The organism is Yersinia mollaretii ATCC 43969, assembly GCF_013282725.1.
Lineage (GTDB): Bacteria > Pseudomonadota > Gammaproteobacteria > Enterobacterales > Enterobacteriaceae > Yersinia > Yersinia mollaretii.
Window position 1 is genome coordinate 3,921,658 of the sequence record NZ_CP054043.1, and the last position, 230,686, is coordinate 4,152,343.

Consider the following 230,686-nt stretch of genomic DNA (forward strand, 5'->3'; position numbering starts at 1 on the left):
CTCTTCAGTGCGGACAATAGAAAACCGGTGTAGGCTCCCAATGCCACCGCCAGAAACAGCATAAAGGGTTCCAGTTTGCACTCAATCGGCGCGATTTTGTTGAGCAAGGTACTGACCCAGCTCAATTTAGGATAGGGTTGGAGTTGCGCCGCGATCCAGTGACGGAAGATCACGGCCAGCCAGAGCAACAGCACCCCCATATAGAGCTGAAATAGCATCACCCCTAATGACATCACCGAACTGGTGCTGTAGAAAAACATCAGCTTCCAGAAGGTCCATGGCCGCGTGAGGTGCAGGATCAAGATCAGTAAACCGCAGATAACCGCCAGTGGCGCGATTATGGCCGTGGATTTGAGCAGCCCGCTCTGCGCCGCCTCCTCCCCCAATACCTGCCGCTTAACCAGCAGGCTCACCACCACCATCCCCGCAGAGACGCCAATCAAGAACAGGTAGATGGCAATGGGCCAATCCCAGACTAATGATTCAAAGTGAAACGGCGTATTCGCTTGAGCACTCATCCGGTTATCTCCCCATACTGAAAAGGCACACGGTACAGCTTCGGCTGTGTCCCCAGATGTAACTTGGCGCGATACACTGTGCGCTGATGCAACAGCTTCACCAGCTCACTGTTGGGATCGTCCAGATTGCCAAACACCAGTGCTTTAGTGGGGCATGAGAGCACACAGGCGGGCTGTTTCCCCTGCTTAAGGTTGGTTTTGCGGCAAAAATCGCACTTGTCGGCGGTTTTGGTGACCGGATGGATAAACCGTACCCGATAGGGGCACGCCGCGATGCAATATTGGCAGCCGACACAGAGATCAGGATTGACATCAATAATGCCTGTCGCCTTATCGCGATAGGATGCGCCCGTCGGGCAGACATCCACACAAGGAGCGTGGTCACAATGCTGGCAGGAGTGACGATAAAACTGATACTTCACCGCCGGAAACTCCCCGATGGGTTGACTGCGAATGATACTGAGGCGCGAGACGCCCGCCGGGACATGGTTCACTTCACGGCAAGCATCCATACAGGCGGTGCAGCCAATGCAGCGAGTCTCATCATGCAGCATCCCGTAGCGAACGCCGTCGACTGTGCCGCTAAGTGCCAACGAACGCCCCGTTGACCCGGTCATAAAGATCAGCGCCCCCATGCCGACCAGAAAGTGACGACGATTGGTCTTCATGGCGTCTCCTTCGGCATCAACTCCTGCTGGCGGCGGTGGCAATCAACACAGATTTTGACTCGCCCCTTCTCATCCAGCCCCTGCATCGGGTCGGTTTTAGGGTGCAACTGATGACAACTGACACACGAAAGTTTCAACATATGCACATCATGCGGCCAGAAGGCTTCGCGTAATTTTTCCGGCTGATGGCAACTCATGCAGACGCTATTTTGTTGCGAGACGCTGTACATCGCCTTATCGGCATTCAACATCTCGCTGTTGAAGCGCATCACATCTTTTACGCCGTTGCGGTGCAGCATTGATGCCTTGCCGTGACAGTTGGTGCAGGTGACCGCCAATTGAGTATTGGGATTCACCGCCCCCGCATGTTTGCCGTGCAGCTCATCTTTTTGCTCTTTATGACACTGGACGCAAGCGGCATCGGGATTACGCTGCGGCTCCACGACATGACGCGAGTCTGTTGCCTTCGGCGTCGCGGTCTGTGTCGTGGCGTGAGTGGGCAGCGTGCACAAGGCCAACACGGCCAGCAGCGCTGCTGAACAGAATGAACCTAAAACGCGCATAGTGATTCCACCTTTGCTATGGCCCCAAGTGGGAGCCAGTGGGTGCTGGGAAGAGAGCCGGTGAGGTTTCCCCCACCGGAACGCCGCTTACTGGCTCAAACGGCCCGCTTTTCGGGCTTGATCATCCCACGCTGGCACCACTTGTTGCAGAAACTCCTGCTTCTCCCGGTTCAGCTTATCCATATCCATCCCCAGCGCTTTTTGCGCATTGAGTTTGGTCGAGATATCCGGCAGCGGAATTTCGTGGCTAATCCCTTTCGTTGCCAGCAGACGCGCCAGTTGGGTTCGGGCATCAGCCGCTTTGTTCAGCGCGCCCCCCAACACTTTCAGGCCAATATCCGGTGCATGCATATGAATGCCATGGGAGGCGATGGCGTAATCCCAACGCCACTGGGCATGGCGGATATCTTGCAAAATAGGCTTCATCTCTTGCTCAGTTGCCCCCGCATCCCATGCGGCTTTCGCCTCGTAATGGGCATGAACCAGTTGCTTCTCAACATTCAGTTTCAGCTCCTGAATACTGGCTTTGCGTTCAGCAACAATGTCTTGCAAGGTTTTTTTATCTTGGGTGTGGCAGTTCACACAGGTGCTTTCGAAGCTGTCGAAGGGGTTGCGAATCTGGTGATCGGTATAGACTTTGCCCGCCGCATTTTGGATTTTCGGCATATGGCAATCAATGCAACTCACATTATTTTTGCCATGAATTCCTGCGCGCCAAGTTTCATATTCCGGGTGTTGCGCTTTAAGCATCGGGGTTTTTGACAGCGGATGCACCCAATCGGAGAACGCAATTCCATCATAATATTTCTCCATTGACTCCACATCGGTGCCTTGATCCCATGGGAGTTTCACCGCTTTGTCTTTACCCGCGAAGTGATACTCAACATGACACTGGCTGCACACCATGGATTGTTGATCCATGCGGCTAGCATGATCGAAAGGTTGATTGATAGATTGCAGCGCGCGTTCTGTGTAGGGGCGAGACAACACCAGTGCCGGTTTACCCGCCGCAAAATCGGCGGTAGCGGTATCATGACAGTCGGCACAGCCCAGTTGATTGACCACTTCCGGGCCGCCTTTGGCCCATGTCCCCTTGAAGTAGCCCTCTTCACCCTGCTCATTGATCAAGCGGGCGACATCCGGACTTTTACAGCTCCAACAGGCCATGGGTAAGGGGCCATCCTCTGCGGTTTTTGGCGCGGCGGTGCGCAAAGTTTCCCGCACATCGGTGACGGCATAATAGTGCCCACGGGGTTTGTTATAATCCTTGGCAAAGGGGTAACCCGCCCAGAGAATGACCAGATTAGGGTCATCCGCGAGTGCATCTTCCCGTGGCCCACTCTCTTTGGTTTTGAGCCATGAGGTGAACTGATCCACATGCTGTTCGGCGAATTTATCGTTACGGGCCTCAATCGGCGGTGTCGGGGCTGCTGAGAGAGAAAATATCCCTCCCATCGCCAAAAGTGCCACTATCCCTACCGCCATCTGTCTTATCAATTTGCTCACAATAGGTACTCCAGTGTGTTTTTCCATCCCGGGCCTATCGCTGCCCGCACCAGATAGTTATTTTTATTTTTAAGCCCGCATCGGATGAAAAAGACTCAGCCAAGAGATCACTCACTGCTGATGACATCCACTGGGTTAAGGCGATATTAAGGAGGATTTGCCACAAATGATTTGTAGTAATAAGAATGCTTGTTTTAGATCAAACATTTTTTGTGTGGGTATTCACTTTTATGAAGCAGGTCAAATAAAAAGCGCCTATCGATCATTTTTTGCAGAAAAGTCAACGATATAACTCTTTATAGGTAGTAATGAGGGGATCAGAGATTGAGAGGGGGGATTGTCCCGCCATTTTCATGACGGGATAAGATTATTAACGACCGAGGATTTTGCACTGAAAACAGGGGGCGGCAATTAACACTAATCAGCCATTAACACCAAATCGGCCATCAACACCAATAGGCCATAAAGTTCACGCTGGCACGATCGAGACCACATTCACCAATCAGATAGCGGCGCAGGGCTTTCACCGTTGAAGATTCAGCCGCCACCCAAGCATAGAACGTACTCGTACCCTCGGCGCGCTCCCATAACACCTCACCGCCCAGACTGTTTTCTGCCAATGACTGCCCTTCCACCCGCGCCGTAACCGGAATCTGGACCCACTGGCGCACGGCGTCAACTAACAAACGGCCGTGGGCCAGTTGATGTTCCGCATCCCGTGGCAACCAGTGCACTCGGGCAAACGGGAATTGCGCCAGACTGAGGCAATCTCCGGCGACAGGCACCTCAAAAAACGCCTGAACCTGTGGTGGATTAGCCAGTAGTGCCAGTTGTTCCAAAATCGCCACCGCCGCCGGTAACGCCGTTTCATCTGCAATCAGCAACGCCTGCGCCATCTGGGCCGGAGGTGCCCATTCATAGCCGCCACTGTCGAGTGGGTAGTCAGCATTCGGTGCCACCACCTGTATAGCATCGCCCGGTTGAGCATGGGTTGCCCAAGCGGATGCCGGACCACTCTCCCCGTGCAGCACAAACTCCACATCCATCTCGTTTTGCTCTGCACGCAGCGCGCGCAAGGTATAGGTGCGCATCACCGGACGCTGTGGCTTGGCTATCGCCATGTAACTGCGATGCCAGTCATCCCCATTCTCCAATTGTGGAATCTGGCCCTCTTCTGCCGGGAACAGCAGTTTGATCCGCTGATCCGGCGCTTCCAGTTTCATGCGGTGAACTTCAGCCCCTGCAAAGACACAGCGCAACAGTGAAGGGGATATTTTCACTTTCTCTTTCAATTGGATATCAAAAACGCGATAGCTTGATGCCCCGGACATATCAATTATTCTCCGCAGAATGTGCTGTTTCTCGATGCTGACACCAGAGCCAGCCACTGATGCCGCCCAACAGTAGCGCCATCACCAGTGCCGCCGCAATCAATTGTGACTCACCATAGAATTTTGCCACCACTGGCACCATTAACGCACTCATGCCATAACCCAATGTGTGGCTGGTGGCGATAACACCTGAACCTTTGCCCGTGGATAATTTGTCGTTCAACATCAATTGGTAACCCGGTGTCGCCATGGCGGCACCAAAAGAGGCCAGCGCACAACCCGCATAAAAGAGGACCAGCGGTTGAGCACACATCAGCCCTAAGCCCAACACCATAAAGAGGGCTGCCACCACCAGTAATTGCGCGGGGGTAAAGCGCTGTGGGCGCACCACCAAAAACTGAGCTAACAGCGTACAACCGGCAGCCACACTGAGCAAAATCGCCACATGGTGGCTGACGCGGGTCGCCGATTCATTGAATATTTGGCTCAAATGCGGTGCCAGCCCAAGTTGCATCAGGCTGACCGTCGCCGCCAGCAATAGCGCACAGAGTAAATAAGGCAACATGCTGATGCGTAGACGATTTTGTTGATGTGCGACGGGCGGTAATGGCGGATCATTATATTGGAAGCAGACCACCAACAACGCAATCAATGGGGCTATCGCCATCAACCAAAGTGGGGCCATCGGGTGTATTGAGAGAGCCAGTGCGGCACAGAGCGGACCCAGCAGGCGACCACAACTCAGGCCGGAACTGATGGTCGCCAGCGCGGCCATTCGTTGCTCATATCCAGCGCGCTGCAAAGCCCACGTCTGGCAGGCGGGAACCATACCCGAGACGGTCAGACCATAAATAATCCGCGCGACGATCAGCCAGCCCAACCCGGCCACCTCCGCTAACCACCCTGCCGCCAACCCCCATACCGCCAAGGCTAACAAGACAAAACTGAGCAAGTAGCCGGTCAATGCCATCACCACCACAAACTTACAGCCGCGAATCTCCGATTGACGCCCCCACCACGGCGATCCCACTAAGAACAGCATGGAGCCGAGGGTCAGTAAACCCGCCCACACCGAGAGTGATAGATGAGTTTTTATCACTAATACCGGCAATACCACCAATAACCCGTTTTGCCCAATGCCCAAAAGCCCCGCGCAAAAAGCTAACGGCCATTGGGAGGAGGAGCGATTCCCGTTTGGACGGGGGTCAGACTGAAAAGATATGTGCATCAAAAGTAAATTAACCGTTAAGAACGTTAGGGTTTTATAGGCAACTAATTAAAAAATTGTATCATGTGATTATTGATAATGATAAATATAATTGATATAAGAATCATTCTCAATTGAATTAAGAGTGATATGGGATCATGACTATCCAGTTAGAATCCGCGACAATTTTAGGATCGGCAACAACCGTAGAATCTGCGACCACTAATGTGGCTGCGCAATGTTTTCTCAACGCACTGATGCGTGAAACTCGGGATTGGCAGGTCGTTCCGGCAGCAGACAACTCACAGTATCCACAACTTCACATTCCTCTTTCGTCTTCACAGGCGATCCGCATGACTTTGCGGCATTTTTCGCCGACACAACATCACCACTATCTCTTCCCGGCTTACCTGCATCAGCAGGATGACAGCGCAGGGACGGCAATCAGTGTCGAACAACTCGTGACTCTGTTGCTGGAAAAACCTGCGGTCAAAGGGAAGCTTGCTGATGAGGTTATTGCCCGTTTCCGTCAGCGGGTGTTGGAAAGTCATGACAATACCCAACACGCGATCACTCTTCGGCTAGATTGGCCTTCACTGCGCGATAAACCGCTCAATTTTGCCCAAGCAGAACAGGGATTACTGGCCGGCCATGCCTTCCACCCGGCCCCCAAGTCCCATGAGCCATTCGATGAAAAAGAGGCACATCGTTATCTACCCGACTTCACCGGCCGCTTCCCACTGCGCTGGTTTGCCGTGGATAAACACTTTTTGTGCGGTGATAGCCTCACGTTAACACTGCAACAGCGCCTGCAACGTTTTGCCAGTGAGAGCGCCCCACAGTTGCTACCGCACTTTACCGATAATGTTTGGCTGTTACCCATGCACCCATGGCAAGCCGCACATCTGTTGACACAGGATTGGTGCCAACAATTAGTGCAGCAAGGCGCACTACAGGATCTGGGCGAAGCGGGCGAGCGCTGGTTACCCACCAGCTCCTCACGTTCGCTCTACAGCCCCTCCAACCGCGACATGATCAAATTCTCACTCAGCGTGCGCCTGACCAACTCGGTGCGAACCCTGTCAGTGAAAGAGGTCAAACGCGGTATTCGTCTGGCGCGGTTGGCGCAAACCCCGCGCTGGCAAGCACTTCAAGCCCGCTACCCGACCTTCCGCGTGATGCAGGAAGATGGCTGGGCCGGTTTGCGTTCGGCAGATGGCACGGTTCAGGAAGAGAGCCTGATGGTGCTGCGCGACAACCTGCTGTTCAACCAACCCGATGACCAAACCAATGTGTTAGTGACCTTGACCCAAGCCGCGCCGGATGGGGGCGACAGCCTATTGGCTTGCGCCGTGCGCCGTTTAGCCGCACGTTTAAATCTTCCTTTACAGCAAGCGACCCACTGCTGGCTGGAGGCTTATTGCCAGCATGTCTTATTACCGCTGTTCAGTCTTGAGGCTGATTACGGACTGGTGTTGCTAGCACATCAGCAAAATATCTTGGTGGAGATGCAGCAGGATCTGCCGGTGGGCATGTTATATCGCGACTGTCAGGGCAGCGGCTTTACCCGTGATGCGGCACCTTGGCTGGAAGAGATTGGCGAAGCCGAGGCGGAAAACCGCTTCAGCGAGCAGCAATTGTTGCGTTACTTCCCCTACTACCTGCTAGTGAACTCCAGTCTGGCGGTGACCGCCGCGCTGGCGGCCGCGGGTTTCGACAGCGAAGAGAATCTGATGGGCCGTGTCCGCGATGCCCTTAGCGGCCTGCGGGCTAGCGCTAAAAACACCTTGTGTCTGGATTACGTTCTCGACAACTCACACTGGAACTGCAAGGGCAATTTCTTCTGCTACCTACACGATCACAACGAAAACACCATTGTTGATCCGGCCATTATCTATTTTGACTTCCCCAACCCTTTTATTCATCCACAGCGACAAGGAGTTGCCCAATGATGCCGCACGCCAAGTTGATGCATGCCAGTGGCAGCTTTCGCTGTGAACAGTTGAACCAGAGTCTCACTCTCGGTTTAGGGCTGGACGGCAGCGCCGTGCTGCACTGCCCAGGGCCGTTACCCCAAGGCTGGCTGGTGCAGGCGCTGGATCAATTATTCGTTGCCGCCCCACAAGTCACCGGAATCAGCTTGCCCTATATTGAGTGGCGCGAAGAGCCGCAAGCCGCGGCCCTGTTTGCACTGGCCAGCGGTGACTATCTGGCACGAGAGCGGTTTTATCAGTTACCGCTGTGGTTGGGTGCTGAGCGCAATCGAGCTTCGGGTCAGATGCAGTATGACGCCGAGCGGGATATCTGGTTCCCGCAACGGCCTGCGCGCCCTAACGGGGAGGTCTATCGCCGCGTTGACCCGCAGATTAAGCGCACGCTGAGTTTTCGCTTACCGGAAATTGACCGCGACGCCGAACAGTTCACCCGTTGGATGAACTCACCGCGCGTGGAGGCCTTCTGGGAGATGAGCGGCCCGCTTGAGGTGCAGACAGCCTATCTGCAACGCCAGTTGGATTCCCACTATTGCTACCCGCTACTGGGCTGTTTCGACGACCAACCCTTCGGTTATTTCGAAGTGTACTGGGCGGCGGAGGATCGTATTGGCCGCCATTATCGCTGGCAACCTTTTGACCGTGGGCTGCATATGTTGGTGGGTGAAGAGCAGTGGCGTGGGGCGCAGTACATCCGCAGTTGGCTACGTGGCCTGACGCACTATCTCTATCTGGATGAACCCCGAACGACTCGCGTGGTTGCTGAGCCGCGTGCCGATAACCAGCGCTTGTTCCGTCACCTGCCCGCTGCGGGCTACCACACCCTGAAAGAATTTGATTTCCCCCATAAACGCTCGCGTTTAATCATGAATCAGCGCGCTGACTTCTTTCAGGAGGGGGCGGTATGACCACTCATCAATACAGTGACTGGCAGCGAGTTAATCACCAGATGATCGCCAAGATCCTTGCCGAACTGGAGTACGAGCGCACACTGCGCGCCGAGCCACTGGGGGAAGCCTGGTCTATCACCTTGCCGGGCGCGGTTTATACCTTTCACGCCAAACGGGGCATTTGGGGCTGGTTACATATCGATCCCGCCTCATTGCAGTGCGACGGTGTGCCGCTGACCGCTGACCAGATGCTGGGCCAACTGGCTCAAGTGCTGGAGATGGGCGATGCGCAGGTGGCTGAGCATCTGGAGGACCTATACGCCACTCTGCGTGGCGACATGCAGTTGCTTGCTGCTCGCAGTGACATGAGTGCTGACGATCTGATCGCCCTTGATGCGGATGCACTGCAATGCCTGCTCGCCGGTCATCCAAAATTTATCTTCAATAAAGGCCGCCGAGGTTGGGGTCTGACCGCCTTGCAACAGTATGCGCCCGAGTATCAGGGCCAATTTCGTCTGCACTGGGTGGCGGCTAAACGGAGCCATTTTGTTTGGTGCACAGATGCCAAACTGGCACTGGATACCCTGCTCGACAGCGCGATGGCACCGGCGGAGCGTCAACGGTTTGCGAGCCGTTGGCATGAATTGCAGTTGAATGATGAATGGGTTCCCGTGCCGTTACACCCGTGGCAATGGCAGCAAAAAATTGCCCTGCACTTCCTGCCACAACTTGCTGAGGGTGAGTTGGTCGAGCTGGGTGAATTCGGCGATCACTATTTGGCGCAACAGTCACTGCGTACCTTAACCAACGTCAGTCGCCGTGTGCCCTTTGATATCAAACTGCCCCTCACCATCTACAACACCTCCTGCTATCGAGGCATCCCCGGTAAGTACATCAGTGCCGGTCCGGCCGCTTCCCGTTGGTTGCAGCAGATCTTTGCACAAGACAGTACCTTGCGTGAAAGCGGCGCCGAGATCCTCGGTGAGCCAGCCGCGGGCTATATGACACATCCAACCTACGCGGCGCTGGGTAAAGCGCCCTATCGCTATCAGGAGATGCTCGGGGTTATCTGGCGTGAAAATCCCTCCTGCTATTTACAGGCGGGTGAACAGGCCATTTTGATGGCGACATTGATGGAGACGGATAATCAGGGACATCCGCTGATCGCGGCTTATATCGCCCGTTCGGGGTTAAGTGCTGAAGAGTGGCTGACGCAAATGTTCCACGTGGTGGTGGTGCCGATGTATCACCTGATGTGTTGTTACGGCGTGGCACTGATTGCCCACGGCCAAAACATCACACTGGTGATGAAAGACCATGTGCCACAGCGCATCTTACTGAAGGATTTTCAGGGGGATATGCGTCTGGTGGATGAAACCTTCCCGCAAGCCGCCTCGCTGCCCAAGATTGTGAGAGACGTGACCGCGCGCCTCCCTGCCGACTACCTCATTCACGACCTACAGACGGGGCATTTCGTTACCGTGCTGCGCTTTATCTCGCCGCTGATGCAGGCGAATGGCGTTAGCGAACACCGATTCTATCAACTGCTGGCACAGGTGCTGGAGCGCTACATGGCTCAGCATCCCGACATGGCAGACCGTTTTGCATTATTCAGTTTATTCAAGCCACGCATTATTCGTGTGGTTCTCAACCCGGTGAAACTCACCTATTCAGAGCAAGATGGCGGCAATCGTATGCTACCTAACTACTTGCAGGATCTGGATAGCCCCCTTTATTTGGTCACCAAGGAGCTAGCCCAATGAATCAGACTCTGGATTTCATCGGCATTGGCATCGGTCCATTCAACCTCAGTATTGCTGCACTCGGCAGTGAAGTTTCTGGCTTTAACAGCAAATTTTTTGAGCGCAAACCGCACTTCTCTTGGCACCCAGGCATGATGGTGCCGGATTGCCACATGCAGACCAGCTTCCTGAAAGATTTGGTCAGTGCGGTCTCGCCAACCAACCCCTACAGTTTCCTTAACTATCTGGTGCAACGGAAGAAATTCTACCGTTTCTTAACCACAGAGCACCGTACTGTCTCACGGGAAGAGTTTGCCGACTACCTCAGTTGGGCGGCCAACGGCCTCAATTCACTGACGTTTAGTCAAGATATTCAGAGTGTGGATTTTGACGAACAACGCCGTCATTTTGTCGTCACCACCCCGCGAAATGTCTACCATGCACGCCATGTTTGCTTGGGGATCGGCAAGCGCATAAAACTGCCAGAGTGCGTGACTGAACAGAATGACCGCTGCTTCCATGCCAGTGAGATGGCGCTGCGCAATCCCGACCTCACTGGCAAGCGCGTCACTATTGTGGGCGGCGGCCAGAGTGGTGCCGATCTCTTCCTGAACATCTTCCGTGCCGAGTGGGGCCAACCGAAGCAACTGAACTGGATCTCACGGCGCAACAACTACAACGCGCTGGATGAAGCCGCTTTTGCCAATGAGTATTTCACGCCGGAATATGTTGAGAGCTTCTATGGCCTGAACGACAACGCCAAGCAGCGCATGTTGGCTGAGCAGAAAATGACCTCTGACGGCATCACCAGCGAGTCACTGCTGACGATTTACCGCGCGATGTATCACCAATTTGAAGTGTTGCGCGAACAGCCTTGGGCCAGTTTGTTACCCAGCCGCTCATTGACCTCAATGCAGGCGCAGGGCAATGGCTATCAATTAGTGACCTATCACCATCTCGATCAAGGCAAAGAGACCTTTGATACCGACGTGGTGATCTTTGCCACCGGATATCAGCAGGATCGCCCCGCCTTCCTCGAACCGCTAGCTCACCGCCTGATCACCACTGCCGATGATCAATACCGTGTGGCCCCTGACTTCACCCTCGACTGGCGCGGCCCACAGGGCAACTGTCTGTTTGCGGTGAACGCGGGGATGCACAGCCACGGTATCGCCGAACCCCAACTCAGCCTGATGGCTTGGCGATCGGCTCGTATTCTCAACCGGGCTTTAGGACGTGAACAGTTCGATTTAACGTCCACCCCGGCATTAATCCAGTGGCGCAGTCAGCTACCGGGAGCGCCTACCCGCGCTGAAAATCCCCTCCCCCTCGCCCATGAAGCCGCAGGGGAATTAGCAGTCCACGCACACCCGAATCACTCACATGAGTAAGTTCATCGGAACACACACCAACACTAAGATGGGATTTAAATAATAACCATGAAGCGCAAATACCTTTGGGCCGTCAATCCGTGCCTATTAGCCATGCTCGTCCCCGCCGCTTGGGCAGAAGATCAAATGGTGGTCTCCGCCAGCCGCTCGCACCGCAGTGTGGCCGAAATGGCACAAACAACGTGGGTGATTGAAGGTCAGGAACTTGAACAGCAGGTTCAAGCAGGCAAGGAGATCAAAGACATTCTGGCGCAATTGATTCCTGGCATGGACGTCAGCAGTCAGGGTCGAACCAATTACGGCATGAATATGCGGGGCCGTTCAATGATGGTGATGATTGACGGTGTTCGCCTGAACTCATCACGCAGCGATAGCCGCCAGCTCGATTCTATTGATCCGTTCAATATCGGTCACATCGAAGTGATCTCCGGTGCGACCTCACTTTACGGCGGGGGGAGTACGGGGGGGCTGATCAATATCGTGACCAAAAAAGGTCAGGCAGAGAAACAGGTAGAGCTGCAAGTGGGCGGCAAAACGGGCTTCAAAAGCCAAAATGACCACGATGAGAACATCGCCGCCGCCGTCAGTGGCGGCACCGAACAAGCATTCGGCCGATTTTCAGTCTCTTATCAGCGCTATGGTGGCTGGTACGATGGCAAAGGCGATGAAGTATTAATCGATAACACCCAAACTGGCCTACAATATTCTGGCCGTTTGGACGTGATGGGCAGTGGTACTTTCAATATTGATGACCACCAGCAGTTGCAGTTGACCGCCCAGTATTTCAATAGTGAATCTGATGGCAAACACGGCCTGTTTCTCGGGGATAACTTCTCAGCCGTGACGGGTAACGGGCAGGCATCTAACAGCTCAAATCTGCACTCCGATCGTATTCCGGGGACAGAGCGCCATCTTATCAACCTGCAATACTCCAACACCGATTTCTGGGGGCAGGATTTGGTCGCGCAAGTGTTTTATCGCGATGAATCCCTGACCTTCTATCCCTTCCCTACCCTGAATAAAGATGGCACAACGGTGACCAGTATTGGCGCATCGCAGCAGAAAACCGATTTTTACGGCGGTAAACTGACGCTAAACAGTAAACCTATCGATAACCTGACGCTGACTTACGGTGTCGATGCTGAACATGAAAGCTTCAATGCCAATCAACAGTTCTTTAATCTGGCGCTGGCGAAACAGACGGGCGGTATGACATTGCAAAATGCCTACAATGTTGGCCGCTATCCAAGTTACACCACCACCAACCTAGCCCCATTCCTGCAAACCAGCTACGACATTAACTCCATCTTTACCTTAAGCGGGGGCGTGCGTTATCAGTACACCGAGAATCAGGTCGATGATTTTGTGGGTTACGCGCAGCAACAAGCAATTGCGAATGGGACGGCGAGTTCAGCCGATGCCGTGCCGGGCGGGAAAACCGATTACAATAATTTCCTGTTCAATGCAGGTTTGTTGGCACATTTGGCCGAACGCCAGCAGACATGGTTCAACTTCTCCCAAGGATTTGAGATCCCCGATCTGGCGAAATATTACGGCTCCGGTAACTATCAATTGGTCAACGGCCACTATCAATTGCTAAAAAGTGTCAACGTCAATGACTCCAAACTGGAAGGCACCAAGGTTAACGCCTATGAACTGGGCTGGCGCTACACCGGGGATAATTTGCGCACGCAAATCGCCGCTTATTACTCGTTATCTGACCAGACTATTGCAATCAACAAAACGGATATGACCATCAGTGTGTTGCCGGACAAGCGGCGGATCTACGGGGTGGAAGGGGCAGTGGATTACTTCTTCGACGATAGCGAATGGAGCACTGGGACAACCTTTAACCTGATCAAATCAGAAACCAAAACTGACGGCAAGTGGCAGAAATTAACGGTCGACACCGCCAGCCCATCAAAAGCCACTGCCTATGTTGGCTGGGCACCGGGTGACTGGAATCTGCGCGTACAGTCTCAACAAACCTTCGATGTCTCCGACAATAAAGGCCGTAAGATCGAAGGCTATAACACCATCGATTTCCTGAGTAGCTACACCTTGCCCGTGGGTAAAATCAGTTTCACCATTGAAAACCTGCTGGACAAAGAGTACACCACGGTGTGGGGCCAACGCGCACCGATTCTGTATAGCCCCACCTACGGCTCACCCGACCTCTATACCTATAAAGGGCGCGGCCGGACCTTTGGTGTGAACTATTCAGTGCTGTTCTGATCAGTACGCCACGGATAAATAAAGAATAAATCGAGTTACTCCACTTCAAGTGTCACTCTGCGGTTACCGCAGAGTGACCGAATCCCAATCATCACCATCATCATCATCATCACTACTCCACTCCGTACCTCCCCCTTCCGCACTACCCCATGACCACTAACGATAAGCTTACGGCTATTTTTGGTTAACGAAATAGCTTACTGGTTAACAGAATGGATTTTTAGTTAAAAATATGTATGCCGAAACAGGCCATTTCTCTTTTCTTTTCCTGATTTATTAATGTTTTATCATCCTCAGCCGATACCTTGACCTCGTATACCTGACCTGCGCTAAACGCGACAGAGCCGAAGGTATTTCTGATGATTTTGACCTGTTTTACCTTTGGAAACTCACAGGAAAGGGATTATGTGGTTTTACAGATTTAAACACGCTTTTATTGCCTTATTACTCCCATGGATACTCGCCGTTGCGACTCAGTTAGCAGGAAGAGCCTATCTGCTAACTGACTATGCTGACCCTGAGTCACTGGCCGGCTTATCCACTGACGTGCAGCGTATGTTCTTGATAGGTGGGTTGTTTGATGTTCGCATCGCCAGCTTAATGTTTGTTCCCTGTCTATTGATTGCCGGTCTGCTGGCACTCAATGAAACCAGCTTTCACCTCTGGCAGCGTTTTTGGCCTTGGTTCGCGACAATACTTGGCACACTGGTCACCCTACTCACCGTGGGAAACATTTTTTATTACGCCACTTATCAGCGACCCATTGATATCTTTATTTTCGGTTTGGTCGAAGATGATACTGTCGCGGTACTGCAAACCCTATGGAGTGACTATCCGGTAATTCGTAGCGTTATGTGCCTAATGTTATTTGTTGCCGCAGTGTTGTGGATTTTCCGCCGCTGGCAGCAAAAAATTAGCACTTGGTCTGAACAACGCAGCTGTATAGCCGTCTCTGCTATTTCCACGCTGGTTATTCTGGCGCTCAGTTTTATGGGTGTACGCGGCTCGCTGGGCACCTTCCCGCTTCGGCAGTCGGATGCTCAGATTTCAGATGTCACGTTATTGAATATGCTGACGCCAAACGGCCCGATAGCCCTGACTTGGGCATTTACCGCCCATCGGGAGTACAGCAACTTCCCGCCAGCCACTAACTCGCAGGGTGAGCAACTGCTCAGTCAGTTTTTGGCTAAGCCGACAGAGGCTAGCCTCAAGCCATTTATGGCAAAAACAGCCCCGAACCCCGTAGCGAAAAAATCCCCCCCGAACGTGGTTTTTGTCGTGATGGAGAGTATGGGATATTACCTTGAGGGCTATGACCGCCCAGATCGTGACGTATTTGGTGCACTCAAACAGCACTGGCAAACGGACTGGCGCTTTAGCCGTTTTATCTCCGAGGGCAATGGCACGATTGATAGCCTAAGCCGCTTCTTTGTCCGCAGCCCGAACAGCAACATTAGCCAGTCTTCCGCTCAGGGCACTGATTTTTCAAGCAATATGTTTAAGCCCTTCCTAGCGAATGGCTATAAAGTCATTTTCGTCACCTCGGGGAATGGCTCTTGGCGCAATCTGAATCAGTTCCTGCCTCACTTAGGCATCAGTGAGTTTGTTGAACAAAACGGTTTGAAAAAGCGCTATCCAGAGGCCGAAGCCAGCACTTGGGGTGTGCCTGATGAATTTATGTTCCGTTACATCGAAGAACGGTTAGCGCAGGCCGACAAAATCGGTGAGCATGTCCTGATTATGTCAATGTCGACCACTCATCACCCTCCGTTCAAAGCGCCGAATAGCTACGCGAAGACGGATATCAAATTGACTGATGCGGAAAAACAGAGGTTGGGTAATCTGGCGAGGGGGAAACAGCTGGATGAGGTCTTCCATACCCTACGTTATACCAATGATCAGCTAGGGCAATTTATCAGTTGGGTTAAACACCAGTCATTGGGTGAACACACGATTATTGCTGCCACCGGTGACCATAATATCCGTGGAGTAGACTATCCTGACACCAGAGAACTGGCGCTTAGCCGCGCCGTTCCACTCTATCTTTATGTTCCTCAGGGCTATCGTCAAAACAGCCATTTTGACGCATCCCGAGTGGGTAGCCATAAAGATATCTGGCCTACGCTCTATCAGCTCAGCCTATCAGAAACCCCCTATTACCGAACGGGTTGCGACTTATTGGCTGAAAAACCGGATGCTCTCTGGTGTCAGGGCTATAACCCCGAATTGATGATCACCCCGCAAGGGAGTTTCACTTTAACGGGTAAAGGAGAGTTCTATCCATGGGCTGATAAAGAGGGGCTATTACTGGGAGCCGTTCAGCCGATGGACCCTGAACAGGAAAAAACATTTAACCGCTGGCAGGCATTTACCCCACTCCTGTCATGGCAACTCAATAAGCAGGTTCAGGAGCGCAAATAACAGCAATAATAAATTGTCGTGATGATGGCAATAATGTTTCTATCCGCATTATTGCCATCGAATCACTTCAGGGCGCCGCTAGCGGACTGTGATGTCATTTCAGGTAATGTCAGCAACGCATATCGGTTCAACAATTGAGCAAACCGACTGTCTATCTGTTGGCGCAGTGCCGAAGGCGGGGTTTGCCCAGACTGCGACTGTACCTGATACTGCCGCAGCAACTCTTCCAGCGGTAATGTCTGTGCCAGCGGTTGTTGAATCGCAAAGACAACAGATTTCAGCTCCGAGACCGTCATGTAGCGCCCCTTTTTCTCATCCAACCCATTTAGGCGATCGGCCAGTTGCCGTAAGCGCTCTTGCGCCAGTGCATAGTGTTTCAACTCCCCCAGCGGGGCGGCTCCAGCCTCTCGTTGTTGCTGCCACAATGTACTCAAACGCTTAACGTCTTGGCTGGCGGGCCACAATTGTTGTGCTTGTGATAACAGTGCATCACCCCGTATTTGCGCCCATAACGGCGGCAATATCGCCAATTGTTCTAACTGTGAGCCACTGGCTTGCAGCACGGGTTCAGCCAAACGTCCCAATTCGGTATCTGAGGTCTGCTTTTGCAGTTCATTGATTGATTTAGCCGTCAGCAGTGTGGGTAAAGGGCTGGCATTGGCGAGTAACGCCTCCCGCAACGGATCGGATGAGAGTGACTGCCAGATAGCAAAACCGCCCGTCATCAGCACCGCCATCAACAATAACCCGGCAACAAAACCGTGCCCGGCTTTCCAGCGCGGAGGGGGTGGCGGCTCAGGTGGAGCGAAAGCCACCTGCACACTCGGCGGAGCCGGTTCGTTAACAATATAGACCAGCGGAGCACTGGCTGTGATCGGCGCGAAGGTGGGTTGTGATTGTTGCTGTGGTTCCGAGCGCGCAGCGTGCCGTATTGGCACAATCAATCGGTCGGGTGTATCAGCGCCCGCTTCGGCACTCTCCAGCCGCAATGCGGCGTTATGCAACATGAGACGAACACCGTCCAGTTTACTCAGATGCTTGAGTTCCAGTGTTTGCAGTTGCGTGCAGAGTTGTTCCAGCGCCTGTTCAGCACGGTAAACCAGCGCCAGATCACCGTAGCACAGGGTCATGGTGCGCCAGACCTGTTGCAATCGGTCACTCAACCAAGCCAATAACTCCACCCGTGCATGGGTTTGCGGCGGCCACAAGGTGCTCCATTGATGAGAGAGCAATCCCGCCAGCAGTTCCAGTCCCTCACATAACCCGGACAGCCCAGCAATGTGCGTCCGAGCCAGTGTAAAATCAACTGTGGTCTGTAGCTCAACCCCATTCTGGCGAAACAGTGCGAGGCAAAGCTGCTCGACCCGTGCCCAATCAACATCCGGGCGGGCGGGATGATGTAATTTACCGATTTCGTTACGTAAGGCGCTAAATTCAGCAAAATGGCGGGGATCTGTCCCTGTTTTCAGGTGGTGTTCAGGTAAGAGTGTCATGGTAATAACTCAAAAAAGGTAAAAGTATCCGATGGTCAGTACAATGACACTCGGGGATCACGATACTGTGGCTATCTGGGGTATCGAAGTCATGCCCCGCCTAGTATCTGTCGATTATATTCAGTGAGTCATTTCTCTTCCTGTAGACCTGTCCAAGCATCGCTCTGTAACAGGTTCCCAATACGCATTGAGATCCTTACTGTTTGCGCATTGTACCCTCACATCCGGTGGTTGAGAAACCGCAGATAATACAGGACTGTTGGCCTTTCGTTCGTGCATCGGTCTCCCACTTTCCGCTGTTCTTGTTCCGTTCTCTTTGTTCTCAGAACGTGACTTTTCTTTTTTAACCGGGGTTGGCGTTGCATCCTGGCCAACATAATCAACCTGCCGACTTCGACCACCATGACAGTGATACTCACCCGTTTTACGGTTATTATGGCAGCCCTCTGCATTGGTTCGCCCAGAATGTGCCATTGATGGCGTGTTGATAATGACACTGAGCAGTAGCGCCAGCCTGATGCTGGTGTGCAGTTTCATCGAAATATCCTTATCAGAAACAGAAATAAAGAGTGGGGACTCCAGAGTCCAGAACCCGATAATGCACTTCAGATTCCCATTGTTTTATCAAGATACTGCTGTTTAAGATGACGAATCAACACCCGACCTTCCGGCATAAACGCCGTGCCAAAATGCACCAGTCCGAGCTCTTTCAGCTCGGCATCAATTCCATATTCCAAATGCCCCGGAGTGGATTGTGCCAGCAGCACAACATTCAGACTTTTCAGTCGTGGCTCATATTTCAACAGCGTATTAGAGAGCGTGGTTTGCAGTGAGTGTGCGGTGCCAGGCATCCCCTGTAGAATTTTGCTCATGTCCGGCAGGCCGTAATCGGGTAAATGGCTGAGTGTACCGGCACGACAATTAAGAATGCGCTGCATATTATCGAGCACCGACAGCACCGCCTGATTAGCTTCACTCACCAGATGGAGATCGAGTTCACCGGCGACATTGCCGAATAGCATTTCATAGAGAGAGGGCTGAGCCATATTACTTACCCTTTAGGGGTAACAGCGTCATCCCATGATTATTCAGTTCAATCTGGCGAGCCTTATCGGGGTCGAGGTCGTCACGACTCAGCACCACCCGCCAAGTGTTGTTGGTGATATCGGGTGCCAGAAACATGCCCGCCACCGCCACATATTGCGCTTTTTCATCCAACGGCACGTCGATGGTCACCGCAGCTCCGGGGCGAATACGGATATCTTTTTCGGCAACCAGATCGGCTTTGATAGCTTGGCTGTCTTCGGCAAATAAAGAGGGATAATCGGTGCCATCAAATGTTTTGCGATCCTGTAGCTGATAGATACGCACCACCGTGGCCAGTGGGGCACCCGTTGCGTTGTTGTTTACCGCGTCCCGCGCCTGTATGTCCAGATGCAGTGTTTTCACCTGCTTATAAAAAATGGATTTTGTTACGGCGACAGTGCCGTCACTCACTTTCTGGGTCAGTCCACATCCGCTCAGGATGGATATCATGACCAACATCAGTAATGCAAAATGTGTTTTACCAGCGGTAATCGCCATATTCATCGGTTTCCCTTCGGTGAAAATTTTCCTGAACGCGCTGATAGCGGCCCAGATTAATTGTGATCATGTCGGTGTGGGTCGGTGTCAGTGACGTGTTGCACTGTGTGCGCATCACGGCGGTTCTGCCTAACAGGATCCCCGTGCTTTTCGGCTGGCAGGAGAGTTGCGCATCGGGCAGCAGCGCGCGTAACACCGACAGTTGTAAACGCACATGCAACCGCGACCCCAGATACACATGCAATAACGCCATCAAATCCGAGTGTAACTGCCCTCCGGGCAACCACTCTCTGGCTTCATCGGGGTTATCCGTTTTTAATTGCAGTAATACCTGACTGTTAACATCCACCGCGTGACTGCCCATCACTGGGCTGTTGTTCATGCTGACCGGGTGGCACGCACTCATGACCAGTGGATTGCGCAAAGGTATACGGCAGCGGTCATGGGCTATCACGTGGGCATCGGTTTCTGGAGCCAGCAACTGAACCAGCGCAATAATGCCTTCGCTGGTCCGTGTGGGCAGGCGCATCATGCCGGTTAGCGCCAGAAAGCGGGATACCGGGGTGGCGATATTCTTTGCACATCCCTCAATGCCCAGACCACAGAGGCTCAACAGATACTGAGAGGTTTTATCGGTACCACCGGGCGAAAAACTGGCCGGATAAGAGTATTTACGCCAGATGCGATAGTACTGCGTGATCAATCGGTGATTAAAGATATCCAGAAAGTCACTGACTGCCTCATGCCCTTCCCGGCGCTGAGTAATATCGTCGATATACGCAGTGGGCAGCGGCGATTCCACCCCATACAGCCCCATAAAGGTGGTACGGATGGTCGGCGGGAGATGTGAATGCTCGGGGATTTCCACCCGCTTAAATTCACTGGCCGGAAACCCCATCCCCGGATGGGGACGAAAACGCACCGGGTCATGCCTGACCTGCCAGTGGCTGCCCAATGGGGGGGCACTCGGCTGGCTTTGCTCCAGTAACTGGCAGAAGCGATAAAACTGGGTATACGGCAGTTTATCGTGTAGCTGTTCGATTAGCCGGGCAGACGCTGATTGTGATTCTCTTTCCATCGGATACATTTCCCGGCAGGCTGGACGATAAGGGTGAGCTGATTAAACAGATGGATGTCAGCGTAAAGGGCAAAGAAGCGGTTGAGCATCTCCCCGAACAGATGAATATCGCCTTCACCGGTAAAACCGTTGCCATCCAGTGTCACTTCAATGTCGATGCCCCGCAGCAGAAAGCCCTTTTCAAAACGCTGAATCTGGTGGTGCTGCACCTGCTGAATGGCGTCAAGACGTCGGTTATTCAGTTCATCCCCCTGCCAGTTGTAGAGTTCCAGCGTCCCACGCAGCACTTGTGCGCTGCTCATCAGGTTGAGGTAGCTTGAACCCAGATGGCTCAATACCCGCCACTGGAAGTGATCTTCAGCCGGGGGATAAGACGGCAGCGTCGGCTTGCAGAGATTGCGCACTTTCAGTGGCGTCTGTAACACCGCTTCGCAGCGGTCCAACAGCGTGCTTTGTAACGCTTTGCGCGGTAGCTGCCCATTAGTGCCGGTAATTTTCAGTGATACCGCCTCACGGGTAAACAGTCGATCCGCTTCCCACTGCTGACCCCCGAGGATCAGCCAGGTATCGTGCAGCCCGGTCACCCCCCGTTTTACGCGGGTATGGAAGTAGCGCTCTGGCGCATGGCGTCTCTGCATCCCGCCGCGATGGCGAAAACTGGTAAAGGGAACATAGGTGGCATCGGATGTCCGCTGTGAGCCGGTCACCGCGTCCACGGAGTAGATTTCAGTGTGCCCATCCTGCAAACGGCGCGGACGCAGCATATATTCACTTTCCAACCCATTGATGGTCAGCGGGTCAGCTTCCAGCGAGAACAGGTTAACCACGGGCACACAATGCAGATGCAGCGCGTCATCCCTGACCGGCAGGTCACTTTGCCACTGGCAGTCAAACACCACCTCAATATCAAACCAGGCCATCCCCGCTGGCAGCGTCACGGTTTCCAGCCCATTCAGATGCACGAACATAAACTTTTCGCGGAAGGTGAAATATTCCAGCAATAGCTGATAGCCGCTGAAGGCGCTTTCGCCTTTGGGCCACAGCAGATCTTCGTCTGCAAAGCCGCCGGGTGAAAACCAGCCATCCAGTTTTATCCGATCAGCCTGATTGGGCAGACGTAAATAGAGCGCGGCCTGACGCCGGGTCAGTGCCAGATGTAATGCATTACTGACTGGCGCATCCCCCGCCAGATAAAAACAGAGACGACGTAAGTCCACTTGCGACCAGTCGGCTTGTGGGCTACAGGCCAGGCGCAGGCGCAGCACCGAGCGGCCGTCCGGTTCAGTTGCCATCACCACGGTTGAGACAGCGAGTGGGTTGAGTACCATATCGCGAGTGGTTCGGTACTGGCAGACGGTGTTTTTCGGCCCGATGGGGCGGGAATAGACTTCCATACCTGCGGGCACGGTTTCGGCCACTTTCATCGCTGGGACATCGGGGGTCAGCGAAACAATGGAGAGTGAGGGAATGGTACGCAGATAGTGCGGCCACAACATGCTGACCAGCCCCTCGGTGAACTCCGGCAGATCATCATCAATCTTTTCGCGTAACCGCCCCATGGAGAAGGCAAAACCTTCAAACAGGCGTTCCACGTAAGGATCAGGCGTACCGGGTTTATCCAGATCTAACATGGCCGCCCGGTCAGGGTGAGTTTGGGCAAATTCTTTAGCTGCATCGCGCAGATAGCGCATTTCGGCGTCGTAATAACGCAGGGTAAGGTCTTTCATGGTTTTCTTTTTATCAGGATAGGGTTATCGATTAACCACACAGCACCGCAGCCCGTGCTGGGTCGAGGGCAACTAATCCGGCGAGCAGGTTTTCCATCTCACTATGCAGGCGTGATTTGTCCGACTCGGTCCGGCTGGCTTTCATCCGCATCAATTTCAGGCGGCGGGCCTTCACTTCAAACAGCAGCTCTGGCTCCCATTGGGTGAGCGTCATCAAGGTCGCGTTCCCCTCCAGTTCACCCAGCAAATGCAGCGCCATGTCATTTTTGCCGTATTGTTCGGCGACCCGCGCCATCAGCAGGCGGATCAGCCACTGGTGGCGGGCCGTGCGAGCTCCCGGACGGTTCTGTAGCCAGTTCAGCGCCGCTTCTACGCCTTCGCTGTCGGCCTGCGCCAGCGCTTCCGGCTCCAGTTGCAGAATATCGTCATCGCCCGCCGCGCTGGCGGAAGCGGCGGGTTCACCGCCCCAACTTTCTGCTGCCATGACGTGCTGGTTTATCCAGTGCAGGGTCACCTCATCAGCGAAAGGCGTGCCATCACTGAATGCCAAATCTTCCAGCCCCGACAGGCGGGTCAGCAGGCCATTCAGATCCTGCTTAATGATGTCAGCCCAACGCTCATAGGGCGCACCTGTTTTCATCAGTGCCTGATGGGTATACCACTGGAGATCCAGCCACAGGTGATTGACGCCCTGTGCAAACAGGATGTCGGTTTGCTCCAGCAGTTCTAGCCAGCTCTGTTGGAGGTAGAGACGTTTCAGCAGGGCTCGGTTCTCCGGCTTTGGCGGAGCCAGACGGGTACATCCATCGGCGGCTAACGGCGGCAGTTCATGCAGTGTGTCCAGACGAATACTTTTCATCAGATGATGGCCGGACAGCCAGCCGTTGGGTTGGTCGCGCAAATATTTTGCCAGTAGTTTTGCCTGATCGAGGAGATCACGCCCGGAGCTGACCGTTTTCAACGCAGGCGCATCCGATGCCGAGTGGCGAGAGGGGCTGCTATTTTGTGGAATGACGGCGTCAGGGCCGCCGGACTGCATCAGTCGGTTTTCCAATGCCGCATAAAGGCCGCCAAACTGAGGACGGGTCGACTCATCCCAGCCGCCAACACTAACACTCTCTTCGGTTAACGCCAGCGCACCGACAATGCGCTCAAAGTCAGCTTTTGCGACCTCCGGGTAGAGTGACAGGCTGTCCAGCACCCGGCTACCCGCCAGCCACTCCAGTGCCAGTTTGCGACTGTTGCCACGTTGCGGATGCAGCGCATCGCCAAAACGTTGAACTAAGCCGGCCAGCAGCGCTAAGCCGTCCGCCAACCCGCTTTCGCCATCAATGTGCAGCCGCGCCCAGATATAGTAGGTCGCGATGCGCACATCCTTGCACGTCGCAGTCAGCAGTTTCTCCGCCAGCGCACAGACCAAACTGGTGTCTGCACCGGACAGTTTGTTGACCTCTTCGCGCATCTGCTGGAAGTCATCGTCATAGCCGGGGTCATCACCCACAGGCAAATCTGGTGCAATGGGGACCAGCCATTTTTCCCACAGTGCGATCTGCTGCTGTGCCTGTTGCGAAAGCGCCTGCTGTTCGGCATGGCAGGCGTTGAGTAAGGTGTGCAACGTGGCCATCAGTACTCCTCTCCGATTGCGGTATCCGGTGTCTGAACGCCACCTGTTGCACTCACGCTAAATATTTGCGTCGGTAGGACAAAATTACGCAGTTTCAGTAAGGCCAACGGGCCTTCTCCGGCTTCAGTCCGTAAGGTGTAGTTCAGCGGCCTGCCGTCAGGGGCTTTCCAAGTCAGATTAAAACTGCTGTTCACTCCCTGATACGGTGTGACCTGAGCTCTATCCAGTAACCGAATCCACCCCCAAGCACCGGGGAGATCGGCAAATTGTCGAGTACCGGCTTGGGTGCTTATCCAGCTCAGACTGGCCCCCGGCGCTTCGGTGTCATGGGGCCAAGCAAAACGCTTCCAGACCGGCAACTGGTTGTAATAACTGAGTTTCTGGCTGTCGATTACCAGATCGGTTTGCATCACGTCTTTGGCGGTACCGGGGCGCAGTTCAAAGCGTATTCCCGCTTCACCGTTGGCAAACACCACATCAGACAGATAGCTCAGTTGATCCACGGCTTTTAGGAACGCCGGATTAAACGTCAGCCCCTGAGCATTGATGCTGTCTGGTACCCAATGGCTGCCCTCTTTGTGCAGCACGCCGTTCAGCCGAGTTTGTAGGAAGCGGGCGATACGGCCGCTATCACTGTTGAGGTAACGCGCCAGCAGCGGGAGTGACACTTCACTGCTGGTATCTTTTAGCGGGTAACGTCCGCCGAAAGTACTGTTCCAGTCATCAACAATCGACGCCTGCCATTGGGCATTCAGGCTCTGGGCTGCGGGGGTTAAGACCTGCTGCCACGCCTGTTCCATCGGCTGGACAAACACCGTCTGACCAAATCCACTCCACTCCTGCCCAAGGCTGGCGGCCACCAGACTGCCGTAATCACGGGTTTCGGTCAGATCGACCGCTTTGCCCTGAAATACCGTCTGGGCAAGGGTCTGGGTCATCGCCTGAGGATCAGCAGCATTGACTACCTGCTGGAGCTTAAGGCGCACCTGAGTGACACGGGTCAGGAAGGTTTGCAGGCTGAGGTTGGTATTACCCTGTCCACCGGACTTCCCCTCCATCAGTGCCAGTACCGGACCGAAAGTGGCATCCAACGGCCCCTGTGCGCCCGCTTGCTGATCAATGGCGGGTTGCTCATCCCGGTTTAACAGGTTTTTGGCCGATTTCACCAGCGAGTCCGATAATGCCTCACCGGTTTGCCCGGTTTTCCCCTGGACACTCAGGGTGTTCATTAATGCCACCAGCGGGGACTGACGCACGTCTGCCATCAGGGTGAGCTGGTCGATCGAGTCCGATAGCGTCTGTGCCTGCTGCCAGTGCAAACTGTTAAGGAAGTCCAGCCAACTCGTGGAGAAGTCGGCGAAATAGCGCTCCTTCAGACGTGCCTGAAGGGCTTCAGGGGAATTCTGCTGCAATACGGTATTTTTGCTGTCACTCAACACCCAGTCCATCTCTTCCCGACGCTCGCTGACCACTTTTTCAATCGCCGGTTTGACCGCATCCTCCCAGGCTTTACGGGTGAACATACCCGGCACGATAGCATCGGTGGTAAATATTCGCTCAGCATCGGTATCGCCAGTCATGTCAGACAGACGCAGATCAGCATATTGATGCGCCACCTGCACCATCATCTTTTGGTAGAGCGAAGACTCACTGTTACGGGCCCCCATCTGACTGATCAGCCGGGTACGCACCTGATTGACCAGACTGTCATCCAGATTCAGACGCCAGGCCGGGTGCAGGGAAAGATTACGGGCATAAAAATCCAGCAGGGCCGGACCACTGCCCTGCCAGGTGCTGTCCGGTACGCCTTTGCGCTGTGGCCAGTTGCTCAACAGTGTTTTGCTAAACCATGCCGCATCCATTTTCTCTGGACGTGCCAACATCAGATAGAGTTTTAACTGGTCATAGGCAGGTTTCACCAGTGTGTCGCGCAGCGGAGAGTCGGGGGGAAGCTGCGCCATCATGCTGAGTTGTTCTTCAAGATGACGAGCGGCGGCATCACGTAATAAGGGGGTGGCGCTGGCCCGATAGTGCGGCCAGAGTACGGCCAGCAATGAATCATTCTGACTCAGACCAAACCGACTGTACCAAGGTCCCCCCTGTTGCTGGCGATACTGTAATCTGTCCAATGTGTGTTGCAGATCCAGCTGCGCCTGAAGACGTGCCGGAAGGGGCTGCTGCACATTAGCCGCCAGTTTCACCTGAGACTCACTGGCACTGATAGTGTCTCGGTTGATCAAGAATGACATGACCATTCCGGCTCCCCACAACACCATGATGCCTGCCACCGCCATCCCCAGCGTTTTACGCCAAGCGAACCCGAGCTTTTTCGCGGCTAAGCCGGTGGGCAATGATGGCAGTGAATCAATCAACACATCCCAGCGATTATCCTTGCCCCAGTGATGTTTCACGCTGCGTTTTGCATTGACGGATGCCGGGCTGAATATCACCCCAGCCAGCGGTGAAGGGCGATACGGGTTCAGCAGCGTAGCAAGGGGGCTCGCGACAGAGTCCGGTTGGCGCGCTAACTGATCGGCCAGTTGCAACAAAAATGGGTGCTGGGTGTTGCTGCTAATCTGCTGCGTACCCTGCTCAATCAGGGATGGCAACAGCCCGGCAAGCTGTGTACTCAGTTCGTCAGGTTGACAGCCCGCGGGTAGCAGACAGCCCACGGATTGGGTGATGCGATCAGCCCCATCATCGGCATGTAATGACCAGACATAGAGCGGCAACCGCCAGCCGAGCAGTTCATAGCGTGAAGCAAATGCCTGCGCCACGCTGTCCATCATATCGACGGTGAGTGTTGTTTTTGATTCTTTCTGGCCCAGCGTAGTGCGTTGGGCTAAGGATGAAGTCACCCAGACGACGCCATCCAGCGGACGTCCGCGTAATTTACGCAAAGCACTCAGCCACGCGCTATCGGCCTGCGCCCCCAGATCGCCCCCCCACAGCAGCACAGTGCCACTGTCTTCCTGCCAGTATTGCGACGTCAAGCCGGGAGTGAGCTGTTCAACATCCGCCGCACTGCCAGTGAGTAGCAGGATGCGCACTTTGCGGGGCCAGAAGAAACCATAGCGAGTCCGGAGATTCTGCCGCAACTCACTTACCCAAGTACTGCCGGGAGGTGTCGGGGCCAGACGTGATTCGCCATCGGGATAAATACCGTTATCACGCCCATTATCCCGATGTTGCCGCCGCTTAATGTAACCAGAAATCGCTGGGGACAGGCGGACAAGTAGTGTAATCAACATCAATAGCAGGAAAGCGAACAGTTTTTTATATTGGCTATCCAGCCCGACTGTGTCGCCATATTGCCAAATTAGCCAACCAACAGCGGCCAACACCACGACGGCTAATACCGCACCGCTGCCCTGCCGCCATGGATTACTCAACATCTTCATTGCAAACTCCTGGAGAAACCGTACTGACTACCCCACTCTCGGGGCCAAATGAAAACACGACATAGGGCATGTCGTAGTAATAAGCAAAATCCAGCCCAAACGCCGCCACTAACCAGGCAGAGAATGGCCCCGGAATACCCGTCCATGTTTCTTGTATCAATACACTTTCAGCGCTGAAATTAGCCCCTAACCGGTGACCAACAGGAATTATTTTCGGGGTCAGTGACATCAATTCAGTGCTATCCCCCAAGATCCCGCCCGCTCGGCAGGCCAGAGACTGGGTTTCCATAAACAAGGTAAGCTCGCTTTCTGCCTGTCCAATATTCAATTGCATCGGGCGAAGCAGACGCCCTTGTATCGGCAGTTGGTGTTTTTGTGCCATGTCATCGGTCGTGAGCAAGAATACAGCCAGCCCGTCGGAGTAGTTCTCATCGCCGTGTAGTTGCAAAACTAGGATCAGTTCTGCATCCGTAATGGCATTCTTTATCCCATCCTCTATCTTGCTGTATGGCATTTCAGCAGACAGGGTCAGAGTTGTAGGCGCAAAGCGGGTGGTGATAACCTTATCCCAGCATTGAGCCCAGACGGCGCGCAGTTGTTCGTATTCTGCCGGATCGCTGTCTGTCAGGAGAGTCGCGCGCAATTCAATATCAGGGGGCAATGAATTAAGGGCTTGTTGGATGCTAACGAGCAAAGCCATGATGGCCTGATACTCAACACCTTTATCTTGGGGAAGATAATCAATACGGCGAACTAGCCCGCGCTGAAATTCCACATCTGTAGGTTTACTCGCCAGATACGAGACGGTGATAACGTCCGGTAACAAAACACAACTCGCCAGTACGGCCATATAACGCTCAGCCCACGTCTGCCACTCTTGTTGTGCCTGTTGCGCTTCATCTTGTAAAAAAGTGTAGTGACTGAGACCTCGGCCATACATATAGCTCCGGACACAGAATGCCAGCCCCCAACCGATAAGAGGTACGGTTGAAACTGCCCAGATATTGACGGTTTGTAACCCAATAAGCCTGTCAGTAGCATGCAGTGAGAACAATAAAACCCCCACAATAATGGACAATACTCCAGCTAATAACCAACGTCCCAGCGAGGGCGACGAAGGCTTTTCTGCTATAAACGGTTTTTGGCGATCCCAACCCATTTTTTATCCTATTGAACAATCTGGCGCACTGGAGATAACCTGACATCCACACTCACAATGGCAACCATCAACCACAACAGCTTTGCCATCAGAAGCCCATTCAGATGAACCTTCTATAATGGCATTAACGCCATGCCTCTCTTTCGGGCAACTAATTTTATCGCCGATTAATGCCACTTTTTTACCGTTGACGATCATGGTTGATGATGCAGAAATAACTTCACCGCCGTGGGTGGTTTTATCGCCTAATAATACAAATCCTTTGGACATTCGGTTTCCCTTAACTTTTGCTCATATCGAGATAACAACAAACTGGGCACATATAGAATAACTGGTGTGAATGGTAAATAGTCGCGCCACAAACTAAACAGCGACTTAAGATAAGAAAGTTTATGGGCACTAAAAATAATAAATGAGTAGTAAATTACATTGAACTCAATTTTTCAAAATCAGGAGTAACTTCACCATTCGATGTGACGCTTCCATCGGGATATTCTATGCGAAAGAAATTACCCACACCTCTGTTCTTCGGCCCAATTTTCTTAACAATTTTAGACTCATCCAAGATGGGGGATAATTTTATGTTTATACTTTCATTATTAATAATATTAATTCTATAAGATTCAAATGCCTCTTTCCCTAGCAATGACAGTTGAGTAATTTCGCTAGGAAGATACTTTTGGGTAATTATTGGATAATAAGTCGGCGTTAGTAATAAAGGATTTGTAGTACGTATATAGTCGCCATTTTTCGCCCCTTCATCATCGAATGCAACTTCAACACCAACGGCTGTTCCTATCTGGCCTCCACCATTTTTGATGAGATGATCTGTTCTTGAATATTGGATACCAAATGTCACTTTACTTAATCGCCATTTACATTGTCCACCACCGTCCATTGGAATTTGGCTTCGATAGTTACCTGAGGTTTTATCAATCTCCATATTGAGATTACGAGCCTGCGTACCTTTTAGTTGATACACCTTCATATCTACGTTGTATCGTTCCTTCTTGCATTCATCAGAAGTGTAAAATGCAACTAATGGAATAGTTTCGGTATTTTTAGGCGTTTTAATTTCTACATCTACCCATTGATTATCACTCGGCGGTGAGATTGCACTATTTTTTGCTACGCAGCCACTAAGTAATACGACGGACAACATCAAAAAACAGAGATGCAATTTTTTACAGTTCATTAAATTGCCTTCCTCCTATAGTGAGAAAACCAAATACTCTTTATCTCCTGATGGATATACCAATTAATTCTTCCTACTTTATAAAAACCTGGGTAAATTGAGCCATCAGAAATTATTGAACCATCCGGATATTTTATTTTTGTATGGTCACCTTTCCTTTCTCATAATGGAATGTTATTTCAACTAATTTTTTTCATCAAAAAAGGATAATACCTTATCAGAATACTTAAACTACTCTTCGGATAAATTCGTTGGCTTATAAATACTTTACCTTCGCCAAATAAATTTACATCATCAGGCTTATTTGAATTTTCCTTTTGCTCCATCTTGTTATCATAGGAAAATATTTTAGAGCTAACTTTAAGTTATTGCCGCTAACACTTTAAAACTGCCCATTACGAGAGTTTCATCATCTAATGAGACCGTTGGCCCACTACTATACCTGATACTAGTTCGTTCCCCAGACGCTTCATATCAATGTATTCTTTCCCTAAATTAAGCTCACTCAGTCTTCATTGACATGCCCGTCTGTCATAGCTATTTTCGCCTGATAGATGTCATCACTGTTTTTTTTGCATTAGTCCGATAATAAATAACATATGAGTAGTAAATTACATTGAACTCAATTTCTCAAAATCAGGAGTGACTTCACCATTAGATGTGACACTTCCGTCGGGGTATTCTATACGCCAATGATTACCTTTCTTTTTGATCTTTGGGCCAACCATTTTCACAACTTTAGATTCATCTATAATCGGTGAGAAATTGATTGTTAAATTACGTCCATCATAGTTATTTATTTTATACAACTCAAAGTCTTTTTTTCCGAACAAAGATAAAAAAATACCTTCAGCAACAATATAGCGTTCTTTGACTATAGGATGGTAAGTTGGAGATACTGATAGGGGATTATTAGCAGAAATATAATCACCACTCCGCTCGCCTTGTTCATCAAAAACCACTTCAATACCAACCGCAGTCCCTATCTTAACTCCGCTATTTTTAATAATATGTTCACTTCTAGAGTACTTGATACCTAAAGTTATACGACTCAATTTCCATTCACATTGCCCACCACCATCTATAGGGATTTTACTTTTAAAATTACCAGATATTTCATCAAAATCCATATTTACATAATTTGTTTTCGTCCCAGGCACTAAATATATCTTCATATCCGTATTGTATCTTTCTTTTTTACACTTATCAGAAATGTAAAATGCAGCTAATGGTGCTGCCTGCGTATTTATTGGTGCCTTAATTTCAACATCTACCCATTGATCATCACTCGGCGGTGAGATTGCACTATTTTTGGCTACACAGCCACTAAGTAATACGACGGACAACATTAAAAAACAGAGATGCAATTTTTTACAGTTCATTAAATTGCCTTCCTCCTATAGTGAGAAAACCAAATACTCTTTATCTCCTGATGGATATACCAATTAATTCTTCCTACTTTATAAAAACCTGGGTAAATTGAGCCATCAGAAATTATTGAACCATCCGGATATTTTATTTTTGTATGGTCACCTTTCCTTTCTCATAATGGAATGTTATTTCAACTATTTTTTCATCAAAAAGAGAATAATACCTTATCAGAATACTTAAACTACTCTTCGGATAAATTCGTTGGTTTATAAATACTTCACCTTCGCCAAATAAATTTACATCATCAGGCTTATTTGAATTTTCTTTTTGCTCCATCTTGTTATCATAGGAAAATATTTTAGAGCTAACTTTAAGTTATTGCCGCTAACACTTTAAAACTGCCCATTACGAGAGTTTCATCATCTAATGAGACCGTTGGCCCACTACTGTACCTGATACTAGTTCTTTCCCCAGACGCTTCATATCAATGTATTCTTTCCCTAAATTAAACTCACTCAGTTTTCATTGACATGCCCGTCTGTCATAGCTATTTTCGCCTGATAGATGTCACTATTACCTTTTTGTTTTAAAGGGATATTTATCGGGTTATAACTCACTTCTTCGACACGTTTTCCATCGAACCCACTGATATAACTTTTTTGCAAACATCAGAGAGATAAACAACCTCAAGGGGGAAAGGGCACTAAAACAGGAAATTAACACTATAAAAAAATAACTACTTAGTGTATGGACTGAAGTTTCTTCAAGTCTGGAAAAATTGAATCATCAACCACAATGGAACCATCTGGATATTTTATCGAAAAATCCCCTCCTTGTTTCTTTGGTGCATCTCTAAATACTAATTTATTAGAATGTACATTGGCTTGATATATTATTTTATTAGTATTATACATGCGGTAAGTAAATTTACTATCCAAGCCATAAATTGACAATTCTCTAGAAAACTCATTAATATATCGATTGGTAATCATTGGGTAGTAATCCCTGATTATTTCTTTATCGCCAGAAACATCTTCATAAATCCAATTTGTTCTTTGAGCCTCATTTTCATCGAATACAAATATAATTTCATTTGCATAGTTTTCTTTTATGTCCATAGCAAAATATGATGGTGATTTATACTTAATTCCTATGGTGACATTACTTAATTGCCACTGACAGTTTCCACCACCATCGAAAGGGACCTGTGATTCAAAAAGGTCACTATTCTCTACCTGTTTAAGATTAATTTCAGTAAAATGAAATCCAGGAACGTCATAACTTTCGCCATTAGCGTTACTTCGTTTCTTAAGGCATTTATTCGAACGGTACATCACGCCTAGCGGGAGTACATCTATTTCATGAGGGATTTTCACCGCAACAGCAACACTCTTCCCATTCAGCGAAGGAGATAGACTTTCATCCTTTTCACAGCCAGACAACAAGACTGGCACCATCAGAAGACTGTACTTAATCAGCTTTTTCAATTTCTTCCTCCGCAACGTTCTTAAACCGAGTGAGTGCATTTTTCCACGTATCATCTGACTCTGATATTAACAATGTAGCAGGTAGCATACCTTGTAACGAAAGGAAAAGACGGTTCCTGCTTACTTCATTTTTAGAAGTACTATTCTCTGAGCTTATCGCTTGATTAAGCTTTTCTGCGAAAAACTGTCTTTTTCTCTTTCTTTCCAAAGGACGATTAGTATCTATCAATTCGATAAGTTGATTATTAACAAAGGGCATATACTGGCTTGACATTAAGTGATTCATTGGATTTGTTAATGAATCGAGGTTAGGGTTGCTATTCTTCGGAAAATGATGATTAAGACTGTTGGAGTCTAAACAATGTATAAATGTCTTTTGTTCTTCTTCCGACAAACAAGCAACACTTTCACTCAATGACGGTACAAGATAAAGCTTTGCTATACTTTTACTTTTATATGCGACAGTGATATTAGGGGAACGACTACTACCGCCACCAATCCAAAGAATAGGTTGTTTTTGCGACTGAGTTACCGACTGCTCCGCCTTAAAAAAGACAACAACATTACCGTGATGCCAATAAGGGTCACCAAATTTCACTCCCCCTGACTGTAGTTGAATCTCAATAAGAGATAATCGAAATCCTAATAGAGTACCGAGCGGGCCCCATAGATCATACAATGTATTATCAAGCTCAGCTTCTGGTGGAACACTGGTAACCGAGTCAGAATCATTCACATGTCGGTAATGAGTAAAATCCTGCAAAGATGAAACAGCCATTGCAGTGAAAGTTCGGGGCATTCCATAAGTGTAAATAACAGGATTATAGTTTTTTAGTGTTGCCGCATGTATAAGTGTTAATGCCCCACCAAGGCTATGACCACAGATAAAAAGTTCCTTTTTAGACGAAAAATCTTCTATTTCTCTAAAACTATTTGGAAATTTTTGTTGTGCTCGTTCAAAACCATTCAGAAAACCTTTATGAGCACGTCCTGTGGTAACCACTGCGGGACAAGGTATTGGACGAAACGTAGCATCTGTACTGATATCGCCAAATTTTGTGGGTTCAGTCCCTCGCCAGGCAATCAAAATCTGCTTCTGGTTACTAATATAAAATAATTGAGTGTCACCATCCGATGAATCCCCAACGCTAGTATCCAGAAATGTAGGATTAACATAACGTTCACTGAACGGAACATCAATTATGACAGGGCGATATAACAACTGTGGAACCTGAGACAAATCTAAACATTGATGATTAAAAAATTTATTAATCTTATCACCACCTGAATAGGCAAAGTCAGCCATCAAACCTAAATTCATAGCATTGACAATCGAATATTCATTTGTGTGATGTAACAGCAAGATCCAAGCCCTAAAAGGACAAATCTTAATAAGTATACGTGCATTAAAATACATATTGGAAATAAATAACCCAGAGAAATCAGGGTCAGGAAAATGGAATTTAGGTAGTTTGGTATCTGTCCACTCCGGAATGCTGGGTGCTTTATCACAAAGCTGGCCTATTACAGTATAATAACAAATACACTTTCTTTATCCACACTTATTGGAGCCATTTTCATTTGATACGCACCTACTCGCTCAAGACTCAATGGCCGTTTTTCCATTTCATCTGCGAGAGGTTGGGCCTCAATAAACAGTGTCAGGTCAAGATGGTGTAACCCCTCAATACGTATAATGCCACTAGCATCACTATTGCCAGTATACTCGCTCACATGACCACTTCTGGTCGCATCATTAATAGCCCGATACGGCATATTAGCGACAGGATTACTCATCTCATCCAGTAATTGGAACTCAACCCAACGTGTTTGATTTTTTGCGCTGAGTGATACGGTCTTACTTTCTTCTTTTATTGAAGTATTATGTTCTTTATTACTCACCTGCTCACCTCTTTTATTAGTCCTGAATTATCTCTTATTAACAAAGAAATTCCCTTACGGGTTCCTTTTCTTCTTCCATAAATAAGTGCTATAAAAAACACCAACTAATAAAAAAGCTCATTAAACAGTCTTACTATTGTAGTGGGTAATACAATGCTCTTTATCTCCTGAGGAATATATCAATTAGTTTTTATATTTTTTAAAGTCTGGGTAAATTAAACCATCAGAAATTATTGAGTCATCAGACTTATTTGAATTTTTCCTTTTGCTCCATCTTGTTATCATAGGAAAATATTTTAGAGCTAACTTTAAGTTATTGCCGCTAACACTTTAAAACTGCCCATTACGAGAGTTTCATCATCTAATGATGACCGTTGGCCCACTACTGTACCTGATACTCGTTCTTTCCCCAGACGCTTCATATCAATGTATTCTTTCCCTAAATTAAACTCACTCAGTTTTCATTGACATGCCCGTCTGTCATAGCTATTTTCGCCTGATAGATGTCATCACTGTTTTTTTTGCATTAGTCCGATAATAAATAACATATGAGTAGTAAATCACATTGAACTCAATTTCTCAAAATCAGGAGTGACTTCACCATTAGATGTGACGCTTCCATCGGGATATTCTATACGCCAGTGATTACCTTTCTTTTTTATCTTTGGACCAACCATTTTTACAACTTTAGATTCATCCAAGATAGGAAGTAATTTTATATATACAGTCTCTTTATTTATGGCATTAATTCTATATGACTCAAACTTTCTTTTGCCTAGTAACGATAGATCTGTAGCCTCTTTTGTAAGATGCCATTCTGTAATTACTGGATAGTAAGTCGGCGTTAATGATAAAGGATTTTTAGTAAGTATATAGTCACCATTTCTCGCCCCTTCATCATCCAAAGCAATCTTAATACCAACGGCTGTTCCTACCTGACCACCACTATTTTTAATGAGATGTTCTGTTCTGGAGTATTGGATACCCAATGTTACTTTACTTAATCGCCATTTACATTGCCCACCACCATCCATTGGAATTTGGCTTCGATAGTTACCAGAGGTTTTATCAATCTCCATATTGAGATTACGAGCCTGCGTACCTTTTAGTTGATACACCTTCATATCTACGTTGTATCGTTCCTTCTTGCATTCATCAGAAGTGTAAAATGCAACTAATGGAATAGCTTGGGTATTTTTAGGCGCTTTAATTTCTACATCTACCCATTGATTATCACTCGGCGGTGAGATTGCACTATTTTTTGCTACGCAGCCCGAAGTGCATAGTAAAGATAAAAATAAGACATATGTGCTATTCAATTTCATAGGCCATCCTTTTTCAAACAATAACGTTGCATGGCAATATCGCTTTCGGGTAAAGATTTGGTGACATTCAAAGTCGTAACAAGTAATTTATCGACGGCCAAGAAAGACTTATTTCTGTTATACTCAGATTGAGGTATATCATTTTTATACTTCTCCATTTGAAAAACAAAAACATCCTGCTCTTTTTTATAAAAACCATCATTAGTTGTATCATATAACTCCATAATTCTATCACCAATATATTCAGCATATTTTCCGGATGGATGATCACCTCCGCTTAGTGCATTTTTAAGTTCCGGATTACCATGTTTTGGGAATAACTTATCTTTACTTTCTCTATCTATTTTTTGAATAAATTCTTGCTGATTAGCTTTCGCATTTTCATCACTCTGTGAGCTTAAACAAGGAACCAAAAATAGTTTTGCTGTTTCTGAAAGACGCTTTCTAATCTTAATTTTAGCTCGTGGATTTCGCTCTTCCAACCACTCCAAAACTGACTCTGTTTTGAAAAAGTGCACAACTTCACCATGATGACAAAAAACCTCGTTCCCAAAGGGGATTAAAGTCTTGATCACTGACCAACTATAACCAAAAACGTACCCTAGTGGTCCCCATAGTTTATAGAAATGATTATCTAATTCTCGCTCTGGAGGTACAGAGGGTACTGCATCATTCTCATTAACATGTCTATAATGAGGTATCCCATCCAATTCATTCATAGCACTCAAAGTAAAAGTACGAGGCATTCCATAAGTATATAATATAGGATTGTAATCAATGAGTTTAGCTGCATGTATTAAAGCCAGCGCCCCACCTAAACTATGCCCGCAGATATATAACTCTTTATCCTCGATTATTTTACTCAACAGATAGAAATCACTTTCAACATCATTATTATCAATAACTTCAAATGCATCTAAAAAACCCTGATGTACTAATCCATTACTTACAATCCCGCTACAAGGTATTTTAATATCACAAGTTAGATTAATAGGTTTATAAGTAACATCTGTTACAACATCTAATAAACTGGCAGTACCACGCCAAGCTACAATGACCTCCACGCTACTAGCTGCGAAAAATAGTTGTGTATCCTTTTTTGCCTCAGCACCCTGACTCGAATCTATAAATTCAACATCAGTATAACGTTGGTGAAAAGGCACATCTTTAACAATCGGCTGAAATTTCTTATCATTTATTTGATATGGTACGCGGGATAGCTCTAACATTTGCTGATAAAAAAAATGTGATATAGACCCCGTTGCTTGCCCATCACCATTAGTATCGTAATCTGCATAAGATAATATTGACATCAATACCAAATTGTAGGCATTCACCACCGAGTAGTCGGGTATATGGTGCAAAACTAAAGACCATGCACGGAAAGGACAAATTTCCAAAACATGGCGGCAATTCAATTTTTTTACCGTCAAACCGGTAAACCGAGTATCCGGGAAATGATATGCTGGAGGTTTCTTTTTATCTTCCCAATTAGGGGTAATAGTTGGTAGTTTATCGCACAATTTCCCAATAGTAATGTATTGGTATTCGTATTCTTCTTGTTCTGCTAGTTTTCTAACTGTTGAGTATTTATCTTCCCTACCGACACGCAGCGATCGAGTCTCCATTTCATCTGCGAGAGGTTGAGCCTCAATAAACAGTGTCAGGTCAAGATGGTGTAACCCCTTAATACGTATAATGCCACTAGCATCACTATTGCCAGTATACTCGCTCACATGACCACTTCTGGTCGCATCATTAATAGCCCGATACGACATATTAGCGACAGGATTACTCATCTCATCCAGTAATTGGAACTCAACCCAACCTGTTTGATTTTTTGCGCTGAGTGATACGGTCTTACTTTCTTCTTTTATTGAAGTATTATGTTCTTTATTACTCACCTGTTCACCTCTTTTATTAGTCCTGAAGTATCTCTTATTAACAAAGAAATTCCCTTACGGGTTCCTTTTCTTCTTCCATAAATAAGTGCTATAAAAAACACCAACTAATAAAAAACAACCCGTCAGTAATACTTTGATTAAAAACCCCATATAAAATGCGGCTTTGGTCTCCCCCTCATAATGTCCTTGTAGGATAAAACCTTCATAGATATGATAAAGATATGATGAAAAACCAGTGATAATGAAAATAAAAAACAAGGTTAAAGAAAGTAAAATATAGAGGGATAGAAGCAAAATTTTTCTTTTCATAGAATTTCCCAGAACAAGACTTTTGTTGATTTCCTTAGGTCGGACATCGACAGGTAACTTTCAGATGCCTGAGGAAAGGTTCGTCTTGCCCAAGTAGATAACCATCCCAGACTGGCTAATTTATTGTTTTTCCATAAATCTATATGATCACCGGTAGGAGATTTCTCACCAGAGCGTAGCCAATAGTCTTGGAAAAAGATGAGTCCTGTTTTATCAGACACAGCATCTTCATAAGTTTTTCCCGTCAATTCCAGTGGCTTTTTGCCTCCTGCAAAAGGAAGTGTTTTCTGGCTTTTAAGATAATCACTCAGTTCCTGGGCACGGATAGCATGAATTCCTTTTCCTGTACTGTCCGGTGTAGGGCAATTCCAACATCGTGTTCCTTTAAAACTTTTCATCAATATGCCGCACTGATACAAAGCTTCACTGACATTTATTGCACAGTGATCTGAAAACACATCGTCTTTCGACTTGGGATCAATATGTTTGATCGTACTTGAAGGGTAAGCGGACCATAACTCATCAAAGTAGACAGATTTAATTTTGATATCCTGAACAGAACCCATTTTATCATTGGGTTTCACTACTGTTTTCTGATTCATTTATGTATCCTTCTCTATCTGAGCAAGGGCTTCATCGCCCCAAAGTACGGTTATCTCCGATTTGCCCTGAGTCACCATCCGTTCAGTCAGTCCTTGAGCATCGGTAAACCCCGAGTAAACCTGCCCATCTTGCGATTTTGCATAGTACGCATATTCCACCATTGGCTCTCCCGTTGACTCATCAACCGCTCTCAATTGCTCATCCAGTGATTCATCTGGAGAACCAATGGTCAATGGCATTGGCGTGGTGGTAAATATTTTGGCTGTTTTCCCTTCAATATCTGTCGTTCCTAAGTAAACATCCCCTGCGCTAGTCGTTATCTGATAGCGGGTAAAGGGTAAAGCTTCCCCAGTTTTTTCATCAGTAAGGGCATAACTGCCCCCAAAACCACGAGGGAATACTTTAGGTGCTACATTCAGACTTGCCGAGCCCATTTTCTGTACATTGGCCGACTTCAACAAGATATTACCCGGACAACCCAGTTCAATATTCCCACCGCTGAGTTTGATATAGGCTCCACCGCAAGTCAGCACTAACTCACTGTTCGCCGATATCTCCACTTTCCCTTCTGTACTACGGATTTCGATATCTTTCTGCGCCGTCGCTAAAATTGAATCACTCTGCGCCTGTACTTCTATCTTGCCTTTGCCCGCAAACAGTTTCATGCCCTGTCCTTGCGCAAATAGACTTACCGCATCACTCGCCGCCACAGTAAACGACTTACCCGCGCTGATATCAGTGTTGTGCCCTGACACCACACCGATACTTTCACCGCCCGATGCTATCCGTACCGCTTTTGGGCTCACCATCCCTATACCTTCCGGGGCATGCAGTAACATCCCTGCTGAGCTCAGTTCGTTCAGCGATTTATTCAATTGCTGTTGACTGGCAATATCTCCTTCATGCGCTTGCGCAGTTTGTACTGCTTGTGACAGGCTTCTCGCCAGCGACAACGCCGTCTCCAGTTGGCTTATCGCCTCACTCATATCCAGCATCTCCCCCCCGGCAGACGGTTGTTTATCCGCACTGATAAACACCCCTCTCCCACCGCGGATGCTAACCCAATCATCAGTTCGTAGCTCTGCCCCCTCACCGCGGAGAACTCGTTGGGCATCCACGTTATGCCCAAGATTCAACTGCGTCTTGCCGCCATACTCGGTGCTGAGCTTGATGTGCTCTTCGCCGCGTTTGTCTTCCATGCGCAGCTTATTGAACGCAGGGGTGCGGATCACGTTGCGGGTGTTATTTTTTTCGGTGACATGGTCGGTATGACGCGAATCGTGCAAAGCATGGGCAATATACGGGCGGTCTGGGTCGCCGTCGTGAAACGCGATGGCCACTTCGGTACCCTGTATCAGCGGAAAGTGAATGCCGTACACATCGCCACCGTAAGGTTTGGCGAGTCGCACCGGCATACTCTCCTGACCTTGGGCTTTATCGTCCTGATCTGCATCAAATTTCACCCGATACAAACCGGAGGTGTCCTGCCAGGCATAGATATCGTTCGACTTGGCGCTGGTCACCCGTGCCATCATCGTGCCACTGACTTTCGGACGCGGGAGCAGTGCCGGACGCCAGCACAGGGTTTCACTGTAGGGGACGGCTGCGATAGTGACTTTCAGTGCATCTTTACGGCTGGCGCTGAACCCAGTGCGTACCACGACCATCGGTTGTGTCAACAGCTCCGGCAGCGTGGACGGAATCGATGTATCGGTTACCGTCAGCACCTGAGCAGGATGTAATGTGGGATCGGTGCTGAGACCGGTGATCAGCGTTTGTGCTGATAAAAAACGTTCATGGTCAAGGCGGGCGAGGAAGTTAGCGGTTTCAGCCGTGGGGTCGGTTTTATCGCCAGTATCCAGATGGCGCGGTTTGTAGTGATACACTTCACCATAAGTGACCCCTTCACCGTCACCGCGCGTCATATCTGCTCGGGTGGACTGCAACACTTTCTGCGCTTCACGGTAGTTGTAATCTTTGGCTGTAACGCTGGCCTCGACGACATTGTGATGCACACTCAGCCCCCAGACTGATTCTGCTCCTCTGTCACTCATCCCCGACGGGCTATTCAGTGGCAGCGTTTTACCAAACTCATAGGCACTCTGCTTATCCGCAAAATGCACCACTTCAGTCTGGGTGTCCGGCTGCAAAGTGAAGAAGTAAAATATCCCCATCTCCGAGAGCAACCGCTCAATAAATTTCAGGTCAGTTTCCTGATATTGGTTTATCTGTTCACGTTTTGGGTAGGTCTGTTTCAGGGTGAACTCATATTCCCAGTCCTTCAGGCCATGTTCTTTAAGTATCAGCTCGACAACTTCAGGTACCGATTTATTAACAAAGAAACGGTGTGTTCGGTACTGGTTATCCAACAATGCGATGAAAGGTTCTAGCGTGACCTGATAATTAACCTGGTCGGCTGAACCCGATATCCGGCGAAAATCGGTGATAACACCGTGTACCACCTTCTGTTCCATCAAACTCTGCAACACGCCAGTCCCCATCGTCAGCGTTGCTGGTTTGCGCAGTAATTGGTCCGCATCAATATTTTTGTCGGTGCTGGTGAACAGTATATTGTAGTGATATGTATTGCTGAGTCCCTCATTGCCGCTGAAATCTTCGACGTCCAATGGTGACAGGCAGGAAGGAATATCAAGGCGGTAGCGATTCAGAGTAGTTCCGGTGAGTTTTGATAATGTGTTCTGTAGCGTATTAGTAAGATTCATGGGTTTTACTCCGTGGTAATAACCTGCTTATTTCAAGTGAAAAACAGGCAAAACCTATCTTTATCGTTAAATTTTGCTGGCGATAGATGGCTCATCATATTCGCGTTTAGTTAGCGGTACGTCATAAGCCCTTCTATTGAGCATTTCAAATCCCAATACAAAATGTCTTGGATGGTTACCCTTATCTTTGGACTCAATAACGAGTTGAACAATAAAAGGTCCGGTGGAGGTATCAGGAAGATGATAAAACGAAGGTGGGATACAAAGTTTCCCATCTATAATTGTTAGATTAGGTTCATCTGTGAATGTCCCTTCTTTAGGGGGGGTACTCCTGAGATTAATAGATATAAAAACAGGCTGATAATCTTGTGCATTAGGAATAAAGAAGCATACCGAATCACCATTCATGTAGGTGCTGGCCGTCTCTGAGGGATAATACTTCATTTGTCCCCATGGACATCCTGTTAACATCAATAAGCAAAATAAAGACGACATCGTGTAAAATAAAAAACTCAGTTTTTTTCTTATCACCAAGGAAACCCTCGCATGGTCTCTTTATAAAATTTCCATATCACGCACTTGTTAATATCATTATCAAGTGTGATATTAACGAGATTCCGAAGGCGCATCCGCGTTCTTTGAATGAATTATTGGTCTGTCATAAATACATATTTCCATACCTGCGCTCACCTTATTCTTTATTCATTTCGCTGTATGGTCTGGTAATTTCCATATCGTTTGGCGGTATATTGTAAATATGCCCATCCATAACTTCCAAGGTAACAACCACTTTCCTTGGCTCATCTTTGTATTTTTTTGATATTAAAATATATTCAACAATGAATTGCCCTTTATCCGGAAAGTGATAAAAAGAGGGTGGGATACATAATTTCCCATTAGCCACGGTTAAATTAGGTTCAAAAATAAATGTCTTATTCTTTGAAGCTGTCCCGCGTGGGTTTATCCCCATATCTGCTGGTTGATAATCCTGTGCATCTGCGACTAGAAAGCAAACATCATCACCCACAATACGCACTTGAGCAGTTTCGTCAAAACGTACCCGATCGCCTATTCCAGGACATCCAGTCAGTGTTAATAAACATATAAGACACAGCAAACCTGAACACAAAAAACGAAATTTTAATGTTTTCACCAGGGAAATCCTCGCAATGCATTTTTGTATTGTTGCTGTATTACTGGTTCAGAAATATCGCCATCGAGAGTGATACTTGGATATTTGTTACTCCATAGACGCTGCCAGATAAAATAGCCATGTGTCTGCAAAATGAAATTATCTGCAATAATTTGCGCCTGCTGCTCCATGGGATATTCGCTTAATAAACGGCCATCAAGTTTATACCGGTAGCTAACCAGCCAGCTCACTAGTCCTCTGGCAACAATATTCATTCCCTTTGCATATTGCCATACATGACTCATCTCATGGATGAAGAGATGTTTCATATCGTCAGTTGTTTGAGAAAAATCAGATCTGTACAATGGCATCCGGAAATAAATTTCTCCATTGGGGGCCATGGCGGTATCTTTATTCTGTAAGCCAAATGGTAGATAACTATCTAAGTGGATCCAGACAGTCTGGTACTGGATACTTGATCCGAAAACTGACTTCGCCAGCTCCGTCTCTCCCGAGGTCAGCAACCGGATACCCCCTTCTTTTAATGTGTCCTTATTTTCCTCAGTCATTACCAAACTCCAGCGTGATCCCTTCGGCTTCATCCCAGCCCAACGCCAACGACGTGGTGCGCTGTTGCTCGGACAGACGGCTTAACAGTTGCTGGCTCAGTACCGGTAAAATCTGCTGGTTCAGTAGGCTGTCGATGTTGCGCGCCCCGGTGTCCGGCAACAGGCAGGCGGCGACCAGCGTGTCGTACAGGCTTTCTTCAATCGTGCAGTGCAGACCGTAATGTTTGTTCAGGCGCTTGGCGACTTGTGCCAGTTTCATTTCGACGATAGTGCGCAATGCGATGGCATCCAGTGGGCGGTAGATCAAGGTCTGGAAGCGGGCCAGCAATGCGGGCTGGAAGTGATCGCGCAGGATCGGGCGCAGCAGTTCGTGCAGATCGCTATGGGTCGCCTCCGGTTGTTCATCAAGCAATTGCATCAGATGATCACTGCCCAGATTGGCCGTCATCAGGATCACTGTGTTACGAAAATCAATTTCGCGCCCTTCACCGTCGCGCATAAAGCCCCGGTCAAATACCTGATAGAACAGGGTAATGACATCGGAGTGCGCTTTCTCAACTTCATCAAGCAGCACCACGCTGTACGGGCGTTTGCGCACCGCTTCAGTCAGAATGCCACCCTGACCGTAACCAACATAGCCTGGCGGCGAGCCTTTCAGTTGGGAAACGGTGTGCGCCTCCTGATATTCGGACATGTTGATGGTGATCAGCGATTTTTCACCGCCGAACAGGGTGTCGGCCAACGCCAGTGCGGTCTCGGTTTTACCCACCCCACTCGGCCCGACCAGCAGGAATACGCCCAGAGGACCATTTTCGGAGGTCAGGCCGGTTTTGGCAGCGCGCAGGCGTTGTGCCATATCAACCAGCGCCGCATCCTGACCCACTACGCGGGTGCTGAGATGGTTTTCCAGTTGCAATAAATCCGTCTGTTCGTCTTTCAGCAGACTGCTCAGCGGGACGCCGGTCCAGTCAGCGATAACCGTCGCCACAGTGCGAACATCAACATCCAGCGACAGCAGCGGCGCATTACCTTGAATCTGGCTGAGTTCTGCCTGCAACTCAGCCAGATGTGCCACGTTGGCGATATCCTGACGCGCTTCAACAATCAGTGTGGTGAGGCGTTTCTCTGCTTCATATTGCTGTTCCAGTTTTTGCTGCCCAACGGCCAGCTCTGCGCGGCGTTTATCAATCTCAAGTAAGCGCGTTGAACCGATATTCGGCAACAGGAGTAAATCCTGCTCAATAGCCTGCTGCTCCATCGCCAGCGCGGCCAGTTCGGCGTTAATTTCCATCAGCGCGGCAGGCAGGGTGTCGATACTCATGCGGACACGGGCACCGGCGGTATCGAGCAGATCCACGGCTTTGTCCGGCAGTTGGCGACCGGTCAAAAAGCGCCGGGAGAGAGTGACAGCAGCGGTAATAGCAGAATCCAGAATGTGCACGCCGTGATGCTGAGCGTAACGGCCCTTTAAGCCCCGCAGCATCAAACTGGCTTTGGCATCATCCGGCTCGTCAACTTTCACCATCTGGAAGCGGCGTTCCAGTGCCGCATCGCGTTCAAAATACTGTTTGTATTCCGACCACGTGGTGGCGGCGATGGTGCGTAATTCGCCACGGGCCAGTGCGGGTTTCAACAAGTTGGCGGCATCCGCGCCACCGGCCTGATTACCGGCACCAATAATGGTGTGGGCTTCGTCGATAAACAGCAGTACTGGTGTCGGCGATTGTTGCACCGCCTCGATAACATTTTTTAGCCGCTGCTCGAACTCGCCTTTGACCCCAGCCCCGGCTTGCAACAGACCCAAGTCCAGTGTGCGCAGGCTAACGGTCTTCAGGCTATCCGGTACGTTGCCCTCAGCAATACGTAGCGCCAGCCCTTCAACCAGTGCGGTTTTACCGACACCCGGTTCACCGACCAAAATCGGGTTATTTTTACGGCGGCGCGACAGGATATCCACCATCTGGCGGATCTCGGTATCGCGACCAAAAATCGGGTCAATCTGCCCGGCTTTCGCTTTCGCGGTGACGTCCAGAGTGAATTTATCCAACGCCGCTTGCAGGGCGTCATTCAGTTGGGGCTGACCGCTGGCTGAGGGGGTGGTCGGAGCCTCATCGGTCAGATTGACCGGGCTGTCTGCCAATGCTGCTGCCTGCTGAACTTCGGGACGCTCATCGGATTGGCTGTCCAGCAAAGGTAACAGGCGCTGTAGCTGGGTCGTACTCAGGCTCAGCAGCGGCCAGGCAGCTTCTGCGGCCAATAGTGATGGCGTATTTATCAGGGCCGCCAGTAGATGGACGGATCGCACCGCATTAGCATCTTCCTGTAACGACGCATCCAACCAGGCACTTTTGATCAGTTGCTGTAACGCGGCTGACAACTGAGGTTTACCCTGCACGGTGCGGGGTAAGGTCTCCAAATGGGCCAGCAATCCCTGCCACAGGTTGTCCATGTCCCACTCATAACGCCGGGCAATGACGGTGATATCACCCTCGCCCTGCTCCAGCAGTTTCAACAACCAGTGTTCGACGGTGATCTCGGCATGGGCGCGGGTCTGACATAAGGTAGCGGCACCGGCCAGTGCCTGCGCGCAATAGGGATTTAACCGACGTAATAAGTGTGCTGAATGCGTTGTCATTAAGATCTTCCTTGTTTGCCATTTACCCTATTTGGACACGCTACCGCCCATAGCCATATCCTAAATAAGGAAACCGAGGCCCATAAGGTCATTAAAAGGTTGTTAATTTTTGCTCAATCACCGTACAAACAGTGGCTCAGCAAAAACAAAAAAGCAGACGGCAAACCGTCTGCTTCGGGTCATTACGCCGTGGCGCGTTCGTTCCAAGAATCGGAATGAATGATGTTGCCGTCTTTGAAGGTCCAGGTGACTTTTTCGTAGCGCAGTTCCACCAGTTCCAGATGGTTGTGCTTCTCTTTAGCCGGATCTTTGACGTCGTGCATTTTCGGCGCGACTTTGACCACTTTGACGTTTTCCAGTTTGGTGTTGAAATACTCAACTTCCTGGCCAGCGTCATCAATGCGGTACCATTTGAATTCAGCGGTTTTCAGTGTCTGGCCGGTGGTTACCGCTTTGTACAGATAAGGGGTAGACGCATCGATCTCTTTGGTGAAAACAAATGGGGTATGGATACGCGTACCGGTCAGCTTGCCGGTATTGTTATCCGTTGGGATGTACAGGTTATGGTCCTGTGCCACGATCTCAATGCTGCCTTCACGGCTTTGCACATCAACAGAACCCTTGATGTCCGCACCGCCGTCGTCTTTCAGCCACAGATATACTGGAATTGCCATGGTTTACTTCTCCATTTCTTGAGTTGATACGTCACTTTCATCCTGTGACGCTGTTTTTACGTCTGGTACCTGACAGGCGTCGGCCTGAGGGACCAAACTGATTTCGACACGGCGGTTGAGCGCACGGCCCGCTTCCGTATCGTTAGATTTCAGAGGGCGACTCTGGCCATAACCCTGTACGGCAAAGCAGCTTTCTGGAATATCCCCGGTATCGCGCATCCAGTTACGTACCGATTCCGCCCGCTTAAGTGACAGAATCTGATTGGACTGACTATCACCGGTGATATCAGTGTGCCCCGCCACCACGATCAGCCAGCCGGGTTTCGCCTTAATCCCGACCAGCGCGTTGATAAGCACTTTGGTGGAGCCGGATTTAAGTTCTGATTTACCCACGTCAAACAGAGATAAGCTGTCCAGACGCAGGGTTTTGGGTCCTTGAACAATTTGATTAATCACCGGTGGTGGCGGTGGAGGAGGCGTCCAGCTATTGATAGCAATATCAAGCGGAGCTCTAAGTCGCAGCCCCTGATACAACCCCAGTGACAGGCGCATCGGTGCACCACGGCGTAACCAGTCATCCAGTAAGTGAGCATCCGCACGCAGTTGTTGTTGAGCATGCGCTTTCAGTGTTGGGGGGGTGCCGGTGAGCCGGTTATACAGCGACAGATGATCGCCAACGCTCTGGACCAGACGTTGGTTATTGATAAAGGAAGCCAACAGAGCACACAGTAAAAATACACCGCACAACACACCCGCCATCTGACAGGTCTGCATCAAGCGGGAGACGCCACGACGACGCGGCAGATAAGGCAGCAGCACTTCTGGCAACGGCAGGTAATCTTGATCTGGAGTCGCCACTGGGGTCAGCGTGGTTATCCCGCTAATGTGTGCCTGCCACAAATTGCCCTGATTCGCCGTCACCGAGGTAAAGCAGTAACCCCATGCACACGGGGTCAGCGAAGGGACATCCCCTTGCCGCTGTGTCAGGATGCTCACAACATGTTCATCAAGCCAGGACAGAAGACTCTCCATCCAGAATACAGCGCTCAACCTTTCCTGAACGTTGCGATCTTGATACTGACTCCATTCAACCAGCGGCATGATCCCTGCCCCCGGTTCCTGAACCTGAATACCCTTTTGCCCCGGAGTGACCGTGTACCAGCGCTCTACCTGCTCTGATGAAACCGCTGGCGGTGAAAGCCAAGTGCTTATCCAGACGGGAGGGATCCCCGCAAGCCACCCTTTGCACTGCACGATGGCTCGTTGCCAAGCCCGCACAGATTGTGAAAAATCATCCCGGTCCTGATGCTGCTCCGGCACGATGGCCAGTAACACCGAGATCTGAGCAATCAGTGCCGGACGTTCAGCCGCCAGATGTTGCGCGAGTATCGGCAATTGTTCTGGCATTCTCACCGCCAAATACCAACCTTGACGGGTTTCACGAAAGGACGCTGATGGGGAAAACAGGGCATTGCTGTCACCACAAACCAGTACGACTGCGCCCTGAAAATCTTCAGGTGGAAGTGTTGAGTCTGCAATGGACTGGTGAGCCACTTTATTGCGGTTGTGTTTACGCCACTGCAAATAACCGACACCCCCACTGAGGATGACAGCCAGCATACTCAATGCTACACGGCTACCTGTGCCCAACGGCCAGAAACCCAGGATAAGCCACAGTGCCAGACAGGTACCCAGCAGTAACAGGAGTAACTGTGTTAATCCGCGCATCCGCTAGTGCATCCCTGTCAGTTGAGACACCATGTGCGTCAGTCGAGTGGACAACGTGAACCACAGAGCAACCAGTATGACGACGCCCGCGCCCCACGAGAACCAATAGGTCTTGCGCCCAGAGCGTAAACGCAATGAGCGCGAGACCACGGGTGTTTCCTGTGAAGAGGCAAACGGCGGCACCAGCAAACTCAGCTTGCGCACCACATCTTCCCGGCGCTCGTCGCCCTGCTCCCGGTAGCGACCGGCAAAACCTAAGGTCAATGCGCGGTAAAAACAGGTCAGCACCGCCGTATCCGGTGCAGACTCCTGCAACACCGTGCGGATCCGTTCCCACAACTCTTCACCCGCATTCAGGGTATTGAAGTAGCGGGCCTGAAGCGGGTCTTTCAACCATTTGGTATAACCGCTGTCCTGTTTTTGGCGGTTCAGGACGCTTTCATCCAGTAACGCACACTGGGTGTACAGCATATGATCACAGCTGATTGCGCTGAAACCCGCACGCGTCAGTGCTTCGCGAGCGCCATCGATCCACTCGCAGGCACGGCGATACAAGGCTTCCCCGTCTTCAATTTCCTGACCATTACGTAACTGGCTGACCATCAGCCAGCAGGGATAAAAGACCTCATCAACCACAGACGTATTTATTTTGCTCATGAGCGCAGCACCGCAAACAGTTCGAGTTTGACATCACCCAGCGATCCTGGGGTGTAGAAAGCACAGTTACCCGCATCCAGCATGGCCTGCGCGGCGGGTCCCTTGAGGTCAAGGGCAAAGTACTGATTTTCCAATCTCAGCGGGATAGCAGCCGGAACATGAGACAGCGGTTTCATCGCCACACCGTTAAGTGCCACGTTGACCACATCTGATACATCCTCAACACTGCCAGCCTTACACAACAGCGGGAACTGGGTTTGCAACAGATGGTTGGGGATCGAGGAGCGAACAGAGAGATAGAAATCAGCCCCTTCGCGCAGACGGGCATCATGCAACGAACCGGTCCAGAATTGTCCCTCATGAGCGAGTTCAATCGCCACCATACGGGATGGCAGGCTGGCTTCGAGCAGAGCATCAAGCAAGGTGAACAGCGGCGGGAAAACCTGCTCCGGCGCGTCATGCTGATAAAGCGGAATGTCTTCGGCTTTATGCTCAAGGGAAAATGTCAGCAGGCTACCTGCGAGACGAACCAGTTCGCGATAGAACAGTTCGGGGTGGCGAGAAGGCGTTTGATACAGTTCCATCAGCACCGGTTCGGCACTGTTTAACGCATTCAGCAACCAGAACAGTGACACATCGGCCACGGCGAAATCTGCCATCCGCTCGTTACTTTCACGCCGCATGGCCATCAGGCGACGTCGGCGTGCCTGTAGGCGGTGGATTAAATCCCCCAGTTCAGTCAGCACAACCTGACTGGCCGCCAGCGACAGCATCGGCGGGATAAAATTCTCATCCTGCACCCACTGCCCCTGAGCATTGCGCATCAGCCGCACCACCGGACAGGTCAGATAGGCACTATTTTCTTGATGAGCAAAACGCAGCGTGACCGCGTGGCGCATTATGGCCAGTTCGGTACGTTCATGACCGGCAAGCTCTTGTACGGTGACCCATTCCTGCTGCCAGCGGCGAGGGCGCGCGCTGTCCTGACCATCATCCAGATTGCCACCGTTGGCCGACAGCAACGGTAATGCCAGCACCACGTCCACGGAGTCACGGTCTGAAACCCCAGACAAATCGCAGGCGGGAGGCAGGTTATCCGCCCGTTCAGAGTCAATTAGCGTGCCATCTGGAAAGCGAACCACCAGCCGAAGCGCATTCAGACGGGAAAGCGCCAACGACCCGTTGTCGAATGACGCATCAATGACACCCCACGGCGCTGCCAGTGTCATCTGTGCCACACTATCGGCGACATAAGCATCCCAGCGGGACTGTTGCTGGAATTGTTGCGGGGCCAAAAAGGCCCCATCGTTCCATAACGGACGATAAATTTTCATCGTGTCTCCGTTTATGCCTTAGCCTTCGGCATCTGCGAAACCAGAGACAGATTGACGTCCATGCCTTCCACTTGGAAGTGTGGCACGGCATACAGCTTGACGCGGAAGAAGCCGGGATTGTCTTCGATATCTTCTACCGTGACTTTCGCATCACGCAGTGGATGGGACGCCTGTAAATCATCACCCGGATCAGTCATTTCCGTCACCAGTGTGCGGATCCAGTTATTCAGTTCCAGCTCAAGCAAACGGCGATCTTTGGTGGTGCCGATATTTTCGCGCTGAATCAACTTCAGATAATGCGCAATGCGTGACAGTAGGAAGATATAAGGCAGACGGGCGTTGATGCGGCTGTTTGCCGTGGCATCAGACGTGTCATACAGCGCCGGTTTCTGGGCGGAGTTGGCCGAGAAGAAGCAGGAGTAATCACGGTTTTTGTAGTACGACAGCGGGATAAAGCCCAGATTGGCAAACTCGAACTCGCGGGTTTCCGGGATCATCACTTCTGACGGGATTTTGACCTGATTGCCCGTGCCCAAATCATACAAGTGGATAGGCAAGTTGGTCACAGCACCACCGGCCTGCGGGCCACGGATCTGCACACACCAGCCATTTTTGATGAAGCTTTTCACCATGTTGGCAGCAAAGGCAAACGAGGCGTTGGTCCAGAGATAACGGTCATGGTCTGGCCCTTTCACCTGCTCAACGTAGTTAAAGCTACGTACCGGCACGGTGTCTGGCCCGTATGGCAAGCGCCCTAGCACGCGTGGCATGGTCAGACCGATATAGCGGGAATCATCCGAGTCGCGGAAGGCTTTCCACTTGATGTATTCAGCGCGGTCGAAGTAGTTACCGATATCTTTGATGGCCGCCACTTCTTCCATGTTCTCTTTGCCAAAGAACTCGGGACCAACGGAGCCGATAAACGGCATATGGGCCGCCGCCGCCACCTTGGAGATATTGCGCAATAAGGCGATATCTTGCGGGCTGCGGTCAAACTCGTAGTTGGAGATAGCCGCGGCAATTGGCTCGCCACCGGGGGTGTCGTATTCCTGAATGTAGGTCTGGGTGTAGAGACCGCTTTGCACGATTTCAGGGGCGTCTTCAAAATCCTGTACCAGATGATCCTTGCTGATATCCAGCAGTTCAATACGGACATTTTGACGGAAATCGGTTTGATCAATAAGGGATTTCACACCACGCCACGTGGACTCGACACGTTGAAAATCAGCGTGATGCATCACCGCATCCAACTGGCGACTGATTTGGTCATCCAGTGCCGCAATGTGACCATCCAGCAAGGTTTTATCCAGCTTCTCCACTTTTTTTGACGATTGCTTCAGCAGGTCTAAAAAGACACTGACGGCGGCAGTAACGCGCTCATCCGTAGTCGCTTCCGCCAGTGCATCACTGTTCTGGAAAGCGTCAAGGCTAGCCAATGAGGAGACGGGATTCAGGTTGATCTTTTCAAATAAAGAGGCATAAACCCCTTGAGCTACGGCAGGGTTCTTCTCTAATACGGTCGTCGCACTACCCTGCGCACTGTTTTCCTGTACAGACATCAGCATGTTCCTTCTCTTTTCTTTCTATTTATTAGTAGCCAATCCGGCGATTAACACTCTTTTGGGGCTAATGCCGCCAATTCAGCACGCAGCTCGTCACTCAATGTTTCGTCTTTGAGGATATTTTCCAGCTCGCGACGGAAGGTAGCGTTGTCCAAAAGATTGGATTTGAGGTCACGTAGCAGGTTGCGCATTGCCAGCAAGGCACGCAGTTGCGGGATTTGACGGGCGACGTTTTCCGGTTCGAAATCTTTCATGTCACGGAAGGTCAAAGCGACAGCAGTATCAGTGTTATCCTCTGCCAACGTGTCAGGGACTGAGAGTTTCAGGCTCGGTTGGAACTCAGCCAGAACGCTATTAAAATTGTTTTTATTGATATTGAGTTTTTCACGTTCCGACAGTGGGCGCTGTTCCTGACCGTTGCTGTAATCCCCCATCACCAACAATTTCAGAGGAAGCTCCATTTTCTTCTGAGCTCCGCCTGTATGCAGATCTAATTTAATATTAATGCGTGCTTTAGGTATCTCATTTTGAAAGCTTGAAGAGGACATCGACTTTCCTTGTTAGGGGAAGATAATTTAGGAAACCCATGCCTGAGAAGATGCGTAAAAACAATCTATATTGCCCAGAGCAATATTCATCGCACGCCGATAACTCGGGTGTATGAAATAGGGAATAATTGTTCGTAGATAACATTACCCATTCGCAGGATGGCATAACACGGTATCTGGAAGGTATTTTTCTCACATATAAACATATCGAACAAATACCCAGTGGCCGCAGTTTAAAAACATTAGCTAAGTAACACCAACGGCTTAAATGTTACAAAATGTAAATAAACCATCTAAAAATGAAAATCAGTATCATGTTGATGAATAAGAATTTTCTTACAATAAAATAAAAAAGCTTTTCAGCTTAGTGTGTTAAAAAACATTACAGAAATTAAACTGAGTTAATGCGAAGTGAATTGTAGGACAAGTCCTACATATATCTTTTTTAAAAAATGTGATGTAAGTCTGGGATATTTTATAGCAAGAGTAGTGAGCGATAAATTAATCTATTATTACAGTGAATCAGTTAACCTATAATAATGTAAATATGACTCATCAATTGATAATGCCATGGAATAACACTGCCGAATGCAGAATAGAAGTGAACGGAAAGTAGCCCCGAAAAAGCCCTGATATAGAATAGTAAATTCTAGAATTCGTGAAATGAGCGGAAAATTTTGCGTACATTCTGAAGAGTTGAACAGATTTCTATCAAGTCGAATTGGCAGGTAGCGACCTTCATTACAGAGTAAATTTAGCCCAATCTCAAGCAATGTAGTCTAAAAAATCGGGTGAGAATTCGTATGCCGAATGACATAATAAATAATTATTTTGGGAAAAATCGAATAAGAAAGGAGGATAAAGAGAATTGATGGCGGAGGAGGAGAGATTCGAACTCTCGAACGGTTACCCGTCGACGGTTTTCAAGACCGTTGCCTTCAGCCACTCGGCCACCCCTCCGCAACGGACCGAACTATAAACAGAGCACTGCCGCTTGTAAAGCTTGTTTGTGTCTAATCGGCCAAAAAGCCGCCATCTGATTATCGAGTGCTGAATTAATCGTCATGGCTGATGATTCATTGTGCGATAACCAGCACATTCTTTTCTTACTGATGTCCCTCAATAAGGCAAATACAGAGATTTCTTTGGGGTACAGGAAATATTTGCTAAATTAGCGGCCGTTTCATTGGCTGAACCACCGAGGTAATATGTTGGAGTTTGAAGGTCGGGCTATTGATACCGACGCGCAAGGTTATCTGAAAAACAGCGCAGACTGGAGCGAAGCTTTAGCACCGATTTTGGCTGAACAAGAAGGCATCACACTCACCGAACCGCACTGGGAAGTGATACGTTTTGTGCGCACTTTTTATCAGGAATTCAATACATCCCCAGCTATCCGCATGCTAGTCAAAGCCATGGCACAGAAATATGGCGAAGAAAAAGGGAATAGCCGATATCTGTACCGCTTATTTCCCAAAGGGCCGGCAAAGCAAGCGACGAAAATTGCAGGTCTACCCAAGCCAGTGAAATGTATTTAGCAGGCGGCACTATTGTCGTCATGGCATTAGCTCGATTGACGAGTTAATAGCGAATGTTAAATGTTTCAAACGGAATAGTAGAATGAGGTTCTGTCAATACGCGATCCACTCGCGCCCCACGTGGTCCTCCCTGCTTAATCCACGCCATTAGGCTATCAACGGCCTCTGGCTCACCGTAGGCCACCACTTCCACACTGCCGTCGTCACAATTTCTGGCATACCCCGTCACCCCTAATTTCTGGGCCTGACGTTGTGTGCTATAGCGGAAACCGACACCTTGGACAATGCCATAAACATAGGCAGCGGTGCATATTTTTGCCATATCAACTCCTCATCTACGTGATAATTTGCATTTTCCGGCCCATACTCCGACAATACCGCTCTTTTTTACCTAGCTGGCAGCCACTTAATTATGACCTTACGCCTGATTCTTGCCAAAGGACGTGAAAAATCCTTACTTCGTCGCCACCCGTGGATTTTCTCCGGGGCCGTTCTGCGCCTTGAAGGTGATGCCCTTCCCGGTGAAACCATCGATATCCTTGATAGCCAAGGTAAATGGCTGGCCCGTGGCGCTTACTCTCCTGAATCACAAATTCTGGCACGAGTCTGGACGTTCCAACAAGATGAAGTGGTAGACCGCGAATTCTTTATCCGTCGTCTGCAGCAAGCTCAAAGCTGGCGAGATTGGCTGGCTCAACGGGATGGCTTGAATGGTTACCGCCTCATTGCTGGCGAATCTGATGGCCTACCAGGCATCACCATTGACCGCTTCCAGAACTTCTTAGTCTTGCAATTGTTGTCTGCCGGCGCTGAGTATCAGCGAGCTACACTGGTTAGCGCATTGCAGCAATGCTATCCAGAATGCTCAATTTACGACCGCTCTGATGTCTCAGTTCGTAAAAAAGAGGGCTTGCCACTAACCCAAGGGACGGTTTGCGGCGAAATCCCCCCAGCTCTGCTACCAATCAGCGAAAATGGTATGCAACTCTTGGTTGATATTCAGCAAGGCCATAAAACAGGTTTTTATTTGGATCAGCGTGATAGCCGCCTAGCAGCACGTAACTACGCCGATGGCCGTCGTGTCCTGAACTGTTTCTCTTATACCGGCGCCTTTGCTGTAGCCTCCTTGATGGGTAATTGCCAGCAAGTCATCAGCGTTGATACCTCACAATCTGTACTGGATATCGCCAAGCAGAATATTGAACTGAATCAGTTGGATATGAGCAAAGCCGAGTTCGTTCGTGATGACGTGTTCCAATTGCTGCGTAATTATCGTGCACAAGGGGAAAAGTTTGACATGATCATTATGGACCCACCGAAATTTGTGGAAAATAAGAGTCAATTGGCGAGCGCTTGTCGTGGTTATAAAGACATCAACATGTTAGCGATACAGCTATTGCGCCCAGGCGGGATTCTATTAAGCTTCTCTTGCTCAGGATTAATGCCAACAGATTTATTCCAGAAAATTTTGGCGGATGCCGCGTTAGATGCGGGCAATGATATACAATTTATAGAGCAGTTCCGTCAGGCCGCAGATCATCCGGTTATCGCAACATATCCGGAAGGTTTATACCTAAAAGGGTTCGCTTGTCGGATAGTGTGACTTGAAATACCCCACAAAGCCCTCATATAGAAGGCAGAGTAACGTTTCTCAGGAGGTTATCATGATCGCCAGCAAATTTGGTATTGGGCAACAGGTCCGCCACAGCCTACACGGCTATTTGGGTGTGGTGATTGATATCGATCCTGAATATTCTCTTGAGCCGCCTGAACCTGATGAAGTTGCAAACAATGATACTTTGCGCTCATCACCTTGGTATCACGTGGTTATTGAGGATGATGAGGGGCAACCGGTACACACTTATCTCGCTGAAGCACAGTTGACTTATGAAGATGTGGATGCTCACCCAGAGCAGCCGTCATTGGATGAGCTGGCGGCGTCGATTCGCCATCAGCTACAGGCCCCACGTCTGCGCAACTAAGTTGTAGTCAATTTAGCTGCAATAAATTGAGTCTCAATGCATATCGATAAAACCCGGCACTTCAGACCCGCCGGGTTTTTTATTGCCGAGATTTGCCCTCATGAGGGCGCTAAAATGACTCTTTTTCTAATCCCAGCCGGGGTATCTCAATTTTCGGGCAGCGATCCATCACAACCTTTAGTCCTGCATCAGCCGCCAATGTTGCCGCCAACTCATTAATCACACCGATTTGCAGCCATAGCACTTTAGCGCCAATAGCAATGGCATCCTGTGCAACGCCATACGCCGCCTCTGTGTTACGAAAGACATCCACCATATCAATCGAATGGGGAATATCTGCCAGTTCAGCATATGCCTGCTGTCCGAGTAACGTTTTCCCAGCCAGTTTCGGGCTGACAGGCGTGACCTGATAGCCCTGTTGCAACAGATAAGCCATAACACCATAGCTGGGACGCGATGGTTTATCACTTGCACCGACTAGCGCAATGGTTTTTACCTGCTGGAGAATGTCTGTAATCTCTCTATCGTGCATTTTTCAGTTCCTCTGATGCGCTAAAAGAATGTTTCTGTCCATTTGCATTTGGGTGGAATGACAAATATTAGGCGACGACTAAGTGTATATCATGCTGAAAATCGAGGATAAACGCAGTCTAATTGATTTCGTTTAATTGATATCGCACTAATAACTGTTAGATTGTCTCTTTTATCTTTAGAATTCATTAGGATAATAGTGAGATATTTATACTGAATATTTCAGAAAGTAAATAAATGTGGGCGCACGGAAAGACTTTGACACATAATCTAGCGTGTCTGACAATGTAAGTGGATATCATCTTCAGGAGCAATACATGAAATTTGGTCTGGTGGTCGCAGGGATTTTGGCCGTTTGCTGTAGTGCTTCAGCGCTAGCCACGACCTTAAAACTTGCACCGGAAATTGACCTGTTGGTGGTCGATGGGAAGAATATGTCGGGTTCTTTGCTAAAGGGAGCCGACAGTTTAGAGTTAAACAGCGGCCAGCATCAAATCCTGTTCAAAGTGGCAAAGCCGCTCCCGGCAGATCCAAACGTATTGTATGCATCGCCGCCGCTGGTGGTGGTGTTTAATACCCGCAACACTCGCTCAGTCGCGATCAAATTGCCGGTTATTGATACTGAACGAGATGGAAATAAGTTCTCTAAAAATCCTACATTCCAGCTTATTGGCGATGATGGACACCCGTTGTCCGTGCGCCACGATGTGCTGCATCAAGAGAACCTTAACAAGGCGGCAACACTTGAAACCGCAATGGCTATCTATAACGTCGGAAAATACACTGCCTCCGTTCCCTCATTTGCCACAATACCACCTTCAACAGTGAGTGCCGTACCTGGCACCACCATTGCGGTTGCAGGGACGAATACAACACAAAAAACTACCCGCCTGCAAGGTGAGAATATCGCCGAGCAGATGCTTCAATATTGGTTTCTGCAAGCTGATGCCGAAACGCAACAGCGCTTTCTGATATGGGCGAAAAAGTCATCCATTAAGTAGCGCGGTCAATTTAGGCTATTCTTAAACATCGGGTTATGCTTGTTTCTTCGCATTTCTTTGCGTTAACACTATGCACAAAATATCCATTTCAGTAATCTGTCAGCAAACCGCTGGCTCTTATTGAAGGATGTTTTGATGGAACTCACCACCCGCACGATTGCGGCACGTAAGCATATTGCCCTCGTATCCCATGACCACTGCAAAAAGTCCCTACTTGAATGGGTCATGGAAAATAGAGATCTTTTGGCACAGCACGAGCTTTATGCCACCGGCACCACCGGTAATCTAGTACAAAACGCGACGGGGATTGACGTCCACTGTTTGCTCAGTGGCCCAATGGGGGGAGATCAGGAAGTGGGCGCACTGATATCTGAGAAAAAAATTGATATTTTAATTTTCTTCTGGGATCCACTCAATGCTGTTCCTCATGATCCAGATGTAAAAGCCCTGCTGCGACTGGCGACGGTTTGGAATATTCCCGTGGCCACTAACCGCTCAACCGCAGACTTCTTAATTGGCTCCGCTTTGTTCAGCGGCGAAGTGACCATCGCTATCCCTGATTATGATCACTATTTGAAGCAACGCCTGAAATAGTCATTAAGCCCGGTGATCCTCCCACCGGGCTTAAATCTCGCTAGGGTTTGCGCTGAACCGGGACTCCCAACTCGCTCAGTTGGTGAACAAAAACAGAGGGTTTGGCAGTATCTTGCAGTAACCATACTTGATGTTTTGCTCGGGTCATCGCGACATAAAGCAAGCGCCGCTCTTCCGCATCAGGGAAATCTTCCGGTGCTGGTAGCAGCACATCTTCCAAAATTGACTCCCGTGCCACGGCAGGAAAACCATCACTCCCCTCATGCAAACCCGCAATAATCACATAATCTGCCTGCTGCCCTTTACTGGCATGAATCGTCATAAAATCAATGGTCAGCTTTGGCCACCGCGTTGCGGCCTTTTGCAAAATATCGGGACGCAGGTGATGATAACGCGCCAGAATCAGGATGCGCTCGTCACCCTTAACAAAGCTACTTAGCTTATCCAGCAGTGCTTCGAGCTGCTCGTTAGGCAAAATCATCACCGACTTTTTATTGCCTTTACTTAAGCTGTTTAGCGGTTTTTTCAATTGATAGGGGTTTTGCTGAATAAATTGGTTAGCAATCTCACCAATGCGATCATTAAAACGATAGGTGGTATCCAATGCGCATTCAGCCCCTTGACCAAAGTTCTGGCTAAACGCCGTCGTGAGGGAGAGTTCCGCGCCACTGAAGCGGTAAATCGCCTGCCAATCATCACCGACAGCAAACAGGCAGGTCTGCTTATTTTGCTTACGTAGCGCGCTCAGTAGCATCGCCCGTTGCGGCGAGATATCCTGAAATTCATCGACTAAAATGTGTTTCCACGGGCTGACAAACCGCCCTTTCTCCAGCAAATTTACTGCCTGATGAATCAGCCCAGCAAAATCGACGGCCCCCTCCTCTTTCAGCGCTGTTTTCCATGCTTTTAGCAAGGGTGCCATTAGCCGTATACGTTTCTGGAAGAGATCGCGTACTTCTTCATCAGCCTGCTCAATCATTTCGGCCTGACTACCGCCATGCATACGCATCAACCCTAGCCAGCGCTCAAGTCGCCCTGCCAGCCGTGCCACAAGACGTTTATCCTGCCAAAAATCACCGTCATCGACTTCCCATTCCAATTCATCGGTTAGCCACTCACGCCACCCTTTAGCCTGCGTTTTTTTCTCGCTGCACTGCTGTTGCCAATGCTGAATCAGCAACGCCCTTCTGGCTTTACTGTCAGATTCCAGTTTACTGATCACGGGAGTCTTGCGGCTGCCTTGCTGGATAATCTGCAATGCGATCGCATGGAAGGTTTTGGCCTGAATATCATCCACCGCCAACCGCTGCTTGATGCGGCTATTCATTTCATCAGCCGCCTGACGGCCAAACGCCAACAGTAAAATCTGCTCGGGAAGTGCTTCATTACGGCGTAATAACCACCCCGCACGAGCCACCAGCACCGACGTTTTACCACTACCAGCGCCAGCCAGTACCAGCACCGAATCTTCACCGTTGACCACCGCACGACTCTGCGATTCATTCAGTGGTGAGCTTTCAACATTTTGGAAGAAATCTTGATGCTCCTTCAGCATACGGTGGGTCCATTGCTGATTACGGCGCTCGACACTGCGACTCCCCTGCTGCAGCCACCCCAAACAAAGCTCATAATCTGCACGGCAAGACTCGAACTCGACTAACCGCTGTACGGGCATGGGTAATGCTGCGAAAGCCTCACGGATGGCGTCTTGCACCTGACCGAGCTCGCTGTGTTTAAACCATTTATCCTGCTGCTCAATCCGCTTAATTGATTCGACTTGTTTATGTAAAACCTCAACACAAACCAAGCTCATCTCCTCACTCCATTGCTGCCAAATACCCAGTAAGTGATGATAAAAACGTTGGGTCTCTTGCCATTCAGTGCCATGCAACCGCACAACCTGCTGATTTGGCAATTCAAATTCCATCTCACCCCAAACAATGCCGCGCTTACACTGGATGTTAACCAACTGATTAAAGGGGATCAGGTATTGATGTTTATCACCGCATACTTCAATGCCCGCATTTAACAAGCGAACCCGGTTATAGGGGTGTTGAGCCAGATGCTTGCCAAAAGATGTCGCTTTAAGTTCCATATCTGCGCGCCATAACTCGTATTAAGTGAATTGAAATAACATAATGGAGTGTAAATAAAATAATTGAGTTTAAACAACAGGTATCCGATAGTTGAAGAAGGAAACTCACCCGTGCTATCCCTATACCATGGTTAGTCGGTGTTATCACTCATCCGCATTGCGGTTTTTATATTCAGTTAGGCTTAATCACTATGCGTACTGTATTGAACGTTCTTAATTTTGTTTTAGGTGGTTTCTTCACCACCCTGGGCTGGCTATTAGCCACAGTCGTCAGCGTCATCCTGATTTTTACCTTACCATTAACCCGCTCTTGCTGGGAAATTACCAAGTTATCATTTCTCCCTTATGGTAATGAGGCGATCCATGTCAATGAATTATACCCAGAAAAAAGTAATGCTCTGCTAACAGCTGGCGGTTCTTTATTGAATATTGTCTGGTTTGTTTTATTTGGCTGGTGGCTCTGCTTATCCCATATCGTTACTGGTATTGTGCAGTGTATAACCATCATCGGGATTCCGGTGGGGATTGCCAATTTTAAGATTGCTGCTATCGCACTATGGCCCGTGGGTCGCCGTGTCGTTTCAGTCGAAATGGCGCAGCAGGCAAGAATAGCCAATGCCCAACGCCAGTATCAGCAACGCTGAATTTCAGTTTTAGAGGTTTTTTGTGCTCACTTTCGTCACTGCTTTACGCCGTTATGTCTACAATAGTAGCCTGCTTTATTATGTCCGTATCTTTATCGCGTTGGCGGGAGTAACAGCGGTTCCATGGTGGATTGAACAACCTAAACTGACCATTCCCCTGACACTCGGTGTCGTGGCCGCAGCACTGACTGATCTGGATGACCGCCTGGCCGGGCGGTTACGTAACCTATTCATTACGCTGATCTGTTTTTTTATCGCATCAGCTTCCATTGAGCTTTTATTTCCTTATCCCTGGTTGTTTGCCCTTGGCCTGACCTTCTCAACCTGCGGTTTCATTCTGCTGGGTGCCTTAGGCCAACGCTATGCGACCATTGCCTTTGGCGCGCTGTTAATCGCTGTCTACACCATGCTCGGCACCTCGATGTACCATATTTGGTATCAGCAGCCACTGCTACTGATTCTGGGGGCCGTTTGGTACAACATCTTAACCTTATGCGGGCATCTCATTTTTCCTATCCGCCCCTTACAGGATAACTTGGCCCGCTGTTATCAGCAGCTTGCTCACTATTTAGAAGCCAAAGCCAATCTATTTGACCCCGATATTGAGCCTGATGTCGATCAGCCCATTATTGATGTCGCAATGGCGAACGGCACTTTAGTCGCCACCTTGAATCAAGCCAGAGCCTCACTGGTAACGCGGTTAAAAGGTGACCGGGGCCAGCGCGGGACTCGGCGAACGCTGCACTACTATTTTGTCGCGCAAGATATTCATGAGCGAGCCAGCTCGTCACATGTCCAATATCAAGCGCTGCGGGAGAAATTTCGCTACAGCGATGTCCTCTTCCGTTTTCAGCGCTTATTGAGCATGCAAGCCAGAGCCTGTATGCAACTCTCACAATCCATCTTGATGAGACAAAAGTATCAGCATAATCCCCGTTTTGAACGCGCCTTTACTTTTTTAGATGCGGCACTGGCCAGAGAGCTGGCTCAAAACGAGAATGTGCAACAAGTTAAAGCGCTCTCCCATCTGTTAAAAAACTTGCGGGCGATTGATGCGCAACTGGCGGGGATTGAATCAGAGCAGGTTCTAGCCGAGAACCCACAGCCGGAAAGCCGTTTGTCTGATGATCGTATAACTGGCTGGAGTGATATCAAGCTGCGTATCAGCCGCCATTTGACCCCAAAATCAGCACTGTTTCGTCATGCAGTCCGCATGTCCGTCGTGCTTTGCGTCGGCTATGCATTTATTCAGTTGACTGGTATGCGCCACGGTTATTGGATCTTGCTAACAAGCCTTTTTGTTTGTCAGCCCAACTATAATGCGACTCGCCGCCGACTCGCACTGCGCATCATCGGCACTTTAGCCGGTATACTTATCGGCTTACCTATTCTCTATTTTGTACCGTCAATTGAGGGGCAGTTAATCCTGATTGTGATTACTGGGGTGCTCTTTTTTGCCTTCCGCAATGTTCAATATGCGCATGCCACAATGTTTATTACCTTGCTGGTTTTGTTATGTTTTAACCTATTAGGCGAAGGGTTTGAGGTGGCAGCACCACGGGTCTTCGACACTTTATTGGGGTGCGCCATTGCCTGGGTCGCCGTGAGCTTTATCTGGCCTGACTGGAAATTCCGCCAACTGCCTGCGGTGGTCCACAAAACACTGAATGCGAACTGCCGTTATTTGGATGCCATTCTGGTGCAATACTATCAAGGCAAAGATAACAGCCTGCCCTACCGCATAGCGCGCCGCGATGCGCATAATTGTGATGCCGAGTTAGCCTCCGTCATTTCAAATATGTCAGCAGAACCCAACAACAATAAAGAAACCCAGGAGGCGGCATTCCGTTTGCTCTGCCTGAACCACACTATGCTCAGTTATATCTCCGCGTTAGGTGCTCACCGCGAGAAACTGACCAATACCGCCACACTGAATTTGCTCAACGATGCCATTTGTTATGTCGAAGGCACTCTTGAGCAAGAACAACCCGACAGTTTGAAAATGACACAGGTACTCATTGGCTTATCTACCCGACTGCAAGGGTGCAATCCTGAGCCGGAGAGTAAAGACCAATTGGTTTTACAGCAGATTGGCTTATTGCTTGAACTACTGCCTGAACTCAGTGAACTGAATAAACGTATCAGTCAGACAAGCTAATTGAACCACGGGCTATTCCGATGGCCCATGGTTAGGCTGGTTCATACGCGGCACTGATGTGTGTCTCAAACCATTCAATAAGATCAATACGTATCATTAAGGGCAAGGCGGCATAATGATATCCACTGATAGCGCCCGCCAGTGACAACAAAACATTTATCCCCAGCGAGTGCCGTAAAGCACGCAACTTTAAGTAGCAGCGTTTAGCGCCCTCAAGCCTCAACTCGGCCGCACTCTTAATACCGGCTTTCCATAATAACCGCTCAAGGCTGGCGCTAAGATTGGGTAAATCCTTCAGTCGAACTGTCGGGCCTTTTTTGCTTAAAACCTCAGTTTTAGCCCCTTGATAAGCCTGTTGTGCAAAATGACGCAGCGTGCGTTCATCCCCCCACAGAAAAGCATCTACCCAATAGTAGCGCAGCAAAACCGGCACCCCACGTTTGGCATAAACAAAGTTCGTCATCCCTCTCGCACGAAATACCCCCTCGACCTGATCATTAGCGCGTAGATACAGTTCCCCCTCAGAAACCACTGCAAACATAATCCCATTAGCCAACAGGCCATAGCCGCCAAATTGTGAGCGAACTGTGATCTGGCCTAAAAAATCAAAACAACCCCGTGCCTGCATGATTTTATTTTCTGATGCGTTTTCCATGACTACTCCTTTAGTAAAAATCCGAACTAACGTCCCTATTCAGTTGTAATAAGTGTAAGAGGAACAACTAATTAAAAAATACGCAAAATGGATCACCTAGCCAAATACAAAATGAATTTGCACCGATTTACTTCACAATTATGCGAAGCATCTTGTAAAAATTTAGTTGATCTTCGAACAAACAGTGACTACTGTATATGCATACAGCACACTACAGGCGAGGTTCATTATGCGTACTCAATCACTAAAACCTTATCATGCTAATTATCATTCTCTTGTTACCCGCGATGCAGCACAAAGAGTTGATGCTCCAACAGATAGTGGCCTTATCAGTGAACTTGTGTACAGTGAAAACCAGCCTGCAGTAACCCAGCTATTACTTCCTTTATTACAACAGCTTGGTAAGCAATCTCGGTGGCTCTTATGGTTAGCACCGCAGCAGAAATTGAGCCGTCAATGGTTGCAACAATCAGGTTTACCTGCACATAAGGTGGTTCAGCTAAGACAAATCAATCCATTATCGACTGTTGATGCGATGGAAAAAGCATTATTGACGGGGAATTATAGTGTCGTGCTTGGTTGGCTACCGGAGCTATCAGAAGAGGATCGTATCCGATTACGTTTAGCAGCAAAGTTAGGAAATGCTTATGGGTTTGTTATGCACCCATTAGATGACACAAAAGTAGTTCAGGGACAGTGCGCAACGTTAAAAATTCATTCTTCTTTGTATCATTAAGTGAATTTAGGATTTATCCCATGAATTATTACAATATTTAGCGCTTCCTACTGCAGAACTGACATAAAGCGAGTCGGAATGCGGCTTGTAGCAGAAGATGTCGCATAAAAAACGCTGCTTTTTACCCCTAAATCGTTAAAGATTATGCACAAATTGGCGTTTTTTTCAGGACGATTATTACATCACACTTGTAACTTTCTCGCCACGTTGTAGACTTTACATCGCTAAGGTTGCTCTAAAATGCCAAATCATACTGGCAACGTGATTAACGGGAGCGTTAAAACCTTGACGAAGAATTTTAACCAAGGGCTTGGCTTTTTAAAGCTCATTGCCTATTTGGATGATAACGAGGCGTAAAATGAAAAAGACAGCTATCGCATTAGCAGTGGCACTGGCAGGTTTCGCTACAGTAGCGCAAGCCGCACCGAAAGATAACACCTGGTACACCGGTGGTAAACTGGGCTGGTCCCAGTTCCAAGATACGGGCTCCATCATTAATAATGACGGCCCAACTCATAAAGACCAAATTGGTGCTGGTGCGTTCTTGGGTTACCAAGCAAACCAATATCTGGGCTTTGAAATGGGATACGACTGGCTTGGCCGTATGCCTTACAAAGGCGACACCAACAACGGTGCTTTCAAAGCGCAAGGCGTTCAGTTGGCCGCTAAACTGAGCTACCCTGTAGCACAGGACTTAGACGTTTACACTCGTCTGGGTGGTATGGTTTGGCGTGCAGATACTGACGGCTCTATTGATGGCCAACGTTACAGCGCACACGACACTGGTGTTTCTCCATTGGTAGCTCTGGGTGCTGAATACGCTTGGACCAAAAACTGGGCAACCCGTATGGAATACCAGTGGGTTAGCAACATCGGTGATAAAGCTACCGTTGGCGCTCGTCCAGACAACGGCATGCTGAGCGTAGGTGTTTCTTACCGTTTCGGTCAGGATGATGTTGTAGCACCAATTGCTCCAGCTCCAGCTCCAGCTCCAGTTGTTGACACTAAGCGTTTCACACTGAAATCTGACGTGCTGTTCGCTTTCAACAAGTCAACTCTGAAACCAGAAGGCCAGCAAGCTCTGGACCAACTGTATTCTCAGCTGAGCTCTATCGATCCTAAAGACGGTTCTGTAGTGGTTCTGGGCTTTGCTGACCGTATCGGTCAACCAGCGCCTAACTTAGCTCTGTCTCAGCGTCGTGCTGACAGCGTGCGTGATTACCTGGTTTCTAAAGGTATCCCTGCTGACAAAATCACCGCTCGCGGTGAAGGTCAAGCGAACCCAGTTACAGGCAACACCTGTGACAACGTGAAACCACGTGCTGCTCTGATCGAGTGCTTGGCACCAGATCGTCGCGTAGAGATCGAAGTTAAAGGCTACAAAGAAGTTGTAACTCAGCCACAGGCTTAAGTTTACTACTTTCGTAAAAACCCCGCATTGCGGGGTTTTTTTTCGTCGCATGATTAAGCAAGGTTGAGTCACAGTCTGTTTTCTTAGGGTAATTCCGTCATCATCTAAGATGATTGATACCCAACAGATTAACTCTCTTTACCAAGAATATCCTGCAAATCCTGCTTCAAAGAGGACATCTGGTTGGCATATTTCTCTTTGCGCTCAGCATCTTCAATCAACTGAACTACTGTCTCTGAAAGTGTATTGCCACGGCGTCGGGCAAGGGCTGCCAAACGTTGCCACACCAAAAACTCCAAATCGATTGATTTTTTGCGGGTATGCTGGTGCTCTGCGTTGAAGTGTCGTTTACGTCTAGCGCGGATAGTCTGCTTCATCCGAGTCGCCAGTTGCGGGTTCATATGTACATCGATCCACGCCAACACCTTCACTGGTTCACTTTCCAGTTTAACCAGTTGCTCTACGGCATCCGTAGCTGCACTGTTTTCGATATGTCGGGTAATGGCTTCACCTTCACGGTGTTTTTTTACCAAATACGCCCATTTCCAACCACTTTCTAAATTTTCCAGTTGTTGATATTTCATCGTGAGCTCTTTAGTGACCGCGTAACTTAAATTAAGCATAACAGCTTTACACGGAATTTCACCCTACTAAAAGCGCATGAATAGATTGTTTTTTGTACGAAGCACTGCTGATGTCTTACTCCTTGCCATCAACTGCCACTCTACGTATATGCAGTCTGCTTTATTCTTGTATAATCGCCCTTTCCCTTTTTGACGATTGCATCTATTACTTTGACCAATAACCGACTTGAATGGCAGTCACTGCTGCCAAACACAACGCCGTATGAAGCGTTATTCGCTACCGCCTCCCAATTGGAGCCTGTTCCTTTTGCCGTGATTCAGCCCCGGTTAGAAAATGGCATGACGCTATTCTGTCATCCACAATCTCAACCGCGCTTTATGCTGATCAAAGCTCAAGAGAGCACCGAGTATCTGGCTTTAATTGCAGAGGCGGTTAAAGAGCTGCAACCTGAGGCTTCAGCCCTGTTTGGTGGCGATTATCTGATACACGGCCACCAAGTCACTTGGCAACCCGCACAGCGTGGTGACGAGCGGTTTGCGGCCCAGTCACGCTGTCTCTATCAGGAATGGGTTGAGCCGGAGCAACTGTTTGGCTGCGTTAGATGGCATAAAGATCAAATCACTCTGCAACCCGGCTTAGTTCATCAGGCTAATGGTGGCGTATTGATCATGTCGGTACGGGCACTACAGGCCCAACCATTAATGTGGTTGCGCTTGAAACAAATGATTGTCCAGCAACGCTTCGATTGGCTCTCTCCTGATGAAACTCGTCCCTTACCGGTACATATCCCCTCCATGCCGTTGGATCTACACCTGATTCTGGTTGGCGACCGTCTGGGACTGGGTGATTTCCATGATATGGAACCTGAATTGGGTGAATTGGCTATTTATGGTGAGTTCGAAGTCGAATTACCGCTAGTCGATATTGATGGCATGACATTATGGTGCGGTTACATTAATGCGCTATTGCAGCAAAAACAGTTACCGTCATTATCGGCCGATGCCTGGCCCATTCTGTTCCGCCAAGCGGTGCGTTACAGCGGTGACCAAGGCAGCCTGCCTTTGTGCCCGCAATGGCTAACCCACCAGCTAGCTGAAGCTGCGCTGTATGCCGAAGAAGAGGCCATTACCGCCAACGCGTTGGAAGTTGCGCTCAATGCTCGCGATTGGCGGCATAGCTACCTTGCAGAGCGGATGCAGGATGAGATAGAGCTGGGCCAAATTCTGGTTGATACGGAAGGGCAAGTTGTCGGCCAGATTAACGGCCTGTCTGTTCTAGAATATCCCGGCCATCCTTATGCCTTCGGCGAACCGGCGCGTATCAGCTGTGTTGTTCACTTGGGTGATGGCGAGTTTGTTGATGTTGAACGAAAAGCCGAACTGGGTGGCAATATCCATGCTAAAGGCATGATGATCATGCAGGCATTCTTGCATTCAGAGCTGGATCTTGATCAGCCACTGCCCTTCTCTGCATCCATTGTTTTTGAGCAATCCTATGGGGAAGTGGACGGCGATAGTGCATCACTCGCCGAACTTTGCGCGTTGATCAGCGCACTCTCACAGCAGCCAATCAATCAACAAATTGCCGTGACAGGCTCTGTTGATCAGTTTGGTAATGTGCAGCCTATTGGTGGCGTGAATGAAAAGATCGAAGGTTTCTTCGAAGCATGCCAACGCCGTGGGCTAACGGGCACTCAGGGGGTCATTTTACCCTCTACCAATGTCCGTCACTTATGCCTTAATCAGACGGTGATTGAAGCTGTACAGAATGGTCAATTCCATCTGTGGGCCGTTGATACGGTGGCTGAGGCATTACCGTTATTAACAGGGGTGGTTTACGCCGATGAGCAACAACCGAGTCTGTTGGGTATAATTCAAGAGCGAATCTCGCAGGTAAATCCTCAGGACAGACGTCGTTGGCCATGGCCATTGCGTTGGCTGAACTGGTTCAACCAGGGCTGATCGGACTTGCTCAGCGTACAGCTGTACGCTATTCTGCGCACTTCACTAAAATAAGGCTTACTGAGAACATGGTAGATAAACGCGAATCCTATACAAAAGAAGACCTTGAAGCATCAGGCCGTGGCGAGCTGTTTGGCGCTGGCGGGCCACCATTGCCCGCAGGCAATATGTTAATGATGGACCGTGTCGTCAAAATGACAGAAGACGGCGGCACCTATGGCAAAGGTTATGTGGAAGCGGAACTGGATATCAATCCAGACCTATGGTTCTTCGGTTGCCACTTTATCGGCGACCCAGTAATGCCTGGTTGCCTGGGCCTTGATGCCATGTGGCAGCTGGTCGGTTTCTATCTTGGCTGGTTGGGCGGCGAAGGAAAAGGCCGTGCACTGGGTGTAGGTGAAGTTAAGTTCACCGGTCAGGTTCTACCTGATGCTAAAAAAGTGACATATCGTATTAATTTTAAACGTATTATCATGCGTAAATTAATTATGGGCGTTGCAGATGGCGAAGTATTGGTTGATGGCAAAGTGATTTACACCGCCACCGACTTGAAAGTAGGCTTGTTTAAAGATACTGCTGCTTTCTAATATTTTATTAGCTGTCCTTGTGCAGGGGGCCGTAAAATCCCCCCTGCACTATTATGACGATGACTCACTATTTTAATGCCCAATGGCATTTTTTTAACGCTAGTAACTACAATAAATGTAGTCACTAGAACTGATGGCAAAGTTGATTAGTGGGGGAAATGTGCCGAATGGGTCGTAACGGTGTAAACCGTCGGAGCACCTATCGATATAATCACCCCCGCAAATCACCGGGATATAAAATAGGTTTGTCAGCAATTTCTGACTAGGTAGCCTTTTTAAATGTCAGCCCCAAGGCCAGCCAAATACACCGTTATCAAGTGAGTGTGGTATGCAAAGAACCCGCTTTGAAAACACCCCCTGTCCGGTAGCCCGCTCTCTTGAGCGAGTAGGAGAGTGGTGGAGCATATTGATCATTCGTGATGCCTTTCAGGGGTTAACACGATTTGATGAATTTCAGCAAAGTTTGCAACTTTCACCCACCATTCTCACCCGCCGCTTAAAGTCTCTGGTAGAGAGCGGCATCCTTGAGAAGCGACTCTATAATCCTCGGCCTGCCCGCTATGAGTATTTATTGACCGAGCGTGGCAGCGATTTTTTCCCCATTATTGCTGCTCTGTTTCACTGGGGTAATCAGCATTTTGCGCCAGAAGGCCCCGCAGTGGTACTGGTGGATCGCCGAACGGGCGCACCTGTCGAGCCCATACTGCTAGACAGACAGACCGGGCAACCTATTCGCACCCAAGATGTCACTCTTGCGGCAGGCTCCGTCAGGAGCGATATAATTAATCAACGGTTGGCACTCATGCATGGCAAGCAGTCCGTCGATGCTATGCAGCTCCCCCACTCAATTGAGCCTCAAAAGGAAAAACAATGAATATGCGCCGCGTAGTGATTACAGGAATGGGTGTCGTTTCCCCATTAGGCTGTGGTATCGAAACTGTTTGGCACCGTCTGCTCGCTGGGCAATCGGGCATTCGTGTGCTACCCGATGAGATTGTCGGCGATTTGCCGGCCAAAATTGGCGGGCAAGTCCCCACCCTCGCGGCTGATCCCGAAGCAGGTTTCGATCCCGACAAAGCTGTCGCACCAAAAGATCAAAAGAAAATGGACCGTTTCATTGAATTTGCGATGGCCGCAGCAGATGAAGCCATTGCTCAGGCAGGCTGGCAAGCAGATGACTCAGAGAAGCAAGACCGTACCGCCACTGTCATTGGTTCAGGTATTGGCGGCTTCCCCTCTATCGCCCATGCCGTGCGTACCACCGACAGCCGTGGACCCAAGCGGCTATCCCCTTTTACCGTGCCCTCGTTTTTGGTGAATCTGGCCGCAGGTCACGTCTCGATTAAGCACCATTTCAAAGGCCCGATTGGCGCACCAGTCACTGCCTGTGCCGCAGGTGTGCAAGCCATCGGTGATGCCGTGCGATTAATTCGTAACCATGAAGCGGATGTTGCCTTGTGTGGCGGTGCTGAAGCCGCGATTGATAAAGTCAGTCTGGCGGGTTTTGCCGCCGCACGGGCATTATCAACCGGTTCAAATGATGCCCCAGAAAAAGCCTCACGTCCTTTCGATAGCGCCCGCGATGGTTTTGTGATGGGTGAAGGTGCCGGTTTATTGATTATTGAGGAGTTGGAGCATGCACTGGCCCGTGGTGCGCAACCTTTAGCTGAGATTGTCGGCTATGGTACCAGTGCCGATGCCTACCATATGACCTCAGGCGCTGAAGATGGCGACGGTGCTTACCGTGCGATGAAGATTGCTTTGCGTCAGGCAGGGATTTCACCCGCGCAAGTTCAGCATCTAAATGCTCATGCAACGTCAACCCCGGTGGGCGATCTTGGCGAAATTAACGCCATTAAGCATCTGTTTGGTGAGGGTAATACCTTAGCGGTAACCTCAACAAAATCGGCCACTGGCCATTTGCTAGGTGCCGCTGGTGGGCTGGAAACTATTTTCACCGTGCTGGCACTACGTGATCAAATCGTGCCCGCAACCCTGAATCTGGAAAATCTTGACCCTGCGGCTAAGGGGCTGAATATCGTGGCGGGAAAAGCTCTGCCACATGAGATGAGCTACGCCCTTTCAAATGGTTTTGGTTTTGGCGGAGTCAATGCCAGTATCTTGCTGAAACGCTGGGTAGGATAATTAAGGCAGCCAACAACGCTGCATCGTCAAGGACGAAGGGTAATTAACAACCTCCGCAATATGCGCATAAAGCGGAGGTTATCCCTTAGTCTGACAGAGAGCCGCTTAAGCGGTCACAGCCCTGTCCTCCATGGCTTGTCGCCAACCTCCTAACCAATGCGATCTAGCGTCTAAAGCTTGATAGGGACAAATTTCCCTTGAACGCCCTGAAATACCTGCCTGATAACCACGTGACAACGCCCTTTCCAGGCGATCTCTTTTCTGTCTCTTCATGCCTCGTTTCCCTCATCTTTCGGTCTGGTGGAAAGAAAACAGTGACCACTTTATGTGCAATCACAGTTAAGTGATAGTCCTTAAGAAACAGAAAAGCAATGCGCAATATTCACGCCAATGTCACATTTGTGAGCTATGCACGTAGAATGCGCTAAGTGATTGATTTGGGATGAGCGATGGTAATACTTTGATATTTAATGACAATCCTCTTTCATAGCAAAATTATTATTGCTAATGAAAGAGGATTAGACTGATTTAGAACAATATATTATTTAAGTCGTTGCAACTGAGCAGAGATTGTCCCAGCTTCCTGCTGCCAGCCCGCAGCCAAGGTGCGGATCAAAGCATCATAGCCATCTTCACTCTGTTTAAGCTCCAGATCGAATGGCTGCTTAATCAGTTGCCCCTGATGTTTCAGTATCCAGACACCACGGATGATGGCTCGGCCATCATAACGCCCATGGAAGCCAGTGACAGTCACATTGAGGACATCCTGATCACTATCCAGCGGCTGGGAAGAGACTAACCAGCCCGGCAGCGCGTAGCTCAGATTGGTGACCAACGTTTGTTGCAACTGCTGATCCAGCGGACTGGCCCATAGGTTGTTGGCGGCAATCACATATTGCACATCATTAGTTTGATAGACCACCCCCGTCGCGGCGAGATAATCCGCAACACCCACATGCTCAATCCACAGTTGCCTTGATGCCACACTGCTACTGGCCGTAACAGGTGCACTCATTGTCGGTAACTGATAATACGTTTTACTGGGTTCGCTGCTGCAAGCGCTGAGTAACAGCGCGGCGATAACTGCCATCCATTTCATCATTTTTTGGCCTTCTTAGGCTGAGGGTCCTGACTTCCTGCCGCTTCAAATACCAGCGCATTGCTCTTCTCATTCAGCGTCCGCAATACCGGTTGTAATTCACGCAAGACCTGATCTAATCGCTGCATATCGCCGACCATTTTATTGTAGGCCGGTGAACCAGGCTGGAAGCCTTTCATGCTGCGATTCAATTCGTTCAAGGTTTTTTGCAGATCTTGTGGCAGATCTTTCATCGCCGGACTGGCGGTAATTGCCGTCAGCGACTCCAACGTTTTTTGCGTCTCACGCATGGTTTTCTGACTCTCAACCAGCGTTTTCGTGACCTCATTCAGCATCGGATCCAGCGGCAGATTGTTAATCTTATCCAGCGTTTGCATCACTTTTTGCTGCATCTGCGCTAAACCGCCACTGACTGTTGGCAGTAATGGATAACCCGCCACCTCCAGCGGCCCTTTCCACGGTTTGGCATCTGGATAGAAGTCCAGATCAATGAACAGTGCGCCAGTCAACAAGTTGCCCGACTTCAATGATGCCCGCAGACCGCGCTCTTTGGCGGTTTTCAGTATCTGTTCGAAATTAGCATCCGGGCCTAAATCATTACGGAAACGGCCTGGCTCAATACGAATGAGTACCGGAATGCGGAAATCATTATCAACGCGCTGCTTCATCCCATCAGTGAAGAATGGCACATCCGCAACAGTTCCCACGCGGATACCTCGGAACTCAACCGGAGCACCTGACTGCAAACCACGGACTGAATCGGAGAAGAACAGCAAGAAATCCTCATGTTCCGTGTACAGTGAGTTTTGGATGCTGCTGCGGTTATCAAACAGCTTGAACTCAGGCTTATCTGTGGTGATGGGCTTACCTAGTTCTAAACCATCCGGGACATCGAAGCTAACTCCCCCACTGAACAAGGTTGCCAGTGATGCCATTTCGACACGCATACCCTGTGATGATAAATCGACGGCCACACCACTGTCTTTCCAGAAACGGACATTGGTGGTGACCAAGCTGTCATAAGGTGCGCCAATAAATAGCTGATAACGCATTAAGCGTGATTTAGCATCGAAAGTGCTGGTTTCCACCGAACCGACTCGATAGCCACGGAACAACACCGGATCGCCCGCATTCAACTGCCCAGCTTGCTCGCTATCCAGTGTGATGCGCAGCCCTTTGGCATCGGGAGAGGCCAGCGGTGGAGAGTCCAGCAAGGTGAACTCACTTAACGATTTACCTTTGCTGCCGGGTTGCAGCTCAATATAAGCACCGGAAAGCAGCGTTCCAAGGCCAGAAACACCTTCACGGCCAATCTGTGGCTTGACCACCCAGAATACGGTATCACTGTGCAACAGGGTATTCATGCCTGAATTCAACCGCGCCTGCACGATAACATGGTTGAGATCTTCACTTAACGTGACCTGCTCAACGACGCCAACATCCACACTACGGCTCTTTATTTTTGTTTTACCCGCTTCTATGCCCTCAGCATTCAGTGTGGTCATGACCACCTCTGGACCCTGATGGCTAAAATGGTAAAACAGTATCCATGCGCCAATCAGCGCAGTGACAATCGGGATGATCCACACGGGAGACCATCGCTTGATTTTTTCAATTTCCGCCACATTCTGGCTGGGATTATTGTCCGTCACCTTGCGGCTCCTTTTGGGTTGTGTCACTTATTCGATCCCAGGTTAACCGGGGATCAAAGGTCAATGCAGCGAACATGGTCAGGATCACTACCATCGCAAACAGTAGCGCCCCGATCGCCGGATAGATACTCATCAACTGCCCGATACGGACTAATGACGAGAGCACTGCAATAACAAAAACGTCTATCATTGACCAGCGGCCAACAAACTCGACGATTTCATAAATAAAATGCATACGTTCAGTGTCAGTATTGCCCTTACCTTTCGCATCCCAGCATAACCAGCCGATTGCTAACATTTTTAATGATGGCACCATGATACTGGCAATAAAAATCACCAATGCCACGGGGTAAGAACCTTCACTCCAGAGGAAAATCACCCCGGCCATGATGGTCGACCCCATTTGGCTACCCAGACTTTCGGTGATCATGATCGGCAGCAGATTAGCGGGGATATAGAGCAGGATCGAGGTGACGAGCAGTGCCATGGTCCACTGCAAACTGTTGCGGCGGCGGACGTAGCCCTGTGTATGACAACGGGGGCATTCTACCTGCGCTTGCGGCAAAATGGCAGTACAGCAGGAACAGGAGCGTAACCCTTGGCGCAACCCCGTGCGGCCCGGAATTAAGGGATGGGGTAACGCAGGTGCCGGCGCAATATCCTGCCACATCCAATGGCGGTCAATACATTGGAAAGCGCGCACTTGTAACACGCAGAATAGGCAATAGGGAATAAAACTGCTGCCTATGCCAATTTCGCCATAGGCCATCAGTTTGACAAAACTGACCAGCACACCGGCGAGGAAGATCTCCACCATGCACCAAGTTTTAAATTGAAATAACACCTTTGCTATCAATGCCTTCCAGCGGATTGGCATACGAACTCGTAAGCAAAGCAGAATAATTGCTACCATACAGAAGGCAGGTATCAACTGCACCAACACCATAAAGAGTGTTGCCATGCTGGCATAGTCATCTGCCAACATCACTTGAGGTATTTGGATCAGAGTGATTTCGCTGGTGATCCCCGCAACACGCATATTGACGAAGGGGAACATGTTCGCCAGTAAAAGCATAAATAGTGCGCTGATTGCATAACCCACCGGCCGTTTGCGAGGCTCGTCCCACCGCGCAGTCAGTGTGGTCTTGCAGCGCGGACATACCGCTTTGGTGCCATAAGGCAGAGAGGGTAAGGCCACTGACATGTCGCACTGCCGACACAGGATCACATTCCCTGTCTGCCCGGAGTGCTCGCCGTGCTCAAGTTGAATAATAGAACACAATATCTCATTCCTTACGGCTATTTATGCCCTTCATCATTGAAGGGCATAGCTGAACACCGTTCTATCAAGAGGCGTAATATAACAATAGACATAATATCATTATAAAGTGAGCTATTACGTCAGTTGATAGAACAATGACGGTGCGTTTTTAGCCGTTTTTCTGAGCTTCCAGCTCTTCCCAACGACCAAACGCGACTTCTAATGCCTGTTCGGCATCCGCTAAAGCTTTCAAAACCTGTTGTGTCTCTTCATGCGGGCGGGAGAAGAAATTGGAGTCGCTGACCTGAGCCTGTAACCCACTGATCTCATTTTCCAGCGTTTCTAGCTGTTGAGGTAACTGATCCAACTCACGCTGCAAGTTATAACTTAACTTGCCCGGTTTTTTAGCCGCAGGTGCGCTACTTTTTACCGGTGCTGATTTGGTCTCTTCAACCTTCGCCGCCACCTGACGGATAGGTTTTGCCTCAGCGCGCTGCTGGTGAGCATCATAATAACCGCCCACAAAGCTGCTTATTTGACCATTGCCTTCAAAGATCCAGCATTCAGTCACTGAGTTATCAACGAATTGACGGTCATGGCTCACCAGCAACACCGTGCCCTGATAGCTATCAACCATCTCCTCCAACAGTTCCAGTGTTTCCACATCCAGATCGTTGGTCGGTTCATCAAGGATCAGCAAGTTACTTGGCTTAAGGAATAATTTAGCCAATAACAGACGGTTACGTTCACCACCTGACAGTGCTTTCACCGGCGTCATGGCGCGTTTCGGGTGGAACAGGAAGTCTTGCAGATAGCCCAATACATGGCGTGAACGGCCATTGACCATCACTTCTTGCTTACCTTCAGCCAGGTTATCCATCACCGTGCGCTCTGGATCAAGCTCCGCGCGGTGCTGGTCAAAATAGGCCACTTCCAGTTTGGTTCCGCAATGCACTTTGCCGCTGTCGGCTTTAAGCTGACCGAGCATCAGTTTCAGTAAGGTGGTTTTACCACACCCATTCGGGCCGACCAGTGCAATTTTGTCGCCACGCTGAACTTGCGCGGTGAAGTCTTTCACCAGCACTTTGCCATCAACTTGATAGTTGACGTTTTCCAGATCAAAGACGATTTTGCCTGAACGCACGGTCTCTTCGACTTGCATCTTGGCCGTACCCATCACTTCACGGCGCTCTGAACGCTCCATCCGCAATGCTTTCAAGGCGCGCACACGACCCTCATTACGAGTACGTCGTGCTTTGATACCTTGGCGAATCCACACCTCTTCTTGCGCCAGCTTGCGGTCAAACTCTGCATTTTGCAGCTCTTCAACCCGCAGTGCTTCCTCTTTGCTGGCAAGATACAGCTCATAGTTACCCGGCCATGACACCAACTTGCCACGATCCAGATCGACAATACGCGTCGCCATTGCGCGGATAAAGGAACGGTCATGGGAGATAAAGACAATGCTGCCTTGGAAATCTTTCAGGAAACCTTCCAGCCAGTTGATAGTTTCAATATCCAAATGGTTGGTCGGTTCATCCAGCAGCAGCACTTTTGGTGAGCTGACCAGTGCGCGACCTAATGCCGCTTTACGTAACCAACCACCCGACAGTGATGACAGTTCAGCATCAGCCGATAGCCCCAACTGAACCAGCACTTCCTGAATGCGGCTATCTAACTGCCACAAGCCCTGATGGTCAAGAATTTCCTGCAAGGCGGCCAAGCGATTCAGATTCTTCTCGCTCGGGTCAAGCTCTACGTCGTGCAGCGTGGCATGATAAGCTTTCAGATGTTCTGCCTGCTCCTGCACCCCTTCTGCCACAAAATCAAATACTGTACCGGCCACATTGCGCGGAGGATCTTGTTGCAGACGCGCCACAATCAAATCCTGCTCATAAATGATACGCCCATCATCCAGCGCAACTTCTTTGCTCAGAATTTTCAGTAAGGTGGATTTACCCGCGCCATTGCGGCCCACCAGACAAACACGCTCGTTTGCCTCAATATGCAATTCAGTATTATCTAATAAAGGCGCGTCGCTGAACGACAGCCAGGCACCGGACATGCTAATTAACGACATAGTTTTTACTTTTCCTCGCGGCGGTGAGTCACCAGCCAGCAGTTGTGAATTTGACGATTACGGGCAAAGTCTTCGGATTGCGTCTGCGCGGTTATCTCTTTCGCTTCCAGCCCCAAGGCTTCTATCCCGGCCAAATCCATCTGGAAACCACGCTTATTGTTAGAGAACATGATTGTCCCCTGACGGCGCAGCAACCGTTTAAGTTCTTTCATCAGCACTAAATGATCACGCTGAACATCAAAGGTCGTCTCCATACGCTTGGAGTTGGAGAACGTCGGTGGATCGATGAAGATCACATCGAATTGCTCATCGGTATTACTCAGCCATGAGAGGCAGTCTGCCTGAATCAAGCGGTGCTGCTGACCGGTCAAGCCATTCACCCGCAGGTTCTTCTCAGCCCACTCCAGATAGGTACGCGACATATCTACTGTGGTTGTGCTCCGCGCCCCCCCCAGCCCAGCATGGACGCTTGCTGTTCCGGTATAGGCAAACAGGTTCAGGAAATCTTTGCCCTGACTCATTTTGCCCAGCATCTGACGGGCGATGCGGTGATCAAGGAACAGACCAGTATCAAGGTAATCGGTCAGGTTAACCCATAACTTGGCGTTATACTCACTCACCAATAGGAACTCACCTTTTTGTGCCAATTTCTCATATTGGTTTTTCCCCTTTTGGCGCTCACGCGTTTTCAACACCAACTGATTTGAGGGTAAATCCAACACTGCGAGCGTGGCATTAATGACATCAAACAGACGTTGACGCGCTTTTTGAGCATCAATGGTTTTCGGCGGCGCATACTCCTGCACCACAACTTTACTGCCATAGCGATCAACGGCCACATTGTAATCGGGTAAATCGGCATCATACAGACGGTAGCATTCGATGCCCTGCTGTTTGGCCCACTTATCCAGTTTTTTCACATTCTTACGCAGGCGGTTGGCGTAATCCTCTGCTACCTGTAAACCACTCGAGCCCTGCGGGTTAGCCGCTAACTGGTAGTTTTTCTGCACACAATCGAGCGGGCCATTTTTGGCTTTAAATTCGCGATCTGCGCGTAACTGCAAGCAACTCAGCAGTTCTGGCGAAGCACTGAACAGTGACAAGCGCCAGCCACCAAAAGCGGTTTTCATGATGCGACCGAGCATATTATGCAGTGCAATCAATGCCGGTTCGCTTTCCAGACGCTCACCGTAAGGCGGGTTACTGATCACTGTGCCCACAGGCCCTTCGGGCAATGGATTCACCAACTTGCTGACGTCATTGGCATTAAAGGTAATCAGTTCTGATACCCCAGCACGGCGGGCGTTGGCGCGTGCCATCTCAATCACTCGGCGGTCAATATCAGAGCCGAAGAAGCGGGAGGTGGTCTCCTGCAACCCCGTGCGGGCGCGGACTTGCGCTTCTGTGGTCAATTCTCGCCAGAGATCTTCGTTAAACGCACTCCAGCCCGTGAACCCCCAATGTGACCGATGCAGACCCGGCGCACGATCAGATGCCATCATGGCGGCTTCTATCAGCAAGGTGCCGGAACCACACATGGGATCGACCATTGGCGTACCCGGCTGCCAGCCAGAACGCTGAATGATGGCCGCTGCCAGATTCTCTTTCAGCGGAGCCTGACCGGTCAGATCACGGTAGCCTCGCTGGTGCAGGCCTTCGCCACTCAGGTCAAGTGCCACACTGGCCATATCTCGTTGCAGGAAAACATTGACGCGGATATCCGGTTGCTGCTTGGCAACCGTCGGGCGCTGATCCAGCTTGCGGGTGAAGCTATCCACAATGGCATCTTTGACTTTCAGTGCACCATACTGACTGTTGCGGATTTCGTCATTCACGCCGCTAAAATGCACGGCAAAGGTTTTGTCTAAGCCAAAAATGGATGGCCAATCAATCGCCTGCACCCCAAGATACAAGTCCAAGTCACTGTAAACTTTAAATTCGTTAAGCGGTAACAGGATGCGCGAAGCCAGTCGGCTCCACAGCAAACTTTGGTACATGAGTCGATCGTCGCCCTGAAAATGTACCCCACCCTGTACTATTTTACAGTCGTGAGCGCCCAGCGCTTCGAGTTCGCTTTTTAACAGTTCTTCCAGTCCACGCGCCGTGCTGGCAAACAGAGAGTTCATATCGCACTATCACCAAAAAGAAAATTGTTGCGCATTATAGCTAATCCCAGCGGCTTGTCATAAAGTTGCTCCTTCTAAATTTAATACTCGCACGGAGGCAATGGTGATTACCCTCTCTCGACTCTACGTTCATCCCGTGAAATCCATGCGCGGTTTGCAGCTTTCTCATGCACAAGTCAGCAGCAGTGGATTAGCCTTTGACCGCGTATTTATGATTACTGAGCTGGATGGCACTTTTATTACTGCGCGTCAGAATCCAAAGATGGTGATGTTTACACCGGCATTAATGTCGGATGGTTTATACCTCACCGCCCCCGATGGCGAGAGTGCCAGTATCCGCTTTAATGATTTTTTAGCCAATGCCGAACCGACCGAAGTTTGGGGAAATCATTTTACTGCGCTGATTGCCCCTGCCGATATCAACAACTGGCTCAGTGGTTATTTTCAGCGCGAAGTGCAATTGCGCTGGCTTGGCACGGAATTAACCCGCCGGGTAAAACCCATGCCAGAAGTTCCACTCTCTTTTGCCGATGGCTTCCCTTACCTGCTGATCAACGAAGCCTCCTTTAAAGAGTTACAGCAACGTTGTCCCGGCAGTATTAAGCTGGAACAATTTCGGCCCAATTTAGTGGTGACCGGCGCCAGTGCATTTGCTGAAGACAGTTGGAAAGTGGTTCGGGTCGGCGATATTACCTTTGATTTGGTTAAGCCATGCAGTCGCTGCGTATTAACGACAGTCAGCGTTGAACGCGGGCGGAAGCATCCCACTGGCGAACCATTACGGACACTACAGACATTCCGAACGGCGGAGAATGGCGATATCGATTTTGGTCAAAATATGGTGGCCAGAAACAGCGGTATTATTCGGGTCGGTGATGAAGTCGAAATTCTGTCAACCAAACCACCACGCCCCTATGCCGCAGGCACAGTGATTGAAAGCGTTAATGCGCCACAAGATCAATCCAAATCGGTATCAATTGAATATAATGGCATCCGCTTTGATGGCAATAATCAGCAGGTGTTATTGGAACAATTGGAACAGCAGAATATCCGTGTTCCCTATTCATGCCGGGCTGGGATATGTGGCAGTTGCAGAATTACATTAGTGAATGGCGAGGTTGCACCGTTAAAACAAAGTGCCATTGGCAATGATGGGACTATTCTTTGTTGCAGCTGTATCCCTAAAGGCAATATTACACTTATAGGTAAATGAGTCTTTTAAAAGATGAGGATATTAGACCGCCCGGTCAAAGACTGAGGCGGGATAAGTCTCTTCAATCACTAGTGGCAACAAGCGGTCATTCATTATTTTTATCGCATCGCCCAGCACGAGCTGACGCCCAGCTAATATGACCTGAGACTGCGCTAATAAACATAAGCTGGCAGAGTCGCCTGATTCAACCACTAACAAACGAACATCTTCTCCGCTATCTAATACTTTGACTACAGCCAACTCCGCATTTTGCGGCGCAAAAGATTTAGGCTGTTGAGCAAAATACCAGCTTTTGGGCATTAACGGTTTTAAGTAACGAAATGCGACCAGTGCGTTTAACACCAATTCGGATCGTTGTTCATTGCTCAGATTAATTTGGCGACATTGATCTTCAAATTCAAAATAGAGCGCAGCATCGTCAACACAAAATGCAGATTCATCAAAAGCGTCTGGGGTCAGCATTTTAGACGGGAAGCGTGAGCGAAATATCATACCATTGGCTAAATCCAACATCAGTCGGTCGTGTTCGGTATCAAAATACCAACGCCATTTATCATCTGGTTTAATTCGCATATTCTTCCTTCTCGCCATGCTACCAACATCATTGACTCAATAACTGAGTATTCACCCATCGAGGGGGATTAAATTCATGTGAGGCTTTCGCTGTATATTTAATCTACCGGAGTAAAATATAGACGAGCCGGAGGAAGAAATAAACCCCCCGACCTGTAATGAAGATAAATAATTAGATATGAGTGACGATATTCTTAATCAAACCTGGCCCACGGAAGATAAATCCGGAATAAATTTGAATTAAAGAAGCACCAGCAGCCATTTTTTCTCGAGCAGCCGTAACCGAATCAATTCCGCCGACACCTATAATGGGTAGACGCCCTTGTAGTTCTTGCGATAAGCGGCGAATCACTTCAGTGCTACGTAATTGTAATGGTCGGCCACTTAAACCACCGGCTTGTTCGCAATAATCTAATCCTTGAATGAGAGAGCGGTCGAGTGTTGTATTAGTTGCAATAACACCATCTATATTATGGCGAACTAAACTGTCGGCTATTTGGATCAACTCTTCTTCTGTAAGATCCGGTGCGATCTTTACTGCAACCGGAACGTACTTATTGTGTCGTTCGCGCAGCTCAGTTTGCTTATTTTTAATTGCTGCTAACAAGTCATCTAATGCTTCGCCGTACTGTAAGGATCGTAATCCCGGTGTATTAGGTGAGGAAATATTAATCGCAATATATCCAGCGTATGGATATATTTTATCCATACAAATCAAGTAATCCTCTTTGCCTTGTTCTACTGGCGTATCTTTATTCTTGCCAATATTAATACCTAGAATACCGCCAAAATGTGACTTTTTGACGTTTTCAATTAAGTTATCAACCCCATGATTATTAAACCCCATCCGGTTGATCAAACCTTCGGCCTCAACGATCCTAAATAATCTTGGCTTGTCATTACCGGACTGTGGTCGTGGTGTCACTGTGCCTACTTCGATAAAGCCAAACCCCATTGCGCCTAGTGCATCTATACACTCGCCGTCCTTATCCAGACCCGCTGCCAAACCTAATGGGTTTTTGAATGATAGCCCCATGCAACTTACCGGTTTCGTTGGCACCGACTGACGAACCAAAAATTCGAGCGGTGTACCGGTAACACGTTTTAACTGGCGAAACGTGAATTCATGAGCACGTTCTGGATCAAGTTGAAATAGTGCTTTTTTGACGAGAGGATAGTACATGTGATCTCCTAAGCGACCAGCGACAAAGCGTTAGCGGGTGTTCAGTCTGTCGTTTTACAGCCAATGGCGTTCAATTTATGTGACTATATAAATTCACGGCAGTTAGCTGACCGACTTCCAACCTGTGGATAGATGCAGGAATGGTAAGTTCATCTTTCAGGAAAGTAAACGTTTGCTAAGTAAAGCCATGCAAAGAGTGGCAAGCTTCACTAGCTTGATAACAAAGTGTTAATTATTACAGGTAAGACGAGATAAAGACACAAAGCGGGCATTTCTATCCTCTCACTGCGGCGCGGCGATAATGTGACTGACCAATAATCAGATTCATTATGGTCAGTCACTTAATTACCCTATGCCATTACCCTGCGTCTTTTATATAGCCACAGGTACTATATAACACAGACACTATATAACCACGGGCGCCATTGCTGGGTGTTATGCTGCCAGTGCCTTGGTTATCTTCTCGAACAAGTCACCGGATAAGTTCTCCAGCGTTTTCAATTGCTCCAGCGCCTGACGCATCAGAGCCTGACGCCCTGCGTCATAGCGTTTCAGGCGGATCAAGGGTTCGATCAATCGAGCAGCCACCTGCGGGTTACGAGTATTCAAATCACTGAGAATTTCAACCAGGAATTGATAGCCGCTACCATCGCTGGCATGGAATGCGGCTGGATTGCCAGAGGCAAAACTGCCAACCAATGAGCGAGTACGATTTGGATTGCTCAAGCTAAATGCCGGATGCTTAAGCAAAGCACGCACCTGAGTCAAAACATCCGCTGCCGGGCTAGTCGCTTGCAGTGCAAACCACTTATCCATCACCAAGCCATCGTGGTTCCAGCGTACATCAAAGGCGGCCAATAACTCATCACGGCAAGGTAACTGTGCTGCAACTGCTGCTGCCATTGCTGCCAGCGAATCAGTCATATTATCGGCCTGATGATATTGTGAAGAGACCAGCTTATTAGCAAACTCTTTATCACCAAACGCCAGATAACTCAGACAGGTATTGCGCAATGCTCGCTTGGCTATATCACCATGTTCAATACGATAAACTGGTGTTAAATTAGCCACATACACAGCTAGCAACTCATCGGACAGTGCTTGAGCCAAACACCGTGTAATCGCCTCATGCACCGCACTGATAGCCTGCGGATCAATCGTAGTAAACAGTTCCGCGATCTCATTTTCGGAAGGCAGTGTCAGGATCTGTGCGGCTAACGCAGGATCTAGACTCTCATCAAGTAATATTGCGCGGAAAGCATCTGCCACGTGAGTGGGTAAACTCAGCGGCTGTTTCTGCTGGTATTTGGCAACGTTAAGCTTGATATAGGTCGCCAGCAGGCTTTGTGCCGCATCCCAACGAGAGAATTCATTACGCGCATGCTGCATCAGGAAAGTGAGCTGCTGATCACTGTAGGTATAATCCAATTTAACTGGCGCGGAGAATTCACGCAGTAAAGATGGAATCGGCGTGTGTTCGACGTTATCAAAGGTAAAGGTCTGTTCCGCTTCGGTCACATTCAGCACGTGATGAACCGGCAAACCATTTCTCTGCAATGCGATCACATTGCCTTTACTGTCATATAGCTCAATATCGAGTGGGATATGTAATGGCAGTTTTTCAGGTTGATCTGGGGTTGGTAACGTTTTCTGGCTAACGTGCAAATGATACTGCTGCTTTTCAGCATCATAATCATCACGAACTGTCAGTATTGGGGTGCCCGATTGGCTATACCAGCGACGGAATAAGGAGAGATCGACATTAGAGGCATCTTCCATTGCCTGAACAAAATCATCACAGGTCGCTGCGCTGCCATCATGGCGCTCAAAATAGAGCTGCATACCGGCCTGAAATTGCTGTTCGCCCAACAAGGTATGCATCATGCGGATCACTTCTGAACCTTTTTCATATACCGTTAGGGTATAGAAGTTATTCATCTCAATGACTTTATCTGGGCGAATAGCATGAGCCATTGGGCTGGCATCTTCCGCGAACTGTGCCGCGCGCATGACTCGCACATTTTCAATTCGATTAACAGAGCGTGAGCCTAAATCAGAGCTGAACTCTTGATCACGGAATACCGTTAACCCCTCTTTCAAACTTAACTGGAACCAATCACGGCAAGTGACTCGGTTACCCGTCCAGTTATGGAAATATTCATGCCCAATAACCGCTTCAATGTTCAGATAATCTTTATCTGTCGCGGTTTCTGCTTTTGCCAGTACATATTTTGAGTTGAATACATTCAACCCTTTATTCTCCATGGCACCCATATTGAAGAAATCAACGGCAACAATCATATAGATGTCGAGGTCATATTCCAGGCCAAAACGGGTCTCATCCCATTTCATTGAGTTCTTCAGCGAGGTCATCGCCCAATCAGCACGATCTAAGTTGCCCCGATCAACAAAAAGCTCCAGTGCCACTTCACGGCCAGAACGGGTAATGAACTTATCGCGCAAGACATCAAAATCACCGGCAACCAGTGCAAACAGATAACAAGGTTTTGGGAATGGATCTTCCCATTTGACCCAATGGCGACCCTCTTCCAGTTCGCCTTGTCCTACGCGGTTACCGTTGGAAAGAAGATAAGGATAGCGTGACTTGTCGGCGGTAATTCGGGTAGTAAAACGGGCCAGTACATCAGGGCGGTCTAAATAGTAGGTAATATGGCGGAAACCTTCAGCCTCACATTGGGTACATAGCGCCTCACCGGAAAGATAGAGCCCCTCAAGCGCACTGTTTGTTGCAGGGTGGATATCATTGACGATGGTCAGTGTGAAATGTGCGGGTAATTGCTCAATAACCAGCGAATTATCCTGTAGCTGATAATGAGGCCATGCTTGCCCATCAACGCTGAGACTGATTAACGTGAGGTCTTCACCATTTAAGATCAATGGTGTCACTTCGGTTGCCTGACGTTTTACTTTACTGACCGCCGTTACCGTCGTTTTTTGCGCATCCAGTGCGAAGTCCAAATCGATATCGGTGATGGTGTAATCCGGCGCACGATAATCGTGACGGTATTTAGCTTGCGGCTGTTGTGTCATAGAAACCCTTTTGACGTCATCTGTGAATATGATTATCAGGTCTGTATTGATAGTTGATTGGGCTTAAGAACATGGCTGTCATTGACTTCGCCCCAGACTCAGATAGCTTTTCAATGTATCACAAATGTTAGAAAAACCTAGTTGAGAACCCGTGCTATTAGGGCAAATTTAGCACTGATTGTGGATTTTTCGAGCCAGTTCGCAAGTCAATGATAGGTTTGTAATTGCTGAACAGTAACGCTGTTATTGCCTGTCATTGATGACGTTTCTCCCCGCACGGGATGCCAGTGTTGCAGCCTTTGGTGGTATCAGTGAGGGGGAGTGCTCAAGGAGAGAGCCACCTGCCATTTCTAATTCAGAGCTAATGGCACGTTTAAACCTAGACCTCGGATTAGCATTTATGGTGTGATGAAGCTTCAATAACAGGATAATCTCGGTATACTCCCGTGACTTTATGGTTTATGCCGACTACGGAAATGCTGCTACGAGGATGCTGTATAGCGCCATGACTCAAGACGCCTCACCGATTTTGACTTCATTGCTTGATACCGATGCATATAAGCTTCATATGCAGCAAGCTGTGTTCCATCGCTATCGCCATATTACCGTTGCCGCTGAATTTCGCTGCCGTGGTGATGAGCTGTTGGGCGAATATGCTGACGAAATTCGCCACCAGATAGGATTGATGAGCCAACTGGCGCTAACTGATAATGAGTATCTCTACCTCTCCAGTTTACCCTTCTTTAAAGCTGACTATCTGAGTTGGCTACGCACTTTTCGCTTTAACCCCGAGCAGGTCACCGTATCGGATAACAAAGGTAAGTTAGAGATTCGTATTGCTGGTCTATGGTGTGAAACGATTTTATGGGAAGTGCCTCTGCTCGCCGTAATCAGTGAAATCGTCCATCGCCGTCGCTCTGTACATATCTCGGCCGCTCAAGCCGTCCAGCAACTGCACAGTAAGCTGCAACAATTTAAGTCGCTCAGTGTTGATATTGATATTACTCACTTTAAGTTAATGGATTTTGGTACTCGCCGCCGTTTCTCTCGCGAAATACAACATGCCATCGTCAACAGCTTAAAAGATGAATTCCCTTATCTTGTCGGCACCAGTAACTATGATTTAGCACGCAAATTAGCATTAACGCCAGTGGGCACTCAGGCCCATGAGTGGTTTCAGGCGCATCAACAGATAAGTCCGGTTTTAGCCAACAGCCAGCGCGTGGCACTGCAAGTCTGGTTAGATGAGTATCCAAATCAACTTGGGGTTGCATTGACCGACTGTATTACTATGGATGCTTTCTTACGCGACTTCGATGAAACCTTTGCCAATCGTTATCAGGGATTGCGCCATGACTCAGGTGACCCGGTCGAGTGGGGTGAAAAAGCGATAGCCCATTATGAGAAGCTCGGTATTGATCCCATGAGCAAAACATTGGTGTTTTCAGATAATCTTGATCTGGAAAAAGCGTTATCGCTATACCGCCATTTCTATCAACGAATTCAATTGGTATTCGGTATTGGTACACGCCTAACCTGCGATATTCCTGGTGTTAAGCCGCTTAATATTGTTATCAAGTTGGTTGAGTGTAACCATAAACCGGTAGCTAAGCTTTCTGATAGCCCAGGTAAAACCATCTGTCATGACCCCGCTTTTGTTGATGAGCTACGTGAAGCCTTTGCCCTGCCTTTGGTCAAAAAAGCCAGTTAGTTTATGCCGCCGTTTTTTTGGCATTTATTGATAGTTTTTTGTATTTATTGATGAATAGTTGGGTAGTAAATACTGCCCAGCTATTTTCTTTACTTGCCCGTTTTTAAGCCAGCCTATGCCCCCAATTAACACCCGCCCTGATTAGAGCTGCCTTTATTCAGAAATAAGCACAGAAATGTTGCACTAAACTGGTGATTTCTACTTGTGTCCTACACTGTCGCAAGTAACATAGCAACATCCCCATTTTCTTGGGTTGTTAACTATTTCTATATCAAAACTATTAAAGAGAGAAATCTATGAGCGTAGTGCCTGTAGTCGACGTACTGCAAGGCCGTGCTGCGGTTGACAGTGAAGTCACCGTACGCGGTTGGGTGCGTACCCGGAGAGATTCTAAAGCGGGTATCTCCTTCGTTGCCGTTTATGACGGTTCCTGCTTTGACCCGTTACAGGCCGTCGTGAATAATACTTTGCCTAATTATCAGGATGAAGTGCTGCATCTGACTACTGGCTGTTCAGTCGAAGTGACTGGGACTGTGGTTGCATCACCGGGTGAAGGCCAGAGTTTTGAGATTCAAGCCACGGCAATCAAAGTCGTCGGTTGGGTGGATGATCCCGATACCTACCCGATGGCAGCAAAACGCCACAGTATCGAATACTTACGTGAAGTGGCTCACTTACGCCCGCGTACTAACTTGATTGGCGCTGTTGCCCGTGTTCGCCATACTCTGGCGCAGGCGATTCACCGTTTCTTTGATGAAAACGGCTATTTCTGGGTTTCTACACCGCTGATTACCGCTTCAGATACTGAAGGTGCCGGTGAAATGTTCCGTGTATCCACCTTAGATCTGGAAAATCTGCCACGCACTGATACTGGTGCTGTCGATTTCAGCGAGGATTTCTTCGGTAAAGAAGCCTTCCTGACGGTATCCGGCCAGTTGAACGGTGAAACCTACGCCAGTGCGTTATCTAAAGTTTACACTTTTGGCCCCACTTTCCGTGCTGAAAACTCCAACACCAGCCGCCATTTGGCTGAATTCTGGATGGTAGAGCCAGAAGTCGCCTTCGCTTCACTGGATGATGTCGCCGGTTTGGCGGAAAAAATGTTGAAGTATGTTTTCCAAGCGGTACTGAACGAACGTGCTGATGACATGAAATTCTTCGCTGAACGCGTAGATAAAGATGCTTTAGATCGCCTGCAACGCTTTGTTACCTCTGACTTCGCTCAAGTGAACTACACCGATGCTATTGAGATCCTGAAGGCATCAGGTCAGAAATTTGAAAATGACGTCTCTTGGGGCATTGATTTATCTTCTGAGCATGAGCGCTATTTGGCTGAGAAACACTTTAAAGCACCAGTAGTGGTTAAAAACTATCCGAAAGACATTAAAGCATTCTATATGCGTATGAATGAAGATGGTAAAACTGTTGCTGCGATGGATGTATTGGCACCGGGGATTGGTGAAATCATCGGGGGTTCACAACGTGAAGAACGCTTAGATGTATTGGACGCACGTCTGGAAGAGATGGGCCTCAATAAAGAAGATTATTGGTGGTATCGTGATCTGCGTCGCTACGGCACTGTACCACATTCAGGTTTTGGCCTTGGATTTGAGCGCTTGATCTCCTATGTAACAGGGGTCCAAAACGTTCGGGATGTTATTCCATTCCCACGTACGCCGAGAAATGCCAGCTTCTAAGTTCGTCATTTCGAAAAAAATTGTTAATTTGTATAAATAAAAGCCAGCTCAGCTGGCTTTTGTCATTTTTTAAAGTTCGATCTAAGTCACAAAGTTCCCTTAAATTTACATTTAGTAACACATAGTATCCCACTGAAACACATTCAGGTAATTGGTAGCATTTTCGGTCTGGATTATAAGGTCTGTGAATGGAACACTGCGTTCAGACACAGACGACACCAAACTCTCAACAATAGTTCCAAAAAAATTATTGGCGGCAGTGGCAGGTGTCCGAATAAAACCAATGAGGGTAATAATAATGATGAAGCGCAATATTCTTGCAGTAGTAATCCCAGCATTGTTAGCAGCTGGCGCAGCTAATGCAGCAGAAATCTACAACAAAGACGGCAACAAACTTGACCTGTACGGTAAAGTTGACGCGCGTCACCAGTTCTCTGATGCTAAAGGCCAAGACGGCGACGAATCTTATGTTCGTTTCGGCTTCAAAGGTGAAACCCAAATTACTGACCAACTGACCGGTTACGGCCAGTGGGAATACAACATTCAGGCTAACCACGCTGAATCTCAAGGTTCTGAAGGCAACAAAACCCGTCTGGGCTTTGCTGGCCTGAAATTTGCTGAATTCGGTTCATTCGACTACGGCCGTAACTACGGCGTAATCTATGACGTTAACGCATGGACTGACATGCTGCCAGTGTTCGGTGGTGATTCTATCTCCAACTCTGATAACTTCATGACTGGTCGTTCTACTGGTCTGGCAACTTATCGTAATACCAACTTCTTCGGTCTGGTTGATGGCCTGAACTTTGCCCTGCAATATCAAGGCAAAAACGAACGCGATAACGATATTAAAGATTCCAACGGTGACGGTTTCGGTATCTCTTCAACTTATGACATCGGTTATGGCGTAAGCTTCGGTGCTGGTTTCTCTTCAGCTAACCGTACTACTGCTCAGAAAGATGCTCATCTGAATCCAGCGACTGGTCTGCATGTTGCTGAAGGCGACAAGGCTCAGGCTTGGAACTTTGGTGCCAAATACGATGCTAACAACGTATACTTGGCTGCAATGTATGCTGAAACTCAAAACATGACTCCATTTGGCAATGATGGTATTGCTAACAAGACTCGTGACATTGAAATCACTGCACAGTACCAGTTCGACTTCGGTCTGCGTCCATCTCTGGGCTATGTTCAGTCCAAAGGTAAGGACCTGAACAACAACACTGATGACAACCATGATCTGTTGAAATATGTTTCTGTTGGTACCTACTACGCGTTCAACAAAAACATGACCACCTATGTTGATTACAAAATCAACCTGCTGGATAAAGACAACTTCACCGAAGCAAATGGTCTGATGACAGACGACGTTGTAGGTGTTGGCTTGGTATACCAGTTCTAAGTCAAACTTAATCAGGCAGTTTGTCTGCTGACATAAGTTGAAAAAAAGACAGGGCTTCGGCTCTGTCTTTTTGTTTCTATCCTTAGCCAATGTAGGGATATTACGCTGCCAATGGCGCTATTCCGCCGATTTTTCACCCTGAATCCCCTCGCCTCACAACATTCATTTCTTTTTATCGCAAACGGTTGGCAAAGGCGGTAACTGGCGTTACCCTGATAGTTCTGTTTGCTTAACGCTAAGCCATGGAAGCCTCTGACATGTTTGAAAAAATCACTGCTGCACCTGCGGACCCTATTCTGGGCCTGACCGATATTTTCCGCGCGGATGACCGCCCTAATAAAATCAACCTTGGGATCGGTGTCTACAAAGACGAAACCGGTAAAACGCCCGTGCTCACCAGCGTGAAGAAAGCTGAGCAGTATTTGCTGGAAAATGAAGTTACTAAAAACTATTTGGATATTGGCGGCCTGCCAGCTTTCGCCAGTTGCACTCAGGAACTGTTGTTCGGTACCCAGAGCGCCATTATTGCTGATAAACGTGCACGTACCGCTCAAACTCCGGGTGGGACTGGCGGGTTGCGCATCGCCGCTGATTTTATCGCTCATCAAACCAGCGCCAAACGTGTCTGGGTCAGTAATCCTAGCTGGCCAAACCATAAAAACATCTTCGCTGCTGCAGGGCTGGAAGTGGTTGAGTATGCCTATTATGATGCTGCGAACCATGCACTAGACTTCGATGGGCTATTAAATAGCCTGTCAGAAGCTCAGGCTGGCGACGTCGTACTGTTCCATGGCTGCTGCCATAACCCAACCGGTATCGACCCAACTGCAGCCCAGTGGAGCCAACTGGCTGAACTCTCTGTGGCTAAAGGTTGGTTGCCGCTGTTTGACTTCGCCTATCAGGGCTTTGCCAAAGGGCTGGAAGAAGATGCTCAGGGCCTGCGTATTTTCGCCGCAACACACCAAGAATTGATTGTTTGCAGCTCTTATTCAAAAAACTTCGGTCTGTACAATGAGCGTGTCGGGGCTTGCACTATTGTGGCAGCAAGCAGCGATGTAGCTGATATTGCATTCAGCCAAGTTAAAGCGGTTATTCGTGCTAACTACTCTAACCCACCGGCTCATGGTGCCTCTGTGGTAGCCACCATTTTGGGCAACCCGGCACTGCGTGCAATTTGGGAACAAGAACTGACCGATATGCGCCAGCGTATTCACCGTATGCGTCAGTTGTTTGTTAATACATTGCAGGAAAAAGGCGCGAAACAAGACTTCAGCTTTATCATTAACCAGAATGGTATGTTCTCGTTCAGTGGCCTGACCAAAGAACAAGTTCTACGTCTGCGTAATGAGTTTGCCGTTTACGCAGTAAATTCTGGCCGAGTGAACGTTGCAGGAATGACGCCGGACAACATGGCTCCACTGTGTGAAGCTATTGTTGCTGTGCTCTAATTAGTGCTCTGTGACTGACTATAAAAAGGGTGCCTTTAATAGGCACCCTTTTTTCCCTTAATTTATCAGTCCAAACTGACCTTAATGGAACATATATTTGGCAAACTCGCTCATTGGCATGGGTCGCCCAAACATATAGCCTTGCAGATAATCAACATTATGCGCCTGTAAGTAACGCATTTGCGTATCGTTTTCAACACCCTCAGCAATCGTCTGTAACCCCAGTCGAGTCGCCAAATCAATCACATTACCCACAATATGGCTCGACAGTGCATCGGAACCAATCATACCGACAAAACTTTGGTCTATTTTCAAGAAATCGACTTTAAATTGCTGCAAATAACTCAGACTTGAATGCCCAGTGCCAAAGTCGTCAATAGCAATGAAGACACCAAGGGCATGAAGCTCTGCGAATAACCTATCGGTCATCTCATCTGCAACGATCAATTTGCGCTCGGTTAACTCCAACGTGATATTAATTTTATTGCCGCCAAAAGCCTGAATGAAATGACGGCAGTCATCCAACAGACTCAAATCACGGCAATGGTTGGCACTAATATTAAAGCCGAAATGGAAGCCTTCCGGTAATTGATTCACATAAGGCGCAAATTTCGCACTGACTTGCTGCATAATAGAACGGGTCATTGGCACAATAAGTTCGCTGTCTTCGGCCATCGGAATAAAGTGATTTGGTTGAATCATCCCCTGCCCAGGGTGTTGCCAGCGCATTAAGACTTCACAGCCAATCCAGTATTTTTCTTTACCTGTCACAATAGGCTGCATATAAGGAATAAACTCGCCATTGTCCAGTGCTTGCTTTAATACTTGCGTTGGCGACGCTGCTCTGCCTGATAACCAGAAAACAAGGGCGGCGGACCCAATACTCATTACGATGAAAAATATCAGGCTGCCTTGAGTATATTGCCAGGCATAGGCCAAATATTGCTGATTAGAAAGTGTCGTATTTAGCGAATAGGCAAATTTATCTGATGCCAGATAGAGCAGTTCCCCCCCATTCTGAGGCTGGCCGATATGCACCACTCCTGCCGAATCCATCCATTTGTCGCCGACTTTCAGTTGTAGCTGAATATCACCACTGAGCAGGTTAAGAATACTCCGTAGGTAATAGCCATCAACAGCCACCAGAATACTGTATTCACCTCGCGCCTGTCGGTACACCATTAAAGCACGATCAGGTGTGACGTCATTGCCCGACATTAACTCGAGTTGCCCATCAACAAATACATCGAGATCAAAAGGCGTCGAAAGTGGGCCATATATTGAGGAGCAATAGATATTCGAGCCTTTAGCAAAAGAGACAGAGCGCACATCGGGAACCATGACCACTTGATCTCGTAAATTCTGCACAACTTGTATGCAAGGTTTCCCCAACCCGGTGTCTACCTGAATCGCCGCATGTTGCAAGTTATTAAATACCTGATCGAAGCGCGCCCTGCCCTGTAATAATTTTGCTTCTGCATCTTGATGCATATTGGCTTTGGTCTGGCCATAAATCACGACAGCACCCAGTAACAGAAATAGCAATAATACCATGCAAGAAAAACCAAGCCGGGACAGGAACTTATTCAGTCTGAAACGACGAAATGGCATAGTGGGTTCCATTGAAAGGCGCTCGTCATATTACGAACTCAAAACGGCAGTAGAAACCGTGCCGCGTCAATATCAATTACTGCTGATTAGTGGCTTCTACCTGCCAATAATGCCCCTGTCAATGTCGTAGAGAGAGTGCTAATCCAATGCACATCATCATTATGATAAAAGCACAGATAAATAGCTGATTATTGACTCACAAAACGTATTGGTCGCTTATTAAATATAACGCAAAAAGGCACCCTGATGGTGCCTTCATTGTGGTTGTCTGCATTGATGACACGACTAAAAAATCGTCATCACCAAATAGCTGGTTCCTCACGTATAAATGGGTTGTTCTGCCGCTCGTGCCCTAGCGTAGACATCGGGCCATGACCGGGGATGAAAGTCATATCATCACCCAATGGCAACAATTTGGTCCGAATGGAATTAATCAGCTGCTGGTGATCACCGCGCGGGAAATCACTGCGCCCGACCCCTCCATTAAATATAACATCACCGACCAGTGCCAAACGCCCTTGCTGGTCAATGAAGACAATATGCCCCGGTGTATGACCCGGGCAGTGCAAGACTGACAACTCTATTTCGCCGACGGTTACTTTATCACCCTCTTCCAGCCAACGTGTCGGGGTAAAAGCTTCACACTCATCTAGCCCAAACATTCGGCTCTGGGCGGGCAACCCTTCTAACCAAAAAGTGTCTTCTTTCTCAGGACCATAGATCGGGATATCAAAATGTGAAGCCAGCTCAGCGGCAGCCCCTACATGGTCAAGATGACCATGAGTGAGCAAAATCTGTCTCACATTGACCCCTTGGCGTGCCACTTCAGCAATGATCTTTTCGGCATCACCGCCGGGATCGACCAATGCAGCCTGCCCTGTTGCTTCGCACCAGATCAAGGTGCAGTTCTGGCTAAAGGCCGTCACTGGAATAATTTGATATTTCATAATGCTCCACCCCCAATGCAATGACTCAATGCATTGGCATAAAAATACGTGTTACCAGGTTCTGGTCGGCCCAGTATCAATATGCACAAAGTTGCTGCGAGGGTAATATCCTACACCACCCGCACGCATTTTTAATGCCGCTTTGCGGATATTGCTCAATTGAATACCTTCAATATGGAAATCCATCGCTTTTCCTTGCGTGTGGAAGCTGTGCTTAGCCACACCCCGGCTGCGTTCGCGCAGTTCATTATTGGTATCGAGTGAACGGTAACCGGAAATAAGCTGTATCGGTTTAGTTGTACCGAGAAGACCTTGCAGGCGATAGAGCTGATCAAAGAGGCGTGGGTCGATACTTTTTACTTTATTGGCCCGATAATCGCGGAATAGATGATTTAAGCGGGAAAGTTCGTCTTTGTTATAACGCCGACCATCAAAAAACTCTGCTTTTAACGACTCGCCTGTATTCAAATTATTCAGGGTCAAGATACGTGGGCGAGGAGTCGAAAGGGTAGCGAATGCTTGCCCCGGTAGCAGCGACATACCCAGCGCTACCCCGCCTAACGTTAGCCATTTACGGCGATAATTATCAATTTTATCCATGATCTCTGTTAATACCCGGCAAGAATGTCAAAAGAAAGCACTAAATGTGCCGACCCGAACCTTAACCGCCTACGGAAAACCAGTCAACCCGCATTCGGCCCGCATTCACTGTGCGTTGATGTCCGGTTAAGGGGAACCTTGGCTTAGGCTCCCCCTACGATAACCCGATATTAAGACCATTAGTTATTGAGTTTTACTGCATTTATTGCAGCAAAAGTTCAGCTTGAGGTGAGATTTGTGCACCTGATCTCACCGTTTTATCATAATTGTAAATATCTGTTCTAAATTGTGGCCGACCATCATCCGCAACCCATGCAGTTAGGTAATACAATTGCACAGGAACACGCTGGCGGATGTTGACGTAGGTGGTATCGCCCTGCTTCACCGTTGATGAGACTCGCGCATCATTCCAACCCGCATCCTGCAACAGCATATTGGCTAAATCAGAAGCTTTATTCACCCGCACACAGCCGGAACTCAACGCACGGATATCTTTCTGGAACAATCCATGGTTTGGCGTGTCGTGCAAATAGATAGCATCAGAGCTTGGCATATTGAATTTGAATCGCCCTAATGAATTGCTGGCACCAGGGGCCTGACGTAGGCGATAAGGGAAGTTATTAGGTGAAATCATGCTCCAGTCGATCATCGATGGATCAACGACCTCAGCCTCATTACTCCAACCAGACAGCACGGTATAACCGTGGCGTTGGAAGTAACCCGCGTCATAGCGTGCTTTTGGTACGATATCTTGGCGCACCAGAGAGGTCGGCACATTCCACGGCGGATTGACGACCACATTATTCAGCGCGCTACTCATTAACGGAGTTTTGCGGCTCGGACGGCCAACAATGACCCTAGATGAGAGCACTTCAGTCCCATTCTTGTAATAATTCAGCGAATAGTTTGGAATATTAACCATAATGCCGTTATCAACCTTCCCCGGCAAAATGCGTAAACGCTGAATATTCAGTGCCAGCAAAGTCGCCCGCGTTTGTGGCGAAATATTTAACCACTCGCGGGTACGTGCACCAATAACACCATCATCACTCAATCCATGCCACAGTTGAAAACGTTTGACGGCTTCCACCAACTCAGGCGTGTAGATATTGTCGGTGAGTGTGGTGGTACTTGTCAGAGGCGCAGATGACGGTGCCGCCACCGCACCTCCTGTGACCGGAACATCCGCAACAGGTGCCGCTGACGGGCTAACCACTAAGTTGTGCGCCTGAGAACGACTTTTCTCTTCATCAACAGAGAGATCGTCATTAACGGCAGCAACCGTCGGATTATCAACAGGGATAACCTCTGGGGCTTTTACTGGCGTCGCCACCACAGGGTATAACATGCCGGTTCGGTCAAGAATTTCACGCAGCGCCGGAATATCGTCACTGAGCTGACCCGGGCGCAGGCTCGGACCATTGGAGAGCTGTGGCCATGGTCGTCGGTCCGCCAGCATCTGCTTCAACGCCTTGTGCATTTTGTCGTATTGAGGATGCTGGGGTGCCAAAGACGCCAAATAGGTTGCGGTAGAGCCTTCTTGTACCGCTTGCTTCCAGCGATTTAACGCCATGGCGGGTGGCATCGCCATTTTGTACGGTACATTGCTGTACAACCAAACACTACCATTAGCCCCGACACCTGAGATAAAGTGCAAATACCCCAGCATGGCATCAGACAAAATAACATCTCGCGCCATACCGGTAATTTCAGGGTCACTCAACCATTTCACCCACTGCATAAATTGCGGTTGAATACCGGAGAGCGCCACTTCGGCTAATTGTTGCTGAAAACGTTGGGTAGCCACTTTATCCTGCCACATCGGTTGCATGGCGTTTCCAGCATAGATCAGTGCCAGATCAGAAGCATATAAAGGCGTCACTGTTTTAGGCAGCATCGTCAATAGTTGTGAACGGCTTTGTGCCACGGACAGGTTTGATGTAGCCGGTATAGTCTGACCACTTGTGGACAGTACTGGCGATGAATCTACAGGTGTGATCGGTGCCGCCGCCGATGCTGCCAATACAGGCATCGAGCTACAAATTAAAGCGCAATATAACGCCAATGCGCGTTGCGGATTTCGTTTCCCTATCGACATTCTATGCCCCCGGTCTGCTGCTTATCTAAATACGTCATAGTTTGTCGTTACCCTTCTTCCCTGACATTGCTGCGATATTAGCGGCTTAACTGGTACTGCTGCGGTATTAGCTGCTCCCTCATACTTTTGGGCATGAATATAATTATACAAACTGAAATGCCCGAGTGAGTCGCTAACGCTATAATTTTATCCATCACATTACGCTAACAGATTTTCTGCACTTATAAAATATAACCCGAAGATGTGACTGAAATAAAAATAGCCGCGTTTAAGCGGCTATTTAATAGGATTAATTATTGTTGCGTTTTACTTGAACAACTATTAACCACCCTGAAGTTGTTCAACCGGTAATGTCGGTATTTCATTTGCAAAACCACGCAAGCCAACCACATGCACATGCTCATGATTTTGGAAGACTTTTCGCACCAGTTTATAGGTTGTCCCTTTTTCTGGGCTGATATTTTCGGGTGCCGCAATAATTAATTGCATTTCTAATCGCTCGCACAACTCAAATAATGTCGCGATTGATTTCGCATCCAGACGCGCCGCTTCATCGAGGAACAGCAAACGGCAAGGAGAAATATCTTTGCCGCGTAAACGGCGTGATTCTTCTTCCCAGCTCTGTACCACCATCACCAGAATCGACATCCCCGTACCGATAGCTTCACCGGTCGATAATGCGCCACTTTCAGCACGTAACCAGCCATCTGCGCCACGGTAAACTTCGACCTCCAGCTCCAGATAGTTACGGTAATCCAACAACTCTTCACCAATGGTCTGCGGTAGTCGCTGCCCCATATCCATTTGTGGGTTCAGGCGCTGATACAGTTTTGCCAGCGCTTCCGAGAAGGTCAGACGGTTGCTGTTGAACAGATCCTGATGCTGCTCTTGTTGCTCTGATAACACATCGAGCAAGGTAGAGTGTGCTTCGCGCACATTCACATTCAGCCGCACACTCTTCACCTGACCAAAGGAGACCGCTTGCAAACCTTGGTTCAGCATACGGATACGGTTCTGTTCACGCTGAATGGTTTTACGGATGATATTTGCCACACTTTTGGAACTGATGGCTAATTTCTGCTCACGCGCCGTCAGCTCTTCGGTCAAGCGGCCCAGCTCAATCTCCATCTGTTCAATGGCTTCGACAGGATCATCAGTGCGGATAATATCCTGGCGGATACGTTCACGCAGATGTTGATACACCGCGATATAGAACTGAATTTTACGTTCAGGCCGTTTCGGATCTTCTGACAGACGCAACACATCTCGCAGATGTTCGTTATCGGCCACCGCCAGACGTAGTGCCCCCAGCGCCTTATCCGACATCGAGCGCAGCTCGTCACCGTCCATATACGCCAGTTCACGGCGATGCAAGCGGCGCTCAACGCCGTTATCTTTCACCATCCGCATCACCGCACACCAACCCGCTTTAGCATTGACCACCTGCTCACGGATTTGATGATAATCGCGCTCCAGCTTGCGCAGTTTTTTCTGCAAGCTGTCCATCTCGGCTTCACAGAAAGTAATCTGTTTTTCCAACTGATTACGCCGCGAACGGTTAGTGCTTAGTGCAGCATGCAACTCATCGCGACGAGTGCGGGCGCGCGCTTCCGCATCAGCATCAGCCTGAACACCAATGTCCACCAGCTCCTGACTCAGCTCTTTCAGCATCTCACGCTTAGCGTCGTAAGAACTTTTTAGCGAGGCCAAAACTTGGTTGTACTGGGTAAACTGCGCCTGATATTGGCGTAACTGCTCACGCGCACGGGTACGTTCTGCTTCGGCCTGTTCTAAGCGCTGGCGCAGCTTATCGTTAAGATCCGAGTTTTCTGTTAGCATGCCCGCAGAGTCGGTATAGCTGAAGTGCGCACGGCGTTGAACCACTTCGGTCAGGGCGAAGGCTTGCTGTTTTGCTTGGCGCTGACTGTTTTGAGCCAGCACATAGTTCTCCTGCAACTGTTCGTGCTGTTGCGGGTCACTTTGCAAGACGGCTAACAGCGGCTCCAGTTTGGTCAGAGAAGCACCGTATTTTTGGATATGACGGGCTGCTTCCTGTGCCTCTGCTAGCTCTTCGGTGATCTCTTCGACTCTATCGGTCAAGGTATCATCGAGTAACAGTGAAACCAGCGGAATCAATCGGTTAAGGGCTGAAATCCCCTCTTTGGCCTGTGTAAACTGCTGGTGCTGCTGTTGGTTTTGATCTTCATGCGCATTCAGGGCACGTTCGATTTCGCCACGACGGGTATTCAGCAAACGAATTTCAGCTTCAGGGTCCGCATCAAATGCCACCGCCAAATGAGAACCGATAAAGCGACTGAATGCCTGATGCAAACGCTGCGTTTTTTGCACATCAAATGACAAGGTGGCGTAGCGCTCTGCCAAACTGTCGCGCTCTTGGTACAGCGCTTCCAATCGATTTTCGCGGGCGGCGCGGCCAAACAGCGGCACTTCCGGGTAACGCGAGTAGCGCCACTGGCGATCAGCGATTTTCACCACCACCGCTTTGTCATGCTCTTCGACGGCAAATACACTGTCATCAAATGACTGTGGGTCCCCTTCGATGAGATAGAGATCTTCCGGGCAATCTTCCAGACCGATCAGTTGATCGCGCACCAGTGCCAAGTCCGGCACCACGATGCCATGGCGTGACGGGCCATAGAGCGCGGAGAAGTAAGGGGCGTCGTCGAGGGTGACGTCGTCATAAATCTCAGATAACAGCACGCCACCAAAACGCTCTGCCAGCGCAATCATACGGGCATCTTCAGCACCGCTCGGCTGGCTCAATCGCTCGATTTGAGCATCAATCGTGCGTTTGGTCGCCGCCACTTCATCACGTTCAACCGTGGTTTCGCGCTCACGCTCCAGCAACTGCTGCATGTGTTCAGTGACCTGACGGCTATCTTCCAGCGCCTCGCCACTCTGCTCGCTGAGTTGACTCAGGGCATCTTGCGCCGCCAGCCAAACTGGGGCGCGCGCGGTCAATTCCTGAATTTTTAGCTTTAGTTGCTCCAGTTCCTGACGCATTTCCATGCGCCGTTCACCTGCATCACTGACACTGAGAGACAGCTCTTCAACCTGAGACTCCAGCTCTCGCTGCAACTCTTCCAGCTCTTCCGGTTGATAAACCTGCCCTTGCCGCTTGCAGAACTCCTGCAATAAACGCTCGGCGTCTTGCTGAGCTCGTAGGCGCTGCTCCAATTCGGACAGACGCATACGCAATGGCTGCACCCGCTCGGCCAAATGTTGCTGAGAAGGCCAGTCACGAAGTAACTCACGGGCGGTCTGCCAAGCTTCGCTGCGGCTGACCTGACCGGCAATATTCACCACCAGTTGGTACGCCTGTTCAAATTGACTGTGCGCGGCATCAGCAACGCTCAGTTTTTGCTCAATCTGCAATAAGGATTCAGTCGCTTCCTGCTCTTTGGCCTGGAAGGTTTCCAGCCACTCTTCGGCATTATCCGCTGTTAATTCAGGTAATTGGCACAGCGCACGAGCGCGTTCCAGTGCTTGAAGCGCTTGCTGATATTGAATAGCTCGGGTCTGCTGCACGTCCAGCGCTTGCTGGTAGTCGGCTAACTGGCTTTTCAGTTCATCCACTTCCAGCTCAGCAGCTTCGGCGCGAGCTTCGTTATCCGCCTGTTGTTCGCCAGCTTCACCGACAACTTCACTTTGCTCTTCCAATCGGTAGGTCAGCTCTTCCAAATCGCTCTGATAACGCTCGATTTTTTCCTGCTGACGCATCGCAGTCTGCACCAGACTTAGGTGGTCACTGGCCGCTTGATAGTCCGTCTCGAGATCCGATTCCGCACCACTTTGCTCCGCCAACTCGCGGGACATCTCCACATGGCGATACTGCTCGGTCACCAGTTGTTTGCGGCTGGCGAGCAAGTCACGGCGCAAGACCAGCGCACCATCAAGATGAATGCGCCGCTCATTGGCATGGCGCATATAGTCAGCAGCAACATAGGAAGTTGCCTCTGAGATCAGATGCTTAAACAGGTCGCGGTCAGACTGAGTGACACGAATCGCTTCGAGTGTCATGCGGTTCTCACGGAGCGCCGCTTCCATGTCTTGGAAGGCCTTACGCACGCCGCTGTTTTCTGGCAATAAGTAGTCGCGCAGTGAACGGGTGATGGCGCTGGAGATACCACCGTACAGGGATGCCTCAATCAAACGATAGAATTTGCTACGATCAGCAGAGGAGCGCAAACGCTTCGGAATCACCCCTAAATCGAACATCAGGGAGTGGTAATCGGTGATGGAGTTAAATTGCTTAAACTGCACTCCTTCCATCTCTTCGACGCGCTCTTTCAGCTCTTGCAAAGAGAGCACACGTGCCTGACGCTCGCCCACCACTTCGGTGAGAATCTGCGTTGGTTGGATAGCTGTCGGTAACCCCTGAATGGTGAAAGGTTTGATATCAACTTTACGGTCACGCCCTGCCACTTGTTGCAAGCGCACACCGACTACGATCCTCTGATGGCGCGAGTTAACGACGTCCAGAGTTGAATAACAGACCCCGGCGCGCAATTTACCGTGCAACCCTTTATCGCGGGAGCCACTGGTGGCGCCGGCTTCGGTGGTGTTACGAAAGTGCAGCAAGGTCAGGTCAGGAATCAATGCGGTGACAAAAGCGGCCATGGCGGTAGATTTACCGGCCCCATTACCGCCAGATAAAGTGGTGACCAGTTCATCAAGATCGAATGTTCGGGCAAAGAAACCGTTCCAGTTAACCAAGGTCAGTGAGCGAAATTTACCGCGTTCAATCATTCCTGTTCATCCTCTGCACTGTCCGTTGTATTGCCCATGGTGATGTCAGTTTCATCGGTTTCATCATGGAGTGACAGACTATTTTCCACCGCCATGGCCTCGCCATCACGGATCATGCGTAGCTGGGCTTCACGTGGGTCATCGCCGCTGCGCACATCCGCACCAAAGCGAAACACCGCCTCAGTAATGCGAAACTTGCTGTTGTCATTGCCCATAAAGTAGATCATGCCCAACCGACGCAGCCGGTTAAGTGACGTTCGTACTTTTTCCTGCAACTTCTGTTTATCCAAATCCGAACCGGTCGAGCGCTGGTTAACAAACTTCAGCAATTTGCTCTCATCGGCCAAACTCAGCAGCTCTTCGTACAACTCCTGCTGCGCGAAGATCCCCTCATGGGCCAGACGTTCCGGGCTGAGATAGAGATAACAGAGGATCTTGCCAACCATCATATCCAACTCGGATAACACTGAGCGCGGGATCAGGGTGGTTGAGCGAGGGCGCAGATAGAAGAAACCTTCCGGTGCGCGGATTAACTCCACATTATAGCGAGTATAAAACTCTTCTAATTGCTCCTGAAAATCCATCAGGAAAGCATGATTATCCAGCTCATCAATGCCAATATGGCGACCCGCACGTAACTGACTATCCAGCGCAGGAAACAGTGAGTTGGCCAATGCCTGAGCCAGTTTAACTGGCATAACGACTTCAATATTTGTTGATGACATGTGCCTGCACCTTGGCTCCGTAATCATTGATTGCCAGCCATTCGGCAGGTAACCCTGAGAAATCGGCTTCGGCCACACCAAGGCGAACTGCCTGGTCGACCAGGATACGAGCCACGTCAAAATGACGAGCACGCGGATATTGCGCGAGGTAGTCGCGCATCACTTCCCCCAAATTGAGCGGCATTTTTTGCTGCTGGTACACCAGCAATGCCTGCTCAATCATGGCGGCTAACTGCTCTCGGATCTCATTGAACTCTTCAAACTCCAGATCCGGCGGCAGCTCCCCTGTTACCTCTTCACTACGCAACGTCAGCTCTTCATCGCGCATATCCAGCAAGCGATCCGCGTTAGCGTAGGTCAAGGCCCAAGGGCTATCAAAATAGTTCTGTACCGATTGACGTAGTCGTTGGGCGAATACCCGATTTTTATCCATATCAATCGCAGTACGGATAAACTTGTGCACGTGGCGGTCATAACCAATCCACAGGTCAATCGCCTGCTGGCCCCAGCTAATAATACGGTCAAGTTTACTTTGCAGATCAAAGACTAACTTATCGACCAAATCCAGCCCGGCATTGCCGATGGTGGCCTCCTGAATACGCAATAAATTCGCCTGAAGCTTATCACCTGCCGCTTCTAACGTATCTTGCAACTCACGGAGCGTACCTGAGGTTTCTGACAGCAACATTTCACAACTGGCAATGGCCGCACGCCAATCTTGGTTCAACAATGCGGCGATATCCTCTTTCACGCTATGTTGCTGTTCGTCCATCAAGCGCTGCGTCATATCGATGCTGTCGAAGATTTCAGCCACTGAATACTTTAGTGGCGCAAAAACATTACGGTGCCAGTGGAATTCATCGCCGCCCTCTTCTGCCGCTTCCGCCGCCCGCTGTAGCTCTTGCGCCACAATCGACAGTTGCATTGACAGGCGCAGGGTGGAGAATTCGCGCTGACGGATGTAATAATCGGTGATTCCGATGCCCAGTGGCGTTAGACGATAAATGGCATTGCCGTCGGCCATCTCACTGGTAAATCTGTTCAGTAACCGCTGACGCACCATGTCATTGATGGCATTATTCGCCCGCACCGCCACGGTTTCAGAGGTCTGCTCAAAACCTTTGCTGACGTGACGAAATGCATCGATCAACTCCCCTTCGCTCATTTCACCGTCCAACCGCTCACCGTTTAAGGTGGCGATAGCCATAAGAAAGGCCAGACGCTCCGTTGGCAGAGTAATCGAAAAATCATTTTTCCGCGCCCAGGCGACCAGTTCGGGTACTGTCTGGGAAAATTCACTCATAATGGGTCCTTCAGATTCGGCTTAAACGCCATGACATGCACGTAGCGCCCCAAGCTGATAAAGGGCTCCTGCCGGCAATAGCGCTGTTCCAACGCCAATAATTCAGCAAACTCATCGACTTGTTGCTGTTTATTTTTCATGTAATCGTGAAACACCCGTACTCCCGTCTTGCCGCAAATGGATAAACCCATTTGCTCAAGCCAACCATATACCGTCGGCGGATCTAGAGGGTATTGCGGTGACAGCGAGCGCTGTCGACGCCTTTTTAAACCCGGTATCGCCAACTGAAAGTTACCTAATACCGCATTGCGCATCACCAACCCATTGGCATTGAAAAACATCAATGAGAGTGCGCCACCTGGGTTTAACGTATTAAAAAGTATTTGCAGAACTTCTTGTGGCTCTGCAATCCATTCTAAAACCGCATGGAACAATATCAGATCAACCGGCTGTTCTAAATGTTGGGTGATATCTTGAGCCGCACTTTGTACAAATTGCATGTTGTGGCTCACACCTTTTTCCTGAGCCGCAGCTTTTGCACGCTGGATCATCTCAGCAGACAGGTCACATAATAGAACCTGATGGCCTAATGCCGCCAGTTGGCAAGCCATATGCCCTTCGCCCCCTCCGGCATCTAAAATCCGTAACGGTCGCTGCGGCAATTGCGCGAGCAGCTCGGTAATATCTTGCCAAACCACTGCCTGACGAATCATTCCCTTCGTCGTACCGTAGATATTGCGGGAGAACTTTTCGGCAATATCATCGAAATTACGATCCTGCATTGACAACTGCTCCGCCAGTGACTTTGGGTAAATCTATGACTATTGATTTATCGGCGTTAATAAAAGACGAGTAAATCGATAGCCACAGCAAAAAGAGTGCCTTCCAACCTGCTATTTTGGCACAGCCTGACTTAGAATAAATCTTCTTGACCCGTAATCCTCACCAAATGCCGTTTTTTCAGTCAAAAGGTCCCCATTTCTATGCTTTTTACCTTAAAAAAATTTGTTGGCAGCTTATTAATGCCACTGCCTTTTCTACTCATGGTTATGGGACTGGCATTAATCTTATTGTGGTTTACTCGCTGGCAGAAAAGTGGCAAAACACTTTTCACATTAAGTTGGCTGGTATTATTGCTTATTAGCCTACAACCTGTCGCGGATCGCCTGCTATTGCCACTGGAAAAACAATACGCCACTTATCAGGGAAACGACCCGGTAGATTACATTGTTGTCCTTGGCGGCGGCTACACGTTTAATCCGAATTGGGCGCCAAGTGCAAATTTATTCGCGAATAGTTTGCCCAGAGTGACTGAGGGGGTCAGGCTGTACCGCGCCCATCCGGATGCGAAAATGGTGTTTACTGGCGGCAGCACGGCCAACAACCAAAGCAGCGCGAAAACCGCCGCTCAGGTGGCAGAAAGTTTAGGCGTTCCGGCGGCAGATATTGTGGTGTTAGAACAGCCGAAAGATACTCATGAAGAGGCGGCAGCGGTGGCCACCTTAGTAGGGGATAAACCGTTTTTGCTGGTGACCTCGGCCAGCCATCTGCCCCGCGCGATTAAATTCTTTACCGCCATTGGGTTGCACCCTATTCCAGCTCCAGCAAATCAGTTGGCTATTACCACACCACTGCATAGCTGGGAGCGCACTATCCCGGCGGCAGTCTATTTAGGTCATAGCGAGCGCGCCTGGTATGAGACATTGGGTCTGATGTGGCAAAAATTAAATGGCGGCGAGAGTAATGAAAATAGCGACGGCAATAAAACAAATTGATCGCGTGCGCTAATGTAACCACGGTAAAAGTTGTCGCGCGGCGTTATCAAACAAGGCGCGATCCAAACTTCCCGTATGAATAAAGCGCGAGACAAGCTCCCAAAGCATATAGAGCCAACGGCGGGCAACGAAGGATTCAGAGACTGGCGCTTTATTGAGATAACGATATAGGAGTTGGCTCGGCATCCCCTCTTCGCTGAGGCGGAATAAGTCATACTCACGCGGTGCCCACAACATCGGACCGGGATTGAGCATCGCCAGCAACTGGTCGCTGCGCGCATCTTTTAGCATACTGCGCAGAGTGAGATTGCCATGAACCAGCACCGTACTGTCGTCAAAATCGGCGAAAAGTGCCTTGAGTGAAGCTCTGGCACGGTAAAGTATCGCACGGTCTTCCAAGGTCATGAGCGGCGAATTCATATTCGACAAGCTGGCCCACAGCACTTCAACTCGCTGCTGATACCAACTGAACCAATCATTTTCCTGCGTGCTATCAACATTGCCCACACAGCCATGGCTATCAATTCGATGCCAAGCCAACACGCCTTCAACAATTTGATCCATTAGGGCACTCCAGCGATCACCCGTCCGCGTTGGTGCTTCTACGGAAACACCCCGTAGCCGCTCCATCAGCAGAATTTCTTTATAGGGGGATTGATGGGTCATGACTAAGCCGTACACTGTCGGTAAGCGGATATCGCCTTCCCGCGCCAGCATCGACAACTTATAAGCCTCTTGCTGGGCAATTCCCTGACAAACATAGCTTTTCGCCAATAATGGGATAGCCTGCCCCTGCTGGTTATACATTGCATACAGGTGGGCATAGGGCTGCTCGCTGATACGTTCAAGGCGGGTAACTGACTCCCCCAGTACGACACTTAACTCAGCTTTCAGCTGTTCCATAAGGCTCTACTCGATTATCTGGCAAAATTGATTCTTCATAATGGGATGGCAGGCAGGAGATTTCCAGAACGCAGATCAAATAATATCCACAATAAAAGTAAAACAGCGTAGTGCAGAATAAAAACCATTAAAAAAGCCAAACCCCATTCAGTTTGGCTTAAGCGCTGTAGCCCTTATTACTTATTGAGCACAATGGTTACTGATTGAGCATGACGGCCCGAACTCTGTCTAAATCTTCTTGCGTATCAACCCCTACCGTAGGCACCGCTTTAGCAACTGCCACGTGGATTTTCTCGCCATACCACAGCACACGAAGTTGCTCTAGCAGTTCGATTTGTTCGAGCTTGCTGGGCGCCCAGTTAACATAACGGCGGATAAAACCGGCGCGATAAGCGTAGATACCAATATGGCGCAAGAAACAGTCGCCAATGGTCTCTTTTGATTGAGCAAAACGCTCTCTATCCCACGGAATCGCAGCACGGGAGAAATAGAGCGCATATCCCTGAGCATCCATCACCACTTTGACGGCATTAGGATTAAAAGCTTCTTCGCTGCTTTCAATCGGCACTGCTAATGTTGCCATGCCCGCGCTACATGCCGCGAGATTATCCGCGACCTGACGAATAATAACCGGTGGTATTAGAGGCTCATCACCCTGCACATTGACGATAATGTCATCATCCGCGAAATCATAACGCTCAATGACTTCCGCTAAACGCTCAGTACCCGATTGATGATCAGCGCGGGTCAGACACACTTCCCCCCCCGCCGCCTCGACAGCTTTCACCACTTCTGGATGGTCTGTTGCCACAATCACCCGAGAAGCACCAGATGCTAGCGCGCGTTCCATCACATGAACGACCATCGGTTTGCCAGCAATATCAGCCAATGGCTTACCGGGTAAACGGGTTGAAGCATAACGGGCGGGAATTATAGCAATGAAACTCATACGTGCTTCTCATCGATTGACAGTGGACGGGCTTCGTTCTCCAACAAGACTGGAATGCCATCACGTACGGGGTAAGCCAGATTGTCAGCTTTACATACCAGCTCAAGATTTTCTTTATTGAAGTACAGCTTGCCGTTGCAGACCGGGCAGGCAACGATTTCGAGTAAACGGTGGTCCATACATCCTCCAGAAAGGAGTTTAGCCAACAGGAAAGTGGTCGAGGATACCATATCCACTGATGCAGGTTAACTGCGCTGGCATCGTCAGTCATATCAATGACTAATAACAAAGAGTTATGTTAATGAGTATCAATATAAGTAAATTCGCCCCCAGATCAGGGTGATAAATGTTGGATTTGTTATTGATATGTTGAATAGCGAGGAGTAATATTTTGTGACTCACATCACACAATTATGTCTATCGAGTAAGAAATGAAAGTATTCCATAAAATCATTGCGCTGTTTGCTAACTTCAGCAACTAGACCGTAAAAATACAAATAGAAGCACCTGCAAAATCGCCCAGCAATCAATATATTGATTGAATAGAGGCAAAAACTACTCAAAGTAATTGGCGTCGCAGCTAGGCAGCAATTGAACGAAGCCCGATGAACTTACATTAAGTAAGTAATTCGGGTAAGTGAAAGCAGCTAACAACGCTGCGGCGTAAAGTAAGAAGAGTAGAAGCGGCTACCCTTGGGTAGCCGTTCGCTTAGAAAGCGATCACATCTGCTGCTGACGGCCCGTGAATACTACGATAAGTAGAGAATTCAACGTCCTGCCCTTCACTCAGTGATTTATTTTTGGTGTTAGCAATGGCTGTCTTGCTGACATACACATCCAAACTACCGTCGTGCGGTGAGATGAAACCGTAGCCTTCAGACTGATTGAACCATTTCACGCGACCCATTTTTAACGTCATAATAAATTTCCTTTTACTGGGCATCCTAACAACTCATTTTTATTTATTGTTTAGATGCAGTTGCCCATCCTAAAGTTTTCTGATTAAACCTCTATGAGCTTGATTTTATGAAAAAACCCGCATAAGTACGGGCCTTAGAATGTTGTTATCTGGATAAGATGATTAGCACATAGGCATTATCACTTACCAAAATAATCCAAACATTATTTTCCTGAATGACAGAGCAACAATGTTTGTAACCACAATACACGCTGATTTATTCGCCGTAAGGCATTCAGTGCTATTGGGGATAATAATAGTGGTCTGTTCAGAAACATTACTTATGGGAGTTACTATCGGAGATACTAGAAGATTCGCCTTTGAAGCGGTATCGAAAGATAACGTCTTGGGGGGAACTGCTTTGCCTTACTCTCGTACACTCTTACACATAAATAGGTCTGTATTACAGGCCAGCGCGTATTTACTCACAAAACATCCCATTGCGCAACTATTTTATCTGGAGTTATAGATTAAATCGCAGCACAAATGAGATGCCACGCATAAAAAACCAATATTCTCCGCTGCTTAACAACCTATTTATCGATATCAATCTAAAATGAAACTGAACATACGTGCGCCGCATATATCATTATCTGGCCATTTACGACCTCGATAGGCAAGCAGGAGCGACCTGATTATGAGCCAGCAATTATTTATCCATCCCGATGAGATCCGCGCCAAATTCTCTCGCGCTATGTCGGATATGTATCAGGCCGAAGTTCCTCTCTACGGCACCTTAATACAGTTGGTTGCCGACACCAACAAACAGACTATAAATCAACAACCTGCATTGGCACGCCATTTGCGACAAACCGGAGAGATTGAGCGCCTGAGCATGGAGCGACATGGCGCTATCCGTGTGGGAACCGCAGCTGAACTTGCCATGCTGCGCCGCCTTTTTGCCGTGATGGGGATGGAGGCTGTCGGCTATTATGATCTGGCCCCGGCTGGCGTGCCAGTCCACTCGACGGCTTTCCGCGCCGTGCATGAAGCCTCTATCCAAGCCTGCCCATTCAGAATTTTCACCTCATTACTGCGTTTGGAGTTGATTGAGCAACCCAAACTACGACAACAGGCAGCTGATATTCTGGCAAAAAGAACCATTTTCACCTCACGAGCTATTGAGCTTATTGTTCAGTCTGAAACTGCGGGTGGGCTGACCCGCCACGAGGCTGATGATTTCATCACTCAGTCACTAGAGACGTTCCGCTGGCATAATCAAGCAACGGTCAGTGCTGAAATCTATCAACAACTGCATGATCAACATCGACTAGTTGCTGATGTAGTGGCTTTCAAAGGGCCTCATATTAACCATTTGACCCCACGTACATTGAATATTGATGCAGTACAATTGGCAATGCCACAGCATAACATCACCCCCAAAGCCGTGATTGAAGGGCCACCACCACGCAACTGCCCGATACTACTGCGGCAAACCAGCTTTAAAGCGTTGGAGGAGAAAATCGCGTTTATCTCCACCGATGGACAAATGACCCAGGGGCATCACACTGCCCGCTTCGGGGAAATAGAGCAACGCGGAGCCGCGCTGACAGCCAAAGGTCGTCAGCTCTATGACCGGTTGCTGCAAGCGGCACAAGATCAATTGCAGGTTCCCGCAAATGAAAAAAATGCCGCGCAGTACATGGCTATTCTCAGCGAGCAATTTCGTCAGTTTCCTGATAATTATCAGGCGATGCGTGCAGAGCAACTTGCCTTCTTCCGCTATTTCCCCACAGAGAAAAGTCATAATGCTCCAACGGAGTCAATACAGGCACTGACGCTAGAGGAATTGATTGAAGCAGGGTTTATCCGATATGAACCTTTGGTTTATGAGGATTTCCTGCCGGTCAGCGCAGCCGGTATCTTTCAGTCCAATTTAGGGGATAAAGGGCAGAGCCATTTTACCGGACATTCAAGTCAACAAGACTTTGAGCGCGATCTGGGTATCGCGGTTATGGATGAATTGCAACTGTACGAAGAGACTCAGCAGCGCTCGCTTAGCGCATGCGCAACCGCCCTGAAGCTCACTCGGCTGAATGTATAACATTGGGCTATTTTGAGTGCTGAGATAGTGCCTGAATTTTCAGCAACAATGATTCGGCCTGATCGGGTGGCAACTGCGCATCTACCGGCAAGTACCACCAATTAGGCTGAGCGAAAGCCCGGCATTTGACGGCATCTTTTTCGGTCATCAGCAAAACTTGTGGGCCCGTCGTCAGTGGGCTAAGTTGTGCCAATGAATAATCTTGATGGTCCGCAAAGGCATACTCATTTTTAGGCTCAATACCCAGCATACTCAATGTGGCAAAAAAACGCGGTGGATGACCAATGCCAGCCATAGCAACGACATGCTGTAGCTGCTGTACGGGTTGGCGCTCCCCCGTAAGCAGATTGACCGCCTCCCGTGCGACCAGTTGCATTGGGATCTCTCCTGCTGCGGCGACGCCACCATTAGTGATCACCGCGTCCACTGAGTGCAGTCGCCCTGCCCGTTCGCGCATCGGGCCTGCGGGTAACCACCAGCCGTTGCCAAAACGGCGTACACCATCAATAACCACCAACTCAAAATCGCGCTGTAATGCATAATGCTGCAAACCATCATCGGTGATGATGAAATCGAGAGTATGAGATTGCAGCAGCGACTTAATTGCCTCCGCCCGTTTTGGCGAAACCGCTACGGGCGCACCAGTGCGTTGAAAAATCAACACCGGTTCATCACCCGCCTGCGAGGTCGTGGTTGCATTAGTGAGCAGTAACGGATAGACGGCAGACTTGCCACCATAACCACGAGAGACAACACCAACACGGTAGCCCCGTTGTTGTAACTGCTCCACTAGCCAGATGACGACTGGGGTCTTGCCATTCCCTCCCGCAGTCAGGTTACCCACAATGACAACCGGAACCGGCGAGCGCCATGACGCTCGCAGCCCCAAGCGGTAGCTGGCCCGGATAAACCAAGTAATTGCGCCGTATAACCAAGATAGTGGTAACAGCAACAAATAGAGCCAAGAGTGCCCAGACCAGATACGCTCAATCATTGGCCAAACTGCATACGGTTAAGTTGGGCGTAAGCACCTTGCTTCGCTAATAATTCAGCATGCACACCACGTTCTACAATATGCCCATCTTCAATGACCAGTATTTCATCGGCTTTTTCAATCGTGGATAACCGGTGAGCAATAATTATCGAAGTACGGTTTTTCTGTAGCTCATCCAAGGCGGCCTGAATCGCGCGCTCAGACTCAGTATCCAGTGCCGAAGTCGCTTCATCCAGAATCAATATTGGGCAATCGCGCAGTAACGCACGGGCAATGGCAATACGCTGACGTTGACCACCGGAAAGCATCACGCCGTTTTCACCAATAACGGTGTCCAAGCCATTTTCCATTTTATTGATAAAGTCCATGGCATAAGCCATGCGGGCTGCCTCTTCGATTTCAGCACGGCTGTACTGTTCATCGCGGGCGTAAGCGATATTATTAGCCACGGTATCATTGAACAGATGAACGTTTTGCGACACCAATGCGACTTGGTTACGCAAGGCACCGAGTCGGTAATCACGCAGATCGTGCCCATCCAACAAGATACTGCCGTCACTGACATCATAAAAACGGGTGAGCAAATTGGCGATGGTCGACTTACCTGAGCCTGAACGCCCAACCAATGCCACGGTTTTACCCGCCTCAATGTGCATATTGATATCATTCAGCGCCGGGATGTCTTTGCCTGGATAGTAGAAGGTCACATGGCGGAACTCAATTTCACCTTTAGCGCGCTCAATCTCCAGTTTACCCTCGTCTCTCTCCTGCTCCATATCCAAGATCGTGAATAGTGTTTGGCAAGCTGCCATACCACGCTGGAATTGTGCATTCACATTGGTCAGTGACTTCAATGGCCGCATCAGAGCAATCATTGCAGAGAAGACAACAGTAATAGTCCCGGCAGTCAGGGTTTCCATCACGCTTGGGAAACTGGCAGCATACAGTACAAATGCCAAGGCAAAAGACGCAATCAACTGAATGATCGGATCAGAAATGGAGGAAGCAGAAACCAGTTTCATCCCCTGCTGGCGCATGCGGTTACTGACTGTATCGAAGCGTTCGGTTTCAACTTTCTGCCCACCAAAGATCAATACTTCTTTGTGCCCTTTCAGCATTTGCTCAGCACTGGTGGTCACTTCACCCATGGTGCTTTGCATATTTTTACTGATATTACGGAAACGCTTAGAAACCAATCGAATAGAGATCGAAACAATCGGCGCTATGACGATTAAAATAACTGATAACTGCCAGCTATAATAAAACATCATAATGAACAAGCCGATGATAGAAGCCCCTTCCCGCACCACTGTCACCAATGCGCTAGAGGAGGATGCAGCAACTTGCTCGGAATCATAGGTAATACGCGATAACAGTGTACCGGTCGATTGCTGGTCAAAAAAGGATACCGGCATCCCCATCATGTGGCTGAACAATCTGCGGCGAATATGCATCACCACTTTGCCTGATACCCATGAAATACAGTAGCTAGAGACAAAGCCGGTTATCCCACGGACCACCATCAAACCGATAACGGCCAGCGGCATCCACTTTAAAATTGAGCTGTCCGCATGACCAAACCCGTCGTCTAACAATGGTTTCAGCAATGACAGCATAAATGTGTCACTGGCGGCATTAAGGATTAACGCTATCGCCGCAACAACAAGACCTGTCTTATAAGGAGTGATCGTTGGCCAGAGGCGACGAAATGTCTGCCATGTGGATAGATCTTTATCATTCATCATGCAAATACCAGCACCAGAAGAAATAGCGGCCTATTCTACTCATTATGACCTCTAACACCAAACCGCTGGTGATACCAACGTGGCATTAATTGTTCGCGATAACCCTTAACTTGCCAATTATTGTCGTAAAAATAAATACTTAACTGCCCTGACACCGATGTATCTCGCCAAATGATGTTATTTTTTTGATAGCGGTTAATCACTTTTCTTGTTGGTAGATGCCATTGGTTATAGCGTGCAGCGGAAGCTAAAGCCAATTCGGGTTTCACCGCCCGCAGAAAAGGGGCCGTTGACGACGTATTACTGCCGTGATGAGGAACTTGCAATACTGTTGAGGCTAATTTAGCGCGGGCATTTTTAACCAATTGCAGCTCTCCCTGAGTTTCAAGGTCGCCTGTCAATAATAAGCTGTGTTTACCATCATTAATGCGAATAACACATGAGTCATCATTTTGGGCATCAGCGACCTGTGCTTTGGGCCATAAAACCTCAAAATCCAAACCTTGCCACTGCCATACAACGCCTTGTTTACAGGGCAAACTGCTTACAATGCTTGCAACAGGGTAGGAGGCACGAACACTTGCCCGTGGAAAAGTCGCCTGAAGTTCAGCCAATCCCCCCGTATGGTCCAGATGATCATGGCTTAGAATAATCTGCTCAACGACAATACCGCGCCATCGCAAGTAAGGCAGAATTACTGCGGCAGCCATGCTGCCCTTATTCCAGCGGTTACCGGTATCAAAGACAATCGCTTTCCCCCTGCGCTCAATGATCACTGCCAGACCATGTCCAATATCCAGCATATCAACACGCCAACGATACTCATCACGCCGATGGCTGAATAAGGCCAAATTGACACAAAGCGCTACGACCCCAATGGGATAACTGCGCCACCACTGAAAACGCCAAATCAGTATGCCTAGCCAGCCTCCATAGCCCAACGCGACTGATGTCACCCCCGTATGAAACCAACCCGCTCTCAGATGATTGAGTGGCAAAAGTACGGCGGTAATTGACATATCAGCCATAACCCAGAATACACCCGCGATAGTAGGAAGCAGCGTGAATGCCATTGCTAGCAACACACAAGGCACAGTCAGTAAAGAAATAAGGGGTACTGCCCATAGATTTGCAGGTATCGAAAATAAGCTGACACCATGAAACAACCCAATTTGTAGTGGCATCAACAACAACATCATGCCAAATTGCAAATGGAACCACCGTATAACCAACCCACGCCAACCCACCCGAAAACGAACGGAAAGAGGCACCCAGTGATACCAGCATATCAAGCTGAATACCGCCAGACAGGAGAGCCAGAAGCTGTCTGATAGCACGGCGAGTGGCTCGCTCAATAAAATTAGCGCTAATCCCCATAGCCACACTTGCCATGTGCTGCATGAAATAGCGAACAACCGGAGCAGCAGCCACAGAGTTAATGCTATAGCAGCTCTGACTGCCGGTGGATTTGCACCCGCCAACCATACATAAATCATTGCCGCCAGCCAGCCCATTAGCAGTGGAAATAGTGGTCTAATCCATCTGATAGATAATAAGAGCTGTAGTGCTCGTGCCAGTATTCCACCAAACAGAGCCGCCAAAGCAATGTGCAGCCCTGAAATCGCCATTAGGTGTGCTGTACCGGTATCACGCAAAAGCGCCCATTGTGATGTATCTAGCTGTCTCCTCTCACCAAAAGCCAGCGCCAGCAATATCTGCCGCTGGTTATAGGGGCCGAGTTGCTGTTCAATGACACTGATGGCTTGTTGGCGCAGATTACAGCGCGCATCAAGTAATTCAGCCTTAATGACCCTACCTTGCAATGGACGGCGATTTGCCATCGCCCAGCGTTGACTGTCAAAACCCCCTTCATTTAATAAGCTGTGAACCGCCCGCATCCGCAATCTAACCGCCCATTGCTGCCCAGCACAGTGGTGCTCAAGCGCCTCTGGCCAATGTACCGCTACCGCGATCGGCGGGAACACTCGTTGCCCATTAACTTGTTGAATACTCAGTAGGACCTTGCTACCTTCGGCCCATGCCAGACGTGAACTCTTTATCGTTGCGATTATTTGCTGCTCGCCCTGAGTTAATGCCTCAATTTGCGCCAACACCCGATTTCCGTGCCAGCTCCCCCAAACAAAGCTGATCAAAACTAATGCCAAACATTGGCAATAGTTATTACGGCTAAAACCTAGTGCCCCCCCTAATATCAGCAATGTACCAATGCTACTAGCGCTCGGTAATTGAGGTAGCAAAACAAGGGGTAATAACCCGACAACAATAGCTGCCGCTGCCTGATTGATTGATAAAGAGATAAGAGACCGTCCATTGTCGACTACCGGATAGCCTCATGCCATCCGCCCATTTCACAGGGAATAAGTGAATTCTCTATGCTAATGAGCAATGCTGCCACTACAAAATGTGAGGGTTCAGAGTCAGTTCGCTAACAATTTTATCCTGTTGCAGAAACAGATGAAAAAATGCGGGATGTATCTAAAAAGGGGCAATTTATGTATAGAATGCGCTGGATAAATTGGACTATGGGAGAAAATGGACAATGAGATTTGGGAGTCGATAGAAAAGAAAAACGGTGCCGTGAGAGACACCGTTTCTTATCAGCGTGTATACCTTTGCAACTTAAAGTCGCTGCTTGTTAGCGGCAGCTCTATGTTCTTTGGGCACACATAATAACGCGGTAAGTTGTAACCAACTTAGCCGTAGATATTAGCGCGATCACGCAATTCTTTACCTGGCTTAAAGTGTGGAACGTACTTACCTTCCAACTCAACTTTAGCGCCAGTCTTCGGATTACGGCCAACACGCGGAGCACGGTAGTGAAGAGAAAAACTGCCAAATCCTCGGATCTCAATGCGCTCACCTTCAGCTAGTGTTCCAGCCATATGTTCAAGCATTTCTTTCACTGCATCCTCAACGGCCTTCGCCGGTACATGAGATTGCTGGCCAGCAAGTCTTTCAATAAGTTCAGACTTGGTCATATTACCTCCAAGCTTTGCAGCTAAACTACCGTATAGGGGCGGAAAAACCGCCCCCCGTTATTACTCGCCTTTTGCAGCTTTGAACGCTTCTGCCATTGCGCTAGAGAAGTTGCCTTCTTCTGGCTTGTTGTTAACTGTAGCAATAGCATCTTTCTCATCAGCTTCGTCTTTAGCACGAACAGACAGGCTGATTACGCGGTTTTTGCGGTCAACGCCAGTATATTTGGCTTCAACTTCATCACCTACGTTCAGAACCAGAGTTGCATCTTCAACGCGGTCGCGAGTTGCTTCGGAAGCACGCAGATAACCTTCTACGCCGCCAGCCAATTCAACTGTAGCACCTTTAGCGTCAACTGCAGTTACTTTACCAGTAACAATAGCACCTTTCTTGTTAACAGACAGGTAGTTATTGAACGGGTCTTCCGCCAGTTGTTTCACGCCAAGTGAGATACGCTCGCGTTCTGCGTCAACTTGCAGAACAACAGCTGCGATTTCGTCGCCTTTCTTGTATTCACGAACTGCTTCTTCGCCTGCAACGTTCCAGGAGATGTCAGACAGGTGAACCAGGCCGTCGATGCCGCCGTCCAGGCCGATGAAGATACCGAAGTCAGTGATAGACTTGATTTTACCTTCAACGCGGTCGTTTTTGTTGTGGGTTTCTGCAAACAGCTGCCATGGGTTAGATTTGCACTGTTTCAGGCCCAGAGAAATACGACGACGCTCTTCATCGATGTCCAGAACCATAACTTCCACTACGTCGCCAACGTTAACAACTTTAGACGGGTGAATGTTTTTGTTGGTCCAATCCATTTCTGAAACGTGTACCAGACCTTCAACGCCTTCTTCGATTTCTACGAAGCAGCCGTAATCAGTCAGGTTAGTTACACGACCAGTCAGCTTAGTGCTTTCTGGGTAACGTTTAGCGATAGCAACCCATGGATCTTCGCCCAGCTGTTTCAAGCCAAGGGATACACGAGTACGTTCGCGGTCGAATTTCAGAACTTTAACAGTGATTTCGTCGCCCACATTGACGATTTCGCTTGGGTGTTTAACACGTTTCCAAGCCATGTCAGTAATGTGCAGCAAGCCATCAACGCCACCCAGATCAACGAATGCGCCGTAGTCAGTCAGGTTCTTAACGATACCTTTAACTTCCATGCCTTCTTGCAGGTTTTCCAGCAATTGATCGCGCTCAGCGCTGTTCTCAGATTCGATAACTGCACGACGAGAAACAACGACGTTGTTGCGTTTCTGATCCAGCTTGATGACTTTGAACTCAAGCTCTTTGCCTTCCAGATGCAGAGTATCGCGAACTGGACGCACATCAACCAGTGAACCAGGTAAGAACGCACGGATGCCGTTCAGTTCGACTGTAAAGCCGCCCTTCACTTTGCCGTTGATCACACCAGTAACGGTTGCAGCTTCTTCGTAAGCCTTTTCCAGCATCAGCCATGCTTCGTGACGCTTAGCTTTCTCACGGGACAGCAGAGTTTCACCGAAGCCGTCTTCAACAGCGTCCAGTGCAACATCAACTTCGTCGCCGACTTGAATTTCCAGTTCGCCTTGCGCGTTCTTGAACTGTTCTGCTGGAATTGCTGACTCAGATTTCAGACCGGCGTCAACCAGTACGATATCTTTATCGATAGAAACAACAACACCACGGACGATAGAGCCCGGACGTGTTTCAATTGTTTTCAGGGATTCTTCAAAGAGTTGAGCAAAAGATTCTGTCATGTTTATAATCTTCAGGATTCTTAAGTTTAACGTCCATCTAGCATCCCGCCGGATGGGGTTGTTTCACATGCCTCGCCACATATCCTTGCAGTAAGGTTAAAGTGCTCATCAAAAATAATTTTAATTAAAAAATAAATCGTTGAGAGCTCAGAACTGACCGCGTTGACGTTATTTTTTTAACGGCAACGCTAGAATTCGTTGGGCATAAGCCAGCGCCTGTTCGATCACCTGCTCGATGGACATACTGGTTGAATCCAGTACCAACGCATCCGCCGCAGGGACTAAAGGTGCAATAGACCGATTACGATCGCGATCATCTCGCTCCTGTATCTCGGCTAAAAGACGTTCAAAGTTAACATTAAACCCCTTTTCCTGCAACTGTAGCATACGTCGGTGCGCGCGTTCTTGCGAACTTGCATCAAGAAATATTTTTACTGGTGCATCAGGAAAGACCACTGTACCCATATCTCGGCCATCAGCAATCAGGCCAGGAGCTTCACGGAATGCCCGCTGGCGGCGCAATAACGCCTCACGAACTCGTGGGAAAGCAGCCGCCTGAGATGCCGTGTTACCCACAGTTTCGGTGCGGATCTCATTACTGACATCCTCACCTTCTAAAATCACTTTTAACTGCCCATTCTGTGAGACAAAACGAACATCGAGATGTGCGGCAAGTGGAACCAATGCCTCTTCGGTGCTGATATCCACCTGATGATGCAGCGCCGCTAAAGCTAAAACTCGGTAGATCGCACCAGAATCTAGCAAGCGCCAGTCCAACGATTCAGCCAATGCTTTGCAAAGCGTACCTTTACCTGCACCACTGGGTCCATCAACGGTTATCACCGGGGCTGTCGCCGTCATTTCTCTCTCCTTTCGGTAGGCAAAACCTCTTGTCTACCCCATCGGGCAAACACAGGAGCAACATTATACGCCGCATCGATGTGAACTGTTACCCCGCCGTGGTTCAGTTGCTGAAAATAAAACCATGGCTGTGGCAGGAGTGTAGAAGAGATGGGGAAGATCACCAGAAAATATATTTATGATTTATATATTCACGGGAGGGATAAGTATCGGCGGCGAATAAAGCTGTCTGTTTCCGCTTAAACAGTGAGCACCATAGGTGCTCACTTTATGCTGATAAATCACGTAAATGGTGGTTAGACGTTTTGACTCAATCGGGCCAATTGCTCGAAATAATCGGGGAAGGTCTTCGCGGTGCATTTAGGATCAAGGATGGTGATAGGGATATTAGATAGTGCCACCAGCGAGAAACACATCGCCATGCGGTGGTCATTATAGGTCCCGATTTCTGCGGTGATTAACTGCGCCGGGGGGACTACGCGAATATAATCCTCACCCTCTTCGACTTGCGCGCCTACTTTTCTCAGCTCGGTTGCCATGGCTGATAAGCGGTCAGTCTCTTTCACCCGCCAGTTATAGATATTGCGAATGATAGTCGGGCCATCAGCAAATAATGCGGTGGTCGCAATGGTCATGGCGGCATCAGGAATGTGATTCATATCCATATCGATACCCTGTAATTCACCACGGCTGCACTCAATGTAATCGTCACCCCAAGTCACTTTAGCGCCCATTTTTTCCAGCACATCAGCAAACTTGGTATCACCCTGTACACTTTTCTTGCCAATACCGGTGACACGCACGGTGCCACCTTTAATGGCCGCAGCGGCCAAGAAATAGGAGGCCGAAGAGGCATCACCTTCAACCAAATAGGTTCCTGGGGTACGATAAGTCTGGCCACCTTTGATATGGAAGATCTGATAATTCTCATGCTCAACATCCACACCAAAGGCTTTCATCAGGTGCAGGGTGATGTCGATATAAGGCTTAGAAACCAACTCACCTTGAATCTGAATATCGGTATCCTGTTCAGCCAGCGGGGCCGCCATGAGTAATGCCGTCAAGAATTGGCTGGAAACACTGCCATCAACTGTCAGCTTGCCCCCACGGAAGCCGCCACGTAAGCGCAACGGTGGGTAATTTTCTTGCTCCAGATAATCAATCTGCGCGCCGCCCTGACGCAATGCATCCACCAGATGACCAATTGGCCGCTCTTTCATGCGCGGCTCGCCGGTTAATACAATGTCGCTATTGCCCAAGCACAGTGCGGCTGCCAATGGTCGCATTGCCGTTCCTGCATTGCCCAAAAACAGCTCCAATGGCTGAGCAGCCGCCAACTTGCCGCCAACGCCATCAACTTCACAACGGGTACGATCAGCAGAAAGACGGACATTGACACCCAATGCCTGAAGGGCATTGAGCATGTGGCGAATGTCGTCGCTGTCTAACAGGTTATTCAGCTGGGTAGTCCCTTCGGCCAGTGCGGCCAGAAGAAGTGCACGGTTAGAAACACTTTTAGAACCGGGTAAATTAACAGTGCCATTAATCAGGGCTATGGGTTGTAACGTCAGGGATTCCAGCATGGGAAAAGTACTCTCCAGTCTTCAATGAGCAACAGCCCCGCATAGAGACGGGGCTGTCGTTATGGCAGTAATAAATTAAGGTTTTATAAATTAGCGTGTTGCAGGTCAGCTCAGGTTGAGCTCTGCCCTGAACAATCACCCATGGCGACGTTCAAAGTCTGCCATAAAATCTGTTAATGCTTTAACGCCTTCAATTGGCATCGCATTATAGATAGAGGCACGCATCCCCCCAGCCACACGGTGGCCTTTCAAGGCTTGCAAGCCCTGCGCTTCAGCTTCGCTCAAGAAAACTTTGTCCAATGAGGCATCAGCCATTTGGAATGGCACATTCATCCAAGAGCGGTTAGCAATCGCCACTTGGTTGCGGTAGAAACCGGTACCGTCGATAGCGCTATAGAGTAATTCGGCCTTGGCCTGATTGCGTTTTTCCATTGCGCCCAAACCGCCCTGCTCTTTAAGCCACTTAAAGACCAGACCAGAGAGATACCATGCGAAGGTTGGTGGGGTATTGAACATAGAGTCATTATCTGCCAGCACCTTATAATCAAGGATCGACGGCAACTCAGTACGCGCTTTGCCTAATAAATCGTCGCGAACGATAACCACTGTCAGGCCCGCTGGACCAATATTTTTCTGTGCGCCTGCATAAATCACGCCATAACGGCTGACATCAATCGGGCGGGAGAGAATGGATGAGGAGTAATCTGCAACAACCACTTTATTGCCGAAATCAGGCTCTTCGTTGATAGCCACGCCATCAATGGTTTCATTCGGGCAATAATGCACATAGGCGGCATTATCACTCAATTTCCACTGTTTCATCGGCTGAATGCCCGTCTGGCCGTTATCGCGGGTCGTCACATCGATAACATTGGGTGTGCAATATTTTTGAGCTTCTTTAACCGCACTGTGCGCCCAGTAGCCGCCGTCGATATAATCAGCGTTTTTGCTGTCGCCGAGCAGGTTTAATGGCACTGCGGCGAACTGTGCCCGCGCACCACCATGGCAAAATAACACTTTATAATTAGCCGGAATCTGCATCAGATCGCGCAGATCTTTTTCTGCTTCTTCAGCTACCTGCATAAATTCTTTACTGCGGTGGCTGATCTCCATCACCGATGTTCCAAGACCATGCCAATTACGTAATTCTTGTTCCGCACGACGTAAAACTTCAACCGGTAGCATCGCCGGACCGGCGCTAAAATTATAAACCTGTGTCATTTCCCCTCACCACACTCTACTGAGATTGCCATCGTTATAACCCATGACTCGGTTTTATCATCCGAGTCCGCCTGCTGCAATGGTTATTCACCTGATAGGGAGAAACTGTTGGTGCGTTACTGATGCGGAGGCCGAAGCCCCCGCCGTAGATTTACCTGATCAATAGGTGTGGAACAACTTTTGGATTTCTTGCGGTTTTTGCGTTTGAGTCAATGCCAATTGCAGCAGCACGCGGGCTTTTTGTGGATTCAGTGAACCAGAGGCGATAAAGCCATACTTGGTATCGTCAACTTCAGCATCTTCGGTCGTCGAGCCAGTCGGCACGCGGGATGAGCGCACAATGGCAACACCATTATGGGCCGCCGTCGCCAGTGTATCGAACACCGTATGGTAGAGGTTGCCGTTGCCGACACCGGCACTGACAATGCCTTGGTAGCCATCGGCAATCAATGCCTTGGCTGGCAAATCAGACGCATTGGCATAGTTATAGATAATGCCAACTTTCGGTAATGTCTCCAGCTTGCTGATATCGAAAGCCGCGGGTCTTGGCGCCGGTTGATGCAGATAATTCACTTTTCCATCATAGATATAGCCCAGCGAGCCGGTGTTCGGAGACTGGAAAGTCTGCACCGAAGTGGTGTTGGTCTTCATCACATCACGGCCCGCGAGTATCTGGTCATTCATGGCGACCAGAACTCCGCGTTTGGCTGAATTGGCGTCACTGGCCACCACCACCGCATTGTACAAATTCAGCGGGCCATCTGCGCCCAGCGCGGTGGCGGGCCGCATCGCCCCCACCATGACCACGGGCTTATCGCACTTCACTGTTAAATCAAGGAAATACGCCGTTTCTTCCAATGTATCAGTGCCATGAGTAATGACGAACCCGTCTGTTTTGGCACAATCGGCATTAATTTTTTTCGCCAACTTCAGCCAGACTTCGTCATTCATATCCTGAGAGCCGATATTGACCACTTGCTCGCCCTGAATATTCGCGAGTTTTTTCATTTCAGGAACCGCGTTTACCAGAGCATCAACCCCCAGTTTACCGGCAGTGTAGTTAGATTTGGTGGCTGAATCACCGCCACCCGCGATAGTCCCCCCGGTTGCCAATAATGTGATATTGGGCAGAGCAAAGGCCGAACCGCTGATCCCTGCTAAAATTCCGGCTAATACAGTTAGCTTTATAGATCCCATCATTATGACTCCATTATTTATAAGCTAGTGAATTATCCGGAATATCCATACAAAAACTGTGACATTTACTGCGCTTTAGGAATACGTGGAGCTATTAACCAAAACCCCGTATGATCGCGCGTTTTTAGTACCGCCAAAAAGTGACGACAATGACCCAAACCTTTATTCCCGGCAAAGATGCCGCGCTGGAAGACTCCATCTCCGGTTTTCAGCAAAAACTGACTGACCTCGGTTTTAATATCGAAGAAGCCTCTTGGCTCAACCCGGTTCCTCACGTTTGGTCGGTACACATCCGCGACCGCGACTGCCCGCTGTGCTTTACTAACGGCAAAGGTGCCAGTAAAAAAGCGGCACTGGCTTCGGCCTTGGGTGAATATTTCGAGCGTTTATCCACTAACTATTTCTTCGCGGATTTCTATCTGGGCAAAGCGATTGCCGAGGGCGATTTCGTTCACTATCCGAATGAGAAATGGTTCCTGATCCCTGAGGATGATCTGCTGCCGGAAGGTATTTTGGATGAGCGTCTGCTGGCGTTTTACGATCCAGAACAGGAGTTGGTCGCCAGTGATCTGGTGGATTTGCAGTCAGGTAATACCAAGCGCGGTATCTGCTCACTGCCCTTTACCCGCCAGTCAGATTTAGAAACTATCTATATTCCAATGAATATTATTGGCAATCTGTATGTTTCAAACGGCATGTCTGCGGGCAATACCGCGAACGAAGCCCGCGTACAGGCGCTGTCAGAAGTCTTTGAACGTTATGTGAAAAACCGTATTATCGCGGAATCCATCAGTTTGCCAGAGATCCCAGCAGAGGTGTTAAATCGCTATCCGGGCGTGGTGGAAGCTATCGCCAAACTGGAAGAGGAAGGTTTCCCGATCCTCTCTTACGATGCTTCTTTAGGCGGCGCATACCCCGTTATCTGTGTGGTGTTGTTTAACCCCTCAAACGGCACCTGTTTTGCTTCGTTCGGCGCGCATCCAGACTTTGGTGTCGCACTGGAACGTACCGTGACGGAGTTATTGCAAGGCCGGAGCCTGAAAGATCTGGATGTGTTTACCGCACCAACATTTGATGACGAAGAGGTGGCTGAGCACACCAATCTAGAAACCCACTTTATCGATTCAAGCGGCTTAATCAGTTGGGATATGTTTAAAGAGGATGCCGACTATCCGTTTGTCGACTGGAGCTTTAAAGGCAGCACTGAAGAGGAGTTCGCCACCTTGATGGCCATCTTCAATCAGGAAGATGCTGAAGTGTATATCGCTGACTACGAGCATTTAGGTGTTTACGCCTGCCGTATTCTGGTGCCGGGGATGTCTGATATCTATCCAGCCGAAGATCTGCTGATGGCAAACAACACCATGGGTGTGCATCTGCGTGATACCTTGTTGGCCCTGCCAGACAGTGATTGGCAGCCAGCACAGTATTTGGAACTCATCCAACAACTGGATGATGAAGGATTGGACGACTTCGCCCGTGTGCGCGAACTGCTGGGTATCGCCACTGGTAAAGATAATGGCTGGTATACCCTGCGCGTAGGAGAGCTGAAATCCATGCTGGCATTAGCGGGCGGCGACTTGGAGCAAGGGCTGATTTGGCTGGAATGGACGCAAGATTTTAACTCTTCTGTCTTCACGGCAAAACAAGCAAATTATTACCGTTGCCTGCAAACCCTGCTGTTGCTGACTCAAGAGCCAGATCGTGAACCGATGCAATATCACAGCGCATTTGTGAAGATGTATGGTCAAGAAGCTGTCGAGGCGGCTTCAGCAGCATTAGCGGGTGAAGAGCGCTTCAACGGCCTGTTCAGTGTTGACGAAGATCTGAAAGCGTTACCTGCACATCAGGCACTACTCTGTGCCTATGCCAAGCTGCAAACCGCCAAACGCCGCTACTGGGCTAAAGGCGAGTAAACCCTTTGCCTCTCCCGCTGATCAATGAGTCATCGACGGGAGAGGCTATCTTAAGATCCCCGCTTATTTATTGCTGCAATTATTCCTAGCGAAAATAAATATCCCTCGCAGAGCCGAGCAATTGTTTTTGTCATAAAAAAACGTTATTTTCTGGCGCCACTTCTGTGGAAAAGCAGCACTATTAAGCAAACATTATTTTACCGAGAGATAAAGTAGACAGAGAGGTGAATAAATAGTTAATTTTTCATGATCAATAATGGTAAAAATAACTACAAACACCCTTTTTAGTTAACCTTCTCTACGGCTTCAAAACAGTCCAATCAAAATTATTTGTAAATCTTAAAATATTTTTTCACCTTTAAAATCATAATGTTAACCTAATTACACGCACATTCTGTAATGATTTAGCCCTAACTAAACTCGCGCAATATGATCCATATCAATTTTCACGCTATACTGCTTTGCTAGTATCTCGTTGTGCTTTATTAACCCTAAAAAGAGAGTTAGTGTGAAAGCTGACAACCCCTTCGATGCATTATTACCTGCGGCAATGGCTAAAGTAGCTGAAGATGCCGGTGTCTATAAAGCCACCAAGCATCCGCTGAAAACTTTTTATTTAGCGATTACTGCTGGTGTGTTTATTTCAATTGCGTTTGTTTTTTATATTACAGCAACTACCGGTACAGCAGGCGTGCCTTTCGGCTTTGCCAAGTTGGTTGGTGGTATTTGTTTCTCCTTGGGGCTAATGTTAGTTGTGGTATGTGGCGGTGACCTTTTTACCTCTACCGTATTAACAACTGTCGCCAAAGCCAGTGGCCGCATCACGTGGCGTCAACTGGGTTGCAACTGGGTTAATGTCTATGTTGGGAACCTGTGTGGGGCACTGTTCTTCGTCGCGCTTATTTGGTTCGCCGGCCAATATACTGTGGCAAATGGTCAATGGGGGCTAAATGTCCTGCAAACCGCTGATCACAAATTGCACCATACTTTTGTTGAAGCCGTCTGTTTGGGGATTTTGGCTAACTTAATGGTTTGCCTAGCGGTTTGGATGAGTTACTCCGGCCGTACCATAATGGACAAAATGTTCGCGATGATCCTACCGGTCGGCATGTTTGTCGCCAGCGGCTTTGAGCATAGCATCGCCAATATGTTTATGATTCCTATGGGTATTGTGATTAAAAACTTCGCGACGCCTGAGTTTTGGCAATCCATAGGAGCAGCACCAGAGCAATTTGCTAACCTAACTGTAAGTAACTTTGTTATTGATAACCTGATTCCAGTCACTATTGGCAACATCATTGGTGGCGGTTTATTGGTTGGTTTGACTTACTGGGTAATTTATCTGCGCGGTGACCAGCAACACTAAGTGTGGCCGCACACGGTTTTCGAACAAATTCACATTAAAAGGTAGATGCATTATGACCGAACTTAATGAAAAATTGGCCAAAGCATGGCAAGGCTTCACACAGGGTGACTGGCAGAACGAAGTAAACGTTCGTGACTTCATCCAGAAAAACTACACCCCTTATGAAGGCGATGAATCCTTCCTTGCCGGCTCTACCGAAGCGACCGACAAGCTGTGGGCGCAAGTGATGGAAGGCATCAAACTGGAAAACCGCACTCATGCGCCAGTTGATTTCGATACCGACGTTGTTGCGACCATCACTTCCCATGATGCTGGCTATATCAACAAAGATCTGGAAACCATCGTCGGTTTGCAGACTGAAAAACCATTAAAACGTGCCCTGATCCCATTCGGCGGCATTAAAATGGTCGAAGGCTCTTGCAAAGTTTACGGTCGTGAACTTGACCCGCAACTGAAAAAAGTCTTCACCGATTACCGCAAAACGCACAACCAAGGTGTGTTTGACGTTTACACCAAAGACATCCTGAACTGCCGTAAATCTGGTGTATTGACTGGTTTGCCAGATGCTTATGGCCGTGGCCGTATCATCGGTGACTACCGTCGTGTTGCCGTTTACGGTATCGACTACCTGATGAAAGACAAACTGGCTCAGTTCAACTCTTTGCAGGATGATCTGGAAAACGGTAAAGATCTGGAAATGACTATCCAGCTGCGCGAAGAGATTGCTGAACAGCATCGTGCTCTGGCTCAGATCAAAGAGATGGCAGCCAAATATGGTTGCGATATCTCCGGTCCAGCAACCAATGCCCGCGAAGCAGTACAGTGGACTTACTTCGGCTATCTGGCTGCGGTTAAATCGCAAAACGGTGCTGCAATGTCCTTCGGTCGCGTTTCTACTTTCCTTGACGTTTACATCGAACGTGACATGAAAGCAGGCAAACTGACTGAAATCGAAGCGCAAGAACTGATTGACCATTTGGTTATGAAACTGCGTATGGTTCGCTTCCTGCGTACCCCTGAGTATGATGAGTTGTTCTCTGGTGACCCAATCTGGGCAACTGAGTCTCTGGCCGGTATGGGCGTTGATGGCCGTACTCTGGTGACCAAAACCAGCTTCCGCTTCCTGAACACCCTGTACACCATGGGGCCGTCTCCAGAGCCGAACATGACCATTCTGTGGTCTGAAAAATTGCCACTGAACTTCAAAAAATACGCAGCTAAAGTCTCTATCGACACTTCATCTGTACAGTATGAAAACGATGATCTGATGCGCCCTGACTTCAACAACGATGACTATGCTATCGCTTGTTGTGTTAGCCCAATGATTGTTGGTAAGCAAATGCAGTTCTTCGGTGCTCGTGCTAACTTGGCGAAAACCATGTTGTACGCAATCAATGGCGGCGTTGACGAAAAAATGAAGATCCAGGTTGGCCCGAAAGAAGCGCCAATGATGGATGAAGTGCTGGACTATGACAAAGTCATGGAACGCATGGATCACTTTATGGATTGGCTGGCTAAACAATACGTGACCTCGCTGAACATCATTCACTACATGCACGACAAATACAGCTATGAAGCTGCATTGATGGCACTGCATGACCGTGATGTTTATCGTACTATGGCATGTGGTATTGCCGGTCTGTCTGTGGCGGCTGACTCCCTGTCTGCTATCAAATACGCCAAAGTAAGCACCATTCGTGATGCTGATGGCTTGGCTATCGACTTCAATATCGAAGGCGAATATCCACAATTTGGTAACAACGACTCACGTGTTGATGATATCGCTTGTGACCTGGTTGAGCGCTTTATGAAGAAAATTCAGAAGCTGCGTACTTACCGTGGTGCGGTGGCAACTCAATCCGTGCTGACCATTACCTCTAACGTGGTTTATGGTAAGAAAACCGGTAACACCCCAGATGGTCGCCGCGCTGGTGCACCATTCGGTCCAGGTGCTAACCCAATGCATGGCCGTGATCAGAAAGGTGCTGTTGCCTCCCTGACCTCTGTTGCCAAACTGCCGTTTGCTTACGCTAAAGATGGTATTTCTTACACCTTCTCTATCGTGCCAAACGCACTGGGTAAAGACGACGAAGTGCGCAAAGCCAACTTGGCGGGTCTGATGGATGGTTACTTCCATCACGAAGCGTCCATCGAAGGTGGTCAACACCTGAACGTGAACGTCATGAACCGTGAAATGCTGTTAGATGCGATGGAAAACCCGGAAAAATATCCGCAGTTGACTATCCGTGTATCAGGTTACGCTGTTCGTTTTAACTCGCTGACGAAAGAACAGCAGCAGGATGTGATTACACGTACATTCACTCAGTCAATATAAGTTCTAACTAAAATAGATTAGACTAAAAGGCTCCACCTTAGTGGGGCCTTTATTTATCCAGTATTGGAGTAACCTGCAATGTCCGTACTTGGCCGCATTCACTCATTCGAATCCTGTGGTACCGTTGACGGCCCTGGAATCCGATTTATTGTCTTCTTCCAAGGCTGCTTGATGCGCTGCCTGTATTGCCACAACCGTGATACTTGGGACACCCACGGCGGTAAAGAAGTTACCGTTGAAGAATTGGTCAAAGAAGCCGTCACTTATCGTCACTTTATGAATGCTTCTGGCGGTGGCGTAACGGCCTCCGGTGGCGAAGCCATCTTACAAGCTGAATTCGTGCGCGATTGGTTCCGCGCCTGCCACGAAGAGGGCATTCACACCTGTCTGGACACCAACGGTTTTGTGCGCCGCTATGATCCCGTCATTGATGAGTTGCTAGATGCCACCGATTTAGTGATGCTCGATTTGAAACAGATGGATGACAGCGTGCATCAGAATCTAGTCGGCGTCTCCAATCATCGCACTCTGGAGTTTGCCCGTTATCTGGCAAAGCGTAACCAGAAAACCTGGGTCCGCTATGTAGTGGTGCCGGGCTGGTCAGATGATGATAAATCGGCGCACATGCTGGGTGAGTTTACCCAGAACATGACCAATATCGAGAAGATCGAACTGCTGCCTTATCATGAGTTGGGTAAGCATAAATGGATTGCCATGGGCGAAGAGTACAAGTTAGATGGAGTCAAACCCCCGACAGCGGAGATTATGGACCGCGTGAAAGGTATTCTGGAAAGTTATGGTCACAAAGTGATCTACTGATACTCGCCAAGCCGTAAACCAAAACTCAATCTATGCCGCCCTATTGGATACCCCACGGGCGGCATTTTCTTTGGTGATTATACCGCTGCATAAGGCGTTTGCTGTTGGTCGGGTTTGCGCAGTAACATCATCAAATAGACCAGCGCGACACCCGCAATCATGATAAATAATAAATTGTCTGAATAGCGCTGCATCAGCAATGAGGTCATGGTCGGGCCGGTCAGACTGCCGATAGTGTAACTCATCAGCAGTGCCTGATTCATCGCCACCAACTCATCGGCACTGGCTTTTTCGCACGCCCACGCCATAGCGACCGGATAAAGGGTAAAACCCGCGCAACCCAGAATAAAGAGTGCAGGAGCCAAAGCATAATTCCCCAGAATCGCCACGCTACCGAGGATCACCACAAACACCTGAATGCGCAGCACCAGCAAGCGACCATAGCGATCAGCCATTTTGCCTATCGGCCACTGACCGATAATCCCTGAACTGACCAGCAATGCCATCCACCATCCCACACTGGCGTCGCTCATCCCTTGATGGGATAAATACAACGGCAGCAGTCCATAGAGCGAACCTAGGAGCACACCTGAGATAATGCAGCCATTAACGCCTAGACGCGCGCTACGGCGCTTGAGCATCGACCAAACCGGAACGTGTGAGGACTCACTACCCTCCTGATGTGAGAAGTGGGCAAACAGCAGTGGCAGCATCGCGGTAATCACCAATGCACTGACCCAAGGGATGACATTCAGCAGTTGCGTTGATACCACGCCTAGCAGTAGTTGCCCGGTGACGGTCCCCAGATAGTAAACCATCATATAAGCAGCCAGCAGTTGCCCACGGTTGGTTAACGTACCACTGCGCAGCAAGGCACTTTCAACAATGACCCAAATGAGTGCGCAGGCCACCCCGGCAAAGAAGCGCCACCCCAACCAGCTCCAAAAATCGACCGAAAGCATTAATCCGCAGGTCGCCAGAGCAAACAAAATGCAGGAGTAGTGGTAGCTGCGGTTAAATCCAAGCCGCTGGATCAAGCGCCCAGCAATCAGTGTCCCGACCAGATTCCCAGTAAAATAAGAGGAACTCACCATCCCCACTTGCCAAGTCGGCAATTGTTGATGAGATAACCAAAGGGGAACCAAGGTATTTAAAACTGCGATAGAAATCGTGAACAGCAAAAGCCCACAGAGCAAAAGCAGCACCGGGCGAGAATATGCGGACATAATAAGAGAGAAGCCGTCGGGACGATAAAAGTGAGCGCATCATGCCACTGGTGATAAAAAAGTCAATTCCCTCTCAGCCAGTGATAGCACGATATGTTGGTTAGTTTTTATCGACGATGCACTGGCGGTGCTTAGCCGACACTCATAAAAAGAAAAAGCGCCCGTAGGCGCTTGATAAATAACTGATTCTAAATGACGGCGACTTTGTTAATCCGCCATTTATTAACCCATTATTTTTTAACCGATAAATTCCAGTCCGCCCATATATGGGCGTAATACTTCTGGCACCTGAATGCGACCATCAGCCTGCTGGTAGTTTTCCAGCACGGCAACGAGTGTACGGCCAACAGCCAGACCAGAACCATTCAGGGTATGAACCAAACGGGGCTTTCTATCGATTTTATTACGACAGCGCGCCTGCATACGACGGGCCTGGAAATCCCACATATTTGAGCATGAAGAGATTTCGCGGTAAGTATTCTGCGCAGGTAACCACACTTCCAAATCGTAAGTTTTGCTGGAACCAAAGCCCATATCACCGGTACACAGCAGCACTTTGCGGTATGGCAGTTCCAGCAATTGCAGCACTTTCTCTGCATGACCGGTCAGCTCTTCCAGTGCCGCCATTGAATCTTCTGGGCGGGTTATCTGCACCATCTCAACTTTGTCGAACTGATGCATACGGATCAAGCCACGGGTATCACGCCCATAAGAACCCGCTTCTGAACGGAAGCACGGCGTATGGGCGGTCATTTTCAGTGGCAGAGACTCCTCTTCCAAAATCTCATCTCGCACCAAGTTAGTCAGCGGGACTTCAGCCGTAGGAATCAGTGCGTAGTTGCTGCTGTCTGACTCCTCTTCCAGTGGTTTGGTGTGGAACAAGTCCTCGCCAAACTTAGGTAACTGACCCGTACCATACAAAGTGGCATGGTTAACCAGATAAGGAACGTAAGCCTCCTGATAGCCGTGCTTTTCGGTATGCAGGTCTAGCATAAACTGCGATAGCGCACGGTGCATGCGGGCAACTTGCCCTTTCATCACCACAAAACGCGCACCGGTCAGTTTCACTGCCGCAGCAAAATCAAGGCCACCGGCCATTTCGCCCAAGGAGACGTGATCTCTCACCTCAAAGTCATACTTGCGGGGTTCACCCCAACGGCTGACTTCAAGGTTATCGTTTTCATCTTTGCCCACTGGCACAGAATCATCCGGCAGGTTAGGAATAGAGAGTGCCAGATCGCGGATTTCGTTTTGCAACTTATCCAGTTCAATCTTAGCCGCATCCAGTTTTTCACCCAGCACATTGACTTCCAAACGCAATGGTTCGATATCTTCGCCACGCGCCTTGGCCGCACCAATCAGTTTCGATCGGGCATTACGTTCTGCTTGCAGACTTTCTGTTTCAACCTGTAAAACTTTGCGGCGCTCTTCTTGTTGGCGCAACATCTCAACATCAAGTTTAAAACCTCTGCGAGCCAGTTTTTCGGCGACTGCGTCTAGCTCATTGCGCAGCATATTGGGATCGAGCATGCTAGTCCTGTGCTTGTAGTTATGAATACGCCCGCGTAATTATACTTTGGGCATAAATGGTTAGTGAAGACGGAGTTAATGCTGTAAGCGCTGTAAACAGCTACTTACCAAGTGGTTATAGCGCTAACCTTACCGCAACGGCAAAGCTAGCGGTAGCGTTTTATCGGGCTATTTTGATCCTGTTCAGCCAACCATGCCAGCTTTTCACCGATTTTACCTTCCAGACCTCGGGATGATGGTGAGTAGTAGCGCGTAGCGGCCATTTCTGGCGGGAAATAATTCTCACCTGCGGCATAAGCATGTTGCTCATCATGGGCATATCGGTATTCTGCCCCCAGCCCCATCTCTTTCATCAGCTTGGTCGGTGCATTACGCAGATGTTCCGGCACATCAAAATCAGGTTTATCGCGTGCATCCTGCATCGCGGCCTTAAACGCGGTATAAACTGCATTACTTTTTGGTGCACAGGCCAGATAAACTATCGCCTGTGCAATCGCCCGCTCACCTTCTGCTGGCCCTACTCGGGTAAAACAGTCCCAAGCTGAGATTGCCACCTGCATGGCGCGCGGGTCTGCGTTACCCACATCTTCCGATGCAATCGCCAACAAGCGCCGAGCGACATAGAGCGGATCACCACCAGCCGTGATAATACGTGCATACCAATACAGCGCTGCATCCGGGGCTGAGCCACGAATAGATTTATGCACTGCCGAAATCAGATCGTAATAGCGGTCGCCTTTATTATCAAAACGGGCACTTCGTTCACCAGAGACCTCTTTTAGCAAATCAGGGGTGAGCAGACGTACCCCGTTGGCATCTATTTCTGCCATATCTGCCATCATTTCAAGGCTATTCAAGGCGCGACGTGCATCGCCGCCCACCAATTCAGACATCATGCGGCGGGTTTCATCCGGCAGCTTGATATTCTGTCCACCATAACCACGCTGGCTATCAGACATTGCTTGGTCAATCACTTTCTCAATATCTGCGGCAGTGAGTGATTTCAGCAAGTAGACGCGTGCACGGGAGAGCAATGCCGAATTTAACTCAAACGAAGGGTTTTCAGTCGTGGCCCCGATAAAGGTGATAGTACCATCTTCAATATGCGGTAAAAACGCATCCTGCTGACTTTTATTGAAGCGATGGACCTCATCGACAAACAGTATCGTGCGCCGCCCAGCATCACGATTCTGCCTTGCTCGCTCGATAGCTTCGCGGATCTCTTTAATACCTGAGGTCACCGCAGAGATACGCTCGACATCCGCCTGACCGTAGCGGCCAATAATTTCGGCTAACGTGGTTTTACCGGTTCCCGGCGGCCCCCAGAGAATCATAGAGTGTAACTGCCCAGCGACGATTGCCCGTGGTAGCGGTTTACCCGGAGCCAGCAGATGTTGCTGACCTATATATTGATCCAACGTCAAAGGCCGCATCCGCGCGGCCAGTGGCTGAAACTCATTTTGGGAAAAATCGAGGGACATATTACTCACTCAGACCTCACTGCCGCTGGTCGTCCAGCGTCACACCTTTTGGTAGGGTAAATTTAAACTTGCTGGCATCTGCTGAGCTATTTTGTTGCCCTTTCAGGGTATAGGCACTGCGCTGCCCATCTTGCTCAACCGCAGCGAAACTTTTAATGGTGCCTGCTGGGGTCACTGTTATCGTAAATTGCTTCAGATTACCGCTGGCATTTTTTGGCGTCAGCTCAAAATCATCGCCTTTTTGCTTCACATTGTACTGTTTCCAGTCATCTGGATTGTTGCGAGTAATCAGCATGAAAGGCGTGTTACCAGTCGCATTTTTCAGCCAGGTCGCCGTGGCTTGTTCTACAAAGGGGTTGTAGAACCATAATGTCTCACCATCAGAAATCAGCACACTTTCATCCGGCGAAGTCATATGCCAGTTAAACAGATTTGGCCGCTTTACCCATAACTCGCCCTCACCTTCTTGTACCGCAGCCCCTTCAGAGCTGGTGACTTTCTGCGAGAAGTTCGCATGGAAACTATTCACCTTGCTCAGGCGACCTTGCAAATCCGTGCTGGCATCTGCCAAGACTGAGGTTGAAATTAAGCCAGATAACAGACAGCAAGCGACAAGCAGTTTTTTCATTATTCTAAATACCTTATATAATTCTCTGATAAATACGGAGTTACGCTTCTTGGCATAAGGGCCGCAAAGCGGCCCTATCTAGACTAATTGCCTCAGAACAAAAGATTACTCATGAGGTGGTGGTGCCAAAACTTCACGGTTACCATTATGGCCTGGCGTACTCACAATTTGCTGGGCTTCCATCTGCTCAATGATACGTGCAGCACGATTATAACCGATTCGGAATTGACGCTGAACACCCGAGATTGATGCACGACGTTTCTCCAATACAAAGCTCACCGCCTGATCGAACAATGGATCTAACTCTTCGTCACTGTCCAAGCCAAGGCCACCGCCTTCTCCCTCGTCGCCACCACTGATGATACTCTCAATGTATTGCGGTCGACCACGAGCTTTCCAATCATTTACAACAGCATGGACTTCCTGATCACGGACAAAGGCACCGTGCACACGCACTGGAATTGATGAGTTAGGTGCCATATACAGCATATCCCCCATACCCAGTAGTGACTCCGCCCCCCCTTGATCGAGAATAGTACGAGAGTCAATTTTACTGGAGACGGTAAAGGCGATACGTGTCGGGATGTTGGCTTTGATCAAACCGGTTATCACATCCACTGATGGGCGCTGTGTTGCCAGAACCAGATGGATACCGGCAGCACGTGCTTTCTGCGCTAAACGGGCAATCAGCTCTTCAACTTTTTTGCCCACGGTCATCATCAAGTCAGCAAACTCATCCACCATCACCACGATATACGGCAGTTTTACCAACATTGGCGGTGAGATATCCATGCTATCGGATGGCTTCCAGAATGGATCGGGAATTGGCCGCCCCATTGCTTCAGCTTGCGCCACTCGCTCGTTGTAACCCGCAAGATTACGCACACCCAATGCAGACATCAGTTTATAGCGCCGTTCCATCTCACCGACACACCAACGAAGTGCATTCGCAGCATCTTTCATGTCGGTAACCACGCCAGTTAACAGGTGCGGAATACCTTCATAGACCGACAACTCCAACATTTTCGGGTCAATCATGATAAAGCGCACCTCATCCGGTGTAGCTTTATACAAGATGCTGAGGATCATCGCGTTCACCCCAACCGATTTACCCGAGCCAGTCGTACCTGCGACCAACAAGTGAGGCATTTTGGCTAAATCCGCCACTACTGGCTGCCCTGCGATATCTTTACCCAGCACGATAGCTAATGGTGATGGGTTATCGCGGAATTTGGCACAATCGAGCACCTCTCGCAGATAGACCGTCTGCCGATACTTATTGGGTAGCTCAAGCCCAACATAAGGTTTGCCGGGAATAACTTCCACCACACGCACCGCAATAGCAGAGAGTGAGCGAGCCAAATCGCGGGAAAGATTGGAAATACGTGAGGCTTTGACGCCCGGTGCCAGATCCAGTTCAAAACGGGTAATCACCGGCCCCGGAGAGATACCGACCACTTCTGCTTTCACCCGATAATCACCAAGCCGTGCTTCAACCAGACGTGCTGTCTGTTCCAACGCGAACATATCGACCGGTTCCTCTTCCGCTGGCGGCGAAGAGAGTAGATCCAGCGTCGGTAATGGTGTCGTTGGTTTGACCAACGGCTGATCATTACGCATTAGGAATGGGTGAATCAGGCTGTCCATTGCTGGGATTGGCTGCACGGGTTGCATTGGTGCCGTGGGCTGAACAACAGATTGCGGCACTGGTGGAGCATAAGACGGTATTGCAGTCGGTTGAGTGTACGCAGAGTGCGTATTTGCAGATGAAGCATGAGCAGATTGAACCGACGGTGTTGAGTGCTCTGAATGTGTTTGCTGCACGGGTGCCTGTTGATGCGGCGACACCTGTTCAGAGTCATCTTGCGCAAAAGTCTCTTCTTTAGCCGCTGTTTCAACATAAGGTGAAAGTGTGAACAATGGTTCACGCGGACTCTCATCAACTAAATCTGCGACTGGCGAGAATGTGAAGGCACTGCTGGTATCAGCCAACTGCACTCCTTCAGCGCTGTTATTTTCGTTATGCACGCTATTTTCGCTATAAATACTGTTTTCATGCCGGACAGTATCTTCGCGTTGAGTCACGCTATAACGATGCTGTTGCTGCGCCGCAAACTCCTGTCGCAATGCAGCCTCTTGCAGCGCCTGTTCATCTTCAGGTTCAGGTGCTGAGAAGATATTTACGTCCGCGTCAGAAGATTGACCATAACGCTCAGACTGTTGATCGACAAAAGCTTGGCGCAAAATGGCCTGCTGCAACGCCGCTTCATCTTCGGACTCGACCTCGCTACCAAATGCAGCCGCACTCTGGGAACTTAGCGTTTCGTCTTCACGCAGCTCACGTTGTTCCTGCTCAGCTATTCTCTGAGAAGGCAGTTTGATACCGTAAGACGCTAGCTCACGCCGCGTTGGAATTCGAACAGGATTCGGCCGTGGTAATTCTGGGCCAATCCCCTGTTTAATCTGAGAACTACTATCGCTGGTTGCCGTAAATGCTGGCATAAATGTCGCTGTCGCTGCACTTGCTGCAACAATTCCGGCGGTAGATATGGGTCCAGATGTTGATGCAGAACCCATGCCTGCAGCGGTCAGTCCATCAAGGCTCGAACCCAGCTCAGGATTCATGTAAGGCGTACTTTCCACCTGATCGTTATGGCGCTGTGCCGTTGAAAAATCAAATGGCGAATGACTGGCAGATGCTGCTGGGGTATCCCATGCCCCCATTTGAGGCTCAGGACGCTCTGTCGGTAGCATAACGCGAGTCTGCACAGGAGATGGTGTTTCCTGTGGGATTTCAAAAGAATAGAGCGGCGGCGCAGTGATATTCTCAACCACAGGTGCGGAGTTTTCATTGGTAATATCATGGCCGATAACCGGATTAACTGCTCCCTCAGTGGCAGCCATAGATAATGCTGGCAGCTCATCATTATCCGTCGCACGTAGCGAACTTAATAATGGTTCATATTTATCGTCGGTTTCAGCCAGCGGTAATAGCGTATCTGTAACTGATGGTGCGGAGAAGAGTACATCGTCATCATCTGCATAGGCAGAGTTCGCTGCCAGCCCAGTGGCAGTTGCAACACTCGCTGTTGTTACCTTGCTTGCCACAGTTCCGTTTTTTTGCTCAGAGGTATCCGCATCATCTACTTGGTAATCGTCATCTTCATCGTCATAGCGCTCTTCACGACGGGAACGATTAGTCATAAATGTCAAGGAACCTAAGACCGCGCCACCAATTTTCTCGGCAATAACCAACCATGACCAACCGGTAAAGAGCGTCAAACCAACTGCCCAGATACAGAGCAATGTGAGTGTAGCCCCCACACCGTTGAACCACGGCAACATGGCATTGCTGAATAAACTGCCAATCACCCCACCAGAAGCAAAGTAATAAAGATCGTCAACATTCAGAGCAGCCAAGCCGCATGATGTTAAAATCAGGGCTAATGTACCAATCAGGCGCAATGACAGTGCAAAGTAATCGACGTGCTCGCTGGTATCGCGCTGGCGAAATGCCGCCCAGCACAACATCACCATAATAACAGGGATTGCATAGGCCAAGACACCAAAGGTGAAGAACAGTGTATCAGCCATCCAAGCACCAATACCCCCACCAAGATTGTGGATAGGCTCGTGCCAAGCAGTTTGGGACCAACTTGGGTCCGAAGGATTGAAACTCAGCAGCGCCGCCATCAGGTAGGCTGCCAAAATAGTTACCACAATCAAAATAGCCTCAAGCACACGACGCCCGCTGCTGAGTTTTTTCAGAGTAACTTCTTTGTCTTCTGTATATTCCTGGCTCAAGAAAGGCTCTCCAGGTTCCTGTTAACTAGTATGAGTGACAACGCCGAGAACCCTCCCGGCGTTGAAACTGTATGAATAAACAGGAGTGTAACCAAATTACTCAGGTTTTGCACCTGCCTGTTTACCGCGTTTTAATTACAAGGCGGTTACTCTGCTTCACTTCTTCCATGACCACATAGGTACGCGTGTCGTTGACGCCCGGTAGGCGAAGCAAGGTTTCACCGAGTAATGTACGGTAAGCTGACATATCTGGTACTCGAGTTTTCAACAAATAGTCGAAATCGCCTGATACCAAGTGACACTCTTGAATTTCCTCAAGATTTTTGACAGCAGCATTGAATTGCTCAAATACATCCGGAGCGCCACGATTCAGAGTAATCTCAACGATAACCAGCAATGATGCATCCAAATACTGTGGATTAAGCAGTGCGGTATAGCCATGAATGAAGCCCTGACGCTCTAAGCGGCGAACCCGTTCCAAACATGGTGTTGGTGACAATCCTACTCGTTTTGAAAGCTCGACGTTAGAGATGCGCCCATCCTTTTGTAATTCATTCAGGATGTTACGATCAATACGATCAAGCTCTTTCCCCGGGCGCTTTTTATTATCTATCATCTTATAGTCTCTCTTAATTTCCTTGAGTCTGTGACATGCCCTAAATGTAATTGAATTTAGAGCCTGCTACAGACAACGACCCGCAGCCTGTTTTATGCAAATATATCAACACGTTGTTATCTCACACCCTGTCTGTCTAACTGTATGCGAGGTACTCGATGATTATTAGCGTTGAGGAAGAGATAGCGCATCACGAACAACCGCAGAAACATCCCCCCTACAGTTGTTCGAGAATTGACCCCACATGCCATCCAGCATTAATCGAAAACATTCCAGGGTTTTCGCTTGGTATCACTGATACCAAATCTGAAATTATGGCGCGCAGATAATTTCTTCTTCCTATGATGTTTTCGCAAATGCGCAGCCGATTGTCAAAGTAAAAGAAGTTAAATCAGTACAACGTGCCAGAATTAAAATCTCAGCACCCTTCTCTTAGCTATTTTTCCATCATTTATTTGCTATAAAATGGTGCAAATTACCCTCCAATTATTATGTTTTTTTATGGGCTATTGGCTTGCAAGCCACATTATTTATGGGGTCAAAGCTTTTTCGGGGGAATCGCCTCTTAATGTAGAAATGAATTTAAGTCCAATTTGTCCCTACCTCTATTTTTCTTATCGGCTAACTGTCGATTATCAATGCATTTAGTTTATTAAATAGGCATGACCTATCAAACAAATCGCTAACAACATTTTTGTCTGCTTTTTTTAATGCACAATTTTCCCTACAATCGCTAACATTGTCCGCCATTGTGGTAAAGAGGTATTCATGAGCACGGCTAAACATAGCAAATTGATTATTCTGGGTTCTGGCCCTGCGGGTTATACCGCCGCAGTTTATGCTGCACGCGCCAACCTGAAACCTGTATTGATTACCGGAATGGAAAAAGGCGGTCAGTTGACCACCACCACCGATGTCGAAAACTGGCCGGGAGATCCTGAGGGATTGACTGGCCCAGCGCTAATGGAACGGATGCATGAACATGCAGAAAAGTTCCAGACAGAAATTCTGTTCGACCATATCAATCGCGTTGATTTGCAAAACCGCCCATTCCGCTTATTTGGTGATGGAGCAGAGTACACCTGTGATGCGCTGATTATCGCAACTGGAGCGTCTGCCCGCTATTTGGGGATGGAATCAGAGGAAGCATTCAAAGGCAAAGGGGTCTCTGCCTGTGCAACCTGCGATGGTTTCTTCTATCGCAATCAAAAAGTTGCCGTTGTCGGTGGCGGTAACACAGCCGTTGAAGAAGCGCTTTATCTGGCCAACATCGCCGCTGAAGTGCACTTAATTCACCGCCGCGATAGCTTCCGTTCAGAAAAAATCCTGATCGACCGTCTGATGGAAAAAGTGAAAAATGGCAACATCGTGCTGCACACTGATCGTACCTTAGACGAAGTTCTGGGCGATGATATGGGTGTGACAGGTGTTCGCCTGAAATCCACCAAAAACAACGAAACAGAAGAGCTAGCGGTCGCAGGTGTCTTCATCGCGATAGGCCATAGCCCAAACACCGCTATTTTTGGTGAGCAACTGGCACTGGAGAATGGCTACATCAAAGTTCAGTCTGGTACTCAGGGCAATGCGACACAGACCTCGATTCCGGGTGTTTTCGCTGCGGGTGATGTTATGGACCATATTTACCGTCAAGCCATCACCTCCGCCGGCACGGGTTGTATGGCGGCGTTGGACGCAGAGCGTTATCTTGATGGGTTGATGAACGATAAATAACACTCACTGATATTACACCTGATATCACAGTTTCACTGAATACGTACGGGCAGCTAACACTATGTGAGCCGCCCGTTTTTATTTCTATTTTGTTCTGTATTTTTGTACATTGAACATACCAATGAAAAACAGCAAATTATAGAAATCCACTAATGCGGTGACTATCACAAGCATTATGGTTTCACCTCATAGCATCACGAGGTAAGATTGCCCCTCGCCAGTTTGCCACCGCCAATGGTGACAAACCTTTTGATCTTTTTATACCCACAGTAATCGGTGTTGCAGGTAGACGAATCTCGCACAACCATTGGGTTTGTATGAGTTAACGTGACTAACCTATCTGCATCCCTGAGCACCATGGGTATATTTGCGCAGACAAATTGCCTGATGAATAAAACACGACAGTATGAGTTGATTCGTTGGCTGAAAAAACAAAGCGCTCCGGCGCAACGTTGGCTCCGCCTGTCCATGTTACTTGGTCTCCTCAGCGGGTTACTAATTATCGCTCAGGCATGGTTGCTCGCCACCTTGCTGCAATCTTTGATTATCGACAAATTGCCCCGCACTGCATTAACTGCCGATTTTTGGCTACTGGCGGGGACTTTTGCTTTGCGTGCCGTGATCAGTTGGTTACGTGAGCGGGTAGGATTTATCTGTGGCATGAAAGTTCGCCAGCAGATTCGCAAAGTCGTGTTAGACAGATTAGAACAACTTGGCCCCGCGTGGGTGAAGGGTAAACCAGCCGGGAGTTGGGCGACCATTATTCTGGAACAAATTGAAGATATGCAGGATTACTATTCTCGCTATCTGCCGCAAATGTATCTGGCGGTATTTATTCCTGTGCTGATTTTAATTGCCATTTTCCCCATCAACTGGGCAGCAGGTTTGATCTTATTTGTCACCGCGCCGCTGATTCCGTTATTCATGGCACTGGTCGGGATGGGGGCTGCTGATGCCAATCGGCGTAACTTTGTCGCGCTAGCACGTCTGAGTGGCAATTTCCTCGATCGCTTACGCGGGTTAGACACCCTGCGGCTATTTAACCGTGCCAAAGCAGAGACAGACCAAATTCGCGACTCCTCGGAAGATTTCCGGCGCAGAACCATGGAAGTGCTGCGAATGGCTTTCCTCTCCTCAGCCGTATTGGAGTTTTTTGCTGCCATATCTATTGCCGTAGTGGCGGTTTACTTTGGTTTTTCTTATTTAGGCGAACTGAACTTTGGCAGCTATGGTTTAGGCGTAACACTGTTTTCTGGTTTTCTGGTCTTGATTCTGGCACCAGAGTTCTTCCAGCCATTACGTGATTTAGGGACGTTCTACCATGCGAAAGCACAGGCAGTAGGTGCGGCTGAATCACTGGTCACTTTTTTAAGCAGTGAAAGTGAGTCTATCGGCCAGGGCGATAAAGTGCTGAGTGGTTCAGATGCCCTAACCCTTGAAGCCGATGAGTTGGAAATTCTGGCTCCCAATGGCACCCACTTAGCTGGGCCGCTGACGTTTTTCCTACCCGCCGGAAAACGTGTCGCCATCGTTGGCTTAAGCGGCGCGGGCAAAAGTTCGTTACTCAACCTACTACTGGGGTTTTTACCCTATCACGGCTCGTTAAAAGTCAACGGCATTGAATTGCGTGAGTTAGCACCACAAGTCTGGCGTAGCCAGTTAAGCTGGGTGGGGCAAAATCCACATTTACCGGAACAGACACTGGTTGCCAATATTTTGTTGGGGCAACCTGAGGCTGATGACAGCCAATTACAGCAAGCGATTGAGCGCGCATATATCAACGAATTCCTCCAAGATTTGCCGCAAGGGTTGAATACCGAGGTCGGCGATCACTCAGCTCGTCTTTCAGTTGGGCAAGCCCAGCGTGTGGCCGTTGCCCGCGCATTACTCAACCCTTGCCGGTTACTGCTGCTGGATGAACCAACGGCCAGCCTTGATGCCCACAGTGAACAGTTAGTGATGAAAGCACTGGAGGAAGCCTCTCGCAGGCAGACAACCTTGCTGGTCACTCATCAGTTGGAAGACACACTGGGTTATGATCAAATTTGGGTAATGGATAGTGGCCTTTTGATTCAACAAGGCGATTACTCCAGCTTGAGTCAGTCTGGCGGTTCATTTGCCAATCTGCTGTCCCATCGCAGTGAGGAGCTTTAATCATGCGCGTACTTCTTCCCTTTTTGGCGCTGTATCGCCGCCATTGGTTCCTGATTTGTCTGGGCATTGTGCTAGCAATTATTACCCTGCTCGCCAGTATCGGCTTGCTCACATTATCGGGTTGGTTCCTCGCAGGTACCGCCATCGCAGGCCCTGCTGGACTTTACACGTTTAACTATTTGCTACCGGCAGCCGGTGTCCGTGGTGCGGCAATTACCCGCACAGCTGGCCGTTACGCCGAGCGTGTTGTCAGCCACGATGCTACATTCCGTGTGCTGGCACATTTGCGGGTATTCGCTTTTCAGAAAATCCTGCCACTCTCCCCCGCCGGTATCGCCCGTTTTCGCCAGAGTGAGCTGCTCAACCGGCTGGTCGCTGATGTCGACACTCTTGATCATCTCTATTTGCGGGTGATCTCACCGCTGGTAGCCGCCATCGCCATTATCGCTGTAGTGACTTTTGGCCTGAGCTATCTGGATGTCAATTTAGCCCTGACCCTCGGTGCGATCCTGCTCGGGTTACTGCTGCTGGTCCCGTTGATTTTCTACCGTGCTGGTCGACCTATCGGCCGTGATCTAACCCACCTGCGCGGTCTGTATCGTTCACAACTGACCTCTTGGTTACAGGGGCAGGCTGAGTTGTTGGTATTTGGTGCGTTGAGTCGTTTCCGTGCGTCACTGGAAGATATTGAGCAGCGCTGGATGAGCCGCCAGAAGCAACAGGCTTCGTTGGCTGGCTTGGCGCAAGCACTTATGATTTTGGCCTCCGGTTTAACCGTAACCGCTATTTTATGGCTCGCCGCAGACGGTATTGGCGGGAATAGCCAGCCCGGTGCATTGCTGGCGCTGTTCGTCTTCACCTCATTGGCCGCATTTGAAGCCTTGTTGCCAGTTTCGGGGGCTTTCCAACATTTGGGGCAAGTTATCGCATCAGCAACTCGAGTTGCACAGTTGATAGAACAAAAGCCTGAAGTGACATTCCCTGTAAGTGGTCCAGCAGTAACGTCACAGGTGGAGCTAGAAGTGACAGGGTTAAGTTTTACCTATCCACAGCAGCCTCTGCCTGTTTTGCAGAATATATCGCTATCACTGGCCGCAGGGGAGCATATTGCGCTATTGGGTCGCACTGGTTGTGGTAAGTCCACACTTTTGCAGTTATTAACCCGAGCCTGGGATGCCAACCAAGGCACCATCACGCTGAATGGGTTGCCATTGGCGCAATACGATGAAACCACATTGCGTCAAATGATGACTGTGGTCAGCCAGCGGGTGCACATTTTCAGCAGTACCTTGCGTGAAAACCTATTACTTGCCTGCCCTTCTGCGTCAGATGCACAGCTAAAAACGGTTTTGGAACAAGTGGGATTAGCCAATTTGTTGGATAACGTCGAAGGGCTAAATGCATGGATGGGCGATGGTGGACGACCATTGTCCGGCGGCGAACAACGGCGCTTGGGAATTGCCCGTGCCTTGTTACATCCAGCTCCGCTGTTGCTGCTTGATGAGCCCACCGAAGGGCTAGACGCTGAAACTGAGCAGCAAATTCTGTCGCTGCTGCGTCAACATTGCCGCCAGAAAAGCCTAATTATTGTCACTCACCGCTTGTATGGGTTGGAATATATGGACCGTATTTGCGTAATGGATGGCGGGATGATAGTCGAGCAAGGCACCCACCAAAACTTATTGCAAAGTAAGGGCCGCTATTATCAATTCCATCAACGCCATTGAGGGCGTGATATTGAAACGGCGATGATGTTTTTGCTGTTTCCGAATTGGCTGAGCATAGGCCGATAATGAGCTAATTTTCAGCTAATATTATTAAAAGCTGCTGAAACCAAAGCAGTATTATTTATGATTATGCCTAAATGGGCCTGTTAGCCGTCGCCAAGGAGATTTATGCGCATCACTCAGCTCTCTTCTCAATCATTTGCCTTTCCGTCACCTGAGCTGGCTCTGCGCGAACCAAACGGATTGCTGGCACTGGGGGGCGATTTATCCGCGCCCCGTTTGCTAGCCGCCTACCAGCGGGGGATTTTTCCTTGGTTTAGCCCTGGGGAGATGATTTTATGGTGGTCACCTGATCCTCGGGCAGTATTGTTCCCAGAAGATTTGCATGTCAGCCGGAGCATGCGGCGTTTTCTGCGGCGTTGCCCTTATCGATTTACGCTCAACCATGCTTTTGAGGATGTTGTCCGCGCCTGTGCTTCTCAACGTGATGAGGGAACCTGGATTGGCGACGATGTGCAGCGAGCTTATTGCGAGCTACATGCTCTAGGGCACGCCCATTCAGTAGAGGTTTGGTTGGAAAATGAGCTAGTTGGTGGTTTGTATGGCATTGCAGTGGGTACATTGTTTTGCGGTGAATCCATGTTTAGCCGCTCTGACAATGCATCAAAAAGCGCATTAATGGTTTTTTGTCATCATTTTACCCATCAGGGTGGAGAACTGATTGACTGTCAGGTCCTCAACGCTCACACTGCGTCGCTGGGTGCGATTGAGATCCCACGCAACTTTTTTTTGCAGCAGTTGAGTCAACTCCAGTTTAGTCCACTACCGGCTGAATGCTGGTTACCGCAATCGTTGAGTTTTTCAGCCACGATGCAGTAAAGCTCAACCGTTGAAATGAACCCCACATTAGGCTTTATCCCCCTTTTACCGGCAGACTAATCTTGCTGAAATGGTGCGATGACTGCCAACACTTCTTTACATAATGTGGGTTTTTCGGCATTATCTTGCCGATTAAAAACTAAGGTAGTTACACCTAGAGGATTCGATGGCCAAAGAAGACAATATTGAAATGCAGGGCACCGTTCTTGATACGCTGCCGAACACCATGTTCCGCGTTGAATTGGAAAACGGGCACGTGGTAACCGCTCATATCTCCGGTAAAATGCGCAAAAACTATATCCGCATCCTGACGGGTGACAAAGTCACTGTAGAGCTGACCCCGTACGACCTGAGCAAAGGCCGCATTGTCTTCCGTAGCCGTTAATCGGCTAATCTGTCGCAAGTCGACGACTCGCGAGCTCTGAGGATGTAGTCCCCCTCCGGCGCCCTTTCCATTTATGGCAAGGGCGTTTTGCGTTTTCTTTTATTTACCTGCTCATCCGGCTTTATCAGCCATGAAAAAAACGAAATACCCAAAAACAAAAAGGGCGATAAGTTGTTAACTTATAGCCCTTTTTTATTATTGCTGTATCAACGTACTGACTTAGTGAACCGCACCTTCAGTTTTACGCTTTTGCGCACTCTGAAACTCATATGCCAGTTGTTGTTTTTCTTTATCCAGCCCAACAGTGACTGAGCCACCATCAACCAAAGAACCAAATAACAACTCGTTTGCCAGCGGTTTCTTCAGGTTTTCCTGAATCACCCGCGCCATTGGCCGTGCACCCATCGCCTTGTCGTAACCTTTATCAGATAACCAATTACGGGCTTCTTCACTGACTTCCAGCGACACGCCTTTGGCATCTAATTGCGCCTGCAATTCAACGATGAATTTATCCACCACCTGCTGGATCACAGTCGGCGACAAGTGATTGAACCAAATAATGTTATCCAACCGGTTACGGAATTCCGGCGTAAACACTTTTTTGATCTCTTCTAATGCGTCAGTGCTGTTGTCCTGCTGCTTAAAGCCAATGGAGGTGCGCTGCGTTTCGCGCACACCAGCATTGGTGGTCATCACCAGAATGACGTTGCGGAAATCAGCTTTACGGCCATTGTTATCCGTGAGAGTCCCGTTATCCATCACCTGCAATAACAGGTTAAACACATCCGGATGGGCTTTTTCAATTTCATCCAGCAGCAAAACCGCATGAGGATGTTTGATAACCGCATCGGTCAACAGACCACCTTGATCGTAGCCAACATATCCCGGAGGCGCACCAATCAGGCGGCTAACGGTGTGACGCTCCATATATTCGGACATATCAAAGCGCAGCAACTCGATATCCAGCGCTTTGGCCAATTGTACCGTCACTTCAGTCTTACCTACACCGGTCGGGCCAGCAAACAGGAATGACCCGACAGGTTTATGGTCATGCCCTAATCCTGCACGGCTCATTTTGATGGCTTCGGACAGAGCATCGATGGCCTTATCTTGGCCAAATACCAGCATGTTCAAGCGGTCGCTCAGATTTTTCAGCACATCGCGATCACTGGCAGAGACCGTTTTCTCCGGAATACGAGCAATACGAGCAACCACAGATTCAATATCCGACACATTGACAGTTTTCTTACGTTTGTTAACGGGCATCAGACGACTACGGGCGCCCGCTTCATCGATCACATCAATGGCTTTATCCGGCAAGTGACGGTCGTTGATATATTTAACCGATAACTCTACTGCGGCGCGTATCGCTTTCGCGGTATAACGCACGTCATGATGCGCTTCATATTTCGGTTTCAAACCGTTAATAATCTGAACGGTTTCTTCTGGTGTCGGTTCAGTAATATCGATTTTCTGGAAACGCCGCGCCAAGGCACGATCTTTTTCAAAGATATTGCTGAACTCTTGGTAAGTCGTAGAGCCAATCACCCGAATTTTGCCACTGGAAAGCAACGGTTTAATCAGGTTAGCGGCGTCAACTTGCCCACCAGAGGCTGCCCCAGCCCCGATGATAGTATGAATTTCATCGATAAACAGAATGCTGTCTTTATCGTTTTCCAGCTGTTTCAGCAGCGCTTTGAAGCGTTTTTCAAAGTCACCACGGTATTTAGTTCCCGCCAGCAACGAGCCGATATCCAGTGAGTACAGGGTGCATTCAGACATCACTTCTGGTACATCGCCTTGCACGATACGCCAGGCCAGACCTTCGGCGATGGCGGTTTTACCAACACCAGACTCCCCCACCAGCAGTGGGTTATTTTTACGTCGGCGGCACAACACCTGAATGGCACGTTCCAGCTCTTTATCGCGTCCAATAAGCGGATCTATACCGCCAACACGCGCCAGTTGATTCAGATTGGTGGTGAAGTTCTCCATACGGTCTTCCCCTCCTGCCTGCTCTTCATTCACCGGATTTTCTGCATTCGGTGCCTGACCCGGTTCGTCCTTACGAGCGCCGTGGGAAATAAAGTTCACAACATCCAGACGGCTGACATCATGCTTGCGCAGCAGGTAGGCCGCCTGAGATTCTTGTTCACTGAAGATGGCTACCAGCACGTTAGCACCAGAGACTTCATTGCGCCCTGATGACTGAACATGGAAGACCGCGCGTTGCAACACCCGCTGAAAACTAAGCGTAGGCTGGGTGTCACGCTCTTCTTCAGTGACTGGTAATGTTGGTGTGGTTTGTTCGATGAACGCTTCCAGTTCCTGGCGTAATGCCACCAGATCAACCGTACACGCCTCCAGCGCTTCCCGCGCGGCTGGATTGCTTAGCAATGCCAGCAATAGGTGCTCCACGGTCATAAACTCGTGTCTGTGCTCACGCGCTCTGGCGAAAGCCATATTGAGACTGAGTTCAAGTTCTTGATTGAGCATAGGCACCTCCCAATAATTGCCTTAATCAGGCTTTTTCCAGCGTACAAAGCAATGGATGCTCGTTCTCCCTGGCGTATTGATTAACATGTGCGACTTTTGTCTCTGCCACTTCGGCAGTAAAAACACCACAAATCGCCTTTCCTTGATAATGCACATTGAGCATCAATTGTGTTGCACGTTCAATATCATAAGAAAAGAACTTTTGCAGAACGTCAATCACAAATTCCATCGGTGTGTAATCGTCGTTGTTAAGTATAACTTTATACATAGACGGCGGTTTGAGCGCCTCTTTCTGTTTATCTTTGACTAAGTGTTCAAAATTCAGCCAGTCGTTATTCTTACCCATTGCCTGCCCATCGTTTCACTAAACCACACAGGAGCAATACCTCACTCCGGTTATAAGACCATTTGATGCAGATATCTATTATTATTTTAACATCACTTATGCCATAACGCCGCCAGAGAAAAAAGTCGATTTCTTTGCCTTAAAAACGGTTAAATTGTAACCAAACGAACACAATAGCGTTAGCTGCATCAAACTTTGAAGAACTGCCTCTGCCAGACAAAAGTCCTCCCCTTGACGTTGAGACCATTTCCACTAGAGTGTATTTTTGTGAGCTGTTGGAGTTTTAACCAATTTGTGCTCACTTTAACCAGCGATTACCTCATCTCAAACTAGAATAGCCTTGCGAGGGACGTAGAAGTATGGAGACGGGTACTGTTAAATGGTTCAATAACGCCAAAGGTTTTGGCTTCATTTGCCCAGAGGGCGGTGGCGAAGATATCTTCGCTCACTATTCAACTATCCAGATGGATGGTTACCGAACGTTAAAAGCCGGTCAAATGGTTAACTTTGATGTCCACGAAGGGCCGAAAGGGAACCATGCCAGCCTGATAGTACCACTTGGGTTAGATGTGGTACTGCAAGAAGACATACCGCAGGAACTTGCTGCTTTGGCCTGACACCACGCACTTATTCGCTTAACTATCATGGCACTACCCTCACCTAAACCATGCAGGTGATCGGGTTGTGTTCTGCGGTGACCTGTTGCGACCAGCATCAATAACGTTCAAAAATCAATGACATTTCAAAATGCCAGCCAATCATGACTGGCATTTTTATTTCTCTATTATGCTACCAGAGCCGCTACGGTCAACCTCCAATTCGGACTTAAAACCTCAACCGTAACACCCTTTATGCGCCACCACGCTCACGCGTCCCCCCTATTCACGCGCTAACGCATCAATAGGATTAAGTCTGGCCGCGCTGCGGGCAGGCAGATAGCCGAAGACCACCCCTATCACAGTTGAGCACAAGAACGCGCTGAACAAGGCCATCGGTGGGAAAGCAATCTGCCAGCTAGGTAAAATCATTTCCACCATCAAACCAATAGCGAAGGAGAGTGTGATACCCAGTGCACCACCCACCAGACAGACCAGAATCGCCTCGATTAAGAATTGCTGCATCACATCACTGGATCGCGCGCCCACCGCCATACGGATGCCGATTTCACGGGTACGTTCTGTCACTGAAACCAGCATAATATTCATCACGCCAATCCCACCAACCACCAGTGAAATCACCGCCACCAATGTCAGGAACAATTGCATCGTGCGGGTGGTTTGCTCCGCTGTTTGCAACAAGCTATCCATGTTGTAGGTGAATATGTCTTTCTTACCGTGGCGCAGGGTCAGCAAGCGAACCAACTGCTGCTCGGCTTCCTTGCTGCTATAGCCCTCTTTAATCCGAATGGTGATCGAATCAAAGTAGGAGCGCCCCATCAGGCGGCTCGCCATGGTGCTGTACGGCACCCATATCCGCAGCGCTTTACTGCTGCCAAACATGGATTGCTTCTCCTCTACCACCCCTACTACGGTCGCGGGCATATTACCGACCAAGATCACTTGCCCAACCACCTCTTTGAGATGAGGAAATAGCCTGCGCTGGGTATTGCGGTCAATCACGACCACTTGCGACTGGCGTTCGACCTGCTCATGGGTGATTGCTGTCCCCTGTTCGAGCTTCATGCCGTATACGCGAAAATATTGCTCACTAACACCCGAGACACTGGCCGCGACATCAATATTGCCGTATCGCAGCCGCATGCTGCCGGAAATGGTGGGCGACACGGCGCTGACATAGGATTGCTCTTTCAGCGCTGCCATATCGTCATAAACCAACGCCTGCCGGGTGCTCGGGTCATCGTCGCCAAAATCTTTGCCGGGATAGACATCAATCGTATTGGTCCCAATCGCGCGGATATCTGCCAACACCATCTGTTTGGCCGCATCCCCGACCACCAATATGGAGACCACCGAGGCGATACCAATAATGATCCCGAGCATGGTCAGCGCAGTGCGCATTTTATTGGCCGACATCGCGCGCCAAGCCATTAGTAGCGCCTCACGGAAACGCCCTGTCAGCTGCTGCCACGAAGGCGCAGGCGGTGTCAGACTCATCACATCAGAAACCGCGACGGTGGACACCGTTTTCGAGCCAGAGTCCGCCATAATGCGGCCATCTTTGATCTCAATGATCCGCTCTGCCTGAGCCGCAACAGTAGGGTCATGGGTGACAATAATCACCGTGTGCCCCTGCTGCTGTAGCTGCTTCAGGATAGCCATCACCTCAACACTAGAATGGCTATCCAGCGCCCCCGTCGGTTCATCGGCCAGAATAACCTGCCCACCGTTCATCAAGGCACGGGCGATACTGACTCGCTGCTGCTGACCGCCGGAGAGCTGATTGGGCTGGTAGTTGACCCGCTCCTCCAGCCCCAAGCGGGTCAACAACATGTTCGCTCGCTCACGCCGCTCATGCTTACCTAAACCGGCATAGACAGCGGGAACCTCGACGTTATGGGCCGCACTGAGATGAGGCAATAAATGATAACGCTGGAAAATAAAGCCAAAATGCTCGCGCCGCAGTGCCGCCAGTGCATCATTATCCAATGTGGCGACATCTTGACCGGCAACACGGTAAACCCCCGCACTCGGCTTATCCAGACAACCCAAGATGTTCATCAGTGTCGACTTACCCGAGCCAGAAGCGCCGATAATCGCGACCAGCTCACCGGCATTAATGGTCAGTGAGACATCCTGCAATACGTCAACGGTTTCTCCGCCGGACTGATAGCTACGACGAATGCCTTTTAATTCAAGCAATGCCGTCATTATGCTTCCTCCGTGCCACCGCGACTCACGATGACCTCCTCGCCGACCTTCAGACCTGAAACCACCTGTGCATCGACATTATTGCGAATGCCGATCGTCACTTCACGTTTCTCCTCTTTGCCCTCTTTCAGCACCGCGATTTGATAACGATTGGTGCCCAGCTCCTCACCTAAGGCCGATAATGGGATCACCACCGCCTGCGGCACATTTGCCAGTTGAATTGAGACCTGCGCAGTCATTTGCAAGCGTAATAGGCGATCGGGATTCGGCACCTCAAAGCGCGCTGAATAGAAGATAGCGTCATTCACTTTTTCCGGCGTTGGCTGGATATCTTTTAACACGCCATCGAAACGTTTTCCGGGATCACCCAGCACCGTAAACGAGGCTTTCATCCCCGGCTTAAGGTGAATCACATCGGCCTCAGAGACCTGCGCATTCACCAACATGGTGCCCATATCCGCCAACGTCAGAATATTGGGTGCCTGTTGTGCCGCAATCACTGTTTGGCCCTGCAAGGTGGTGATTTGCACCACATCGCCAGCCATCGGGGCAGAGATCTTGGTATAATCCAGATTAATGTTAGCTGTATCCAAACTGGCCTTGGCTTTATTGATTTGCGCATTAATGGTTTCAACCTGCGCTTTCTTCACTGCCAGCGTGGTACTGGCCTGATCCAGATCCTGACGTGATACCGCCTGTAGTTTCGCCAACTCTTGTTGACGGCGCAATGTCACCGCCGCCAGTTGCTGCTCAGCTTTTGCCTGCGCTAACTGAGCATTCAAATCTTGTAGTGTCGCCTCCACTTCTTTGATTTGGTTTTGTGCCTGTTGTGGGTCGATCATCGCCAACAACTGGCCTTGCGTAACTTGGTCGCCAATCTTCACATACAGTTTTTCTAACTGACCACTGACCTGCGCACCCACATCAACTTTGCGCACTGCATCAAGTTTGCCCGTGGCAAGAACATTCTGTTGCAGGTCACGGTTGGCGACTTTCACCGTCTGATATTGAACTGGCGCTGGAGCCATCAGATGTCTGGAGATGAAAAAACCACCGATAATCAACACGGCAAATACGATGAGCCATCGGCGCTGACTTCTACTGAGCTGCATCAATTCAATTACCTTCCCTTATTTTGTCATTCTTTAAATTGTCGAAATTACCATCGGAAATTCTCATTTTGCTAAACGGAATTTCAATATCACCGTGCTATCGGCGAAACCTAAGATGCATTGAAACTCGGTTTAGTTCCCCTTTGTTTCAATAGCGCTGAAAGTTTTAATCACGCTGAAAACTCAGTGATATAACGGATTTTAATCATGCAGAACATGGGTAATACCAAATCTCATCCTAATACTCTTGACCTTTTTGGGTTGATTGCACTGCTATTCAGAGGTAATCAACCGCTGGGTGGTTCATGGCATAAATTACAATTTCGGCTGAAATTTATCGCCAGAACGTTAATTCAACCAAAATTAACCCTAAATCTATTATCTATGCTGGTGAAGCAACCTTTTCTAAACAGTATGTTACGCGGCCAACCTGATTTGCCCTGTAAATTACATCGCCCTTATTTGGCGAATACGTTCAACAATCGTCAAAAATTGGCGGTACTACAGGATCATTTCCAGTTAATAAATCAATGTATGCCAGCATCATTACTGCATAACTATCTGCATCAATCGCCTTATCAGTTGGCTGAGTTAACAGGCAAAAATGAGGAGAAATATTTTCTTTATTTGGCCGTTATTTCAAGATTCAATAAAGAGGGCGAAATTACGCTGATGATGACCAATGAGCAACAACAAACGCTGGCCGTGCTGACTTTCAGCCTATTTTATTATCAACAGCAAAAAACATTATTTATTGGCGGCTTGCAAGGTGCTGATAATGAAACACCCCATAGCGAAATCCACCTCAGCACCAAAGCATGTCATGGCCTATTTCCTAAACGTCTGGTATTAGAAGCCGCCTGCGGATTGGCAAAGCTGATGGGGGTAACACAGATTGTTGCCGTCGGGAATGCCACGCATATTTACCAGAACTGGCGTTATCGGGCGAAGAAAAAAGACAAATTACACGCCGATTACGACAGTTTCTGGTGCTCACTGGGGGGGCAGCAGTGCGCAAAGGGTCATTTCAGCTTACCCACACAGATCGCACGCAAGCCGCTGGAAGATATTGCCAGTAAAAAACGGGCAGAATACCGCCGCCGCTACCAATTACTGGAACAACTCGAAGGCGGATTAGCTGCACATTTTGCAGGCCACTAATCGGCCCGACCTCGCGCCAACCAAACAACACGAGAAAACATTTTTTTCAGTAGTGGGGGAATAGACTCTACTCCCCACTCTCTGGCCTGGCTGGTCACTTCAATGGCCAAGTCGGGCTTGGAGGTGCGATGAATGGCCTTCTCAATGACTCTGCGCGGCTGCATTTTGGCACTCGCCGGAATAGCCGACACCCGGTGATAAACCGCATCAAACCCCGCGCGATATAAAAAGTGCTCCATATCCGGTGCGGGCAGTATAGTCAGGCGATCCCGCTCATGGTCACGCCCTGAGTCCGCCATATTACGGACTGTGTCGGCGTACTTTTTACCGGCATCATCACCATCCGTCAGAACATGCCACTGAATGCCCATGCGGTTGGCATACTTCAGCAAGGGTCGTAAACCACTCTGGGCAAACTCAATCACCTTGACACCTTCCGCTTCAAAGTGGTGACCACACTGGCGGGCCAGCTCATTAAGCAACCAGATCTCCGTTTCACCTTCTACCAGCAGCCAGCAGCGGGCAAATAAGGCGGAGGGGCGGTTGAAACGAATATGAAACGCGATGCGGCGGCTATCTTCAGCGCTCATGCCACGCGGGCCAATGCGGTAAGTCGCGACGCGAGAGGATTCACGCACCAGCCGACAAATGCTCTCTATCGGCACCAAAGAGACTAGCTCACCGGAGTTGGTGGTGGTGATACGTTGAAGTGGCAGTTGGCTGAGCAACCCCCAAGCGACTGATAACATGATCGGATGCAAGCGGGTTTCCGGGTCTTCGACCAGCAGTAAAGGCCGCGCATGGGGATCAAGACTCAGTGAGCCTTTGGCTTGCAGTAACGTTGAGAACATCCCCAGTAGTATCAATCGCATACTGCGACTATTGGGTTCAGCCACCATCCGGTTGATACTGTCGAGGGCCTGCCAGGCTTCTCGCTCCGGTTGTGGACGGTAGCGGTGATTACGCAGACCCACAGATTGCGACCCTTGCTCAGCAAAATAGTGCTCCAGTAGTTGGCGCATCGCCTCCAACCCTTGGCGCAGTTCAGTATTGGTCAGTTTCTGCGGATTACGCACCAACTCGCGGCTTAATTGATCCAGTTGCTGGTTTAGCGCCACTTTATCGGGTTGATGACTGTTTTCATCCGTCGTACTGCGCAGCCGGCGCATAAAGCGCGCATCGCGTAATCGCAATACCGGATGGATGCGAATCACCCCTCGTGCCAGCTTTTCAATATCATGCAAGGCCAGTGGCTGCCCCTCTAAATCGAGGAAAGTGCGCCAAGTACAGACAGTGCCATCATCAGCCAGCTCCCCCTCAACCCGATAATAAATACGATGTAAACCATCATCATTTTGTATCCATAACGGGGTTAATTGGCGGTAACGGGGGGCACGCCAGTGGCCAATATCTTTCTCGCAGAAGGTGAAAATAACCTGTAAATGGCGCTCTTTAGCACTTTCATCTCCTGCTGGATAATAAAAATCCTGCACGGTGAAATGATAAAGTTGCGGTTCGGGGGATAATAGTAATGTAAGGGCATCTAATAGGCTGGATTTACCCCAAGCATTCTCACCGACCAGCACGGTATTATCATCAAGGTTCAATGAAATACGATTAATACCGCGAAAACCGACTATATCTACGCGTTCAAGATACATGCTACGCCTCCGGTGCGAATTTATTCATGCAGTGACTACTAGATAACACTGTTAACCCGGCAAGCATAGCGCATTATCCTGATATCATGAGGTAAACCCTATGTCATTGAGGCGACACGGCAGGAGCTATGCTGCTTTACTCTGTCAGAAATTTTAGATAGTTTATTGCGCCACAGCCCACTATTCATCAGCTCATAATACCCAAAGTCATTGGCGTTACCGCAAGGCAAGAAACGCAGCAGTAATGTCAACAAAAAGGGTATAGGACGGTATAACTCGTGTATTCAGGATTGCTGATCATTCTTTTGCCATTAATTCTTGGCTATCTGATCCCACTTAGTCGCAAATCATTACTTCAATTGATCAACCGCTTATTAAGCTGGATGGTCTACGTGATTTTATTCTTTATGGGGATCAGTTTGGCATTTCTAGAGAATCTCAGCGCTAATTTGCTGCTTATTTTCCAGTACACCGCGGTCTTTTTCCTCTGTATTTTATGTGCCAACTTACTTGCGCTATTTTTACTCGAACGCAAATTGCCGTGGCGAAATACCCACCGTCAGGAAGCATTGCCCTCACGGCTGCATATGGCGCTGGAATCACTGAAATTATGTGGCGTGGTCATTATTGGTTTCCTGCTGGGTTTAAGCCAATGGGCATGGTTGCAGTATGCGGCGAAAGGTAGCGAACTGGCACTGATTTTCCTGCTGTTTTTAGTCGGTATTCAATTACGTAACAGTGGCATGACACTGCGCCAGATCGTGCTAAACCGCCGTGGGACTATTGTGGCCTTTGTCGTCGGTATCAGTGCATTGTTAGGGGGTCTGCTCGCCGCACTGCTGATGGGTTTGCCGATTAAAACAGGTCTGGCGATGGCCTCTGGCTTTGGCTGGTATTCGCTGTCAGGTATTTTGCTGACTGATGCATTTGGCCCGGTGATTGGTAGCGCCGCATTTTTCAATGATTTGGCACGGGAATTAGTCGCCATCATGCTGATCCCCACACTGGTTCGCCGCAGTCGCTCCACCGCATTGGGCTTGTGCGGTGCCACCTCGATGGACTTTACCCTGCCGGTATTGCAGCGTAGTGGTGGGCTGGAAATGGTCCCTGCCGCGATCGTCCACGGCTTTATACTGAGCCTGCTGGCCCCTGTGTTGATTGCGTTCTTTTCGTCATAAGTTTTTTCCGCGCAGTGGTTCGCCCGATTCACTGCGCGCTATTCCCGCCCAAAACTGAATAAATTCTCATTCGCAGCAAAAGTTGCGCCAAATCAAGATAAGGTAAAGTTGCACTAAATAAGCCTTTTTAAACCCTGCTAGCCCCTCTATGCTTTTAAACATGCATTATAAATGCACTTTTAAAAGGAAAATAATTATGTTCTGTGTGCAATGTGAACAAACCATCCGAACGCCTGCGGGCAACGGCTGCTCCTACGCGCAGGGGATGTGCGGAAAAACCGCTGAAACCTCTGATCTACAAGACCTATTAGTTGCCGTGCTGCAAGGGCTTTCCGCTTGGGCATTGACCGCGCGCGAAGTGGGCATCATTGATCATCAGATTGACAGCTTTGCACCCAGAGCCTTCTTCTCGACCCTCACCAATGTGAATTTCGATTCAGACCGAATCATCGGTTACGCCAAAGAAGCGATTTTGCTGCGCCAATCATTGGCTATCCGTTGTCGCTTGCTCGACAGCACTATCACCGTTGATCACCCGTTGGCTGAGCTGCAACTGCTGTCAGATGACATTCCTACCCTGCAACAGCAGTCGCAACAATTCGCCCTGAACAGTGATAAAGCCGAGATCGGCGACGATATTCATGGCCTGCGGATGCTCTGCTTGTATGGTCTGAAGGGCGCAGCGGCCTATATGGAGCATGCCCATGTACTGGGCCAGCACGATGAGCAAATTTACGCTGAATATCATGCTTATATGGCGTGGTTAGGGACACAGCCACGCGACGTGGACACCTTGCTGAATAATGCCATGGGCATTGGCAAAATGAACTTCAATGTCATGGCTATTTTGGACACTGGCGAAACCCAAGCCTATGGTGATCCGCAGCCCACTGCCGTGAATGTGCGCCCGGTGGCGGGTAAAGCCATTTTGATCTCCGGCCATGATCTCAAAGACTTACAAATGTTGCTGGAGCAGACAGAGGGCACCGGGGTTAACATTTATACCCACGGTGAGATGCTGCCCGCCCACGGCTACCCAGAATTAAAACGCTACCCACATCTGGTGGGTAACTACGGCAGTGGCTGGCAGAACCAACAGACCGAATTCGCCAAATTCCCCGGCCCGATCCTGATGACATCCAACTGTATCATTGACCCGAATGTGGGTAATTACGGCGACCGCATCTGGACCCGCAGCATTGTTGGCTGGCCGGGTGTGAATCATCTGGAAGGCGAAGATTTCGCGCAGGTGATTGATCAAGCATTGGGCATGGCGGGCTTCCCGTACAATGAGCTGGAGCACCTGATTACTGTCGGTTTCGGCCGTCAAACTCTGCTGAATGCAGCGGATACGGTGATTGATCTGGTCGCCACTAAAAAACTGCGCCATGTCTTCTTGGTGGGGGGCTGCGATGGTAGCCGCACAGAACGCAGCTATTTCACCGATTTTGCCCGCAGTGTGCCGCAAGATTGCATCATTATGACTCTGGCCTGCGGCAAATACCGCTTCAACAAGCTGGATTTCGGCACACTGGAGGGGTTACCGCGCCTGCTGGATGTCGGCCAATGTAATGATGCTTACTCAGCCATCATGCTGGCGGTAAAATTGTCAGAGAAATTGGGTTGCACCGTCAATGACTTGCCACTCAGTCTGGTGCTGTCATGGTTTGAACAAAAAGCCATTGTGATCCTCCTGACCTTGCTGTCACTGGGCGTTAAAAATATCTATACCGGCCCGACCGCGCCCGGCTTCCTGACGGACAACCTGATGGGGATTCTGTACGAGAAGTTTGGTATGCGGCCGATTACCACTGTCGAGCAAGATATGAACGCGATTCTGGGCAGTTAAGCATTGATTAATTAACCAATAATAGCTTGCCCGGCCAGTGCGGCTTCACGCCGTGGGTCGGGCATCATGAATGTTTTTTGCCCGAGAATGACCTGATTTGTTGTGAGGCCCCGATGACCGATTTTATTTCTACTGCCGATATTATCCCCACTGACTGTCCCACCGCCCTCTGCCCTAACCGGATGCAAGTCCACTCTATCGTACAAGAAACGCCCGATGTTTGGAGCCTGCGGCTGATTAATCACGATTTTTACCCTTATCTGCCGGGGCAGTATGCTCTGGTCAGTATTCGCAACAGTGATGAAACCCTGCGTGCATATACCCTCTCCTCTACACCCGGATTAAGCCCATTTATTCAACTCACGGTGCGCTGCTTGGCTGATGGCGAGGGGTCGAATTGGCTGACCCAGCAGGTCAACGCGGGGGATTATCTGTGGCTTTCCGAAGCACAAGGCGAGTTTACCTGCGCTCATGCAGATGATGACCATTACCTGATGTTGGCCGCCGGCTGCGGTGTTACGCCCGTGATGTCAATGTGCCGTGACTTGCTGGCACGACGTACACAAGCCGATATTCGGGTGATTTTTAATGTGCGCTCACCGGCGGACGTGATTTTTGCCGATGAGTGGCAACAGTTATTGCAACACTATCCGCAACAATTACAGCTCACTTTGGTAGCGGAATCCGCAGCGACGGAGGGCTTTATCGCCGGCAGAATCACGGCTCAAATCATGCAGCAGGTCGCGCCAGACATCACCCGCCGCCGTGTGATGACCTGTGGCCCCGCACCCTATATGGATTGGGTTGAGCACTATTGCCGTGAGCAATCCGTGCCAGCCGACCATTTCCAAAAAGAGCAGTTCCGCACCGCAGATGACGTGATTGATACCAGCAATGAGTTGACGATGACCATTAGCCATCCACTGCGCAGTGTGAAAGTGCCCGTCGGCACCTCATTGCTGTTTGCGCTGGAGCAACATAAAGTTCCAGTCATGGCGGCCTGCCGTGCGGGAGTCTGTGGCTCGTGTAAAACGCGCATTCTGCATGGCGAATACACCACCAGCAGCACCATGACACTGACCCCCGAAGAGATTGCCCAAGGCTATGTTCTGGCTTGCAGTTGCCAACTACAGGGCGATGTCCAACTGGCGTAACCGCCTAGCTCACCGCCCCATAAATGCTAACCAGCCCCATTCATGGGGCGATTCACACCATTAATGGTCAATTCACGCCGTTAATAGAGCAATAATGATTAAACGCGCCATACTTTGACCTCATAGAATAATGACTCGCCGTTAATCCTTGAAGGGACAACTTATGAAGCAAACCGTGGCAACACTGGTCGCAAAAACGTTGGAACAAGCAGGTGTAAAGCGAATTTGGGGCGTCACCGGGGACTCACTCAATGGGCTGAGTGATAGCCTGCATCGAATGGGCACCATTGAGTGGATGGGGACGCGCCATGAAGAGGTAGCCGCTTTCGCCGCCGGGGCTGAGGCGCAACTAACTGGGCAACTGGCGGTCTGCGCTGGCTCTTGTGGCCCCGGTAACCTCCATCTGATCAATGGCTTATTTGATTGTCATCGCAACCATGTTCCGGTGCTGGCGATTGCCGCGCACATCCCCTCTAGCGAAATTGGCAGTGGTTATTTTCAGGAAACCCACCCGCAAGAGCTGTTCCGCGAATGCAGCCACTACTGTGAATTGGTTTCCAACCCAGAGCAGTTGCCGCGGGTGCTGGAAATAGCCATGCGCCAAGCCATTCTCAATCGAGGCGTGTCAGTGATTGTGTTGCCGGGTGATGTCGCACTACAACCCGCGCCGGAAGAGGCCGCCGTGGTGTGGCAGACACCGAAACTGCCCTTAGTTCAGCCGCCGATGAGTGAATTGGCGATTCTGGCGCAGACACTGAACAAGGCGAAAAACATCACGCTGATGTGCGGCAGCGGCTGTGCGGATGCCCACGACGAAGTGGTCAAATTGGCCGAAATGCTGCAAGCCCCGGTGGTACATGCGCTGCGGGGCAAAGAACATATTGAATGGGATAATCCTTACAGCGTCGGTATGACCGGGCTGATTGGGTTTGCCTCGGGTTATCATGCCATGATGAATGCCGATACCTTGGTGTTGCTCGGCACCCAATTCCCTTATCGCGCTTTTTATCCCACCCATGCCAACATCATCCAGATTGATATCAACCCCGGAAGTATTGGTGCTCACTGCCCTGTCAATATGGCGCTGGTGGGGGATATCAACACCACACTGCGTGCGCTGATCCCGCAGTTAGAAGCCAAAAGTGATAGCAAATTTTTAGAAAAAGCGCTGGAACACTATCGTACCACCCGCAAAGATCTGGATGGGCTGGCGACCGCCAATGATAACCAGCCGATCCATCCGCAATATCTGGCGCAGCAGATCAGCCGCCATGCCACGGATGACGCCATTTTCACCTGTGATGTTGGCACCCCCACCGTGTGGGCGGCCCGCTATCTTGAGATGAACGGCAAACGGCGCTTGCTGGGGTCGTTCAACCACGGTTCGATGGCGAATGCCATGCCACAAGCCATTGGCGCACAAGCCACCGCCCCTGATCGCCAAGTGGTTGCCCTGTGTGGCGACGGCGGCTTCACCATGCTCATGGGGGATTTCCTCACCTTGGCGCAGCTCAAATTACCGGTGAAAATTGTGGTGTTCAATAACAGTGTGCTGGGATTTGTGGCGATGGAGATGAAAGCCGGGGGTTATCTGACAGATGGCACCGACTTGCATAATCCTGACTTTGCCGCCATTGCCAATGCGGCGGGCATCAAGGGAATTCGGGTTGAGAAAGCCTCTGAGTTAGATGCCGCGCTGGAGAGTGCTTTTGCCCATCCGGGGCCGGTATTGGTGGATGTGGTCACCGCCAAACAAGAGTTATCGATGCCGCCACAAATCAAATTTGAGCAGGCAAAAGGATTCAGCCTCTATATGCTCAGGGCGATTATCAATGGCCGTGGTGATGAAGTGGTCGAGTTGGCAAAAACCAATTGGCTACGTTAATACTCTTATCGCCACTATCACCACACTAATGGCATCATGAGCCATGGATGCGTTTATTCAGCCGCTTCCATGGCTTTTATTCGTTTCATTCTATCCCCTCGCCCGACTCAACACAGTAATAAACCCCACATATTATGTGGCATAATCGACACTTTAAACGTATCACCCTGCTAAATACCCCATACCGGCGTAGAGTCATTTATTAATCAGTTGTCATCACGATATCAACGGCACACTCACAGTATTGATGGGGGTATCCCTATGCCAAAAAAAACCAAGTCAGGATTTTCAGCCACGGCGGAATTGACCTGTTTGCTGCGCGCAAAGTCATACGGCGAGAAAAAGCCCCATCTTAAAAGTGATGATTATGTGGCGGTTATTCTCAGTCAGACCTTCCATTCACTCTTTTCTATGATGCAGAAAACCTTTCTGCTGGGTGATGATGTCTTAAATCTCGCCACCCCCGCGGGCATTTACCCCTATATTGTGGCCCGCACCCTCTATATCGATGCTATTTTTCAAAAAACGGCTGGGCGCTTTAGCAAAATATTTATTCTGGGGGCCGGCTATGATTCACGAGCGATTCGTTTTTATCACGCGTTGCAACATAGCCGTATCTTTGAAATTGATCACCCCGCCATGCAGCAGCACAAAATCGAGAAACTGAGCGAGGTACACATCTCACCCCCTTCCAATTTGACCTTTCTTCCCATTGATTTTAATCAACAAAATTTGGCTGACACCCTCGCCAACTTCCCGCTACAAACGGGCGAGAAGTGCCTGTTTCTGTTGGAAGGCTTGCTGATGTATCTGGACCCTACACAAGTAAAAACACTGTTGAGTGCCATCAGTGATTACAGTAGTGATGGCAGCCAGATTATTTTCGATTTTGTGTATGAGAATCTATTGGTGGATGACCACGGAATAACAGATAACCCGCCACGCAACCCTGAATATGGCGTGAAAGAGAGTATTGAGGGGGTACGCACGATTGGCGAAGCTTGGACATTTGGTATCGCTGCGCAGGGGATCGACGGATTTTTACAGCAGTACGGTTTCACTTTATTGGATAGAGCCGATGCCCACGAATTGGAAAAACGATTCTTTACCGATAACCAAGGAAAATGTCTGGAGAGAATTAATACCGCCTCGTGTTTGATCTACGCCAGTCGAGAAAAATCCTAATAAATCAGCGGATAATCAGATTTTCACTCATTATCAATTATCCTGATAAGTCAAATTTCTTTAATATCAATAAATAATCCCTGCCACTCCTTTCTTGTTTTATCAATCTGGCTATGATGAAGCATAGCCCCTTATTCTGACCGCGAGATAACTATGCTGATCGATTTACGCAGTGACACAGTAACGCAACCTGATACCGCGATGCGCAATGCCATGGCGAATGCCGAAGTCGGCGACGATGTGTATGGTGATGACCCGACGGTGAATGCATTGGAAGCCGAAGCCGCCAGACTGTCAGGCAAAGAGGCCGCCCTGTTTCTGCCGACCGGCACACAGGCCAATTTGGTCGCGCTATTAACCCACTGCCAGCGGGGGGAAGAGTATATTGTCGGCCAGAAAGCGCACAACTACCTGTATGAAGCCGGGGGGGCCGCCGTGCTTGGCAGTATTCAGCCGCAACCTATTGATGCCAATGATGACGGTACTCTACCGCTGGATAAAGTGTTAGCCGCCATCAAACCTGATGACATTCATTTTGCCCAAACCCGGCTGTTAAGTTTGGAAAATACCCATAGCGGCAAAGTGTTGCCCCTGAGCTATTTGCAGCAAGCTTGGGCATTGACCCGCGAGAAAAAACTGGCGCTCCATATTGACGGTGCACGTATTTTTAATGCCGCCGTGGCGCTAAATGTGCCTTTGAGCGAGATTAGCCAATATTGCGATACCCTGACCATTTGTCTCTCCAAAGGGCTGGGCACGCCAGTGGGCTCTCTGCTGTGTGGCAGTGCGGAATATATTCATCGCGCCCGCCGCTGGCGCAAAATGACCGGCGGGGGGATGCGGCAGGCGGGTATTTTGGCGGCGGCGGGGTTATATGCCCTAGATCACAATGTCGCCCGCTTAAAAGATGACCACGACAATGCCGCATGGCTAGAGCAGCAACTGCGCTCGCTGGATGTCGAGATAGTCGCGCCGGGCGCGCAAACTAACGTGCTGTATATTAAGCAGTCGGCTGAATCAGCCGCCCAACTTGGTCCTTGGATGCGCGAACGTGGCGTATTAATCAGCGCTGGCCCGATCACTCGAATGATTACCCACATCAATATCAGTCGCCAAGATCTGGAAAAAGTGGTGGCACTGTGGCGTGAATTTTTAACCGAGCAGCGCTCATGACGCCGCAACGGATATTGGTGCTGGGGGCCAGTGGCTATATCGGCCAGCACCTGATCCCCAGACTCAGCCAACAGGGGCATCAGGTCACTGCCGCCGCCCGCCGCATTGAGTGGTTGAAAGAGCAGCCGTGGCCCGACGTCAACTGCCGCTTTGTCGATCTTTATCAGCCCGATACCCTCAGTGCCGCCCTACAAGATATTGATGTCGTTTATTATTTGGTACATGGCATGGGCGACGGGCAGGATTTGATTGAGCAGGAGCGCCTTGCCGCCAGCAATATGAAGGCGGCACTCCAAGCACAGCCCAGCTCGGTGAAGCAGGTCATCTATCTGGGTGCCTTGCAGCCGGGAAACAACAGCTCCCCCCATCTGATTGCGCGCAAACTGACCGGTGACTTGCTGCGCCAAAGTGGTGTTCCGGTGACAGAACTGCGCGCCAGTATCATCGTCGGCCCCGGTTCTGCCGCCTTTGAAGTGATGCGCGACATGGTTTATAACCTGCCGATCCTGACACCGCCGCGCTGGGTGCGATCAAAATCCTCCCCGGTCGCACTGGATAACCTACTGGTTTACTTGACGGAACTGCTCAATCATCCGGCAGCAGAGAACCGCATTTTTGATGTCGCTGGGCCGGAGTACATCAGCTATCAAACCCTGTTTGAGCGCTTTATTGCCATCAGTGGCAAACGGCGCTGGTTGATCCCAATTCCTCTGCCAACTCGATTTATCTCAGTCTATTTCATCAGCATGATCACCTCAGTGCCGACCCCGATTGCCAGTGCCTTGATTGAGGGGCTGAACCACGATTTGCCCGCCGATGGCGAGGCATTACAAGCACTGATTCCCCAGCAACTGGTGAGTTTTGATGATGCGGTCAAAGAGACATTGCGCCGGGAGGATGAAGTGGTGGACTCGGCAGATTGGGGCTATGACCCCGAAGCCCGCTCCCGCTGGCGGCCCGGTTACGGATTTTATCCCAAACAGGCCGGTTGCCAGCTCTACACCACTGCCTCCAGCGAAGCGCTCTGGCATGTGGTGCAGCAAATCGGCGGTAAAGAGGGCTATTTCTACGGCAATCCGCTATGGAAAACCCGCGCTTGGATGGATGATCTTGCTGGCGGCGGGGTGGTCTATGGCCGCCCAGATCGCGAAACGCTGGAGTTGGGTGACCTGATTGATGGCTGGAAAGTCATTACCGTCAAGCCGTTACGCCAGTTGGCGATGATGTTCGGCATGAAAGCCCCCGGTTTGGGCCGCCTGACATTTACCATCAAGGATTTAGGCGGGCGTCGCAGTTTTGATGTCCGGGCATGGTGGCATCCGGCAGGTTTTAGCGGCCTGCTCTACTGGTTTGTGATGATGCCCGCCCATCTGTTTATTTTCCGTGGCATGGCAAAACGTATTGCGACACTGGCTGAAGACTATGATCGTGAACAGTCGCAGCGCACATTGGCACAAAGCGAATCGGATGACGCGCCAACGCCCTAAATTGAGCGGCATCACTAATGCCCCTTTTTCCTCTGATTCGCAGTCAACAACACTGCAAACACAAGGAAAAAGGGGATAGTCGGTGCTTTCTGATTGCATAGCGCATCATTTCACGGAAGAATGGCATCTTATTTGCTGAGCGAATAATTCCAAACGCTAGCATTCTGATTTTTGGTGGGAACCGAATTCGCTATGAAGGTATTGGTCACCGGTGCAACCTGTGGGTTAGGCCGAAATGCCGTTGAATATCTCCGCCGTCAGGGTATCAAGGTCATTGCTGCGGGCAACAATGCGGCGATGGGCGCATTACTGACAAAAATGGGCGCTGAATTTATTCATGCGGACCTGACCAATCTGGTCTCCTCGCAGGCAAAAGCCATGCTGGCGGATGTCGATACCCTGTGGCATTGCTCTAGTTTTACCTCGCCGTGGGGGACTGAGCAGGCTTTTGAGCTGGCCAATGTCCGCGCCACCCGCCGCTTAGGCGAATGGGCTGCCGCCTATGGTGTGGAGAATTTCATTCATATCTCCTCGCCCGCGATTTACTTCGATTACCATCATCACCGTAATATTCAGGAAGATTTTCGCCCGGCACGTTTCGCCAATGAATTCGCCCGCAGCAAAGCCGCCGGTGAGCAGGTGATCCAACAATTGGCGCTCTCCAACCCACAAACGCATTTTACCATCCTGCGCCCACAAGGCTTATTCGGCCCTCACGACAAAGTGATGCTGCCGCGCCTGCTACAGATGATTAAGCACTATGGCACCCTGCTGCTACCCCGTGGCGGCAGTGCGCTGGTGGATATGACCTATCTGGAAAATGCGGTACATGCGATGTGGCTGGCGACCCAAAGTCAAAATACCCTGTCGGGTCGAGCTTACAACATTACCAATCAGCAACCCCGCCCCTTGCGCACCATCGTGCAACATCTACTCGACGCGCTGGATATGCCGTGCCGCATTCGCTCGGTGCCCTATCCGATGATGGATATCATGGCCAGAGCTATGGAAAAGCTTGCGAATAAAGCCGAAAAAGAGCCGGTGTTGACACATTATGCTGTCGCTAAACTCAATTTTGATCTGACGCTGGACACGCGACGCGCCGAGCAAGAGTTGGGCTATCGCCCGATAGTGTCACTGGACGAAGGCATTAATCGCACCGCCCTCTGGCTCAAAGATCACGGAAGACTGCGCGGTTTATAGCCATTTCCGGCAAGCATAAGACAGTCATAAAAATAGGTCTTATACTACAATCACTTTCAAAACTATTATTACTTTCAGAACGGCAGTGATTACTTTCAGGACGGCAGTGGCTTGCACCACTGCGATCACTTTCATCATGTCCCCTAACAACGGGATGCGACAGGCAGGTGCAGCAACCGCCCGCCGCATCAAGTTCGCAGGGTAGAGATTCTTTCACCTAAGGTCATCATATGAAAAAGAAAAATATTGCTCTGATTCTTCCTCTCGCCATTCTGCTTAGCGCCTGCACCAGCACCGTCGATCCGGCGTTTAAAGACATCGGCAGCCGCACAGCACCTTGCGTTGACGGCGGGCCGGATCAAGTAGCGCAACAATTCTATGATCTGCGGGTTCAGCAAATTGGCAATCACAGTGGCTTGCCCGACGATAATCTGTCGGCTCAATTTCGCCCCTATCTGAGCCAACCGCTTTACGAAATGATTCAAAACGCCAGAAAACAAGCGGGCACCCGCACCACGGCCCAAGTCAATAAAACCCAAGCCATTAATGGCGATATCTTCACTAGCCTGCGCGAAGGCAGTACCAGCGCGAATGTGGCCAGCGCCTCGACCATTCCCAATACCGATGCCCGAAACATTCCGCTGCGTGTTAATTTGACTCATCAGAGCGCAGGTGGCCAGTCGGTGACTTGGCAGGATGAAGTGCTGATGATCCGCGAAGGCACCTGCTGGGTGGTCGATGATATCCGTTTTATGGGCGTCACAGCCCCCGCCAGTAGCTTGCGTCAGCTACTGGGTGACCACTGATCCCACACTTTTCGCTTCCGGCAGAAAGAGTTGTCTGTCGGAAGCGGGTCATACTGGGGCGAAATCTGTCAGCCCCGCGAAAAATTAATGTCAACAAGGAAGAAGTGGCTATGCACTCAGTTCACCCTGTGATTAAGCTCCTTGCCATCAGCGGATTTTTTGTCGCCATCGCCGCCCAAGCAGCCCCCCAATGTGGGCAAACCGCTCAGTTGATCAATGCCCGTTTAAGCTATATGAAGGATGTGGCGGGCTATAAAGCGGAAAATCATCTGCCAATAGAAGACATTGCCCAAGAAGAGAAAGTGATTGATAAAGCACTCGCGGAAGCGGAGTCGTTGGGTCTCAATGCAGCATCAATCAAGCCGTTTATGGTGGCACAAATCAATGCAGCCAAAGCGATTCAATACCGCTATCGTGCAGATTGGTTATCACAGCCAGAAACCCATTGGCAGCCCAAGCCACTGGATACCGTGCGCACTCAAATTGGCGAGCTGAGCAGCAAGACCCTCAAACAGGTAGCGGAAGAGCTGAAAACCTGCGACAAGACGGCCATTGCCGACAAAAGCGTATTCATCAAAACAATACGTCAACATAATCTACACACCGCTGATGTGGATATCATCTTCTCAACATTCACTCAGATAACATTGAAATAGCGGCCAGTTATTCCTCCCGCCAATGTGTACCGGTTTTCTTCCAGTAAATCGGTATGCTTTGATTTACAAGTAGATTCCTGTTTTGACTATTTTTTAATCTACCGCTGCGGATACTCTGTCAGATTTATCCATCGCCCGACAAATTCCCCCAGAGCAGAGTCAAATCCAAATGTTATGCTGTTATCCCCACTGAACTCTGGTTATTAATAAATTTTAACGCACAAAGATTGCATAAGTATTCCGTGGAAGTTACCATTCACCGCATCATTGGCTATTCAGATTTGGCGCATGAGTATTCAACTTAGCGGAATTAACTGTTACTACGGCGTGCATCAAGCGCTGTTCGACATCACATTAGACTGTCCGGCAGGTGAAACCTTAGTGTTACTAGGGCCAAGCGGTGCTGGTAAAAGCTCACTGCTGCGCGTACTTAATCTGCTGGAGATGCCGCGTTCCGGCACCTTGCAGATCGCCGGTAATCACTTCGATTTTACCCAAGCTCCGGGGGCAAAAGCGATTCGCGAATTGCGCCAGAATGTGGGTATGGTCTTCCAGCAGTACAATCTTTGGCCGCATCTGTCAGTGGTACAGAATCTGATTGAAGCCCCTTGCCGCGTGCTGGGTCTGTCAAAAGATGAAGCTATGGCGCGTGCCCAGAAATTACTGACGCGACTGCGTTTGACTGATTTTGCTGATCGCTTTCCGCTGCACCTTTCCGGTGGTCAGCAGCAGCGCGTGGCCATTGCCCGGGCGCTGATGATGGAACCTCAGGTCTTGCTGTTTGACGAACCGACGGCGGCACTCGACCCAGAGATTACCGCGCAAATCGTCAGCATCATCCGTGAATTGGCCGGAACCGGCATTACTCAAGTCATTGTTACACATGAAGTTGAAGTGGCCCGTAAAACCGCTAGCCGTGTGGTTTACATGGAAAACGGCCACGTGGTAGAACAAGGCGATGCCAGCCACTTTACTCAACCGACAACCGAAGCTTTTGCCAGCTATCTGTCACATTGATATCTATTTGGGAATTTGCGATGAAAAAACTAATAATTGCTGCCGTCCTCGCCAGCATCAGTTTGTCAGCCTCGGCCGCTGAAACTATCCGTTTCGCGGCTGAAGCCACCTACCCGCCATTCGAATTTATTGATGCCAATAATAAAATGCAGGGCTTCGATATCGATCTGGCGAATGCGCTGTGTAAAGAGATGCAGGCAGACTGCACCTTTACCAATCAGGCGTTTGACAGCTTGATCCCAAGCCTGAAATTCAAACGTTTTGATGCCGTGATCTCGGGTATGGACATCACCCCTGAGCGCCAAAAACAAGTGGCTTTCACCAAACCTTATTATGATAACTCCGCGCTGTTTATCGCTGAGAAAGGGAAAGTGGCTGATTTGGCCGCCCTGAAAGGCAAACGCGTCGGGATGCAGAATGGCTCTACCCATCAGAAATACCTGATGGAGAAACACCCTGAAATCACCGCCGTCCCTTACGACAGCTATCAGAATGCGATTCTTGACCTGAAGAATGGCCGTCTGGACGCGGTATTTGGTGACACTGCGGTGGTGAATGAGTGGCTGAAGCAGAATAACCAACTGGCTGCGGTCGGCGATAAAGTGACCGATGCTGACTATTTCGGTACCGGTTTAGGTATCGCAGTTCGTCAGACCAATACCGAATTACTGGGTAAGTTAGATGCTGCACTGGCGAAAGTGAAAGCCGATGGCACCTATCAGACAATTTATAAAAAATGGTTCCAGCAGTAATTTAAGCACCCATGAATGAATTCCAACCTTTAGCAAGCGCCGCCGGTATGACCGTCGGCCTTGCCGTTTGTGCACTGGCCCTCGGTCTGGTTCTGGCGATGCTGTTTGCCGTCTGTGAATCATCGCGTTTGAAAGTTGTCAGTTATCTGACGACCGGCTGGGTCACCCTTTTACGCGGGCTACCCGAGATTCTGGTGGTTCTGTTTATCTATTTCGGCTCCTCTCAGTTGCTGATGATGCTGTCGGACGGATTTACCCTAAATCTCTATCTATTTGAGCTACCGATTAAGCTCAATATTGATGATTTCGAGGTCAGCCCATTCCTGTGTGGGGTGATAGCCCTCGCCCTGCTCTACTCAGCTTACGCTTCGCAAACTTTACGTGGCGCGCTGAAAGCTGTCCCGATTGGGCAGTGGGAATCTGGGCAAGCACTGGGTTTGAGTCAAGCGGCGATCTTCTTCCGCCTGATTATGCCGCAGATGTGGCGTCATGCATTACCGGGCTTGGGCAACCAATGGCTGGTGCTGCTGAAAGATACCGCATTGGTGTCGCTAATCAGTGTGAATGACCTGATGCTGCAAACCAAAAGCATTGCCACCCGAACTCAGGAACCGTTCACTTGGTATGTGATTGCCGCGGCAATCTATCTGGTCGTGACCCTGTTAAGCCAGTACGTGCTCAAATGGATTGAACTCCGCACCACGCGTTTTGAACGGAGCCCATCCTGATGCTGGAATACTTACCCGAGATCCTAAAAGGGCTACATACCAGCCTGACGCTGACTATCGCGTCCTTATTCGTGGCATTGGTGCTATCACTGCTGTTTACCATTGTGTTGACACTGAAAACACCGATTATCACACCGCTGGTCAAAATCTATATCACGCTGTTCACTGGTACTCCTCTGCTGGTACAGATCTTTTTGATCTATTACGGCCCTGGGCAGTTCCCGGCTATCCGTGAATATCCGTGGTTATGGAGCTTGCTGTCACAACCATGGTTGTGCGCAATGATTGCACTGGCATTGAACAGCGCGGCCTATACCACTCAGTTGTTCTACGGAGCCGTCCGCGCTATCCCATCAGGTCAGTGGCAATCCTGCGAAGCGCTGGGGATGTCCAAAGCCCAATCTTTACGCATCCTACTGCCATTTGCCTTTAAACGTGCACTCTCATCCTATTCCAACGAAGTGGTGTTGGTGTTCAAAAGTACCTCATTGGCCTATACCATTACATTGATGGAAGTAATGGGTTATAGCCAACTGATGTATGGCCGTACCTATGACGTCATGGTCTTTGGGGCTGCCGGGATTGTGTATCTGTGCGTGAATGGCTTGCTGACGTTATTGATGCGGGTGGTGGAGCGCAGAGCATTGGCGTTTGAGCGGCGGAATTAGGGGGAATCCCCTATCCCCGTAGATTGGATCAGGGTTCGGTTGATATTCGTTCAGACTATCAGTTCGGTTGACATGAGATCGGTGTTCACTTTGCCTCCGATGCCTCAACCGCCAATGGGGTTACAAGCGCGTAACCCCCTTGGAACCCCTGCGCTAGCGCACGTATCGCTTGCCCACTTCGTGGGTGCCCTCGCTCAAATGTGCTTTTAACTTCAAGGTCAAAACCACGGTTTTGATTTTGCCTTTCTCTTTTGATCTTAAGCGCTGAACGACTATCACCCGAAACCTGATCCGATATCCAACAACCGAACCAATCATCCCCCTCTTCTCTTAAAAAAATAAAAAAACTAAATTTTTAATCACATTACTTGCATATAAATTCATAAACTGGCAATGTAAATGCCATCAGTTATCCAAATAAATCGCGATAACAAATCACTAGTAACAATAAAATCAATAACTAATAGCACATTCTATTTATAAAATTCTGACAGGAGTTTAAGCATGAAAAAGTTATTATTGGCAACAATCTTAAGTGGTATGGTTTTCAGTGCTACCGCAGCGGAGACTATCCGTTTTGCCGCCTCAGCCACCTACCCGCCATTTGAATCAATTGGTGCCAATAATGAGATTGTCGGCTTTGATATGGATCTGGCAAAAGCATTATGTAAGCAAATGGAAGCCAACTGCACATTCACTAATCAAGCCTTTGATAGCCTGATCCCAGCACTTAAATTCAAACGTTATGATGCTGTTATCTCCGGTATGGACATCACGCCGGAACGTAGCAAGCAAGTCGCCTTCACCCAACCTTACTATGCCAACTCAGCCATCGTGATCGCCCCAAAAGGCAAGTTCAGCTCTTTTGCTGATCTGAAAGGCAAGAAAATTGGGATGGAAAACGGGACGACGCATCAGAAATATTTGCAAGATAAGCACCCTGAAATCCAAACCGTGGCTTATGACAGCTATCAAAATGCCATTATTGACCTGAAAAATGGCCGTATTGATGGGGTATTTGGCGATACTGCGGTAGTGAATGAGTGGCTGAAAACCAACCCGAATCTGGCGTCAGTGGGCGAGCATGTGACTGACCCGCAATATTTCGGGACGGGTCTGGGGATTGCTGTGCGCCCAGATAACACCGCACTGCTGGAAAAACTAAATAAAGCCATTGATGCGGTGAAAGCTGATGGGACATATAAAGCCATCAATGATAAGTGGTTCCCTCAATAATATTCTGCATACTTGAAGTCGTAGCCAACACCGCTGCGGCTTCAAGTACGAAGGATAAGTAGTATAAGGACTTCATAGTGGGCTGTGTGCGGAAACAGATCAAACAACTGCACCCGCTCAATACGATACCCCGTTAACCTACTGATATCTTTCGCCATTGTCTCTGCATTACAGCTTGAATAGAGAATGAATTCAGGCGCCATCTGAGCAAGATAATCACAGAGTTCAGCTCCCATTCCGCGCCGTGGCGGGTTAACTAATACCAATTGCGGTACTTGTGCTTCTGCGGTGGCAAAACGGGTGGAGTCCAACGCGGCAAAACTGACATTTTTTAGCCCTAGTTGATCCGCTGACTGGCGTGCACAGGCGATGGCTTCGGCGCTGATTTCAATCCCAGTGAGCTGAGTCTCTGGCCCCGCGCAATGTAAACCAAAGCCCCCCACACCGCAGAACAGATCCCACATGCTACTGATGCTCAACTCGCGTACCCATTGCCGTGCCGTGGCATAGAGCGAGGCTGCAACTTGCGGATTTGTCTGGAAAAAACTTTGCGGGCGGATAAACAGTGGCACCTGATTAAACTGCTCAGGTAGCGCCTGCTGCTCAGTCAGGGGGATCTCTCGCTCCCCTTCCAAAATCGCCATATGCACCGGCTGAATATTGGCCGAGATCACCGCCAGTTGGGGCAATTGTTGCTGTAACCACGGCAACGCCGCCTGCAATTGCGCCAGTTTGGTTTCAGAGCGCAAGACAAAGCGCAGCATCAACTCGCCGCTATAGGTGCTTTCAGTCAATAACAGGAATTTAAGCTCGCCGCGCTTGCGGGCAACGTTATAGGGTGTCAGGCCTGCGTGGGCGATAAAGGTTTTTAGTACCGTAAACACGGGCGCAAAAGTGGCGGGATAGAGTGGACAGTCGCATAAATCAACGGCGGTGCCGTCGCGATGCAACATCCCCAATAACGGGCGCTCAACACTGCCACTGACTACCATCTTCGCTTTATTCCGAAAAGCACTCTCGCGCCCGAAAATCGGCGTTAGCCATTGAGTCACAGTGTGACCCGCCAACAGATCTTCCAAATGATGTTGTTTGTCAGCCAGTTGCTGCGGATAGGGTTTATCCAGCCACTGGCAGGAACGGCAGCGACCCGCCGTATACTGAGCGCAATGCATTAATAATTGACCGTTATAATCTGAGACGTTAAATAATTCGCAGCCGAAGCTGTTGGTGGGGGCGAATTGTAGCACTGTGTTGCGCTAAACACTCATTTTGCGTGGTGGAAATAGCGATGCCAGGGGAAAAATAACAAGCCGATAATCACAACATCAGGAATTTTTTGCAGCAAGAGACTATGCAGGATTTCAGCACCGCTATCGCCCTCGACACGGAAAACATCCAGTACCAGCCAATCAAGTGAAACTATCAATAGGTAGAAAATGATGAGTATCTGGCAGAGCAGATAGCACCAGCGCGCCCAGTTCTGCCGACGGCAGACTGCCACGCCGCAGACAATTTCCAGTAATAGCAATAAGATACTGGCGACTAAGATCAGAGCGGAGTCCCAGCTTTGCAGGTTTTCATCAAGAAATTCACTCGTGCCCCCCCACCCCAATTCAGCCACCAATAGGAGCACGCCGAGAAATTGGGTGGCAATGATGGCCGTTCCGGCAATTAAAACCGGTACAGGAGTAGTTGCTGAAGATGAAAACGCTGAGGATGAAAATGGTAATCTCATATTGCCCTGTCTGTATCCCTGTTCAGTTATCTACAACCTGATGTTATCCCTCACAATAACGCCGCTCGAAAGCGGCGTCAAAGTAAGAGAAAGACTAACAGTTTTAAGGGCGATCAGCCATTAATTAACAGCCAACTATTGATTAACAGTCAACTGCGAGCCGCTTTACGCAATTCACGCAGTCGCTGTTTTTCTGAACGGGACATAAACCACCATGCAATTAAGCCGATGATGCCAACCACCAGCAGAATCAAGGTCGCCAGCGCATTTATCTCTGGATTAACCCCCATCCTTACACTAGAGAACACCAGCATCGGTAATGTGGTCGCCCCCGGCCCGGCGACAAAACTGGCAATCACCAAATCGTCCAGCGACAGGGTAAAGGCCAGCAACCAGCCGGAAATTAATGCCGGAGCAATCATCGGGACAGTGATCACAAAAAACACTTTCAGGGGTGTGGCCCCCAGATCCATGGCCGCCTCTTCAATAGAGCGATCTAGCTCACGTAAGCGCGAACTGATCACCACTGTCACATAGGCAGTACAAAAGGTGACATGTGCCAGCCAGATAGTGAACATGCCGCGCTCTGCGGGCCAACCGATGGCGTGCCCCATGGCGACAAACAACAGTAGCAGGGATAAACCGGTAATGACATCAGGCATGACCAGCGGCGCAGTCAGCATAAAAGCGAAACCGGTAGAGCCGCGAAAACGCCCGAAACGCACCATCACGACAGCCGCAATCGTCCCCAACACTACCGCCATGGTGGCGGAGGCAGCAGCGATAGTCAGACTCAATCCCACGGCTGATATCATTGCTGAATCGTTAAACAGTTCGATATACCAGCGGATAGACCAACCCGCCCAGACGGTGACCAGTTTTGAGCTGTTGAATGAGTAAATGACCAGCATCAGCATCGGCGCATACAGGAAGGTATAACCGATAATCAGGATCACCCGACGCCAGACCGACCGTACTTCCGGTAGGTTGTTCATACCGCGCCTCCAGACTCTCTATTTTGGTGTTTGTGGAACCAAAGTATCGGCACAATCAGCAACACCAACATTACCGTTGCCACCGCTGAAGCCACCGGCCAGTCGCGGTTATTGAAGAATTCTTGCCACAAAATACGGCCAATCATGATGCTATCCGGCCCACCGAGCAGTTCAGGGATAACAAACTCACCCACCGCCGGAATAAACACCAACATGGAACCCGCGACAATCCCGCCTTTGGTGAGCGGCATAATGACACTGACAAAGGTCTTAAAGGGTTTAGCACCCAGATCCGATGCCGCTTCCACCAACGAGTAATCCAGTCGGGTGAGTGCGGTATAGATAGGTAGCACCATAAACGGCAGATAGGAATAGACCACGCCAATATATACCGCCAGATTGGTGTGCAGAATAATTAGCGGTTGATCGATAATCCCAGTCCACATCAGGAAATTATTCAAAATGCCGTTGTTTTTCAGGATGCCCATCCAGGCATAAACTCGAATCAGGAATGATGTCCATGACGGCAAAATCACCAGCAGCAATAAGATATTGCGTGTAGATGATTTGCTGTGGGCGATAGCCCAAGCCAATGGATAGCCGATAATCAGGCAGCAAATTGTTGAGACTGCCGCCACTTGCAGTGATTGCAAATAGGCATCGATATAGAGTGGATCTTCGAGCAGTTGCAGGTAATTACCCAGATTCAGCGAGATATCCAGCTTGCCATCCAGCCAAGTCATCAAATCGGTGTAGGGCGGTACAGCACGGGCCATCTCAGCCAAACTGATTTTGAACACAATCAGGAATGGCAGCATAAACAGCAGAAATAGCCATAGATAAGGCATGGCGATGACCAGTTTACGGCCATGTGCCATCTGGAAACGTTGTATCAGTGCCTTGATTGGCCCAACAGCCCGGGCCGGCGGCTCTGCTGCGCCATGAGTGGATTCTGGTATCACAATATTTAGCTCCCAAAGACCATTAGCTGCTCAAGACCACGCAGCTGTCAGCATCCCAGCACAGTTGCACTTCATCGCCCCAAGTGGGCATCCCTTTGCGGTAGCGATGACCATTTTGCAACTGTGCACTCAGCATCTGACCGCTATGGAGTTTGACGTGATAGATCGAGAGATCGCCCAGATAAGCAATGTGTACCACTTCGCCCACCGCAAAGTTGCAGCCATCTTCCGGCACCTGCTCGCACAGCATCACTTTTTCCGGTCGCAGAGCAACAAATACCGGAACGCCGTCAACCACCGAGGCATCAGAATCCACTTTTAGCGGATGGCGCAAACCGGGGCTGTCGATGACCAACGCATCGTCCAACCGCTCTTTTAATACCCCCTCAAACACATTGACTGAGCCAATGAATTCAGCACTAAATCTGCTGTTCGGGTGCTCATAAATCTCTTCTGGCTCACCAATTTGCACAAATTTGCCACGATTCATTATGGCAATGCGCCCCGCCATGGTCATGGCCTCTTCCTGATCGTGCGTCACCATTACACAAGTGGCCCCGACTCGCTCCAGAATATCCACCACTTCCAGTTGCATCCGATCGCGCAACTTTTTATCCAGCGCACCCATTGGCTCATCCAGCAGCAGCAATTTTGGCCGTTTCGCCAAGCTGCGCGCCAATGCGACACGCTGACGCTGACCACCGGATAACTGGTGTGGTTTGCGTTTGGCGAACTCTTGCATGTGCACGAGCGTCAGCATCTCAGCAACCCGACTTTTGATCTCAGCCGAAGGCATCTTGTCTTGCTTCAAACCAAACGCAATATTTTGCTCAACAGTCATATGCGGGAACAGCGCATACGACTGAAACATCATGTTGATCGGACGCTGATAGGGCGGCACGTGGGAGAGATCCTGCCCATCAAGGACTATCTGCCCCTGTGTTGGCTGTTCAAAACCGGCCAGCATACGCAGCAGGGTGGATTTGCCACAACCTGAAGCCCCCAACAGCGCAAAGATCTCACCTTTGTAGATGGTCAAATTGACATCATCTACAGCGGCCTGACCATCAAAGGATTTGGTTAAGTTGCGGATCTCCAGCAAGGGCGTAAACACCTTCTGGGATTTGGGCTGCGGGCGGGGAATTACATCATTCACTCAGCGTGCTCTCCGTGAAAGCAGAACAGGCCGCATTCTCAGTGCGGCGCAATAAAAAACAGGAACAGAGAGATAACCCCCTGTTCCTACCATGGTCTATTTTACTTTCCCATCAATGAATTATTTACCACTTTTCACTTTTGTCCAAGCCCGGGTGATCACACGATCAATTTTCGGTTCTTGTACTTTCAGCGTGAACATTTTAGCGCGCACCTCTGCCGGTGGATAAATACCGGGATTATCACGGACTTCAGCATTAACCAGCGGTGTCGCGGCTTTGTTGGCGTTAGCATAGAACACATGGTTACTGATATTCGCAATCACATCAGGGCGCATCAGGTAATTAAGGAACTGATAGGCTTCATCCTGATTTTTAGCATCAGATGGCATTGCAAACACATCAAAGAAAGCCAATGCCCCCTCTTTTGGAATGCTGTAGGCCACATTCACGCCATTTTTCGCTTCTTTAGCACGATTAGAGGCTTGCATGATGTCCCCCGCCCAACCGACAGCCACACAGATGTCGCCGTTCGCCAGATCATTAATGTACTGTGAAGAGTGGAAATAACGGATGTTCGGCCGCAATTTCAGTAATAATTCCGTTGCAGGGCCAGTGTAGTCGGTCGCCTGAATACTGTTGGGATCTTTACCCAAGTAATTCAGTACAGTAGCAAAAATCTCACTTGGCGCATCAAGGAACGAGACACCGCAACTTTTCAGCTTCTCAAGATTTTCAGGTTTCAACACCAGATCCCAACTGTTTACCGGTGCATCTTTTCCTAACGCGGCTTTCACTTTTTCGACGTTATAACCAATCCCCGTGGTTGCCCACAGATAAGGGATCGCGAATTTATTATCGGGATCGTGCTTGCTGACGAGTGCCAATAGCTCAGGATCGAGATTTTTATAATTGGGTAATTTACTTTTATCTAGCGGCTTAAATACGCCCGCAGACAATTGGCGTTCAAGGAAACTGGCTGACGGCACCACTAAATCAAACCCAGTGCTCCCTGCCATCAACTTACCTTCCAACACCTCGTTGGAGTCAAACACATCATAGACAACCTTAATGCCGGTCTCTTTCTGGAAATTAGCCAGCGTATCCGGCGCGATATAATCGGACCAGTTGTAAACGTGCAGTGTTTTTTCCTCAGCAGATGCTGAGACGGACGCGGCCATTAATAGGCCAGCAGCAACACCCGATAACCACTTTTTACGTTGGGTGAACATCCGTTAACTCCTCCAAATAGGGGGTGAAATAGTACGCTAAATTTGTACCCGATCGGATACAACACCGTTACCCTGACAAGAGCCAATGGCCACAAACACCGAGTGCATGACTATGCATTCGGTGTGATTATTGTCCTAGCAATAATAATCACTGTTTTTGTGGGGGAATATAATGCCCCTTGCAGAAACAGCAGCATAACCGCAGTTCGCAATCTGCACCAGACTCTAGGGTAAAAAACGCCTTTTATCGATTTTTTATGCATATTTTATCTATGTAATGCGCCACCAACGGTATAAACGGCGATAAATATCTGGCTAAATAGGGTAAAAAGCAGAAGATCTTATGGTTTGCAGGGGGAATAGCTTTGTGCCGCCAGAGTCAGCGGCACATTGAATGAAGGTATATTAGTGGATAACGGGATAAGCGGTGGCTGTTTGCGGTGCTTCGTCCTCTTCGCCAGTACCAATAAACAGCAGATCATTGGCGCGTGCTTCGAGAATAATCATCGAAATCTGCTCTTCACACTGCTGCATAAAGTAGCCAAACTGGGCCAATGTCACCCCCACTTCTACCGTCAGTGATTGGCAGACAATCAGTTTCGGCAGATTATCATCCTGAATATCAATAAAGGCTTTCACCGTCAGAGAGCTAGCATTGATTTGACTGAGATCCGCCACTAATGGAATCAGTGCCGTCGGTCTGACTTCGGCCAACGCCGAGAACAGGATGACGTTATCAACCAAATCGATTTTGGCATCAAACACACCCTCAAAATTTTGCATATGCGGCAAATGCAGCGCCTGGCAGGAATCGCATTCATAAAATGAGATACCGAGTTGATCCAGCCAACGCCGTAATAAGGTTAAGTCCGGGACGATGAGTGAATCCATAACTACCTACCTCACGATTCTCATAATACGAAAAGTGGCATAGCTTACGGAATATTGGCCGACAGCGCCATGACCAATCCCGACTAATTTAATGCCCTGATTAAGACTCATTACTTATCCGACTCAGATTTATTCTCTTTTTCGGATTGCACTTTATCCAGCTCTTTCTTGGTTTGTGGCCGAGATATTCTATCGGCGCTCCCTAATAATGGACCAAATCCACTGGCTACGCGCCAAACAATACAGACTGCCGCAGGGATCATCAGGCCGATCCCGATAAAAATCATAATAATCGCAACAGCCGGTGTGCCCATCGTACCCGGCAATGATATAAAGTCATTGATACTAAGGTAGGCGGCAACCAGTAACAGCATCCCCAACACTTCTGAAATAATCACAATACGGGGCATATCTCCTAACGAGCGCATCTTTACCTCCGATAGGCTCTGTACCCTTGAAACTGAAGCCGCAGCGACGTTTGCTGCAACTCGAGGTTCCTTGGGTATATATAAACATTGACCCAGTGTATTGAATCCCCACAATTTGTAACAGTACCGAGAAGCAAATAGGCAGGATTTATCATATCAACAGGTAATTCCTGCTTTTTTTTCACCACGCCAAAGGGCATAGTAGACCCCAGTGAGAGTGAGCAATACGCTAGTAGTCATTTAACAGTTGAATATATCAGTAACTGTTGGCGAAGTGATTATCTCAAATTAATCAAGGAGTTTTACATGTTTGCTGTGATTTTCGGGCGTCCTGGATGTCCTTACTGTGTCCGTGCTAAAGAACTGGCAGAAAAACTGGAAACTGAACGTGACGATTTTAAGTTCCGTTACATCGATATCCATGCTGAAGGTATCACCAAAGCTGATCTGGAAAAAACTGTCGGCAAACCGGTAGAGACCGTGCCACAGATTTTCATTGATGAGAAGCACATTGGCGGTTGTACTGATTTTGAAGCCTATGCTAAAGAAAATCTGAGTCTGTTCCAGTAATTGATTGGCAAAGAGCCTATACGCGCTCAAGCCATCTAGATGAGTTTATCTGAGAAAGGGTGTTAAACACCCTTTTTTATTGGCGCAAGGGTAGAGTCAGACAGTAAAAATGCTACCGACAAGCCGCATCACATCTGCAATTAATAGCACATCACCCCACCTTTAATCTGCAATTAAGCATTTACCTCTGGCAACATCAAACTTCCCGCTTACTACTGGCTGTCTCGCAGCAGACAGATTAGAATAAGCCCGCTATCGCCTCTTTTTATGTCTTGTTTGGCGATAACTTTTTAGAATTTAATGAATTGTGTCGCTCTACCTCTAGACCAAGAGCGTGTGCATCGTGAATCATCTGGGCTAATAGAAAGTCATACCTGTGAATATAAACGTCGCAAATTTGTTAAACGGCAACTACATCTTGCTGTTATTCGTAGTTTTAGCGCTAGGATTATGCCTAGGAAAACTGCGGTTGGGGCCGATCCAATTAGGTAACGCTATTGGTGTGTTAGTGGTATCACTGTTGCTAGGGCAACAACACTTTACCATCAACACAGAAGCGCTGAATCTGGGCTTCATGCTATTTATTTTTTGTGTCGGCGTTGAAGCTGGTCCAAATTTTTTCTCTATTTTCTTCCGCGACGGCAAAAACTACCTGATGCTCGCCTTGGTCATGGTGGGCAGCGCAATGATTTTGGCGCTGGGGCTGGGTAAGTTATTTGGCTGGGATATTGGCCTAACAGCCGGGATGCTTGCCGGATCAATGACTTCCACACCCGTATTGGTTGGTGCAGGCGATACATTACGCAGTACCATTGCAAATAATCCGGCACTACAACACGCCCAAGATAACCTGAGCCTCGGTTACGCCTTAACCTATCTTATCGGGCTGGTCAGCCTGATTTTAGGTGCCCGCTATCTGCCCAAACTTCAGCATCAGGATTTGCCCACCAGCGCCCAGCAAATTGCTCGCGAGCGGGGCTTGGATACCGATAGCCAGCGAAAAGTCTATTTACCCGTGATCCGCGCCTATCGCGTTGGCCCAGAGTTGGTTGCATGGGCAGATGGTAAAAATCTACGTGAATTAGGGATTTATCGCCAAACCGGTTGCTATATTGAGCGCATTCGTCGTAATGGCATTTTGGCGAATCCAGACGGTGATGCGGTGCTGCAAGTGGGCGATGAGATCTCACTGGTGGGTTACCCCGATGCTCATTCCCGCCTTGACCCCAGTTTTCGTAACGGGAAAGAAGTGTTCGACCGCGATCTGCTGGATATGCGCATTGTGACCGAAGAGATTGTGGTCAAAAACAGCAATGCGGTCGGCAAGCGGCTCAGCCACTTAAAACTGACCGACCACGGTTGTTTCCTTAACCGCGTGATCCGCAGCCAAATCGAAATGCCGATTGATGACAATGTAGTATTGAATAAAGGTGATGTGCTGCAAGTCAGCGGCGATGCGCGACGTGTCAAAAGTGTGGCAGAGAAAATTGGCTTTATCTCCATTCACAGTCAAGTCACTGACCTACTAGCTTTCTGTGCATTCTTTATTTTGGGGCTGATGATCGGCCTGATTACATTCCAGTTCAGCAACTTTAGTTTCGGGATTGGTAATGCCGCTGGCCTATTAATGGCCGGGATCATGCTCGGATTTTTACGTGCCAACCACCCTACTTTTGGCTATATCCCGCAAGGTGCGCTGAATATGGTGAAAGAGTTTGGATTGATGGTCTTTATGGCTGGCGTCGGATTAAGTGCAGGTGGGGGTATCAATAGCAGTCTGGGTGCTGTCGGCGGCCAAATGTTGATTTCCGGCCTGATTGTCAGTCTGGTACCCGTGGTTATCTGCTTCCTCTTTGGCGCTTATGTATTACGCATGAACCGTGCCCTGCTTTTTGGGGCCATTATGGGAGCACGAACCTGTGCACCCGCCATGGATATCATCAGCGACACAGCGCGCAGTAACATCCCAGCGCTAGGCTATGCGGGCACTTATGCCATTGCAAACGTATTATTGACCCTAGCAGGCTCGTTGATCGTCATTGTCTGGCCGGGAATATTAGGTTAATGCACCAAAAGGGATATTCAGGGCAAAGCTAAACATTCTTTTATACTTTTTTCATTTCCCCAGAACTTTCTGACTAGACTGGGGTCTGAATTAGTGCCACTGCTTTTCTTTGATGTCCCCATATTGAGGAGCCCGATAGTCCCGCCTTCTTAGGTTCAAGACTAGTCGGGTTTTTTCTTGCCTGAAATTTGAGTCCTGTCGCTCTCTCCCCCTCTTATCCTCCCTTAAGGCTTTCTTAAGACAAAATTATTACAGTAAAAACACTCCCTACTTCCTGCTCAGGTTATTTCGTGAAGACCAGCAAGCCTATGCCCCAATCTAAGAGCGTCACACTGACATTAAATAGTGCCTCAACAACACCAGTAATTAGGACAAAGCCTCTTTACTCGTTGCCACTAACCTTCTATTTTTGGCAGGCTTTTGGGTTGATGATCAGTGGATTACTCTTTCTCTGGCTATCTCGTAACGAGCAGCTGGATTGGTTTATCAGCAATTATTGGTTTGATCCCGTTGGGCAGAATTTTCCGCTGGAACATAATTACTGGCTAGATTTACTTAATCACCGATTATTGAAAATCACCATTATCAGCGCTGCCGTGGTCACCTTGTTATGGGGTCTTTATCGCCGAAATGGCCGAATAGTGACCAGCATGTTGCTGTTTGGGGTGGGTCCGTTGGTCATCGGCATCCTAAAAGCCACCAGCGCACACTCCTGCCCTTGGGATCTGGTGGAGTATGGCGGGAAATCCCTGAGTTATGTGCTGATGGAGAGTCCCCCTGTCGGGGCAGGTCCCGGTCACTGCTTTCCCGGTGGCCACGCCTCCAGCGGCTTTGCTGTCATGGCGCTGTTTTTCCTGTTTTATCCAGAGCGACCTCGGCTGGCGACCCTATGCTGGTTCGCTGGTGTCAGCCTAGGTATGCTGATGGGATTTGGTCAAGTTATGCGCGGAGCACATTTTCTGACTCACAACCTGTGGGCGGGGTGGTGGGTATGGCTTAGCCAGTTGACTCTGTTTTGGATGATTAGCGGTTATTACAGCCGTGATTAAAGGTACAGAATAATGGAACAAATGAATTACTTTTTCTTTTCCATGATAAATGCGACTCCCGCATCATCGCCATGGATGATTTCTTTTGCGACCTTCATCGCACGCGATTTGATCATGATTGTTCCTGTGTTGCTGGTAGCCTTGTGGCTATGGGGACCGAAAAACACCATGGAATTACAGCGCACCGTAGTGAGCAAAGCCGCCATTGCCCTCGCTTTCTCCATGCTTTCAGCCGCCTGTATTGGTATGCTTTTCCCTCACGATCGGCCTTTTGTGGTGGGTTTTGGTTATAACTTTCTGAGTCATGCCCCTGATAGCTCATTCCCGAGCGATCACGGCACCGCTATTTTTACCGTCGCCTTAGCCTTTGTTTTTTGGCATAAAATCTGGTCGGCTATCACTATGATGGGGGTCGCTATCGCCATTGCCTGGTCACGCGTTTATCTGGGTGTCCACTGGCCTTTAGATATGGTAGGTGCTTTCATATTGGGAATTATCGGTTGTCTATTTGCTCAGTTGGTGTGGAATTTGTTCGGAGACGCTATCTCCAGTGGCATGAAGCGCCTTTATCACCTGAGTTTTGCCTTACCTATCAGTCGTGGATGGGTCAGAAGTTAGCAACACTCCGTTATTGATCTCATATTGCCGATTTAGCCCAAAGATCGGCACTATCCTCGCTTTCCCTTCAATATTAAAAGTACTGTAAAATCAATTAACTAAAAAATAACCAGCATCATGCCTCATCATGAATGTTATTTAAATAACAAATCACATTATAATTAGTGAGAATTGTCTTTGTTTAATCCTTATTATGTTATTATTCTAACAATAGAATCCACTTACAGATGAACAAAAGGACAATAAGCATGACCATCAATTACGCTAATTACATCGACCATACCCTATTGGCAATGGATGCCACCGAAGCACAAATTATTAAGCTGTGTGATGAGGCCAAACAACATCATTTCTATACCGTATGTGTGAACTCCGGTTATGTTCCACTCGCTGCTCAACAGTTAGCGGGTAGTCCGGTTAAAGTCTGTTCAGTCATTGGCTTCCCATTGGGTGCAGGTCTGACTGAAGCAAAAGCATTTGAAGCTCAAGCGGCGATCAAAGCTGGCGCACAAGAGATTGATATGGTTATTAATGTTGGCTGGTTGAAAAGCGGGAAAATAGCTGAAGTCAAAGCCGATATTAAGGCTGTGCGCGATAATTGCGCCTCTACACCGTTGAAGGTAATATTAGAAACTTGCTTGCTCAGTGATGCACAAATCGTTCAGGTTTGTGAGATGTGCCGTGAGTTAGACGTTGCCTTTGTGAAAACCTCAACTGGTTTCAGCACTGGCGGCGCGAAAGAGGAAGATGTGAAATTGATGCGTGCCACGGTAGGCTCGATGATGGGTGTTAAGGCATCCGGTGCAGTTCGTGACCAAGCAATTGCTGAAAAAATGATTCTGGCAGGAGCAACGCGAATAGGCACTAGCTCAGGAGTCGCTATCGTTTCGGGTCAGCAAGCGGCCGCGTCAAGCTACTAAAACATTGTAAGCCCGGTTAATACCGGGCTTATTTATTGCCCTGTGCTATTTCGCAGTACAGAGTATTAAGCCTAGTTTGTCAGGAATCGCTTATGGAAACCCGCCGTGCAGAACGAATCAATAAACTTACTCAGGCCCTAAAGCGTTCCGATAAAATCCATCTAAAAGATGCCGCCAGTCTGTTGCGGGTTTCAGAAATGACCATTCGACGGGATCTTAGCGCCGAGCCTACTTCAGTCATTTTGCTGGGAGGTTATGTGGTGATGGACCCCAAAAGCAACAATGCCAACAGCTATTTTGTGTCTGATCAGCAGGCAAAACAGGTGGAAGAGAAGCGGCGTATTGGCCAGTTGGCAGCACGTCTAATCGTGGAAAATGATACGGTTTTTTTTGACTGTGGCACTACCATTCCCTCTATCATTGACGAGATCGATGAAGAGCTGGCATTTACCGCAATTTGTTACTCGCTCAACACCTTTCTCTCCTTGCAAGATAAACCTAATTGCAAAGTCATCCTGTGTGGTGGTGAGTTCAAACCCAATAACTATATTTTCACCCCAATCAGTCAGCATAATGAACTGGACAATGCCTGTCCAAATAAGGCTTTTATCTCGGCAGCAGGTGTGTCGGTTGAGTATGGCGTAACCTGTTTCAACTTTGATGAGATCTTATTAAAGCATCGTGCCATTGCCAAATCTCAGTATAAAATTTTGGTGGCCGACCACAGTAAGTTTGGCAAAATAAAACCCGCCAGTATCGGCCCACTCACACTCTTTGATGCCGTGATCACTGACCGTCAACCTGATGCCGAATTCAGCCAGTTCTTTTTAGCTCAAGGTATCAAACTCGACTGTTAAGCTTGATTTCATAGTAAAAATCCCATTTCAGTCAGCATCGGGTAGCTAGCTCTACCCGCGTATTATCGGACAAAAATTGAACTCTATTTAATTTGCAAAAGAGGTGGCTAATAACCATATTTTATATATGGTTAAATATTGTTCTTACCATATTAATTTTAAAACATGATTTCATTATTTAATTAATATCAGGTATTGACTGGATTTAACGTAAATTAATTTAACAAATGGTCTTCTTTTAACACATTTCAATAATAGAATAATCTAAGGTGATCGCCTGATACATTATTATCCACGATAATTCGTATGACAAATAAAAACATCCACCAAAAAAAACACTTCTGATTTATTTTCCACAGCGATAGTCATTACTGCTTCTTTCTTATTTTCTGATTCTATCTCCCTCCAAACCCAAGAATCTCCAACAAATCACAAAAACAAATAAATACATTAAAATCAATAATATAAAACAATTTCTCTATTTCAGACTAATGATATTCATCAATAAAACGGTGAAAAACTTGTTTTCTTCTAGATCCACACGCGTGGTTAAAATATATTGCACACCAAGAATTGAGTGATGAAGAATAAACTGTTTATTTGTTAACCAAAATGAGAAAGGGGCTTTTTAATTATCTTCAGTAATAAATTGCAAACATTCATATAACAATCAGTTGTAAATTTGCAACAAATGATCTGAAACGAGTTTATTAAGCATTTGGGAGCATGATCACGGTAGTTTTCACTATAAATAGCTATCTTGCCGCCAGCAAAAACTACCGCACTGACGGCAACAACAGAAATAACCGATGAAGCGAATCAACGCGTTTATGATCGGTTAAATTTTGCACTTTAATTTTTAGATTTTAAGTACGACCACGGCACCAAAGTAATAACCAGGGCACCCATTTAACCGAATCGTTTTGACTGAATTTTTCACCTGATAATGTCACTCAATAATGCATTACAGGTATCTAACTTTCGGCTCTTAATTTTAATTTAACGTGTTCACAATGGAGATTTTTCATGGACACTACTCAAGCAGGCACCCTTGCCTCCACGGGAAAAGTTTCAGCGAGTACATGGCGTAAAAGTGACACCATGTGGATGTTGGGTTTATACGGTACAGCAATAGGTGCAGGTGTCTTATTCCTGCCAATCAATGCCGGTATCGGCGGTCTACTGCCACTGATTGTGATGGCTATCATTGCGTTCCCGATGACCTTCTTTGCTCACCGTGGTCTGTGCCGCTTTGTGCTTTCAGGTAAAAATCCGGGTGAAGATATTACTGAAGTGGTTGAAGAGCATTTCGGTATCGGCGCAGGTAAGCTGATTACGCTTCTCTACTTCTTCGCTATCTACCCCATTTTGTTGGTTTACAGCGTCGCGATTACTAATACCGTTGATAGCTTCATCACCCACCAGATGCACCTGCCATCACCGCCTCGTGCCATTTTGTCTCTGATTCTGATCATTGGCCTGATGACTATCGTGCGTTTTGGTGAGCACGCCATTGTAAAAGCAATGAGCATCTTGGTGTTCCCATTTGTTGCGGCATTGATGTTGTTGGCGGTGTACCTGATCCCGAACTGGTCTGGTGCCATCTTCGAACATGTGTCAATGGACGGTAACGGCACCGGTAGCGGCCTGTGGATGACCATGTGGCTGGTGATTCCGGTCATGGTGTTCTCATTCAACCACTCCCCGATCATCTCTGCGTTTGCAGTCTCAAAACGTGAAGAGTACGGCGTCGATGCTGAGAAAAAATGTTCCCGCATTTTGGCTTTCGCTCACATCATGATGGTTGTTACTGTCATGTTCTTCGTCTTCAGCTGTGTTCTGAGCCTCTCTCCGGCAGATCTGGCAGAAGCGAAAAGCCAAAACATCTCTATTTTGTCTTATCTGGCTAACCACTTTAATACCCCAATCATTGCCTACATGGCACCGGTTATCGCCTTTATCGCCATCACAAAATCATTCTTGGGCCACTACCTAGGTGCACGTGAAGGCTTTAACGGCATGATGATTAAGTCTCTGCGTAGCAAAGGCAAAACCATCAATCATGACAAACTGAACCGCATCACTGCGCTGTTCATGCTGGTAACCACTTGGATTGTCGCCACTCTGAACCCAAGCATCTTGGGCATGATTGAAACTCTCGGTGGCCCAATCATCGCCATGCTGCTGTTCCTGATGCCAATGTATGCCATCCATAAAGTTCCAGCGATGCGCAAATACAGTGGCAAAATCAGCAACGTATTCGTGGTTATCATGGGCCTTATTGCTATCTCAGCAATCTTGTTCAGCCTGTTTGGTTAAATGATGCTGGGGCTGGCTATCTTCCACAGCCAGCCCATCTGATGCAGTAAATCGTTTCAAAAGCCGGTGCGTCCGTACCGGCTTCTTATTCCACGGCAGTGTCAGCAATTTAATAATTAGAACCTTTAAGAGGCTAATATATGGTCAGCGTTTTTGACATTTTCAAGATTGGTATTGGTCCTTCCAGCTCCCATACCGTCGGCCCGATGAAGGCTGGCAAGCTGTTTACCGATGATTTAATCGAATTGGGGCATCTTTCTGCCGTCACACGAATCACTGTGGATGTTTACGGCTCGCTGTCTCTTACTGGCAAAGGCCACCACACTGATATCGCCATTATTATGGGCCTAGCGGGGAATCTCCCCGATACTGTTGATATTGATGCTATTGCGGGGTTTATCCGCGATGTCGAGCTGCGTGAGCGGCTGCTGTTGGCCAATGGCAAACATGAAGTTGATTTCCCGGCCCAAGGGGGGATGAACTTCCATGAAACCAATTTACCCCTGCATGAGAATGGCATGACCATCACGGCACATGCGGGTGATGCAGCCCTTTTCAGTAAGACCTATTACTCCATCGGCGGTGGATTTATTGTCGATGAAGCCCATTTTGGTCAGCAAGATAGCCACGCGGTTGCGGTGCCCTATCCCTTCAATTCTGCTCGCGACTTACAGAAACACTGTAAAGATACTGGGTTATCACTATCCGGTTTAGTGATGCAAAATGAGTTGGCGTTGCACAGTAAAGCTGAAATCAGCGCGCACTTTGGGGCGATTTGGGATGTCATGCGCGCCGGAATTGAACGCGGTATTAACACTGAAGGTTTATTGCCTGGCCCAATGAGAGTGCCCCGTCGTGCCGCTGCATTGCGCCGTATGCTGGTGACGACCGACAAACATAATGCCGATCCGATGATGGTGGTCGATTGGATCAATATGTATGCGCTAGCCGTCAACGAAGAGAATGCGGCGGGCGGGCGGGTTGTCACCGCACCAACCAACGGCGCATGTGGCATCATTCCGGCGGTGTTGGCTTACTACGATAAGTTTATTCGCCCTGTGAATGAGAACTCCTACAGCCGCTATTTTCTGGTCTCTGGTGTGATTGGTGCACTGTATAAAATGAACGCCTCTATTTCTGGCGCTGAAGTAGGGTGTCAGGGGGAAGTGGGTGTTGCCTGCTCAATGGCCGCTGCCGGTCTGGCTGAATTGATGGGCGGTAGCCCTGCTCAGGTCTGTATCGCCGCTGAAATCGCCATGGAGCACAATCTGGGGCTAACTTGTGACCCGGTTGCTGGGCAAGTTCAAGTGCCTTGCATTGAGCGCAATGCGATCTCCGCCGTGCAAGCCGTTAACTCTGCCCGTATGGCACTGCGTCGGACGAGCGAGCCGAGTGTCTGTTTGGATAAAGTCATCGAAACGATGTACGAAACTGGCAAAGATATGAACTCAAAATACCGCGAAACCTCCCGTGGTGGGCTGGCAATCAAGGTTGTAGCTTGTAACTGATTTATTGCTGTTTCAAGATAAATGGCTACTCCTCAGTAGCCATTTATCTTATTAATCAATCACATTAAGATTAGCCAAATACCCCGCCAAACCACTGACTGAGTTTCATCATCACGAAATCCCATATGCGGCTAAAGAAACCGCCCTCTTTGACTTCATTGAGCACCACCAGCGGGCGCTGTTCAATGGTTTTGCCATTTAGCTGAAAATCGATAGTGCCGACTACTTGATGTTTCGCCAAGGGCGCACGCAATTCTGTTTGATCAAGCTTATAACTGGCTTTCAGATTCTTCATCTGCCCTTTCGGGATAGTGATAGCCGCATCCTCCGCGACACCTAGCTCTGCCTGCCCAGTATCACCAAACCAGACTTTTTGCGTCACAAAAGGCTTGGTGGCTTTGATTGGCACCACGGTTTCATAGAAACGGAATCCCCACGTCAGTAGTTTTTCACTTTCACTGAATCGAACCCGATCACTCGGCGCGCCTAATACCACGGAGATCAACCGCATCGGCCCGTCGGTGGCAGAAGCCACCAGATTATGCCCTGCGCCAGTGGTAAAACCCGTTTTCATGCCGTCAACGTTGAGATTTGTGCTCCATAACAGACGGTTACGGTTAATCTGCCGAATATTATTAAAGGTGAACTCTTTCTCTTTATGCAGCGCATACTCTTCTGGCACATCGCGGATCAATGCCTGCCCTAGCACTGCCATATCACGGGCGGTGCTGTACTGCCCTGGCGCATCAAGACCATGCACGGTCATAAAGTGGGTATTCGTCAGACCCAGCGCTTTGGCGTAATTATTCATCAAACCAACAAAACTGTCCTGACTGCCAGCGACATAATCCGCCAGCGCGATACTCGCATCATTACCGGACTGAATCACAATGCCTTTATTCAAATCGGACAATTTCACCTGATCGCCCGGTTTCAAAAACATCAGTGAAGAGCCTCGCAGTGCCGGATTGCCAGTGGCCCAAGCATCTTTACCCACCGTCACTAAATCGTCTGGATGCACTTTACCGGCTTTAATCGCCTGCCCAATCACATAGCTGGACATAATTTTTGTCAAACTGGCCGGATCAAGGCGCTGGTCACTGTTGCCCTCAACCAGCACTTTTCCACTGTTGAAATCCATCAGCACATAGGCTTTGGCATCTACCGGAGGAGCCGCAGGATCATCAGCCGCGTGTGCAGCGGGCAGTGCCAAGAGCAATAGCCCAGCACTGAGCGTAAATTTTTTTATCTTAAAAGGGAGGATAAATTTCATCATGAGGTCGCCAGAGTATCCTTGCCAATAATCGGAAATGAGTGGTGTTCCCAGAACAGTGCCACTGTCCAATTAGCGAAAAAATAACGTCTTTCTACTGATACCGAATCATGAGTTTAGTCATACTTCAGCACCTTTTCTAAATTTATCCCATTGCCGTGTCAATTGGGCACAGTTTTACGTTTTGTTTTGTAAAGAGCCTATTTTTATCCATTATTGATGGCTACACGGCTAAACATCTTCCTATCTGTACGTCCCGACACCTAAGCACCTAAACGTCTAAAAATCAATAAATATATTCCAAAAAGGAATATAGGCGGGTTATTTGTTCTTTTTAGTGCTTAAGCCGCTGGCGCTATGATTCAGCCCATAGGTTGTTAAGCAAAGCCACTTTTAATGGCACATCTTTATTAATGGAGAGAAGAATGGCTATCCCGCGCTCGGTGCTTGATCTGATCGGCCACACCCCCTTGCTGGAACTGACCCGCTTTGATACCGGCCCGTGCCAACTGTTTGTGAAGTTGGAAAATCAAAACCCCGGTGGCTCGATTAAAGACCGCGTCGCACTCTCCATGATTGAACAGGCGGAACAAGCGGGTTTGTTGCCACCCGGCGGCACCATTATTGAGGCGACGGCGGGCAATACGGGCCTCGGACTGGCGCTGGTTGCCGCGCTAAAAGGCTACAAGCTGGTGTTGGTGGTGCCGGATAAAATGAGTCAGGAGAAGATTTTCCACCTGCGGGCCTTGGGCGCACAGGTGTTACTGACCCGCTCGGATGTGGGTAAAGGCCATCCGGCTTATTATCAGGATTATGCCCTGCGGCTGGCGCAAGAGACCCCCGGTGCTTTCTATATTGACCAATTTAATAATCCGGCCAATCCCGCCGCACATCGGACCTCCACTGGCCCGGAGTTGTGGCAGCAGATGGGCGAACAGATTGATGCCATCGTGGTGGGCGTCGGCTCCAGCGGCACACTCAGTGGCCTAAGCCAATATTTCGCAGAGGTTTCACCGACGACCGAGTTTGTGCTGGCTGACCCTGCGGGATCTATTTTAGCCGATTATGTCGACAGTTCGCAGATTGGCGATGCGGGAAGCTGGTTGGTCGAAGGTATTGGTGAGGATTTCATCCCGCCATTGAGCAACTTTTCTCAGGTCAAAAAATCCTATCGAATCGATGATGCCGAAGCCTTCAGCACCGCCCGCACCCTATTGCGGGAAGAGGGTGTGCTGGCGGGTTCCTCCACTGGCACCCTACTGGCAGCGGCGCTGCGCTATTGCCGCGAGCAAACCACCCCCAAACGTGTGGTCACTTTTGTCTGTGACAGTGGCAATAAATATTTGTCGAAAATGTTCAATGATTACTGGTTGCTGGAGCAGGGTTTACTGAGTAAGCCTCAGCATGGCGATTTACGCGATTTCATCACCTACAGCCATCAGGATGGCGCGACCGTTTCGGTTTCGCCGCAAGATACGCTGGCCGTCGCCCATGCCCGGATGCGCTTGTATGACATCTCGCAACTGCCGGTATTAGACGGCGAAAAAGTGGTTGGGCTGCTCGACGAATGGGATCTGCTGAATGCGGTGCAAGCCGATGCCAACCATTTCAAACTGCCCGCCAGTAGCGCGATGACGCGTCAGGTTAACACGCTACAAAAAGAGGCGGATTACCGCTCTCTGCTGACCACCTTTAATAAGGGTCATGTGGCTGTGGTACTGGATGGCGAGCGTTTTCTCGGCCTGATTACCCGCACCGATGTTTTGAATACCTGGCGTCAAAAGCTGGCTTAATCTTCTCTTATTAAGGATTTTATCATGGCAAAGTTCGATACCCTAACCGTCCACGCCGGTTACACCCCAGACAGCACTGGCGCAGTGATGCCAGCCATTTACGCCACCTCCACTTTTGCACAACCGGCCCCCGGCGAACATACCGGCTATGAATACTCGCGCAGTGGCAACCCCACTCGCACCGCGCTAGAGAAAGCCATTGCCGAGCTAGAAGGCGGTATTCGTGGTTACGCATTCGCCTCGGGCTTGGCGGCCTGTTCAACTGTGCTTGAACTGCTGGATCAAGGTAGCCATATCATTGCCGTTGATGATTTATATGGCGGCACCTATCGCCTACTGGAGAAGGTGCGCAGTCGCACAGCAGGTTTGCGGGTGACTTATGTCTCCCCTGCGGATACCGCCGCGTTAGAGCAAGCCATTCAGCCTGATACCAAAATGATCTGGGTGGAGACCCCCACTAACCCACTGTTAAAACTGGCGGATCTGGCAGCGATTGCAGCGATTGCCAAAAAGCACCAGCTTATCAGTGTGGCGGATAACACTTTTGCCTCACCTTACATTCAACGCCCGCTGGATCTCGGTTTTGATATTGTGGTGCATTCAGCCACCAAATATATCAATGGCCACTCAGATGTGGTCGCTGGAGTCGCGGCGGTGGGGAATAACCCTGAACTGGCGGAGCAATTGGGCTTTTTGCATAATGCGGTCGGCGGGATTTTAGATCCCTTCAGCAGTTTCCTGACACTACGAGGTTTGCGCACCTTGGCACTGCGTATGGCGCGGCATAACCACAGCGCTCAGCGCATCGCCGAGTGGCTTGAGCAGCAACCACAGGTGGAAAATGTCTACTATCCGGGGCTGAAAAGTCACCCACAACACGCGCTGGCAACCCAACAGATGGCGGGTTTTGGTGGCATGATCTCGGTGAGGCTGAAAGGGGATGACAGCTACGCCCGCGCGGTGATTAAGCGCTCACATCTGTTTACTCTGGCCGAAAGCCTAGGGGGTGTCGAAAGTTTAATCAGCCAGCCCTACAGCATGACCCATGCTTCAATCCCGCTGGAGACCCGCTTAAAACACGGCATCACCCCGCAATTACTGCGTTTGTCCGTGGGCATTGAGGATACTGAAGATTTGATTGCTGACTTAGCGCAGGCGCTAAACGGCTAACGTTAATAAGATAAATGCGATAGGCGCAAGCATCACGCCTATCGTCATACCAAAGCACTAAACCGCCCTTTGCCAGACATGCCCGCGCTCTTCAAAAATCAACTTTTCCATTGATTGCTGCACTTCAGAATCTGCCAGTATGCGTAAGAAATGCCCCACATCGCTGGCCTCATTAATCGACTCTACATAAAGCGCGCGCAAAGCAACATCCGCTGTTCGTGGCAAGTGGCTTTGCGCCTTTTCCCAACGGGCAACTGTTTGGACATCCACACCAAGTAATGTTGCCAGTGATTTTTGCGACATATTCATTTCAATCCGTATAAACCGGATTTCATCGGCGACCAGTGGACTACAGCGGTTAACTAATATTTTACCGATTAGCCGATGCAAACCATCAACATCATCAATACTGGTAAAACGCTCGCCATCAATAACGTCGCAATGATAGCCATTAGCCAACCACACCGTTGTTAAGCCGCTCTCCGTATAGTGATACATGACCTTCTCTCCCTTACTTAATCATGACCGTGATAACGAACAGGGTCGGATCGTCCTCATGCCGCTTCAGTACAGTAACGACTTCGATCACATCCCCAGCAGCGCGAAGGTGTCTTAGATTCCATTCAATCACCCACCTAAAATTTGTACCTATCATTTTGATAGGTACAACAGAGAACGTCAAGGGCAGATAGAGAAGAGGAGAGAAGGAAAGAGAGAGTGGCTAATGTGGATAAGCGAAAATACGCAGAAAAAACTACCGCCGATGCGCCAGCGACCTGACCCACTTATCACCCAAGCTTTGGACGCCTTGCACCAGAATCACCAGTATGATTAATGTCGCGACCATCACTTCATTGTTAAATCGTTGATAACCATAACGAATTGCTAAATCGCCCAATCCGCCGCCGCCAATCACGCCCGCCATGGATGAGAACCCCACCAGCATCACAACTGTTAAGGTCACCCCAGCCAATAAAGCCGGTAGCGCTTCCGGCAATAATACTTTTTGGATCACATGTCTGGCTGAACCGCCCATGGATAAAATGGCTTCAATCCGCCCTTTATCGACTTCATCCAGAGCGGCCTCCACCACTCGGGCAAAAAAGGGAATCGCCCCCAAGGTGATGGGAACAATCGCGGCAGTGCTGCCCAGAGTGGTGCCGATAATCCAGCGCGTAATCGGAATTAAGGCAATCAACAGCACCACAAAAGGCATTGAGCGCCCGAGATTCACGATAGCGCCGATGAAGGTATTTAGCCGAGGGGCGGGTAAAACGCCATTCGGGCGCGAAACAAATAACAAAATGCCTAATGGCAGGCCAATTAACACGGTGAAAAAGGTGGCGATCACCACCATATAAATCGTTTCTCCGGTGGCGTTGGTCACCAATGCCAGCAGATCCTGCCAGCTCATGCCGCTGTTCATATCAGTTCAGCCCTCACACCGCGCTCATTAAGAAATTGTAATATTTCAGCCAAATTTAGCCCGCCGTCTGGGTGGCTGAAATCAACCTGTAAGCGCCCAACCCGTTGACCACCAATGGATTCTACGCCACCGCCCAACAAGGTCACCCCCACCGCATGTTGTTGTGCCAACTCACTGAGCACTGGCGAAGCCGATAAAGTATCAAAGAAAGTCAGCTCCGCCACCGGCGTGCCCGAGAGAGAAACCGGACCGCAGGTCGGCAGCAGTGAACGCCCTAGCCGAGAATCGGGGGAGGCCAGTAAATCCGCGATCATACCGGTCTCCACCACTCGCCCGCGCTCAAGCAAAGCGGCGTTATCACAGATGGATTTCACCACATCCAACTCATGGGTGATCAGCACAATGGTTAACCCCAACTGACGGTTGATATCGCGCAGCAGCGCCAATATGGATGCCGTGGTTTCGGGGTCCAGCGCACTGGTGGCCTCATCAGATAACAGGTAGGCCGGTTTGGCCGCCAGCGCCCTCGCAATACCAACGCGCTGTTTTTGCCCGCCCGAGAGCTGTGAGGGAAAGGCATAGGCTTTGTCACTCAGCCCGACTAAATCCAATAATTCGGCCACACGTTGCTGGCGTTGCGGCTTGGGCATACCAATAATTTCCAAGCCAACCGCAATGTTGTCCCAGACATTACGTGAATGCAGTAAATGAAAATTCTGGAAAATCATGCCGATATTCTGCCGCTGCAAACGTAATTCACGGTCAGAAAGGGTGGTTAATTCACGACCATCCACCTGAATACGGCCCGAAGTGGGCCGCTCCAGTAGGTTCAAACAGCGGATCAAGGTGCTTTTACCCGCACCACTGCGGCCAATAATACCGAACACCGAGCCGGTCGGGATCTCGAGCGAGACCTCCGTCAGGGCCACCATCGGTAACCCCCCTTGCGGATAGGTTTTACTCAGGCGTTCGATGCTGATCATGATTTATTGCCTGCCACCGGGATGACGGAGCCGGCATATTTTTCAGTGATAAATTTCGCCACTTCCGGTGACTGCAAATCTTTCGCTAACTGTATGATGCGCGGGTCGTTGGCCAGCGATGGCGTGGTGACCAGAATATTGGCATAGGGATTACCGGCCGCTTTCTCCAGCCCCAAGGCGTCTTTGGCCGGGTTCAACCCGGCTTCCAGAGCATAGTTGCCATTAATTACTGCCAAATCAACGTCATCCAGTGAACGTGGGATCTGTGGTGACTCAATTTCCAAAATTTTCAGGTGCTTTGGATTGCTGGCGATATCTTTCGGGGTGGCCTGATTTTTCGCCGGATCAGTAAAGCCCGGTTTGAGTGTGATTAGCCCCTGATCTTGCAACAAATAGAGCGCCCGGCTGAGATTGGTGACGTTATTCGGCACCGCTACGCTGCCTTTATCCGGCACATCAGCAAAGGTTTTGTGTTTGTGGGAGTAAACGCCTAGCGGCTCAATATGCACAGTGGCGGCAACGGCAAACTTCTGCCCCAGCGCCTGCTCTTGAGAGCGCAAATAGGGCACATGTTGGAAGTAATTGGCATCCACATCACCGTGGGCCAGCAACTCATTGGAGTTCACACCATTGGGGATCTCAATGACTTTCAGATTCAATGACGGGTCCAGTTTTTGCACGAATTGCAGAATTTCCGCATGAGGAACCGGATCTGCCGCGACGCGCAGTGCCTCGGCAGCTTGTGCCGATAGAGTGAAAGTCGATGCCAGTGCCGTCAGCAGTGCCGCACGAACCAAGCCAGAAACGCGTGTTGTTGTCATCACTGTTGTTGTCATCACTGTTTTTTTCATCATCATTATCCCAAAAATTAGTTTTTATAATTGAGTATCAATAGGTTGTGCTGGTCGTTTCTGATGGCGCGATCACGCCAGAGTAGTGCTTTTTAGCCACATCGGGGTGCGAGCGTAGCCGCCCCTTAAGATAGTTAAGCCCCACATCTCGAAACAGCGGATTCTGCGGGTCACTAGCTGGCCCACGCGCTTCAGCCGCCAGCGCTGCGGGCAATTGATACAATGGCACCACCGCATCCAGACGCGCGCCGAGGAAAAAGGCGATAGAGAGTCGATCAACACCCGCTGGCGGTGTTTCTACCCGATGGACAGTGGCGCGCAGATAGCCGTTACTGGCCAGTTCCAACAGTTCACCAATATTGACCACAAAAGTGCCTTGCTGTGGAATGGCATCAATCCAGCGTCCCTCCTCCACTTCAACCTGCAAGCCACGTTGTTGATCTTGCAGTAAGAAACTGAGGAAACCTGAGTCTTTATGGGCACCGACGCCCTGCCCGCTTTGAGTGGTTTCACGCCCCGGATAGCGGATCAACTTGATATGTTCATTGGGTTTATCGCCATACAGCTCATCAAACGCGTTTTCATCCAGATCCAATGCCAGCGCGAAAGCCCGTAGCACGCGCAGCGCCATGCCGGTCATCTCCCGCTGCCATTGCAGTAGTGCTGGTTTTAATTCAGGTAAGGTGGCAGGCCACTGATTGGGACCTTGCAGTTGTGCCCAGCTTGGCGTGCCGGCTGTTTGCGGCAAGGGAGCTCTTTCGGCACCAATATCAAACTGTTCGCGCCAATCGGGCTGACCCCGGGTGAGTTCAGCAGCGGCACGGTTATAGCCGCGAAAATGGGGCGAGTGCACCATCGCAACCGCCAGCTTCTCTTCATCGGGCAGGGCGAAAAATTCACGTGATAAATTTTGGATTTGTTGTAATAACGCGGGGTCAATGCCATGTCCGGTAAGATAGAAGAATCCGATATCCCGTGCCGCATGGCGTAGGGCGACTAAGAATGCCTGACGCTCAGTTTCACTGCCATTGAGTAATGAAAGATCCAATAAGGGTAATGTATTGGTTGATGCCGCATTCGCGACGGATGGGTTAACAAATAGGGGATTGCTTAAGTTTTGGTGGCTCATTTTTCACTCCAGAATGTTCAATTGGCTGTTTTTTCTGCTCGGAACCAATGAAAACTGGACAACCATACAAACGAATAATCAGCATAATCAGCTCCTGAGCTGTGGGGTGAAAGCAGACAGACGACAGCGCTCTCTCTTCAGTCATTTAGCTCAAGTGACAAATGGCTTTAATCACATCGCATCATAAAAGCAGTTTTAAGAGCGTTCTCGACTAGATACTTAACAATCTATATCCAAACGATATAAACAATTAACACCGAAATTCAGCCGCACACCAATATCAATCCGTTCTATGTTATTTCTTTCATTACTGATCATAAGGGTGAGTCATGACTCTGTCTTAATCTCCCGATACTCTGCTCTCCATCACTAGCACCGCCAACCCCCCTGCAACGTTAATAACGAAGGTCATACCCAAAGTCATGAGCGTTGCAGGTAGGCGGCAAACGAAGTCATCCCGATGAGCTTACATCAGTAAGTGATTCGGGGGCGTGAGTGTAGCCAACCCCCCTGCAATGTTAATAACAAAGGTCATACCCAAAGTCATGAGCGTTGCAGGTAGGCGGCAAACGAAGTCATCCCGATGAGCTTACATCAGTAAGTGATTCGGGTGCGTGAGTGTAGCCAACACCCCTGCAACGTTAATGACGAAGGGTATTTTCTTTCATGTTGGGGGAGAAAGTATTAGCTTAGCTATAAATACCCCTCACTCCGGTTGGGAATTGCTGATGTCCAGAAAATGCACTGTTAAGCTTCACTTCACCCTTTCTGCCTGCTTGGAGGTGGCTTAATGAACTTAGCCCTGTTTGATCTCGATGAAACGCTGATCAGCAATGACAGTTCTGGCCTATGGTTACGCTGGTTAGTGGATAAGGGGCTTGCGCCCGCTGCACTAGCAGAACAAGAGCAATATTTAATGAAGCAGTATTATCAGGGCGCGTTGTCGATGTCCTGCTACATGGAGTCAACCCTCTCCCCCTTGATCGGGCGGCAGACGGCTGAAGTGGCTGGCTGGGTTGAGCGTTTTATTGAGCGCGATATTTTGCCGCGCATCTACCCGCAAGCTCGGAAAATGCTGGCTTGGCATCGTAATCGCGGTGATTACATCGTGATTATTTCAGCGACTGGCGAGCATTTGGTGACACCCATTGCGCGGCATTTCTCCGCCAATGCCGCCTTATCTATCGGGGTTGAGGTGAAGGACAACCGGTACACCGGCAAAACTTATGGCACCCTGACCTATCGCGAAGGTAAAGTCGAACGGCTAAAACAGTGGCTCTCGGCATCGCCGCAGCTAGATTTTCAGCAAACCTATGGTTACAGTGACTCGATCAATGACAAACCGCTGTTGGAGTATGTTGACCGCGCCGCCGTGATCAATCCCGGCACTGAATTGGTGGATTTGGCAATTCTGCATGACTGGGATATCCATCATTGGCAACATAAGAAATAGAGACTATTTCAAGCAAATATAGGGGCTTACATGCTAACTGTTTGGGGTCGGAATAACTCGAGTAATGTCAAAAAAGTGCTTTGGTGTTTGGAAGAATTGGCTCTTGGCTATGAGCGCATTGATGTCGGCGGACAATATGGCAAGTTGAATGAGCCACTTTATCGCGCAATGAACCCCAATGGATTGATTCCTTGCCTGCAAGATGAGGATTTCATTCTGTGGGAGTCCAATACCATCGTGCGATATTTAGCGGCGCAATACGGTGAGAACCCATTTTATCTGGCAGATGCGCGGCAGCGAGCGGAAGCAGAGAAGTGGATGGATTGGGTCACCTCTAGTGTCGTGGAGCCATTTAAGGCGGTGTTTATCGGGTTAGTTCGTACCCCGCCTGAGCAGCAGGATAAAGAGAAAATCGCTCAGGGCATTGAGCAACTGAATAGATTAATGGCGATTGCTAATAGCGCCCTCGCGCAGCAAGCTTATCTTTCCGGGGATAAATTCGGTATCGGCGATATTCCACTCGGGTGTCTGGCCTATGCTTGGTTTAACCTGTCAATCACCCGCCCGGAACTCCCACATTTACAGCGCTGGTATCAAAGCCTGACGCAAAGAGCCGCCTTCCAGAAAGTGATTGATATCGGTATAAGTTAATCGCCAAAAAGGGGGGGCTTAGTCCCCCCGATATTATTGGCAAAGTGCCATGTGCGGAGAGAACAGGCGGATCGTAAAGACACCGTAAATCCTTCCCGATGAGCCTATTTATAAGCAAGGCTAACAGCAAGTCAGTAATTCGGGTGCATGAGCGCAGCTAACGCCCCTGTGGTTTCAAGGGCAAAAGACAATCCCAAAAGTCATTGGGACCACAGGTAGGCAGCCAGCGAATGCATCCCGATGAGCTGACTTAAGTCAGTGATTCGGGTAAGTAAGCGCAGCTAACACCCCTGTGGTTTCAAGGGCAAAAGACAATCCCAAAAGTCATTGGGACCACAGGTAGGCAGCCAGCGAATGCATCCCGATGAGCTGACTTAAGTCAGTGATTCGGGTAAGTAAGCGCAGCTAACACCCCTGTGGTTTCAAGGACGAAGGGGATTAGAAGTCGTAGCTCGCGCCCACCATATACCTACGCCCATCCAGAACCTTGTCATTCACTTCGATATCCACACGTTTATCCAGCACATTATAGACCCCCCCCATTAGGCGGAACTCTTTGGTTAGCTGATAGTTCGCCCCTAAATCGACAAAAGTATAGGATGGCGTGCTGCCGCCGATACTGGTGCGGTTGAGGTACTCCGAGGTTTTACCACGGTAGTTGGCGCGCACCCAAGTTGCCAGCGCTTCAGTGGCTTTCCAGTTCAGGGTGCCATTCAGCATATGTTTTGGCATCTGATTCAGTGGCTGGCCGGAGAATTGCCCGCTTTTCTGCTCAGATTGGGTAAAGGTGTAGTTGGAGCTGAGTGACCACGCTTTATTGATTTCCCAACCGAAAGTGGCTTCCATGCCACGGGTAATGGCTTTATCGACGTTGGTGCGGTCACTGATAAATTTATACGCAGTGCCATTGATCATACATTGACCGGACGCATTACCCGTAGTGTCAGTACAGCGGCGCACTTCGGTAATTTTATCTTTAAAATCAGTATTAAACAGCGTCACACCCGCGTTCATCCCCTCTTGGTCATCCCAGAGAATCCCGATCTCCTGACTGATGCTTCTTTCTGGTTTCAGGTCAGCATTGCCGATAATAATCGCCGGGTCCCCTTTACCACCGGTGATTTGCCCCCAGTTTTCGGTGGCCTGACGGAGATCAGGTGAGCGATAACCGCCCGAGATGCCGCCTTTTAATGTCCATTGCTCTGCCAAATGCCAAACGCCGTATAACCGTGGTGTCCAGTGAGTACCATAGTTCTCATCCTGATCCATGCGGACGCCGCCGGTCAGAGCGAAATCATTGGTCATCTGCCATTCATCTTCCGCAAATAACGCCCAACTCCAGCGGGTTAATTTGGTTAAATCTTTGGCTGAGGCTAATTGATTGCCGGTGTCATTCAGCTCTTCATAGCGATATTGGCCGCCCAGAATAAGGGTGTGATTATCCAGCAGGAATGAGGTCTGGGTATTAAAGATATTATCGACACTTTTCATGCTGCGTGATGGATTACGGGTTTCATCGCGCTGAACATAGCTGGTTGAGTTACCGAAATCATAATAGCCGTGGTGGGTAATCGCATAATTATTGCGGTCATATTGCACATCACTGCTTTTACCGTTGACCGCCACTGAGCGCCCAGCGGTTGAATTTCGATCCTGTACATAGTGACCAATATCAAAATCAAATTCGTTTTTATCATCTGGCGTCAGGGTAAATGTCGCGGCACCGTTTCTTAGGCGCTGTTCATTATAACCATCGACTATTTTATCTTCACTACGATGAGAAAGTAGGCCGCTGACTTTTAATCCCAGCAAGCCATCAATTAATGGGCCAGAGGCGTAAGCATTGGTCTGGAATATATCGCCGGATTTAGAATCTTCCTGCAAAGTGGCATCAGCGCGAACAGTCCCGTGCCACTCTTTACCCACTTTGCGGGTAATGACGTTAATGACACCGCCCATGGCATCTGAGCCATATAATGAGGACATAGGGCCGCGAACCACCTCAATGCGTTCAATGGCGGCCAGTGGTGGCAACCAGCCTTGCTCGATACCGGAACCATCACTGTTCGGCCGTGTACCTCGGGTATCCACGCGTTTACCATCCACCAGAATCAGGGTATATTTCGCCGACATGCCACGAATACTGATATCACTGTGGCTGCCACCACCGGTCACCACAACGCCGGGAACATCTTTCAGTGCGTCGGTAATATCACGATAGGCTTTATTTTCGATTTGCTCGCGGGTCACCACCGAAATAGATGCCGCTGAGTCTTGAATACGTTGTTGGAAACCTGATGCTGTGACAACCATCGTATCGGTAGGCGTGTTTCTTGTTTCAGTCACCGAGGTTTCAGCAGCAGGTGCCTGAGATGAGAGAATTGCCGCTATTACCAATGTTGCAGATTTTGTTTTCCTAAAAGTCATTGTCCGTTCTCCATGAGGTATAAATTTATTCCGAGTCTTTCCGCCAGTTTTTACCTATAGTTTTTTACCTATAGCAATGCCGCCTGACGGGCAGGTGATAAATGTTATTTTTATAAAATTGGCAATAGCTCACCGTAGCAGTAATAGCGCTTCCCACTATTACCACCCAATGTTTAATTATCTTTATGTAAAGCCTGCTATTTCCGAAATAGACCTAAGGTTATTGGGGTTCAGTTATTAACCCATCAATTAATACTTGCGGAGTACCATCACTCTTCTCATTAATATAGCGCTAATGATAAAACAAACGATAATAATTATCAATAAGCTTACTGTAATTGATTGAGTCTGATTATATTTAACCCTTCATTTGATATGGCAAGTTAATCAGTGTTGCCCATTAGGCTCGGGATTTGTAGGGAGAAGAAAGGTTTATCAGCGAAAATCTTTGTCTAATGATGACCTGATCATAAGAGATATCGCTTAAATAATAAGCAGGTTGTGCCCATAAAAAAGGGCGATAAGATTATCGCCCTTCCAACACGATGAGACTATTTTGACCACAAGATATGGTTAGTCAGAGATCAGTACCGGTTTTTTCGGCTCCTCATGCTCTTCACTCTCATCACGCCATTTCGGGAATTCCATTTCGTTGTATTTGATGACCTTAGTGCCACGGGTCACCTTGTAGCCGAACCAAATCACCAAGAACAAAGGAATGCCGATATAGGTTGCCGTCACACCATACCAATCAATGCGATCTTGCAGGAATGCCTGATAGTTCTGCCCCAATGTAATGATCAAACAGAGCACAAAGGCAAAAATCGGCCCCAGCGGGAAGAAACCGGACTGATATGGCAACTCGTTCAAATCGCGGCCCTGTATCATATAGCCACGGCGGAAGCGATAGTGACTGATAGCAATGCCCAACCACGCGATAAAGCCCGTCATGCCTGAGGTGTTAAGCAACCACAGATAGACCGTTTGATTACCAAACATGGAGCTTAGGAAGCATAAACCCGCAACTACTGTGGTGGCATACAAGGCATTGCGCGGCACACCGCCCTTAGACAATTTGGCAAAAATCCGGGGTGCTTTACCTTCGGAGGCCAGCGTAAATAGCATACGGGTCGAGGCGTACATACCGGAGTTACCGGCAGACAACACCGCTGTCAGGATAACGGCGTTCATCACTGCTGCCGCTGATAACAGACCTGCGTTCTGGAATACCAAGGTGAACGGACTAACACTGATATCTTTAACATCATTACGTAACAGACTTGGGTCGGTATACGGAATAATCAGGCTGATAATCAAGATAGCGAAGATATAGAACAGCAGAATACGCCAGAACACCTTACGCACGGCACGGGGAATGTTTTTGCCCGGATCTTTTGATTCACCGGCGGCAATCCCAATCAGCTCCGTCCCTTGGAAGGAGAAGCCGACAATCATCGCCACACCAATCATGGCAGAGAATCCCCCCGCAAACGGGGCATCACCTATCGTCCAGTTGTGCCAACCTGCACTTTCGCCCCCTTTCATGATGCCGCTAATCATCATCACACCAATAATGATGAAGACCACAACCGTGACGACTTTAATCAGGGAGAACCAGTATTCAGCTTCACCGAAACCTTTTACTGAGATGTAGTTCAGCAAGAACATCAGTGCAAGGAAGAGTGCGCTCCAGATCCAACCTGGGGCATCGGGGAACCAGTAATTCATCACCAATTGTGCGGCGACTAGGTCAACGGCGATAGTGACCGCCCAGTTGTACCAGTAGTTCCAGCCAAGGGCGAAGCCGAAGCCCTCCTCAACATATTTAGAGCCGTAAGTTGAAAATGAGCCTGAAACGGGCATAAATGCCGCCAGCTCACCGAGGCTGGTCATCAGGAAGTAAACCATCAGGCCAATCAATGCATAGGAGAGCAGTGCGCCCCCCGGACCGGCTTGCGAGACGGTAGCCCCTGAGGCCACAAACAGACCGGTACCAATAGATCCACCAATCGCAATCATGGCTAAATGCCGTGATTTAAGCTCTCGACGCAAACGCTGTGCGCCCTGCGGCACTGGGGTTTTAGTATTTTGCTGAGTCATTATTACCCTAATCCACCCTTAAAAAATAAGGCGGGATTGTAACAAATCCCACCCGCTCGGATAGTAACAATGCACTGATATAAGATACCTTCATGATCCCAACGCAATTATTAGCAAAAGCGCAATTGCCAGTGAAAATAGTGACCCGCTGAATGTTTTCGCCGTAATAACCCAGTGCATTGGTGTAAAACACTGAAAATCCACTGCCTTGCGCGAGTCACTCGCTTTGGGTTAATCCTTGCCGTTCAGTTATCCTCTTGGCAATAGCTAAGAAACCGCTGTAAGGCGTTAGAGATATGTTTTTGCCGATGATGAATCAAATATAAGGTACGGACCAGTGTCGGTAGCGGAATATTCAGCTCGATCAATTCGCCGCTGGCAAGTTGATCGCTAATCACTCTTCGCGACAGGCAACTGATGCCCATGCCATAACGGACGGCCCGCTTGATGGCCTCCGAATTGCCCAGCTCCATAACCAACTTAAAGTGCGGCAATTTTGCTAGCAACAGATGATCCAGCACTTCGCGTGTGCCCGACCCACGTTCACGTAAGATCCAGTCCGCACTCGCCAGCTCATCCAGTGTCAGCATTTTGTGGCATAACGAATTATCCGGCGCGGCAAAGACCACCAGCTCATCTTGCAGCCAAGCCTGTGTCATCAACTCCGGCATATGACACGGCCCCTCGATCAACCCCAGATCACCGCGAAAATCAGCCACCGCTTCAATCACATCCTGACTGTTGCCGATATTCAGCTCCAGCGGTGTACCGGGGAAATCGCGCCGATATTTAGCTATCATGCCCGGCAACATATAATTGCCAATAGTGCTACTGGCAGCAATGCGCAACGCGCCCAAATCCTGCAAGAAAAGCTGTTCTATTTCAATAGTTTGGTCAAGTAACGCCACAGCTTTAGGGTAAAGCAAACGCCCATGTTCATTGGTCACTAAACGCTTACCGACCCTATCAAACAATTGCACCCCCAATTGCCCTTCCAAATCCGCCAACGCAGCGCTGACAGCCGATTGTGAAAGCGCGAGCACAACCGAGGCTTGGGTCGTCGAGCCGCTTTTCAGCACCTCAGTAAAGACTTCAAGTTGACGTAAGGTTATGTGCATAACGGTCTCTGTAGTAAAAAATGGAGGACGCTACCATCACTTTACTCGTCAGTTTCTGGATAAACTGAACTCATTTATTAGCTGTAAATTCAATAGCTGACGAAAAAGTATATAGTCTCAATTACCGTATAAGACTAACACCTTTGAGCAAAATCGGGAGGTTATTGGCGGATGAAATTAAGCAGCAAGAGGACTATTCATTGTCGTCTGGTCGAAAGAATAAATAATAAACAAGCGCGATGAATGCGCTGATAACTGCGTTTAAAATCAACCAGATAATTAATAGATAACTGAAGGTTTGAAAGAGCGGGATGCCGCGATCGGCCTTAAACGGATTAAAATGTGGCAGGGACGCAATATGAAAAGGGTTCAAGTTATATAACTTGAAAAAATAAGCGATTAAATAAGGTGGGATTAACAAATAAATAAGTGTCGTCATCACCAATATCACCCACAGCGACTTTTCGTGCCCACCTTTTTTCATATTAAAAACCTACATTTTGCTTTTGTGAGTGATTACCACTGATGCTAGTGAGTGTAACCTCGCATGACCCTTTCCCCCGTAACAGTGAAGCTTAAGTATACACAACTCCCCAATTTAAAAGGATTTTTCATATGAAGAGAGCTATCGGGTTAGCTGCCCTATTGATACTGACAGGATGTGCAGACAGCCCCCCACCTTTAGCGGCATCATCACGGAAAGAGCCAGCTATGCATTCAAGTCTCCCCCTTATAGATCAGACAAAAACGGTTTTTCCGCTCCAAGATTACCCACAAAATGCAGATAAGTGGATTCCCCCCACAGACCCTCACTACCGCAGCCCCTTTATCAGCGCAATCCAACAGCGCGTCCATTTTAATGCACTGATGCGCCATTACTTCGGGCAGAGTCGCGGTGATGAATCCCCTTGGAACGCATTTTATATTCACCCTTTTTTGGGTAATGGCGGCACAGCCAAAGAGAGTATCTCTGCACATGTGAATCACTATACCCATCCAGATGCCCGCTATTATGGTGAAAATTTCATGCTGCTGGAGATGGCGTGGAAAGAACAGATGCGCCATCTGGCGTTAATCCCGATTCCCCAGAACTACCTCCCTTCGTCGAGGGGGATCAGCTTGAAAGAGACTGCCGTTCGATTGTTGCCGACAGCCTATCCTGCCTTTAATGATCCGAGTCAGGCGGGAGAGGGATACCCCTTTGATACCTTACAAAGTTCCGCTATTCACCCCGGCACCCCAATCTATATTGCTGGCACCACTCGGGATAAATCATGGAGTTTTGTTATCACACCGACCGTCAGTGGCTGGGCCAATAGCGCAGATATCGCCAAAGTTGATGATATTTTTATCCAAAAATGGACCGCGATGGCGAAAAAAAACCTTGGCGCGGTAGTTAATGATAATGCCAGCTTTGTCGATAAGGCGGGGGTATTCAGATTTACCGCACGAACCGGAACACTGCTCCCATTAACGACAGTCGAGGGTAAAGAGGTTGCTGCCATCCCTGTCAGTAATAGTCAGGGAATTGCTGCCATTCATTATACGCCATTTGCAGAAAATACCCTGCGTCGGATTCCGCTCCCGCCGACACCAGAAAATATGTCCCACTTGATAAAAATATGCAGGGAAAGAATTATGGCTGGGGAGATATTTATGGCTTCAATGATTGTTCGGCGGAAATAAGAAACCTGATGCTGCCTTTTGGTATTTTTCTGCCCAGAAATTCATTGGCGCAGTCACACAGTGGGAAAAGTGTCGATCTGAGTCATTATTCTACCGAAGCAAGGATAAAATATCTGGCACAACAGGGTAGGCCATTTACGACTCTCATTTATATTGGGGGGCATGTGATGCTCTATATTGGCAATACCGACTGGGCGGGCAATACTGTGCCGATGACCTATCAAAATCTGTGGGGGCTAAAACCTAGCAACGCCTCCAGCCGGAGTATCATCGGGAAATCTGTTTTCTTTCCTCTATTGCCTCAGTATCCAGAGGCTCCAGAGCTAGGCTCCCTTGCAGGAAAAGATAAATTCATCCTCACTTGGCTTAACTGATATTAGTCGAAGGTGGAAGTGCAGAGGATTGCAATTGGGAATGTGCGATGGCGGAGGATTATGATGCTTGTGTTCTTGGCGACACTCAGAATCCAAACCGTAGCACTATCCCTAGCGTAACAATGCAAAGCACTCAGTCCGAATCTCACTAACGTCATGATCAGGCATCCCCATTGAGGTATGCCTGCTTCACGGATGACAGCAGCCCCACTTGCCGACACCGACCTAACCCCATAAAGCTGCATACCAGTTATATCGATTGATTATAAATATATAATGAATTTATCTATCATCGCCGAAGCCGTTACACTAACGGTAATCTTTACAGGCGATAGGGTAAAAACATGGCAACTTATCATACGAAAGAACTGCCTCAACCACAGCAGTTTACCCTGCCCCGCTATATTCCGGGCTTGGTGTTAACCGGTGTGATTACAGGGTTGGCACTTACCGTGGGTGATATGCCGTGGTTTATCAATATGGGGCTGGGTGCCCTGACATTGGCGATTATATTCGGCATCGTCGTCGGTAATACACTCTATCCGTGGGTACAACCAATTTGTGCTGATGGTGTGGTACTCGCCAAACAGCACTTGCTGCGATTGGGGATCATTTTGTACGGCTTCCGATTGACCTTCCAGCAAGTGGCGGATGTCGGTGCGACCGGTATGGTCATTGACCTTTTAACTCTAAGCTCCACCTTTATCTTGGCGTGCTGGCTGGGTAAGCGTCTCTTCGGCTTGGACCAGCAAACCGTGATGTTGATTGGTGCCGGTAGCAGCATTTGTGGTGCCGCCGCCATTATGGCCACCGAGCCAATACTGAAAGCGGATGCCAGCAAAGTGGCGGTTGCCGTCGCCACAGTGGTGATTTTCGGCACACTGGCGATTTTTGTTTATCCGTGGTTGTATCAGCTCAATCTGCACTATCAATGGCTACCGTTTAGTCAGGAAACCTTTGGTATTTTTGCTGGCTCGACGATCCACGAAGTCGCGCAGGTCGTGGCCGCAGGGCATGCTATTGGCCCTGATGCTGAAAACGCGGCAGTCATCACCAAAATGATCCGGGTGATGATGTTAGCCCCTTTCTTGCTGCTACTTTCCGCCTATCTAGGTCGTCGTAGCCAGAAAATCAGCGGCACAAAACGTGAGAAAAGTGCCATCACCATTCCTTGGTTTGCGGTGATATTTATTCTGATGGCCGGTTTTAACTCACTCAATCTGCTGCCAGCAGCATGGGTCAGCCATCTGATTACGCTGGACACCATTTTGTTGGCCATGGCGATGGCAGCTCTGGGGTTAACCACCCATATTGGCTCCATTCGTCAGGCGGGGGTTAAACCGCTGTTGCTGGCACTGCTGCTGTTTGTCTGGCTGCTGGTTGGCGGCACAGGGATCAACTTATTGGTACAGCATATTGCGGCATAAGATCGCCACATAATAGAGAGTCATTTAGGGCCGCATTAGCGGCCCTACTTTTTCCCACAGTTTATCCCATTCAATCATCGCCCCATCAGTGCCATAATGACCAGGTTATCAAAGGAGAATGGAATGAAATTTGTCGGAGCACATGTCAGCGCAGCAGGCGGTGTTGATCAGGCGGTAATTCGGGCACACGAGCTTAAGGCCACCGCCTTTGCCCTGTTTACCAAGAATCAGCGCCAATGGCGCGCAGCCCCGCTCGCGGAAGATGTTATTGAGAAATTTAAGCAGGCTTGTGAGCAATATGGCTACACTTCAGCTCAAATTTTGCCTCACGACAGCTATCTGATTAACCTAGGTCATCCAGTCATTGAGGCGCTGGAGAAATCTCGCGAAGCCTTTATTGACGAAATGGCCCGCTGCCAACAACTGGGGTTGTCATTACTGAACTTCCACCCCGGCAGCCATTTACTGCAAATTGATGAAGATAAATGTCTGGCGCGCATTGCCGAATCCATCAATATCGCGCTAGATGCCAGTGAGGGTGTCACTGCGGTGATTGAAAATACCGCCGGGCAAGGCAGTAATCTGGGCTTTAAGTTTGAACATCTGGCCGCCATCATTGACGGCGTAGAAGATAAGAGCCGAGTCGGCGTCTGTATTGATACCTGCCATGCTTTCGCTGCTGGTTATGATTTGCGCACTGAATCCGATTGTGAGCACACTTTTAAGCAGCTCGGTGATATTGTCGGCTTCCAGTATCTACGCGGCATGCATCTTAATGATGCGAAAAGCGAATTTAACAGCCGTGTTGACCGCCATCACAGCCTCGGTGAAGGTAATATTGGCAAAACCGTGTTCAGCTACATTATGCGCGACCCACGTTTTGATGGTATCCCGCTGATTCTGGAGACGGTGAATATGGATATCTGGGCCGAAGAGATTGCTTGGCTGAAGTCGCAAGCTGAAGTCGCAAGCTGAAGTTGAAAGTTGAAGTTGAAGTTGAAGTTGAAAGCTAAAGTTGAAAGTTGAAGTTGAAGTTGAAAGCTAAAGTTTAGCTGAATGGCGTTGAGCCGAATCAGATTAAATGAATATGAAAAAACCGGCACTGGAGGCCGGTTTTTTATTATTGATGTAGGGATGCCTACATTAACCAAAGAGCGCGTTACGCGACTTTCGCGACCACTTCATCAGGGCGTTTCAGCATGGCGTATGCGCCACCGGCCAACACAGTACCCGCGATGATAGCCACCAGATATAACAGCACTGGATGAATCGCCCCAGGAATCAGTAGCACGAACAAGCCACCGTGTGGTGCCATCAGTTGTGCGCCGAAGGCCATAGAGAGTGCGCCCGTCAGTGCGCCACCGGCGATACAGCAGGGTAAGACACGCATTGGATCACGAGCAGCAAACGGAATCGCCCCTTCAGAGATAAAGCATAAGCCCAGTACCAGCGCTGCTTTGCCCCCTTCTTGCTCACCTTTATCAAACTTGTGACGTGCCAACAGTGTCGCCAGACCCATTGCCAGCGGTGGAACCATCCCCGCAGCCATAATAGCGGCCATCGGCGCATAAACTGACGAGCTAAGCAGTGCCACACCAAAAGCGTAGGCCGCTTTGTTAACTGGCCCACCCATGTCGGTACACATCATCGCACCCAGAATAGCCCCCAGCAGTACCGCATTCGCCGTACCCATGGATTGCAACCAATCAGTCAGGCCAGTCATGATTTTTGCCACCGGCGTACCGACCACATAAATCATCACCAAACCGACGATCAAGCTGGCCACCAGCGGGATAATCAGTATCGGCTTAAGCGCTTCCATACTTTGCGGCAAGTGCAGCTTGGTGCTGATCGCTTTCGCCACATAACCGGCCAAGAAACCGGCAATGATACCGCCAAGGAAGCCCGCACCGGTGCTCACCGCTAACATACCGCCAATCAAACCCGGTGTCAGACCCGGACGGTCAGCAATGGAGAAGGCAATAAAGCCCGCCAATACAGGGACCATCAGGGCAAATGCCGAACCGCCACCGATTTGCATTAAGGCCGCAGCCAGAGTGCCTTTCACTTCAAACGCTTTGATACCGAATACGAAGGAGAGCGCGATACACAAGCCCCCTGCCACCACCATCGGCAACATATAAGAGACGCCAGTCAACAGGTGACGGTATGGGCCGCCAGTCTCTGTTTTCTTGGTGCCGGTGCTGCTGCCAGTTTTGGGCTGATAAACTTCAGCTTCCACCAGCGCCTTGTCCAGCTCTTGCACGGTTTTCTTCAGCGCCAGACCCGTGGTGGTGCGGTACATCGGTTTGCCCGCAAACTTGTCGAGGTCCACTTCGATATCCGCGGCCACGATAACCAAGTCAGCCGCCGCCACCTCTTCTGGCGTAATGGTATTACCTGCGCCAACCGATCCACGGGTTTCAACTTTCACCCACCAGCCACGTTTTTTCGCTTCACTTTCAATGGCTTCAGCCGCCATAAAGGTGTGTGCTACGCCTGTTGGGCACGCCGTAATCGCCACGATACGTTTTGGACCACTGGGGGTCGCAATAGCTGCCGGAGCTGCAACCGCCGCCTGATAGGGTTTGGCCTGCGCAATAGCTTGGGCCAAGAAAGCGTCCGGATCCCGCACCGCTTTTTCTACATCACCGATGTAGAGCTTTTTGCCGTTCAACGCGCTGTCAGCCGGGGCTGATTGCCCAGCAACAATCACCAGCTCCGCATCAGCGGCACTCTCAACCCAGCTCAGTCCTGCTTTTGCCGCCGCAGCACCCAACATCAGTGTCGCGAGATGGCCTCTGGCCTGCCCGAGCGAACTGTCTATTATTAGTAGCGTTTTCATTTCGCCTCCGGAGATTAATTAAAGGGTTTCAGGTCGACTTTTGCCATCATGGCGGCTAACTGTGGGCGATCCGTAATACCCACATTGCTCTGACTGACGGCCAAAGCAGCGACTGCTGTCGCCAGACGCAGCGTGTGTTCGCTGGACTCGCGCATTAATAATCCGTAGATCAGGCCACCCACCATTGAGTCACCGGCACCGACTGTGCTGACCACCTCACAAGCAGGCGGTTTTGCCAGCCAAGCTCCGGAGGCATTGACCCACAATGCCCCTTCCGCGCCGAGCGAGATCACTACATGGGCAATCCCTTGGTCGCGCAGGGCGTGCGCGGCTTCCACCACATCAGCCAGTTCCGGTAATGGGCGACCGGCCCAAATTTCCAGCTCACGGCGGTTCGGTTTCACTAACCATGGCGAGGCTTTCAGCCCAGCAACCAGCGCTTCACGGCTGCTGTCGAAGATGATGCAGGGGCACTGAGAGCGCAGGCGCTTCATCCAGTCAGTGAAGTCATCGGGATTGACGCCCGCAGGCAAGCTGCCGCTGACCGCGACCATGTCGAATTGTCCCAACCAGCTCAATGAGTCGGTGACGAAACGATCCCAATCCGGTTTGGTGACTTCAAAACCGGAGAAGTTAAAGTCGGTCACTTCGCCATCTTTTTCAGTCAGTTTGACGTTAATGCGGGTACGACCCGGCACCACCTGAAAACGGTTGGCGATACCCAGTTCGCTGAATAACAATTGGAAGCCATCTTGGTTATCTTTGCCCAAGAAACCACCCACAGTGACATCAATCCCCAAGTCTTTCAGTACCTTGGCAACATTGATCCCTTTACCGGCGGCATGGAGGCCCGCAGTTTTCACCAGATTAACTTCACCGCGTTCGATTTCAGGGCAAAAACCCACCAGATCATAAGCTGGGTTTAGCGTGATGGTTGCGACTCTTCTGCTCATGCTGCCCCCTCGCCTAAACCGGCGGCGATAGCTTCACCAATAGCATCCAGTGCCGCCTGTGCATCTTCACCGCTGGCGGTAAAGCGCAGGCGATTGCCTTTTTTAACCCCTAAAGCCACAACTTTCATCAGACTACGTCCATTTGCGGGTTTACCGGTGCCGTCCAGATTGGTTACGGTGATTTCACTGGTAAACTGTTTGATTGTATTGACTAAAATCGTCCCTGGTCGCGCATGTAACCCGTGTTCGTTACGAATGACAAATTCCGCGCTTAATACTTCGCTTTGCTCAACATACTCACTGGTCAGCAGTGCCAGCAGTGCGGCGGCATCGGCGTTCAGCAAGATATCAGCTTTTTTCGCCAGTAGCAGGTCACTGAGATAGTTCAGCACCGTCAGCGGTTGATCATCCGCTACAGAGAGTGTCAGCAACAGAGCCACTTTTTCACCATGATGCTCAAATGCGGTCGCCGGACGGCTTACCGTGGCGGCACTGACCAAATTGCCTTCGGTACTGTCACTCAGCCAGATGCCCTGCCCCAAATTCAGTGGTTCACGAGTAATCACATCACTCACAAAGCGGGTATCAACTGCACCGATTTGCTGTAAACGCCCCGCGTTCAGCGCTTGTAGCGTGATCAGGTTGTCAGCCGCCACATCAAGGGCAATCAGTGAGGTGTCGAAATGGAATTCAGCGGTTTTTTTCTCGCCCATCAGCAAACTGCGCAACTCTTCAGCCGAGGTGGTTTTTGCCAGTTGCGCTGCCACCGCATCATCACTTAATACGTGAGTGAGCTGGCGTAGTAAGGCCAAATGCTCGTCAGAGCGGGCGGCAATGCCGATAACAATATAGGCAGTTTGATCGTCGCCCCACGCGATACCCTGCGGGAATTGGAACACCTGCACGCCGGTATTGAGCACCAGATCACGGGTATCCGTAGTACCATGGGGGATGGCGATCCCATTACCCAGATAGGTTGATGTCTGCTGCTCGCGGGCCAACATGCCATCAACATAAGCGGCAGCGACGCAGCCCGCTTGAGTCAGCGCAGCGGCCACCTGAGTGATCGCCTCGTTTTTGCTGTCGGCTTGTGCAGCCAGATGGATATCTTTCGTCGATAACTGGAACATACTATCTCCTCTCTTGCTGAAGTTGAATCGTTTCAGCTTTAATGAGAAAAAGGCGCGTTACCCTTTATCATCTGGTGACGAGATAACGCTGAAACGTTTCAAGGAGTGTGTTTCCGCCTAAGGATATATGCAAGTTTTCTGCTTCTATTATTGATGAATATTTGACGTTCCGCACATTTTTGCGGTGAATAGATTTATGTCAGCAACAAAACAGCCAAACTAGCTGATGATTGCTGACACTTATCCAAGAGGAGTGAGTTCGATGTCTGTTGTTGTCGGTGTGGGTGTGATTCTCGTCAACCCGCAAGGGGAGGTACTGCTGGGTAAGCGTTGCGGTCAGCATGCCCCTTACTGGTCCATTCCGGGCGGTCATATGGAGGCCGGAGAGTCATTTGAAGCGGCGGCAAAACGCGAAATACACGAAGAAACTGGCTTACATATCAATGAACTAAATGTTATCGCGCTCTGTAATAACATCGCCACTTGGCGCGAAGAGGGTAAACATACCGTTTCGGTCTGCTTACTGGCCCAGCATCCCGGCGGAGAGCCAGAGCTGAAAGAACCGGATAAGTGTCAGCAATGGTTATGGTGCAATCCCCGGGAATTACCTGAACCCCATTTTGAAGCCAGCCGTCACAGCATCGAATTATGGCTCAATCAGCAGTTTTATCGTCATTACGACTAAAAAATAGCGCTATATAATTAACTATATAACCAGTGAATTCAGCTGGTTATTTGTCGCTCACCCCAAAAATTTGTTCATTCCCCGCATTTATATTCAGCAAATCTGAACTAATATTGCTAAATACCCCATTCGGGTTAGCCAGCAGCAAAAAATCGCCCTACAATAGACCTACTTATATTATGGAATAGATTTATCGCTATTTGATCTCTTTTTGTTGGCAGATTATTTGGCATTTAAGCATCAGTACATTTGATCCGTCTGTTCTACCAATAATGATTAGATAATTTACAGTGGGTGCAATTATGAGCAAAAAACAGACTGGCTTCGTCAAACGACGCCGGTGGGGATGGTTATGGATACTGCTGATCGGCATCATTATCGGTGCAGCACTATTAGCGGGGACCGCCACCGTCTTCCATAAAACCAGCGACACCGCGTTCTGCGTCTCCTGCCACACCATGCAACAGCCCTTGGCTGAATATCAGGGTAGCGTCCACTTCCAAAATACCAAAGGCATCCGTGCTGAATGTGCTGACTGCCATGTGCCCCACGAACCACTGGACTATTTGTGGACCAAAATCCGCGCGGTGAAAGATATCTATGGGGAAATGGCCGGCACTATTAATACGCCAGAGAAATATGAGGCCCATAAACTTGCCATGGCCCAATCGGTCTGGAAGACGCTGAAAGAGAGTGACTCCGCCACCTGCCGCTCATGCCACAGTTTTGATGCCATGGATATCACCGGGCAAAGTGCTGAAGCTCGCATTCAGCACCCCGTCGCCATTAAACAAGGTGAAACCTGCATTGATTGCCATAAAGGGGTCGCCCATATCCTGCCGGATATGAGTGAAGTGACCCAAGCCGGCGCGGCTGAACTGGCAACGGCGGCTGCACAAACACCCGCCAGTGCCACCACACTCTATACCATCGCCACCGAGCCGTTCTTTATGAGTCCCGGTGATAGCCATAATGCCGGTAACCTGATGCCATCGACACAAGTTGAGGTGCTGAAACAGCAAGGGGATCAGGTGTTGGTGGAGGTGAAAGGCTGGCAGCAAGATGGCGTCGCAGAAGTGTTCTATGCCGCCCAAGGCAAGCGAATCCTGAGTGTTTTACTGGGTGACGACGCGCAAAAAGCACTGAAAACCCTGAGCACCCAAACCGACCCGGAAACCCAACTGGTGTGGCATCAAGTCGCACTTCAGGTGTGGTTGCCGAAGAAACAACTGGTTGATGATCAACAGAAAATCTGGCGCTACGCTGCCGATATGATGTCAGCCAACTGCACCGGTTGCCACGGTTTGACGGCACTGGACCGCTTCAACGCGAACCAATGGATTGGGGTAATTAAAGGCATGGCACCACGCACCTCCCTGACACAGGAACAGTTGCGCGTGATGACCCAATACGTACAAAAACATGCCAGTGATATGCCGGCCCAGCTGTAAATAAGAGGCGAAAATGACTAAATACGAAACACAACCCTTACAAATGAGCCGCCGTCGTTTCTTACTGGGCAGCAGTGCCTTGGCTGTCTTACCTCTGGTCGGTGGCCTGTGGCCTAAATCCGCCTTAGCGGAAGCCATCAGCCAAGCTTTACCTCAGTTTTTGGCGCTGCGTCAGGCGCAAAAAGGGATTCTGACCGGAGCACATTGGGGCGCATTTGAAGCCATCGTCGAGAACGGCCGCATGGTCGGTGTTCAGCCCGTTAAAGATGACCCTTGGCCAAATGACCTGATCACCATGGCCCCGTATCAAGTCCATGCCGATAACCGCATCAAATATCCGATGGTGCGTAAAAGCTGGCTAGAAGGCGGTCCCGGCAGCCATACCGAACTGCGTGGGCGTGATGAGTGGGTGCGGGTCAGTTGGGATAAAGCCACCGAACTGGTGTGCAACGAGATAGTGCGAGTGCAGAAAGATCACGGCCCGCAGGCGCTGTATGCCGGTTCTTATGGCTGGAAAAGTGTCGGGATGCTGCACAATAGCCGCACCCTGCTGCAACGGCTAATGAATCTGAGTGGCGGCTTTCTCGGCTATGCTGGCGACTACTCCACTGGGGCCGCACAGGTGATTATGACCCATGTGATGGGGTCGATGGAGGTTTACGAGCAGCAAACCGCTTGGCCGAATGTGGTCGAGAACAGTGAACTGGTGATCTTGTGGGGCTGTAACCCCATGATCACTTTGAAAAATAGCTGGAATATCCCCGATCACGTGGGGCAAACCGGTTTTGAGGCGCTGAAGACAAAAGGCACCAAAGTCATCAGTATTGATCCGGTACATAATGACAGCGCTAAATTCACCAATGCTCAATGGATTGCCCCGCGCCCTTATACCGACAGCGCCATGCTTATCGGGATCGCTCACACCTTACTGACCGAGAAGCTGCATAATCCCGATTTTCTCAAAACCTACACTGTCGGTTTTGACAAATTCCAAGCGTATCTGCTGGGAGAGAGTGACGGTCAGCCGAAGACGGCAGAGTGGGCAGCGGATATCAGTGGCGTGGATGCCAATGTGCTGCGTCAACTGGCACGGGATATGGCGAAGCAGCGCACCATGATCATGGGTGGCTGGGGAATTCAGCGTCAGCACCATGGTGAGCAGCAGCATTGGCTGTTGGTGACCGTCGCCGCGATGCTGGGTCAAATTGGTCTGCCGGGTGGGGGCTTTGGTTTCAGCTATCACTACTCTTCTGGCGGCAGCCCAACAGCGAAAGGCGGTATTTTGCCGGGGATCTCAGCCGGAAATGCGCCGAAGAGTTCACCGTCGCCGATTCCGGTAGCACGTATTGCCGAGTGTTTGGCTAATCCGGGGAAAACCATTGATTTTAATGGCACCAAAGTGACCTACCCGGATGTCAAAATGGTCTATGTGGCTGGGGGTAATACCTTCCATCAGCATCAGGATACCAATAATCTGGTGAAAGCTTGGCAGCATCCCGACACTATCGTGGTGAACGAGCCGTACTGGACGGCGACCGCGAAACACGCGGATATTGTGTTGCCCGCCACCACCAGTTATGAACGTAACGATCTGGAGATGGGTGGCGACTATTCGCAGCTTTATGTTTTCCCTATGCACCAGTGCGTGCCGCCACAACATGAGTCCCGCAGTGATTTTGATATTTTCGCTGCGATGGCAACCCGGCTGGGGGTGATTGATGCCTTTACCGAGGGTAAAGATGAGACCCAGTGGCTGAAGTCGATGTATGACGATATGAAATCGCAAGCCCGTACGGCGCGGGTGGCACTGCCGCCGTTCGATATGTTCTGGGAGTCAAATAACTATATTCGCTTCCCGATTCCCGAGGCGAACACGCAGTGGGTTCGGTTCGCTGATTACCGTGAGAATCCGCTGCTCAATCCGCTCGGCACGCCATCCGGCAAGATTGAGATCTACTCGGATACTATCGCCAAAATGGAGTACGCCGATTGTCAGGGGATTCCGACGTGGATGCCACCACACGAGTGGTATCGGGGCGCTGAGGCGAAGAGATATCCACTGTCACTGAATACCGCGCATCCTATCAATCGGCTGCATTCGCAGTTGGATAACACGCCGTTGCGTGAGAAATACGCAGTGGCCGATCGGGAGGCGATTCTGATCAGCCCACAAGATGCCAGCGCACGTCAGATCGTGAATGGTGATTTGGTGCGGGCGTTTAATGATCGCGGGCAGATATTGGTGGGTGCCGTGGTATCAGAGGATGTGCGGCCGGGGGTGGTGCGGATTAGCGAGGGGGCATGGTTTGACCCCGCCGAGCCGTCGGTGCCGGGTTCTCTCTGTAAAAATGGCAATATCAATTGCCTGACTTTCGATATCGGCTCTTCCAGTCTGGCCCAGGGTAACTGTGGACAGATGGCGCAGCTTGAGATTGAGAAGTACACCGGGCCGGTGCTGAAAAATACTGCCCATAGTGTGCCCGTAGGAGCTTAGTGAATAGGTGAGCCAAGGGTTGACCGCACCTACGGGCGCTCCGGCGGCTTACGCCGCTTACGACCCGAACGGCACGTTTCCCCTTGGTTCAGCTTTATCAGTCGTTTGTGAGGGCGGTTAATTCCGCCCTTTCCACATTTAAGGCGCGGTCTCTGCTTCCAATTTGATCAAATAGACCAGAGCCTGTTCGCGGGTATCAAAACACATCTCCCGCAGGGCTTGCAGGCTGCCGCAAACCGCTGGGCGATCTGGCGAGTGAAAAATAGCGCAGCGCATCTGGTCATCTAAGTGCAGGCAACGGGTATTGGCGGGCTTGCCGAACGGCATTCCGGGGATCGGGCTGGAAATAGAAGGAGCAATACAGCAGGCACCGCAATCTGAGCGACACTCCATCAGCAGGCTCCTGTAGGCTGGCGGAATAAGAGCGGACAATAGCAATCGCCCCACAGAACTACCAGCACTATCCTTGAACCACTGCTTAATAGCCGATCCCGCCCACGAATCCCCTTTTCCATCCCCCCATGACTCACTGGTCATTCAACTAAAATCACGCTGTTCTGGGCGATATATCGGCTGCATTACCCTCAAAAACCAGACTAATCGCTAGCTAATTAATCAGTACAAGTCTATTCATCTGTTTACAGTTTCAGTTGCATATTGTACCATTGAGCTAGTACAAAAGAGCTATTCACTATAAATAGCTGTTAACCATTTTATCTGTCCCCAACGTAATTGGAGTTGCCTGTCGATGGAATTATCCCAACCTTTGTCACGACCCTCCGTCCTTGGCGGCGCGATGATTGTCGCCGGAACCGCCGTGGGCGCAGGAATGTTCTCAATCCCCATCGTGACTGCGGGAGTGTGGTTTAGCGGCTCAGTGATGCTGCTGATTTATACTTGGGCCTGTATGCTGATTTCCGGCCTGATGATTCTGGAAGCAAACCTGAATTACCCCACAGGGGCCAGTTTTCACACCATGGTGCAAGATTTGCTCGGCAAGGTTTGGAGTAGCATTAATGGGTTGTCGATTACCTTTGTGCTCTACATCCTGACCTACGCCTATATCTCTGCTGGCGGCTCCATTATCTCCCATACACTGCAAAATGTGGCCGGCATTGGCCAGACCACGGCGGGCTTTATCTTTGCTGTATTGGTGGCATTTATCGTGTGGTTATCCACCCGCGCGGTGGATCGTCTGAGTACGATATTAATCGGCGGCATGGTTATCACCTTTGTTATGTCTGTCGGTGATATGTTTAGCCATGTGGAAAGTGCGGTTTTGTTCAATCAAACCGACAGTAGCGCCAGCTATTTGCCTTATGCGCTGGCGGCACTGCCCTACTTGCTGACCTCTTTTGGCTACCACGGCAATGTGCCAGGGCTGGTGAAATACTACCAAAAAGAGAGCAAATCCGTGGTGCAGAGCCTGCTGTTCGGCACCTTGATTGCATTGGTGATTTATGTGCTGTGGCAGTATGCCATTCAGGGCAATATTGCTCGGGATGCCTTCAAACAAGTGATTGCCGACGGCGGGAATATCGGCAGCTTGCTGAAACAGATGGATACCGTCTCAGCCCGTCAGGCCACCAGCCAGTTACTCAACGCTTTCTCTTATATGGCGCTGGCCAGCTCATTCTTGGGTGTCTCCCTTGGGTTGTTCGATTACATTGCGGATTTCTTTAAATTTTCCGATGATCGTAACGGGCGGACCAAATCAGCATTAATCACTTTTGTGCCGCCCACTATCGGTGCTCTGCTGTTCCCCGATGGCTTCTTGTACGCGATTGGTTTCGCGGGCTTAGCCGCCACTATTTGGGCGGTCATCGTGCCGGCACTGATGGCGCGCGCCAGTCGTCGTCGCTTCCCACAAGCCGCTTATCGAGCGCCGGGCGGGCAAGTGATGATTGGCTTTATTATCCTGTTTGGCGTGATTAATGCGGTGGCACATATTGCCGCGCTATTGGGTATTTTACCTGTGTATGCGTAAGGCCCATTTTATGGCGAAAATCTCACTCTTTTTTGCTCTGGCTGCTTGCCTGAATCACGCCGCACGAGTAACTTGTCGCAACTTATCTTCAATCCTGATTGGCGGTTAATAAATGGCAAGAGCTAACGAAATTAAACGTGGTATGGCAGTCAACCTCAACGGCAAATTGCTGCTGGTGAAAGATATTGATGTGCAAAGCCCGAGCGCCCGTGGCGCAAGTACGCTGTATAAAATGCGTTTTTCTGACGTGCGTACCGGCTTAAAAGTGGAAGAGCGTTTTAAGGGCGATGAGATCCTCGATACCATCACCCTGACCCGCCGCACGGTGAATTTCTCTTACATCGATGGCGACGAATATGTCTTTATGGATGATGAAGATTTCACCCCATACAACTTCAAGAAAGAGCAGATCGAAGATGAATTGCTGTTTATTCCTGAAGGCGGTATGCCGGGTATGCAGGTGTTAACGATGGACGGTCAATTGCTGGCATTAGAGTTGCCACAGACGGTTGATATGGAAATTGTGGAGACCGCACCGAGCATCAAAGGGGCATCAGCCAGCGCCCGTAACAAACCGGCAGTGATGAGCACCGGCCTATCTATTCAGGTGCCTGAATATATCAGCCCAGGTGAGAAAATCCGTATTCATATTGCAGAACGTCGCTATATGGGTCGCGCAGACTGATACCCTTCATCTTTCAAACTGCAGGTGTGTTGGCTGCTCTCGTTACTCGGCCCATCCATGGGCCTCGCCTCCGCGAGGCCGCTGCAAGCAGCGTTCAAATCTGCTCCCGGCAGATTTGTCACCCGAATCACTGACTTATGTCAGCTCATCGGGATTCATTCGTTTGCCGCCTTCCTGCATCTTGAAATCTATTGGGTATCTTTGCATTAAGGGCTAGGAGTTCTGGCCCTTAACTGTTAGATATGTTGGCTTACATCAAAACGGTCACTTCAATCAGTAAGTGATTCGGGTTATTGGACGCAGCCAACACACCTGCAACTTGAAAGATGACGGGTATATTATTTCAGCTCTGGGAAGAACGCCCGCTTCAACGCCAACTCCACGCCGCGCACTTCAGCCAACCCTTTTAAGCGGCCAATCGCCGAGTAACCCGGATTGGTTTTCTTATGCAAATCATCCAACATCTGGTGACCATGATCGGGTCGCATTGGGATCGGGCGCATGTCACCCGCCGCTTGACGACGTTGCTCTTCGGTTAAAATCGCTTTAACCACGGAGTACATGTCAACATCACCTTGCAAATGGCCGCCTTCATGGAAGGTTTTTGGATTCCCTTCTCGGCAAGTAGAGCGCAAATGAGTAAAGTGAATGCGATCACCAAAGGTTTCGATCATTTTCACCAAATCATTATCGGCACGCACACCATAAGAACCGGTACACATAGTAAAACCGTTATGAATGCTATCGACGGTCTCTTTCAGCCACTGCATATCTTCGATGGTGGAAACAATACGCGGCAGGCCAAGTATTGGGCGCGGTGGATCATCTGGGTGTACCGCCATACGCAGCCCGACTTGTTCCGCAACCGGGATAATTGCCCGTAAGAAATAAGCCATGTTTTCACGCAGTTGCGCTTTATCAATGCCGTCATACTCTGCCAGACGCGCGCGGAATTGATCCAGTGTATAGCCCTCTTCAGCGCCCGGCAGCCCGGCAATAATATTGCCAGTCAGTTTGGCGATATCCGCCTCAGACATGGCATCGAAATAGTCTGCCGCTTGCGCCTGCTCTTCAGCCGTGTAGTCATTGACGGCACCGGGACGTTTCAGGATATGCAGCTCAAAGGTGGCAAAAGCTATCTGATCAAAACGCAATGCTTTGGAGCCGTCCGGCAATTGATATTCCAGATCCGTTCGTGTCCAGTCCAGCACAGGCATAAAGTTGTAGCACACGGTATCAATACCACAGGCAGCAAGGTTATGCAGCGTTTGTTGATAGTTTTCAATATGTTGCTGATAGTTACCGCTGTGAGTTTTGATCTCTTCGTGAATAGGCACACTTTCCACGACCGACCACACCAAATTTTTAGCCGCTAATTCAGCCTGCCGTTGTTTGATTTCACTCACCGGCCAGACTTCACCATTCGGGATATGATGCAATGCAGTCACTACTCCGGTTGCGCCAGCTTGACGGATATCATCTAACGACACCGGATCATTGGGGCCATACCAACGCCATGTTTGTTCCATTTATTTTTACCTTCTGCGGATGCGTAAACTGTTCAGGTGCTAAAAATGTTGTTATACCGATTTCCAAGAGGTATCACTCAGCTTTATCCTTACTCTTTACAAGCTCGGTGTCAAAAAGCAAAACCTCATTGGTTGATCCAACTCACGAATATAACCAATATTGGACTTACCAATTTTATTTTCTGTCATATGGCTTTACACTGCAAGCCGATAATCATGGCAACAAGCAAAAGAAAATGGTCGGTATGGTGTGGCTTTTTTCCTACGAATAGCGCACTAAAACTGGTCTAACAACTTTTTATTTGCCACCTTTTATGTCAGCCCTTGGTGATGATCGGGGGTAAATGATTTTGGAGCCACGTATGAACACCATTGCCAACAGCACACTTCCCGCCAGCGTACAACTGCCCACTTATGATAGAACAGCGCTGAAAAGCCGTATTGTTCACATCGGTTTTGGCGCATTTCATCGCGCCCATCAGGCACTCCTCACAGACAGGGTATTGAATAAGCAAGGGGGGGACTGGGGCATTTGTGAAGTCAGCCTGTTTGGTGGCGACGTATTGATTCAAAATTTACGCCAACAAGATCATCTCTTCTCGGTGCTGGAGAAAGGCGCGCAAGGCAATCAGGCGGTGATTGTCGGTGCTGTTTGTGAGTCTGTACATGCGCGTTTAGATGGCGTCATGCAGGTGCTGGAAAAATTAGCCGAACCCCAAGTGGCTATCGTTTCGCTGACCATCACTGAAAAAGGCTACTGCATCGAACCGGGCACGGGCCAACTGGACCTGCAAAATGAGTTTGTCCGCGCAGACTTGGCAATACCTGATGCCCCGAGCTCCGCTCCGGGTATTTTGGTTGAGGCGCTCCGCCTGCGCCGCTTACGAGGTCTGCCACCCTTTACCGTGCTCTCTTGCGATAATATTCCGGAAAACGGCCACATCGTCAAAAATGCGGTACTGGGCTTGGCAACCGCACGTGACCCCGAACTGGCCCGTTGGATCAGCCAAAATGTCACCTTCCCTAATACCATGGTAGACCGCATTGTTCCGGCAGCAACCGCAGAGACATTGCAGGAGATCGCCGAAACTTTGGGTGTTGCTGACCCTTGTGGCATTGCTTGTGAGCCGTTCATTCAGTGGGTGGTTGAGGACAAATTTGTGGCGGGCCGCCCTGATTGGCAAGTGGCTGGCGTGCAGTTGGTGGATGACGTTTTGCCGTTTGAAGAGATGAAACTGCGCATGCTGAATGGCAGCCACTCCTATCTCTCCTATCTGGGTTATTTGGCGGGTTATCAACACATTAATGATTGCATGGCTGACGATAATTATCGTCTGACCGCACGTCGCTTGATGATGGATGAACAAGCGCCGACCTTGCGTGTCACGGGTGTTGACCTTAATGCCTACGCGGATCAATTGATCGAGCGCTACTGCAATCCGGCGCTAAAACACCGCACCTGGCAGATAGCCATGGATGGCAGCCAGAAATTACCACAACGGATGCTGGACTCCGTGCGTTGGCACTTACAACATGGCGGAACCTATCCTTGCCTGGCATTAGGTATCGCCGGTTGGATGCGTTATGTCAGTGGTGTGGATGATAACGGTCAGGCTATTGATATCCGTGACCCAATGGCTGACAGCTTCAAACAATGTGTCGCCACCAGTGAAGAGGGGGTTGCTCGCGTACAAAGTTTGCTCTCGCTGAAGTCGCTGTTTGGTGAAGCCTTGCCACAGCAGCCCGAATTTGTGCAGGCGGTCACAGAGGCTTATCTCAGCTTGCAACAATTTGGCGCGAAAGAGAGTGTAAAACGGCTGGCGCAGCAGGCTTAATTTAACGAAAGTGTATTGGCTGAAATCGATTTATTCAGCCAATACTTTTTATTGGTCAGTTATCTTCTACTCTTCAAGCTGATACGGCGCTGACTCAAACAGATAGCCGTCGAAGTCTGGATGGTCTGCATCAGATAGCTCCAACAATTTCAGTTTTACATTTTCCAAATGTTGCCACATGGCCTGCTTGGCCGCTTTACTGTCACGACGCAATACCGCTTGCAGGATTTTCTGATGATCTTCCAGCCATTGCCAGCGGTAGCTGAAATCAAGAGTATGGCTGTGAGCGCCCTGCCACATCGCGCTATTTTTTCGCGCTTGCCAAGCCTCAGCCACCATATTGGCTAGCACGCTATTTTGTGTCGATTGCGCTAACAGACAATGAAACAGCTCATCTGCACTCTCATCTACCGCCCCGGCGGCCAAGGCTGTTTTTTCCTGCTCAATGGCCTGACGCATTTTGATGATATCCGCCTTGGTGGCCTGCATGGCGGCAAAGGCGGCGACTTCACTCTCCAGCAGTTGGCGGGCTTGCAGTAGCTCAAAGGGGCCGTAACCTCTGTCGGCTGACACGGCGGACTCACCTTCGGCAAGCTGCTCAGGCACATTAACCACATACACCCCGGAGCCTTTGCGCACCTCAACCAACTTCTCCAGCTCCAGCATGATCAGCGCTTCACGCACCACACTGCGACTGACACTAAAATTTTCAGCAATATCTCGTTCAGGCGGTAAACGATCGCCCACATGGTATTGCCCGCTGACAATCGCCTCTCGCAGCCGACCGCCCACTTCCTGATATAACCGCATAACCTTATTTCCTGCATCAACCGCTAGCATAGACAGGCTAAATTGGCCTGACCAAAGGGTATATGAATGATGAACAGTATATCATGCGGTCAAACAGCATCATGAGGTTTATCACGGTTTATCGAAGTGATAAACCGTGTTTGTCAGCGACTAGGAATATTATTAGCTTAAATATTAAAGGTAAGTCACCGTCATCACTCCCAAGCTACGCTGTGGGTTCAGCCATTCCATGCGAGAAGAGGCTAAAATAGCGGGAAATTGGGAGATCAAGGGCATTTTGCTGGAGAGAGTTTGTCTGTGAGTCTGTGTTTCACCATTACGGTAACAACTTGTCGTCATCGTTTGGCCAACTACAGCCGTATTGCATGGGCTTTCTACAATGGCTCCGTGGAATGTGATTGTGCCTGTCACTGACAGGTTAGATTGCGCACTACTTGCAGGAGAAGATATTACCCATGAAAACATTATTGCTAATATAAATAGTACCCGACAATTACTCATAACCACCTCGACTCTCATGTCTGTCATTTTAAATGATAGAGGATTTCAAGCAGAGCAATGGAAATGATAGGGCATTATTTATTGCCCTACTCGGCCTATAACTCACTAAAATACCTCGAAGAAGTGAATTATATTTCTTATCGGTGTATAACGATTAGGCAGGACTCCTACCTTGCCTAGGAAATATTCTCTATTTACGCTTTTTTCGTTTAATAATAAGTTTACTCGGTGTTATATCCTTTACTCATCGTAACCTTGAAAATCACCTTCACCTTGATAAATTATTGAAAAAAAATTTAATATCAGAGGCACCCCATGACAAAAACAAACTTGATTACCGGCTTTTTGGGCTGCGGTAAAACCACCACTATTCGCCATTTGCTGTCACAGAAGCCAGAACATGAAAAATGGGCGGTTCTGGTCAATGAATTCGGTGAAATTGGTATTGATGGTGCGCTACTCGCAGACAGTGGTGCGGTATTAAAAGAGATACCGGGGGGGTGCATGTGTTGCGTTAATGGATTGCCGATGCAAGTGGGCTTGAATATGTTGCTGCAACAAACCAAACCCGATCGGCTGTTAATCGAGCCGACGGGGTTGGGCCATCCCAAACAGATATTGTCATTATTAACTTCCGACACTTATCTGCCATGGATTGATTTACGCGCCACCCTTAGCCTGCTAGATGCCCGCCAGTTGAGTGAGCCTCGTTACACGGAGAATGAGAATTTCCGTGATCAATTAGCTGCCGCCGATATTATCGTGGCAAATAAGCAAGATACCTATAGCGCAGTAGATTACGCCGCACTACAGCAATGGCATGATCAACAGCCCGCTTCACGCCCACTCTATTATGCTGAACAGGGGAAAATTGATATTGCCCTGCTCGATACGCCACACAGTAATCATGATGAATTACCTGATGGTGCACATCATCACAGCTCGTCGCGACAAAAAGGGCTAGCAGCATTAAGTTTAAAAGGCACTGAGCCTTGGCGTCGGGCGTTAAATCAAGGTCAAGATTATCTGAGTTGTGGCTGGGTATTTAATGCTGATACTGTGTTTGATACGATTCCACTCTTGGAGTGGGTGCGATTAAATCCCGTGGAGCGAGTCAAAGGGGTGATGCGTATTGCCGAGGGTACTCTGGTGGTTAATCGCCAAGGGGCTGATTTGCAAATCGAGACACGCCAAATCCCCCCATTAGATAGCCGAATTGAACTGATTAGTGCAACTGAAGCCGACTGGAACAAATTACAGCATGAATTACTGAATATTCGGTTATGTAAAGGGGTATAATGCGCCCCAATTTTTATTGCTTACACCATTCGTACATTGACATTTATAGGCCACCGCATGACCCGTCGTCATTTACCGACAATACTACTGCTCAACGTACTCGGGATAGCTCTATTTTTATCCTGGTATATCCCTGTGAATCACGGTTATTGGTTTAAAATAGATTCGGCAATATTCTTCTATTTTAACCAACACCTGCTCTCCAGCCCTTCATTCCTGCATTTGGTGGCGATCACCAATAATCGCGCTTTTGATGTTATTTCGCTGATGTGTATGGGGGCGCTCTACTTTTACTTCTATATGAAGGAGACATCTGCTGGCCGCCGCCGTCTGATCGTCACGGGATTTGTTATGCTGTTGACCGCCGTTGTCCTTAATCAATTAGGTCATCTGCTGCCAGTGTCGCATCCCAGCCCGACACTGACATTTGAGAATATCAATCGCGTCAGTGAATTAACGGGTATCCCGACCAAAGATGCCTCGAGCGACAGCTTCCCCGGTGACCATGGCATGATGTTGATGATTTTTGCCTGCTTTATGTTGCGCTATTTTTCTCGTGGAGCCTTTGCCATCGCCTCACTGATCGTGGTTATCTTCTCGTTGCCACGGGTAATGATTGGAGCGCATTGGTTCACTGATATTGCTGTCGGCTCGCTCTCGGTCGTGCTAGTGGGGACAAGTTGGATATTACTGACGCCATTAAGCGATAAGCTAATTAATGCCATCAACCGCCGTTTGCCTGGGGCAAATAGCCAGTAGCCGCGCCCATTCGATATTGAGGCAAAAACGTTTTTTTTGCCTCTTTCCTCATTAACGTTTCCCCTCATTTATTATCACCAAACGGTTACAAATTCATCTATTCCGCTTTAATATAAAATATTACATTATGTTACATTAACATTTAGTAAAGTAATGGCTACAAAAGCGCTCGCCTTTTATTAATCATTACGGTAATCTCAAAAACGTTTGTGCTCGGATATCAGTATTTTCACCGCTGTCCTGATTAATATTGTGCGTTCCAGCACATTTATTCGGTTAAGTGATTGTCTCATCAGACCACAAGCCATAATCTCGATTCGTTTGGCAATTTTGGTAGCGACATCCGTCGTAAGGACAGCAAGGGAAAACAACAACAATGGTCAAGTCTCAACCTATTATGAGATATATTCTGCGGGTAATTCCTGCGGTTGCAGTAGCGGTAATGTTATCCGCGTGTAGTTCACCACAGACTTCGAACTTAAATAATTCGCAAACTGAGATGCGTGCAGTTAATGACAAAGATGGGCTTTTACTGCAAGCCTCTCAGGATGAATTCGAAGCAATGGTGCGCAACGTTGACGTCAAGTCGAAGATTTTAGAACAGTATGCAGGGTGGAAAGGGGTTCGTTATCGTTTAGGCGGTAGCACCAAGCGCGGGATTGATTGTTCCGCCTTTGTACAAACCACTTTCCGTGAACAATTTGGTATGGATTTACCGCGCTCGACCTCTGAGCAGCAAGATCTCGGTAAAAAAATCCAGCGAACTAAATTGCGCCCCGGTGATTTGGTGCTGTTCCGAGCAGGATCGACTGGTCGCCATGTCGGTATCTATCTAGGTAACGATAAATTTGTTCATGCCTCGACCAGTGTCGGTGTGACAATATCGAGCCTAAATGAAGATTATTGGAATAAGCGTTATCGCGATGGACGCCGAGTGCTAAGTAGCGGTTCACGCAGCTAGCAAATTTTTATTCCTGTTGTCCGAGATACCAAACGAAATGCTAAAACGCTGCCACTGGCAGCGTTTTTTATTGCCTGATGTGGACTATTTCCCCCTCTACCCCCAATTCTGATCTGTTTGTAGGAATTCTCTTTTTTTGCTGAAAACAGCGAAACTCAAGAATTATCTGTGTAAGATGCGCACCTATTAACCAAGACTCTACTGGCACCAAGGCATATCTACCAACGATTATCCTTTATAAGAATATGTATATTGCATTAATAATCTGAAAATTTGTTTTACTGGAATATATCAGTGAACATCTATTTCACTTATTTGATGCATTTAGTGAGCATCTTTTCTTTATATTGGGTTAGATTGAAATTCAATTTGATAAGCTAATTAATGTCGATAAAGCCCACTGGCAAACTGGTAGCGCGGCGCTGCTAACTTACTTATACTCGTACCACTTTATCGAACATGCTGAGGAGCGGCGTCACATGGGTTCAAGCAGTGCTTTCTCACGCAATATTCTATCCAGACGCCATCTTGTAAAAAAAAGTGTCATACTTGCACTCTGTTTTTTTATTTGTTTTGTCATTATTACGTTGTCATTACTTTATCGCAGCAGCGAGCGTAAATTAACAACACAAAGTGATCACATTATCTCCTACTCCTCCCAGTTCCTGAATGAACTGACGACCACGATGTCTCAGCTTATACCACTGAGCAACAAGAGCTGTGAGCAAGCCAGCTCCGCGCTTCACTATCGAGCCGCATTTACTAATGGTGTCAGGGCATTCTTATTGGTGAGAAATGATATTGCTTATTGCTCTTCGGCAACGGGTAATATGCATGTCCCGGTCAGCGTGTTATATCCCGAACTTAATGTCACCCAGCCGCTAGATTTTAAAATTCAGCAAGGCACACCTATGATGCCAAGCAAACCAGCCATTGGTGTTTGGCTGCGAGAGGCCGGTCGCGGTAATACCGGCGTATTAGCTACGCTGGAATTAACTTTGCACCCCTATTTGTTAATGAATTATTCTGATAATCAAGTCAACGGTTTAGCCATTATTATCGATGAATTAGCAGTCACAACTTTTGATTCTAAAGTCATACCGATCAGCCAGTTACCTACTAGGGCAGCCCGTGAAGTGCAATTACCCGGCTACCCAATTAAAGTCTTGATCTACCATACCAGTTTGACTGCGGATGATATTCGCATGACATTATTGGGCGGGCTGTTACTGGCAGGTTTGGTCGGGATTTTGGCTTATTATATTTTAATTGCCAGCCAAAGTGCTGAAGCGGAAATTTTGCGCGGTATTCGCCGTGGTGAATTCTTTGTTGAATATCAGCCAGTGTTTCGTTCACATGATCGCACAATATCTGGTCTGGAAGCACTCATTCGCTGGCAGCACCCAATTGAAGGGCGAATCTCACCGGACCTCTTTATTCCCTATGCAGAAGCTCAACATCTGATACAACCACTCACCCGGCATTTATTTGAGTTGATTATCAGGGACTGTGAGTTAATGGCGCACCACATTCCAGTCGGCACCAAGCTAGCTTTCAATATTTCCCCAGTCCATCTGGCAGATGACGATTTCCGCAAAGATGTCTCCCATATGTTGCAGCAATTAAATACCGATATCTTTGCGCCCGTATTTGAGATCACTGAGCGGGGCATGGTTGAAGAGGAGTTAGCCATTAAGCAATTTGCCTGGATGCGTTCACAAGGCGTGCAAATCGCCGTCGATGACTTTGGTACCGGTCATAGCGCCCTGATCTATTTAGAACGTTTTACGTTAGATTATATTAAAATTGATCGTGGGTTTGTCAGCACTATCGGCGTGAATACGGTGGCGGCACCAGTATTAGATGCCGTATTAATGTTGGCGAAGAAACTGAATATTGAAACTGTCGCCGAAGGGGTTGAGACTGAACAGCAACTCCACTATTTGGCGCAGCACAGCGTAAACTACCTGCAAGGTTATTTACTCAGCAAGCCGTTGTCTGTTGAGGCTTTAATCACATTTTGTCATAAACAAAATAGCTAACAAAAAACAGTCCAAAAATCATTGGTACAATACTCAAACAGCCATGATTCAGGTC

Annotated in this window: 185 protein-coding genes and 1 tRNA gene (1 of these 186 cut by a window edge); 78 read left to right on the plus strand and 108 right to left on the minus strand. The window is 49.2% G+C overall.

Going from position 1 to position 230,686, the window contains the following annotated elements; translation table 11 throughout:
* The 6 genes from nrfD to HRD69_RS17545 form a co-directional block, all read right to left on the minus strand.
* Positions 1 to 518, minus strand: partial view of a cytochrome c nitrite reductase subunit NrfD gene (gene nrfD, locus HRD69_RS17520; protein ID WP_032813190.1) — the 5' portion only. The gene continues 448 nt to the left of window position 1, outside the view; 518 of the gene's 966 nt are visible here — the first part of the coding sequence; the start codon lies at positions 516 to 518; the stop codon falls past the left edge of the window.
* The gene (nrfC, locus tag HRD69_RS17525) at positions 515 to 1,186 is read right to left on the minus strand and encodes a cytochrome c nitrite reductase Fe-S protein (RefSeq protein ID WP_172984629.1); all 672 of its coding nucleotides are present in this window, start codon (positions 1,184 to 1,186) and stop codon (positions 515 to 517) included. Before nrfC ends, nrfD begins: the two co-directional genes overlap by 4 nt.
* Positions 1,183 to 1,749, minus strand: coding sequence for a cytochrome c nitrite reductase pentaheme subunit (nrfB, locus tag HRD69_RS17530; RefSeq protein ID WP_004873826.1), 567 nt, complete (start codon positions 1,747 to 1,749; stop codon positions 1,183 to 1,185). Before nrfB ends, nrfC begins: the two co-directional genes overlap by 4 nt.
* Positions 1,750 to 1,836: 87 nt before the next feature.
* Positions 1,837 to 3,204, minus strand: a complete 1,368-nt coding sequence (nrfA, locus tag HRD69_RS17535; protein ID WP_230817596.1) for an ammonia-forming nitrite reductase cytochrome c552 subunit — start codon at positions 3,202 to 3,204, stop codon at positions 1,837 to 1,839.
* A 497-nt stretch (positions 3,205 to 3,701) separates the two neighbouring features.
* A complete protein-coding gene (locus HRD69_RS17540; protein ID WP_004873823.1) occupies positions 3,702 to 4,586 on the minus strand; it encodes a siderophore-interacting protein in 885 nt (294 codons plus the stop codon).
* Between the two features lies 1 nt (position 4,587).
* The gene (locus tag HRD69_RS17545; RefSeq protein ID WP_032813189.1) at positions 4,588 to 5,814 is read right to left on the minus strand and encodes an MFS transporter; all 1,227 of its coding nucleotides are present in this window, start codon (positions 5,812 to 5,814) and stop codon (positions 4,588 to 4,590) included.
* 137 nt (positions 5,815 to 5,951) lie between these two features.
* Here HRD69_RS17545 and HRD69_RS17550 point away from each other — a divergent pair, with 137 nt between their 5' ends.
* The 6 genes from HRD69_RS17550 (at position 5,952) to HRD69_RS17575 (ending at position 16,463) form a co-directional block, all read left to right on the plus strand.
* On the plus strand, positions 5,952 to 7,745 hold the full coding sequence (locus HRD69_RS17550) for an IucA/IucC family protein (RefSeq protein ID WP_004873821.1): 1,794 nt from the start codon (positions 5,952 to 5,954) through the stop codon (positions 7,743 to 7,745).
* Entirely contained in the window at positions 7,742 to 8,692 is a 951-nt protein-coding gene (locus HRD69_RS17555; RefSeq protein ID WP_032813188.1) for a GNAT family N-acetyltransferase, read from the plus strand. The genes HRD69_RS17550 and HRD69_RS17555 overlap by 4 nt, the downstream gene beginning before the upstream one ends.
* Complete coding sequence (iucC, locus tag HRD69_RS17560; RefSeq protein WP_172984630.1) at positions 8,689 to 10,437, plus strand: IucA/IucC family protein; 1,749 nt, start codon at positions 8,689 to 8,691, stop codon at positions 10,435 to 10,437. The genes HRD69_RS17555 and iucC overlap by 4 nt, the downstream gene beginning before the upstream one ends.
* Positions 10,434 to 11,807, plus strand: coding sequence for a lysine N(6)-hydroxylase/L-ornithine N(5)-oxygenase family protein (locus HRD69_RS17565; RefSeq protein WP_145574669.1), 1,374 nt, complete (start codon positions 10,434 to 10,436; stop codon positions 11,805 to 11,807). The genes iucC and HRD69_RS17565 overlap by 4 nt, the downstream gene beginning before the upstream one ends.
* Positions 11,808 to 11,855: 48 nt before the next feature.
* A complete protein-coding gene (locus tag HRD69_RS17570) occupies positions 11,856 to 14,042 on the plus strand; it encodes a TonB-dependent siderophore receptor (RefSeq protein WP_004873817.1) in 2,187 nt (728 codons plus the stop codon).
* Positions 14,043 to 14,447: 405 nt separating this feature from the next.
* Positions 14,448 to 16,463, plus strand: coding sequence for an LTA synthase family protein (locus tag HRD69_RS17575; protein ID WP_004873816.1), 2,016 nt, complete (start codon positions 14,448 to 14,450; stop codon positions 16,461 to 16,463).
* Between the two features lie 62 nt (positions 16,464 to 16,525).
* On the opposite strand, the gene HRD69_RS17580 is transcribed toward HRD69_RS17575, so the two are convergent.
* The 32 genes from HRD69_RS17580 to HRD69_RS17730 all read right to left on the minus strand — a co-directional run bounded on the left by HRD69_RS17580 (position 16,526) and on the right by HRD69_RS17730 (position 53,147).
* On the minus strand, positions 16,526 to 17,956 hold the full coding sequence (locus HRD69_RS17580; RefSeq protein WP_004873815.1) for a VasL domain-containing protein: 1,431 nt from the start codon (positions 17,954 to 17,956) through the stop codon (positions 16,526 to 16,528).
* A 120-nt stretch (positions 17,957 to 18,076) separates the two neighbouring features.
* The gene (locus HRD69_RS17585) at positions 18,077 to 18,493 is read right to left on the minus strand and encodes a DUF1283 domain-containing protein (protein ID WP_050413166.1); all 417 of its coding nucleotides are present in this window, start codon (positions 18,491 to 18,493) and stop codon (positions 18,077 to 18,079) included.
* Between the two features lie 68 nt (positions 18,494 to 18,561).
* Positions 18,562 to 19,002, minus strand: coding sequence for a type VI secretion system baseplate subunit TssE (gene tssE, locus HRD69_RS17590; RefSeq protein ID WP_004873813.1), 441 nt, complete (start codon positions 19,000 to 19,002; stop codon positions 18,562 to 18,564).
* A gap of 1 nt (position 19,003) precedes the next feature.
* Positions 19,004 to 19,540 (minus strand): type VI secretion system lipoprotein TssJ, encoded by a 537-nt coding sequence (gene tssJ, locus HRD69_RS17595; RefSeq protein ID WP_279625208.1) that lies wholly within the window; start codon positions 19,538 to 19,540, stop codon positions 19,004 to 19,006.
* The gene (gene tssG, locus HRD69_RS17600; protein WP_172984631.1) at positions 19,521 to 20,618 is read right to left on the minus strand and encodes a type VI secretion system baseplate subunit TssG; all 1,098 of its coding nucleotides are present in this window, start codon (positions 20,616 to 20,618) and stop codon (positions 19,521 to 19,523) included. The genes tssJ and tssG overlap by 20 nt, the downstream gene beginning before the upstream one ends.
* Positions 20,582 to 22,345: a type VI secretion system baseplate subunit TssF gene (tssF, locus tag HRD69_RS17605; RefSeq protein ID WP_004873810.1), complete on the minus strand. Its 1,764-nt coding sequence runs from the start codon at positions 22,343 to 22,345 to the stop codon at positions 20,582 to 20,584. Before tssF ends, tssG begins: the two co-directional genes overlap by 37 nt.
* Positions 22,346 to 22,376: 31 nt before the next feature.
* Positions 22,377 to 23,969, minus strand: coding sequence for a type VI secretion system protein TssA (gene tssA / locus HRD69_RS17610; protein WP_032813184.1), 1,593 nt, complete (start codon positions 23,967 to 23,969; stop codon positions 22,377 to 22,379).
* Positions 23,969 to 27,370 (minus strand): ImcF-related family protein, encoded by a 3,402-nt coding sequence (locus tag HRD69_RS17615; protein WP_050413165.1) that lies wholly within the window; start codon positions 27,368 to 27,370, stop codon positions 23,969 to 23,971. Before HRD69_RS17615 ends, tssA begins: the two co-directional genes overlap by 1 nt.
* The gene (locus HRD69_RS17620; RefSeq protein WP_050413164.1) at positions 27,354 to 28,529 is read right to left on the minus strand and encodes a hypothetical protein; all 1,176 of its coding nucleotides are present in this window, start codon (positions 28,527 to 28,529) and stop codon (positions 27,354 to 27,356) included. Before HRD69_RS17620 ends, HRD69_RS17615 begins: the two co-directional genes overlap by 17 nt.
* A 3-nt stretch (positions 28,530 to 28,532) precedes the next feature.
* Positions 28,533 to 28,799: a PAAR domain-containing protein gene (locus HRD69_RS17625; RefSeq protein ID WP_004873807.1), complete on the minus strand. Its 267-nt coding sequence runs from the start codon at positions 28,797 to 28,799 to the stop codon at positions 28,533 to 28,535.
* A gap of 154 nt (positions 28,800 to 28,953) precedes the next feature.
* Positions 28,954 to 29,724, minus strand: coding sequence for a hypothetical protein (locus tag HRD69_RS20655; protein WP_244953501.1), 771 nt, complete (start codon positions 29,722 to 29,724; stop codon positions 28,954 to 28,956).
* A gap of 611 nt (positions 29,725 to 30,335) precedes the next feature.
* Complete coding sequence (locus HRD69_RS20660; RefSeq protein ID WP_244953502.1) at positions 30,336 to 31,106, minus strand: hypothetical protein; 771 nt, start codon at positions 31,104 to 31,106, stop codon at positions 30,336 to 30,338.
* A 133-nt stretch (positions 31,107 to 31,239) separates the two neighbouring features.
* On the minus strand, positions 31,240 to 31,431 hold the full coding sequence (locus HRD69_RS17640; protein ID WP_172984632.1) for a hypothetical protein: 192 nt from the start codon (positions 31,429 to 31,431) through the stop codon (positions 31,240 to 31,242).
* A 404-nt stretch (positions 31,432 to 31,835) separates the two neighbouring features.
* A complete protein-coding gene (locus tag HRD69_RS17645; protein WP_050413237.1) occupies positions 31,836 to 32,582 on the minus strand; it encodes a hypothetical protein in 747 nt (248 codons plus the stop codon).
* Complete coding sequence (locus HRD69_RS17650) at positions 32,566 to 33,945, minus strand: lipase family protein (protein WP_161597850.1); 1,380 nt, start codon at positions 33,943 to 33,945, stop codon at positions 32,566 to 32,568. The genes HRD69_RS17645 and HRD69_RS17650 overlap by 17 nt, the downstream gene beginning before the upstream one ends.
* A gap of 161 nt (positions 33,946 to 34,106) precedes the next feature.
* Positions 34,107 to 34,484, minus strand: coding sequence for a hypothetical protein (locus HRD69_RS20665; RefSeq protein WP_244953503.1), 378 nt, complete (start codon positions 34,482 to 34,484; stop codon positions 34,107 to 34,109).
* A gap of 560 nt (positions 34,485 to 35,044) precedes the next feature.
* Positions 35,045 to 35,809 (minus strand): hypothetical protein, encoded by a 765-nt coding sequence (locus tag HRD69_RS20670; protein ID WP_244953504.1) that lies wholly within the window; start codon positions 35,807 to 35,809, stop codon positions 35,045 to 35,047.
* Positions 35,806 to 37,713 carry a lipase family protein gene (locus tag HRD69_RS17660; RefSeq protein ID WP_172984633.1) on the minus strand — a complete coding sequence of 636 codons (1,908 nt, stop codon included), beginning with the start codon at positions 37,711 to 37,713 and terminating at the stop codon, positions 35,806 to 35,808. The genes HRD69_RS20670 and HRD69_RS17660 overlap by 4 nt, the downstream gene beginning before the upstream one ends.
* A 54-nt stretch (positions 37,714 to 37,767) precedes the next feature.
* A complete protein-coding gene (locus HRD69_RS17665) occupies positions 37,768 to 38,022 on the minus strand; it encodes a hypothetical protein (RefSeq protein ID WP_032815587.1) in 255 nt (84 codons plus the stop codon).
* A complete protein-coding gene (locus HRD69_RS17670; protein ID WP_004877999.1) occupies positions 38,019 to 38,624 on the minus strand; it encodes a T6SS effector amidase Tae4 family protein in 606 nt (201 codons plus the stop codon). Before HRD69_RS17670 ends, HRD69_RS17665 begins: the two co-directional genes overlap by 4 nt.
* Positions 38,625 to 41,348: a type VI secretion system Vgr family protein gene (locus tag HRD69_RS17675; protein WP_004877996.1), complete on the minus strand. Its 2,724-nt coding sequence runs from the start codon at positions 41,346 to 41,348 to the stop codon at positions 38,625 to 38,627.
* A gap of 66 nt (positions 41,349 to 41,414) precedes the next feature.
* Positions 41,415 to 41,792, minus strand: coding sequence for a putative T6SS immunity periplasmic lipoprotein (locus tag HRD69_RS17680; RefSeq protein ID WP_244263011.1), 378 nt, complete (start codon positions 41,790 to 41,792; stop codon positions 41,415 to 41,417).
* 247 nt (positions 41,793 to 42,039) lie between these two features.
* Complete coding sequence (locus HRD69_RS17685; protein ID WP_244263010.1) at positions 42,040 to 42,501, minus strand: putative T6SS immunity periplasmic lipoprotein; 462 nt, start codon at positions 42,499 to 42,501, stop codon at positions 42,040 to 42,042.
* The gene (locus HRD69_RS17690) at positions 42,498 to 43,049 is read right to left on the minus strand and encodes a hypothetical protein (RefSeq protein WP_032815586.1); all 552 of its coding nucleotides are present in this window, start codon (positions 43,047 to 43,049) and stop codon (positions 42,498 to 42,500) included. Before HRD69_RS17690 ends, HRD69_RS17685 begins: the two co-directional genes overlap by 4 nt.
* Entirely contained in the window at positions 43,042 to 45,684 is a 2,643-nt protein-coding gene (gene tssH / locus HRD69_RS17695) for a type VI secretion system ATPase TssH (RefSeq protein WP_004877986.1), read from the minus strand. The genes HRD69_RS17690 and tssH overlap by 8 nt, the downstream gene beginning before the upstream one ends.
* 182 nt (positions 45,685 to 45,866) lie before the next feature.
* The gene (locus tag HRD69_RS17700) at positions 45,867 to 46,358 is read right to left on the minus strand and encodes an Hcp family type VI secretion system effector (protein WP_004877984.1); all 492 of its coding nucleotides are present in this window, start codon (positions 46,356 to 46,358) and stop codon (positions 45,867 to 45,869) included.
* A gap of 3 nt (positions 46,359 to 46,361) precedes the next feature.
* Positions 46,362 to 48,086 (minus strand): OmpA family protein, encoded by a 1,725-nt coding sequence (locus HRD69_RS17705; protein ID WP_004877982.1) that lies wholly within the window; start codon positions 48,084 to 48,086, stop codon positions 46,362 to 46,364.
* 3 nt (positions 48,087 to 48,089) lie between these two features.
* The gene (gene tssL / locus HRD69_RS17710) at positions 48,090 to 48,743 is read right to left on the minus strand and encodes a type VI secretion system protein TssL, short form (protein WP_071984875.1); all 654 of its coding nucleotides are present in this window, start codon (positions 48,741 to 48,743) and stop codon (positions 48,090 to 48,092) included.
* On the minus strand, positions 48,740 to 50,077 hold the full coding sequence (gene tssK, locus HRD69_RS17715) for a type VI secretion system baseplate subunit TssK (protein WP_050144746.1): 1,338 nt from the start codon (positions 50,075 to 50,077) through the stop codon (positions 48,740 to 48,742). The genes tssL and tssK overlap by 4 nt, the downstream gene beginning before the upstream one ends.
* Positions 50,078 to 50,088: 11 nt before the next feature.
* On the minus strand, positions 50,089 to 51,642 hold the full coding sequence (gene tssC, locus HRD69_RS17720; RefSeq protein ID WP_004873804.1) for a type VI secretion system contractile sheath large subunit: 1,554 nt from the start codon (positions 51,640 to 51,642) through the stop codon (positions 50,089 to 50,091).
* A gap of 44 nt (positions 51,643 to 51,686) precedes the next feature.
* The gene (gene tssB, locus HRD69_RS17725) at positions 51,687 to 52,187 is read right to left on the minus strand and encodes a type VI secretion system contractile sheath small subunit (protein ID WP_004873803.1); all 501 of its coding nucleotides are present in this window, start codon (positions 52,185 to 52,187) and stop codon (positions 51,687 to 51,689) included.
* Between the two features lie 872 nt (positions 52,188 to 53,059).
* Positions 53,060 to 53,147 (minus strand) — tRNA-Ser (locus HRD69_RS17730).
* A 248-nt stretch (positions 53,148 to 53,395) separates the two neighbouring features.
* On the opposite strand from HRD69_RS17730, the gene tusE reads away from it, so the two are divergent.
* Entirely contained in the window at positions 53,396 to 53,725 is a 330-nt protein-coding gene (tusE, locus tag HRD69_RS17735) for a sulfurtransferase TusE (protein ID WP_004873800.1), read from the plus strand.
* Positions 53,726 to 53,768: 43 nt separating this feature from the next.
* On the opposite strand, the gene yccX is transcribed toward tusE, so the two are convergent.
* On the minus strand, positions 53,769 to 54,047 hold the full coding sequence (yccX, locus tag HRD69_RS17740) for an acylphosphatase (RefSeq protein WP_004873799.1): 279 nt from the start codon (positions 54,045 to 54,047) through the stop codon (positions 53,769 to 53,771).
* Between the two features lie 90 nt (positions 54,048 to 54,137).
* On the opposite strand from yccX, the gene rlmI reads away from it, so the two are divergent.
* Both rlmI and hspQ read left to right on the plus strand, forming a co-directional pair.
* Positions 54,138 to 55,328: a 23S rRNA (cytosine(1962)-C(5))-methyltransferase RlmI gene (rlmI, locus tag HRD69_RS17745; protein WP_004873798.1), complete on the plus strand. Its 1,191-nt coding sequence runs from the start codon at positions 54,138 to 54,140 to the stop codon at positions 55,326 to 55,328.
* A gap of 61 nt (positions 55,329 to 55,389) precedes the next feature.
* Positions 55,390 to 55,707: a heat shock protein HspQ gene (gene hspQ / locus HRD69_RS17750; RefSeq protein WP_004873797.1), complete on the plus strand. Its 318-nt coding sequence runs from the start codon at positions 55,390 to 55,392 to the stop codon at positions 55,705 to 55,707.
* 109 nt (positions 55,708 to 55,816) lie between these two features.
* On the opposite strand, the gene HRD69_RS17755 is transcribed toward hspQ, so the two are convergent.
* Positions 55,817 to 56,239 (minus strand): CoA-binding protein, encoded by a 423-nt coding sequence (locus HRD69_RS17755; protein ID WP_004873796.1) that lies wholly within the window; start codon positions 56,237 to 56,239, stop codon positions 55,817 to 55,819.
* A gap of 316 nt (positions 56,240 to 56,555) precedes the next feature.
* Between HRD69_RS17755 and HRD69_RS17760 the strand changes: the two genes are divergently transcribed.
* Together HRD69_RS17760 and HRD69_RS17765 are read left to right on the plus strand one after the other, a co-directional pair.
* Complete coding sequence (locus HRD69_RS17760; RefSeq protein ID WP_004873795.1) at positions 56,556 to 57,239, plus strand: DUF2057 family protein; 684 nt, start codon at positions 56,556 to 56,558, stop codon at positions 57,237 to 57,239.
* Positions 57,240 to 57,374: 135 nt separating this feature from the next.
* Positions 57,375 to 57,833 (plus strand): methylglyoxal synthase, encoded by a 459-nt coding sequence (locus HRD69_RS17765; protein ID WP_004873794.1) that lies wholly within the window; start codon positions 57,375 to 57,377, stop codon positions 57,831 to 57,833.
* A gap of 40 nt (positions 57,834 to 57,873) precedes the next feature.
* Here the strand turns inward: HRD69_RS17765 and helD are convergent, their stop codons facing one another.
* A complete protein-coding gene (gene helD, locus HRD69_RS17770) occupies positions 57,874 to 59,928 on the minus strand; it encodes a DNA helicase IV (RefSeq protein ID WP_004873793.1) in 2,055 nt (684 codons plus the stop codon).
* A gap of 191 nt (positions 59,929 to 60,119) precedes the next feature.
* On the opposite strand from helD, the gene HRD69_RS17775 reads away from it, so the two are divergent.
* Both HRD69_RS17775 and yccS read left to right on the plus strand, forming a co-directional pair.
* On the plus strand, positions 60,120 to 60,572 hold the full coding sequence (locus HRD69_RS17775; protein ID WP_004873792.1) for a YccF domain-containing protein: 453 nt from the start codon (positions 60,120 to 60,122) through the stop codon (positions 60,570 to 60,572).
* A gap of 22 nt (positions 60,573 to 60,594) precedes the next feature.
* Complete coding sequence (gene yccS / locus HRD69_RS17780) at positions 60,595 to 62,730, plus strand: YccS family putative transporter (RefSeq protein WP_004873791.1); 2,136 nt, start codon at positions 60,595 to 60,597, stop codon at positions 62,728 to 62,730.
* 31 nt (positions 62,731 to 62,761) lie between these two features.
* Here the strand turns inward: yccS and HRD69_RS17785 are convergent, their stop codons facing one another.
* Complete coding sequence (locus tag HRD69_RS17785) at positions 62,762 to 63,385, minus strand: TfoX/Sxy family DNA transformation protein (RefSeq protein WP_004873790.1); 624 nt, start codon at positions 63,383 to 63,385, stop codon at positions 62,762 to 62,764.
* A 229-nt stretch (positions 63,386 to 63,614) separates the two neighbouring features.
* Between HRD69_RS17785 and sulA the strand changes: the two genes are divergently transcribed.
* The gene (sulA, locus tag HRD69_RS17790; protein ID WP_032813168.1) at positions 63,615 to 64,121 is read left to right on the plus strand and encodes an SOS-induced cell division inhibitor SulA; all 507 of its coding nucleotides are present in this window, start codon (positions 63,615 to 63,617) and stop codon (positions 64,119 to 64,121) included.
* A 358-nt stretch (positions 64,122 to 64,479) separates the two neighbouring features.
* Positions 64,480 to 65,532 carry a porin OmpA gene (ompA, locus tag HRD69_RS17795; RefSeq protein WP_004873787.1) on the plus strand — a complete coding sequence of 351 codons (1,053 nt, stop codon included), beginning with the start codon at positions 64,480 to 64,482 and terminating at the stop codon, positions 65,530 to 65,532.
* Positions 65,533 to 65,660: 128 nt separating this feature from the next.
* Here ompA and matP read toward each other — a convergent pair whose 3' ends face one another.
* A complete protein-coding gene (matP, locus tag HRD69_RS17800) occupies positions 65,661 to 66,116 on the minus strand; it encodes a macrodomain Ter protein MatP (protein WP_004873786.1) in 456 nt (151 codons plus the stop codon).
* Positions 66,117 to 66,326: 210 nt separating this feature from the next.
* Here matP and HRD69_RS17805 point away from each other — a divergent pair, with 210 nt between their 5' ends.
* The 4 genes from HRD69_RS17805 to fabF all read left to right on the plus strand — a co-directional run bounded on the left by HRD69_RS17805 (position 66,327) and on the right by fabF (position 70,810).
* Positions 66,327 to 68,078 carry an AAA family ATPase gene (locus tag HRD69_RS17805; RefSeq protein WP_004873785.1) on the plus strand — a complete coding sequence of 584 codons (1,752 nt, stop codon included), beginning with the start codon at positions 66,327 to 66,329 and terminating at the stop codon, positions 68,076 to 68,078.
* Positions 68,079 to 68,146: 68 nt separating this feature from the next.
* Positions 68,147 to 68,665 carry a bifunctional 3-hydroxydecanoyl-ACP dehydratase/trans-2-decenoyl-ACP isomerase gene (fabA, locus tag HRD69_RS17810; RefSeq protein ID WP_004873784.1) on the plus strand — a complete coding sequence of 173 codons (519 nt, stop codon included), beginning with the start codon at positions 68,147 to 68,149 and terminating at the stop codon, positions 68,663 to 68,665.
* Between the two features lie 328 nt (positions 68,666 to 68,993).
* Positions 68,994 to 69,539, plus strand: coding sequence for a winged helix-turn-helix transcriptional regulator (locus HRD69_RS17815; RefSeq protein WP_004873783.1), 546 nt, complete (start codon positions 68,994 to 68,996; stop codon positions 69,537 to 69,539).
* Positions 69,536 to 70,810 (plus strand): beta-ketoacyl-ACP synthase II, encoded by a 1,275-nt coding sequence (fabF, locus tag HRD69_RS17820; protein ID WP_032813167.1) that lies wholly within the window; start codon positions 69,536 to 69,538, stop codon positions 70,808 to 70,810. Before HRD69_RS17815 ends, fabF begins: the two co-directional genes overlap by 4 nt.
* A 105-nt stretch (positions 70,811 to 70,915) precedes the next feature.
* Here fabF and rmf read toward each other — a convergent pair whose 3' ends face one another.
* The 6 genes from rmf to rlmKL form a co-directional block, all read right to left on the minus strand.
* Entirely contained in the window at positions 70,916 to 71,083 is a 168-nt protein-coding gene (rmf, locus tag HRD69_RS17825; protein ID WP_005170911.1) for a ribosome modulation factor, read from the minus strand.
* A gap of 268 nt (positions 71,084 to 71,351) precedes the next feature.
* On the minus strand, positions 71,352 to 71,912 hold the full coding sequence (gene pqiC, locus HRD69_RS17830; protein ID WP_032813165.1) for a membrane integrity-associated transporter subunit PqiC: 561 nt from the start codon (positions 71,910 to 71,912) through the stop codon (positions 71,352 to 71,354).
* Positions 71,909 to 73,561 (minus strand): intermembrane transport protein PqiB, encoded by a 1,653-nt coding sequence (gene pqiB / locus HRD69_RS17835; RefSeq protein ID WP_032813164.1) that lies wholly within the window; start codon positions 73,559 to 73,561, stop codon positions 71,909 to 71,911. Before pqiB ends, pqiC begins: the two co-directional genes overlap by 4 nt.
* Entirely contained in the window at positions 73,548 to 74,765 is a 1,218-nt protein-coding gene (pqiA, locus tag HRD69_RS17840) for a membrane integrity-associated transporter subunit PqiA (protein ID WP_032813162.1), read from the minus strand. Before pqiA ends, pqiB begins: the two co-directional genes overlap by 14 nt.
* Before the next feature lie 226 nt (positions 74,766 to 74,991).
* Complete coding sequence (locus tag HRD69_RS17845) at positions 74,992 to 76,902, minus strand: ABC transporter ATP-binding protein (protein WP_032813161.1); 1,911 nt, start codon at positions 76,900 to 76,902, stop codon at positions 74,992 to 74,994.
* Positions 76,903 to 76,907: 5 nt separating this feature from the next.
* Positions 76,908 to 79,028 (minus strand): bifunctional 23S rRNA (guanine(2069)-N(7))-methyltransferase RlmK/23S rRNA (guanine(2445)-N(2))-methyltransferase RlmL, encoded by a 2,121-nt coding sequence (gene rlmKL, locus HRD69_RS17850; protein WP_004873778.1) that lies wholly within the window; start codon positions 79,026 to 79,028, stop codon positions 76,908 to 76,910.
* A 100-nt stretch (positions 79,029 to 79,128) separates the two neighbouring features.
* On the opposite strand from rlmKL, the gene HRD69_RS17855 reads away from it, so the two are divergent.
* Positions 79,129 to 80,241 (plus strand): YcbX family protein, encoded by a 1,113-nt coding sequence (locus tag HRD69_RS17855; protein ID WP_004873777.1) that lies wholly within the window; start codon positions 79,129 to 79,131, stop codon positions 80,239 to 80,241.
* Positions 80,242 to 80,262: 21 nt separating this feature from the next.
* Here the strand turns inward: HRD69_RS17855 and HRD69_RS17860 are convergent, their stop codons facing one another.
* From HRD69_RS17860 to pepN, 3 genes are all read right to left on the minus strand, one after another.
* Complete coding sequence (locus HRD69_RS17860; RefSeq protein WP_004873776.1) at positions 80,263 to 80,814, minus strand: cell division protein ZapC; 552 nt, start codon at positions 80,812 to 80,814, stop codon at positions 80,263 to 80,265.
* Positions 80,815 to 80,986: 172 nt separating this feature from the next.
* Positions 80,987 to 81,997, minus strand: coding sequence for a quinone-dependent dihydroorotate dehydrogenase (gene pyrD / locus HRD69_RS17865; protein WP_004873775.1), 1,011 nt, complete (start codon positions 81,995 to 81,997; stop codon positions 80,987 to 80,989).
* Between the two features lie 435 nt (positions 81,998 to 82,432).
* Positions 82,433 to 85,048 (minus strand): aminopeptidase N, encoded by a 2,616-nt coding sequence (pepN, locus tag HRD69_RS17870; protein WP_004873774.1) that lies wholly within the window; start codon positions 85,046 to 85,048, stop codon positions 82,433 to 82,435.
* 505 nt (positions 85,049 to 85,553) lie between these two features.
* Here pepN and pncB point away from each other — a divergent pair.
* The 4 genes from pncB (at position 85,554) to HRD69_RS17890 (ending at position 91,306) form a co-directional block, all read left to right on the plus strand.
* Positions 85,554 to 86,759 carry a nicotinate phosphoribosyltransferase gene (gene pncB / locus HRD69_RS17875; protein ID WP_032813174.1) on the plus strand — a complete coding sequence of 402 codons (1,206 nt, stop codon included), beginning with the start codon at positions 85,554 to 85,556 and terminating at the stop codon, positions 86,757 to 86,759.
* A 296-nt stretch (positions 86,760 to 87,055) separates the two neighbouring features.
* Positions 87,056 to 88,456, plus strand: coding sequence for an asparagine--tRNA ligase (gene asnS / locus HRD69_RS17880; protein ID WP_004873772.1), 1,401 nt, complete (start codon positions 87,056 to 87,058; stop codon positions 88,454 to 88,456).
* A 301-nt stretch (positions 88,457 to 88,757) separates the two neighbouring features.
* A complete protein-coding gene (gene ompF / locus HRD69_RS17885; protein WP_119863614.1) occupies positions 88,758 to 89,858 on the plus strand; it encodes a porin OmpF in 1,101 nt (366 codons plus the stop codon).
* Between the two features lie 257 nt (positions 89,859 to 90,115).
* The gene (locus HRD69_RS17890) at positions 90,116 to 91,306 is read left to right on the plus strand and encodes an amino acid aminotransferase (RefSeq protein ID WP_032813158.1); all 1,191 of its coding nucleotides are present in this window, start codon (positions 90,116 to 90,118) and stop codon (positions 91,304 to 91,306) included.
* Between the two features lie 81 nt (positions 91,307 to 91,387).
* Here HRD69_RS17890 and HRD69_RS17895 read toward each other — a convergent pair whose 3' ends face one another.
* From HRD69_RS17895 to cmoM, 8 genes are all read right to left on the minus strand, one after another.
* The gene (locus HRD69_RS17895; protein WP_032813156.1) at positions 91,388 to 92,917 is read right to left on the minus strand and encodes an EAL domain-containing protein; all 1,530 of its coding nucleotides are present in this window, start codon (positions 92,915 to 92,917) and stop codon (positions 91,388 to 91,390) included.
* A 299-nt stretch (positions 92,918 to 93,216) separates the two neighbouring features.
* Positions 93,217 to 93,864, minus strand: a complete 648-nt coding sequence (locus tag HRD69_RS17900; RefSeq protein WP_004873767.1) for an MBL fold metallo-hydrolase — start codon at positions 93,862 to 93,864, stop codon at positions 93,217 to 93,219.
* 51 nt (positions 93,865 to 93,915) lie between these two features.
* Positions 93,916 to 94,464, minus strand: a complete 549-nt coding sequence (gene mepK / locus HRD69_RS17905) for a peptidoglycan L,D-endopeptidase MepK (protein ID WP_004873766.1) — start codon at positions 94,462 to 94,464, stop codon at positions 93,916 to 93,918.
* Between the two features lie 202 nt (positions 94,465 to 94,666).
* Positions 94,667 to 96,562: a L,D-transpeptidase gene (gene ldtD, locus HRD69_RS17910; protein WP_032813154.1), complete on the minus strand. Its 1,896-nt coding sequence runs from the start codon at positions 96,560 to 96,562 to the stop codon at positions 94,667 to 94,669.
* A 321-nt stretch (positions 96,563 to 96,883) separates the two neighbouring features.
* The gene (gene mukB, locus HRD69_RS17915) at positions 96,884 to 101,332 is read right to left on the minus strand and encodes a chromosome partition protein MukB (RefSeq protein WP_032813152.1); all 4,449 of its coding nucleotides are present in this window, start codon (positions 101,330 to 101,332) and stop codon (positions 96,884 to 96,886) included.
* Positions 101,329 to 102,057 carry a chromosome partition protein MukE gene (gene mukE / locus HRD69_RS17920; protein WP_032813151.1) on the minus strand — a complete coding sequence of 243 codons (729 nt, stop codon included), beginning with the start codon at positions 102,055 to 102,057 and terminating at the stop codon, positions 101,329 to 101,331. Before mukE ends, mukB begins: the two co-directional genes overlap by 4 nt.
* A complete protein-coding gene (gene mukF, locus HRD69_RS17925) occupies positions 102,038 to 103,360 on the minus strand; it encodes a chromosome partition protein MukF (protein WP_032813150.1) in 1,323 nt (440 codons plus the stop codon). Before mukF ends, mukE begins: the two co-directional genes overlap by 20 nt.
* Positions 103,357 to 104,142, minus strand: coding sequence for a tRNA uridine 5-oxyacetic acid(34) methyltransferase CmoM (gene cmoM / locus HRD69_RS17930; protein WP_004873760.1), 786 nt, complete (start codon positions 104,140 to 104,142; stop codon positions 103,357 to 103,359). The genes mukF and cmoM overlap by 4 nt, the downstream gene beginning before the upstream one ends.
* 201 nt (positions 104,143 to 104,343) lie before the next feature.
* Here cmoM and elyC point away from each other — a divergent pair, with 201 nt between their 5' ends.
* A complete protein-coding gene (elyC, locus tag HRD69_RS17935; protein WP_004873759.1) occupies positions 104,344 to 105,135 on the plus strand; it encodes an envelope biogenesis factor ElyC in 792 nt (263 codons plus the stop codon).
* Between the two features lie 9 nt (positions 105,136 to 105,144).
* Here the strand turns inward: elyC and HRD69_RS17940 are convergent, their stop codons facing one another.
* From HRD69_RS17940 to HRD69_RS17955, 4 genes are all read right to left on the minus strand, one after another.
* Positions 105,145 to 106,038, minus strand: coding sequence for a YcbJ family phosphotransferase (locus HRD69_RS17940; protein ID WP_004873758.1), 894 nt, complete (start codon positions 106,036 to 106,038; stop codon positions 105,145 to 105,147).
* Between the two features lie 196 nt (positions 106,039 to 106,234).
* Positions 106,235 to 106,987: a 3-deoxy-manno-octulosonate cytidylyltransferase gene (gene kdsB / locus HRD69_RS17945; protein ID WP_004873757.1), complete on the minus strand. Its 753-nt coding sequence runs from the start codon at positions 106,985 to 106,987 to the stop codon at positions 106,235 to 106,237.
* Positions 106,984 to 107,166 carry a Trm112 family protein gene (locus HRD69_RS17950; RefSeq protein WP_032813148.1) on the minus strand — a complete coding sequence of 61 codons (183 nt, stop codon included), beginning with the start codon at positions 107,164 to 107,166 and terminating at the stop codon, positions 106,984 to 106,986. The genes kdsB and HRD69_RS17950 overlap by 4 nt, the downstream gene beginning before the upstream one ends.
* 530 nt (positions 107,167 to 107,696) lie before the next feature.
* Positions 107,697 to 107,906 (minus strand): cold-shock protein, encoded by a 210-nt coding sequence (locus HRD69_RS17955; RefSeq protein ID WP_005159937.1) that lies wholly within the window; start codon positions 107,904 to 107,906, stop codon positions 107,697 to 107,699.
* Positions 107,907 to 108,582: 676 nt separating this feature from the next.
* Between HRD69_RS17955 and hglS the strand changes: the two genes are divergently transcribed.
* Complete coding sequence (hglS, locus tag HRD69_RS17960) at positions 108,583 to 109,989, plus strand: 2-oxoadipate dioxygenase/decarboxylase HglS (RefSeq protein WP_004873755.1); 1,407 nt, start codon at positions 108,583 to 108,585, stop codon at positions 109,987 to 109,989.
* Positions 109,990 to 109,996: 7 nt separating this feature from the next.
* On the opposite strand, the gene lpxK is transcribed toward hglS, so the two are convergent.
* The 9 genes from lpxK to ansB all read right to left on the minus strand — a co-directional run bounded on the left by lpxK (position 109,997) and on the right by ansB (position 122,323).
* Complete coding sequence (lpxK, locus tag HRD69_RS17965; RefSeq protein ID WP_032813147.1) at positions 109,997 to 110,983, minus strand: tetraacyldisaccharide 4'-kinase; 987 nt, start codon at positions 110,981 to 110,983, stop codon at positions 109,997 to 109,999.
* Positions 110,980 to 112,728: a lipid A ABC transporter ATP-binding protein/permease MsbA gene (gene msbA, locus HRD69_RS17970; protein ID WP_004873753.1), complete on the minus strand. Its 1,749-nt coding sequence runs from the start codon at positions 112,726 to 112,728 to the stop codon at positions 110,980 to 110,982. The genes lpxK and msbA overlap by 4 nt, the downstream gene beginning before the upstream one ends.
* Positions 112,729 to 112,763: 35 nt before the next feature.
* Positions 112,764 to 115,046, minus strand: a complete 2,283-nt coding sequence (locus tag HRD69_RS17975) for a ComEC family protein (protein WP_032813146.1) — start codon at positions 115,044 to 115,046, stop codon at positions 112,764 to 112,766.
* 396 nt (positions 115,047 to 115,442) lie between these two features.
* Positions 115,443 to 115,727: an integration host factor subunit beta gene (ihfB, locus tag HRD69_RS17980; RefSeq protein ID WP_005184672.1), complete on the minus strand. Its 285-nt coding sequence runs from the start codon at positions 115,725 to 115,727 to the stop codon at positions 115,443 to 115,445.
* A 60-nt stretch (positions 115,728 to 115,787) separates the two neighbouring features.
* Positions 115,788 to 117,461: a 30S ribosomal protein S1 gene (rpsA, locus tag HRD69_RS17985; RefSeq protein WP_004391091.1), complete on the minus strand. Its 1,674-nt coding sequence runs from the start codon at positions 117,459 to 117,461 to the stop codon at positions 115,788 to 115,790.
* 168 nt (positions 117,462 to 117,629) lie between these two features.
* Positions 117,630 to 118,322, minus strand: a complete 693-nt coding sequence (gene cmk / locus HRD69_RS17990; protein WP_004873750.1) for a (d)CMP kinase — start codon at positions 118,320 to 118,322, stop codon at positions 117,630 to 117,632.
* A gap of 296 nt (positions 118,323 to 118,618) precedes the next feature.
* On the minus strand, positions 118,619 to 119,905 hold the full coding sequence (aroA, locus tag HRD69_RS17995; RefSeq protein ID WP_004873749.1) for a 3-phosphoshikimate 1-carboxyvinyltransferase: 1,287 nt from the start codon (positions 119,903 to 119,905) through the stop codon (positions 118,619 to 118,621).
* A gap of 135 nt (positions 119,906 to 120,040) precedes the next feature.
* Positions 120,041 to 121,126: a 3-phosphoserine/phosphohydroxythreonine transaminase gene (gene serC, locus HRD69_RS18000; protein ID WP_004873748.1), complete on the minus strand. Its 1,086-nt coding sequence runs from the start codon at positions 121,124 to 121,126 to the stop codon at positions 120,041 to 120,043.
* A 159-nt stretch (positions 121,127 to 121,285) separates the two neighbouring features.
* Positions 121,286 to 122,323, minus strand: coding sequence for an L-asparaginase 2 (gene ansB, locus HRD69_RS18005; RefSeq protein ID WP_032813173.1), 1,038 nt, complete (start codon positions 122,321 to 122,323; stop codon positions 121,286 to 121,288).
* A gap of 149 nt (positions 122,324 to 122,472) precedes the next feature.
* Here ansB and ycaO point away from each other — a divergent pair, with 149 nt between their 5' ends.
* The 4 genes from ycaO to pflA all read left to right on the plus strand — a co-directional run bounded on the left by ycaO (position 122,473) and on the right by pflA (position 128,759).
* A complete protein-coding gene (ycaO, locus tag HRD69_RS18010) occupies positions 122,473 to 124,239 on the plus strand; it encodes a 30S ribosomal protein S12 methylthiotransferase accessory factor YcaO (RefSeq protein WP_004873746.1) in 1,767 nt (588 codons plus the stop codon).
* Between the two features lie 508 nt (positions 124,240 to 124,747).
* Positions 124,748 to 125,605: a formate transporter FocA gene (gene focA, locus HRD69_RS18015; RefSeq protein WP_004873745.1), complete on the plus strand. Its 858-nt coding sequence runs from the start codon at positions 124,748 to 124,750 to the stop codon at positions 125,603 to 125,605.
* A 52-nt stretch (positions 125,606 to 125,657) separates the two neighbouring features.
* On the plus strand, positions 125,658 to 127,940 hold the full coding sequence (gene pflB, locus HRD69_RS18020; protein WP_004873744.1) for a formate C-acetyltransferase: 2,283 nt from the start codon (positions 125,658 to 125,660) through the stop codon (positions 127,938 to 127,940).
* A 78-nt stretch (positions 127,941 to 128,018) separates the two neighbouring features.
* Entirely contained in the window at positions 128,019 to 128,759 is a 741-nt protein-coding gene (pflA, locus tag HRD69_RS18025) for a pyruvate formate lyase 1-activating protein (protein ID WP_019209496.1), read from the plus strand.
* A 77-nt stretch (positions 128,760 to 128,836) separates the two neighbouring features.
* Here the strand turns inward: pflA and HRD69_RS18030 are convergent, their stop codons facing one another.
* The 6 genes from HRD69_RS18030 to lrp all read right to left on the minus strand — a co-directional run bounded on the left by HRD69_RS18030 (position 128,837) and on the right by lrp (position 138,044).
* The gene (locus HRD69_RS18030) at positions 128,837 to 129,985 is read right to left on the minus strand and encodes an MFS transporter (RefSeq protein WP_032813145.1); all 1,149 of its coding nucleotides are present in this window, start codon (positions 129,983 to 129,985) and stop codon (positions 128,837 to 128,839) included.
* A gap of 237 nt (positions 129,986 to 130,222) precedes the next feature.
* The gene (gene serS, locus HRD69_RS18035) at positions 130,223 to 131,515 is read right to left on the minus strand and encodes a serine--tRNA ligase (RefSeq protein ID WP_004873741.1); all 1,293 of its coding nucleotides are present in this window, start codon (positions 131,513 to 131,515) and stop codon (positions 130,223 to 130,225) included.
* Positions 131,516 to 131,661: 146 nt separating this feature from the next.
* The gene (locus HRD69_RS18040; protein ID WP_032813144.1) at positions 131,662 to 133,005 is read right to left on the minus strand and encodes a replication-associated recombination protein A; all 1,344 of its coding nucleotides are present in this window, start codon (positions 133,003 to 133,005) and stop codon (positions 131,662 to 131,664) included.
* A gap of 7 nt (positions 133,006 to 133,012) precedes the next feature.
* Entirely contained in the window at positions 133,013 to 133,624 is a 612-nt protein-coding gene (gene lolA, locus HRD69_RS18045) for an outer membrane lipoprotein periplasmic chaperone LolA (RefSeq protein ID WP_004873738.1), read from the minus strand.
* A 105-nt stretch (positions 133,625 to 133,729) separates the two neighbouring features.
* Entirely contained in the window at positions 133,730 to 137,428 is a 3,699-nt protein-coding gene (locus HRD69_RS18050) for a DNA translocase FtsK (RefSeq protein WP_004873737.1), read from the minus strand.
* A 121-nt stretch (positions 137,429 to 137,549) separates the two neighbouring features.
* Complete coding sequence (gene lrp, locus HRD69_RS18055) at positions 137,550 to 138,044, minus strand: leucine-responsive transcriptional regulator Lrp (protein ID WP_002211340.1); 495 nt, start codon at positions 138,042 to 138,044, stop codon at positions 137,550 to 137,552.
* Positions 138,045 to 138,812: 768 nt separating this feature from the next.
* Between lrp and trxB the strand changes: the two genes are divergently transcribed.
* The 5 genes from trxB to infA all read left to right on the plus strand — a co-directional run bounded on the left by trxB (position 138,813) and on the right by infA (position 144,920).
* Positions 138,813 to 139,775, plus strand: coding sequence for a thioredoxin-disulfide reductase (trxB, locus tag HRD69_RS18060; protein ID WP_004873736.1), 963 nt, complete (start codon positions 138,813 to 138,815; stop codon positions 139,773 to 139,775).
* 387 nt (positions 139,776 to 140,162) lie between these two features.
* Complete coding sequence (gene cydD / locus HRD69_RS18065; RefSeq protein WP_032813172.1) at positions 140,163 to 141,929, plus strand: heme ABC transporter permease/ATP-binding protein CydD; 1,767 nt, start codon at positions 140,163 to 140,165, stop codon at positions 141,927 to 141,929.
* Between the two features lie 2 nt (positions 141,930 to 141,931).
* Positions 141,932 to 143,656, plus strand: coding sequence for a heme ABC transporter ATP-binding protein/permease CydC (gene cydC / locus HRD69_RS18070; protein ID WP_032813139.1), 1,725 nt, complete (start codon positions 141,932 to 141,934; stop codon positions 143,654 to 143,656).
* A 168-nt stretch (positions 143,657 to 143,824) separates the two neighbouring features.
* Positions 143,825 to 144,535 carry a leucyl/phenylalanyl-tRNA--protein transferase gene (gene aat / locus HRD69_RS18075; protein ID WP_050538486.1) on the plus strand — a complete coding sequence of 237 codons (711 nt, stop codon included), beginning with the start codon at positions 143,825 to 143,827 and terminating at the stop codon, positions 144,533 to 144,535.
* Positions 144,536 to 144,701: 166 nt separating this feature from the next.
* Positions 144,702 to 144,920 (plus strand): translation initiation factor IF-1, encoded by a 219-nt coding sequence (gene infA / locus HRD69_RS18080; protein WP_002211347.1) that lies wholly within the window; start codon positions 144,702 to 144,704, stop codon positions 144,918 to 144,920.
* A 219-nt stretch (positions 144,921 to 145,139) separates the two neighbouring features.
* Here the strand turns inward: infA and clpA are convergent, their stop codons facing one another.
* Both clpA and clpS read right to left on the minus strand, forming a co-directional pair.
* The gene (gene clpA / locus HRD69_RS18085; RefSeq protein ID WP_032813137.1) at positions 145,140 to 147,416 is read right to left on the minus strand and encodes an ATP-dependent Clp protease ATP-binding subunit ClpA; all 2,277 of its coding nucleotides are present in this window, start codon (positions 147,414 to 147,416) and stop codon (positions 145,140 to 145,142) included.
* Between the two features lie 25 nt (positions 147,417 to 147,441).
* Complete coding sequence (gene clpS, locus HRD69_RS18090) at positions 147,442 to 147,762, minus strand: ATP-dependent Clp protease adapter ClpS (protein ID WP_004873731.1); 321 nt, start codon at positions 147,760 to 147,762, stop codon at positions 147,442 to 147,444.
* Between the two features lie 359 nt (positions 147,763 to 148,121).
* Here clpS and cspD point away from each other — a divergent pair, with 359 nt between their 5' ends.
* Complete coding sequence (gene cspD / locus HRD69_RS18095; protein ID WP_004873730.1) at positions 148,122 to 148,379, plus strand: cold shock-like protein CspD; 258 nt, start codon at positions 148,122 to 148,124, stop codon at positions 148,377 to 148,379.
* A gap of 261 nt (positions 148,380 to 148,640) precedes the next feature.
* On the opposite strand, the gene macB is transcribed toward cspD, so the two are convergent.
* Positions 148,641 to 150,590, minus strand: coding sequence for a macrolide ABC transporter ATP-binding protein/permease MacB (macB, locus tag HRD69_RS18100; protein WP_004873729.1), 1,950 nt, complete (start codon positions 150,588 to 150,590; stop codon positions 148,641 to 148,643).
* Positions 150,590 to 151,702, minus strand: a complete 1,113-nt coding sequence (gene macA / locus HRD69_RS18105) for a macrolide transporter subunit MacA (RefSeq protein WP_032813135.1) — start codon at positions 151,700 to 151,702, stop codon at positions 150,590 to 150,592. Before macA ends, macB begins: the two co-directional genes overlap by 1 nt.
* 207 nt (positions 151,703 to 151,909) lie before the next feature.
* On the opposite strand from macA, the gene HRD69_RS18110 reads away from it, so the two are divergent.
* Positions 151,910 to 152,863 carry a VirK/YbjX family protein gene (locus HRD69_RS18110; RefSeq protein ID WP_032813133.1) on the plus strand — a complete coding sequence of 318 codons (954 nt, stop codon included), beginning with the start codon at positions 151,910 to 151,912 and terminating at the stop codon, positions 152,861 to 152,863.
* Here the strand turns inward: HRD69_RS18110 and HRD69_RS18115 are convergent.
* Positions 152,860 to 154,524 (minus strand): ATP-dependent endonuclease, encoded by a 1,665-nt coding sequence (locus HRD69_RS18115; RefSeq protein ID WP_004873728.1) that lies wholly within the window; start codon positions 154,522 to 154,524, stop codon positions 152,860 to 152,862. The two genes, HRD69_RS18110 and HRD69_RS18115, sit on opposite strands and share 4 nt — an antisense overlap.
* Before the next feature lie 278 nt (positions 154,525 to 154,802).
* Between HRD69_RS18115 and HRD69_RS18120 the strand changes: the two genes are divergently transcribed.
* From HRD69_RS18120 to HRD69_RS18190, 15 genes are all read left to right on the plus strand, one after another.
* Positions 154,803 to 155,702: a LysO family transporter gene (locus HRD69_RS18120; protein WP_004873726.1), complete on the plus strand. Its 900-nt coding sequence runs from the start codon at positions 154,803 to 154,805 to the stop codon at positions 155,700 to 155,702.
* Positions 155,703 to 155,898: 196 nt separating this feature from the next.
* On the plus strand, positions 155,899 to 157,551 hold the full coding sequence (hcp, locus tag HRD69_RS18125) for a hydroxylamine reductase (protein ID WP_004873725.1): 1,653 nt from the start codon (positions 155,899 to 155,901) through the stop codon (positions 157,549 to 157,551).
* Positions 157,552 to 157,733: 182 nt separating this feature from the next.
* Positions 157,734 to 158,705: an NADH oxidoreductase gene (gene hcr, locus HRD69_RS18130; RefSeq protein WP_390898453.1), complete on the plus strand. Its 972-nt coding sequence runs from the start codon at positions 157,734 to 157,736 to the stop codon at positions 158,703 to 158,705.
* A gap of 163 nt (positions 158,706 to 158,868) precedes the next feature.
* Entirely contained in the window at positions 158,869 to 160,590 is a 1,722-nt protein-coding gene (gene poxB / locus HRD69_RS18135; RefSeq protein WP_004873723.1) for a ubiquinone-dependent pyruvate dehydrogenase, read from the plus strand.
* 261 nt (positions 160,591 to 160,851) lie between these two features.
* Positions 160,852 to 161,775, plus strand: coding sequence for a class I SAM-dependent methyltransferase (locus tag HRD69_RS18140; RefSeq protein ID WP_172984634.1), 924 nt, complete (start codon positions 160,852 to 160,854; stop codon positions 161,773 to 161,775).
* A 153-nt stretch (positions 161,776 to 161,928) separates the two neighbouring features.
* Complete coding sequence (gene ltaE, locus HRD69_RS18145; protein ID WP_004873721.1) at positions 161,929 to 162,948, plus strand: low-specificity L-threonine aldolase; 1,020 nt, start codon at positions 161,929 to 161,931, stop codon at positions 162,946 to 162,948.
* Positions 162,945 to 164,435 (plus strand): DUF2867 domain-containing protein, encoded by a 1,491-nt coding sequence (locus tag HRD69_RS18150; protein ID WP_032813132.1) that lies wholly within the window; start codon positions 162,945 to 162,947, stop codon positions 164,433 to 164,435. Before ltaE ends, HRD69_RS18150 begins: the two co-directional genes overlap by 4 nt.
* A gap of 192 nt (positions 164,436 to 164,627) precedes the next feature.
* A complete protein-coding gene (locus tag HRD69_RS18155) occupies positions 164,628 to 165,638 on the plus strand; it encodes an NAD-dependent epimerase/dehydratase family protein (RefSeq protein ID WP_004873719.1) in 1,011 nt (336 codons plus the stop codon).
* Positions 165,639 to 165,868: 230 nt separating this feature from the next.
* Positions 165,869 to 166,444, plus strand: a complete 576-nt coding sequence (locus HRD69_RS18160) for a lipoprotein (protein WP_004873717.1) — start codon at positions 165,869 to 165,871, stop codon at positions 166,442 to 166,444.
* Positions 166,445 to 166,554: 110 nt separating this feature from the next.
* Entirely contained in the window at positions 166,555 to 167,100 is a 546-nt protein-coding gene (locus HRD69_RS18165) for a chorismate mutase (RefSeq protein ID WP_032813131.1), read from the plus strand.
* Positions 167,101 to 167,388: 288 nt separating this feature from the next.
* On the plus strand, positions 167,389 to 168,117 hold the full coding sequence (artP, locus tag HRD69_RS18170; RefSeq protein ID WP_004873715.1) for an arginine ABC transporter ATP-binding protein ArtP: 729 nt from the start codon (positions 167,389 to 167,391) through the stop codon (positions 168,115 to 168,117).
* A 20-nt stretch (positions 168,118 to 168,137) separates the two neighbouring features.
* On the plus strand, positions 168,138 to 168,869 hold the full coding sequence (artJ, locus tag HRD69_RS18175; protein WP_004873714.1) for an arginine ABC transporter substrate-binding protein: 732 nt from the start codon (positions 168,138 to 168,140) through the stop codon (positions 168,867 to 168,869).
* A gap of 11 nt (positions 168,870 to 168,880) precedes the next feature.
* Entirely contained in the window at positions 168,881 to 169,597 is a 717-nt protein-coding gene (gene artQ, locus HRD69_RS18180) for an arginine ABC transporter permease ArtQ (protein ID WP_004873713.1), read from the plus strand.
* Entirely contained in the window at positions 169,597 to 170,265 is a 669-nt protein-coding gene (artM, locus tag HRD69_RS18185; RefSeq protein ID WP_032813130.1) for an arginine ABC transporter permease ArtM, read from the plus strand. Before artQ ends, artM begins: the two co-directional genes overlap by 1 nt.
* Positions 170,266 to 170,769: 504 nt before the next feature.
* A complete protein-coding gene (locus HRD69_RS18190) occupies positions 170,770 to 171,501 on the plus strand; it encodes an arginine ABC transporter substrate-binding protein (RefSeq protein ID WP_004873711.1) in 732 nt (243 codons plus the stop codon).
* A gap of 41 nt (positions 171,502 to 171,542) precedes the next feature.
* On the opposite strand, the gene rlmC is transcribed toward HRD69_RS18190, so the two are convergent.
* From rlmC to HRD69_RS18230, 8 genes are all read right to left on the minus strand, one after another.
* Positions 171,543 to 172,673 (minus strand): 23S rRNA (uracil(747)-C(5))-methyltransferase RlmC, encoded by a 1,131-nt coding sequence (gene rlmC, locus HRD69_RS18195; RefSeq protein ID WP_032813170.1) that lies wholly within the window; start codon positions 172,671 to 172,673, stop codon positions 171,543 to 171,545.
* Positions 172,674 to 172,765: 92 nt separating this feature from the next.
* Positions 172,766 to 173,236, minus strand: coding sequence for a YbjO family protein (locus HRD69_RS18200; RefSeq protein ID WP_004873709.1), 471 nt, complete (start codon positions 173,234 to 173,236; stop codon positions 172,766 to 172,768).
* A 149-nt stretch (positions 173,237 to 173,385) separates the two neighbouring features.
* On the minus strand, positions 173,386 to 174,231 hold the full coding sequence (potI, locus tag HRD69_RS18205; protein WP_048619859.1) for a putrescine ABC transporter permease PotI: 846 nt from the start codon (positions 174,229 to 174,231) through the stop codon (positions 173,386 to 173,388).
* Positions 174,228 to 175,193, minus strand: a complete 966-nt coding sequence (gene potH, locus HRD69_RS18210; protein ID WP_004873706.1) for a putrescine ABC transporter permease PotH — start codon at positions 175,191 to 175,193, stop codon at positions 174,228 to 174,230. Before potH ends, potI begins: the two co-directional genes overlap by 4 nt.
* A 22-nt stretch (positions 175,194 to 175,215) precedes the next feature.
* A complete protein-coding gene (gene potG / locus HRD69_RS18215; protein WP_032813128.1) occupies positions 175,216 to 176,349 on the minus strand; it encodes a putrescine ABC transporter ATP-binding subunit PotG in 1,134 nt (377 codons plus the stop codon).
* A gap of 120 nt (positions 176,350 to 176,469) precedes the next feature.
* Positions 176,470 to 177,579: a spermidine/putrescine ABC transporter substrate-binding protein PotF gene (potF, locus tag HRD69_RS18220; protein WP_004873703.1), complete on the minus strand. Its 1,110-nt coding sequence runs from the start codon at positions 177,577 to 177,579 to the stop codon at positions 176,470 to 176,472.
* A 405-nt stretch (positions 177,580 to 177,984) separates the two neighbouring features.
* A complete protein-coding gene (locus HRD69_RS18225) occupies positions 177,985 to 178,470 on the minus strand; it encodes a type III secretion system chaperone family protein (protein ID WP_004873702.1) in 486 nt (161 codons plus the stop codon).
* A 110-nt stretch (positions 178,471 to 178,580) separates the two neighbouring features.
* On the minus strand, positions 178,581 to 178,898 hold the full coding sequence (locus HRD69_RS18230) for a YbjC family protein (RefSeq protein ID WP_032813127.1): 318 nt from the start codon (positions 178,896 to 178,898) through the stop codon (positions 178,581 to 178,583).
* 306 nt (positions 178,899 to 179,204) lie between these two features.
* Here HRD69_RS18230 and HRD69_RS18235 point away from each other — a divergent pair, with 306 nt between their 5' ends.
* The 8 genes from HRD69_RS18235 to HRD69_RS18270 all read left to right on the plus strand — a co-directional run bounded on the left by HRD69_RS18235 (position 179,205) and on the right by HRD69_RS18270 (position 188,804).
* Positions 179,205 to 179,468: a GrxA family glutaredoxin gene (locus HRD69_RS18235; RefSeq protein WP_004873700.1), complete on the plus strand. Its 264-nt coding sequence runs from the start codon at positions 179,205 to 179,207 to the stop codon at positions 179,466 to 179,468.
* A 376-nt stretch (positions 179,469 to 179,844) separates the two neighbouring features.
* The gene (locus tag HRD69_RS18240; RefSeq protein ID WP_032813125.1) at positions 179,845 to 181,533 is read left to right on the plus strand and encodes an aspartate:alanine antiporter; all 1,689 of its coding nucleotides are present in this window, start codon (positions 179,845 to 179,847) and stop codon (positions 181,531 to 181,533) included.
* Positions 181,534 to 181,922: 389 nt separating this feature from the next.
* A complete protein-coding gene (locus tag HRD69_RS18245; protein ID WP_004873698.1) occupies positions 181,923 to 182,582 on the plus strand; it encodes a phosphatase PAP2 family protein in 660 nt (219 codons plus the stop codon).
* A gap of 12 nt (positions 182,583 to 182,594) precedes the next feature.
* On the plus strand, positions 182,595 to 183,200 hold the full coding sequence (gene ybjG / locus HRD69_RS18250; protein WP_032813123.1) for an undecaprenyl-diphosphate phosphatase: 606 nt from the start codon (positions 182,595 to 182,597) through the stop codon (positions 183,198 to 183,200).
* A 248-nt stretch (positions 183,201 to 183,448) separates the two neighbouring features.
* Positions 183,449 to 184,120, plus strand: a complete 672-nt coding sequence (gene deoC / locus HRD69_RS18255) for a deoxyribose-phosphate aldolase (protein WP_004873696.1) — start codon at positions 183,449 to 183,451, stop codon at positions 184,118 to 184,120.
* Between the two features lie 92 nt (positions 184,121 to 184,212).
* The gene (gene deoR / locus HRD69_RS18260) at positions 184,213 to 184,977 is read left to right on the plus strand and encodes a DNA-binding transcriptional repressor DeoR (RefSeq protein WP_004873695.1); all 765 of its coding nucleotides are present in this window, start codon (positions 184,213 to 184,215) and stop codon (positions 184,975 to 184,977) included.
* Between the two features lie 1,026 nt (positions 184,978 to 186,003).
* Positions 186,004 to 187,296, plus strand: a complete 1,293-nt coding sequence (locus HRD69_RS18265; RefSeq protein WP_004873694.1) for an HAAAP family serine/threonine permease — start codon at positions 186,004 to 186,006, stop codon at positions 187,294 to 187,296.
* A gap of 140 nt (positions 187,297 to 187,436) precedes the next feature.
* A complete protein-coding gene (locus HRD69_RS18270) occupies positions 187,437 to 188,804 on the plus strand; it encodes an L-serine ammonia-lyase (protein WP_004873693.1) in 1,368 nt (455 codons plus the stop codon).
* 70 nt (positions 188,805 to 188,874) lie between these two features.
* On the opposite strand, the gene HRD69_RS18275 is transcribed toward HRD69_RS18270, so the two are convergent.
* Positions 188,875 to 190,080, minus strand: a complete 1,206-nt coding sequence (locus HRD69_RS18275) for a serine hydrolase (RefSeq protein WP_032813122.1) — start codon at positions 190,078 to 190,080, stop codon at positions 188,875 to 188,877.
* Positions 190,081 to 190,502: 422 nt separating this feature from the next.
* Here HRD69_RS18275 and HRD69_RS18280 point away from each other — a divergent pair, with 422 nt between their 5' ends.
* Both HRD69_RS18280 and HRD69_RS18285 read left to right on the plus strand, forming a co-directional pair.
* Positions 190,503 to 191,870, plus strand: a complete 1,368-nt coding sequence (locus tag HRD69_RS18280) for a pyridoxal-phosphate dependent enzyme (RefSeq protein WP_004873691.1) — start codon at positions 190,503 to 190,505, stop codon at positions 191,868 to 191,870.
* 24 nt (positions 191,871 to 191,894) lie between these two features.
* A complete protein-coding gene (locus HRD69_RS18285; protein ID WP_004873690.1) occupies positions 191,895 to 193,040 on the plus strand; it encodes a trans-sulfuration enzyme family protein in 1,146 nt (381 codons plus the stop codon).
* A gap of 57 nt (positions 193,041 to 193,097) precedes the next feature.
* Here the strand turns inward: HRD69_RS18285 and HRD69_RS18290 are convergent, their stop codons facing one another.
* The 5 genes from HRD69_RS18290 to HRD69_RS18310 form a co-directional block, all read right to left on the minus strand.
* A complete protein-coding gene (locus HRD69_RS18290) occupies positions 193,098 to 193,538 on the minus strand; it encodes a helix-turn-helix domain-containing protein (protein ID WP_032813121.1) in 441 nt (146 codons plus the stop codon).
* Positions 193,539 to 193,794: 256 nt separating this feature from the next.
* Positions 193,795 to 194,466, minus strand: a complete 672-nt coding sequence (locus HRD69_RS18295) for a methionine ABC transporter permease (protein WP_032813120.1) — start codon at positions 194,464 to 194,466, stop codon at positions 193,795 to 193,797.
* On the minus strand, positions 194,463 to 195,449 hold the full coding sequence (locus HRD69_RS18300) for a methionine ABC transporter ATP-binding protein (protein WP_032813119.1): 987 nt from the start codon (positions 195,447 to 195,449) through the stop codon (positions 194,463 to 194,465). The genes HRD69_RS18295 and HRD69_RS18300 overlap by 4 nt, the downstream gene beginning before the upstream one ends.
* Positions 195,446 to 196,270 (minus strand): MetQ/NlpA family ABC transporter substrate-binding protein, encoded by an 825-nt coding sequence (locus HRD69_RS18305; RefSeq protein ID WP_032813169.1) that lies wholly within the window; start codon positions 196,268 to 196,270, stop codon positions 195,446 to 195,448. Before HRD69_RS18305 ends, HRD69_RS18300 begins: the two co-directional genes overlap by 4 nt.
* A gap of 67 nt (positions 196,271 to 196,337) precedes the next feature.
* Positions 196,338 to 197,429 carry an isopenicillin N synthase family dioxygenase gene (locus HRD69_RS18310; RefSeq protein WP_004873685.1) on the minus strand — a complete coding sequence of 364 codons (1,092 nt, stop codon included), beginning with the start codon at positions 197,427 to 197,429 and terminating at the stop codon, positions 196,338 to 196,340.
* 790 nt (positions 197,430 to 198,219) lie between these two features.
* Between HRD69_RS18310 and HRD69_RS18315 the strand changes: the two genes are divergently transcribed.
* Together HRD69_RS18315 and HRD69_RS18320 are read left to right on the plus strand one after the other, a co-directional pair.
* A complete protein-coding gene (locus tag HRD69_RS18315; RefSeq protein WP_004873684.1) occupies positions 198,220 to 198,882 on the plus strand; it encodes an HAD family hydrolase in 663 nt (220 codons plus the stop codon).
* Positions 198,883 to 198,912: 30 nt separating this feature from the next.
* Positions 198,913 to 199,533 (plus strand): glutathione S-transferase, encoded by a 621-nt coding sequence (locus tag HRD69_RS18320; RefSeq protein WP_032813118.1) that lies wholly within the window; start codon positions 198,913 to 198,915, stop codon positions 199,531 to 199,533.
* Positions 199,534 to 199,971: 438 nt separating this feature from the next.
* On the opposite strand, the gene HRD69_RS18325 is transcribed toward HRD69_RS18320, so the two are convergent.
* The 4 genes from HRD69_RS18325 to HRD69_RS20675 all read right to left on the minus strand — a co-directional run bounded on the left by HRD69_RS18325 (position 199,972) and on the right by HRD69_RS20675 (position 205,662).
* Positions 199,972 to 201,960, minus strand: coding sequence for a ligand-gated channel protein (locus HRD69_RS18325; protein ID WP_004874767.1), 1,989 nt, complete (start codon positions 201,958 to 201,960; stop codon positions 199,972 to 199,974).
* A 573-nt stretch (positions 201,961 to 202,533) separates the two neighbouring features.
* Entirely contained in the window at positions 202,534 to 204,060 is a 1,527-nt protein-coding gene (locus HRD69_RS18330) for an amino acid permease (protein ID WP_004874765.1), read from the minus strand.
* A 245-nt stretch (positions 204,061 to 204,305) separates the two neighbouring features.
* The gene (yieE, locus tag HRD69_RS18335) at positions 204,306 to 205,178 is read right to left on the minus strand and encodes a DNA-binding transcriptional regulator YeiE (protein ID WP_004874763.1); all 873 of its coding nucleotides are present in this window, start codon (positions 205,176 to 205,178) and stop codon (positions 204,306 to 204,308) included.
* 193 nt (positions 205,179 to 205,371) lie between these two features.
* A complete protein-coding gene (locus HRD69_RS20675) occupies positions 205,372 to 205,662 on the minus strand; it encodes a hypothetical protein (RefSeq protein ID WP_004874762.1) in 291 nt (96 codons plus the stop codon).
* 227 nt (positions 205,663 to 205,889) lie between these two features.
* On the opposite strand from HRD69_RS20675, the gene HRD69_RS18340 reads away from it, so the two are divergent.
* The 4 genes from HRD69_RS18340 (at position 205,890) to nfo (ending at position 209,640) form a co-directional block, all read left to right on the plus strand.
* A complete protein-coding gene (locus HRD69_RS18340; protein WP_004874761.1) occupies positions 205,890 to 206,864 on the plus strand; it encodes an SH3 domain-containing protein in 975 nt (324 codons plus the stop codon).
* 167 nt (positions 206,865 to 207,031) lie between these two features.
* The gene (locus HRD69_RS20685; protein ID WP_004874760.1) at positions 207,032 to 207,238 is read left to right on the plus strand and encodes a hypothetical protein; all 207 of its coding nucleotides are present in this window, start codon (positions 207,032 to 207,034) and stop codon (positions 207,236 to 207,238) included.
* Positions 207,239 to 207,582: 344 nt separating this feature from the next.
* On the plus strand, positions 207,583 to 208,665 hold the full coding sequence (locus tag HRD69_RS18345; protein ID WP_004874759.1) for a YeiH family protein: 1,083 nt from the start codon (positions 207,583 to 207,585) through the stop codon (positions 208,663 to 208,665).
* A gap of 123 nt (positions 208,666 to 208,788) precedes the next feature.
* Entirely contained in the window at positions 208,789 to 209,640 is an 852-nt protein-coding gene (nfo, locus tag HRD69_RS18350) for a deoxyribonuclease IV (protein WP_004874758.1), read from the plus strand.
* A 184-nt stretch (positions 209,641 to 209,824) separates the two neighbouring features.
* Here the strand turns inward: nfo and fruA are convergent, their stop codons facing one another.
* From fruA to fruB, 3 genes are read right to left on the minus strand one after another with little or no spacing between them, the layout of a single operon-like run.
* A complete protein-coding gene (gene fruA / locus HRD69_RS18355; RefSeq protein WP_004874757.1) occupies positions 209,825 to 211,510 on the minus strand; it encodes a PTS fructose transporter subunit IIBC in 1,686 nt (561 codons plus the stop codon).
* Positions 211,511 to 211,524: 14 nt separating this feature from the next.
* Complete coding sequence (fruK, locus tag HRD69_RS18360; RefSeq protein WP_032814023.1) at positions 211,525 to 212,463, minus strand: 1-phosphofructokinase; 939 nt, start codon at positions 212,461 to 212,463, stop codon at positions 211,525 to 211,527.
* Entirely contained in the window at positions 212,460 to 213,593 is a 1,134-nt protein-coding gene (gene fruB / locus HRD69_RS18365) for a fused PTS fructose transporter subunit IIA/HPr protein (protein ID WP_004874755.1), read from the minus strand. Before fruB ends, fruK begins: the two co-directional genes overlap by 4 nt.
* Positions 213,594 to 213,855: 262 nt before the next feature.
* Between fruB and HRD69_RS18370 the strand changes: the two genes are divergently transcribed.
* From HRD69_RS18370 to torA, 3 genes are all read left to right on the plus strand, one after another.
* The gene (locus HRD69_RS18370) at positions 213,856 to 214,278 is read left to right on the plus strand and encodes a nucleotide triphosphate diphosphatase NUDT15 (protein ID WP_004874754.1); all 423 of its coding nucleotides are present in this window, start codon (positions 213,856 to 213,858) and stop codon (positions 214,276 to 214,278) included.
* 302 nt (positions 214,279 to 214,580) lie between these two features.
* Entirely contained in the window at positions 214,581 to 215,729 is a 1,149-nt protein-coding gene (locus tag HRD69_RS18375; protein ID WP_032814021.1) for a NapC/NirT family cytochrome c, read from the plus strand.
* A gap of 13 nt (positions 215,730 to 215,742) precedes the next feature.
* Entirely contained in the window at positions 215,743 to 218,223 is a 2,481-nt protein-coding gene (torA, locus tag HRD69_RS18380) for a trimethylamine-N-oxide reductase TorA (protein WP_004874752.1), read from the plus strand.
* A 138-nt stretch (positions 218,224 to 218,361) separates the two neighbouring features.
* Here torA and HRD69_RS18385 read toward each other — a convergent pair whose 3' ends face one another.
* Entirely contained in the window at positions 218,362 to 218,616 is a 255-nt protein-coding gene (locus HRD69_RS18385) for a YkgJ family cysteine cluster protein (RefSeq protein WP_032814020.1), read from the minus strand.
* A gap of 349 nt (positions 218,617 to 218,965) precedes the next feature.
* Here HRD69_RS18385 and mtr point away from each other — a divergent pair, with 349 nt between their 5' ends.
* Entirely contained in the window at positions 218,966 to 220,210 is a 1,245-nt protein-coding gene (gene mtr, locus HRD69_RS18390) for a tryptophan permease (protein WP_032814019.1), read from the plus strand.
* Between the two features lie 112 nt (positions 220,211 to 220,322).
* A complete protein-coding gene (gene yeiP, locus HRD69_RS18395) occupies positions 220,323 to 220,895 on the plus strand; it encodes an elongation factor P-like protein YeiP (RefSeq protein WP_004874748.1) in 573 nt (190 codons plus the stop codon).
* A gap of 338 nt (positions 220,896 to 221,233) precedes the next feature.
* Here the strand turns inward: yeiP and uxuA are convergent, their stop codons facing one another.
* The gene (gene uxuA / locus HRD69_RS18400; protein ID WP_004874747.1) at positions 221,234 to 222,424 is read right to left on the minus strand and encodes a mannonate dehydratase; all 1,191 of its coding nucleotides are present in this window, start codon (positions 222,422 to 222,424) and stop codon (positions 221,234 to 221,236) included.
* A gap of 362 nt (positions 222,425 to 222,786) precedes the next feature.
* On the opposite strand from uxuA, the gene HRD69_RS18405 reads away from it, so the two are divergent.
* Entirely contained in the window at positions 222,787 to 224,259 is a 1,473-nt protein-coding gene (locus HRD69_RS18405) for a mannitol dehydrogenase family protein (RefSeq protein WP_032814018.1), read from the plus strand.
* 66 nt (positions 224,260 to 224,325) lie between these two features.
* Here the strand turns inward: HRD69_RS18405 and HRD69_RS18410 are convergent, their stop codons facing one another.
* The gene (locus tag HRD69_RS18410) at positions 224,326 to 225,069 is read right to left on the minus strand and encodes a GntR family transcriptional regulator (RefSeq protein WP_032814017.1); all 744 of its coding nucleotides are present in this window, start codon (positions 225,067 to 225,069) and stop codon (positions 224,326 to 224,328) included.
* Positions 225,070 to 225,885: 816 nt separating this feature from the next.
* Here HRD69_RS18410 and HRD69_RS18415 point away from each other — a divergent pair.
* From HRD69_RS18415 to HRD69_RS18430, 4 genes are all read left to right on the plus strand, one after another.
* Positions 225,886 to 226,869 (plus strand): CobW family GTP-binding protein, encoded by a 984-nt coding sequence (locus tag HRD69_RS18415; protein ID WP_004874742.1) that lies wholly within the window; start codon positions 225,886 to 225,888, stop codon positions 226,867 to 226,869.
* A gap of 57 nt (positions 226,870 to 226,926) precedes the next feature.
* Positions 226,927 to 227,628 (plus strand): phosphatase PAP2 family protein, encoded by a 702-nt coding sequence (locus HRD69_RS18420; protein ID WP_032814016.1) that lies wholly within the window; start codon positions 226,927 to 226,929, stop codon positions 227,626 to 227,628.
* 376 nt (positions 227,629 to 228,004) lie between these two features.
* Positions 228,005 to 228,589 carry a bifunctional murein DD-endopeptidase/murein LD-carboxypeptidase gene (gene mepS, locus HRD69_RS18425; RefSeq protein ID WP_032814015.1) on the plus strand — a complete coding sequence of 195 codons (585 nt, stop codon included), beginning with the start codon at positions 228,005 to 228,007 and terminating at the stop codon, positions 228,587 to 228,589.
* A 479-nt stretch (positions 228,590 to 229,068) separates the two neighbouring features.
* Positions 229,069 to 230,631 (plus strand): cyclic di-GMP phosphodiesterase, encoded by a 1,563-nt coding sequence (locus HRD69_RS18430; protein WP_004874740.1) that lies wholly within the window; start codon positions 229,069 to 229,071, stop codon positions 230,629 to 230,631.
* The last annotated feature ends 55 nt before the right edge of the window (positions 230,632 to 230,686 follow it).

Coding starts and splice junctions, on each gene's coding strand:
- nrfC (WP_172984629.1), bottom strand. CDS start 1,186: ATGAAGACCAATCGTCGTCACTTTCTGGTCGGCATGGGGGCGCTGATC.
- nrfB (WP_004873826.1), bottom strand. CDS start 1,749: ATGCGCGTTTTAGGTTCATTCTGTTCAGCAGCGCTGCTGGCCGTGTTG.
- nrfA (WP_230817596.1), bottom strand. CDS start 3,204: ATGGGAGGGATATTTTCTCTCTCAGCAGCCCCGACACCGCCGATTGAG.
- HRD69_RS17540 (WP_004873823.1), bottom strand. CDS start 4,586: ATGTCCGGGGCATCAAGCTATCGCGTTTTTGATATCCAATTGAAAGAG.
- HRD69_RS17545 (WP_032813189.1), bottom strand. CDS start 5,814: ATGCACATATCTTTTCAGTCTGACCCCCGTCCAAACGGGAATCGCTCC.
- HRD69_RS17550 (WP_004873821.1), top strand. CDS start 5,952: ATGACTATCCAGTTAGAATCCGCGACAATTTTAGGATCGGCAACAACC.
- HRD69_RS17555 (WP_032813188.1), top strand. CDS start 7,742: ATGATGCCGCACGCCAAGTTGATGCATGCCAGTGGCAGCTTTCGCTGT.
- iucC (WP_172984630.1), top strand. CDS start 8,689: ATGACCACTCATCAATACAGTGACTGGCAGCGAGTTAATCACCAGATG.
- HRD69_RS17565 (WP_145574669.1), top strand. CDS start 10,434: ATGAATCAGACTCTGGATTTCATCGGCATTGGCATCGGTCCATTCAAC.
- HRD69_RS17570 (WP_004873817.1), top strand. CDS start 11,856: ATGAAGCGCAAATACCTTTGGGCCGTCAATCCGTGCCTATTAGCCATG.
- HRD69_RS17575 (WP_004873816.1), top strand. CDS start 14,448: ATGTGGTTTTACAGATTTAAACACGCTTTTATTGCCTTATTACTCCCA.
- HRD69_RS17580 (WP_004873815.1), bottom strand. CDS start 17,956: ATGACACTCTTACCTGAACACCACCTGAAAACAGGGACAGATCCCCGC.
- HRD69_RS17585 (WP_050413166.1), bottom strand. CDS start 18,493: ATGAAACTGCACACCAGCATCAGGCTGGCGCTACTGCTCAGTGTCATT.
- tssE (WP_004873813.1), bottom strand. CDS start 19,002: ATGGCTCAGCCCTCTCTCTATGAAATGCTATTCGGCAATGTCGCCGGT.
- tssJ (WP_279625208.1), bottom strand. CDS start 19,540: ATGGCGATTACCGCTGGTAAAACACATTTTGCATTACTGATGTTGGTC.
- tssG (WP_172984631.1), bottom strand. CDS start 20,618: ATGGAAAGAGAATCACAATCAGCGTCTGCCCGGCTAATCGAACAGCTA.
- tssF (WP_004873810.1), bottom strand. CDS start 22,345: ATGAAAGACCTTACCCTGCGTTATTACGACGCCGAAATGCGCTATCTG.
- tssA (WP_032813184.1), bottom strand. CDS start 23,969: ATGGCCACGTTGCACACCTTACTCAACGCCTGCCATGCCGAACAGCAG.
- HRD69_RS17615 (WP_050413165.1), bottom strand. CDS start 27,370: ATGAAGATGTTGAGTAATCCATGGCGGCAGGGCAGCGGTGCGGTATTA.
- HRD69_RS17620 (WP_050413164.1), bottom strand. CDS start 28,529: ATGGGTTGGGATCGCCAAAAACCGTTTATAGCAGAAAAGCCTTCGTCG.
- HRD69_RS17625 (WP_004873807.1), bottom strand. CDS start 28,799: ATGTCCAAAGGATTTGTATTATTAGGCGATAAAACCACCCACGGCGGT.
- HRD69_RS20655 (WP_244953501.1), bottom strand. CDS start 29,724: ATGAACTGTAAAAAATTGCATCTCTGTTTTTTGATGTTGTCCGTCGTA.
- HRD69_RS20660 (WP_244953502.1), bottom strand. CDS start 31,106: ATGAACTGTAAAAAATTGCATCTCTGTTTTTTAATGTTGTCCGTCGTA.
- HRD69_RS17640 (WP_172984632.1), bottom strand. CDS start 31,431: ATGGAGCAAAAAGAAAATTCAAATAAGCCTGATGATGTAAATTTATTT.
- HRD69_RS20670 (WP_244953504.1), bottom strand. CDS start 35,809: ATGAAATTGAATAGCACATATGTCTTATTTTTATCTTTACTATGCACT.
- HRD69_RS17665 (WP_032815587.1), bottom strand. CDS start 38,022: ATGAAAAGAAAAATTTTGCTTCTATCCCTCTATATTTTACTTTCTTTA.
- HRD69_RS17670 (WP_004877999.1), bottom strand. CDS start 38,624: ATGAATCAGAAAACAGTAGTGAAACCCAATGATAAAATGGGTTCTGTT.
- HRD69_RS17675 (WP_004877996.1), bottom strand. CDS start 41,348: ATGAATCTTACTAATACGCTACAGAACACATTATCAAAACTCACCGGA.
- HRD69_RS17680 (WP_244263011.1), bottom strand. CDS start 41,792: ATGAAGTATTATCCCTCAGAGACGGCCAGCACCTACATGAATGGTGAT.
- HRD69_RS17690 (WP_032815586.1), bottom strand. CDS start 43,049: ATGACTGAGGAAAATAAGGACACATTAAAAGAAGGGGGTATCCGGTTG.
- tssH (WP_004877986.1), bottom strand. CDS start 45,684: ATGACAACGCATTCAGCACACTTATTACGTCGGTTAAATCCCTATTGC.
- HRD69_RS17700 (WP_004877984.1), bottom strand. CDS start 46,358: ATGGCAATTCCAGTATATCTGTGGCTGAAAGACGACGGCGGTGCGGAC.
- HRD69_RS17705 (WP_004877982.1), bottom strand. CDS start 48,086: ATGCGCGGATTAACACAGTTACTCCTGTTACTGCTGGGTACCTGTCTG.
- tssL (WP_071984875.1), bottom strand. CDS start 48,743: ATGAGCAAAATAAATACGTCTGTGGTTGATGAGGTCTTTTATCCCTGC.
- tssK (WP_050144746.1), bottom strand. CDS start 50,077: ATGAAAATTTATCGTCCGTTATGGAACGATGGGGCCTTTTTGGCCCCG.
- tssC (WP_004873804.1), bottom strand. CDS start 51,642: ATGCTGATGTCTGTACAGGAAAACAGTGCGCAGGGTAGTGCGACGACC.
- tssB (WP_004873803.1), bottom strand. CDS start 52,187: ATGTCCTCTTCAAGCTTTCAAAATGAGATACCTAAAGCACGCATTAAT.
- tusE (WP_004873800.1), top strand. CDS start 53,396: ATGTTGGAGTTTGAAGGTCGGGCTATTGATACCGACGCGCAAGGTTAT.
- yccX (WP_004873799.1), bottom strand. CDS start 54,047: ATGGCAAAAATATGCACCGCTGCCTATGTTTATGGCATTGTCCAAGGT.
- rlmI (WP_004873798.1), top strand. CDS start 54,138: ATGACCTTACGCCTGATTCTTGCCAAAGGACGTGAAAAATCCTTACTT.
- hspQ (WP_004873797.1), top strand. CDS start 55,390: ATGATCGCCAGCAAATTTGGTATTGGGCAACAGGTCCGCCACAGCCTA.
- HRD69_RS17755 (WP_004873796.1), bottom strand. CDS start 56,239: ATGCACGATAGAGAGATTACAGACATTCTCCAGCAGGTAAAAACCATT.
- HRD69_RS17760 (WP_004873795.1), top strand. CDS start 56,556: ATGAAATTTGGTCTGGTGGTCGCAGGGATTTTGGCCGTTTGCTGTAGT.
- HRD69_RS17765 (WP_004873794.1), top strand. CDS start 57,375: ATGGAACTCACCACCCGCACGATTGCGGCACGTAAGCATATTGCCCTC.
- helD (WP_004873793.1), bottom strand. CDS start 59,928: ATGGAACTTAAAGCGACATCTTTTGGCAAGCATCTGGCTCAACACCCC.
- HRD69_RS17775 (WP_004873792.1), top strand. CDS start 60,120: ATGCGTACTGTATTGAACGTTCTTAATTTTGTTTTAGGTGGTTTCTTC.
- HRD69_RS17785 (WP_004873790.1), bottom strand. CDS start 63,385: ATGGAAAACGCATCAGAAAATAAAATCATGCAGGCACGGGGTTGTTTT.
- sulA (WP_032813168.1), top strand. CDS start 63,615: ATGCGTACTCAATCACTAAAACCTTATCATGCTAATTATCATTCTCTT.
- ompA (WP_004873787.1), top strand. CDS start 64,480: ATGAAAAAGACAGCTATCGCATTAGCAGTGGCACTGGCAGGTTTCGCT.
- matP (WP_004873786.1), bottom strand. CDS start 66,116: ATGAAATATCAACAACTGGAAAATTTAGAAAGTGGTTGGAAATGGGCG.
- fabA (WP_004873784.1), top strand. CDS start 68,147: ATGGTAGATAAACGCGAATCCTATACAAAAGAAGACCTTGAAGCATCA.
- HRD69_RS17815 (WP_004873783.1), top strand. CDS start 68,994: ATGCAAAGAACCCGCTTTGAAAACACCCCCTGTCCGGTAGCCCGCTCT.
- fabF (WP_032813167.1), top strand. CDS start 69,536: ATGAATATGCGCCGCGTAGTGATTACAGGAATGGGTGTCGTTTCCCCA.
- rmf (WP_005170911.1), bottom strand. CDS start 71,083: ATGAAGAGACAGAAAAGAGATCGCCTGGAAAGGGCGTTGTCACGTGGT.
- pqiC (WP_032813165.1), bottom strand. CDS start 71,912: ATGATGAAATGGATGGCAGTTATCGCCGCGCTGTTACTCAGCGCTTGC.
- pqiA (WP_032813162.1), bottom strand. CDS start 74,765: ATGTCAGTGGCCTTACCCTCTCTGCCTTATGGCACCAAAGCGGTATGT.
- HRD69_RS17845 (WP_032813161.1), bottom strand. CDS start 76,902: ATGTCGTTAATTAGCATGTCCGGTGCCTGGCTGTCGTTCAGCGACGCG.
- rlmKL (WP_004873778.1), bottom strand. CDS start 79,028: ATGAACTCTCTGTTTGCCAGCACGGCGCGTGGACTGGAAGAACTGTTA.
- HRD69_RS17855 (WP_004873777.1), top strand. CDS start 79,129: ATGGTGATTACCCTCTCTCGACTCTACGTTCATCCCGTGAAATCCATG.
- HRD69_RS17860 (WP_004873776.1), bottom strand. CDS start 80,814: ATGCGAATTAAACCAGATGATAAATGGCGTTGGTATTTTGATACCGAA.
- pyrD (WP_004873775.1), bottom strand. CDS start 81,997: ATGTACTATCCTCTCGTCAAAAAAGCACTATTTCAACTTGATCCAGAA.
- pepN (WP_004873774.1), bottom strand. CDS start 85,048: ATGACACAACAGCCGCAAGCTAAATACCGTCACGATTATCGTGCGCCG.
- pncB (WP_032813174.1), top strand. CDS start 85,554: ATGACTCAAGACGCCTCACCGATTTTGACTTCATTGCTTGATACCGAT.
- asnS (WP_004873772.1), top strand. CDS start 87,056: ATGAGCGTAGTGCCTGTAGTCGACGTACTGCAAGGCCGTGCTGCGGTT.
- ompF (WP_119863614.1), top strand. CDS start 88,758: ATGAAGCGCAATATTCTTGCAGTAGTAATCCCAGCATTGTTAGCAGCT.
- HRD69_RS17890 (WP_032813158.1), top strand. CDS start 90,116: ATGTTTGAAAAAATCACTGCTGCACCTGCGGACCCTATTCTGGGCCTG.
- HRD69_RS17895 (WP_032813156.1), bottom strand. CDS start 92,917: ATGCCATTTCGTCGTTTCAGACTGAATAAGTTCCTGTCCCGGCTTGGT.
- HRD69_RS17900 (WP_004873767.1), bottom strand. CDS start 93,864: ATGAAATATCAAATTATTCCAGTGACGGCCTTTAGCCAGAACTGCACC.
- mepK (WP_004873766.1), bottom strand. CDS start 94,464: ATGGATAAAATTGATAATTATCGCCGTAAATGGCTAACGTTAGGCGGG.
- ldtD (WP_032813154.1), bottom strand. CDS start 96,562: ATGTCGATAGGGAAACGAAATCCGCAACGCGCATTGGCGTTATATTGC.
- mukB (WP_032813152.1), bottom strand. CDS start 101,332: ATGATTGAACGCGGTAAATTTCGCTCACTGACCTTGGTTAACTGGAAC.
- mukE (WP_032813151.1), bottom strand. CDS start 102,057: ATGTCATCAACAAATATTGAAGTCGTTATGCCAGTTAAACTGGCTCAG.
- mukF (WP_032813150.1), bottom strand. CDS start 103,360: ATGAGTGAATTTTCCCAGACAGTACCCGAACTGGTCGCCTGGGCGCGG.
- cmoM (WP_004873760.1), bottom strand. CDS start 104,142: ATGCAGGATCGTAATTTCGATGATATTGCCGAAAAGTTCTCCCGCAAT.
- elyC (WP_004873759.1), top strand. CDS start 104,344: ATGCTTTTTACCTTAAAAAAATTTGTTGGCAGCTTATTAATGCCACTG.
- HRD69_RS17940 (WP_004873758.1), bottom strand. CDS start 106,038: ATGGAACAGCTGAAAGCTGAGTTAAGTGTCGTACTGGGGGAGTCAGTT.
- kdsB (WP_004873757.1), bottom strand. CDS start 106,987: ATGAGTTTCATTGCTATAATTCCCGCCCGTTATGCTTCAACCCGTTTA.
- HRD69_RS17950 (WP_032813148.1), bottom strand. CDS start 107,166: ATGGACCACCGTTTACTCGAAATCGTTGCCTGCCCGGTCTGCAACGGC.
- HRD69_RS17955 (WP_005159937.1), bottom strand. CDS start 107,906: ATGACGTTAAAAATGGGTCGCGTGAAATGGTTCAATCAGTCTGAAGGC.
- hglS (WP_004873755.1), top strand. CDS start 108,583: ATGAGCCAGCAATTATTTATCCATCCCGATGAGATCCGCGCCAAATTC.
- lpxK (WP_032813147.1), bottom strand. CDS start 110,983: ATGATTGAGCGTATCTGGTCTGGGCACTCTTGGCTCTATTTGTTGCTG.
- msbA (WP_004873753.1), bottom strand. CDS start 112,728: ATGATGAATGATAAAGATCTATCCACATGGCAGACATTTCGTCGCCTC.
- ihfB (WP_005184672.1), bottom strand. CDS start 115,727: ATGACCAAGTCTGAACTTATTGAAAGACTTGCTGGCCAGCAATCTCAT.
- rpsA (WP_004391091.1), bottom strand. CDS start 117,461: ATGACAGAATCTTTTGCTCAACTCTTTGAAGAATCCCTGAAAACAATT.
- cmk (WP_004873750.1), bottom strand. CDS start 118,322: ATGACGGCGACAGCCCCGGTGATAACCGTTGATGGACCCAGTGGTGCA.
- aroA (WP_004873749.1), bottom strand. CDS start 119,905: ATGCTGGAATCCCTGACGTTACAACCCATAGCCCTGATTAATGGCACT.
- serC (WP_004873748.1), bottom strand. CDS start 121,126: ATGACACAGGTTTATAATTTTAGCGCCGGTCCGGCGATGCTACCGGTT.
- ansB (WP_032813173.1), bottom strand. CDS start 122,323: ATGGGATCTATAAAGCTAACTGTATTAGCCGGAATTTTAGCAGGGATC.
- ycaO (WP_004873746.1), top strand. CDS start 122,473: ATGACCCAAACCTTTATTCCCGGCAAAGATGCCGCGCTGGAAGACTCC.
- pflB (WP_004873744.1), top strand. CDS start 125,658: ATGACCGAACTTAATGAAAAATTGGCCAAAGCATGGCAAGGCTTCACA.
- pflA (WP_019209496.1), top strand. CDS start 128,019: ATGTCCGTACTTGGCCGCATTCACTCATTCGAATCCTGTGGTACCGTT.
- HRD69_RS18030 (WP_032813145.1), bottom strand. CDS start 129,985: ATGTCCGCATATTCTCGCCCGGTGCTGCTTTTGCTCTGTGGGCTTTTG.
- serS (WP_004873741.1), bottom strand. CDS start 131,515: ATGCTCGATCCCAATATGCTGCGCAATGAGCTAGACGCAGTCGCCGAA.
- lolA (WP_004873738.1), bottom strand. CDS start 133,624: ATGAAAAAACTGCTTGTCGCTTGCTGTCTGTTATCTGGCTTAATTTCA.
- lrp (WP_002211340.1), bottom strand. CDS start 138,044: ATGATAGATAATAAAAAGCGCCCGGGGAAAGAGCTTGATCGTATTGAT.
- trxB (WP_004873736.1), top strand. CDS start 138,813: ATGAGCACGGCTAAACATAGCAAATTGATTATTCTGGGTTCTGGCCCT.
- cydD (WP_032813172.1), top strand. CDS start 140,163: ATGAATAAAACACGACAGTATGAGTTGATTCGTTGGCTGAAAAAACAA.
- cydC (WP_032813139.1), top strand. CDS start 141,932: ATGCGCGTACTTCTTCCCTTTTTGGCGCTGTATCGCCGCCATTGGTTC.
- aat (WP_050538486.1), top strand. CDS start 143,825: ATGCGCATCACTCAGCTCTCTTCTCAATCATTTGCCTTTCCGTCACCT.
- infA (WP_002211347.1), top strand. CDS start 144,702: ATGGCCAAAGAAGACAATATTGAAATGCAGGGCACCGTTCTTGATACG.
- clpA (WP_032813137.1), bottom strand. CDS start 147,416: ATGCTCAATCAAGAACTTGAACTCAGTCTCAATATGGCTTTCGCCAGA.
- clpS (WP_004873731.1), bottom strand. CDS start 147,762: ATGGGTAAGAATAACGACTGGCTGAATTTTGAACACTTAGTCAAAGAT.
- cspD (WP_004873730.1), top strand. CDS start 148,122: ATGGAGACGGGTACTGTTAAATGGTTCAATAACGCCAAAGGTTTTGGC.
- macB (WP_004873729.1), bottom strand. CDS start 150,590: ATGACGGCATTGCTTGAATTAAAAGGCATTCGTCGTAGCTATCAGTCC.
- macA (WP_032813135.1), bottom strand. CDS start 151,702: ATGCAGCTCAGTAGAAGTCAGCGCCGATGGCTCATCGTATTTGCCGTG.
- HRD69_RS18110 (WP_032813133.1), top strand. CDS start 151,910: ATGCAGAACATGGGTAATACCAAATCTCATCCTAATACTCTTGACCTT.
- HRD69_RS18115 (WP_004873728.1), bottom strand. CDS start 154,524: ATGTATCTTGAACGCGTAGATATAGTCGGTTTTCGCGGTATTAATCGT.
- hcp (WP_004873725.1), top strand. CDS start 155,899: ATGTTCTGTGTGCAATGTGAACAAACCATCCGAACGCCTGCGGGCAAC.
- hcr (WP_390898453.1), top strand. CDS start 157,734: ATGCAAGTCCACTCTATCGTACAAGAAACGCCCGATGTTTGGAGCCTG.
- poxB (WP_004873723.1), top strand. CDS start 158,869: ATGAAGCAAACCGTGGCAACACTGGTCGCAAAAACGTTGGAACAAGCA.
- HRD69_RS18140 (WP_172984634.1), top strand. CDS start 160,852: ATGCCAAAAAAAACCAAGTCAGGATTTTCAGCCACGGCGGAATTGACC.
- ltaE (WP_004873721.1), top strand. CDS start 161,929: ATGCTGATCGATTTACGCAGTGACACAGTAACGCAACCTGATACCGCG.
- HRD69_RS18150 (WP_032813132.1), top strand. CDS start 162,945: ATGACGCCGCAACGGATATTGGTGCTGGGGGCCAGTGGCTATATCGGC.
- HRD69_RS18155 (WP_004873719.1), top strand. CDS start 164,628: ATGAAGGTATTGGTCACCGGTGCAACCTGTGGGTTAGGCCGAAATGCC.
- HRD69_RS18160 (WP_004873717.1), top strand. CDS start 165,869: ATGAAAAAGAAAAATATTGCTCTGATTCTTCCTCTCGCCATTCTGCTT.
- HRD69_RS18165 (WP_032813131.1), top strand. CDS start 166,555: ATGCACTCAGTTCACCCTGTGATTAAGCTCCTTGCCATCAGCGGATTT.
- artP (WP_004873715.1), top strand. CDS start 167,389: ATGAGTATTCAACTTAGCGGAATTAACTGTTACTACGGCGTGCATCAA.
- artJ (WP_004873714.1), top strand. CDS start 168,138: ATGAAAAAACTAATAATTGCTGCCGTCCTCGCCAGCATCAGTTTGTCA.
- artQ (WP_004873713.1), top strand. CDS start 168,881: ATGAATGAATTCCAACCTTTAGCAAGCGCCGCCGGTATGACCGTCGGC.
- artM (WP_032813130.1), top strand. CDS start 169,597: ATGCTGGAATACTTACCCGAGATCCTAAAAGGGCTACATACCAGCCTG.
- HRD69_RS18190 (WP_004873711.1), top strand. CDS start 170,770: ATGAAAAAGTTATTATTGGCAACAATCTTAAGTGGTATGGTTTTCAGT.
- rlmC (WP_032813170.1), bottom strand. CDS start 172,673: ATGCATTGCGCTCAGTATACGGCGGGTCGCTGCCGTTCCTGCCAGTGG.
- HRD69_RS18200 (WP_004873709.1), bottom strand. CDS start 173,236: ATGAGATTACCATTTTCATCCTCAGCGTTTTCATCTTCAGCAACTACT.
- potI (WP_048619859.1), bottom strand. CDS start 174,231: ATGAACAACCTACCGGAAGTACGGTCGGTCTGGCGTCGGGTGATCCTG.
- potF (WP_004873703.1), bottom strand. CDS start 177,579: ATGTTCACCCAACGTAAAAAGTGGTTATCGGGTGTTGCTGCTGGCCTA.
- HRD69_RS18225 (WP_004873702.1), bottom strand. CDS start 178,470: ATGGATTCACTCATCGTCCCGGACTTAACCTTATTACGGCGTTGGCTG.
- HRD69_RS18230 (WP_032813127.1), bottom strand. CDS start 178,898: ATGCGCTCGTTAGGAGATATGCCCCGTATTGTGATTATTTCAGAAGTG.
- HRD69_RS18235 (WP_004873700.1), top strand. CDS start 179,205: ATGTTTGCTGTGATTTTCGGGCGTCCTGGATGTCCTTACTGTGTCCGT.
- ybjG (WP_032813123.1), top strand. CDS start 182,595: ATGGAACAAATGAATTACTTTTTCTTTTCCATGATAAATGCGACTCCC.
- deoC (WP_004873696.1), top strand. CDS start 183,449: ATGACCATCAATTACGCTAATTACATCGACCATACCCTATTGGCAATG.
- deoR (WP_004873695.1), top strand. CDS start 184,213: ATGGAAACCCGCCGTGCAGAACGAATCAATAAACTTACTCAGGCCCTA.
- HRD69_RS18265 (WP_004873694.1), top strand. CDS start 186,004: ATGGACACTACTCAAGCAGGCACCCTTGCCTCCACGGGAAAAGTTTCA.
- HRD69_RS18270 (WP_004873693.1), top strand. CDS start 187,437: ATGGTCAGCGTTTTTGACATTTTCAAGATTGGTATTGGTCCTTCCAGC.
- HRD69_RS18275 (WP_032813122.1), bottom strand. CDS start 190,080: ATGATGAAATTTATCCTCCCTTTTAAGATAAAAAAATTTACGCTCAGT.
- HRD69_RS18280 (WP_004873691.1), top strand. CDS start 190,503: ATGGCTATCCCGCGCTCGGTGCTTGATCTGATCGGCCACACCCCCTTG.
- HRD69_RS18285 (WP_004873690.1), top strand. CDS start 191,895: ATGGCAAAGTTCGATACCCTAACCGTCCACGCCGGTTACACCCCAGAC.
- HRD69_RS18290 (WP_032813121.1), bottom strand. CDS start 193,538: ATGTATCACTATACGGAGAGCGGCTTAACAACGGTGTGGTTGGCTAAT.
- HRD69_RS18295 (WP_032813120.1), bottom strand. CDS start 194,466: ATGAACAGCGGCATGAGCTGGCAGGATCTGCTGGCATTGGTGACCAAC.
- HRD69_RS18300 (WP_032813119.1), bottom strand. CDS start 195,449: ATGATCAGCATCGAACGCCTGAGTAAAACCTATCCGCAAGGGGGGTTA.
- HRD69_RS18305 (WP_032813169.1), bottom strand. CDS start 196,270: ATGACAACAACACGCGTTTCTGGCTTGGTTCGTGCGGCACTGCTGACG.
- HRD69_RS18310 (WP_004873685.1), bottom strand. CDS start 197,429: ATGAGCCACCAAAACTTAAGCAATCCCCTATTTGTTAACCCATCCGTC.
- HRD69_RS18315 (WP_004873684.1), top strand. CDS start 198,220: ATGAACTTAGCCCTGTTTGATCTCGATGAAACGCTGATCAGCAATGAC.
- HRD69_RS18320 (WP_032813118.1), top strand. CDS start 198,913: ATGCTAACTGTTTGGGGTCGGAATAACTCGAGTAATGTCAAAAAAGTG.
- HRD69_RS18325 (WP_004874767.1), bottom strand. CDS start 201,960: ATGACTTTTAGGAAAACAAAATCTGCAACATTGGTAATAGCGGCAATT.
- HRD69_RS18330 (WP_004874765.1), bottom strand. CDS start 204,060: ATGACTCAGCAAAATACTAAAACCCCAGTGCCGCAGGGCGCACAGCGT.
- yieE (WP_004874763.1), bottom strand. CDS start 205,178: ATGCACATAACCTTACGTCAACTTGAAGTCTTTACTGAGGTGCTGAAA.
- HRD69_RS20675 (WP_004874762.1), bottom strand. CDS start 205,662: ATGAAAAAAGGTGGGCACGAAAAGTCGCTGTGGGTGATATTGGTGATG.
- HRD69_RS18340 (WP_004874761.1), top strand. CDS start 205,890: ATGCATTCAAGTCTCCCCCTTATAGATCAGACAAAAACGGTTTTTCCG.
- HRD69_RS20685 (WP_004874760.1), top strand. CDS start 207,032: ATGCTCTATATTGGCAATACCGACTGGGCGGGCAATACTGTGCCGATG.
- HRD69_RS18345 (WP_004874759.1), top strand. CDS start 207,583: ATGGCAACTTATCATACGAAAGAACTGCCTCAACCACAGCAGTTTACC.
- nfo (WP_004874758.1), top strand. CDS start 208,789: ATGAAATTTGTCGGAGCACATGTCAGCGCAGCAGGCGGTGTTGATCAG.
- fruA (WP_004874757.1), bottom strand. CDS start 211,510: ATGAAAACGCTACTAATAATAGACAGTTCGCTCGGGCAGGCCAGAGGC.
- fruK (WP_032814023.1), bottom strand. CDS start 212,463: ATGAGCAGAAGAGTCGCAACCATCACGCTAAACCCAGCTTATGATCTG.
- fruB (WP_004874755.1), bottom strand. CDS start 213,593: ATGTTCCAGTTATCGACGAAAGATATCCATCTGGCTGCACAAGCCGAC.
- HRD69_RS18370 (WP_004874754.1), top strand. CDS start 213,856: ATGTCTGTTGTTGTCGGTGTGGGTGTGATTCTCGTCAACCCGCAAGGG.
- HRD69_RS18375 (WP_032814021.1), top strand. CDS start 214,581: ATGAGCAAAAAACAGACTGGCTTCGTCAAACGACGCCGGTGGGGATGG.
- torA (WP_004874752.1), top strand. CDS start 215,743: ATGACTAAATACGAAACACAACCCTTACAAATGAGCCGCCGTCGTTTC.
- HRD69_RS18385 (WP_032814020.1), bottom strand. CDS start 218,616: ATGGAGTGTCGCTCAGATTGCGGTGCCTGCTGTATTGCTCCTTCTATT.
- yeiP (WP_004874748.1), top strand. CDS start 220,323: ATGGCAAGAGCTAACGAAATTAAACGTGGTATGGCAGTCAACCTCAAC.
- uxuA (WP_004874747.1), bottom strand. CDS start 222,424: ATGGAACAAACATGGCGTTGGTATGGCCCCAATGATCCGGTGTCGTTA.
- HRD69_RS18405 (WP_032814018.1), top strand. CDS start 222,787: ATGAACACCATTGCCAACAGCACACTTCCCGCCAGCGTACAACTGCCC.
- HRD69_RS18410 (WP_032814017.1), bottom strand. CDS start 225,069: ATGCGGTTATATCAGGAAGTGGGCGGTCGGCTGCGAGAGGCGATTGTC.
- HRD69_RS18415 (WP_004874742.1), top strand. CDS start 225,886: ATGACAAAAACAAACTTGATTACCGGCTTTTTGGGCTGCGGTAAAACC.
- HRD69_RS18420 (WP_032814016.1), top strand. CDS start 226,927: ATGACCCGTCGTCATTTACCGACAATACTACTGCTCAACGTACTCGGG.
- mepS (WP_032814015.1), top strand. CDS start 228,005: ATGGTCAAGTCTCAACCTATTATGAGATATATTCTGCGGGTAATTCCT.
- HRD69_RS18430 (WP_004874740.1), top strand. CDS start 229,069: ATGGGTTCAAGCAGTGCTTTCTCACGCAATATTCTATCCAGACGCCAT.